At 66.1% G+C, this 228981-nt stretch carries 208 protein-coding genes, 3 tRNA genes and 2 pseudogenes (2 of these 213 only partly in view); 98 read left to right on the forward strand and 115 right to left on the reverse strand.

Annotated elements, in window-relative coordinates; genetic code table 11:
* Nucleotides 1-329 carry the end of a primosomal protein N' gene (locus C725_RS03840; RefSeq protein WP_008600267.1) on the forward strand. 1867 nt of this gene lie to the left of the window's left edge, so only the last 329 of its 2196 coding nucleotides appear in the window; its start codon lies beyond the left edge, outside the window; it ends in the stop codon at nucleotides 327-329.
* Between the two features lie 12 nt (nucleotides 330-341).
* On the opposite strand, the gene C725_RS03845 is transcribed toward C725_RS03840, so the two are convergent.
* From C725_RS03845 to C725_RS03860, 4 genes are read right to left on the reverse strand one after another with little or no spacing between them, the layout of a single operon-like run.
* Complete coding sequence (locus C725_RS03845; RefSeq protein ID WP_008600268.1) at nucleotides 342-1661, reverse strand: DUF2254 domain-containing protein; 1320 nt, start codon at nucleotides 1659-1661, stop codon at nucleotides 342-344.
* Nucleotides 1658-2788, reverse strand: a complete 1131-nt coding sequence (locus C725_RS03850) for a potassium channel family protein (RefSeq protein WP_243442690.1) — start codon at nucleotides 2786-2788, stop codon at nucleotides 1658-1660. The genes C725_RS03845 and C725_RS03850 overlap by 4 nt, the downstream gene beginning before the upstream one ends.
* Nucleotides 2789-2798: 10 nt before the next feature.
* Complete coding sequence (locus C725_RS03855) at nucleotides 2799-3818, reverse strand: NADP-dependent oxidoreductase (RefSeq protein ID WP_008600270.1); 1020 nt, start codon at nucleotides 3816-3818, stop codon at nucleotides 2799-2801.
* Nucleotides 3819-3845: 27 nt separating this feature from the next.
* A complete protein-coding gene (locus C725_RS03860; RefSeq protein WP_008600271.1) occupies nucleotides 3846-4970 on the reverse strand; it encodes a glycosyltransferase in 1125 nt (374 codons plus the stop codon).
* An 89-nt stretch (nucleotides 4971-5059) separates the two neighbouring features.
* Between C725_RS03860 and C725_RS03865 the strand changes: the two genes are divergently transcribed.
* The 3 genes from C725_RS03865 (at nucleotide 5060) to C725_RS03875 (ending at nucleotide 8888) form a co-directional block, all read left to right on the forward strand.
* Nucleotides 5060-6793 (forward strand): asparagine synthetase B family protein, encoded by a 1734-nt coding sequence (locus tag C725_RS03865; protein WP_008600272.1) that lies wholly within the window; start codon nucleotides 5060-5062, stop codon nucleotides 6791-6793.
* 72 nt (nucleotides 6794-6865) lie between these two features.
* Nucleotides 6866-7504: a TetR/AcrR family transcriptional regulator gene (locus C725_RS03870; protein WP_008600273.1), complete on the forward strand. Its 639-nt coding sequence runs from the start codon at nucleotides 6866-6868 to the stop codon at nucleotides 7502-7504.
* A gap of 7 nt (nucleotides 7505-7511) precedes the next feature.
* Nucleotides 7512-8888 carry a protein adenylyltransferase SelO family protein gene (locus C725_RS03875; protein WP_038281440.1) on the forward strand — a complete coding sequence of 459 codons (1377 nt, stop codon included), beginning with the start codon at nucleotides 7512-7514 and terminating at the stop codon, nucleotides 8886-8888.
* Between the two features lie 23 nt (nucleotides 8889-8911).
* On the opposite strand, the gene C725_RS03880 is transcribed toward C725_RS03875, so the two are convergent.
* The 9 genes from C725_RS03880 to C725_RS03920 form a co-directional block, all read right to left on the reverse strand.
* The gene (locus tag C725_RS03880) at nucleotides 8912-10213 is read right to left on the reverse strand and encodes an N-succinylarginine dihydrolase (RefSeq protein WP_008600276.1); all 1302 of its coding nucleotides are present in this window, start codon (nucleotides 10211-10213) and stop codon (nucleotides 8912-8914) included.
* Nucleotides 10210-11655: a succinylglutamate-semialdehyde dehydrogenase gene (gene astD, locus C725_RS03885; protein ID WP_008600277.1), complete on the reverse strand. Its 1446-nt coding sequence runs from the start codon at nucleotides 11653-11655 to the stop codon at nucleotides 10210-10212. The genes C725_RS03880 and astD overlap by 4 nt, the downstream gene beginning before the upstream one ends.
* Nucleotides 11642-12664, reverse strand: coding sequence for an arginine N-succinyltransferase (locus C725_RS03890; RefSeq protein ID WP_008600278.1), 1023 nt, complete (start codon nucleotides 12662-12664; stop codon nucleotides 11642-11644). Before C725_RS03890 ends, astD begins: the two co-directional genes overlap by 14 nt.
* Nucleotides 12661-13902 (reverse strand): hydrolase, encoded by a 1242-nt coding sequence (locus C725_RS03895; RefSeq protein ID WP_008600279.1) that lies wholly within the window; start codon nucleotides 13900-13902, stop codon nucleotides 12661-12663. The genes C725_RS03890 and C725_RS03895 overlap by 4 nt, the downstream gene beginning before the upstream one ends.
* An 11-nt stretch (nucleotides 13903-13913) precedes the next feature.
* Nucleotides 13914-14858, reverse strand: a complete 945-nt coding sequence (locus C725_RS03900; protein WP_008600280.1) for a bifunctional riboflavin kinase/FAD synthetase — start codon at nucleotides 14856-14858, stop codon at nucleotides 13914-13916.
* 9 nt (nucleotides 14859-14867) lie between these two features.
* Complete coding sequence (locus tag C725_RS03905; protein WP_008600281.1) at nucleotides 14868-16112, reverse strand: dipeptidase; 1245 nt, start codon at nucleotides 16110-16112, stop codon at nucleotides 14868-14870.
* Nucleotides 16112-16633 carry a dihydrofolate reductase gene (locus C725_RS03910; RefSeq protein ID WP_008600282.1) on the reverse strand — a complete coding sequence of 174 codons (522 nt, stop codon included), beginning with the start codon at nucleotides 16631-16633 and terminating at the stop codon, nucleotides 16112-16114. The genes C725_RS03905 and C725_RS03910 overlap by 1 nt, the downstream gene beginning before the upstream one ends.
* 4 nt (nucleotides 16634-16637) lie before the next feature.
* The gene (locus tag C725_RS03915) at nucleotides 16638-17942 is read right to left on the reverse strand and encodes an MFS transporter (protein WP_008600283.1); all 1305 of its coding nucleotides are present in this window, start codon (nucleotides 17940-17942) and stop codon (nucleotides 16638-16640) included.
* Nucleotides 17943-18030: 88 nt separating this feature from the next.
* Nucleotides 18031-18825, reverse strand: a complete 795-nt coding sequence (locus tag C725_RS03920) for a thymidylate synthase (protein WP_008600284.1) — start codon at nucleotides 18823-18825, stop codon at nucleotides 18031-18033.
* Nucleotides 18826-18934: 109 nt separating this feature from the next.
* Here C725_RS03920 and C725_RS03925 point away from each other — a divergent pair, with 109 nt between their 5' ends.
* Nucleotides 18935-20353 carry a glycosyl transferase family protein gene (locus C725_RS03925; RefSeq protein WP_008600286.1) on the forward strand — a complete coding sequence of 473 codons (1419 nt, stop codon included), beginning with the start codon at nucleotides 18935-18937 and terminating at the stop codon, nucleotides 20351-20353.
* Entirely contained in the window at nucleotides 20350-21588 is a 1239-nt protein-coding gene (locus C725_RS15205) for a hypothetical protein (RefSeq protein ID WP_008600287.1), read from the forward strand. Before C725_RS03925 ends, C725_RS15205 begins: the two co-directional genes overlap by 4 nt.
* Nucleotides 21589-21600: 12 nt before the next feature.
* On the opposite strand, the gene C725_RS15210 is transcribed toward C725_RS15205, so the two are convergent.
* The 4 genes from C725_RS15210 to otsB all read right to left on the reverse strand — a co-directional run bounded on the left by C725_RS15210 (nucleotide 21601) and on the right by otsB (nucleotide 28382).
* Nucleotides 21601-24336, reverse strand: a complete 2736-nt coding sequence (locus tag C725_RS15210) for an EAL domain-containing protein (RefSeq protein WP_008600288.1) — start codon at nucleotides 24334-24336, stop codon at nucleotides 21601-21603.
* Nucleotides 24337-24493: 157 nt separating this feature from the next.
* Entirely contained in the window at nucleotides 24494-25870 is a 1377-nt protein-coding gene (locus C725_RS03940; protein WP_008600289.1) for an alpha,alpha-trehalose-phosphate synthase (UDP-forming), read from the reverse strand.
* Nucleotides 25867-27660 carry a glycoside hydrolase family 15 protein gene (locus C725_RS03945; RefSeq protein WP_008600291.1) on the reverse strand — a complete coding sequence of 598 codons (1794 nt, stop codon included), beginning with the start codon at nucleotides 27658-27660 and terminating at the stop codon, nucleotides 25867-25869. The genes C725_RS03940 and C725_RS03945 overlap by 4 nt, the downstream gene beginning before the upstream one ends.
* A complete protein-coding gene (otsB, locus tag C725_RS03950; protein WP_008600292.1) occupies nucleotides 27645-28382 on the reverse strand; it encodes a trehalose-phosphatase in 738 nt (245 codons plus the stop codon). The genes C725_RS03945 and otsB overlap by 16 nt, the downstream gene beginning before the upstream one ends.
* A 133-nt stretch (nucleotides 28383-28515) precedes the next feature.
* Here otsB and ilvD point away from each other — a divergent pair, with 133 nt between their 5' ends.
* Nucleotides 28516-30366, forward strand: coding sequence for a dihydroxy-acid dehydratase (gene ilvD, locus C725_RS03955; RefSeq protein ID WP_038281445.1), 1851 nt, complete (start codon nucleotides 28516-28518; stop codon nucleotides 30364-30366).
* 28 nt (nucleotides 30367-30394) lie between these two features.
* Here ilvD and C725_RS03960 read toward each other — a convergent pair whose 3' ends face one another.
* From C725_RS03960 to C725_RS03980, 5 genes are read right to left on the reverse strand one after another with little or no spacing between them, the layout of a single operon-like run.
* Nucleotides 30395-31336, reverse strand: coding sequence for a hydroxymethylglutaryl-CoA lyase (locus C725_RS03960; protein ID WP_008600296.1), 942 nt, complete (start codon nucleotides 31334-31336; stop codon nucleotides 30395-30397).
* Nucleotides 31337-31392: 56 nt separating this feature from the next.
* Nucleotides 31393-32631 carry a M14 family metallopeptidase gene (locus C725_RS03965; protein WP_008600297.1) on the reverse strand — a complete coding sequence of 413 codons (1239 nt, stop codon included), beginning with the start codon at nucleotides 32629-32631 and terminating at the stop codon, nucleotides 31393-31395.
* Nucleotides 32631-35720, reverse strand: coding sequence for a TonB-dependent receptor domain-containing protein (locus C725_RS03970; protein ID WP_008600300.1), 3090 nt, complete (start codon nucleotides 35718-35720; stop codon nucleotides 32631-32633). The genes C725_RS03965 and C725_RS03970 overlap by 1 nt, the downstream gene beginning before the upstream one ends.
* Nucleotides 35721-35766: 46 nt before the next feature.
* Entirely contained in the window at nucleotides 35767-36723 is a 957-nt protein-coding gene (locus C725_RS03975) for an alpha/beta hydrolase (RefSeq protein ID WP_008600301.1), read from the reverse strand.
* Nucleotides 36720-38069 carry a dicarboxylate/amino acid:cation symporter gene (locus C725_RS03980; protein ID WP_008600303.1) on the reverse strand — a complete coding sequence of 450 codons (1350 nt, stop codon included), beginning with the start codon at nucleotides 38067-38069 and terminating at the stop codon, nucleotides 36720-36722. Before C725_RS03980 ends, C725_RS03975 begins: the two co-directional genes overlap by 4 nt.
* A 215-nt stretch (nucleotides 38070-38284) precedes the next feature.
* Between C725_RS03980 and C725_RS03985 the strand changes: the two genes are divergently transcribed.
* From C725_RS03985 to C725_RS03995, 3 genes are all read left to right on the forward strand, one after another.
* The gene (locus tag C725_RS03985) at nucleotides 38285-39955 is read left to right on the forward strand and encodes a sensor histidine kinase (RefSeq protein ID WP_008600305.1); all 1671 of its coding nucleotides are present in this window, start codon (nucleotides 38285-38287) and stop codon (nucleotides 39953-39955) included.
* On the forward strand, nucleotides 39952-41316 hold the full coding sequence (locus tag C725_RS03990; protein ID WP_008600307.1) for a sigma-54-dependent transcriptional regulator: 1365 nt from the start codon (nucleotides 39952-39954) through the stop codon (nucleotides 41314-41316). Before C725_RS03985 ends, C725_RS03990 begins: the two co-directional genes overlap by 4 nt.
* Nucleotides 41317-41581: 265 nt before the next feature.
* Nucleotides 41582-41833 carry a hypothetical protein gene (locus C725_RS03995; RefSeq protein WP_008600309.1) on the forward strand — a complete coding sequence of 84 codons (252 nt, stop codon included), beginning with the start codon at nucleotides 41582-41584 and terminating at the stop codon, nucleotides 41831-41833.
* A gap of 552 nt (nucleotides 41834-42385) precedes the next feature.
* Here C725_RS03995 and C725_RS04000 read toward each other — a convergent pair.
* Nucleotides 42386-42652 (reverse strand): hypothetical protein, encoded by a 267-nt coding sequence (locus C725_RS04000; protein ID WP_008600310.1) that lies wholly within the window; start codon nucleotides 42650-42652, stop codon nucleotides 42386-42388.
* Nucleotides 42653-42790: 138 nt separating this feature from the next.
* The gene (locus tag C725_RS04005; RefSeq protein ID WP_008600311.1) at nucleotides 42791-43576 is read right to left on the reverse strand and encodes a metallophosphoesterase family protein; all 786 of its coding nucleotides are present in this window, start codon (nucleotides 43574-43576) and stop codon (nucleotides 42791-42793) included.
* Nucleotides 43577-43600: 24 nt separating this feature from the next.
* Between C725_RS04005 and C725_RS04010 the strand changes: the two genes are divergently transcribed.
* The 3 genes from C725_RS04010 (at nucleotide 43601) to mobA (ending at nucleotide 46418) form a co-directional block, all read left to right on the forward strand.
* The gene (locus tag C725_RS04010; RefSeq protein WP_200858582.1) at nucleotides 43601-44698 is read left to right on the forward strand and encodes a M48 family metallopeptidase; all 1098 of its coding nucleotides are present in this window, start codon (nucleotides 43601-43603) and stop codon (nucleotides 44696-44698) included.
* An 88-nt stretch (nucleotides 44699-44786) separates the two neighbouring features.
* Complete coding sequence (locus C725_RS04015; protein ID WP_008600314.1) at nucleotides 44787-45872, forward strand: catalase family protein; 1086 nt, start codon at nucleotides 44787-44789, stop codon at nucleotides 45870-45872.
* 15 nt (nucleotides 45873-45887) lie between these two features.
* Complete coding sequence (gene mobA, locus C725_RS04020; protein WP_008600315.1) at nucleotides 45888-46418, forward strand: molybdenum cofactor guanylyltransferase; 531 nt, start codon at nucleotides 45888-45890, stop codon at nucleotides 46416-46418.
* Nucleotides 46419-46471: 53 nt separating this feature from the next.
* Here the strand turns inward: mobA and C725_RS04025 are convergent, their stop codons facing one another.
* A complete protein-coding gene (locus C725_RS04025; RefSeq protein ID WP_008600316.1) occupies nucleotides 46472-48751 on the reverse strand; it encodes an FdhF/YdeP family oxidoreductase in 2280 nt (759 codons plus the stop codon).
* A 137-nt stretch (nucleotides 48752-48888) separates the two neighbouring features.
* Here C725_RS04025 and fdhD point away from each other — a divergent pair, with 137 nt between their 5' ends.
* Entirely contained in the window at nucleotides 48889-49719 is an 831-nt protein-coding gene (fdhD, locus tag C725_RS04030) for a formate dehydrogenase accessory sulfurtransferase FdhD (RefSeq protein WP_008600318.1), read from the forward strand.
* 67 nt (nucleotides 49720-49786) lie between these two features.
* Nucleotides 49787-50224, forward strand: a complete 438-nt coding sequence (locus C725_RS04035) for a MerC domain-containing protein (protein ID WP_008600320.1) — start codon at nucleotides 49787-49789, stop codon at nucleotides 50222-50224.
* A 13-nt stretch (nucleotides 50225-50237) separates the two neighbouring features.
* Here C725_RS04035 and C725_RS04040 read toward each other — a convergent pair whose 3' ends face one another.
* Entirely contained in the window at nucleotides 50238-51491 is a 1254-nt protein-coding gene (locus C725_RS04040) for an acetyl-CoA C-acetyltransferase (protein WP_008600321.1), read from the reverse strand.
* Between the two features lie 183 nt (nucleotides 51492-51674).
* Between C725_RS04040 and C725_RS04045 the strand changes: the two genes are divergently transcribed.
* From C725_RS04045 to C725_RS04060, 4 genes are all read left to right on the forward strand, one after another.
* Complete coding sequence (locus C725_RS04045; RefSeq protein ID WP_008600322.1) at nucleotides 51675-52436, forward strand: crotonase/enoyl-CoA hydratase family protein; 762 nt, start codon at nucleotides 51675-51677, stop codon at nucleotides 52434-52436.
* Nucleotides 52437-52577: 141 nt separating this feature from the next.
* Entirely contained in the window at nucleotides 52578-53492 is a 915-nt protein-coding gene (locus C725_RS04050) for a sulfite exporter TauE/SafE family protein (protein WP_008600323.1), read from the forward strand.
* 5 nt (nucleotides 53493-53497) lie between these two features.
* Nucleotides 53498-54256 (forward strand): TIGR02186 family protein, encoded by a 759-nt coding sequence (locus C725_RS04055; protein WP_008600324.1) that lies wholly within the window; start codon nucleotides 53498-53500, stop codon nucleotides 54254-54256.
* 59 nt (nucleotides 54257-54315) lie between these two features.
* Nucleotides 54316-55980, forward strand: coding sequence for an ATP-binding protein (locus C725_RS04060; RefSeq protein WP_051051212.1), 1665 nt, complete (start codon nucleotides 54316-54318; stop codon nucleotides 55978-55980).
* A gap of 16 nt (nucleotides 55981-55996) precedes the next feature.
* Here the strand turns inward: C725_RS04060 and C725_RS04065 are convergent, their stop codons facing one another.
* Together C725_RS04065 and C725_RS04070 are read right to left on the reverse strand one after the other, a co-directional pair.
* Entirely contained in the window at nucleotides 55997-57250 is a 1254-nt protein-coding gene (locus C725_RS04065) for a dipeptidase (RefSeq protein WP_008600327.1), read from the reverse strand.
* Between the two features lie 62 nt (nucleotides 57251-57312).
* Entirely contained in the window at nucleotides 57313-59226 is a 1914-nt protein-coding gene (locus C725_RS04070) for a potassium transporter Kup (RefSeq protein WP_008600328.1), read from the reverse strand.
* Between the two features lie 183 nt (nucleotides 59227-59409).
* On the opposite strand from C725_RS04070, the gene ald reads away from it, so the two are divergent.
* Nucleotides 59410-60510: an alanine dehydrogenase gene (ald, locus tag C725_RS04075; RefSeq protein WP_008600330.1), complete on the forward strand. Its 1101-nt coding sequence runs from the start codon at nucleotides 59410-59412 to the stop codon at nucleotides 60508-60510.
* A 224-nt stretch (nucleotides 60511-60734) separates the two neighbouring features.
* On the opposite strand, the gene C725_RS04080 is transcribed toward ald, so the two are convergent.
* Both C725_RS04080 and C725_RS04085 read right to left on the reverse strand, forming a co-directional pair.
* A complete protein-coding gene (locus C725_RS04080) occupies nucleotides 60735-61670 on the reverse strand; it encodes an NAD(P)H-dependent flavin oxidoreductase (RefSeq protein WP_008600331.1) in 936 nt (311 codons plus the stop codon).
* A 35-nt stretch (nucleotides 61671-61705) separates the two neighbouring features.
* Entirely contained in the window at nucleotides 61706-64456 is a 2751-nt protein-coding gene (locus C725_RS04085) for a M16 family metallopeptidase (protein ID WP_008600333.1), read from the reverse strand.
* 178 nt (nucleotides 64457-64634) lie between these two features.
* Here C725_RS04085 and C725_RS04090 point away from each other — a divergent pair, with 178 nt between their 5' ends.
* Nucleotides 64635-65171, forward strand: a complete 537-nt coding sequence (locus tag C725_RS04090) for a SixA phosphatase family protein (protein ID WP_008600334.1) — start codon at nucleotides 64635-64637, stop codon at nucleotides 65169-65171.
* Here the strand turns inward: C725_RS04090 and C725_RS04095 are convergent.
* Nucleotides 65168-67237: an NAD(+) synthase gene (locus C725_RS04095; protein WP_008600335.1), complete on the reverse strand. Its 2070-nt coding sequence runs from the start codon at nucleotides 67235-67237 to the stop codon at nucleotides 65168-65170. The two genes, C725_RS04090 and C725_RS04095, sit on opposite strands and share 4 nt — an antisense overlap.
* Nucleotides 67238-67349: 112 nt before the next feature.
* Between C725_RS04095 and C725_RS04100 the strand changes: the two genes are divergently transcribed.
* The 4 genes from C725_RS04100 (at nucleotide 67350) to C725_RS04115 (ending at nucleotide 70619) form a co-directional block, all read left to right on the forward strand.
* On the forward strand, nucleotides 67350-68591 hold the full coding sequence (locus C725_RS04100; protein WP_008600336.1) for an NAD(P)/FAD-dependent oxidoreductase: 1242 nt from the start codon (nucleotides 67350-67352) through the stop codon (nucleotides 68589-68591).
* 75 nt (nucleotides 68592-68666) lie between these two features.
* Nucleotides 68667-68963: a YggT family protein gene (locus C725_RS04105; RefSeq protein ID WP_149864552.1), complete on the forward strand. Its 297-nt coding sequence runs from the start codon at nucleotides 68667-68669 to the stop codon at nucleotides 68961-68963.
* Nucleotides 68963-69862, forward strand: coding sequence for a bifunctional methylenetetrahydrofolate dehydrogenase/methenyltetrahydrofolate cyclohydrolase FolD (gene folD / locus C725_RS04110; protein ID WP_008600338.1), 900 nt, complete (start codon nucleotides 68963-68965; stop codon nucleotides 69860-69862). The genes C725_RS04105 and folD overlap by 1 nt, the downstream gene beginning before the upstream one ends.
* A gap of 115 nt (nucleotides 69863-69977) precedes the next feature.
* Nucleotides 69978-70619, forward strand: coding sequence for a MarC family protein (locus C725_RS04115; protein WP_008600340.1), 642 nt, complete (start codon nucleotides 69978-69980; stop codon nucleotides 70617-70619).
* Here C725_RS04115 and C725_RS04120 read toward each other — a convergent pair.
* The 4 genes and pseudogenes from C725_RS04120 to C725_RS04135 all read right to left on the reverse strand — a co-directional run bounded on the left by C725_RS04120 (nucleotide 70609) and on the right by C725_RS04135 (nucleotide 75903).
* Nucleotides 70609-72414 carry a hypothetical protein gene (locus C725_RS04120; protein ID WP_149864527.1) on the reverse strand — a complete coding sequence of 602 codons (1806 nt, stop codon included), beginning with the start codon at nucleotides 72412-72414 and terminating at the stop codon, nucleotides 70609-70611. The genes C725_RS04115 and C725_RS04120 overlap by 11 nt on opposite strands.
* A 4-nt stretch (nucleotides 72415-72418) precedes the next feature.
* On the reverse strand, nucleotides 72419-72835 hold the full coding sequence (locus tag C725_RS04125) for a GtrA family protein (RefSeq protein WP_008600342.1): 417 nt from the start codon (nucleotides 72833-72835) through the stop codon (nucleotides 72419-72421).
* A gap of 15 nt (nucleotides 72836-72850) precedes the next feature.
* Nucleotides 72851-74391: pseudogene (locus tag C725_RS04130) on the reverse strand (NAD(P)/FAD-dependent oxidoreductase).
* Nucleotides 74392-74676: 285 nt separating this feature from the next.
* On the reverse strand, nucleotides 74677-75903 hold the full coding sequence (locus C725_RS04135; protein ID WP_008600348.1) for an argininosuccinate synthase: 1227 nt from the start codon (nucleotides 75901-75903) through the stop codon (nucleotides 74677-74679).
* 121 nt (nucleotides 75904-76024) lie between these two features.
* On the opposite strand from C725_RS04135, the gene C725_RS15215 reads away from it, so the two are divergent.
* Both C725_RS15215 and C725_RS04145 read left to right on the forward strand, forming a co-directional pair.
* Nucleotides 76025-76678: an EF-hand domain-containing protein gene (locus tag C725_RS15215; protein WP_160165709.1), complete on the forward strand. Its 654-nt coding sequence runs from the start codon at nucleotides 76025-76027 to the stop codon at nucleotides 76676-76678.
* A 128-nt stretch (nucleotides 76679-76806) separates the two neighbouring features.
* Nucleotides 76807-77646, forward strand: coding sequence for a sterol desaturase family protein (locus C725_RS04145; RefSeq protein WP_200858584.1), 840 nt, complete (start codon nucleotides 76807-76809; stop codon nucleotides 77644-77646).
* Here the strand turns inward: C725_RS04145 and C725_RS04150 are convergent.
* Nucleotides 77556-78851, reverse strand: a complete 1296-nt coding sequence (locus C725_RS04150; RefSeq protein ID WP_008600350.1) for an SAM-dependent methyltransferase — start codon at nucleotides 78849-78851, stop codon at nucleotides 77556-77558. The genes C725_RS04145 and C725_RS04150 overlap by 91 nt on opposite strands.
* Nucleotides 78852-78961: 110 nt before the next feature.
* Between C725_RS04150 and C725_RS04155 the strand changes: the two genes are divergently transcribed.
* Nucleotides 78962-79528 (forward strand): septal ring lytic transglycosylase RlpA family protein, encoded by a 567-nt coding sequence (locus tag C725_RS04155; protein WP_008600351.1) that lies wholly within the window; start codon nucleotides 78962-78964, stop codon nucleotides 79526-79528.
* 59 nt (nucleotides 79529-79587) lie between these two features.
* Here C725_RS04155 and C725_RS04160 read toward each other — a convergent pair whose 3' ends face one another.
* The 5 genes from C725_RS04160 to radC form a co-directional block, all read right to left on the reverse strand.
* Nucleotides 79588-80901 carry an amidohydrolase gene (locus C725_RS04160; RefSeq protein WP_008600352.1) on the reverse strand — a complete coding sequence of 438 codons (1314 nt, stop codon included), beginning with the start codon at nucleotides 80899-80901 and terminating at the stop codon, nucleotides 79588-79590.
* An 87-nt stretch (nucleotides 80902-80988) separates the two neighbouring features.
* On the reverse strand, nucleotides 80989-82395 hold the full coding sequence (locus C725_RS04165) for a dihydrolipoyl dehydrogenase family protein (RefSeq protein WP_008600355.1): 1407 nt from the start codon (nucleotides 82393-82395) through the stop codon (nucleotides 80989-80991).
* Between the two features lie 258 nt (nucleotides 82396-82653).
* Nucleotides 82654-83097 carry a peptide-methionine (R)-S-oxide reductase MsrB gene (gene msrB / locus C725_RS04170; RefSeq protein WP_008600357.1) on the reverse strand — a complete coding sequence of 148 codons (444 nt, stop codon included), beginning with the start codon at nucleotides 83095-83097 and terminating at the stop codon, nucleotides 82654-82656.
* A gap of 71 nt (nucleotides 83098-83168) precedes the next feature.
* On the reverse strand, nucleotides 83169-84470 hold the full coding sequence (gene purB, locus C725_RS04175; RefSeq protein ID WP_008600358.1) for an adenylosuccinate lyase: 1302 nt from the start codon (nucleotides 84468-84470) through the stop codon (nucleotides 83169-83171).
* 82 nt (nucleotides 84471-84552) lie between these two features.
* On the reverse strand, nucleotides 84553-85251 hold the full coding sequence (gene radC, locus C725_RS04180) for a RadC family protein (RefSeq protein WP_038281449.1): 699 nt from the start codon (nucleotides 85249-85251) through the stop codon (nucleotides 84553-84555).
* 82 nt (nucleotides 85252-85333) lie between these two features.
* On the opposite strand from radC, the gene C725_RS04185 reads away from it, so the two are divergent.
* Nucleotides 85334-85804, forward strand: a complete 471-nt coding sequence (locus C725_RS04185) for a GNAT family N-acetyltransferase (RefSeq protein WP_008600360.1) — start codon at nucleotides 85334-85336, stop codon at nucleotides 85802-85804.
* Nucleotides 85805-85817: 13 nt separating this feature from the next.
* On the opposite strand, the gene map is transcribed toward C725_RS04185, so the two are convergent.
* Complete coding sequence (gene map, locus C725_RS04190; RefSeq protein ID WP_008600362.1) at nucleotides 85818-86636, reverse strand: type I methionyl aminopeptidase; 819 nt, start codon at nucleotides 86634-86636, stop codon at nucleotides 85818-85820.
* 45 nt (nucleotides 86637-86681) lie between these two features.
* Here map and C725_RS04195 point away from each other — a divergent pair, with 45 nt between their 5' ends.
* Nucleotides 86682-87440: a competence/damage-inducible protein A gene (locus C725_RS04195; RefSeq protein ID WP_008600363.1), complete on the forward strand. Its 759-nt coding sequence runs from the start codon at nucleotides 86682-86684 to the stop codon at nucleotides 87438-87440.
* A gap of 21 nt (nucleotides 87441-87461) precedes the next feature.
* Here C725_RS04195 and C725_RS04200 read toward each other — a convergent pair whose 3' ends face one another.
* On the reverse strand, nucleotides 87462-88259 hold the full coding sequence (locus tag C725_RS04200; RefSeq protein ID WP_008600364.1) for a DUF1206 domain-containing protein: 798 nt from the start codon (nucleotides 88257-88259) through the stop codon (nucleotides 87462-87464).
* Nucleotides 88260-88426: 167 nt separating this feature from the next.
* Between C725_RS04200 and C725_RS04205 the strand changes: the two genes are divergently transcribed.
* A tRNA-Leu gene (locus tag C725_RS04205) sits at nucleotides 88427-88514 on the forward strand.
* Nucleotides 88515-88532: 18 nt separating this feature from the next.
* On the opposite strand, the pseudogene C725_RS04210 reads toward C725_RS04205, so the two are convergent.
* Nucleotides 88533-90139: pseudogene (locus tag C725_RS04210) on the reverse strand (diguanylate cyclase domain-containing protein).
* A 134-nt stretch (nucleotides 90140-90273) separates the two neighbouring features.
* Nucleotides 90274-91824, reverse strand: coding sequence for an MFS transporter (locus C725_RS04215; RefSeq protein WP_008600367.1), 1551 nt, complete (start codon nucleotides 91822-91824; stop codon nucleotides 90274-90276).
* Between the two features lie 222 nt (nucleotides 91825-92046).
* Here C725_RS04215 and C725_RS04220 point away from each other — a divergent pair, with 222 nt between their 5' ends.
* From C725_RS04220 to C725_RS04245, 6 genes are all read left to right on the forward strand, one after another.
* Nucleotides 92047-95412 carry an amidohydrolase family protein gene (locus tag C725_RS04220; RefSeq protein WP_008600369.1) on the forward strand — a complete coding sequence of 1122 codons (3366 nt, stop codon included), beginning with the start codon at nucleotides 92047-92049 and terminating at the stop codon, nucleotides 95410-95412.
* 578 nt (nucleotides 95413-95990) lie between these two features.
* Nucleotides 95991-97487, forward strand: a complete 1497-nt coding sequence (locus C725_RS04225; protein ID WP_008600371.1) for a CoA-acylating methylmalonate-semialdehyde dehydrogenase — start codon at nucleotides 95991-95993, stop codon at nucleotides 97485-97487.
* A gap of 50 nt (nucleotides 97488-97537) precedes the next feature.
* Nucleotides 97538-98083 carry a hypothetical protein gene (locus tag C725_RS15220; protein WP_008600372.1) on the forward strand — a complete coding sequence of 182 codons (546 nt, stop codon included), beginning with the start codon at nucleotides 97538-97540 and terminating at the stop codon, nucleotides 98081-98083.
* Nucleotides 98080-99309 (forward strand): CaiB/BaiF CoA transferase family protein, encoded by a 1230-nt coding sequence (locus tag C725_RS04235; RefSeq protein WP_008600373.1) that lies wholly within the window; start codon nucleotides 98080-98082, stop codon nucleotides 99307-99309. Before C725_RS15220 ends, C725_RS04235 begins: the two co-directional genes overlap by 4 nt.
* Nucleotides 99310-99414: 105 nt before the next feature.
* Complete coding sequence (locus C725_RS04240) at nucleotides 99415-100302, forward strand: DMT family transporter (protein WP_008600374.1); 888 nt, start codon at nucleotides 99415-99417, stop codon at nucleotides 100300-100302.
* On the forward strand, nucleotides 100302-101549 hold the full coding sequence (locus tag C725_RS04245) for an MFS transporter (RefSeq protein ID WP_008600375.1): 1248 nt from the start codon (nucleotides 100302-100304) through the stop codon (nucleotides 101547-101549). Before C725_RS04240 ends, C725_RS04245 begins: the two co-directional genes overlap by 1 nt.
* Here C725_RS04245 and C725_RS04250 read toward each other — a convergent pair.
* Nucleotides 101546-101857, reverse strand: coding sequence for an acylphosphatase (locus tag C725_RS04250; RefSeq protein WP_078056133.1), 312 nt, complete (start codon nucleotides 101855-101857; stop codon nucleotides 101546-101548). The genes C725_RS04245 and C725_RS04250 overlap by 4 nt on opposite strands.
* Nucleotides 101835-103070 carry a dicarboxylate/amino acid:cation symporter gene (locus C725_RS04255; RefSeq protein WP_008600378.1) on the reverse strand — a complete coding sequence of 412 codons (1236 nt, stop codon included), beginning with the start codon at nucleotides 103068-103070 and terminating at the stop codon, nucleotides 101835-101837. The genes C725_RS04250 and C725_RS04255 overlap by 23 nt, the downstream gene beginning before the upstream one ends.
* Before the next feature lie 125 nt (nucleotides 103071-103195).
* Between C725_RS04255 and C725_RS04260 the strand changes: the two genes are divergently transcribed.
* Nucleotides 103196-104062: an SDR family oxidoreductase gene (locus C725_RS04260; RefSeq protein ID WP_008600379.1), complete on the forward strand. Its 867-nt coding sequence runs from the start codon at nucleotides 103196-103198 to the stop codon at nucleotides 104060-104062.
* 16 nt (nucleotides 104063-104078) lie between these two features.
* Here the strand turns inward: C725_RS04260 and C725_RS04265 are convergent, their stop codons facing one another.
* Together C725_RS04265 and dapB are read right to left on the reverse strand one after the other, a co-directional pair.
* Nucleotides 104079-105077 carry an LLM class flavin-dependent oxidoreductase gene (locus tag C725_RS04265; RefSeq protein ID WP_008600380.1) on the reverse strand — a complete coding sequence of 333 codons (999 nt, stop codon included), beginning with the start codon at nucleotides 105075-105077 and terminating at the stop codon, nucleotides 104079-104081.
* Complete coding sequence (dapB, locus tag C725_RS04270; RefSeq protein ID WP_008600381.1) at nucleotides 105074-105868, reverse strand: 4-hydroxy-tetrahydrodipicolinate reductase; 795 nt, start codon at nucleotides 105866-105868, stop codon at nucleotides 105074-105076. The genes C725_RS04265 and dapB overlap by 4 nt, the downstream gene beginning before the upstream one ends.
* An 81-nt stretch (nucleotides 105869-105949) precedes the next feature.
* Between dapB and C725_RS04275 the strand changes: the two genes are divergently transcribed.
* From C725_RS04275 to C725_RS04300, 6 genes are read left to right on the forward strand one after another with little or no spacing between them, the layout of a single operon-like run.
* Entirely contained in the window at nucleotides 105950-106708 is a 759-nt protein-coding gene (locus C725_RS04275) for an NAD-dependent deacylase (protein ID WP_008600382.1), read from the forward strand.
* Nucleotides 106709-106759: 51 nt separating this feature from the next.
* On the forward strand, nucleotides 106760-107653 hold the full coding sequence (locus tag C725_RS04280) for an STAS domain-containing protein (protein ID WP_008600383.1): 894 nt from the start codon (nucleotides 106760-106762) through the stop codon (nucleotides 107651-107653).
* The gene (locus C725_RS04285; RefSeq protein ID WP_008600384.1) at nucleotides 107646-108008 is read left to right on the forward strand and encodes an STAS domain-containing protein; all 363 of its coding nucleotides are present in this window, start codon (nucleotides 107646-107648) and stop codon (nucleotides 108006-108008) included. The genes C725_RS04280 and C725_RS04285 overlap by 8 nt, the downstream gene beginning before the upstream one ends.
* On the forward strand, nucleotides 108005-108409 hold the full coding sequence (locus C725_RS04290; protein ID WP_008600385.1) for an ATP-binding protein: 405 nt from the start codon (nucleotides 108005-108007) through the stop codon (nucleotides 108407-108409). The genes C725_RS04285 and C725_RS04290 overlap by 4 nt, the downstream gene beginning before the upstream one ends.
* Nucleotides 108406-109410 (forward strand): SpoIIE family protein phosphatase, encoded by a 1005-nt coding sequence (locus C725_RS04295; RefSeq protein ID WP_008600386.1) that lies wholly within the window; start codon nucleotides 108406-108408, stop codon nucleotides 109408-109410. Before C725_RS04290 ends, C725_RS04295 begins: the two co-directional genes overlap by 4 nt.
* Nucleotides 109410-110588 (forward strand): sensor histidine kinase, encoded by a 1179-nt coding sequence (locus C725_RS04300; RefSeq protein ID WP_008600387.1) that lies wholly within the window; start codon nucleotides 109410-109412, stop codon nucleotides 110586-110588. Before C725_RS04295 ends, C725_RS04300 begins: the two co-directional genes overlap by 1 nt.
* Before the next feature lie 51 nt (nucleotides 110589-110639).
* On the opposite strand, the gene dnaA is transcribed toward C725_RS04300, so the two are convergent.
* The 3 genes from dnaA to mutM all read right to left on the reverse strand — a co-directional run bounded on the left by dnaA (nucleotide 110640) and on the right by mutM (nucleotide 113845).
* Entirely contained in the window at nucleotides 110640-112028 is a 1389-nt protein-coding gene (dnaA, locus tag C725_RS04305) for a chromosomal replication initiator protein DnaA (protein ID WP_038281711.1), read from the reverse strand.
* Between the two features lie 550 nt (nucleotides 112029-112578).
* Entirely contained in the window at nucleotides 112579-112842 is a 264-nt protein-coding gene (rpsT, locus tag C725_RS04310) for a 30S ribosomal protein S20 (protein ID WP_008600390.1), read from the reverse strand.
* A gap of 190 nt (nucleotides 112843-113032) precedes the next feature.
* The gene (mutM, locus tag C725_RS04315) at nucleotides 113033-113845 is read right to left on the reverse strand and encodes a bifunctional DNA-formamidopyrimidine glycosylase/DNA-(apurinic or apyrimidinic site) lyase (RefSeq protein ID WP_038281453.1); all 813 of its coding nucleotides are present in this window, start codon (nucleotides 113843-113845) and stop codon (nucleotides 113033-113035) included.
* 119 nt (nucleotides 113846-113964) lie between these two features.
* On the opposite strand from mutM, the gene C725_RS04320 reads away from it, so the two are divergent.
* The 6 genes from C725_RS04320 to C725_RS04345 are packed head-to-tail and all read left to right on the forward strand — an operon-like array spanning nucleotide 113965 to nucleotide 119066.
* Entirely contained in the window at nucleotides 113965-114702 is a 738-nt protein-coding gene (locus C725_RS04320) for a class I SAM-dependent methyltransferase (protein WP_008600392.1), read from the forward strand.
* Entirely contained in the window at nucleotides 114699-116234 is a 1536-nt protein-coding gene (gene ubiB, locus C725_RS04325) for a 2-polyprenylphenol 6-hydroxylase (protein WP_008600394.1), read from the forward strand. Before C725_RS04320 ends, ubiB begins: the two co-directional genes overlap by 4 nt.
* Before the next feature lie 57 nt (nucleotides 116235-116291).
* Nucleotides 116292-117515 carry a bifunctional phosphopantothenoylcysteine decarboxylase/phosphopantothenate--cysteine ligase CoaBC gene (coaBC, locus tag C725_RS04330; protein ID WP_008600395.1) on the forward strand — a complete coding sequence of 408 codons (1224 nt, stop codon included), beginning with the start codon at nucleotides 116292-116294 and terminating at the stop codon, nucleotides 117513-117515.
* Nucleotides 117512-117955 carry a dUTP diphosphatase gene (gene dut, locus C725_RS04335; protein ID WP_008600398.1) on the forward strand — a complete coding sequence of 148 codons (444 nt, stop codon included), beginning with the start codon at nucleotides 117512-117514 and terminating at the stop codon, nucleotides 117953-117955. The genes coaBC and dut overlap by 4 nt, the downstream gene beginning before the upstream one ends.
* 8 nt (nucleotides 117956-117963) lie before the next feature.
* Entirely contained in the window at nucleotides 117964-118716 is a 753-nt protein-coding gene (locus tag C725_RS04340) for a HesA/MoeB/ThiF family protein (protein WP_008600399.1), read from the forward strand.
* On the forward strand, nucleotides 118695-119066 hold the full coding sequence (locus C725_RS04345; protein WP_008600400.1) for a DsrE family protein: 372 nt from the start codon (nucleotides 118695-118697) through the stop codon (nucleotides 119064-119066). Before C725_RS04340 ends, C725_RS04345 begins: the two co-directional genes overlap by 22 nt.
* A 94-nt stretch (nucleotides 119067-119160) precedes the next feature.
* Here C725_RS04345 and rpmB read toward each other — a convergent pair whose 3' ends face one another.
* From rpmB to C725_RS15225, 3 genes are all read right to left on the reverse strand, one after another.
* Nucleotides 119161-119460, reverse strand: a complete 300-nt coding sequence (gene rpmB, locus C725_RS04350) for a 50S ribosomal protein L28 (RefSeq protein WP_008600401.1) — start codon at nucleotides 119458-119460, stop codon at nucleotides 119161-119163.
* Between the two features lie 130 nt (nucleotides 119461-119590).
* Entirely contained in the window at nucleotides 119591-120277 is a 687-nt protein-coding gene (locus C725_RS04355) for an LrgB family protein (protein ID WP_008600402.1), read from the reverse strand.
* Nucleotides 120274-120693 carry a CidA/LrgA family protein gene (locus C725_RS15225; RefSeq protein WP_008600403.1) on the reverse strand — a complete coding sequence of 140 codons (420 nt, stop codon included), beginning with the start codon at nucleotides 120691-120693 and terminating at the stop codon, nucleotides 120274-120276. Before C725_RS15225 ends, C725_RS04355 begins: the two co-directional genes overlap by 4 nt.
* Nucleotides 120694-120721: 28 nt before the next feature.
* Here C725_RS15225 and C725_RS04365 point away from each other — a divergent pair, with 28 nt between their 5' ends.
* Genes C725_RS04365 through metW form a run of 3 tightly spaced genes read left to right on the forward strand, consistent with a single transcriptional unit; the run spans nucleotide 120722 to nucleotide 122687 of the window.
* Nucleotides 120722-121009 (forward strand): YciI family protein, encoded by a 288-nt coding sequence (locus tag C725_RS04365; RefSeq protein WP_008600404.1) that lies wholly within the window; start codon nucleotides 120722-120724, stop codon nucleotides 121007-121009.
* On the forward strand, nucleotides 120979-122100 hold the full coding sequence (metX, locus tag C725_RS04370; RefSeq protein ID WP_051051214.1) for a homoserine O-acetyltransferase MetX: 1122 nt from the start codon (nucleotides 120979-120981) through the stop codon (nucleotides 122098-122100). The genes C725_RS04365 and metX overlap by 31 nt, the downstream gene beginning before the upstream one ends.
* Nucleotides 122097-122687: a methionine biosynthesis protein MetW gene (gene metW / locus C725_RS04375; RefSeq protein ID WP_008600406.1), complete on the forward strand. Its 591-nt coding sequence runs from the start codon at nucleotides 122097-122099 to the stop codon at nucleotides 122685-122687. The genes metX and metW overlap by 4 nt, the downstream gene beginning before the upstream one ends.
* Nucleotides 122688-122713: 26 nt before the next feature.
* Here metW and mltG read toward each other — a convergent pair whose 3' ends face one another.
* The 3 genes from mltG to C725_RS04390 form a co-directional block, all read right to left on the reverse strand.
* Entirely contained in the window at nucleotides 122714-123688 is a 975-nt protein-coding gene (gene mltG, locus C725_RS04380; RefSeq protein ID WP_008600407.1) for an endolytic transglycosylase MltG, read from the reverse strand.
* A 41-nt stretch (nucleotides 123689-123729) separates the two neighbouring features.
* Nucleotides 123730-124986: a beta-ketoacyl-ACP synthase II gene (gene fabF / locus C725_RS04385; protein ID WP_008600408.1), complete on the reverse strand. Its 1257-nt coding sequence runs from the start codon at nucleotides 124984-124986 to the stop codon at nucleotides 123730-123732.
* Between the two features lie 122 nt (nucleotides 124987-125108).
* Entirely contained in the window at nucleotides 125109-125351 is a 243-nt protein-coding gene (locus C725_RS04390) for an acyl carrier protein (protein WP_008600411.1), read from the reverse strand.
* 137 nt (nucleotides 125352-125488) lie between these two features.
* On the opposite strand from C725_RS04390, the gene budC reads away from it, so the two are divergent.
* Nucleotides 125489-126265: a meso-2,3-butanediol dehydrogenase gene (gene budC, locus C725_RS04395; protein WP_008600412.1), complete on the forward strand. Its 777-nt coding sequence runs from the start codon at nucleotides 125489-125491 to the stop codon at nucleotides 126263-126265.
* Here the strand turns inward: budC and C725_RS04400 are convergent, their stop codons facing one another.
* The gene (locus C725_RS04400; RefSeq protein WP_008600413.1) at nucleotides 126266-126988 is read right to left on the reverse strand and encodes a TetR/AcrR family transcriptional regulator; all 723 of its coding nucleotides are present in this window, start codon (nucleotides 126986-126988) and stop codon (nucleotides 126266-126268) included.
* 123 nt (nucleotides 126989-127111) lie between these two features.
* On the opposite strand from C725_RS04400, the gene C725_RS04405 reads away from it, so the two are divergent.
* Entirely contained in the window at nucleotides 127112-129493 is a 2382-nt protein-coding gene (locus C725_RS04405) for a TonB-dependent receptor (protein WP_008600416.1), read from the forward strand.
* Nucleotides 129494-129541: 48 nt separating this feature from the next.
* On the opposite strand, the gene C725_RS04410 is transcribed toward C725_RS04405, so the two are convergent.
* Nucleotides 129542-130948, reverse strand: coding sequence for a cryptochrome/photolyase family protein (locus C725_RS04410; RefSeq protein ID WP_008600417.1), 1407 nt, complete (start codon nucleotides 130946-130948; stop codon nucleotides 129542-129544).
* 47 nt (nucleotides 130949-130995) lie between these two features.
* Between C725_RS04410 and C725_RS04415 the strand changes: the two genes are divergently transcribed.
* Complete coding sequence (locus C725_RS04415; RefSeq protein WP_038281457.1) at nucleotides 130996-131865, forward strand: D-amino-acid transaminase; 870 nt, start codon at nucleotides 130996-130998, stop codon at nucleotides 131863-131865.
* Here the strand turns inward: C725_RS04415 and C725_RS04420 are convergent.
* From C725_RS04420 to C725_RS04475, 12 genes are all read right to left on the reverse strand, one after another.
* On the reverse strand, nucleotides 131862-132377 hold the full coding sequence (locus tag C725_RS04420) for a hypothetical protein (protein ID WP_008600419.1): 516 nt from the start codon (nucleotides 132375-132377) through the stop codon (nucleotides 131862-131864). The genes C725_RS04415 and C725_RS04420 overlap by 4 nt on opposite strands.
* A complete protein-coding gene (locus C725_RS04425) occupies nucleotides 132377-132922 on the reverse strand; it encodes a hypothetical protein (RefSeq protein WP_008600420.1) in 546 nt (181 codons plus the stop codon). Before C725_RS04425 ends, C725_RS04420 begins: the two co-directional genes overlap by 1 nt.
* On the reverse strand, nucleotides 132919-133449 hold the full coding sequence (locus C725_RS04430) for a sigma-70 family RNA polymerase sigma factor (RefSeq protein ID WP_243442700.1): 531 nt from the start codon (nucleotides 133447-133449) through the stop codon (nucleotides 132919-132921). The genes C725_RS04425 and C725_RS04430 overlap by 4 nt, the downstream gene beginning before the upstream one ends.
* A 57-nt stretch (nucleotides 133450-133506) precedes the next feature.
* Entirely contained in the window at nucleotides 133507-135153 is a 1647-nt protein-coding gene (locus C725_RS04435) for a CHASE domain-containing protein (protein WP_008600422.1), read from the reverse strand.
* Between the two features lie 66 nt (nucleotides 135154-135219).
* Entirely contained in the window at nucleotides 135220-136257 is a 1038-nt protein-coding gene (locus C725_RS04440) for a 2-oxoacid:ferredoxin oxidoreductase subunit beta (protein ID WP_008600423.1), read from the reverse strand.
* Between the two features lie 46 nt (nucleotides 136258-136303).
* Nucleotides 136304-138160 carry a 2-oxoacid:acceptor oxidoreductase subunit alpha gene (locus C725_RS04445; RefSeq protein WP_008600424.1) on the reverse strand — a complete coding sequence of 619 codons (1857 nt, stop codon included), beginning with the start codon at nucleotides 138158-138160 and terminating at the stop codon, nucleotides 136304-136306.
* A 29-nt stretch (nucleotides 138161-138189) separates the two neighbouring features.
* A complete protein-coding gene (locus C725_RS04450; protein WP_038281459.1) occupies nucleotides 138190-139167 on the reverse strand; it encodes a histone deacetylase family protein in 978 nt (325 codons plus the stop codon).
* A 73-nt stretch (nucleotides 139168-139240) separates the two neighbouring features.
* Nucleotides 139241-140647, reverse strand: coding sequence for an MATE family efflux transporter (locus C725_RS04455; RefSeq protein ID WP_243442691.1), 1407 nt, complete (start codon nucleotides 140645-140647; stop codon nucleotides 139241-139243).
* A 169-nt stretch (nucleotides 140648-140816) separates the two neighbouring features.
* Nucleotides 140817-142226, reverse strand: a complete 1410-nt coding sequence (locus tag C725_RS04460) for a PepSY-associated TM helix domain-containing protein (RefSeq protein ID WP_008600427.1) — start codon at nucleotides 142224-142226, stop codon at nucleotides 140817-140819.
* Nucleotides 142226-144478, reverse strand: coding sequence for a TonB-dependent receptor (locus tag C725_RS04465; RefSeq protein ID WP_051051216.1), 2253 nt, complete (start codon nucleotides 144476-144478; stop codon nucleotides 142226-142228). The genes C725_RS04460 and C725_RS04465 overlap by 1 nt, the downstream gene beginning before the upstream one ends.
* A gap of 213 nt (nucleotides 144479-144691) precedes the next feature.
* Nucleotides 144692-145186, reverse strand: a complete 495-nt coding sequence (locus C725_RS04470) for a DUF2946 family protein (protein WP_149864529.1) — start codon at nucleotides 145184-145186, stop codon at nucleotides 144692-144694.
* A gap of 108 nt (nucleotides 145187-145294) precedes the next feature.
* Entirely contained in the window at nucleotides 145295-146005 is a 711-nt protein-coding gene (locus C725_RS04475; protein ID WP_078056134.1) for an HPP family protein, read from the reverse strand.
* Between the two features lie 215 nt (nucleotides 146006-146220).
* Between C725_RS04475 and C725_RS04480 the strand changes: the two genes are divergently transcribed.
* Nucleotides 146221-147186, forward strand: a complete 966-nt coding sequence (locus C725_RS04480) for an alpha/beta hydrolase (RefSeq protein ID WP_008600431.1) — start codon at nucleotides 146221-146223, stop codon at nucleotides 147184-147186.
* On the forward strand, nucleotides 147183-147692 hold the full coding sequence (locus C725_RS04485) for an RNA pyrophosphohydrolase (protein ID WP_038281460.1): 510 nt from the start codon (nucleotides 147183-147185) through the stop codon (nucleotides 147690-147692). The genes C725_RS04480 and C725_RS04485 overlap by 4 nt, the downstream gene beginning before the upstream one ends.
* Before the next feature lie 36 nt (nucleotides 147693-147728).
* Here the strand turns inward: C725_RS04485 and C725_RS04490 are convergent, their stop codons facing one another.
* Entirely contained in the window at nucleotides 147729-148988 is a 1260-nt protein-coding gene (locus tag C725_RS04490; RefSeq protein ID WP_008600433.1) for a cation:proton antiporter, read from the reverse strand.
* A 145-nt stretch (nucleotides 148989-149133) separates the two neighbouring features.
* Between C725_RS04490 and C725_RS04495 the strand changes: the two genes are divergently transcribed.
* Nucleotides 149134-150234 carry an alkene reductase gene (locus C725_RS04495; RefSeq protein WP_008600434.1) on the forward strand — a complete coding sequence of 367 codons (1101 nt, stop codon included), beginning with the start codon at nucleotides 149134-149136 and terminating at the stop codon, nucleotides 150232-150234.
* A 103-nt stretch (nucleotides 150235-150337) separates the two neighbouring features.
* Here the strand turns inward: C725_RS04495 and infC are convergent, their stop codons facing one another.
* Both infC and thrS read right to left on the reverse strand, forming a co-directional pair.
* Nucleotides 150338-150898, reverse strand: coding sequence for a translation initiation factor IF-3 (gene infC, locus C725_RS04500; protein WP_038281461.1), 561 nt, complete (start codon nucleotides 150896-150898; stop codon nucleotides 150338-150340).
* A gap of 138 nt (nucleotides 150899-151036) precedes the next feature.
* A complete protein-coding gene (gene thrS, locus C725_RS04505) occupies nucleotides 151037-153037 on the reverse strand; it encodes a threonine--tRNA ligase (RefSeq protein WP_008600436.1) in 2001 nt (666 codons plus the stop codon).
* Between the two features lie 347 nt (nucleotides 153038-153384).
* Between thrS and C725_RS04510 the strand changes: the two genes are divergently transcribed.
* Complete coding sequence (locus tag C725_RS04510) at nucleotides 153385-153729, forward strand: hypothetical protein (protein WP_008600437.1); 345 nt, start codon at nucleotides 153385-153387, stop codon at nucleotides 153727-153729.
* A gap of 2 nt (nucleotides 153730-153731) precedes the next feature.
* Here C725_RS04510 and nadB read toward each other — a convergent pair whose 3' ends face one another.
* The 3 genes from nadB to C725_RS04525 form a co-directional block, all read right to left on the reverse strand.
* Complete coding sequence (nadB, locus tag C725_RS04515; RefSeq protein WP_008600438.1) at nucleotides 153732-155372, reverse strand: L-aspartate oxidase; 1641 nt, start codon at nucleotides 155370-155372, stop codon at nucleotides 153732-153734.
* On the reverse strand, nucleotides 155365-156339 hold the full coding sequence (locus tag C725_RS04520; RefSeq protein WP_008600439.1) for an ABC transporter ATP-binding protein: 975 nt from the start codon (nucleotides 156337-156339) through the stop codon (nucleotides 155365-155367). Before C725_RS04520 ends, nadB begins: the two co-directional genes overlap by 8 nt.
* Before the next feature lie 73 nt (nucleotides 156340-156412).
* On the reverse strand, nucleotides 156413-156853 hold the full coding sequence (locus C725_RS04525) for a host attachment family protein (protein WP_008600440.1): 441 nt from the start codon (nucleotides 156851-156853) through the stop codon (nucleotides 156413-156415).
* A 95-nt stretch (nucleotides 156854-156948) separates the two neighbouring features.
* On the opposite strand from C725_RS04525, the gene serS reads away from it, so the two are divergent.
* Genes serS through C725_RS04540 form a run of 3 tightly spaced genes read left to right on the forward strand, consistent with a single transcriptional unit; the run spans nucleotide 156949 to nucleotide 160125 of the window.
* Complete coding sequence (serS, locus tag C725_RS04530) at nucleotides 156949-158226, forward strand: serine--tRNA ligase (RefSeq protein ID WP_038281463.1); 1278 nt, start codon at nucleotides 156949-156951, stop codon at nucleotides 158224-158226.
* Nucleotides 158226-158990, forward strand: a complete 765-nt coding sequence (gene surE / locus C725_RS04535) for a 5'/3'-nucleotidase SurE (RefSeq protein ID WP_008600442.1) — start codon at nucleotides 158226-158228, stop codon at nucleotides 158988-158990. Before serS ends, surE begins: the two co-directional genes overlap by 1 nt.
* A 16-nt stretch (nucleotides 158991-159006) precedes the next feature.
* Entirely contained in the window at nucleotides 159007-160125 is a 1119-nt protein-coding gene (locus C725_RS04540) for a LysM peptidoglycan-binding domain-containing M23 family metallopeptidase (RefSeq protein ID WP_008600443.1), read from the forward strand.
* Nucleotides 160126-160143: 18 nt separating this feature from the next.
* On the opposite strand, the gene C725_RS15230 is transcribed toward C725_RS04540, so the two are convergent.
* Genes C725_RS15230 through C725_RS04560 form a run of 4 tightly spaced genes read right to left on the reverse strand, consistent with a single transcriptional unit; the run spans nucleotide 160144 to nucleotide 164278 of the window.
* On the reverse strand, nucleotides 160144-160875 hold the full coding sequence (locus C725_RS15230; protein ID WP_008600444.1) for a tetratricopeptide repeat protein: 732 nt from the start codon (nucleotides 160873-160875) through the stop codon (nucleotides 160144-160146).
* Complete coding sequence (locus C725_RS04550; protein WP_008600445.1) at nucleotides 160872-161648, reverse strand: alpha/beta fold hydrolase; 777 nt, start codon at nucleotides 161646-161648, stop codon at nucleotides 160872-160874. Before C725_RS04550 ends, C725_RS15230 begins: the two co-directional genes overlap by 4 nt.
* An 18-nt stretch (nucleotides 161649-161666) precedes the next feature.
* Nucleotides 161667-162839: an acyl-CoA dehydrogenase family protein gene (locus C725_RS04555; RefSeq protein ID WP_008600446.1), complete on the reverse strand. Its 1173-nt coding sequence runs from the start codon at nucleotides 162837-162839 to the stop codon at nucleotides 161667-161669.
* Between the two features lie 56 nt (nucleotides 162840-162895).
* Entirely contained in the window at nucleotides 162896-164278 is a 1383-nt protein-coding gene (locus C725_RS04560; RefSeq protein ID WP_207790061.1) for a penicillin-binding protein activator, read from the reverse strand.
* Here C725_RS04560 and rsmI point away from each other — a divergent pair.
* Genes rsmI through gshB form a run of 3 tightly spaced genes read left to right on the forward strand, consistent with a single transcriptional unit; the run spans nucleotide 164273 to nucleotide 166458 of the window.
* Entirely contained in the window at nucleotides 164273-165115 is an 843-nt protein-coding gene (gene rsmI / locus C725_RS04565; protein WP_008600449.1) for a 16S rRNA (cytidine(1402)-2'-O)-methyltransferase, read from the forward strand. The two genes, C725_RS04560 and rsmI, sit on opposite strands and share 6 nt — an antisense overlap.
* Nucleotides 165112-165462: a YraN family protein gene (locus C725_RS04570; protein WP_008600450.1), complete on the forward strand. Its 351-nt coding sequence runs from the start codon at nucleotides 165112-165114 to the stop codon at nucleotides 165460-165462. The genes rsmI and C725_RS04570 overlap by 4 nt, the downstream gene beginning before the upstream one ends.
* A 54-nt stretch (nucleotides 165463-165516) precedes the next feature.
* A complete protein-coding gene (gene gshB / locus C725_RS04575) occupies nucleotides 165517-166458 on the forward strand; it encodes a glutathione synthase (protein WP_038281465.1) in 942 nt (313 codons plus the stop codon).
* Nucleotides 166459-166468: 10 nt separating this feature from the next.
* Here the strand turns inward: gshB and C725_RS04580 are convergent, their stop codons facing one another.
* The 3 genes from C725_RS04580 to C725_RS04590 all read right to left on the reverse strand — a co-directional run bounded on the left by C725_RS04580 (nucleotide 166469) and on the right by C725_RS04590 (nucleotide 168514).
* The gene (locus tag C725_RS04580; RefSeq protein WP_008600452.1) at nucleotides 166469-166945 is read right to left on the reverse strand and encodes a hypothetical protein; all 477 of its coding nucleotides are present in this window, start codon (nucleotides 166943-166945) and stop codon (nucleotides 166469-166471) included.
* A 14-nt stretch (nucleotides 166946-166959) separates the two neighbouring features.
* On the reverse strand, nucleotides 166960-167352 hold the full coding sequence (locus tag C725_RS04585; protein ID WP_038281466.1) for a DUF6152 family protein: 393 nt from the start codon (nucleotides 167350-167352) through the stop codon (nucleotides 166960-166962).
* Nucleotides 167353-167422: 70 nt separating this feature from the next.
* A complete protein-coding gene (locus C725_RS04590) occupies nucleotides 167423-168514 on the reverse strand; it encodes an esterase-like activity of phytase family protein (RefSeq protein ID WP_008600454.1) in 1092 nt (363 codons plus the stop codon).
* A gap of 69 nt (nucleotides 168515-168583) precedes the next feature.
* Here C725_RS04590 and recQ point away from each other — a divergent pair, with 69 nt between their 5' ends.
* The gene (gene recQ, locus C725_RS04595; RefSeq protein WP_008600455.1) at nucleotides 168584-170383 is read left to right on the forward strand and encodes a DNA helicase RecQ; all 1800 of its coding nucleotides are present in this window, start codon (nucleotides 168584-168586) and stop codon (nucleotides 170381-170383) included.
* On the opposite strand, the gene C725_RS04600 is transcribed toward recQ, so the two are convergent.
* Together C725_RS04600 and cobT are read right to left on the reverse strand one after the other, a co-directional pair.
* Nucleotides 170374-170820 carry a glycine zipper 2TM domain-containing protein gene (locus tag C725_RS04600; protein WP_008600456.1) on the reverse strand — a complete coding sequence of 149 codons (447 nt, stop codon included), beginning with the start codon at nucleotides 170818-170820 and terminating at the stop codon, nucleotides 170374-170376. The genes recQ and C725_RS04600 overlap by 10 nt on opposite strands.
* 153 nt (nucleotides 170821-170973) lie before the next feature.
* Nucleotides 170974-172845 (reverse strand): cobaltochelatase subunit CobT, encoded by a 1872-nt coding sequence (gene cobT / locus C725_RS04605; protein ID WP_008600457.1) that lies wholly within the window; start codon nucleotides 172843-172845, stop codon nucleotides 170974-170976.
* Nucleotides 172846-173241: 396 nt separating this feature from the next.
* Here cobT and C725_RS16120 point away from each other — a divergent pair, with 396 nt between their 5' ends.
* Entirely contained in the window at nucleotides 173242-173976 is a 735-nt protein-coding gene (locus C725_RS16120; protein WP_149864530.1) for a HipA family kinase, read from the forward strand.
* Complete coding sequence (locus C725_RS15650) at nucleotides 173973-174821, forward strand: DUF3037 domain-containing protein (protein ID WP_078056135.1); 849 nt, start codon at nucleotides 173973-173975, stop codon at nucleotides 174819-174821. The genes C725_RS16120 and C725_RS15650 overlap by 4 nt, the downstream gene beginning before the upstream one ends.
* A gap of 359 nt (nucleotides 174822-175180) precedes the next feature.
* On the opposite strand, the gene C725_RS04615 is transcribed toward C725_RS15650, so the two are convergent.
* From C725_RS04615 to C725_RS04625, 3 genes are all read right to left on the reverse strand, one after another.
* Nucleotides 175181-175405: a hypothetical protein gene (locus tag C725_RS04615; protein WP_008600459.1), complete on the reverse strand. Its 225-nt coding sequence runs from the start codon at nucleotides 175403-175405 to the stop codon at nucleotides 175181-175183.
* Nucleotides 175406-175832: 427 nt separating this feature from the next.
* Nucleotides 175833-176840, reverse strand: coding sequence for a cobaltochelatase subunit CobS (cobS, locus tag C725_RS04620; RefSeq protein ID WP_008600461.1), 1008 nt, complete (start codon nucleotides 176838-176840; stop codon nucleotides 175833-175835).
* Nucleotides 176841-176874: 34 nt separating this feature from the next.
* A complete protein-coding gene (locus C725_RS04625; protein ID WP_008600462.1) occupies nucleotides 176875-177462 on the reverse strand; it encodes a J domain-containing protein in 588 nt (195 codons plus the stop codon).
* A 47-nt stretch (nucleotides 177463-177509) separates the two neighbouring features.
* On the opposite strand from C725_RS04625, the gene C725_RS04630 reads away from it, so the two are divergent.
* A complete protein-coding gene (locus C725_RS04630) occupies nucleotides 177510-177767 on the forward strand; it encodes a BolA family protein (RefSeq protein ID WP_008600463.1) in 258 nt (85 codons plus the stop codon).
* Between the two features lie 195 nt (nucleotides 177768-177962).
* Here the strand turns inward: C725_RS04630 and ribA are convergent, their stop codons facing one another.
* The 3 genes from ribA to C725_RS04645 all read right to left on the reverse strand — a co-directional run bounded on the left by ribA (nucleotide 177963) and on the right by C725_RS04645 (nucleotide 180719).
* Complete coding sequence (ribA, locus tag C725_RS04635) at nucleotides 177963-179195, reverse strand: GTP cyclohydrolase II (protein ID WP_008600464.1); 1233 nt, start codon at nucleotides 179193-179195, stop codon at nucleotides 177963-177965.
* A gap of 3 nt (nucleotides 179196-179198) precedes the next feature.
* Nucleotides 179199-179996, reverse strand: coding sequence for an exodeoxyribonuclease III (locus C725_RS04640; protein ID WP_038281472.1), 798 nt, complete (start codon nucleotides 179994-179996; stop codon nucleotides 179199-179201).
* Between the two features lie 108 nt (nucleotides 179997-180104).
* The gene (locus C725_RS04645; RefSeq protein ID WP_008600466.1) at nucleotides 180105-180719 is read right to left on the reverse strand and encodes a LolA family protein; all 615 of its coding nucleotides are present in this window, start codon (nucleotides 180717-180719) and stop codon (nucleotides 180105-180107) included.
* A 396-nt stretch (nucleotides 180720-181115) separates the two neighbouring features.
* Between C725_RS04645 and C725_RS04650 the strand changes: the two genes are divergently transcribed.
* On the forward strand, nucleotides 181116-183449 hold the full coding sequence (locus C725_RS04650; protein WP_008600467.1) for a YadA-like family protein: 2334 nt from the start codon (nucleotides 181116-181118) through the stop codon (nucleotides 183447-183449).
* A gap of 176 nt (nucleotides 183450-183625) precedes the next feature.
* On the forward strand, nucleotides 183626-184294 hold the full coding sequence (locus C725_RS04655; protein WP_038281475.1) for a peptidylprolyl isomerase: 669 nt from the start codon (nucleotides 183626-183628) through the stop codon (nucleotides 184292-184294).
* Between the two features lie 152 nt (nucleotides 184295-184446).
* Here C725_RS04655 and C725_RS04660 read toward each other — a convergent pair whose 3' ends face one another.
* Nucleotides 184447-186774, reverse strand: coding sequence for an FtsK/SpoIIIE family DNA translocase (locus C725_RS04660; protein WP_008600469.1), 2328 nt, complete (start codon nucleotides 186772-186774; stop codon nucleotides 184447-184449).
* Nucleotides 186775-187155: 381 nt separating this feature from the next.
* On the opposite strand from C725_RS04660, the gene C725_RS04665 reads away from it, so the two are divergent.
* Nucleotides 187156-188385, forward strand: a complete 1230-nt coding sequence (locus C725_RS04665) for a UbiH/UbiF/VisC/COQ6 family ubiquinone biosynthesis hydroxylase (RefSeq protein ID WP_038281744.1) — start codon at nucleotides 187156-187158, stop codon at nucleotides 188383-188385.
* A 684-nt stretch (nucleotides 188386-189069) separates the two neighbouring features.
* Here the strand turns inward: C725_RS04665 and C725_RS04670 are convergent.
* Complete coding sequence (locus tag C725_RS04670; RefSeq protein ID WP_008600472.1) at nucleotides 189070-190470, reverse strand: helix-turn-helix domain-containing protein; 1401 nt, start codon at nucleotides 190468-190470, stop codon at nucleotides 189070-189072.
* Between the two features lie 148 nt (nucleotides 190471-190618).
* Here C725_RS04670 and C725_RS04675 point away from each other — a divergent pair, with 148 nt between their 5' ends.
* Together C725_RS04675 and C725_RS04680 are read left to right on the forward strand one after the other, a co-directional pair.
* Complete coding sequence (locus C725_RS04675; protein WP_008600473.1) at nucleotides 190619-192208, forward strand: isocitrate lyase; 1590 nt, start codon at nucleotides 190619-190621, stop codon at nucleotides 192206-192208.
* Nucleotides 192209-192251: 43 nt separating this feature from the next.
* Nucleotides 192252-192452, forward strand: a complete 201-nt coding sequence (locus tag C725_RS04680; RefSeq protein WP_008600474.1) for a hypothetical protein — start codon at nucleotides 192252-192254, stop codon at nucleotides 192450-192452.
* 9 nt (nucleotides 192453-192461) lie between these two features.
* Here the strand turns inward: C725_RS04680 and C725_RS04685 are convergent, their stop codons facing one another.
* The 3 genes from C725_RS04685 to C725_RS04695 are packed head-to-tail and all read right to left on the reverse strand — an operon-like array spanning nucleotide 192462 to nucleotide 194259.
* Nucleotides 192462-192713 carry a Trm112 family protein gene (locus C725_RS04685; protein ID WP_008600475.1) on the reverse strand — a complete coding sequence of 84 codons (252 nt, stop codon included), beginning with the start codon at nucleotides 192711-192713 and terminating at the stop codon, nucleotides 192462-192464.
* Nucleotides 192713-193348, reverse strand: a complete 636-nt coding sequence (locus C725_RS04690; protein ID WP_008600476.1) for an LON peptidase substrate-binding domain-containing protein — start codon at nucleotides 193346-193348, stop codon at nucleotides 192713-192715. Before C725_RS04690 ends, C725_RS04685 begins: the two co-directional genes overlap by 1 nt.
* Nucleotides 193345-194259 (reverse strand): tetratricopeptide repeat protein, encoded by a 915-nt coding sequence (locus tag C725_RS04695; RefSeq protein ID WP_008600477.1) that lies wholly within the window; start codon nucleotides 194257-194259, stop codon nucleotides 193345-193347. Before C725_RS04695 ends, C725_RS04690 begins: the two co-directional genes overlap by 4 nt.
* A 167-nt stretch (nucleotides 194260-194426) precedes the next feature.
* Here C725_RS04695 and C725_RS04700 point away from each other — a divergent pair.
* A tRNA-Gly gene (locus C725_RS04700) sits at nucleotides 194427-194501 on the forward strand.
* Between the two features lie 166 nt (nucleotides 194502-194667).
* Here C725_RS04700 and C725_RS04705 read toward each other — a convergent pair.
* From C725_RS04705 to hemC, 3 genes are read right to left on the reverse strand one after another with little or no spacing between them, the layout of a single operon-like run.
* Nucleotides 194668-195822: a COG4223 family protein gene (locus C725_RS04705; RefSeq protein ID WP_008600478.1), complete on the reverse strand. Its 1155-nt coding sequence runs from the start codon at nucleotides 195820-195822 to the stop codon at nucleotides 194668-194670.
* A 35-nt stretch (nucleotides 195823-195857) separates the two neighbouring features.
* Nucleotides 195858-196532, reverse strand: coding sequence for a uroporphyrinogen-III synthase (locus C725_RS04710; protein WP_008600479.1), 675 nt, complete (start codon nucleotides 196530-196532; stop codon nucleotides 195858-195860).
* Nucleotides 196529-197434 carry a hydroxymethylbilane synthase gene (hemC, locus tag C725_RS04715; RefSeq protein ID WP_008600480.1) on the reverse strand — a complete coding sequence of 302 codons (906 nt, stop codon included), beginning with the start codon at nucleotides 197432-197434 and terminating at the stop codon, nucleotides 196529-196531. The genes C725_RS04710 and hemC overlap by 4 nt, the downstream gene beginning before the upstream one ends.
* Nucleotides 197435-197494: 60 nt before the next feature.
* Between hemC and tsaD the strand changes: the two genes are divergently transcribed.
* Together tsaD and C725_RS04725 are read left to right on the forward strand one after the other, a co-directional pair.
* Nucleotides 197495-198553, forward strand: coding sequence for a tRNA (adenosine(37)-N6)-threonylcarbamoyltransferase complex transferase subunit TsaD (gene tsaD / locus C725_RS04720; RefSeq protein WP_008600482.1), 1059 nt, complete (start codon nucleotides 197495-197497; stop codon nucleotides 198551-198553).
* Nucleotides 198550-199539 carry an NAD(P)H-dependent glycerol-3-phosphate dehydrogenase gene (locus C725_RS04725; protein WP_008600484.1) on the forward strand — a complete coding sequence of 330 codons (990 nt, stop codon included), beginning with the start codon at nucleotides 198550-198552 and terminating at the stop codon, nucleotides 199537-199539. The genes tsaD and C725_RS04725 overlap by 4 nt, the downstream gene beginning before the upstream one ends.
* Before the next feature lie 188 nt (nucleotides 199540-199727).
* Here the strand turns inward: C725_RS04725 and C725_RS15655 are convergent, their stop codons facing one another.
* Entirely contained in the window at nucleotides 199728-199871 is a 144-nt protein-coding gene (locus C725_RS15655) for a DUF1674 domain-containing protein (RefSeq protein ID WP_008600485.1), read from the reverse strand.
* A 73-nt stretch (nucleotides 199872-199944) separates the two neighbouring features.
* Here C725_RS15655 and C725_RS04730 point away from each other — a divergent pair, with 73 nt between their 5' ends.
* From C725_RS04730 to purH, 5 genes are all read left to right on the forward strand, one after another.
* Nucleotides 199945-200808, forward strand: a complete 864-nt coding sequence (locus C725_RS04730; protein WP_008600486.1) for an SDR family NAD(P)-dependent oxidoreductase — start codon at nucleotides 199945-199947, stop codon at nucleotides 200806-200808.
* 29 nt (nucleotides 200809-200837) lie between these two features.
* On the forward strand, nucleotides 200838-202085 hold the full coding sequence (locus tag C725_RS04735) for an RsmB/NOP family class I SAM-dependent RNA methyltransferase (RefSeq protein WP_207791055.1): 1248 nt from the start codon (nucleotides 200838-200840) through the stop codon (nucleotides 202083-202085).
* A 65-nt stretch (nucleotides 202086-202150) separates the two neighbouring features.
* Nucleotides 202151-202858, forward strand: coding sequence for a ribulose-phosphate 3-epimerase (gene rpe, locus C725_RS04740; RefSeq protein WP_008600488.1), 708 nt, complete (start codon nucleotides 202151-202153; stop codon nucleotides 202856-202858).
* Nucleotides 202855-204453 (forward strand): heparinase II/III family protein, encoded by a 1599-nt coding sequence (locus C725_RS04745; RefSeq protein WP_008600489.1) that lies wholly within the window; start codon nucleotides 202855-202857, stop codon nucleotides 204451-204453. The genes rpe and C725_RS04745 overlap by 4 nt, the downstream gene beginning before the upstream one ends.
* A gap of 2 nt (nucleotides 204454-204455) precedes the next feature.
* A complete protein-coding gene (purH, locus tag C725_RS04750; protein WP_008600490.1) occupies nucleotides 204456-206045 on the forward strand; it encodes a bifunctional phosphoribosylaminoimidazolecarboxamide formyltransferase/IMP cyclohydrolase in 1590 nt (529 codons plus the stop codon).
* 27 nt (nucleotides 206046-206072) lie between these two features.
* Here purH and C725_RS04755 read toward each other — a convergent pair whose 3' ends face one another.
* Both C725_RS04755 and C725_RS04760 read right to left on the reverse strand, forming a co-directional pair.
* Nucleotides 206073-207095, reverse strand: coding sequence for a CorA family divalent cation transporter (locus C725_RS04755; RefSeq protein ID WP_243442692.1), 1023 nt, complete (start codon nucleotides 207093-207095; stop codon nucleotides 206073-206075).
* A 30-nt stretch (nucleotides 207096-207125) separates the two neighbouring features.
* Nucleotides 207126-207201: transfer RNA gene (locus tag C725_RS04760), tRNA-Thr, on the reverse strand.
* An 82-nt stretch (nucleotides 207202-207283) separates the two neighbouring features.
* Between C725_RS04760 and C725_RS04765 the strand changes: the two genes are divergently transcribed.
* A complete protein-coding gene (locus tag C725_RS04765; RefSeq protein WP_008600492.1) occupies nucleotides 207284-207784 on the forward strand; it encodes a L,D-transpeptidase family protein in 501 nt (166 codons plus the stop codon).
* 16 nt (nucleotides 207785-207800) lie between these two features.
* Here C725_RS04765 and C725_RS04770 read toward each other — a convergent pair whose 3' ends face one another.
* From C725_RS04770 to C725_RS04785, 4 genes are read right to left on the reverse strand one after another with little or no spacing between them, the layout of a single operon-like run.
* Entirely contained in the window at nucleotides 207801-208841 is a 1041-nt protein-coding gene (locus C725_RS04770; RefSeq protein WP_008600493.1) for a saccharopine dehydrogenase family protein, read from the reverse strand.
* On the reverse strand, nucleotides 208841-209440 hold the full coding sequence (locus C725_RS04775) for a glutathione S-transferase family protein (protein ID WP_008600494.1): 600 nt from the start codon (nucleotides 209438-209440) through the stop codon (nucleotides 208841-208843). The genes C725_RS04770 and C725_RS04775 overlap by 1 nt, the downstream gene beginning before the upstream one ends.
* Complete coding sequence (locus C725_RS04780) at nucleotides 209437-210162, reverse strand: HAD family hydrolase (protein ID WP_008600495.1); 726 nt, start codon at nucleotides 210160-210162, stop codon at nucleotides 209437-209439. Before C725_RS04780 ends, C725_RS04775 begins: the two co-directional genes overlap by 4 nt.
* Nucleotides 210159-210809, reverse strand: a complete 651-nt coding sequence (locus C725_RS04785; RefSeq protein WP_008600496.1) for a YggS family pyridoxal phosphate-dependent enzyme — start codon at nucleotides 210807-210809, stop codon at nucleotides 210159-210161. The genes C725_RS04780 and C725_RS04785 overlap by 4 nt, the downstream gene beginning before the upstream one ends.
* A gap of 21 nt (nucleotides 210810-210830) precedes the next feature.
* Here C725_RS04785 and C725_RS04790 point away from each other — a divergent pair, with 21 nt between their 5' ends.
* The gene (locus tag C725_RS04790) at nucleotides 210831-211424 is read left to right on the forward strand and encodes a thiamine phosphate synthase (RefSeq protein ID WP_008600497.1); all 594 of its coding nucleotides are present in this window, start codon (nucleotides 210831-210833) and stop codon (nucleotides 211422-211424) included.
* 8 nt (nucleotides 211425-211432) lie between these two features.
* On the opposite strand, the gene C725_RS04795 is transcribed toward C725_RS04790, so the two are convergent.
* Nucleotides 211433-212167: a porin gene (locus C725_RS04795; protein ID WP_008600498.1), complete on the reverse strand. Its 735-nt coding sequence runs from the start codon at nucleotides 212165-212167 to the stop codon at nucleotides 211433-211435.
* Nucleotides 212168-212447: 280 nt separating this feature from the next.
* Between C725_RS04795 and C725_RS04800 the strand changes: the two genes are divergently transcribed.
* The 4 genes from C725_RS04800 to holA are packed head-to-tail and all read left to right on the forward strand — an operon-like array spanning nucleotide 212448 to nucleotide 216999.
* The gene (locus tag C725_RS04800) at nucleotides 212448-212903 is read left to right on the forward strand and encodes a DUF3576 domain-containing protein (RefSeq protein WP_008600499.1); all 456 of its coding nucleotides are present in this window, start codon (nucleotides 212448-212450) and stop codon (nucleotides 212901-212903) included.
* Nucleotides 212904-212913: 10 nt separating this feature from the next.
* Complete coding sequence (gene leuS, locus C725_RS04805) at nucleotides 212914-215427, forward strand: leucine--tRNA ligase (protein WP_008600500.1); 2514 nt, start codon at nucleotides 212914-212916, stop codon at nucleotides 215425-215427.
* A complete protein-coding gene (lptE, locus tag C725_RS04810; RefSeq protein ID WP_008600501.1) occupies nucleotides 215427-215933 on the forward strand; it encodes an LPS assembly lipoprotein LptE in 507 nt (168 codons plus the stop codon). Before leuS ends, lptE begins: the two co-directional genes overlap by 1 nt.
* A 10-nt stretch (nucleotides 215934-215943) precedes the next feature.
* Complete coding sequence (gene holA, locus C725_RS04815) at nucleotides 215944-216999, forward strand: DNA polymerase III subunit delta (RefSeq protein WP_008600502.1); 1056 nt, start codon at nucleotides 215944-215946, stop codon at nucleotides 216997-216999.
* A gap of 18 nt (nucleotides 217000-217017) precedes the next feature.
* Here holA and C725_RS16350 read toward each other — a convergent pair whose 3' ends face one another.
* The 5 genes from C725_RS16350 to C725_RS04835 all read right to left on the reverse strand — a co-directional run bounded on the left by C725_RS16350 (nucleotide 217018) and on the right by C725_RS04835 (nucleotide 220862).
* Nucleotides 217018-217176: a hypothetical protein gene (locus C725_RS16350; RefSeq protein WP_008600503.1), complete on the reverse strand. Its 159-nt coding sequence runs from the start codon at nucleotides 217174-217176 to the stop codon at nucleotides 217018-217020.
* Nucleotides 217177-217204: 28 nt separating this feature from the next.
* Nucleotides 217205-218323 (reverse strand): NAD(P)/FAD-dependent oxidoreductase, encoded by a 1119-nt coding sequence (locus tag C725_RS04820; protein ID WP_008600504.1) that lies wholly within the window; start codon nucleotides 218321-218323, stop codon nucleotides 217205-217207.
* Nucleotides 218320-218994 carry a methyltransferase domain-containing protein gene (locus C725_RS04825; RefSeq protein WP_008600505.1) on the reverse strand — a complete coding sequence of 225 codons (675 nt, stop codon included), beginning with the start codon at nucleotides 218992-218994 and terminating at the stop codon, nucleotides 218320-218322. Before C725_RS04825 ends, C725_RS04820 begins: the two co-directional genes overlap by 4 nt.
* 10 nt (nucleotides 218995-219004) lie before the next feature.
* Nucleotides 219005-220123, reverse strand: coding sequence for a type III polyketide synthase (locus tag C725_RS04830; RefSeq protein ID WP_008600506.1), 1119 nt, complete (start codon nucleotides 220121-220123; stop codon nucleotides 219005-219007).
* Nucleotides 220124-220226: 103 nt separating this feature from the next.
* The gene (locus C725_RS04835) at nucleotides 220227-220862 is read right to left on the reverse strand and encodes an HNH endonuclease (protein ID WP_051051218.1); all 636 of its coding nucleotides are present in this window, start codon (nucleotides 220860-220862) and stop codon (nucleotides 220227-220229) included.
* Nucleotides 220863-221123: 261 nt separating this feature from the next.
* Between C725_RS04835 and gluQRS the strand changes: the two genes are divergently transcribed.
* Nucleotides 221124-221978 (forward strand): tRNA glutamyl-Q(34) synthetase GluQRS, encoded by an 855-nt coding sequence (gene gluQRS / locus C725_RS04840; RefSeq protein WP_008600509.1) that lies wholly within the window; start codon nucleotides 221124-221126, stop codon nucleotides 221976-221978.
* A gap of 75 nt (nucleotides 221979-222053) precedes the next feature.
* Entirely contained in the window at nucleotides 222054-222965 is a 912-nt protein-coding gene (locus C725_RS04845) for a DUF481 domain-containing protein (protein ID WP_008600510.1), read from the forward strand.
* Between the two features lie 27 nt (nucleotides 222966-222992).
* Here C725_RS04845 and C725_RS04850 read toward each other — a convergent pair whose 3' ends face one another.
* A complete protein-coding gene (locus C725_RS04850; protein WP_078056137.1) occupies nucleotides 222993-223739 on the reverse strand; it encodes an energy transducer TonB in 747 nt (248 codons plus the stop codon).
* A gap of 121 nt (nucleotides 223740-223860) precedes the next feature.
* Here C725_RS04850 and C725_RS04855 point away from each other — a divergent pair, with 121 nt between their 5' ends.
* The 7 genes from C725_RS04855 to C725_RS04885 all read left to right on the forward strand — a co-directional run.
* Entirely contained in the window at nucleotides 223861-224067 is a 207-nt protein-coding gene (locus tag C725_RS04855; protein WP_008600512.1) for a twin transmembrane helix small protein, read from the forward strand.
* A 43-nt stretch (nucleotides 224068-224110) separates the two neighbouring features.
* A complete protein-coding gene (locus C725_RS04860; protein ID WP_008600519.1) occupies nucleotides 224111-224668 on the forward strand; it encodes a cob(I)yrinic acid a,c-diamide adenosyltransferase in 558 nt (185 codons plus the stop codon).
* 51 nt (nucleotides 224669-224719) lie between these two features.
* Nucleotides 224720-225898 (forward strand): ergothioneine biosynthesis protein EgtB, encoded by a 1179-nt coding sequence (gene egtB / locus C725_RS04865; protein WP_008600520.1) that lies wholly within the window; start codon nucleotides 224720-224722, stop codon nucleotides 225896-225898.
* The gene (egtD, locus tag C725_RS04870; protein ID WP_008600521.1) at nucleotides 225895-226875 is read left to right on the forward strand and encodes an L-histidine N(alpha)-methyltransferase; all 981 of its coding nucleotides are present in this window, start codon (nucleotides 225895-225897) and stop codon (nucleotides 226873-226875) included. The genes egtB and egtD overlap by 4 nt, the downstream gene beginning before the upstream one ends.
* A gap of 142 nt (nucleotides 226876-227017) precedes the next feature.
* Complete coding sequence (locus C725_RS04875) at nucleotides 227018-227767, forward strand: electron transfer flavoprotein subunit beta/FixA family protein (RefSeq protein ID WP_008600522.1); 750 nt, start codon at nucleotides 227018-227020, stop codon at nucleotides 227765-227767.
* Nucleotides 227764-228696, forward strand: coding sequence for an electron transfer flavoprotein subunit alpha/FixB family protein (locus C725_RS04880; RefSeq protein WP_008600523.1), 933 nt, complete (start codon nucleotides 227764-227766; stop codon nucleotides 228694-228696). Before C725_RS04875 ends, C725_RS04880 begins: the two co-directional genes overlap by 4 nt.
* 81 nt (nucleotides 228697-228777) lie before the next feature.
* Nucleotides 228778-228981, forward strand: the 5' end (the start) of a protein-coding gene (locus tag C725_RS04885) for a 3-hydroxyacyl-CoA dehydrogenase NAD-binding domain-containing protein (protein WP_038281773.1). Its footprint extends 660 nt past the window's final position; the window shows 204 of its 864 coding nt (coding positions 1-204); its start codon is at nucleotides 228778-228780; its stop codon lies off the right edge, out of view.

Raw genomic sequence — 228981 nt, forward strand, 5'->3', positions numbered from 1 at the left:
CCGCCGAGATCGAGGCGCGCCGCGATGCGGCCATGCCGCCCTTCGGCCGTCTTGCGGCCATCATCGTCTCTGGACCGGATGAGCGAGAGGTGGCGGAAACGGCGGCCTACCTGGGACGGAACGCGCCGCGCGACATCGAACATTTCAGCGTGCTCGGCCCGGCGCCCGCACCGCTTAGTCTGCTGCGCGGCCGCTATCGGCACCGGCTGCTGGCTCACGCCGCCCGCCGAGTCGACCTGGATTCGGTCCTCGGCAACTGGCTCGGCAGGGCGGACGTTCCCCCCGGCGTACGCCTGACGGTCGACATCGACCCTTATAGCTTCGTCTGAAACATCGAGCGGCTACGCCTCGGCGCGGCGGGCCTCCTCATCGGTAAGTTCGCCCGTGTATTCATCGGGCAGCGACCAACCCGCCACACGGCGCAGACGGGTCTTCTCCAGGTTCGCATCGAGATGGTTCAGCGCCCGTTTCAGCGAGACGGCAGAAATGCGCCCCGCCGCCTCCGCGAAGAGATCGCGGTTCGCAAGCGCGACCATGTGCAGCGAGCGTTGCAGCCGGTGTTGGACCTCCAGCAGGCTCGCTCCGTCGCGGGCGATGGGATTGAAGAAATCTTCCAGCATTTCTCCATGGTCGATGTCGGGTGCCCGGACGCACTCGAACCGCGCCTCCGTTCGCTCATTGAGGCTCTCGCAGTAGGCCTGAAGGACGCGCGTACCTGCCGTCATGACCTGAATTGCCGTGCCGGGATCATTCACCGCCGGTGAGAGGGCGCGGCTGGCAATCTCGCTGAGGACGATCAGTCCGAAGCTGGGATCCTGGCCAAAGGACCGCTGCCGGTCGATCGTGAAGCATTCCGCCATCGCCTCCCGCATCTCACCGTCGGGCTCCGCCTCCAGAAACGCGACCGCGATGTGCGGGCCGATATAAGCGCCCGGCAATTTTCGCACATGCACCGTTCCGCCGCTGCGCCGCGCCAGCTTGTTGAGTTCCTCCATGTCGAGGTGCTGAATATATCCCATCTCCTCCAGATAGAGGGGGGCGGCTCCCTCCGGGACATCCTCCTCCGCCGCGGCGCCGAGGCGCGGCAGCTTCGCCCAGGATCGCGCTGCCGCCTCACTCGCCTGTTCCACCCGCCAGATCGTGTCGCCGACCCGCCCGAAATGCGTCAGCTGCTCGATCCAGCGAAGGAGTGCGGCCGTCACGAGGAACAGGACAATGAGCGTGGAAAAGAACAGCAGCACACGGCCCTGATTGCCGTAGATTCCCATCGACATGCCGATCATGCCAACAACGGCGAACAGGAAACTGCCGATGAAGGTCGCGAGCGTGTTCGACGCGACCGAATCGCTGATGAGAAGCTCCGTCGCCCGCGGCGTCGACGTGCTCGCTGCGGCCGCGTAGGCGCTCACCATGATCGACAGACTGAACGTCGTCACCGCAAGCATGGACGAGGCGAGAATGGTCAGGATATTGTCGACCGCTTCGGAGGCGAGCGTCAGCTCGAACGGGAAGGTCACGAAGCGGACCAGAAAGGCGCTGAGCAGCGCGATGATGACGGCAGCCAGGCTGAACATGGACGCGCGGAACCAGATGCGCCGTACCATGCGCCCCACCGTATAGCGCCAGCGCCCGATCAGATAGTCGCGGTCGAGAGCGCTCATCCCGCCTCCTCGTCCCGGACGGCGGGGCCGTCACGCCCTCCGTTCACCGGAACGATCTGGACGATGATATCGCCTTCCTCGACGCTCTGCGCCTCCGGCTCCCAAAAGCCGTAATATTTGCCGTCGCGCACGATCCGGACGGCAAGGCCGCCCCGGCATTCCGACAAGGGACCGCCGCATTCCTCGATCGCCACGACGCGCTCCTTCAGCTGAACCCGGCCGGAGGCGACGACGAGGTCCTGCAGATAATCGACGACATGGCTGCCGGTCGCCGCCCGCGCCAGCAAGTGCCCGCCAAGAGCGACCGGGTTTATGACCGTGTCGGCGCCGGCTTTCTTGACCAGGAACTCGTTTTCTTCGGACTTGATGATGGCACTGATCGACAGGTCCTCGTTCAGCTGACGAGCAGACATGACGAGCAGCGCAGACGTGTCGTCGCGGCCGCCGCAGGCGACGAAGCTTCGCGCCTTGTCGATGCTGGCCATTTCCAGCGTGGCGTTTCGCGTCGCGTCGCCCTGCAGCGTCAGGCACCCTTCGCTCCGCGCCTCCTCCAGCCGCCCCTCATTCGGATCGATCACCAGGATTTTCTCGGCATCGACCCCGTTCTGAAGCAGTTCATAGACCGCGGCGCTGCCCGTCGTGCCGTAACCTGCGACGATGAAATGATCGGTCAGCTTCTTCTGCAAGCCTCGCATGCGCCATTGCTCCCAGCTGCGGCGAACGACGAAACTGTACGCCGTGCCGATGAATATGATCCAGATGAACAAGCGGATCGGCGTCACGACCAGCGCGTCGAACAGGCGCGCGCCCTCGCTGGTCGGGGTGATGTCGCCATAGCCGACCGTCGTGATGGTGACGGCGGTGAAGTAGATGATGTCGACGAAACTGACATGCCCGTCGAAGCCGTCAGCCAGCGCGTCCCGATGATACCAGTGACCGGCCAGGGCCACCATGATCAGGCCCAGGACGAGAGTCGCTCGCAGCAGCAGATTGCCCCAGGGCGACAATCGGTCGGGCCGCCGCAGGACCAGATGATCGTCAGGATCGCGGCGGACGCGAAACATGCCGGGACGGCGGCCCCGGGGAGCCGCCGCCCTGGCGATACGCTCGTGAGGATGAACAGCCATCAGCCGGTCGTCATGCGGGCGGCGAGACCTCGACCAGCAGCTTGCCGAAATTGCCGCCGCTATAGAGCAGCTTCACATAGTCGTCGGCACGGTCCAGTCCTTGGCGCACGTCCTGCCGCGTCGTCAGGCGCCCCTCGGCCAACCACTGGCCCAGCTGCGCCGCCGCCTCACTGAAGCGCGGCGCGAAATCGGTGACGATGAAGCCGCGAACCGTCAGCCGCCGCATCAGCATGGTTTCCCAATAGGCCGGTGCGCCGCCCTGGGTCTCCCCGCGCTCGTTATACTGGCTGATCAGACCGCACAGGGGGATGCGGCCGAAATTGTTCATGCGCTCCAGCACGGCCTGCATGATCGGTCCGCCGACATTCTCGAAATCGATATCGACGCCATCCGGCGCCAGACGGTCGAGCGCGGCGCCGACATCCTCGTTCTTGTAGTCGATGGCATGATCGAAACCCAAATCTTCGGTAATGAAGCGGCATTTCTCCGCACCGCCGGCGATACCGATCACGCGGCAGCCCTTGATCTTGCCGATCTGGCCGACGATCTGCCCGACACCGCCGGCCGCCGCCGAAACGACGAGCGTCTCTCCGGCCTGCGGCTGCCCGATGTCGAGCAATCCGAAATAGGCTGTCATGCCGACGCCGCCGAAGGTGCCGAACGCCGCGGCGAGCGGCAGACCCTCCACGCCGCGCATCGGCGACACCTTCCCCTCCTCGACGATCACATGGCTGGCCCATTCGCCCAGCCCTGCAACCAGCGTCCCCTCCGGCAGGCCCGGCGCACGGCTGGAGACGACCCGGCCGCAAATTCCGCCGCGCATCGGATCCCCGACTTCGACGGGCGGCATGTACTGCTCGCGGTCCGACATCCAGATGCGGTTCGTCGGATCGAGCGACAGGTAGATGACCTCCACGAGCGCTTCTCCAGCCTCCGGCGCGCGCTGCTCTTCCTCCGTGAACGTCAGATCGCCCTTGTCGATATCGCCTTCCGGGCGGCGCGCGAGCCGCCAGACCTGCCGTGTCGTCATCGTCTCTCCCCTTCTTCCGCTATCTGGCTAGGCTGCCGCCAATCCGCCGTAAAGCGAACGATAGGCGGCCAGCATGTCCCGCTCGTCATATTCCGCCGCGACACGGGCGCGGTTCGCTGCGCCCAGCCGGGCCCGCAAGTCGGCATCGCCCATCAGGCGGGCAAGGCTGCGGCCCAAGGCCGGCGCATCGGCCGTGCGGGCTACGAGCGGCCTGTTCTCGGCGGACAGAATGGCACTTATGTCGCCCACGTCGGTCGTCGCGGCGGGCAGACCTGCCGCCATCGCCTCGACCAGGCTGATGGGAAACTGTTCCGAATCGGAGGAGAGGGCGAAGATGTCGAACAGCCCGACGTATCGGGCCGGGTCGGGCAGGAAACCCGGAAGCAGCAGTCGGTCCGCGATGCCCGCCTCTCTTGCCGTAGCCTCGATGCGTTCTCGCTCCGGTCCCGTGCCGACGATCACCAGCCGCGCCGGGCCTTGATAGATACGCGCGGCAAAGGCGAAAGCGTCGACCAGTCGCGGCAGGTTCTTGACGGCGCGAAGCCCCGCAAGTGTGCCGACCACCAGTTCGCCCGGACCCTTGGTGAGACCCGGAATCGCATCCGCCGCCGGCGGCGGCGCAAAGCGGGCGGCATCGATTCCATTGGAAATGCGCTGCACCCTCTCCGCCGGTTGCCGCCAGATGCGGCGTGCCGAATGCTCAAGCACGGCCGACGGCACCACCACACGCGCAGCACTGGGCAAGGCAAGACGCCGGTAGAGAATTCGCGCGGACTTCTGCCGGTCCCGCTCATCCTCGTTGAAGCCGTCCTCATGATGCACCAGCGGCGGACCGCCAAAGATGCGCCGGGCCATGACCGCGTCCATCGCGCCGAAATTATAGGTGAGGACCAGATCGTAATTGCGCATCGCCGCCGCCAGTGCGCGCAGCCGCGTCAGAGACGGCCGGCCTGCAAGCGGCGGAAAACCGGTCAGCAGGCGCGCTTCCACATGCCCGTCCACGCTTTCCATGGCGCCCACGGCTCCCGGCACGGCGCTGACGATATGGTGCCGAAAGTCACTGCCGAAGGCATTCATCAGGCGAACGGCACGCGCTTCCTTGCCGCCCAGATCGAAGGTCGAGTGCAGATGGAGGACGGTCGGCGCGCTCATCTGGCCCGCTATACCGGCCGCTGCCCCGGCACGGTAGAGAAAAGGCGGGGAGTGGCGCTCCCCGCAGGCCCGCTCTAAAGCGAGCGGCCATGGGCGGATTTCATCTTGCACGCACCCCTTCCGACGACGCGCTTGCGGCAGCGCGCGCGCAGTTCGACCGGCATGGGTTCACCCGGTACGAACGCCTCGACTGCCCACCCTTTCATGGTTTTCATGCAGAGCCCATCCATGGCGGCCTCCCCACCTTCTATCGCCAGGGGGATGATTTCGTCGCCTTTGCCGGCACTCTGGTTTTCGACGGCATGCTGGGGGAGCCGGCGCTTGCACGGCTGCTGGAGGCGTTCAGCTTTCCGTACGGCGACTGGGACAGGCTGCGGGGACAGTTTGCCCTTTTGGTCAGGAAGGCGGGCCGAACCTATTTGCTCACCGATTTTTTCGGCGCTTTCCAGCTGTTTCATACTGTCGACGACTCCCTGTTCTCGACCAGCTTCCTCGCCGCGGCCGGCGCGCAGGAGCGGCTGAACTTCGATCCCCAGGGCGTTTACGAATTCGCCTTCAACGTCTTTCCCACCGGCAACGATACGGTGCTGAAGGAGGTGCGGCGCCTCGGTAGTCGCATGCAGATCGCCTTGGGAGAGAAGGTGGAGCGGCAGCCCGTCGAAAAGCTGCTCCCCGCCCGCATCGACGATGCGCCGATGGAACGGCGGGCGAAGGGAACGGCCGACATTCTTCGCAGCGTGGTAGCGCCTTATGCCGCGCATTATGGCGACCGCATGCAGTGCCCCCTGTCCGGCGGTCTCGATTCCCGTCTGGCGCTCGGTCTGCTGAGAGAGGCGGGCGTAGCGCCGCACATCTACGTCTATGGCAGTCCTGGCGATCCGGACGTGGAGATCGCCCGGCGCATCGCGTCTGGCGAAGGCATCCACCTGGAGATTTTTCGCAAGGCCGAACACCGCGCCATCTCCCCGGATGAATTTCCGGAGATCGTCGAGCGCAATTTTCACGAGACCGACGCGCTCGTCACCGATGGCGGATTGTTCGACAATGGCGGCAACGCTGCGGCCCGCCACGACCGCCAGCGCGGCGGGCAGCTTGCCGTTTCAGGCGGCTGCGGCGAGGTGATGCGCAATTTCTTCTATCTTCCCGACCGGGCGATGACGGCGCGGGCGTTGGTAGAAACCTTCTTCGCCAGGTTCAGCAGCGGCGACGTCGCAAATGGGTTCGATGCCGACCGTTTCCTCGGCAATCTGGAAGCAAAGGCGCTAGCCGCCATCGGGCGCCCCGGCGATGCCTCACCGTTAAAGCGGCCGCTGATCGAACAACTCTACCCGCGCATGCGGTGCCGTGCCTTTTTCGGGCGGGAAATCAGCCTTGTGGGCCGCCAGGGCGGTTATCTAATGCCCTTCTTCGATCAGGGTCTGGTGGGCGATGCACTTGGCATTCCCATCGCTCAGAAGAATGCCGGTCGCTACGAATCGGCCGTGCTTCGCAATATCGATCCGCGCCTGGCTGCGTATCCCTCAAGCTATGGCTATCCCTTCACACAGGCGCCGACGCCCGGGCATCGCTGGTCGGAATTCTCAACGCGCGCCCGCCCGGTCTGGATGCGCAAGCGGTCCTATGCCCTACGCCGCCGTCTGGGCGCGGTGGAGGATGAACATGGCGGTTTGCTGACCCCGGCCTTTCTCGGACGGGTGCTCGACCTCCACTTCCCTCATATGAGCCGCTTCTTTCGGATGCCGAATATCGCCGACAGCGGGCTCTACCGCCGTATCGCCACGCTGGAGTATCTTGGACGGCACTTCGAAGACCGGGTGGTTTGAGGAATACTCGAAAATTGACGCGCGGCCTCTCGGTGCCCATATCGAAATGATCGACTGGGAGGAATGAACCTTATGGCGACGAAGGCCGCAGAGCCGAAATCCCGCCGCTACGACCCTGCGGAAACGCGCCAACGGGTTCTGGAGGCGGCGAATACGCTGTTCTCGCAGAACGGTTTCGCAAAGACCGGCACGGCCGACATCGCGCGCGCAGCGGACGTGTCGGAGGGGTCAATCTTCTATCATTTCGGCTCGAAGCGCGCTCTGCTCGAAGAGCTGGGCCGCACATATGGCGAACGCATGGTGAAGGCCATGCAGGCGGGGGACGAACTTGCCGACATCGACCCCGGCATCAGCATCCGCCGCTGTTTCTCCTATTGCGAGACCCACAATAGCTGGGAAGACCTGGTAACGGTGAACAGCACCGACGGCACCAAGCACGGGCTTCACGGCAATCCGGACGCGGAACCCTTTTACCGCGCGTCTCGACAAGTCGTTGTCGACTGGTGCGAACGCCAGTTCGAGGCCATGAAGGCGGCGCACGGACTGACCCGTTTCAATGCGAAGATCGCCGCCAACCTGACATATGGCGTGGTCGGCGATGCGCTGGACCTGGCCTTCGCGCCTGATACGTCGCCCGAACGCCGTCAGGAAATCGAGGACGAGACCGTGCGGTTCGTCTGCGCGGCCTGCGGTGTGACGACAAAGGCGTAAGCGCAGCCTGACCTACCGCCCGGATCCTGCCATCCTGCGCCTCGGCGACGAGTTCTACGACGCCGTACAGCCCGCCGATTTTCCGGAAACACGCCTTCGGTTCCGAAACGACCTCGCCGCCGGAGAGTTGGGTTTGCAGGGGCTGGAGGATGCCGAATGGATACGGCATTTCGGCCGCTTCGAACCGCTGCCGGACAATCTGCAGGAACCGCTGGCCCTTCGCTATCACGGTCATCAGTTCCGCGCCTACAATCCGGATATCGGCGATGGACGCGGGTTCCTGTTCGCGCAGATGCGGGACGGCAAGAACCGCCTCATGGATCTTGGCACCAAGGGGTCCGGCCAAACCCCCTACAGCCGGTTCGGCGACGGCCGCCTGACGCTGAAGGGCGGCGTTCGGGAGATCCTGGCGACCGAGATGCTGGAAGCGCTGGGCGTCGAAACCAGCCGCACCTTCTCGCTGATCGAGACCGGCGAGGCGCTGAACCGCGGCGACGAGCCCAGCCCGACCCGTTCCGCCGTCATGGTACGGCTGTCGCACGGGCACATACGCTATGGCACGTTTCAGCGTCTTGCCTATCGCGGCGAGGCCGGAAATCTCGACCGGCTCGTCGACTATTGTCTGAAGGAATATGTTGGATCTCCCGACCTGTCGGGTGAGGATGGGTACGCCGCGCTGATGGATCATGCCGTGTCCGGCGCGGCGCGGCTGGCGGCCAGCTTCCGCGCGGCCGGGTTCGTGCACGGGGTCCTCAATACCGACAATATCAACATTACCGGCGAGAGCTTCGACTATGGACCCTGGCGCTTCGCGCCGCGCTGGGACGATGGTTTCACCGCTGCCTATTTCGACCAGTTCGGCCTTTACGCCTTCGGCCGCCAGGCGGAGGCGCTGCAATGGAACGTGCATCAGCTTGCCATGGCGCTGCGCGCGGTCGCGGCGGCGGACAGCCTGATCCCGGCGTTGAAGGCCTTCCCTGAGCAATACGAGGCTGAGCTCTCTGCGGCGCTGCTCCGCCGCCTCGGCCTGCAAGGGCAGGATGCCGCGACGGACGCAGAGCTTGTGCGCAAGTGGGAGGCCGCGCTTGCCACCAGCGGCCTGGAACCGGACCGCGCATTTTTCGACTGGCGCGGCGGCGATGTGCGCTGCGATCGGCCCGCCTATTCCGCCGCCGCCTTCCTGCCGTTCCGGGAGGCCGTCGCCGGCTACAAGGCCCTGCCCGGCGCGCTGGCGCACGACTATTGGCGGGATGAGGTCCCCTGTTCCATGCTGATCGAGGAGGTGGAGGCTCTGTGGACACCCATCGACGAGCGGGACGACTGGACGCCGCTATACGAGAAGGTCGCAGCCGTTCGGCGCATGGGCGAAGCCCACCGGTCCTGATCGAGCGGCCTGCGCCTTAGGGCTCAGGCCAGCGACAAGAGTTCCACCAGACGTTTGCGGGCGTTCCAGCTCTGCGACCAGAAATCAGCATGGGCGAGATCGCCGGGCGCCACGGTTTCGGGCCAGCAATCCTCGATCACCCGCCCCATCGCGTCCGCCTTCGCCTCATCAAGCAGGTAGCGCGGGTCGATAGCGGCGAGCGCGTCCGGCGAAACCGCCACGCGCAGGCGCAGGCAGGCGGGGCCGCCGCCGTTCTTCATGGATTCGCGAACGTCGATGAAATGCGCCGCGTGGATCGGGCCGTTGCCGCCCATATTCGTGTCCAGCCAGGTTTTTACGGCGGAATTCTCCCGGCATTCGGCCGGCAGGACAAGCGCCGCCGAGCCGTCCGGCAGGGTCAGAAGCTGGGAATTGAACAGGTAAGAGGCGATGGCATCCGCCAGGCTGACTGCACGCTCCGGCACCTCGACGATCTCAACGTCGGGCACATGCCGGCGCAGATCCTCGTACAGACCCAAACGGTCGGCGAAGGCCTGCTCATGCGCGAACAGGATACGCTCATTCGCCACGGCCACCACGTCGTTGTGGAACGCCCCCGCCTCGATCGCCTCCGGCGACTGCGCGGCAAAGATGGGCTGGCTCACGCCATGCAGCCGTGCCACCGCCTGCGATGCGCGGCGCGACTGACGCGCGGGAAACCGGCCGCCCCGATCCTCACCGTAAACGAAGACCTCGACGCCGGGCTGCCCATGCGTCGGCGCCAGGCGCATGAAGTTCGCGGCCCCCTCGTCGCCGAATTTCGCGGGCACGGCCTCGTGCAGCGCGAAGAAGCGCTCGTCCGCGAATATCTGTCGAAGCTGCCGGTGCGTTTCGTGCCATTCCAGGCTGCGATGCGTCATGGCGGCAAGGTTGGCCGGCGTGAAATGGACGCGCCCGTCCGCCGTGTCGGCCGCCGGCGAGACGGTTGCGGCATTCGCCGTCCACATAGCACTGGCACTCGCGGCATTGTTGAACAGCTGCGGGTCTTCCTTCACCGCTGCAGCGCAGATTTCCGCGTCGGTCCCGGAAAAGCCCAGACGGCGTAGCCAGTCCGTGTTCGGGCGCTCGTGGGGAAGAAAGAACCCCTGCGGCAGACCCAGCCCCATGACCATGCGCATCTTTGCAAGACCCTGCAGCGCCGCCTCTCGCGGCCGGGCGGTCGAGCCGGCATTGCTTGCGCTCGCCACATTCCCGAGGCTGAGACCGGCATAATTGTGCGTGGGCCCGATCAGGCCATCGAAATTAACCTCAACGACGGCCGAAGGGCGTGCGTCCCGTCCGCTCACTCCGCCGCCTTCTTCTCGCCATAGGATGCGCGGCCGACCCCGATCTCGCCGCGGATCCGATCATGCTCCAGACTGGCGACGGGGTAGGCGCAGTAATCGGCGGCATAGTAGGCGCTTGCCCGGTGGTTGCCGCTGTCGCCGACGCCGCCGAACGGTGCGGCGGAACTGGCGCCGTTGGTGGGCCGGTTCCAATTGACGATGCCCGCGCGAATCTCACGGCGGAAGCGCTCGTAGAGCTCCGGATCGTCGCTGATCAGGCCGGCGGACAGGCCAAAGCGCGTATTGTTCGCCTCGCGGACGGCGGCATCGAAATCCGCGACCCGGATCAGTTGCAGGACGGGACCGAACATCTCCTCGTCCGGACGATCCGCATTCGTCGCATCGATGATCGCGGGACTCAAGAACGGCTTGTCCGCGTCCGGCCGCTCCAGAGGACGAATTTGCTTTGCGCCGGACATGACAAGATTGAGATATTGTTCCTGCAGAACATCGGCCGCACGATTCGAGACGACGGGTCCCATGAACGGCTGCGGCTCGTCGAACGGCGCACCGACGATCAGATCGGCGGCGATCTCGTTCACATAGTGCAGGATTTCGTCGTGAACCTTGTCGCGCACGATCAGCCGGCGCGCATTGGTGCAGCGCTGGCCCGCCGACAGAAACGCCGACTGCACGATCAGCGCCGCCGCCGCCTCAAGATCATTCTCTCGCACGTCCCAGCAGATCAGCGGATTGTTGCCGCCCATCTCCAGCGCCAGGATCTTGTCCGGGCGATCCGCGAACTGCCGTGCGAGCGCGTGACCCGTGCCGGCACTGCCAGTGAACAGCAGGCCGTTAATGTCCGAATGTCCGGCAAGCGCCTTCCCGGCAGGGCCGCCGCCCTGGACGATCTGCAGACAGCCATCCGGAAGGCCCGCCGCGTCCCAGCATTCCTTCATCAGCGCGGCGGTGCCGGGCGTCAGTTCACTGGGCTTGAAGACCATGGTGTTGCCGGCAAGCAGGCCCGGCACGATATGGCCGTTCGGCAGGTGCGCCGGGAAATTATAGGGGCCGAGCACCGCCAGAACGCCGTGCGGCCGGTGGCGCAGCGCCTGCCGGAAATGTTCGCCATCCTTCTCGCGGTTTCCGGTCCGCTCCTGATAGGCCGTCATGGAGATATCGACCTTCGCCATGACGGCGTCGGCTTCCCCTTGCGTTTCCCAAAAGGGCTTGCCCGTCTCGCGCGAAATCATGCGCGCCAGATCCTCTCGACGGTCACGCACGGCGTTCTGGAAGCGTTGCAGCACCTCCCGCCGTTCGGAGAGGGGCCGGGCCTCCCAGGCGGGCTGCGCCGCGCGCGCCGCCTCGACCGCTTTCGCAACGTCCTCTGCCGAGGCTTCCGCGCCGCGCCAGACCTCCTCGCCGGTCGAGGGGTCGGTCGAGATCAGTTCAGGACGCGACATAGATCACCTTATCTCCCTGTTTCACGCGCATCAGCGCCGCCTCTTCCGGCGGCATCACCAGACCCTGCTCCGTCAGGCGCGAGGCGGTCCGCCACGCGCGAAATTCGGTCCGTTCTCCGGCCGCAGCAAAGCCCGTATGCGATTCCGCACCGCCGCCGCCGATTTCAAAGATGGGCAGGGTCTGCGCCGCTTCAACGGTGCGCAGCCGGTCGGTATCCGCCACCATGGTCGGGCCGGCATCGAAAATGTCGACATAGCCGGTGAAGGAAAAGCCCTCCTTTTCCAGCATGCGCATGGCAGGGACGCCGCTATCGTGCGGCTGTCCGATGGTGTCCTGCGCCTCCGGGCTCAGGAGCGCGGTATAGATCGGGTATTTCGGCATCAGATCGGCGATGAACTGATTGCCATGCTGCGAATTGAACCGGTCGGCCTCCTGAAAGCTCATGCCGAAGAACTTGCCGCCAAGCCCGTCCCAGAACGGCGCCGAACCATCGTCCCGCACCCGCCCGCGCAGCTCTGCCAGGATACGGCTGGCGAAGCGGCGGCGGTGCATCGCGATGAACATGTACCGGCTGCGCGCGAGAAGCCCGCCAAAGCCGGATGAGCGCAGGTCCGGGTGCAGGAACAGCCCGCCTACCTCGCTGGCGCCGTTGAAGTCGTTGACGAGGTGCAGCACGTCGAGGCGCGCGGTGCGATTCAGTTCGGCGGAAAACTGGCTGAGCCGCGCCACCTTGTAGGAGTAGAAGGGCCAGCGCACGCCGAGGCGGGAAAACAGCATGGCGCTTCCGCCGATGCGGCCCGTCGCCGCTTCCTCCAGCAGCAGGATGTAAAGCTCGTTGTCGGGCTCATCCTCCTCCCGCGCGTAGCTTTGTTCGTTCCACTCCAGCCGCGCCTTCAGCGCTTCCCGGTTGGAGGGCAGGTTGGTGAATCCGGTGCCCGCCAGGTCGGCAAGCTCGCTCAGCGAATCGAGATCGCCCATGCGAGCGGCGCGCAAGTTCCACAGCGTCATTGCGCCGATCGCCCCTCGATCAGCCGCCCCTCCGCCAGCCGCATCAGGGTCAGCGCCGCCAGCTTCGCGCGCTCCGTCAGCGAATCGACGATCATGAATTCCCGGTCCGAATGAATGGCGCCGCCGCGCACGCCCATCGTGTCGACGACGGCAAGACCTGCAGCGGCCAGATTGTTGCCGTCGCAGACGCCGCCCGTATCCTTCCAGCCGATATTGAGGCCCAGATCGCTGCCGCAGCCCTTCACCAGGTCGAACAGCCCCCGCTGCTTCTCATCCAGCGGCTTCGGCGGGCGGGCGAAGCTGCCGGTCACGTCGATCTTCACGTCGTGACGGGCAGCGACCTCCGCCAGGATTTCCTCCTGCGCGGCTTCGGCCCAGGCTTGGTCGTCCGGCGTCAGCGGGCGCACGTTCCAGCGCAGCACCGCCATTTCCGGCACGACATTGTTCGGACCGCCGCCGTCGATTTTCGCCGGATTGACGGACAGGGTGGGCCGTTTCGTCTTCATCGCGTCCAGACGCACGGCAAGGTCGGCGGCGGCGACCAGCGCGTTGCGGCCGTCCTCGGGATTGCGGCCCGCATGGGCGGCGCGGCCGGCGATGGAGGCAGCGAAATTCCCGCTGCCCTTTCGCCCACCGGCCAGCGTACCCTCGGGATCGGCCGACGGTTCGAAGGTCAGTCCTGTCTGGCAGCGCTGCGCCACCTCGGCGAGCAGCAGCGCGGACCCGAGCGAGGACACCTCCTCATCGGCATTCAGCACCACCTCCCAACCCAGCCGGCCGCCGAGGTCAGAAGCCTCGAGCGCGCGCAGCGCCTCCAGCATGACGGCGATGCCGCCCTTCATGTCCGCAACGCCGGGGCCGTTCAGGACGCCGTCCTCCAGCCATTTCAGATCCTGGAAATGATGATCCTTCGGAAACACCGTATCCATGTGCCCGGTCAGCATGACGCGCGCGTTGCCGCGTCCGGGGCGGGAGATGTGCAGGTTGCGGCCATGCGCCAACGGCACGCGCCGCCCATCCTCATCGATGGTTTCGACCGGCGCCGGGTCGCGCAGTTCGGCCGTGCCGCCAAGGGGCGCGAACGCCGCTGCGAGCAGGTCCGCCATTTCGGCGAGACCGGCCATGTTGCGGCTGCCGGAATTGATGCGCGACCAGCTTTCGACGTTTGCCAGCATGTCCGCCCCGCGCGCGTCGACAGGCTCGAGGGCGCGGCGCTCGATTTCGCTCAATCCTTGCATGGCCAACTGCCTTAGCCCGCCGTCCGCCCAGCGTCGAGGGCGGCACGGGCGGCCTCGGCATCGCGCACGATCTGCGCCTTGAGCGCATCGAGGCCATCCAGCTTCCGTTCCTCCCGCAGCCAGGCGATCAGTTCCACGTCGATCTCCTGCCCGTAAAGGTCGCCCTGCCAGTCGAAGAACCAGCTTTCGAGCAGTTCGACGGGCGGATCGATCATGGGGCGAATGCCCAGATTGGCGACCCCGTCCAGCGTCGTTCCATCCGGCAGGTGCCCACGCACGGCATAGACGCCGTAGCGCGGCCGGACATAATCGCCCAGCCGCATGTTCGCCGTGGGAACGCCGATCGTCCGGCCCAGCTTCGCGCCGTGCTCGACCACTGCGCGAATGGCGAAGGGCCGGGTCAGCATGCGCGCGGCGGCGCGGGCATCGCCCCCTCGCAGCGCGTCGCGGATCGCGGTCGAACTGACCCGCTCGCCCCCGCGATCGTTCACCGCGCTGACAGCGGCGGCATCGATGTCGCAGGCCGCGCCGAGCGTACGCAGGTCGCGAACCGTGCCGGCGGCGCGGGCGCCAAATGTGAAATCGTCGCCGGTAACGATACCGCTGAGGCCGAGACGCCGCGACAGCACATCCTCGACAAAGGCCTGCGGGCTCATGGCCGCCATTGAACGGTCGAAGCGCAGCACCACCGCGCCGTCGATGCCGTCCGCGGCGAACAGGTCGAGGCGCTGCGGGATCGTCGTCAGCGCCATGGGCGGTGTGTCCGGCTTGAACAGACGCACCGGGTGCGGGTCGAAGGTTATGACCAGCGCCGGGCCGCCCTTCGCGCGGGCACGATACCGCGCCTCTCCCACCACCGCCTGATGGCCGGCATGGAAGCCGTCGAAATTGCCGAGGGCGGCGACGCCGCCGCGAAGGGCTTCGGGAAGCGGGTCGTCTGCGAAGATGCGCTGCATGAAGGGCCCCTACCGGGCGGGGAGCGTTTCCATCAAGACGCGGCGTACATTGCCCCCCATCGCCGCGCGGATCTCGTCCTCCGTAAAGCCCTGGTCCAGCAGTGCCTGCGTAACCGCCGCCATACCGGCCGCATCGAACCCTGTGGTCACCGCGCCATCGAAATCACTGCCGAGCGCGACATGTTCGATCCCGACCAGATCGCGAATATACCGCATGGTCCGTGCGGTCGCGCCGGGCGTCGGGCTGCACACCGCGCCGTCCCAGAAGCCGACGCCGATCACCCCGCCTGTGGCTGCGACGCCCCGGATCTCCTCGTCGGTCAGGTTGCGGTTGACCTTGCAGATCGCCTGCGCCCCGCCGTGCGACACGATGACGGGCCGGCGCGCCATGTCCAGCACCTCCGCGACGCCGTCATGGCTCAGATGCGCCAGATCGACGATCATGCCGCGATCCTCCATGCGGCGGACCACCTGCCGCCCCAGCGGGGTGAGGCCGCCCTTCTCCTCCCCATGCATGGACCCGGCCAGCCGGTTGTCGAAGAAGTGGGTCAGACCCGCCATGCGGTAGCCGGCGTCGAACAGGCGGTCGAGATTGTCGATGTCGCCCTCGATATTCTGCAGCCCCTCGGCCGCCATCATGCCGCCGATCACCCGTTCGCCGTCCGCGCGCCGGCCGATAAGCGCCTCGAGATCGGCGCGGCTGCGGATCAGCATCAGCTGCGCCGGCCGCGCCCGGGCGGTCTTCGCCAGCCGCTCGGCATGATAGAGCGAGCGTTCGAGAAGCGAGACCCATGTGCGCGGCGGCTGTAACTGCGCCACGACGAGCGGCGTGATATTGTCGGTGTCCGCACTGTTCGCCTCATAATTCTGGCCGCGCGGCGTCTTCGTGACCGAGCCGAAGACCTGCAGACCCACATTCCCCTCCGCAAGGCGCAGGAGGTCGACGTGGCCCCGGTCCGCGCGCCGGCCCAAATCGCGGTCCCACAGCAGCGTGTCGGCGTGCAGATCCGCCACGAACAGGGAGTCGTGCAGCGCCGCCGTCCGTTCCTCCACGCGCCACAAACCAGACCCCTCGATCCGGTTCATCGACCGTTCGATCATGCCAGGGGCCAGCCAGAAGAACAGCGCCGCCAGAACGGCCAGGAACAGGACGAACCAGACCAGCCACAGCCGCCAGCGAAACCGCGGCGCCCTTGCACGCTTCTGGGCCGGTGCCTTCCGGCCGGCGGGTTTGCGAGCCGGCTTTCGGGCCATCAGATCCGCTCCAGCGTGACGAAGCTGAAATCAGGCTGCCCCTCAGGCCCTGTATGCCGCTCGCGGCGGGTTTCACGCCAGCGCTCCGGCTCCAGTTCGGGGAAGAACGTATCCCCCTCCGGCCTTGCATGCACCTCGGTCAGTTCAATCCGCGTGGCAGAGGGCAGGGTCAGCGCATAGATTTCGGCACCGCCGATCACCATGATCTCCGGTGCGCGGGCGCGGGGGTCGAGGCCGGCAGCGGCGATGGCCTCCGCCAGATTGGGCGCGGTCGACGCCCCCTCGGCCTGCCAGTTCCGCTGGCGCGTCAGGACGATGTTCTGCCGCCCCTTCAGCGCCCCGCCCGGGAGAGATTCGAAGGTCCGCCGGCCCATGATGCAGGGCCGCCCGACCGTCAGGCGCTTGAAGTGCTTCAGGTCGTCCGGCAGCCGCCAGGGCATGCCGCCGTCCCGGCCGATGACGCGGTTCTCGGCCCGCGCGACGACCAGGATCAGGCTTGGCCGGTATGGGGCGATGGCCATGGGATCAGTCCTCCAGAATCTGGCTATGCTTGGCGGTATCGCGCATCCGCAGATAGACGATCAGCGAAATGCCGATCATTGCGGTGACATACCAGTAAAAGCCGCGTTCCCACCCTGCATCCTTGAATTGCAGCGCGGCATATTCGGCCGTGCCGCCGAACAGCGTGTTGGCCAGCGCATAGGGCAGCGCGACGCCGAGCGCGCGAATATGCGCGGGAAACAGCTCCGCCTTCACGACGGCGTTGATCGCCGTATAGCCCGTGACGATGACCAGCGCCGCCATGACCAGCGCGCCGGCCATGACGGGATCGCGCACCGTCTCCAGCGTCGAGAAGATCGGATAGGTGAACAGCACGCCGCAAATGCCAAACGTCACCATGATGGGCTTGCGGCCGATGCGGTCGCTCAGTGCGCCGACCACCGGCTGAAGCAGCATGAACACGAACAGGGTGACCGCGTTGATCTGGGTCGACACTTCCCGGCTGAACCCGGACGTGTTGACCAGGAATTTCTGCATGTAAATCGAATAGGCGTAGAAGGCGAGCGTGCCGCCCGCCGTCAGCATCATGACGATGCCGGTCTCGCGCGGATGATGCCGGATCAGCTGCCAGAAGCCCGATTTCGGCGCGGCGGAGGCTTTCGCGTTGCGGTAGCTTTCCGTCTCCGCAAGACCGCGCCGCAGATAGAAGACGACCACGGCCAGACACGCGCCGATGACGAAGGGAATCCGCCAGCCCCAGGCATCGAGGTCCGCCTCCGGCATGGAGGATTGCAGCACCAGAAGCGTCGTGATGGCCAGAAGCTGGCCGGAAATCAGCGTCACATACTGGAAGGAGGCGAAGAAGCCGCGCCGGCTGCGTCCGGCCATTTCCGACAGGTAGGTGGCGCTCGCGCCATATTCGCCGCCCACCGACAGGCCCTGCATCAGCCGCGCAAGGATCAGCAGCGCCGGCGCGGCGATGCCGATGCTGGCATAGGTCGGCGTCACGGCGATCAGCAGGGAGCCCGCGCACATCAGCGATACGGACAGGGTCAGCCCCGATTTCCGGCCGTGGCGGTCGGAGAACATTCCCATCAACCAGGCGCCGATGGGCCGCATGACGAACCCCAGCGCAAAGACAGCCGCGGCACTGAGAAGCTGCGCGGTTCGATCCTCCGCCGGAAAGAAATGCGGCGCGAAATAGAGGGTGAAGGCCGCGTAGACGTACCAGTCGTACCATTCGACCAGATTGCCGGTGGAGCCGCCGACGATCGACCGCACACGCTGCCCGGTCGTCTGCGGCGCCCCCGCCGTTCCGCTGTCCTTCACTCGCCGTCCCCCAGAGCCATCGTTCCGCCAGCCCGCTCCCTAGCGGCGGCAGACCCGGCGGTCAGCCCTCAAGACGGGATAGACCGCGTCAGACCGCCACCGGCGCCTTGATATGCGGATGGGCTTCATATCCCTCGAACAGAAAATCCTCATAGGCGTAGTCCGCAATGTCATCCGGGCGGCGCGCGATCTTCAGCGTCGGCAGCGGCAGCGGCGCACGCGTCAGCTGCGTTCGCGCCTGCTCGAAATGGTTCGAATAGAGGTGCGTATCGCCGCCGGTCCAGATGAACGCCCCCACCTCCAGCCCCGTCTGCTGCGCGATCATGTGGGTCAGAAGAGCGTAGGATGCGATGTTGAAGGGCAGCCCTAGAAATACATCGCACGACCGCTGGTAGAGCTGCAGCGACAGGCGCCCGTTCGCGACATAGGTCTGCCAGATGGCGTGACAGGGCGGCAGCTTCATCTCGGCCACCTCGCCCGGGTTCCAGGCGGTGACGATCTGGCGCCGCGAATCCGGATCGCGCCGGATCAGGGCGATAAGATCGCGGATCTGGTCGATTTCCCGGCCGTCCGCCGTTTCCCACTTCCGCCACTGCTTGCCGTAGACCGGCCCGAGATCGCCATTCTCATCCGCCCATTCATCCCAGATGGAGACGCCGTGTTCCTTCAGATAAGCGATGTTGGTACTGCCCCGAAGGAACCAGATCAGTTCGTGCACGATCGAACGCAGGTGCAGCTTCTTCGTCGTGACGAGCGGAAATCCCTCCGTCAGATCGAAGCGCATCTGGTGGCCGAAGATGGAGCGCGTGCCGGTGCCCGTGCGGTCGCCCTTGTCCGTGCCCTCCTCCAGGATCTTCGCAAGCAGGTCGAGATATTGCTGCATGGACGGTTTTCCTCGGTCGAAGGGAATCGCGCCCCCTCTAGGCCCGGCGCCCGGATTTCACCAGATTTGTCCTTCTGGGATTTTGCGGTTACATCCATTTCGGGGGAACATGGACGGCGATTTTCCAAATCTTGTCATGATGTTGGCGGCAGGGCTGTGGATTCTGACGCGCGAGCTTCTGTTGCTCTCGGCCATACTCGTGGCGATTTCCGGGCTGGACGAACTCTTCATCGACGGCGTCTATCTGTTCGTGCGGACGCGGCGGCGTCTGCTGCGCCGGCGGTTCGGTCCGAAATGGACCGCGGACACGATGAGCGCACGCACGCCGCAGGGACGTTTTGCCATCTTCGTCCCCGCCTGGGAGGAGGCGGAGGTCATCGCGCCCATGCTGCATCGCCTCACTGCGACGCTGGACCACCCGCATTACGACATATTCGTCGGAATCTATCCGAACGACCCGGCGACCCGCATCGCGGCGGCAAGCGTCGATGATCCGCGCATCCGCCTCTGCCTGACGACGCGCGCCGGCCCCACGACGAAGGCCGACTGCCTGAATCATCTGTGGCGTGCCATGCTGCACCGGGAGGGCGAGACCGGCGCGCGCTACAAAGCGGTCGTGCTGCACGATGCGGAGGACGTTGTGCATGCCTGCGAACTTCGCATTTTCGATCATCTGATTCCGAAGCGGGCGATGGTGCAGTTGCCGGTCGTCCCGTTCACCGACGACCAGTCGCCCTGGGTCAGCGGACACTACGCCGATGAATTCGCCGAACAGCATGGCAAGAACATGACCGTGCGGGAGGCGCTGGGCGCGGCGCTGCCCTCGGCCGGGGTCGCCTGCGCCTTTGCGCGCGAGCCGCTTGGCCGCGTTGCCGCTGCACGCGGGGGCCTGCCCTTCGACAGCGCCGCCCTGACGGAGGATTACGAACTCGGCCTGACAATATCGCGCATGGGCGGCGGCGCCTTCGTACGGTTGCCTCAAGGCGCCGAACGCGGGGCGGTTGCGACGCGGGAACATTTCCCGGCGACTTTCGGCGCGGCGCTGCGCCAGAAAACCCGGTGGCTGGTCGGCATTGCCTTTCAGGGCTGGGACCGGCTGGGCTGGCAAGGCGGCCTTGCGGAGCGATACATGCTGCTGCGCGACCGCAAGCCGCTTGCCAACGCGATCATCATCGTTCTTGCCTACGCTGCGATGGCGCTCGCGGCTCTCTGCTATGGGCTGCACCACGTCGTTCCCTCACTTCGGTCGCTTCCGCCCTTGGTCGAGCCGGACAGCCCGCTTGCCGCGCTCTTGCTGGTCACGAGCGGGCTTCTTCTCTGGCGGCTTGTCGTTCGCGCAGCCTTCACGACCGCACAGCATGGCTGGGTCGAGGGCGCACTTTCGATCCCGCGCTCCGTGATCGCGAATATCTTCGGCGTCGCGGCGGCACGGCGGGCGGTCGGAATCTGGTTGGCACTGCTGTTTCGCGGTCAGGCGCTGCGCTGGGAAAAGACGGCGCACCGCTTTCCGGAGGACGGCAATCCGTGAAACCCCTGATCGGGCTGATGCTGCTCGCGGGGGCGCTGGCGCTGTGGACCATATACCGGCTGCCCATTGCCGCCGATCATTATACCGCGCTCCTCGCCGGACTTTCGCCATTGCCGCCCGGCGGCGATCCCGGCGAGCCGCGCCCTGACAGCTCGGACATGCCGGCGGCGAAGCCGGTCCGGTCGCCGCCCGGCCCGGAGGCTGGTCGCGCGGCGCCGCTTCTCCTCGCCGCCTTCACGCCGCAGGTATCCAGCCCCGCGGACGCCGGGACGGAACCTCCGGGCCGGGTTGTGGAGTCCGCCGCTCGCGAACAATCGGTCGCACTGTCTGGTTCGTTTGGCGTCGAACTCGCTGGCGCCAACGCTCCTAACACCGAAGCTCCTGACGCGGGGCCTCTCGCGCCCGGCGCCGCAATCGCTGCGTCAAAGGAGCAGGAGATCGCATTTTCGCTGGCGCGGGCCGCGTACGACGCCCTGCGGTCGGGCGACCGCCGCGCTGCCGCGGACGGTCTTTCCCGCGCCATTGCCGCCGCACCGGCGCACGCTGGCTCAGACGGCTGGCGCCGCGACCTCGCCGGCTTGAAGCGCCGTCTGTTCGTCAGCGCCTATGCTTCGATACGGGACGGCCGCGGCGGTCCCATTACCGGCCCGCTTCCAGCCTTCGGCGGCAGCCAGCAGGCGGCGGCGGTTCGTTATATCCTGAACCCCCTGTCCGCTGCGCCCGTCGGCCTTGCCGCGGGTGTCATCCGCGCACCGCAAGGGGGATCGCGCGATACCGCGACAGAGGGGGTGATCGGCGCGCATTGGCAGCCGCTCGGGCGCAGCGGACCCACAATTGCTGTCGAACATCGTTTCGATCTCGGCGGCGGCTTCGGCGATGCAGACCAACTGCGCATCGCGGGCGGTTACGACATGCCGGGGGCTGGCTTCGCCATCAACGGATATGCCGATGCCGGCGCGGTTCTGCGAGGGGGCGATCTCGGCTATTTCGCCTCGGCGCAGGGGTTCGCGGGCATACGGCCAGCGCCGTCATTCTCCATCGGCGGGGGCACCTGGGCGGGCTGGCAGCATCTGCGCGGCCGCGACGATCTGTTCGTCGAGGCGGGTCCGGCAACATCGGTCAGCATCCCGCTCGGCGGCGTGACGTTGCGGGTGGAGGGGTCCTACCGCGTTCGTGTCATAGGGGGCGCAGGACCGCCGCGCGGCCCGGCACTGACGCTGAGCGCCGCCTATTAGATCGCCGGCGCTCTACAAACCCTCTCCCCCGCTCGGCGCATCCTCCGGCGGCGCGGGGCGGCGTAACAAGGCGCTGCGCGCAATCTCGGGAAAACGGCGCAGCGGCGCGGCGAGGCGCGCGTCGCGAACGGGCCGGCCGCCCATGCGCTCGTCCCCGCGCCCGAACAGATAGCCCTGCAAATGGGTGCAGCCCAGTTCGATCATGCGCAGACGGTCTTCCTCCGTCTCGATCCCCTCCGCGACGGTCTCCATGCCAAGGCCCTTCGCCAGAGCGACGATCGCCTCGATGATCGCCACACCCTGATCCCATCCGGCCACCGCCGCCCGGACGAATGACTTGTCGATCTTGATCTTGCTGAATTCCGCTCGGTGCAGATAGCCGAGCGAGGAATAGCCGGTGCCGAAATCGTCGAGCGCCAGGCTGACCCCCATCGCACGCAGGCGGGCGAGCATTGCAGTCGTACGCCGATTGTCGCGCAGGAAGACGCTTTCCGTCACCTCCAGTTCGAGCCGGTCCGCTGCCAGGCCGCTCGCTGAGAGCGCGGACATGACGCTGGTCGCCAGGCCCTCATTCTCGACCTGCAGCGTGGAGAGGTTCACCGCCAGTTTCACGTCCGCCGGCCAGGCCGCGGCGGCGCAGCATCCGGTGCGCAGCACCCAGTCGCCGATCATGTGGATCAGGCCGGCATCCTCGGCAATGGGAATGAAGGTGGCCGGCGGGACGAGACCGCGCTTGGGATGCCTCCAACGCACCAGCGCCTCGTAGCAGGTCACGGCGCCCGTCGCCGCGCCGACGATGGGCTGATAATGCAGCGTCAGTTCCCCCCTGGTCAGCGCTTCGCCGAGGTCGGCTTCCAGCCGTCGCCGGTCGTCCGCTGCGGAACGCATGGCCGGCTCGTAGAATCGGAAGCGTCCGCGCCCCGCCTCCTTGGCGGCATACATGGCAAGGTCGGCGGAGCGGGTCAGCGCATCGATGTCGCCGCCGTCCTCCGGTGCAATGGCAATGCCGATGGTGGCGCCGACCGTCGCGCGGCTGTCCTCAAGCTGATAGGAGCGACCGATTTCGTCGATGACCGACTGCGCGAGGGCTGCAAGCTCTCCTCTGTCCGCCACGGAGCGCACGATGACCGCGAATTCGTCACCGCCCAAGCGGCAGGCGTCGTCGCGGTGCGAAACCATGCTTGTGATGCGCCGGGCGACACCGCACAGAAGACGGTCTCCACCGGCATGGCCATGGGTATCGTTAACCTCCTTGAACCGGTCGAGATCGATCAGGAAAAGCGCCAGCGTCCCCCGGCCCGCCTGGGCCGCAGCCAGGGCGCGCCCCATCATGTCCTGATATTGCTGCCGGTTCGGCAGATCGGTCAGCGCGTCCCGTTCCGCCGAGCGTTTCAGAAGATCGTTCGCCGCGCTCACCTCCCGATGAGAGCGGCGCACGGCCAGAAACGCGCCGGTCAGCGCGGCAAGAATGACGAGAACCCCGCCCGCACCCAGCAGCCCGGTGGCGGTCATGGCCTGGAACCGCGCCTCCGCCGCCTCGAGCCGGCGACCGCTTCGGAGTTGTTCGGATTCCAGCCGGTCGATCCGCTCCTTGCGGTTCGCGGCATCGAAACGAGCCGTAAGAAGCGCCGCGCCCGCCGAGCTGGCGGCTTCCATCGTCTGGCGCTGAAGGCGATTATATGCCGCCAGATGCCGATACGCGCTCTGAAAATCCCCGCGCCGTTCGAAAATAAGGTACGCCGCCTCGTGATAGGGCATCCAGTTGGCGGTCGTTTCGGCGATCTTCTTATCGGCGAAGGCGCGGAGAATGAGGCGCTCGGCCTCTTCCGCATGGCCGCGCGCCATGGCGATCTGGGCCCTAAGCCCCCAGAGGAACGGTTGCCAGTCCTGTTCCGTCGTCGCGCGCCCGCGAGTCCATGCACGGTCAATAGTCGCTTGCGCGGCCGAAAGTTCGCCGGTCCTATATTGCACGGAGGCCAGTTCGGTCAGCAGCCGAACCTCCAGGAGCGGGCTATCGAGCCGCCGTGCCGCGGCCAAGGCGTCACGATAGGCGGTCTTCGCCTCGTCATATTGCGCAAGGGCGGCATAGGCACGGGCGCGGCCGTTGAGGCTGGCCGCCACGAGGTTCGGATTGCCCGGCGACAGTGTTCGCGCTTGCCGGAAGTAATCGAGAGCGCGGTCGTAATCCTGTGCACGGCTGTAGATCAGGCCCAGATCACGCAGAATATAGGCCTGCGATTCGCTGTCGCCGTCCGCTCCGAACAGATCGAAGGCACGATGCAGATCGCGAAGCGCAGAGGCGGTATGGCCACCGGCATTGCCGGCACCGCCTCTAGAGGCGAGAAGCCGCGCGTGAAGCTGGCTATCCGGAGCCGCCACCTCAACCTCGGCCAGCGCCTGATCGAGAAGCGGGCGCGCTTCCGCCGCACGGTTCAACCGGATCAGGGCCTCCCCGCGCAGCCATTGCGCCTCAAGACGAGCCAGCTGCCGCTCCTTGCCCGCAGACCAGTGCCGCGTCTCTGCCTCCGCAAGCTCTGCAAGAGCGAGTGAAGCCTCCGGCCTTGCGGCGATGTTCGCGCGGGCGGCGGAGATGGCGGATCGGACATTGTTGCGCGATGGCATGTCGCCGCGCAATGCGGTCTGCCCCGTGGCCGCGTCTGCCCGCTGAGCATCCGCAGATGTGACAGGAACGCCCATCGCTGCCACGGCCAGGGCTGTGAAAACGAGAATGCCCCTGACATCGACCACGCCGCAAGCGCCCCCCACCTACGCAGCATTGCTGCCTGTGCCGCCCCTATGCCCCATAGATTAAGGGAGACTTATGCGCGCAGTGCGTTTGCCGAATCCAGTGCGAAGTGTCGCCGGACAAAGTGCCCGCCCGCCCCTTTCGTCGCGTCGCGGTTCGTCAGTCGCCGGCCAGAGCGTTCACGAAATCGCGGCGCCAGTTCACGACATTCTGGCTCGACACCGTCTCCCGCAGTGCCTGCCAGCGCTCCTTGCGTTCGTCGAGCGGCATGTCCTGCGCCACGCGGATGGCCTCGCTCACCTCCTCCGCGCTATGCGGATTGACGAGAAGCGCCTCGCCAAGCTGGTCGGCAGCACCGGCGAAACGCGACAGGATCAGCACGCCCGGATCCTCCGGGTGCTGCGCGGCGATATATTCCTTTGCCACCAGGTTCATGCCGTCGCGTAGCGGTGTCACGAGCCCGATGCGGGCTGCACGGTAGAAGCCGAACAGCGCATTCCGGGGATAGCCGCGATTGACATAGCGGATCGGCACCATGTCGACCTCCGACCGCGCGCCGTTGATCTGCCCGGCCTTGCCCTCCAGGACCTCACGAATGCGCTGGTAGGAACTGACATCCTGACGAGAGGGCGGCGCAATCTGGATGTAGAGCGTTTCGGCAACACGCTCGGGGTAGGCGTCGAAGAAGCGGGAAATGCTGTCGAACCGCTCCGGCAGGCCCTTCGAATAGTCCAGCCGGTCGACGCCGATCATGACCTTTCGCCCCCGGGAGCTCGACAGCACGCGTTGCTGCGCGTTGCGCGCCTCGCCGGAATTTCCCGCCTCGCAGAACTCGTCATAATCGAGGCCGATGGGAAACGACCTGACCCGCGTCGTCCGCCCCTCGAATCGCACCGTTCCCGCGTCGTCCACGTCCGCGCCCAGTTCGCGCGCGCAGTAGTGGAGGAAACTCTCCACCGCTTCCTCGGTTTGGAAGCCGACCAGATCGTAGGAAAGCATCGAGCGCACCAGCCGGTCGTGGTACGGCAGCGACACGAACAGCCGCGTCGGCGGCCAGGGAATGTGCAGGAAAAAGCCGATCCGGTTCTTCGCGCCGCGGGCCCGCAGCCGCTCGCCCAGCGGCAGCAGGTGATAGTCGTGCACCCAGATGACGTCGTCGGATTCGAGAAGCGGGTACAGGCTGTCGGCGAAACGTTGATTGACCCGTTCATACCCCTTGCCGAAGTCCCGCTCGAACTCGGCCAGGTCGATGCGGTAATGGAACAGCGGCCACAGCGTGCGGTTCGCGTACCCGTTATAATATTCCTCGACGTCCTGATGCTCGAGATCGATGGTCGCGGTCGTCACGCCCTGATTGCGCTGCATGTCGAGGTCACCGGTGAAGTGCGGCGTCTCCTCTCCCGACCAGCCGAACCAGATGCCCCGCCGCTCTCGAAGCGCGGAGCCGAGCGCAACGGCAAGACCGCCCTGTGCCCCGGCGGCACCGCGCGCCTTGGGAACGGAGACGCGGTTGGATACGACGATCAGACGGCTCATCGCGCCACCGTCCACGGTTTCGACAGCAGGGCGGCGCAGTTGATGATGCCGACCAGCGAATAGGTCTGCGGAAAATTTCCCCAGAGCTCGCCGCTGGTGAAATCGAGGTCCTCCGAAAGAAGGCCCGACCGGGTCCGGTGCGATAGCATGGTTTCAAACAACTCCCTCGCCTCATCCTTGCGGCCCACCAGATAAAGCGCCTCGATCAGCCAGAAAGTACATATGTTGAATGCCGTTTCCGGCCGGCCGAAGTCATCCTCCGTATCGTAGCGGAGCATGTGTTCGCCGCGCCGCAGCGTCTGCTCGATGGCCGCGAAGGTTTTCTTGAAGCGCTCGTCGCCCGATCCGTGAAAGCGCAGCTCGATCATCTGCAGCAGGCTGGCGTCGAGGTGCCGCCCGCCGAACGCGGAGGCATAATGCCCATGCTCCTCGTTCCAGGCCTCGGCGTCGATCTTCTCGGCGATCGCCTTTGCGCGCTGCGACCACAGCTCGTGGCGGTCCGTCAGCCCCAGATGCGCGGCGGCATTGGCCAGCCGGTCGCAGGCCGCCCAGCTCATCAGCGCCGAATAGGTATGCACCTCCTGCCGGGTGCGGAATTCCCACAGGCCGGCGTCGGGCTGGTCGTGAAATTTCCACGCCATCTCGCCAACATCCTCCAGGCTTTCGAAATCGCGCAGGTCGGCCATGCGAAACAGGCGCAAATCGAAGAAACCCTGGATGGTCGGCAGCACGATCTGGCCATAGGCATCGTGCTGAACCTGCGTATAGGCGTCATTGCCGACCCTGACGGGTCCCATGCCGCGATAGCCGGGCAGATTCTCCGCGACCTCCTCGACCAGTTCCGGCACGCCCATGACGGAATAGAGCGGCTGCACCCGCCCCCCGCGCGCGCTGTCGATGATGTTTCTGAGATAGGCGAGATATTTTTCGAGAACGTCGAGCGCGCCGAGCCCGTTCAGCGCCTGCACCGTGTAATAGGCGTCGCGGATCCAGCAATAGCGGTAATCCCAGTTGCGCTCCGACCCCGGCGCTTCCGGGATGGAGGTGGTCATCGCCGCGACGATGGCGCCGGTTTCCTCATGCTGGCACAATTTCAGGGTGATGGCGGCGCGGATCACCGCCTCCTGCCACTCTAGGGGCGTTGCGAGGCCGCGCACCCATGTCCGCCAGTAATCCTCCGTCGCCTCCAGCATGTCCTCAAGTTGCTGGCGCACATTGCCGCCGAACGGTTCGTCGGGCCCCAGAAAGAAGTGCAGGTCGGATTCGACCCGGAACGTCTGCCCCTCCAGAATGTAGCCGACCGGCGCGTTCGTCGACAGCCGGATGGCCTGATGTCCGACAAGGTAACGGATATGGTTGGTGCCGTTCGTGCGCGGCGCGATCTCCGCCCCGTAATCCTTCTTCGGCGACAGGTTGACGGACAGGCGCGGCGTGCCCGCCAGCGGCCGGACGATCCGCACATAGGCGACGGGCCGGTACATGCGCCCCGACCGGCGGAAGCGCGGACAGAAGTCGAGGATTTCGACCGCGCTGCCGTCGGCAGCCTCCAGCACGGTGCTGAGAACCGCGCTGTTGCGGCGATATTCCTGACGCGCGGAAATCTGCCCCTCCAGCGATAGGCGCCAGACGCCCTCCTCCTGCCGCTCGCCGTTGAGAAGCGCACAAAAGATCGGATCGCTATCGACGCGCGGCACGCAGCCCCAGACGAGCGCGCCATCGGCGTCGATCAGGCCGCTGACCTGGCAATTGCCGATCGGCCACAGATCGAGCGAGCTCACGCGGTCAGCCATGCATACACCTCTTTCGGCCCTTCCAGGCGATAGCGCGCCGCCGTGTCGCGCGCCGGGCCGACAAGGATGCCGAACCCGCCCAGTTCGGCGGCGGCAGCGAATCCGTCCTCGTCGGTCACATCGTCTCCAATGAAGATCGGCAGGCTCCCCTCGAACGGCTCGGTCATCATCAGGCTATGAACCGCGGCGCCCTTGTTAAAGCCCCTTGGCAGCAGTTCCGCCACCATCTTGCCGCGCTTGACGGCGAGATCATGCCCCGCGGCAAGCGTTTCCAGCCGCTCGATGACCGTCTCCGCCGCGTTCGGCGCAGCACGATAGTGAACGGCCATTCCATAGGGTTTTTCCTCCAGCATCAGCCCCTCATGCTCCCCGACCAGGACGCGCACGGCGTCGGCCGCTTCGATTGCAATCGGCGCAAGCGGGTTTGCGGACTTTGCACCGGCCATCCGCATCTCGCCGCCGTGCGAACCGGCCGCGGCGATGGCGGCGAGGTCGAGATGCTCGTCGAGATTCCCGACCGCACGGCCCGATACGATGGCGATTCGGCCCTCCAGACGCCGCGAAAGCGCCGCGAGCGACTCGTTCAGATGGGTCGGAACGGAGATGAGGTGCGGCTCCTCTGCGATCTCCACCAGCGTTCCGTCGAAATCGAGGAAAAGCGCAGGGCGGTCTGCATCGGGGAATGGCGGCGGGGGCGCCAGTGCGCGGCTTTCGAAAGTCATGCGCGCTGCCTAAAGCGATTTGCGGTGCCCTGAAAAGGGCGGCGGGCCAGGAAACGCGCAAGCGTGGGCCACAGCAAAAACAGTGTCCCAGATAGCGCTTGTCAGGCACTTTAAGATACGTAGTTTCGCATACATGCCTAATTATCGTTCCCGAACCACCACCCATGGACGCAATATGGCCGGCGCGCGCGGCCTCTGGCGCGCGACGGGGGTCAAGGATGAGGATTTCGGCAAGCCCATCATCGCGGTTGCCAACAGCTTCACCCAGTTCGTGCCCGGCCACGTCCATCTGAAGGACCTCGGCCAACTCGTCTGCGAGGAGATCGCCGCCGCTGGCGGCATCGGCCGGGAATTCAACACCATCGCGGTCGATGACGGTATCGCCATGGGCCATGCCGGCATGCTCTATTCGCTGCCCAGCCGCGAACTGATCGCCGACGCCGTCGAATATATGGTGAACGCGCACTGCGCCGATGCCCTTGTCTGCATTTCGAATTGCGACAAGATCACGCCGGGCATGCTGATGGCCGCGATGCGCCTCAACATTCCCGTCGTGTTCGTATCGGGCGGCCCCATGGAGGCCGGCAAGGTCGTGCTGGAGGACGGCAAGGTGAAGGCGCTGGACCTCGTCGACGCCATGGTCGCCGCGGCCGACGACAGGGTTTCCGACGCCGACGTCCAGACCATAGAGCAGAACGCGTGCCCCACTTGCGGCAGCTGTTCCGGCATGTTCACCGCCAATTCGATGAACTGCCTGACGGAGGCGCTGGGCCTGTCGCTGCCGGGCAACGGTTCGGTGCTTGCGACGCACAGCGACCGGGAGGCGCTGTTCCGGCGAGCGGGCCAGCTGATCGTGGGCGCGGCGCGGCAATATTACGAGCATGACGACGAGACCATGCTGCCGCGCAGTATCGCGAACCGCGCGGCGTTCGCCAACGCCATGTCGCTCGACATCGCGATGGGCGGCTCGACCAACACGGTTCTCCATCTGCTGGCCGCCGCGCGGGAGGGAGAGATCGATTTCGGCATTTCCGACATCGACCGGCTGTCGCGTCATGTTCCCTGCCTGTGCAAGGTCGCGCCGGCCCGCGACGATGTCCACATGGAGGATGTGCACCGGGCCGGCGGGGTGATGGGGATTCTCGGCGAACTCGACCGCGCCGACCTGATCGACCGCGATGCCGGCTGCATCCATGCCCCCTCCATCGGCGCCGCCATCGACGCATGGGACGTGATGCGCGCCAACGATCCGGCCGTCTCGAATTTCTACCGCGCGGCGCCGGGCGGCGTCCCCACGCAGACGGCGTTCAGCCAGTCGCGCCGCTGGGACGACCTCGATACCGACCGGCAGGGCGGCGTCATCCGCAGCCGCGACCACGCCTATTCACAGGATGGCGGTCTCGCTGTCCTGTTCGGCAATCTGGCGCCGGAGGGGTGCATCGTGAAGACGGCCGGCGTCGATGATTCCATCCTGACCTTCACCGGCACGGCCCGCGTCTACGAAAGTCAGGACGCGGCCGTGGTCGGTATCCTGGGCGGAGAGGTGAAGGCAGGCGATGTCGTTGTCATCCGCTATGAGGGGCCGAAGGGCGGCCCCGGCATGCAGGAGATGCTCTACCCCACCTCCTATCTCAAGGCGAAGGGCCTTGGTGCTGCCTGCGCGCTCCTCACCGACGGGCGGTTTTCGGGCGGCACATCCGGCCTTTCCATCGGCCATGTCTCGCCGGAAGCGGCGGAGGGCGGCCTGATCGGCCTCGTGGAACATGGCGACAGGATCGACATCGACATCCCCGCCCGCCGCATCGAGCTCGCGGTCCCGCAGGCGGAGCTGGAGCGGCGCCGGCAGGCGCAGGAAGATCGTGGTGCCTCCGCCTTCACTCCGCACGGCCGGAAGCGGGAGGTGAGCCGCGCCCTGAAGGCCTACGCGCTCCTCACCTCCAACGCCTCCATGGGCGCCGTACGGATGCTTCCGGGAGAACGGTAAGCCGGCGTAAGCCTGCCCGGTTCGGGGCTCAGCCGTCTTGCGACGTGGCGCGCCACCCCTGCGGGATGCCAGCGCGCGAAACGACGCTGGGCAAATCCTTCCCAATGACGCCGGCGAACCACGCGTTCACGGCGATCGCCTGTTCCAGATCGATACCAGTTTCCACTCCGGAGGTTTCCAGCAGATAAATCAGGTCCTCCGTCGCGACATTGCCCGTCGCATTGGGCGCGAAGGGACAGCCGCCAAGACCGCCGAGAGATGAATCGAGAACCGTTACGCCTGCGCCGATCGCGGCCCAGGCATTCGCCGCTGCCATGCCGCGCGTATCGTGGAAGTGTGCGCGCAGCCGTACGTCCGGCCCCACGGCCTCGCGAACGCGGCCGGCCAGTTCCGCGACCTGTACGGGAACGGCGACGCCAACGGTATCGGCCAGCGCGATCTCGACCGCCCCGGCCTCCGCCATCTCTGCTGCCAGGCGCACGACCCGCTCCATCGGCACCGCGCCCTCGAAAGGACAGCCGAACGCTGCCGAGATGGTCACCTGCGGGACCAGACCGTTCTCGCGGGCCAGCCGCAGCATGTCGCGGTTCTCGGCCACGCCTTCCTCGATGGTCTGGCCCTGATTACGCTGACCGAACGTGTCGGAGGCGACGAGGACGCAGCCCGCCTCATCGACCCCGCGCTTGTTGCCCTCACGGCTCTCGATCGCGCGCAGGACACCGCGCTTGTTCAGGCACAGGCCGATATAGGAGACGTCACCGCGATCCGGCAGCGCCGCGATCACCGCCTCCCCGTCCGCCATTTGCGGGACGCGCTTCGGGTTGACAAAGCTCGCCACCTCGAGCCGCCGGGCCCCGGCATCGATCATGCGCGTGATCAGCCGCACCTTGTCGGCCGTTTCGATAATCTCGGCCTCGTTTTGCAGCCCGTCACGGGCGCCAACTTCGACAATCTGGATCGGTTCGTTCATGCCGCCAATATAGCGAGCGCGAATGGACTTTCATCCTGTTCCGCGATCCACGGACGTCATTGCCGGTCGGGTTTCTTCGTCTCCAACAAGGTCGTCATCATCGCGATCGCGGATTCCTCGCCAAGCCTTCGAATGAGCGGCCGCGGCGTGCGGTCGCCCAGTTCGAAGGTCACGGTCGGGACCTGATACGCCTCATAGACATAGGTCTTCGAGACGGCACTGTCCGGATTATGGCCCGGATCCCGGTTCACCGCATAGTCCGGCATGCGCGCCTGCAACGCGGCGAGCCAGTCGCGGATAAAGAAGTCGGGCTGCGTCAGCGTCTCGTCGGGCAACGTGTAGAACACGTCGTTCCATGTCGAATGAAAGTCCATGAACAGACGAATGTCCTTCGCCGGATCGTCCTCGATCCGCGCCAGAAGATCGCGCATGGCCTGCGTTTCCGGCTGGGTGAACGGCCCCCAGTCGCGGTTCAGGTCGACGCCGCCCTCATTGTGGCGCCAATTGCCGTTCGCCACGCCGTCCGGATTCACGAGGGGTACGACGACCGTCTCGAAACGCGCACGATAGGCCTTTGCAAGCGGCGTGTCGGCGGTCAGCGTCTCCACAAACGCCCGCATGGCGAGCGCGCCGGTCACCTCGGGCGGGTGCTGCCGGCCGATGAGGACGACCTGCTCGGACGGTGTGCTGCCGGGCGCCTTCACGCTCATGCCGCCAATGATCCGCGCCTCACGCGATTGCCCCACCTGAAACCGCGTCACGGCGGGGCTCGCCGACAAGGTGTTCATCCACGCGCCGTAATTGGCGCCGTCCAGGATTTCCTGGCCGGCGACGATCACCGGCTCGGCCCCAAGTTCGACAGTGAACCGCGCCCTGGCGGTCTCGCCCTCCGCGTTCTGCGAGGTCGCCACCGCGCCCGGGAAGGCCTGCCACGTCGCGCCCCCGTCGCGGCTGATCTTCGGCGCATAACGATGCTCGCACGCATCATAGTTCAGCGTGATCGAAACCGGGCCCGCACGCCTTGGGCTCAGGCGAAAGGCGTACCACGGACTGCAATTGATCGGGGGGGCGTCCTCCGGCGCGATCGTCAGCTCGAAGGCAGCCTCGCCCTGCGTCTCACAGCTCTCAAAGGCACCGGTGTCGAAATCCCGGTCGATACTGGCGGCCGTCGTCGCGCAGGTTCCGATCTGCGACGGCGCAGCGCCTGTCGCCGCCTGCCGCGGCGGGGAGACGCCGGTGCAGGAAGCAAGAAGGCCCGCTGCGGCCAGCATGAAGAGCGGCGTGCCCAGGCGCATCAGAACGTCTTCCCCAGCGAGACGAGGAACTGGCGCCCGCGTGCGCTGTGCAGCGATCCGTCAAAGCCAAAGCTCTGATCGGCAAGCGGCGGATCCTCGTTGAACAGATTGTTGATCCCGAACTTCAGCCGGACGCCGTCGAGCGGGGTCTCGTTGTCGATGGTGTAGCTGATCGAGGTGTTGATGGTCAGCCAGTCGTCGACCGGGAAGAAGGCGCCCGGATCGGGCCCGTCGGAGTCCTGCGTCACGCTGGTATCGAAGACGGAATCCACATAGCGGGCAAAGAGATTCCAGCGAACCGGGCCCGACTTCACGTTGACCGTTCCCGTCAGGCGCCAGCGCGGCCGGCCGTTCAAACGCAGAAGTTCGCCAATGTCGCTGATGACGATCTCGTCAGGCAGCACGCCGGCATTGACCGCATCGATCAGTTCCTGTCCATCCGCGCTGGGCGTCTGGAAGAAGCTGTTCAACCGCGCTGCATTGAGCGCGATATCGAGCGAACCGATGCCGACATCGCCGACATCGTAGAACAGCCCGAAATCCCACCCCTTTGCGACGCGGCTGTCGAGATTCTGATAGGGATCGAGCACCTGAATGATCTGGCCGGCGGGGGCGAGGCCGGTACCCTCGAACAGGGCGACATCGTCCGCCGTCGGATCCTCGCGGATCACGTTCGGATTGGTTTCGCCGTTCAGACGCCGCAGCAGATCGAGCGCGATGGCATTGTCGTCGCCGAAAACGCCGACGATGCCCTTCTGCTCGATCCGCCAGTAATCGGCCGTCAGCGTCAGGCCGGGCAGGAACTGCGGCGTCAGGACGACGCCGAGGTTGATATTCTCCGTATCCTCCGGCTGCAACTCGTCGGTACCCGTACGATTGCTGACCGTGCTGGTCCCCGGACAATCGCCCAGGTCAATGACGGTGCCGTTCGCCACCAGCGCCTGACAGCGGACATAATCGTCGCGCGTATTGGCGCGGGTCGTGCCGCGGTCGTTCACCTGTACCAGGTTCGGTGCGCGAAAACCCTGAGAGTAGGCACCGCGCAGCATCAGCCCGTCGAAGACGTCCCAGCTTGCCGCGGCACGCGGGACGAAGGTGCTGCCGACATCGGAAAAATGCTCGAAACGACCGGCGAGCTGGACATTGAACGACCGCATCAACGGGATGCCCATATCCTCCGAAACAACGGGGATCAGCGCCTCCGCAAAGGCCGAGTAGACCTCTCTATTGCCGCTGGTATCGGGCGACGGACTGGAATTCAGAACGTCGCTGCCGAAAAAATCGCCCGTCACGCTGTCGGTGAAGGTGATGGTGCCATCGAGGCGCGGATCGCGGTCATCGTCGAAGGTTTCGCGGCGAAACTCGACACCCGTGGCAATACCCAGATCGCCGCCCGGCAGGGTCAAAAGGTCGGCCTTCGACAGCTTGAAGTCGGCGAGCGCCAGCGTCGTCTCGCCCTTGCGGAACACGTCGATGCGGAAATCGTCGATGGTCGCGGCATTGCTGGGCGTGCAGTCGCCATTGTTCGGATTGTCGAAACAGCCGCCGTTGAAGGGATTGTAGGCGGTGGCATCCGTCCTGTTGATCGCCTCCTGAAACAGGCTGGTCGAAATCCGGTTTCGCGTCAGGTCGTTGCTGTTCGCCTGAGAATAGAGAAGGCCCATGTCATAGTCGAAACCGGCTGCGTACCCGCGCAGGCCGGCGAGCAGGCGATACGTGTCCTTCGTGACCGTCGTGACGCGCGGGCCGGCATCGATGACGCGGTAGCGTTCCAGCAGCAGGTCGCTGCCCTCGGCCGGCAGGTCCGTACCCGCGATCCGGTTCGGATTGGGCGTACCGTCAGCCAGCGTCTCCGGCCCGAACGGATTGTAATAGGCGTTCGCCGAAATGCCGACCGGGACGGCACCCAGGGGCGCGCTTTGCACATTCCGCCGCGTCGATTCTGTGCGGTAGTAGGACGCCTCGCCATAGAATTCCATGTCCGGCGTGAACTCGTGCGAGAACAGGCCGTAGATGTTGTAGCGATCCTTTTCCGAGAACAGATCGCGGTCGCCGTCGATATTGTAGCGCAGATCCCGGTCGATGCTGCGCGCATTGTCCGCGCAGAGGCCGTTGCCAAGATCGATCAGGCACCCCGGTGAGGTTGCCGGTTGGATGTGAAAATTATTGTCGCCGAGCGCCGTGGCATCATCGTCCTGCCCCAGAAAGGCGAAGGAGCCGAACGGCGAGTTGGTCGAACGCCCGTCGAACTGCGTATCACCCTCGAAATCCGTACCCTCGACGAAACGGCGGCGGTCGCTGTTCGACGAATAGTCGCGGATCGACGTCGGCGCGCCGTTTTCGTGGAAATAATTGCCGTAGATGGTGACGTTGGTCCGCCCCTCGTTGAAGTCCATGCCGAAGCCGCCATTGACGTTCACGCTGTAAAGGCTGGTGCCGTCCGATGCGCGCCATGTGCCGCGCAGGAATCCGCCATCCATATTGCCGTCTAGGATCGTGTTGACGACGCCGGCCACGGCATCCGCGCCGTAGACCGCCGAAGCGCCATCGCGCAGCACCTCGATGCGCTCGACCCCGCCGACCGGAATCGTGTTCGTGTCCGGCGAAACGACGGGAACGAGGAGTTCGGTCTGGAAGCCTGGATTGAGGACCATGCGCCGGCCGTTGATCAGCAGCAGCGTATTGCCGGTTCCGAGCGCACGCAGGTTGATCGACGCCACGTCGCCGCGCGCGCTGTTCACGCCGCCCGTCGTGTTCTGATCGTTGAAGGATACGGCGCCCGCCTGCGGAATGCTGCGGAACATTTCGTCGCCGGAATCCGGGCTGATGGCCTCGATCTGCGCCTCGTCGACGCGCGTCACGGGCAGCACGGCATCGATCTTCGCGCCGCGAATCTGAGAACCGGTGATGACGATCGGATCGGTGACTGTACGGCCGGCTGCGGCCGGTGCTGGGGCTGCGTCCGCAGGAGCCGCTGCCGTATCCGCATTTGCCTGGTCAGCATCCGCCGGCTGCGCCGCCGCGGCGACCGGCAACAGGATCGGCGCGCCTGCAAGCAGCGCGGCGCGAAGAACCGTCTTCATTGTCATGTGTCTCTCCCCCAGTTTTCCGATGTGTTGTTTTTGAATGGCCGGTTCAGCTTCGGGTGCGGTTGTCCAGCCAGTTGCCGAGAAGCCCCGGCCATGCCGCGATCAACTCGCCCGGCTTGCCGAGGCCGAAGCCATGCCCACCCCGCTCGAAAAGATGCAGTTCCGCCGCCGCGCCAACGCCAGTCAGCGCGTTGAAAAGCATGATGCCGTGCGCGGGCGGCGCGATGGTGTCGTCCGCGGCCGCCGCGATGAAGGTCGGCGGTGCCTCCTTCGACGCATGCGTATCGAGCGACCAGCGCCGCACGGCTTCAGGGCCTGGATTCTCGCCGATTAGTTCGCGCCGCGTGCGCGTGGTGTCATAGGGTGCCGCCAGCGTAACGACCGGGAACAGCAGCGCGCTGAAATCGGGCTGCACGGGCTGACTGTCCGCCGCGTCGCGGGCATCATACTGAACGATGGCGGGCGCCAGTGCCGTCATGCCCGCCAGATGCCCGCCAGCGGAAAAGCCGAGCACGCCGACCGCGTCGGGCCGGATTGTGTAGTCCAGCGCGCGGGCGCGGATCAGTCGCATGGCGCGCTGGGCGTCCATGAAGGACGCTGCCGGCGCCCACCCGTCATTCGGCAGGCGGTAGATCAGGTCGAAGACGGTGTAGCCACGCGCCTGCAGCCACAGCGCGATGGGCGTGCTTTCCTTCCAAAGCTGGATGCGGAAATAGCCCCCTCCGCCCATGACGAGGACCGCGCGGCCGTTCGGCACCTTCGGCCTGTAGACCCGCATGCGCGGCTGCGAGATGTTCGAGACCGCGCCGTAGCCCTTGCCCGGCCCGCCCACCTTCTCAGGCCCGGACACGCTGCCCTCGCCCGGGGGCGGACCTTCCCACAGCGGAATTTCCTCCTCATAGCCCGGCGTGGCGGCGCTTGCGCGGCCGGCGAGCGTCGGCAGCATTGCCGCGGCGGCGCCCGCGCCCATCAGCGCTCGCCTGCTGAACGGTATCTCGATCATGCGTGTCCTCCTTCGCGTGCCGCCTCTTCCTCGTGCAGGTGCATGTCGGGCTGCGGCAGGGGCGGCAGCGCCTCCCCGCGCATGGCGGCGTCCAGCCGGCCCTTGTCGAGTGCGTTCTCCCAGCGCGCCACGACGACGGTGGCGACCGAATTGCCGATGAAGTTTGTGAGCGCGCGGCACTCGGACATGAACCGGTCGATGCCCAGGATCAGCGCCATGCCGGCAACCGGCACCGTCGGTACCACGGACAAGGTGGCCGCCAGAATGACGAATCCGGCGCCGGTGACACCCGCCGCCCCCTTCGACGAAATCATGGCGACCGACACCAGGAGGATCTGCTCGCCGAGCGAGAGATCGACGCCCGTTGCCTGCGCGATGAACAGCGCCGCCAGCGTCATGTAGATGTTGGTGCCGTCCAGGTTGAAGGAATAGCCGGTCGGCACGACGAGGCCGACGACGGTCTTCTTGCAGCCGGCAAGCTCCATCTTCTCCATCAGGCTGGGCAGCGCCGCCTCCGAGGATGAGGTGCCGAGAACGAGAAGCAGTTCCGCCTTCAGATATGCGATGAGGCGAAAGATCGAAAAGCCGGCGAGCCGCGCGACGATACCCAGGACCACGAAGACGAAGATCAGCGACGTCACGTAAAAGGTGCCGATCAGCGTGGCGAGGTTCGCCAGCGCGCCGATGCCGAATTCGCCGATCGTAAAGGCGATCGCGCCGAACGCCCCGATGGGCGCCAGCTTCATGAGCATGTGGACGAGATGGAAAACGACGTCCGAGGCGGCGTTGAAGAAGTCGAGGACCAGCGCGCTTTTCGGCAGGGTCGCGGCAAGGGAGATGCCGGTCAGGATGGCGACCAGCAGAACCTGCAAAATTTCGCCGTCCGTCAACGCGCTGAGTATTGTCGTCGGAATGATGTGCAGCAGAAAACCCGACAGGCTCTGGCTGGCCGCGGTGTCCGTATAACCCTTCACTGCCGACGCATCGAGGGTGGCCGGGTCGATATTGAAGCCGGCGCCCGGCTGGACGACGTTGCCGACGATCAGGCCGATTATGAGCGCGAGTGTCGAAAAGAACAGGAAGTAGATCATCGCCTTTCCGGCGACGCTCCCAACAGCCTTCAGGTCGCGCATGCCGGCGATGCCGGTCACCACCGTCAGGAAGATGACGGGCGCGATGATCATCTTCACCAGCTTGATGAAGCCATCGCCGAGCGGCTTCAGAGAGGCGCCGAGATCCGGAAAGAAATGGCCGAGCGCCACGCCCGCTGCGATGGCGGCCAGCACCTGAACGTAAAGATGCCTGTAGAAGGGACGTTTCGACGCCCCCGCCGCGCTGGCCTGCATGTCACAATCCTCCCCAGATGATTTCCGCCCGCCATGCGCGGTCGCCGGAAACGAGACCTGAAGGGTAGCGAGCGCAAAGCTCCTTGCGCAAAACGCGGCGCCTCTTTCGCCAAGTCCTTGATTCGAAGGAAAGTCACTCGGATGGCGTCGTGTATTTGTGTGGAATTCCGCACAGCCTCTTGGCGGTGAGTGCGAAAAAGCGCACACAGGGGCTCATGGCCGAACGCCGACACGCCCGCCCCCTTCTGCTTCGCACCGCGCTTGGCGGCATTCTTCTCGCGGCGATCGTCGGCGCGTTTGTTCTGGTCGATGGCTTGGCACGCCGCGCCGCGCGGGCGGAGGCTGCCGCGGCGTTGGAAAATGCCGTCGATATCTTCGCCAGCGGCTTGCAGAGCGAACTCGACAAATTCCGTCTCGTGCCGCTCGTCCTGGCCGAGGATCCGGAGGCGCGGCGACTGCTGCGGGATCCCGCGCACCCGGCACAGGACATGAACCGGCGGCTGGAGGCGTTGGCCCGGCGAACGGACGCCTCCGCGATCTACTTGATGAACGCGGGCGGCGACACGGTGGCCGCCAGCAACTGGCAACAGGCCGACAGCTTCGTCGGAGCCAACTACGCCTTTCGTCGCTACTTCCACGATGCCCTGATCCGGGGCGACGCGGCGCAGTTCGCGCTCGGCACGCGCAGCCGCCACCCCGGTCTTTACATCGCGAGGCGGGTCGGCGCTGCCGAAAATGCCCTCGGCGTGGTGGTGGTGAAGGTGGAATTTGACGCGCTCGAGCGCTTATGGCGTCAGGCCGCCGAACCCGTCTTCGTCGCCGACCGGCGCGGCGTCGTGCTGATTACCAGCCGGCCCGACTGGCGCTTTCACACGATTACGCCGGAAACGGGCGGTCGCGCTGCACGCGCCCGGAATCTGACGCAGTTCGGCCGCGAACGGCTACCGCTGCTGGACGCCTATGCAGAGGATACCGCCCCAGCCCGGGCGACCATAGATGCCGAGCGTCCGGTCTCGCTCGGATGGACGCTGCACATGCTGGCCGATGCCGACGACGCGCTGCGCGCCGCCTCCGGCCGTGCGCGGCTGCTTCTGGCGGCCGGGCTGCTGGCGACCGCGGCCCTTGCCGGCCTGTTCCATCAGATTCGCAGAGCTCGCCTTGCCCGGGCCGAGGCAGCGACCCGGGCGCGGATCGATGAACTGCGCGAACAACTCGTTCAGGCGAACCGCCTTGCCGTCCTGGGCCAGATCGCGGCGAGCGTCGGGCACGAGATCAATCAGCCCGTCGCCGCGGCGCAGGTCTACGCCGAGAGCGGGGCCAAATTGCTCGGCGCAGGACGTCTGGACGATGCGCGGCGAAATTTCGGACATATTGCCGATCTGACGCTGCGTATCGGCGAGATCACCGGAGAACTTCGCCGTTTCGCGCGAAAAGGCCGGCGGGAGTTGCGACAGGTCCGCGTGGGCGACGCCATAGAGAGCGCGCTGCGCCTTCTAGACGAGCGCATCCGCCGCTCGGCAACGATCATCGTTCGAGAGCCCGCACGCGAGAACGAGCGGGCCTGGGCAGAACATGTGCGGTTGGAGCAGGTTCTGGTGAACCTTCTGCGCAATGCGCTCGACGCCTGCGGAGACGGCGGCCGGATCAAAATCTCCGTTCGGCCCGTTTCCGAAACCGTCCGCATCACGGTGAGCGATGACGGCCCCGGGCTCGATGCCGACATGCGCGCGCGCCTTTTCCAGCCTTTCTCGACATCGAAGCAGGATGGTCTCGGGCTCGGGCTGGTCATTTCGCAGGACATCATGAGGGATCTGGGCGGGGATCTGGTGGCAGAACCGGCCGCGACGGGCGCGGCGTTCACCCTGTCCTTGAGGAGCGCGGCATGATCGGAAGAGATGACGCCGAATCGCGACCCATCATTTTCGTCGAGGACGATTCGGCCTTGCGGGACGCCACGACCCAGGCGCTCGAACTTGCAGGCTTTTCCGTCACCGCCTGCAGCCGCGCCGCAGAGGCGCTTGCCATCATCGAATCCGGCTTCCCCGGGATCGTCATCAGCGACATCCGCATGGCAGGTATGGACGGGCTGCAACTGATGACCGCGATTCGCCGGATCGATCCCGGCCTGCCTGTCGTGCTGACGACGGGTCATGGGGATGTCGATATGGCTGTGGCGGCGATGAAGGACGGCGCCCAGGATTTCCTGACGAAGCCCTATGCCACGGACCATCTGGTATCCGTCGCGTCTCGCGCCTTGGAGCGGAGGGCGCTTGAACTGGAGAACGAACGGCTGCAAGCGCAGGTTCGCCTCGGCGGGGGCGGACCGGGTCCGGCGCTCGTCGGCAATTCGGCACGCATCGTTCAACTGCGCCGCACCCTGGAACAGATCGCAGCAAGTGACGTGGACGTCCTGATCGAGGGCGAAACCGGGACTGGCAAGGGGCTCGCCGCGGAATTGCTGCACGAGAGCGGCGCCCGGGCACAGCGCCGCTTCGTAACGGCCGATTGCGCGGCCATGGTCGGCTCCAGCGACGGTCATGATCTTTTCGGACGGACCACGCCGCCCATGTCCGGCGCGATCGAGCGTTCGAGCGGTGGTACGCTGTTCCTGGACGAGGTGGATGCGATGCCGGAGCCACTGCAACTGCGCATGCTCCGCGTCCTCGAAGACCGGCGCGTCCGGCCGAACGACGCCGCGACGTCCGTCCCGGTAAATCTGCGTGTCATCGCGGCCAGCCGGCACGATCTCGGCGAGCTTGCCCGGACGGGCCGGTTTCTGGAACCGCTCTTTCACCGCCTCAACGGCCTGCGCGTCCGCATGCCCGCGCTGCGCGACCTTCGCGAGGATATCCCGCTGATCTTCCGCCGATTCGTGACGGAGGCCGAACGCGAAATGAATCGTACCGGGCCGGACATGGACGCGGGCACCTGGCAGCATCTGCTGGGCCATGACTGGCCTGGCAATGGCCGCGAACTGAAGCGATTCGCGGCAGGTTTCGTCATCGGACTCGGCCCGGCATCGGGCACGTCCGGGGCAGCCGAGGGTCAGAAGGAGGACGGGTTGAAGCAGCGCGTCGCGCGCTACGAGGCGCTCGTCATCAGCGAAATGCTGCGCGACGTCCGCGGCGATGCCGCCGAGGCCGTCCGCCGGCTCGCCATTCCGCGAAAGACCTTCTACGACAAGCTGCACCGCCACGGCATCGATATCGCCGCATTTCGAAAGCTGGAATCTGACGGCATCTCGTGACCGGCCGCGCTTCCTTTCGCAGGCGTTTCGAAGTGAGACAAGAATCCCTCTCGTGTTAATCAAGTTTTGACTCGCCTTTGCGAGTGCGGACTGCGAAGGACGTCTCCGTCTTGTAAGTGGGAACCGTCAGTGATGGCTTTCGTTTGCTTACGAAGGTGTTGTTCGTAGCGAAAACGACACGGATTGTGGTTTCCGGGGCCATAAGGTCTTCTAATCCAACGCAGCCTGCGATATTGGCTGCGTGTCTAAAAAGGGAGTAAGTAGCATGATCGGTAAGTTTCTCACCGCCGCCGCTGCGACCGCGATGGTTGCAGCTCCGGTAATGGCCGCTCCGGCGAACTCGGCTGCCAGCCTGTCGGTTGCCAAGTCCGCCCGCGCCACGACCGCGACGGAAAAGTCCAACAAGCTGAACGGCGAAGCCATTCTTCCGATCGCGATCGGTGCTGGCATTCTTGCTATCGGTGTCGTCGCGATCGTCAATGATGACGACGACGATGAGACGCCCGTCAGCAACTAAGCCACGATAAGCCGTCGGATTGTACCGACGTGTTTTGAGCAATGGGGCAGAGGGTCGCGAGATTCTCTGCCCCATTTCGTTGGCATTCGAAATTGGAGCGTAGCGTTCAGGTGGCCATCATTCGTAAACCGGCCTGTTAGCAGGCGGATATGGAAGAACGCATTGTTGTAGCCTTGGCGATTATCGCCCTTGTTTCGGCCGGCGGCGCTGTCTGGGGAGTGGTAGCGCTTCGGCGGCGCACACGCAGGCGCTTGCGGCTTCGCGGTATCAAGACGCATGGGCATTGATTGAGCGTAGACGGCAATCGAAAGCGCCGGAGTGTCATAGCGCTTTAGGATCTTCTGTGGCGGAAAGCGCCTCTCGGGCTCTCGCCTCCTTCGTAAATTGACGCCGATGTCGGTAGGCGTGGCGGTGGCTCGCGCCCCGCAGCTTCATCTGAGCAGCAGTGAGACGCCCCGGGCGCCGCCAGCGGCTCTAACGCCCAACCTTTCGGAATGCAGACAAAAAAATGGCGGCTCGAAGGCCGCCATTTTTCCTAAATAACTGACAGAATCAGTTGCTGACGGGCGTATCGTCGTCATCATCGTCCGCGGCGGCGATGATGCCGAGCGTCACGGCACCGATGGCCAGCGCGCCGATGGCGATGCCGCTGGCATCCAGCTTGTTCGACTTCTCGGAGGTCGAGGCAGCCTTCACGCTTGCCGCCTTCGCGACGGACAGCGACGACGCCTGGCTCGCAGCAGTCGCCTCGGCGGCCATGGCCGGCGCAACGATCATCGACGACGTCGCAGCAGCGACGAGCAGCTTTGTAATGGACATAATTCAATACTCCCTTGTCATATTCCGACTTGTCGGCCGGATAGCACCGGGTTTCGAGCCATACAAGCGTTTTGGCGGCAAGCCGAAGTCTTTCCGCGGCCTGTGGATTTTCAGCAACGCCTAGCAAAAACAAAGAAATTACGCCGCCGAAAAGACCGGCTCGGCGGCACTCTGCTGCAAAAGCCATCGCTCCTGCCCCTCGAAGCCCATCGCCGTCAGGGTTCCGTAGCAGTAAGCGCCGGTGTCGAGACCGATGCGATGCGGTTCATCGACGACATCCGCCTCGATGGTATGGCCGTGTACGACGACCTTCTCCTGCGGGCTTACGCTTCGAATGAACTCCTCTCGAATCCAGCGCAAATCGCTCGATCGCTGCTCGTCGAGCGGCACACCGGGGCGGATGCCGGCATGCACGAAGACATAATCGCCGACGACGACCATGTCTTCGAGACCGGAGAGGAAATTGCGGTGGGATTTTGGAACGGCGTCACGCAGCAGGCGAGAAAGATCGTTGAAATCCGCTTGGTCATAGGCGTCCTGACGGACCCCGTAGCTCAGGATCGTCTCCGCACCGCCGATTCGGTTGAAGAATCGCAGCGCCTTCAAGTCGCCGGTCAGTGCGGAGAGGAAGACCTCCTCATGGTTCCCTTGCAGAAAGCGGGTATCCGGCCGTTCGTTCTTCAACGAGATCAGCCGCTCGACGACGGCGGCGGACTGCGGCCCCCTGTCCACATAGTCTCCAAGGAAAATCAGGCGGCCCCGTCCGCCACGCCCGGCCTCATCCGCCTCGATCCGGCGAAGCAGGCCGTCAAGGAGATCGTAACGGCCGTGAATATCACCGATCGCATAAACACGCTCGCCGTCCGGCACACTGGCCGGGGCGGTTTCGATTTTGGCGCGCCTGGAGAAAAGTTTGGAAAGCATGATCCAGCCGTTAGAGGGTTCACCATGAATAAGAACTGTCGCAGGGCGATGCGGATGCGCGGGACACGATGCCGCCAGCCTGACTGCCCGTCCACCGAGCGGCGTATACCGATCGTTGCCCTGCTCGCGGCCTGCCTTCTAGCAGCATTGGGTGAGGGCAGGCCAGCCTTCGCCGCCGCCGATACGTTCGCCGCGATTCGCAGTACAGAGGCCCGGTTGGCGAACATCGGCTTTCGCCTCGCGGCGGACAATGCCGCCCTTTGCGACCGACTGCAGCCGGGGCTCGGCCTGCTTCTGCACACCCCCGACCAATATTCGATCGATCTGCGCGGGGAGGCGATGGCCTATTTCGGATTCGAGGCGCCAATCGGTGTCGAAGCGGTCTTGGCAGACAGTCCCGCTGCCAAGGCAGATATTCGCGAAGACGATTCGCTCGTGGAGGTCGGTTCCGTCACCTTCGCCGCAGCGGACATGCAGTCGGAGGCAAATACAGAACGCCTGATCGCCACCGATCGCGCTGTCGCGGCTCTACCCGCCGACGCGCCGCTTCGTATCTACGGGGTCAGGAACGGCGAATCCTACGTGAAGAGCGTAACGCCCGTGCCGGCCTGCCGCTCCCGCTTCGAAGTGGCCTTCGGTTCAGATTTCACGGCAGAGGCTGACGGCGAACTCGTGCAGATCGGCAGCCGCTTTTTCGAAGAATACCCCGAAGAGCTGGTGGCGGCCGTGGTCGCCCACGAGCTTGCGCACAATGTCCTGCGTCATCGCGAGCGGCTGGAAGATGCCGGCGTCTCCTACGGCCTCCTTTCCGGCTTTGGCCGGAACGTCCGCTATTTTCGTCAAACCGAACTCGAAGCGGACATTCTTTCCGTGACCTTGCTGGCAAATGCCGGATACGACCCTGCCGCCGCCGCGCGCTTCTGGCGCGCCTTCGGACCGGAATATTCCGGCGGACTGCTGCGCAGCCGGTCCCACCCCTCCTGGAAAGACCGCCTGACGACGATCGAGACCGCCGTGGCGGCAAGGGAAGCGGGAAAAGACGACATGGTGACCGCGCTCCTGGCCAGCCGCGACGGAGAGCTGGACGGGGATTGGCAGTCGCTGATCGTACGCGCAGACTGACGGAAATTCGGCGGCCCTCTTGAGGCCATGCATCATATGTGCGGAACGCCGGCGGGGCTGACCGGTTCGTCCCGGGAAAGGATTTCCCATGCGCTCATCCGCCGTCCCCTTTACCCCCGCCGTGGAGACCCCTCGCGAAGACGAGGAGGAAACCATCGCGGAACTCAACGAAACGTTCGACCGCATTCTCGAGCGCACGGCGGAAGACTATGATCACGCGGTACGCGCCGTACACGCAAAGGCACATGGCATTCTGGCCGGCGAACTGACGGTGCGGGAGAGTTTGCCGCCGGAACTGGCGCAAGGCCTCTTTGCGGCGCCGGGCACCTATGGCGCGGTCGTGCGCCTCTCGACCAATGCGGGCGACATCCTGCCCGATGCCATAAGCCTGCCGCGGGGGCTGGCCTTGAAAATCGTGGATGTCCCAGGTGAACGGCTGCCGAACGCGGAAGGGCGTGCGCAGGATTTCGTCATGGTGAACGGCTCGACTTTCCAGACGAAGGACGCCGATTCATTTCTGAAGAACCTTAAGATGCTGGCGCACACCACGGACAGGCTGGAGGGCACCAAAAAGGCGATGTCCGCAGCGCTTCGCGGCGTGAACACGGCGCTAGAGTCGGTCGGCATCGAAAGCGCCGCCGTTCAGGCGATGGGCGGCGCGCCCAATGTCGATCCGCTCGGCGAAACCTACTATTCCGTGACGCCATTCCGATATGGCGAGTATATCGCGAAGTTCGCGCTGGTCCCGACCGCCCCTGCCATGCGGGCACTGTCCGGTCGAAAGATCGAGATCGAGGGCCGGGAGAACGCCATCCGCGAAGAGATTCGCGAGGAGATGCGCGGGATGGATGCGGAATGGGACTTCCGCGTTCAGCTTTGCCGCGATCTGGAACGGCAGCCGGTCGAAGATCCAACGGTCGAATGGGACGAGGAGGAGGCGCCGTTCGAGACGGTGGCGACCTTGCGCGTGCCCGCGCAGGACAGCTGGCAGGCGGAACGCGTGGAAACGGTCAACGAGCAGATGCGCTTCAGCATCTGGACCGGGCTGGCGGCACACCGGCCGCTTGGCAACATCAACCGCGCGCGACGCGCCCCCTACAGGCATTCGGCGGACTTTCGTGCCGCTGCGAATGGCTGCCCCTATCACGAACCGGGCGCAGCGGCGGGCGTGTAGAAACAAGGTGTTGGCATGCGCATTCTCGGCGCTTTGATCGCCGGTGGTCGGTCCCGGCGCTTCGGTTCCGACAAGGCGCTGGCAGACTGGAACGGCAAATCCCTTGTGAGCCACGCGGCCGAGGCTCTTGCGCAGCAATGCGAGGATGTCGTCGTTTGCGGGGGCTGCCTCGCCGGCTTCCGCTCTCTAGAGGATCGACCAAGGGCCGGGCTGGGACCTCTCGGCGGGCTGAACGCCGCGCTCCATCTTGCCGATCGTACCGGGCTGCGGGGTGCGCTCTGCGTACCTGTCGACGTACACCCCCTGCCTTTCGATTTGCGCGGAAACCTGGTGGGCACTGCACCATGCGTGCTGCGCGAACAGCGGACGGTTGGCTGGTGGCCGGCGTCCCTTGCTGCACAGCTCGACGAACACCTTGCGGCGGGGCACCGATCGTTTCTGTCGTGGATAGAGGCAACGGACGCGCAGATGCTGGATGACAGCGCATTCGCCCTCATCAACGTCAACCGGCCGCACGACATGGCGGCGCTTCGCCGTAGACGCTGAAGCGCCGCAGAGCGACGAATCCGTTTCCTGAACGCGCCGCTCGCTTCGCTCCTTCAGACCTCGATGCGCACCGGCACCCCTTTCGCGGCGGGCGTCTTCGAAAGCTTGTCGTGATACCAGAGCGGCACCAGCGGGTTGAGTTCGGGGAAATAGCCGGCAAGGCATCCATCCGGCAGACGATACGGGGTTACCGTCAAGCCGGAGACGGCCCGGCGCTCATCGTCACCGGTGTCGCACACAAGCGTGACGTCATCGCCTTCCTTCAGACCCTGCCGGGCCATGTCGGCGGGGCTCATCAGGACGATCATGCGGGAGCCCTTCAGACCGCGCAGCCGGTCGTCATGGCCGTAGATCGTCGTGTTGAACTGGTCGTTCGAACGGAGCGTCACGAGATGGAAGTGATCGGGCGCATCACCGACACCGCAAGCATTCATCACGCTGGGCGCAGTGAATTCCGCCTTGCCGCTGTCCGTCTTCCACATCCGCTCATGCGCCGCATTCCCGCGGTAGAAACCGCCCGGCTGGTTCATACGGTCGTTCATATCGTGAAACTCGTCCGGAAAGGTCTCGGCGATCAGGTCACGCACCTTTCCATAGTCCGCGGTCCATTCGTCCCATTTCCATTTCGGATGCGCAGGTAGTGTGGCCTTGGCGATGCCGGCGACGATCGCGAGTTCGGACTTCAGGTGGACATCGGCCGGCCGTCTTTTGCCGATCGAGCCATAGATATGGCTGAAGCTGTCCTCTATCGTGACGGTCTGCGGACCGGAACGCTGCAAATCCTCCTCTGCCCGAACGAGACACGGCAGCAGATAGGCCGATTTCCCCGGCATCAGGTGCGTTCTGTTGAGCTTCGTGGCGATGTTGACGGTCAATGCCATGTCGCGCCATTTTTCGTGCACGCGCGGATGATCCGGCACGGCCCGGGCTAGGTTGCCGCCCAGCCCGACGAACCCCTTGTTCGAGCCATCCAGAAGGGCTTCGAGGAACTCGACCGTCGTGTGGCCATCCTCCTGCGGGGGTTTGAAGTCGAACAGCTCCCGATATTTCTGCATCGGCGCCAGCTTCGTCTTCTCCGTGATGCCGACCGTCCTTTGGCCCTGAACGTTCGAATGGCCGCGAATCGGGGTAATTCCAGCGCCCTGTCGTCCTATGTTGCCGCCCAGGAGGAGCAGATTGACCAGCATGCCGATCGACTGGGAGCCGTGCACATGCTGCGTCAGCCCCATGCCGTATATGCCCATGACGTTCTCGGCCTGGATGTAGACCTCGGCTGCCGCCTCCAGGTCGGCGCGCAGAAGACCCGAGTTCGACTCGATCTCATCCCAGCCGGTCTCCTCCGCCTGCTGCGCGAATTCGTCGAAGCCGTGACAATGCTGCTCTATGAACAGCCGGTCGACGATCTCCCGCTCTCCGGCCGCGCGCGCGGCCGCGTCGCGAGCGAGGACGTGCTTGCAGAGGCCCATCAGCGCCGCAATGTCACCGCCGGGCCGAACCTGCAGGTACATATCGGCGAGGTCGGTCGGCGACCCAACGGTCATCTGCACCGGCTCCTGGGGGTTGGTGAATTCGATCAGTCCCTTTTCGCGCAGCGGGTTGAAGACGATGATCTTGCAGCCGCGGCGCACCGCCTCCTGCAGCGGGTGAAGGATGCGGGGGCTGTTCGTGCCGGGGTTCTGGCCGAAATAAAAAATCGCGTCGCAGTGATGGAGATCCTCCAGCGTGCACGTTCCAACGGGCGACCCGATGACCTTCTTCAGGCCGACAGAGGTGGTCTCGTGACACATGTTCGAACTGTCCGGCAGATTGTTGTTGCCGTACATGCGTGCGAACAGGGCGTAGAGATAGGATGCCTCCAGCGCGGCCTTGCCGGAGGTGTAGAAGGTGACAGATTTCGGATCGAGAGCCTTGAGCTCCGCCGCAATGCCCCGGAACGCCTCGTCCCAGCTGACGGGAACATAGCGGTCGATGGGCGCATCGTAACGCATCGGCTGCGTCAGCCGTCCGACCCGCTCCAGCTCGTAATCCGGCCAGCTCCGCAGTTCGGCGAGGCTGTATTCCGCGAAGAAGTCCGCGGCGGCGCGGTCGGTCGTCAAATCCCACAGGGTTGCCTTGGCGCCATTTTCACAGAATTCGAAAGGATGCGGGTGCGCGGGTTTCGCCCATGCGCATGAGGTGCACATGTGCCCTTCGGCCTTGTTCTGTCGCAACAACGTTTCGGTCGCAGCGGGGTTCGCCCTGGCAGCAAGTGCCACCTTGCCGAGGCCGATCAGCGACCCCCAGCCGCCTGCGGGACCGTGATATTCCTTGGGTGCGCCTGTATTTTTCGTCATGGCTGAACTCTCCTGCGGCATTAGGGTCAAAGCCCGTCAGCGGGGGAACGTTCCCGCCGTCGGGTGCCGGAGACCGAGCCTAACGGCGCTGGCGGAGAGCGAGAGAACCCATGTGAATAAATTCGGGGCGTGGCGATATGGCGGACCATCGAGATGAAGCTCCGGAAGGAACGCGGACATACGCGCTGCGCCGCCTGCCGCTGACGGACGGTGGCATGAATCTGCACGACGTGGTGCGCACCGTTCCCCTGGAGGTGCCGGTTGCCATCGAATTCGGCGGCATCGGTTACGCCGTGATGATGGCGACCCCCATCGACCTGCCGGACTTCATCGCCGGCTTTGCGATCAGCGAGGGGCTGGCGTCATTGGACGAAATCGAAACGCCCGCTATCGTTATGCACGGCGGCGGCTGGATCGCGCGCATGCCCATTCCTGCGCGGTCGACCGAGCGGGTGGCACAGCGCGCGCGGACGCGGCTTTCGGAAAGCGGGTGCGGGCTTTGCGGCATGGACAGCATCGCGGCGGTGCTCGCGCCGCTGCCGCCGCTGACGGCGCGACCCGGCGGCGATGCGGCGGCGGTAGCGCACGCTCTTGCCTCGCTCGGCGAGCGGCAGACGCTCGGCCGCGCCAGCGGGGCTACCCATATCGCGGCGCTTTGCCTTGCCGATGGCCGGATCGTCATGGCACGAGAAGATGTCGGCCGACACAATGCGCTCGACAAGCTGATCGGCGCCGCCGCCGCAGCCGATCTCGGCTTTGCGGACCACTTTGTCCTGATGTCGTCCCGCTGCAGCCAGGAGCTCGTCGAAAAATGCGTTCGGGCTGGAATCCCCGCGCTCGTCACGATCAGCGCGCCGACCAGCTTTGCCGTCGACCGGGCACGCGAGGCGGGACTGACCCTGCTGTGTCTGGCGCGGCGGGACAGCGCGCTGGTGGCCAATGATCCATTGGGTTTGTTCGCGCCTTGACCTGGCGAGAAGGTGGAATGCCAAGAGGGTTCTTGCAATATATGTAACAGTATAACATCTTATTACAATGGTCCGGAAAGCCGCTCCCCTCCTTTCCTCGAAAAAGCAGCGACTTCTGGACGCCGTTGCGATCGCGGCATCCATGCTCTGTCTCGTCCATTGCCTGCTACTGCCGGCGCTGCTGCTCGCCGTCCCGGCACTCGCGCTCTACCTCGCCCTGCCGGAAAGCTTTCATGCCGCCGCCTTTCTGTTCGCGGTGCCGACGAGCGCGGCGGCGTTATGGGCGGGGCGTCGCCGGGCAGGATCGGGCCCGGCCGCCCTTGCCGCCGCCGGGCTGTGCCTCCTCGGCATCGGCGCCTTTGCCGTGCATGGCGAAGCGGCGGAAACAGGTGTCAGCGTGATCGGCGCGCTCATACTGGCTGCCGCGCATATCCTGAACTGGCGGCGGATGCGCTGCGAAGGCCACCGCCGCAGCTGCACCCGAACCTCCTTCCGGGAACGATGAGTTCCGGCGGGCTTCAGACCCGTTCGATGATGATTGCGGGCGCCATGCCGCCGGCCGCGCACATGGTGACAAGGCCCCGTTTCAGATCCTGACGCTCCAGTTCGTCGAGCATCGTGCCGATCAGGATCGAGCCCGTGGCACCGATGGGATGGCCGAGGGCGATGGCCCCGCCATTGACGTTTACCTTGTCCCTGTCCAGCCGAAGGTCACGGATGAATTTCTCCGCCACGACCGCGAACGCCTCGTTGATTTCCCACAGGTCGATGTCGTCCCTGGTCAGGCCGGCCTTCGCCAGCACCTTCTTCGCCGCGGGAACGGGCGCGTTCAGCATCAGTGTCGGATCGTCGCCCATATTCGCGGTCTGCACGATCCGCGCGCGCGGCGTCAGGCCGTGCTTGTCGGCATAATCCTTCGACGCGATCAGAACCGCCGCCGCCCCGTCGACAACGCCGGAGGAATTGCCCGCATGGTGAAAATGGCGGATCTCAAGATCCGGGTATTTCTGATTGATCAGCTTGCGGAAGGTCGTGCCCTTCTCGTCCAGCGGCAGATCGGCAATCTTGGCGAAGCTGGGTTCGAGCTGCGACAGCCCCTCCATGGTCGTCTGCGGGCGCGGGAACTCTTCTCGGTCCAGGATCACGTTCCCCTCATCGTCCATGACCGGAACGATGCTCTTTTCGAAGCGTCCCTCCTCAATGGCGCGCGCCGCCCGCTTCTGGCTTTCCAGGCCAAGAGCATCCAGCGCCTGCCGGTCGATCCCCTCCATCGATGCAATGGCGTCGCCGCACACACCCTGATGCGACTGCGGGTGAACCTGTTGCAGCCGCGCATTGCCCGACCCCATCATGAAGGGGGAAAGCCCGGCGGCACGCTCCTCCTGCGCCATTTGCGCCGTCAGCGACATCATTTCCGTTCCGCCGGCGACGACCAGGTCTTCCATGCCGGACATCACCTGCGCCGCGGCGAAGTTGACGCTGGTGATGCCGCCGCCGCAGAACCGGTCGAGCGTCGTGCCGCTGGTGCGGATGTCGTAGCCGGCATCGAGCGCGGCCATCCGGCCCAGATCGCCGCCCTGCTTTCCCTTCTGCGTCGAGGTCGACCAGATGACGTCCTCCACCTCGGCCGTATCGAGGTCGTTGCGTTCGGCAATGGCCTTCAGCACGGTCGCGGCGAGGTGCTGCGGATGCGCGGCGGCAAGCGAACCCTTGCCGACCTTGCCGATGCCGCGCGGCGTGCGAACCGCGTCGATGATGTAAGCCTCTGCCATACTGCCTCCGGTGCCTTGCTGCCCTGACGGTATCCCGTCCTCGGCTTATCTCGCTAGGCTCTCGGCACCGGCCGACGAACCCACGCTTTAAAGAGGCTCGGCCCAAGCGCCCCGAAAAGAACGAGGTGCGCTGCGCTGTCTGGTGCGGAACACTGTCAACGCAGAAGAACGAAGGACAGCGGCATGAGCGAAGAGATTCTCACGAGCGAGGAGGACGGCGTCCTCATCATTACCATGAACCGGCCGGAGGCGAAGAACGCCATGAACCGGGCTGCGGCGGAGGGAATCGCCGCCGCGCTGGACCGGCTCGATTCGAACGACGCGCTGCGCACCGCGATCCTGACGGGCGCCGGTGGCACCTTCTGCTCCGGCATGGACCTCAAGGGCTTCCTGAAGGGCGAGCTGCCGTCGGTGAAGGGGCGCGGCTTCGGTGGGCTGACCGAGGCGCCGCCGCAAAAGCCGCTGATCGCGGCCGTGGAGGGTTACGCGCTTGCCGGCGGCCTGGAACTGATGATCGCCTGCGACCTGATCGTCGCCAGCGAGACGGCGAAGTTCGGCATCCCGGAGGCGAAGCGCGGGCTCGTCGCGGGCGCTGGCGGCCTACTCCGCCTGCCGGATCAGATCCCGCCGCGAATCGCGATGGAGCTCGCCCTGACGGGAGAGTTCATCGACGCGAACCGCGCCTATTATCTTGGCCTGATCAATGCGGTGACGAGCGGCAGCGCGCTGGAGGCCGCGATGGCACTGGCCGCAAAGATCACCGCCAACGGTCCCCTGGCCGTGCGCATTTCAAAGCAGATCATCGCCGAATCCCGCGGCTGGTCACTCGAGGAGCGCTGGACGAAGCAGGCGGAGTTGATGAAGCCGATCTTCACCTCGACCGACGCCCGCGAAGGCGCCGCTGCCTTCGCCGAGAAACGCAAGCCGCACTGGACTGGGCGCTAGCGGTCCGGAGAGCCGCTGGCGCCGGAGGCGAGCCGGCGGCACGCAAGCCGCCTACCCGCCCGAAAACTTTGCGTTCAATCGTGCCGGCAGGTCGTCGTTCGCGGTGGCCGCGTTCTGCCGTGCGCGCTAAAGCGCCGAACCATGGACATTTACCTGCCGATCGCGGAACTGAGCGTAAACGGGCTCGTCATCGTTCTGCTCGGTCTGGGCGTGGGATTGATGTCCGGCCTGTTCGGCGTCGGCGGCGGGTTCCTGACGACGCCGCTTCTGATGTTCTACGGCATTCCGCCGGCCGTTGCCGTCGCCTCCTCCGCGACGCAGGTGACAGGTTCCAGCGTCTCGGGCGCGATGGCACACTGGCGCCGGGGCGGCGTCGATATCCGCATGGGGGCGGTTCTGGTCGTCGGCGGCGTGATCGGCGCGGGCATCGGCTCCATCATCTTCCGGGCCTTACAGAAGATCGGCCAGATCGACGTCACGATCACGCTGATCTACGTCACCTTCCTGACCCTTGTGGGCCTCTCCATGCTGATCGAAACGGTGCGTACGCTGCGCAGGCAGGCGAGCGGCGCCAAGCCGGCCAAGATGAAGCGGCACAACAGGCTGATCGCCGCCCTGCCCGGCCGCATGCGTTTTCGCGCGGCCGGGCTCTATATCTCGCCGCTGGCACCGCTGATCATCGGCGTTGTCGTCGGCATCCTCACCTTCGTCATGGGCATTGGCGGCGGCCTGATCATGGTGCCGATCCTGATCTACATACTCGGCATGTCGGTCTCGACCGTCGTCGGGACCAGCCTGTTCCAGATCGTCTTCACGACGGCCGCGATCACGCTGCTGCATGCGGTGCAGTCGAAAACGGTGGATATCGTGCTGGCCGCGCTGTTGCTGGTGGGCGGCGTCCTCGGCGCACAGCTCGGCGCACGCATCGCCATGAACCTGCCGCCCGAAAAGCTGCGCATGGCCCTTGCGATCCTCGTTTTGATCGTGGCCGGCCGCCTTCTCGTCGGCCTGACATGGACGCCGACAAACCTCTATACCGTTCAGCTGGCAGGCTGAGGCCCATGCGGCGCCTCCTCCTCCTGCTCGCCGCGCTCGTCGCCGCGCCGGCCGGCGCGCAGGTGCCGCCGCGCCTGATCGCCGACATCTCTCAATCGCGCATCGATATCGTCTACACCTTTGCGGGCGCCGAACTCCTTGTCTTCGGCGCCATTCAGTATCCCAGCGGCGAAGCGCCGGAGGAGCGCCCGGACATCGTGATGATCGTTCGCGGCCCCCCACAATCCATCACCGTCCGAAAGAAGAACCGCGTACTCGGTCTGTGGCTGAATACGGATTCGGTCCGCTTCGAAACCGCGCCCAGCTTTTACCGTGCCGCCTCGACCCGGCCGGTGGAGGAACTCGTCGACGAGCAGATGGCCGCGATCTACGAACTGTCACCCGAATATCTGCAATTGTCGCCCACCGGCGCGACCGATCCCGCCAAGATCAGCATGTTCGAGGATGGCCTCCTCGAAACCCGGCGCGCTGCCCTGCTTTACGGGTCCGAACCGCACGGCGTCGATCTCGTCGAGAAAATCCTCTACCGCGCGCGGATCGATATTCCAGCGGCAGTGCCTGTCGGCACCTACACGGTGGAGGTGCACCTGATCGACGAAGGGGAAGTCGTCGCCTCCACGACCCGGACGATCGACGTCGAGAAATCCGGCTTCGAGCGCGACATCTACGTGGCGGCGCAGCAGGAAAGCCTCTCCTACGGCATCCTTGCCGTCTCGCTGGCCCTGCTCCTCGGCTGGGGCGCCAGCGCCATCGTCCGCCGCTAACGCTTCCTTAGCCTGCGCCCGCTACGGCTGGCGTGCAATCGGCAGGAAACGAGACGGCGATGGACGAATATTTCCGCAGCGCGGATGGCTATGACGGCGGCGGGGCGCACATGTCCGCGTCCAGCACCCCCACCGGCACCGTCATCGGTGAGGTGCGCGAGATTCGCGGTGGCAGCGCGGTCTGCCGGCTCGACCTCTTGGTTCTTCACCGGCTTCAGGAGAGCGCCGATTTCACGATCGCCAATGCCGGTCAGATCGGCAGTCAGATCAAGGTGAAGGTCGGCGCCCTCTGGCTGCTTGGCACCATCCGCAATCTGCGCGCCGACGAGGCGCAGGCGAACAGCGTCGTCTGCGATGTCGACTTCCTTGGAGAGGGCGAGGAGGCGGGTGGCCGTCTGACCGGATTTCGCCGGGGCGTCACGCGCTATCCGATGCCGCAGACGCAGATTCTTTCGGTGGGGCGCGCCGACCTCGACGCCGTCTACGCCGCGGGCGACCGGCCGCATATCGAGATCGGCACCGTCTATCCGACCGAGGACGTGCGCGGCGCGCTCTATATCGACCCTATGCTGGGCAAGCATTTCGCGCTCCTCGGCTCTACCGGCACCGGCAAGTCGACCACCGCCGCGCTGATCCTGCACCGCATCGTCGAGCAGAATCCGGAGGGGCACATCGTCATGCTCGACCCGCACGGCGAATATGCCGCGGCGTTCACGACGAAGGGCCAGATCTTCAACACCGACAATCTGCAGCTGCCCTATTGGCTCATGAATTTCGAGGAGCACTGCGAGGTCTTCGTCACGACCGAGGGTGCGGAACGCGAACAGGACATGGACGTCCTGGCGAAGGCGGTTCTTCATGCCCGCTCGCGCAGTAGGGTCGCGCAGTCGCTCGGCAAGCTGACGGTGGATTCGCCCGTTCCCTACCTCCTCTCGGATCTGCTTGGCGCGCTGACGGCCGGCATGGGCAAGCTGGAGAAGGCCGGCGACACCGCACCCTATATGCGGCTGAAGACCAAGATCGAGGAACTGAAGGGTGATCCGCGCTACAGCTTTATGTTCAACGGCCTTCTCGTTTCCGACACGATGGCGACCTTCATGTCGAAGATCTTCCGGTTGCCGGCGGAGGGGAAACCGATCTCCATCGTCGACCTGTCGGGCGTGCCCACGGACATCGTCACCGTTGTCGTCGCCGTCCTGTCGCGCCTGACCTTCGACTACGCCGTCTGGTCGCGGCGGGAGCCGCAGCGGCCGATCCTCCTCGTCTGCGAGGAGGCGCATCGCTACGTGCCCTCCGACCGCTCGACGGCTCCGAACGCAGTCCGAAAGGTGCTGGAATCGATTGCCAAGGAAGGCCGCAAATACGGCGTGTCCCTGGGCCTGATCACGCAGCGGCCATCCGACCTGGCGGAGGGCGTGCTGTCGCAGTGCGGCACGATCATCTCAATGAGGCTCAACAACGAGCGCGACCAGATGTACGTACGCAGCGCCCTGCCGGAGGGCGCGCGCGGGTTTCTGGACGCCATACCGGCGCTGCGCAACCGCGAATGCATCGTCTGCGGGGAGGGTGTATCCGTGCCCATCCGCGTGCGGCTCGACACGTTGGAAACACCGCTGCGGCCGGCTTCCGACGATCCGGTCTTCAGCGCGCTATGGAAGGAAACCGGCGGCGAGGCCGAAATTCTCGATCGCACCATTCACCGCTGGCGCGGTCAGGGACGCTAACGCGCAGCCTGGCCGTTCAGCGTGCAGCGGCCTCCGCGGAGAAACGCATTTCGCTGGGGCCGCGCTCGCCCTGCAAACGCGCCGCGACCTGCTCCGCCCGCTCCAGCACGCGCAGCACATTGCCGCTGGAAATCTTCTTCAGGTCTTCTGCGGAATAGCCGCGACGCAGCAGTTCCGCGAACAGGTTTGGATAATCCGCCGGTCCGGTCAGGCCGTTCGGATAGCTGGTCACGCCGTCAAAGTCCGATCCGATGCCGATATGGTCGATGCCGGCAATCCTACGCGCATAGTCCACATGGTCGGCCGCATCCTCGACGCTGGCCTTTGGCGCGGGGTTCTTCGCTTCCCAATCCGTCATGCGCTTGGCGATCTCGTCTTCTGACAGTCCCGGCTCCAGCGCGCGCATCCTCGCTTCATAGGCAGCCTGCTCGCCGCCCCACTGCCGTCGATCCTCGGACAGGAAGGATTCGACGAAGGTGATCATCACGACGCCGCCATTCTGCGGCAGCATGGCCAGCACGTCGTCCGGTACGTTGCGGGCATGGTTCGCCACGCCGCGCGTGCTGGAATGCGAGAAAATGACGGGTGCCGCGCTCTCCGCGATCGCCTGACGCATGGTTGCCGGCGCCGTGTGGCTAAGGTCGACAAGCATGCCCAGCCTGTTCATCTCGTGCACCACCTCTCGTCCGAACTCCGAAAGGCCGCCGGCCTTTGGCGCATCGGTCGCGCTGTCCGCCCAATCCAGGCTCTGGCTGTGCGTCAGCGTCATGTAGCGCACGCCGAGATCGTAGAACTGGCGCAGGACACCCAGGGAGTTGGCGATGGAATAACCGCCCTCGACCCCGAACATGCCGGCCACCTTGCCGCTCGCCATGATGCGGCGCACATCCTCGGCGGTGGCAGCGAGTGCCAGGCTGTCAGGGTTGGCCGCAATCAGACGCTTTGCCATGTCGATCTGCTCGAGCGTCTGCACCGCCGCTTCGGGCTGCGGCAGGCTGGCGGGAACGTAGACCGACCAGAATTGGGCACCCACGCCGCCAGCCTTCATGCCTGCCGCGTCCGTGACCAATTTCCCCGCATAGCGATCATCGAGCCTGGCGTAGGGAAAATCCCCGATGCGCCCGTCATTTTCGCGAATGCCATAGGGCAGGTCGTTATGGCCATCGAACACCGGCTGCTCCGCCAGGATTTCCCGCGCCTCGGCCAGATCGTCCGCAGCGGCGGCGGGAGCGGCGGTAAACAGAAGGGCGGCGGCAAGAGAGCGGAGCATTGGGGGCCTTTCGCTGTGAACGAACGATGTGTGCGAAAGGCTTAGGCCCTATTCGCCGCCCGTCAAATCTCCACCTGGCTGCCCAGTTCGACCACGCGATTCGTCGGCAGGCGGAAGAATTCCATGGCCGTGGCGGAATTGCGCAGCATCCAGCTAAACAGCTTCTCCCGCCAGATCGCCATGCCCGGTCGGTCGGCAGCGATCAGCGTTTGCCGCGACAGGAAGAAACTGGTCGTCATCATGTCGAATTCCGGGCCGCAGACATGGTGCAGTTCTCCAAGCGCGCGCGGAATGTCGGTTTCCTGCATGAAGCCGTATTTCAGGACGATGCGGAAAAAGCCCTCGCTCAGATCAATGACCTTGCACCGCTCCGCCGTATCGACCCAGGGCACTTCCTTGATCAGCACGGTCAGGATGACGACGCGCTCGTGCAGCACCTTGTTGTGCTTCATATTGTGGAGCAGCGCATGCGGGACCCCGGCAGCGCTAGAGGACATGAAGATCGCCGTGCCGGGCACGCGGGTCGCGCTGTTCGCCGCGGACTTCACGAAAATCTCCATCGGCATCGCCGCTTCCTGCATCCTCTGGCGCATCAGGTAGCGGCCGCGCGCCCAGGTGGTCAGCAGGGTGAAGGCGAAAAGACCGACGACAAGCGGGAACCAGCCGCCATCCGGCACCTTCGTGATGTTCGCGGCGAAATAGGAACCGTCGACAATAAAGAATACCGCCAGCATCGGGATCGATACCCAGGGCTTCCACTTCCAGACCGAGAAGAACAGCACGCTGAGAAGCGCCGTGTCGATCAGCATCGCACCCGTCACGGCGATGCCATAGGCACTGGCGAGGTTGGAGGAATTGCGGAACGTCAGGACGAGGATGATGACGGCGATCATCAGCGCCCAGTTCACCACCGGAATGTAGATCTGGTTCGCTTCCCGCGCGGAGGTGTGCACCGTCGAAAGGCGCGGGATGAAGCCAAGCTGGATCGCCTGGTGCGTCACGGAAAAGGCGCCGGAGATGACCGCCTGGCTGGCGATGAAGGTCGCCGCGGTGGCCAGAAAAACGAGCGGCAGGCGCAGGAATTCCGGCGCCAGCACGAAGAAGGGCGACTGGATCGCCGCCGCGGCCCCGTCGGCGTCCAGGTTGAGGATCATCGCCGCCTGGCCGCAATAGTTGAGGAGCAGAGCCGGCATGACGAACCAGAACCAGGAAATGCGAAGGGGGCGCGGACCGAAGTGGCCCATGTCGGCGTAAAGCGCCTCTGCCCCCGTCACCGCCAGCACGACGGAGCCGAGCGCCAGAAAGGCGATGCGGCCGTCGGCGATGAAGAACTGCACGGCATTCCAAGGGTTCAGCATGGCCAGGATCACTTCAGGATGCTGCACGACCTGCGAAAGTCCCAGGACGGCGATCGTCGTGAAGTAGATCAGCATCACCGGTCCGAACATGGCGCCGACCTTCGCCGTACCGCGCGACTGGATGATGAACAGACCGACGAGAAGCGTCAGCGCGATCGGGATGACGAAACCGTGCAAATCGGGATTGACGACCGTCAGGCCCTCAACCGCCGACAGAACCGAAATGGCGGGTGTGATCATCGAATCGCCGTAAAAGAGTGCCGTGGCGAACACGCCCAGCACCACGACGATCTTGCCGAAACGCGCCCGCTCCGTACTGCGTGAGATCAGCGCGAGAAGTGCCAGGCTGCCGCCCTGCCCGCGATTGTCCGCGCGCATCATGATCGACACATACTGAATGGTGACGACCAGCGTCATAGACCAGAAGATCAGGCTGATGACGCCGTAAACATGGAGCGGGTCGAGCGCCAGCGGATGCGGCCCCACGAAGGTTTCGCGAAAGGCATAGAGCGGCGATGTACCGATGTCGCCGAAGACGATGCCGATGGCGCCGAGCGTCAGCTTCGCGATGGAACCGTGGCGATCCTCGCCCTCGCTTGCGGTGGTCTGTGCCGACATGTTCAAGGAATCCCCGTGGGCGGCCGCTCTTCTCGCAGATGCAGCAAAGTGCGCGGGCGCCTAGCACGAGCCGACGGGGGGTGCAATCGGGCGCCCCTCCGCCGGTCATTGGCGACGTAACAAAATTACGCTAGGGGCGCCGCTGTTCGACCCCCCGCGTTCCATGGAAAGAGAGGTTTCGCCATGAAGATCGGCGTCCCGAAGGAAATCAAGGTTCACGAATATCGCGTCGGCATGACACCGACCTCTGCCTTTGAGCTGATCCAGGCCGGGCACGACGTTTACGTTGAGACGAATGCCGGCGGCGGCATCGATTTCTCCGACGCCGATTACGAGGCGGTGGGCGCCAAGGTGCTGCCCACGCCCGAGGCGGTGTTCGAGACGGCCGAGATGATCGTCAAGGTGAAGGAGCCGCAACTGCACGAGTGCGCATGGCTGCGCCCGCACCACGTTCTTTTCACCTACCTTCACCTTGCGGCCGACAAGCCGCAGGCCGAGGCGATCATGAAATCCGGCGCCACCGCCATCGCCTATGAAACGGTGACCGGCCCGGACGGCCGCCTGCCGCTGCTATCCCCGATGAGCCAAGTTGCTGGCCGCCTGTCGGTTCAGGCCGGCGCGCATTATCTGGAAAAGGCGCAGGGCGGGCGCGGCATTCTTCTCGGCGGCGTCCCCGGTGTCAGCCCGGCAAAGGTTTCCATCCTCGGCGGCGGCGTCTCCGGCTTCAACGCCGCGCAGATGGCCGTCGGCCTTGGCGCGGACGTCACCATCTACGATGTCTCCACCAGTCGCTTGGCGCAGCTCGACGAGCTGTTCCAGAACCGTGTGAAGACGGTGTTCGCGTCGGCCGCGGCCGTCGAACGGGCGGTCGCCAACTCGCACCTGCTGATCGGCGCGGTGCTGATCCCCGGCGCGGCAGCGCCAAAGCTGGTCACGCGCGACATGCTGAAGACCATGCGCCGTGGCAGCGTCCTCGTCGATGTCGCCATCGATCAGGGCGGCTGCTTCGAAACGTCGCGTCCGACAACGCACTCCGACCCGATCTATGTCGAGGAAGACGTCATTCACTACTGCGTCGCGAACATGCCGGGCGCGGTCGCTCGCACCTCCACCTTTGCGCTGAACAACGCCACGCTGCCGCTGATCGTGAAGCTGGCGAACCAGGGCGCCGAGGCAGCCATGGCCGCCAATCCGGGGCTGAAGGACGGTCTCAATGTCTCCGGCGGCAAGATCCGTCATCAGGCGGTGGCAGAGGCGCTCGACCTGCCGTTCGAGGCGGCCTGACCGGAAGCGAGGCGCCTGCCGGAAGGGCGGGCGCCCCTCCCTTCGTCCGTGGCGGCTCTCTGTCGTCCGGCTTGGGGATGGCCCCTGCCTTCGCAGGGGCGACGATAAAGAAGGAGAGGAAGCGCCTGTGTCGATGCTTTCGTTCTCCATAAGGGTGGATCGTCACCCCTGCGAAGGCAGGGGTCCACCGCACTCCCCTCAACAGCCGGGACTGTTCCCCGCACCTAGCCTCCCGCAAATCCCGAAAGGCGCTGCACGGCCACCTCGAACTCGTCCATCGTCTCCGCGAGAATCTCGGCGACCGGTCGGACGGACTTGATGCGGCCGGCGACCTGTCCGGTCAGCGCGATGCCTGCCTCCAGGTCGCCCTCGAAATAAACCGTCTTCGTGTCCGCGAACTCGCCGAAGATGTTCTCCGTCCCCTCCGCCTGCAGGCGCTCCGTCCGCTCAGTGCGCAGGGCCCTGAGCGCCGGCCCTGGCCCCCTGCGATTCAGGAACACCGTGTCGGACGAATCCGCACCGATGATCGCGTCCTTCCAGTTTTGATGCACCGGGCTTTCCGCCGATGACAGGATGCGGGTGCCCATCAGCACGCCCTCCGCACCCAGCGCGAAGGCGGCCGCCATCGTCTTGCCGTCCATGATGCCGCCGGCCGCGACCACCGGCACGTCCACCGCCTCGCAAACCTGCGGGACCAGCACCATGGAGGCGACGTCCTTCGGGTTCTTGAAGCCGCCGCCCTCACCGCCCTCCACGATCAGTCCATCCACGCCCGCCTCCACCGCGCGCAGCGCGCCGGAGAGCGATGGCACGACATGAAAGACCGTGAGCCCGGCCTCCTTCAACGTCGCCGTGTAACGCTGCGGGTCGCCGGCGGATGTGGTGACGAAGCGGATGCCCTGATCGATGATGAACCGCACGATGTCAGGATCGCGGACGAACGCCTGTGCGACGTTCACGCCGAACGGCTTGTCCGTCAGCTCGCGCATCTTCAGGATTTCACCGCGAATGATCTCAAGCTCGCCGGAGGAGGTCTCGATGATCCCCATGCCACCGGCGTTCGAGAAGGCGGAGGCGAGCGGCGCCCGGGCGATCCAGCCCATCGCCGCCTGGACGATCGGCTTTTCGATACCAAGCATCTCGGTGATGCGCGTCTTCATCGGTTCTCCGGCTGACAGTTGGGATGGCGACCGGTTTAGCGTTCCTCCACCGGCAGGCCGAGCTGTTCAAGTTGGGGGCGAACCTTGGCGGCATCGCCCACGACCACCCACAAGAGCTTTCCGGGATCGATTTCCGCTGCCGCACGCGCCGCTATGCCCGCCGCGTCGAGGTCCGCCAGGCGGGCGGCGTAGGTTTCCTGATAGTCGTCGGGCCGCCCAAGCCGGGCATTTGATTCCAGTGCCGACAGAACCGCGCTGGCGCTCTCATAGGCGCCGGGCTGGCGTCCCGCCAGAAATGCCGTCGTCTGCGACAGCTCCTGCGGCGTGATCGGGGAATCGCCGACATAGGCTGCAATCTCGCTCCGCAGTTCGGCCAGCGCCGCGCCCGTCTTGTCGGTCTGCACCGGCGCAGACAGGTAGAAGGGCATCTGCTCGCGCGTTGCCGAGATCGAGGTGCCGACACCGTAGCTCCAGCCCTTCTCCTCCCGCAGGTTCATATTGAGCCGCGACGTAAAGATACCGCCAAGCGGAATGTTCGCGACCGACAGCGCCAGATCGTCGTCCGCGCCCTTCGCCTGCAGCGGGTAACCGGCAAAGATGAAGCTTTGCGGGCTGCTGGGACGGTCGACCAGAATGATCCGGCTGCCGGCGGGCGGCGGCGCGGGCGTGAAGCTTTTGGTGCCGCGCGCTATGCCCGCGTCGGCCCGCCAATCGCCAAAGGCATCCTCCAGCATCGGCATGATCTCCGCCAGCGTCGTGTCTCCGACGACGAACAGGCGCGCATTGTCCGGGCGCATCCAGCGGGCGTGAAAGCGTTCGAGATCGGCGCGCGTGATCGCCGCGACGCTTTCGCGCGTGCCGGTGCCGGTCAGCGGAATGCCATAGGGATGGTCCTCGCCATAGATGAGCGGCGGCAGGATGCGCAGCGCCAGGCTCTGCGGATCGGTCATCTCGCTGTCGATGGCCGCCAGCTGAATCGCCCGCACCCGGTCGATCTCATCCTGCGCAAACGCCGGACGCCGCACGATATCGGCATAGAGATCGAGCGATTCGGCAAGGTTCGGCGTCAGCGCCGAAAGGCCGACCGTGGTCGTATCGTAATCGGAACCGGCGCCGATTCCCGCGCCCAACCGCTCCTCTTCCTCCGCGATCTCGATGGCCGAGCGCGTCTCCGTGCCCTCATCGAGGAGAGAGAGCATCAGCGCCTGCGTGCCGAGCCGGTCATGCGGATCGGCGGCATCGCCGGCGTCGAACTGGGTGGAGATTTCCACCACGGGCACGGCCTCTCGCCGCGCGAACGTGACGGGGATGCCGTTCGACAGGGTCGCCCGCTCCACGTCCGGAAAATCGAGCGCCGGCAACTGGCCGATCGCGGGCGGCTGTGTCCGGTCGAGCGGCTGGCCGGACGCGGTCAGATCGCCGGCCGGAAGCACGGTCAGGTCATAGCCGCCTGTCCCCATCCAACTCTCCGCCGCCCCCTGCACGCGCTCCGGCGTCATGGCGACATAATCGGCAAGCTGGGTTTTGAAGAACAGCGGGTCGCCAGCGTAGAGCTGCCCCTCCGCCAGCGTCACGGCCTTTCCGGAGAAACCGCCGACCTGCTCCAGCCCGCGAATGGTGCCGCTGACCGCGCGCATGGCGACGCGCGCCACCTCGTCCTCGGTCGGCCCCTCGGCGCGAAAGCGGGCGATCTCCTCGTCGATGGCATTCTTTACCCGCGCCGGATCGACGCCGGGCTTCACGTCGGCCTGCACCTGCAGAATGCCGACGGCTTCCAGGTCCTGCAAATAGCCCCCGACCGAGGTTGCGATCTGCTCGTCCCGGACGAGCCGGGTATAGAGGCGAGAGGACGGGCCGCTGGCGAGGATCGCGGCCGCGGTCGACAAAGCCTGCGTGCCCGCATCCTCCGTGCCCGGCACCGCCCATGTGCGGTAGACGCGCGCGCTCGACACCTGATCCTGCATGACTTCGGTCACGGTGGCGGTGCGCCGCGGCACCCACGCCTCGATGCGGCCCGGATTGGGCGGGCCGGGCGGGATGGCGCCAAAATATGTCTCGACCAGCGGCCGCGCAGTCGCCGCGTCGATATCGCCCGCAAGCACCAGTACGGCGTTGTTCGGCCCGTACCACGTGCGGAACCAGTCCTTCACATCTTCGAGACTGGCCGCGTCGAGATCGGCCATCGAACCGATGGTGGGATGGCGGTAGGGATGCTCCTCCGGGAACAGCCCTTCCAATATATGATACCAGACCATGCCGTAGGGCTGGTTGTCGCCCTGTCGCTTCTCGTTCTGAACCACGCCCCGCTGCTGATCGAGCTTCTGCTGATCAATGGCGCCGAGGAGATGTCCCATGCGGTCCGACTCCAGGAACAGCGCGCGCTCCAGCGCCGGCGTCGGCACGGTTTCGAAATAATTGGTGCGGTCGAACCACGTCGTGCCGTTGGAATCGGTGGCGCCGAGCGCCTGCATCGCCTGGAACCATTCGCCGTCGGCGTTCTCCGATCCGTTGAACATCAGATGTTCGAACAGATGGGCAAAGCCGGTCTTGCCGGCCGGCTCCTCCTTCGAACCGACATGATACCAGACCGACACCGCCACGACCGGCGCCTTTCGATCCGTATGGGTGATGACGGTCAGCCCGTTCGGCAGTACGAAGCGTTCGTAGGGAATGTCCACCTCTGCCACCAGTTCGGGTGAGGGCCCATCCGCTGCGGCGCGAGCGGGCGCGGCGAACGGCGCGGCAAGTGCAAGGAGCGCGGCGAGGGCGGATACGAAACGGATCATGCTGTTGCTGGACTTCCCCGCTAAATGGCCGCAGGCCTGCGGCCGAGTTCATGCGGATACGCTGTTAGGGGCGGCATGTCCCCGAAGAAACCCCGCGCGGCCGCACCCGAACCATTCGCCGCAGCTTCGCAAATCTTTCAGATGACGCCGAGGGGAGAGACGGTTAGCGACACCGCCCATGAAGATCGTCACCCTGCTCCGCCACGCCAAATCCAGCTGGAACGACGATGTCGCGCGCGATCTCGACCGGCCGCTGAACGCTAAGGGACACCGGGCAGCCGAGACGGTGGGCGCGCATCTGAAGCATATCGGCCTTGGCTGGGACGCTGCCATTGCCTCGCCAGCGGTGCGCGTCGCCGAGACGATCAAGGCCTTCGAAGCCGGTTATGGCCGGGCGGCCGGTGCCACCAGCGATCGGCGTGTCTACATGGCGGACGCGGCAACGCTGCTTGACGTGATCCATGAACTGCCCGCCTCCACGGATTCCGTTCTCCTGATCGGACACAATCCCGGTCTCGAAGACCTCGTCTTCATGCTGACGCCGGCGGACGAGAATCCCTACCGGTTGGCAGTGGACGAAAAATATCCGACCGCAACCGTCTGCCAGATGCGCTTCGACGTCGATGCGTGGGACGAGGTCGAGGAGGGCGGCGGCACCATCGCGCTCCTCGTGCGCCCCCGGGACCTCGACCCGCAGTTGGGACCGGATAGCTAGCGGCGAAACGCTTCCGGCAGCGCACGGTCCAGTTCGTCGAGCCAGGGACGCGCCGTCCCGTCCGAGGGCGCACGCCAGTCGCCGCGCGGGCTGAGGCTACCGCCATGCGAGATCTTCGGTCCGTTCGGCATGGCGGTACGCTTGAACTGCGCGAACCCGAAATAGCGCTCCAGAAAGACGCGCAGCCATTTCGCGACGGTGGGAAGATCATATTGCGGCCGCCCCTCCTCGGGAAAGGCAATGGGCCACAACCCGCTCTCGACATCGCGCCAGGCATGCCATGCGCGAAAGGCGATCTTCGATGGGGAGAGACCGTAGCGAAGCGTCCAGAACAGAAAGAAGTCGTGCAGCGCATAGGGGCCGATCCGGTCCTCGGTCGATTGCATCCTGCCATCCTCACCCACCGGGACGAGTTCCGGACTGATCTCCGTATCCAGGATCGCCTCCAGGATGCGGTCCGCTTCCGGCTCCAGCTGGTCTGTGCGCGCCGCCCAGCGAATCAGATATTGGATCAGCGTTTTCGGAACCCCGCTGTTCACGCCGTAATGACTCATCTGGTCGCCGACGCCGTAAGTGCACCAGCCGAGCGCGAGTTCGGACAGGTCGCCCGTGCCCAGAACGAAACCGCCACGCTGACCGGCCAGGCGGAACAGGTAATCGGTGCGCAGCCCCGCCTGCACATTTTCGAAGGCGGTGTCGTAAACCGGCTCCCCCCCTGCGAAGGGATGATCCATATCGCTCAGCATTTGCTGCGCGGCGGGACGAATGTCGATCTCCTCCGCCGTGATGCCGACCGCGCGCATCAGCGCCCAGGCGTTCGACTTCGTCGAATCCCCGGTAGCGAAGCCGGGCATGGTGAAGCCGTGAATATCGGTGCGGGGGCGACCCAGCTTGTCCATCGCCTTCGCTGCGACGATCAACGCATGCGTCGAATCAAGGCCGCCGGAAATACCGATGACCAGCGTCTTGGCGCCGGTGGCGCGGAGGCGCTTCGCCAGCCCTTCGACCTGGATATTGAAGGCTTCGTAGCAGTCCTCGTCCAGCTTCGCCGGATTGTTCGGCACGAAGGGGAAGCGGCGGACCGGACGGTGCAGATCGTCCCTCGTCGCGTCCGCCTCACCCAGCGAGAAGCCGATCCGGCGAAACCGTGTCTCCGGATGCCCGGCCTGCACGGCGGCATCGTTGAAGGTGGGCACGCGCAGACGCTCCTGCCGCACGCGGGCGACATCGACATCGGCGTGAACGGTCTCCGCCTGCCATTCGAACCGCTCGGACTCGGCCAGCAGATCGCCGAGCTCGTAAATCAGCCCCTGGCCGTCCCACGCCATGTCGTTCGTCGATTCGCCCGGGCCTGCGGCCGAGAAGACATAAGCGCTGATCGTACGAACGGCCTGCGCGGCGCACAGCGCCTTTCGGTCCCGCGACTTGCCGATGACGATGTTGGAGGCCGAGAGGTTGCAAAGAACCGTCGCACCGGCGAGCGCCCCCATTGTGGAGGGCTGCGTAGGAGCCCAGAAATCCTCGCAGATTTCGGCATGGATCACGAAATCCTCCATGTCGTCGGCGGCGAAGAGAAGGTCGGTCCCGAAGGGGAATTCCTGTCCGGCCGCACGCATGGTCAGCCCCGTCAGGCCCGCGCCCGGTGCGAACCACCGCTTCTCGTAGAATTCCCGGTAGTTGGGCAGGAAGGTCTTGGGCACAGCGCCCAATATGCGGCCGCGATGGATCGCGATGGCACAATTGTAAAGGCGGCCGGTGTGCCGCAGCGCCGCGCCCATCAGCATGACGGGCGCCAGCGCGGCCGTCTCCTCGCAAATGCGCCGGATTGCGATCTCGACCTCTGCCAGATAGCCGCCCTGCAGGTGCAGATCGTCGATGGCGTAGGAACTGATATTCAGTTCCGGATAAACCAGCAGGTCGATACCCGAGGCATCAGCATCCCGAGCCAGTGCGATGGCGGCCTCGGCGTTCTGCTGAGGATCGCCCGCCGTGGCGATCGGCGTGCAGGCCCCGACGCGCACGAAGCCTTGGGCGCGGCGGCTGAAAAAGGGATGATTCTCACTCATCCTGGAATGACTACTCGGACGGGCGAGTGAAGGCGAGGGCTGCGAGGAAGAGAGTTGAGAGTGGTTCGGCGGCGTCTTACATCGCCGGGAGAATGGGAGGGGGCGCTCGGTCATGGCAGGCGAAAAAGAATATGGCGTCGCTATCATCGGGGCCGGCCATGCCGGCGCGCAAGCGGCCATCGCGCTGCGCAAGGAGGGCTTTACCGGCACCGTCGCGCTGATCGGCGACGAACCCGATCCACCCTATGAGCGGCCGCCCCTGTCGAAGGACTATCTGAAGGACGAGAAAACTTTCGAGCGAATGCTGATCCGCCGGCCGGACTTCTGGGCGGATAAAGAGATTGCCCTGTTACCCGCCACGCGTATCGAGGCTGTAGACGCTGCGGCAAGGCGCCTGGCCGTGGCGGACGGACCCGCGATCCGGTACGGCAAGCTGATATGGGCAGCCGGGGGGCGGCCCCGCCCGCTGCCCTGCGGATCGGATGTCGGGCTGCGCGGGGTCCACGCCGTCAGGACGCGAACGGACGTGGACAGGCTGAAGGTGGAACTGCCGGCTGCTCGGCGCGCGGTCATCATCGGCGGCGGCTATATCGGACTGGAAGCTGCGGCCGCCATGGCGGGACGCGGTTTGGACATTACGGTCATTGAGGCGGAGGACCGACTGCTCGCCCGGGTCGCGGGCGCCGACATTTCGGCGTTCTACCGCCGCCGGCACGAGGCTGCCGGTGTACGGTTTCTCCTTGGCACGCGCACGAGCTGCCTGCGCGCGGAGGACGGAGCGATCGCGTGGGTGGAACTGGAACGTGGCGAAACCCTGCCGGCCGACATCGTCATCGTCGGCATCGGCATCCTTCCCAATGTCGAGCCTCTTCTCGCCGCAGGCGCAGAGGGCGACAATGGCGCCGTGGTGGACGCATCCTGCCGCACGTCGCTGCCGGACATATGGGCCATCGGCGACTGCGCGCGCCACAGAAACCCTTATGCCGGTGGTGCGGCGGTGCGGCTGGAATCCGTGCAGAATGCGAACGATCAGGCAAATGTGGCGGCAGCGGACATCTGCGGGCGGCCAGCGAAGTACGAGGCGCTGCCCTGGTTCTGGTCAAACCAGTATGAGGTGCGGTTGCAGACAGCCGGCCTCTCCGCCGGCCACGACGAGGCGGTCCTGCGCGGCGACCCGGAAACGGGCCGGTTCAGCGTCTGCTACCTGAAGGCGGGACAATTGATCGCGGCGGACTGCATCGGCCGGCCCGCCGACTTCGTGCAGGCGCAAAAGCTGATCGCCGCCGGTGTCCGTCCCCAGCGCGCAGCCCTGGAAGATCCGGAAACACCGCTTAAGTCGCTGCTGCCGGTCTAGCCTTCCCGCGCAGCGGCGGCAGCGTTAGAAGCCGGCGCAAACGTCAAGCGGAGGTCGCCCGAAAGGCTCATGGAGATCATAATCGCCCTGCTCCAGATCCTGCACATGCTGCTGCAGGTCGGTATCTGGATCATCATCGTTCAGGTCATCCTGAGCTGGCTCGTTGCGTTCAACGTCGTCAACATGTCGAACAATTTCGTACGATCCGTCTATATGGGCATCGAGCGTCTGCTGTCGCCGCTCTACCGCCCGATCCGCCGGTTCATGCCCGATCTCGGCGGCATCGACCTGACGCCGATGGTGCTGATGCTGGCCTTCATCGCCGGTCAGATGCTGATCGGCGGCGCCATCAACCAGATCGCGATGGGCTGATGACGGCAGAACGGATCGATGGAAAGGCCTTTGCCGCAGCGCTGACAGACCGCGTCGCGACCGGCGCCGAGGCGTTCGCAGCCCAGGCTGGGAGGAAGGCGGGCCTCGCGGTGGTCCTGGTCGGCAACGACCCTGCAAGCGAGGTCTATGTCGCCTCCAAGCACAAGGCGACGCGCGCCGCCGGGATGGAAAGCTTCGAGCACCGCCTGCCGGCCGATACGGCGCAGGCGGAACTGGAGGCGCTGGTCGCGCGGCTGAACGCCGATCCGGTCGTCGACGGCATCCTTTGTCAGTTGCCGCTGCCCCGCCCGCTCGATTCGGACCGCGTGGTGCAGATGATCGACGCCGACAAGGACGTGGACGGCCTGACCGCCCTGAACGCCGGCCGGCTGATGAGCGGGCTTCCCGGTCTCGTTCCCTGCACGCCGCTCGGCTGCGACATGATGATTGCGGATCGTCTGGGCAGCGACCTGTCGGGTAAAACCGCCCTCGTCATCGGCCGCTCAAATCTGTTTGGAAAGCCGATGGGGCAGCTTCTGTTGCAGCGCAATGCGACCGTGATCCAGGCGCATTCGCGAACGGCCGACCTGCCGGCGCTGGCGCGGACGGCCGACATCCTGGTCGTCGCGGTCGGACGGCCGGAGATGGTCCGGGGCGACTGGGTGAAGCCCGGCGCGACCGTGATCGACGTCGGCATCAATCGCATCGATGCGCCGGAACGGGGCGAGGGCAAGACGCGCCTCACCGGCGATGTGGCCTTTGCCGAGGCGACGGAGACGGCCGCCGCAATCACGCCGGTACCCGGCGGCGTCGGACCCATGACCATCGCCTGCCTCCTGCGGAACACCTTGGTGGCCGCGCACCGGAGAGAGGGCCTGTCGCCGCCCGAAGGGCTGTAGGGATTGGAAGGAAACGGCGTCCGATCCGCCCGCCGGGTGGCGCCGGACGCGCCGGTTCGATAAGGGCACCGCAACGCGCCGTCCGGGCGCTCTGACCGTTTGCAGGGGGCTGCAGGTGAACGAGCTTTTCCTCTCGACGCTGGCGACCATGTTCGTCGTCATCGACCCGCCCGGCTGCGCGCCGATCTTCTATAGTCTGACGACCGGCGCGTCGGCGGCGCAGCGGCGCATGATGGCGATACGGGCGGTCGTCATTTCGCTGATCATCCTGTTGGTCTTCGCATTCTTCGGCCGCACGCTGCTGGACGCGCTCGGCATCTCACTCGACGCCTTTCGTGTGGCGGGCGGCATCATGCTGTTCATCATCGCGCTGGAAATGGTGTTCGAAAAGCGCACGGAGCGGCGCGAGAACCGCGCGCAGGAGGTCGTCGAAGGCCGCGACGCGACGCTAGAGGTCGACGACGTTTCCGTGTTTCCCATGGCCATTCCCATGATCGCCGGCCCTGGTTCCATCGCCTCCATCATGCTGCTGATGAGCGCGACGAGCGGCGTGACGGAGCGTCTGTGGGTCTTCGGCGCGACCGGTCTTGTCCTTGCCCTGACGCTCGTTTCCCTGCTGATGGCGGGTCCGCTGTTGCGGCTCCTCGGCCATAAGATGGAGGCGATGATCACCCGTCTGCTGGGGGTCATCCTCGCTGCCCTCTCGACTCAGTTCGTCATCGACGGGCTGGTCGGCAGCTTCGGCCTCAGCGGCTGAATTCGTAAAGCTCGACCGGGCCGGGCAGCGGCACCGGTCGCAGCCAGTCCGGCACCTCACCGCGCGTCAATCGGCCGGCCAGGCCGTCCGGCGCCCGCTTCGCATAGCGCTCGACCTCGTTCATCGAGGGGCAGAAGGCGAGATAGCGAACCCCCCTGTCCTTTGCGATCCGCACCGCCTCGTCGCCCGATCCGAGAAACGCGCGGATGGTGTCCGCCATGGCGGCGTTGCCGCGATGGTGCGCCGATGCCACCACCCTGTGCGGCGATGCGTAGAGCAGGGCTGGCGCCATATCCAGCGGTGCGAGGATCGTCGACGGCGGCAAGGACGCAAGCCCGCTGAGCGCCGGCGGCTGACCACAATCGGCCGGAATGGATCGGGGCCCGTTCGAGAAGGGAGGTCCATTGTCTTCAGCCTCTCTGGGCACCAGCGCGCTATGGGCAATCAGCGGCGAAAGCGGCAGGAGAAGGGTAATTACAGCGGCAAGGGTGAATACGCGCCAGGGGGGTCGCACGGCGGCGGCCCTGGGGAGCAGTAACGACAGCAAATAAACCGTTCCGGGGAGCGCGAATATCGTCGCGGTACCGGAGGCGCGCATGACGGCGATACCGATCAGCGCCGCGCCGGCGAAGATGACCGCCATGGCAGTCCAGTCCCGCCGTGCACGCCGGTGCGCATGTCGGATGGCGAAACCGTAGCCGGCCGCCCCGATCAGCAGCTGCGCACCGATCGTGAGCTGTAGAGCGTCGCTGGCATGCCAGAGCGGCCGGCCCTCCGCGACGCTTTTGTACCAGACCTCCATCACCAGCGGATCGAGCGACGCGAACGGGCCGGCGGCGCAGACGGGATTGACGAGAAGAAGCGTACCGCCGCCCGCGCCTGCGGCCGCGACCATGACGAGGAGGCGATGCATCGGCGTCCGAACCGGCGACATGTGCAGCACCATCAGGACGAGCGCCGCCGCGCAAAGTGCGGCGATATAGGGGGGCATCAGCGCATCGCACCAGACCGCATTCCACAGGTGCGGGGACTGGGTGATGGCAAAAAGCCCCAGAGTTCCCGACCCGAGCGCGGCCGTATAGGCGGTCAGACGCGCGCACTCCCCCCTATCCAGAAGCGCGCGGCCCGCCAGCACGACCCCGATGATGAGCGCAAGGGGTAGGCCCTCTATGGCAATGGCAAGACCCGCCGCCATGGCGAAACCGGCGCAAGCGCCTGCCCTGAACCGCCGGCGCCCGAACAGCGCCGCAACGGCGGAGACGCTCGCGGCGATCTGCCAGCCATGATGGTCGATGCGCATCGGCCAGGTCTGGATGGCGGCAAGCGGCGTCGCGGCCAAGAACAGCGGGGCCAGCAGAACCGCCGTGCGATCGCGTACGAAACGGCGCACAAGAAAAGAGCCCGCGACGAGCGTGGCAAGCGATGTGAGAAGCGGCACCGCGATCAGCGCCGCCCGCTCCGCTGCGTCCGAACCGGCGAACGGCGACACAAGTTGAACGATGCCGGCGATCGGCAGATCGACGAGGCGCGACCAGTGCATGGACAATGTGCCCGGCACGCCGATCCGGTGCTGCGACACGTCCGTCCACGCCTGCCCGGCCAGCCAGTCGCGCACCTCGACCAGACGCAGAAGATCGTCGGGCCCGGCGGGATAGCCCGCCGCGATCGCGGCGCGGGCCGCATAGAGGGAGAGCGCGCTCATGAACGCCCAGGTCAGGAGGACGGAAAGCCAGAACCGCGACCGGTCGCTTGGCGGCGCAGCGGCCGCAGTCACGTGTGCGGTCAGGCTCGCCACGCCGCTAGTCCGCGAAGATGTAGAGGCGGCGCAGCACCCAAAGGGCGGCGAAGCTGATTCCGATCGCCAACAGTTTCGCAACGCGCACATCCCAGTCCAGCGAAGCGCCGAGCCCGACGATGACAGTCGTGATGCCGAGACCGACGAGCGCGGACGCGGAAAACAGCAATTTCTGTCGCCGCCGCCGCGACGAGCCCCGGTCGCCTGCCCCCCGCGCAAAAACCGTGCGCGCCGAAAGCACCCAGTGCACGGCGACGCCGGCACCGTAGGCGGCCGCTGCCGCCAAAGCCGCATTCAGGCCGATTGCGAGGAATCGGTCCAGAAGGACGAGATCCACGATCAGCGCGGCCGCGCTGATCATGCCGTAGACGACAAGGCCGTGACCGATCCCCGGACGCTGCCGGGCGGCGGAAAAGATCATGGCTGCAAGGCCCGCCTAGGCAGCGCGGCGGCGCGGGACGAGCCGTTCGGACGCCAGCGCGGGATCGGCATCCGTACGTCCGGCGTCACCCTCGACACCCGCCTCGTGATATTCCGCGTCCTCGTTGACGCGCCAGACGTCATGGATGATGCGGCCGGCCTTGATATTCTCCACCGTCAGCATCGCCGTCATCATCGCGTGATCCTGATTGTTGTATTTGTGCATGCCATTGCGCCCGACGAGATGCAGCGTCGGATGTGCTTCGGACAGCTCGGCGCGCAGCGCCTCGACATTGGCGGCGTAATGTTCGTCATAGACGGGATAGGCCTTTTCCTGACGAACGACGACGCCGCCAGTGATATCGCCCGGATCGCAAAGCCCGAGTTGCTCCAGTTCGCGCTTCGCCAGGTCGACCAGATCGGCATCATCCGATGCCCAAAGACCATCCCCTTCGAAACAAAAATATTCCAGGCCGACGCAGGCCATATCGTCATGCGGGATCAGCTCAGGCGACCAGGACCGAAAATTCTGGATGCGGCCCACCTGGACGCGGGGGTCGTGAATGTAGATCCAGTTGTCCGGGAACAGATCCTTCGACTTCACCATGATGGCGACCGTCAGGAAATCGCGGTATTTCAGGTCGAGCGCGCGGCCCGCCGTCTGCGGGACGGGATGCAGTCGCCCCGCAAGCTCGCGCATCGGTGCGGAGGAAATGACATGCGCGGCGGACAGGGAGGCGCCCTTGCCGTTCGGCTGCCGGGTCTCCACCGTCCAACGGCCTGTCACGCGATTTTCGCTGAGGCGGTGCAGGGAATGTCCCATCAGAATTTGATTGCCGCCCGCAACGACATGATCGCGCGCCGCTTCCCACATCATGCCCGGCCCCTTGCGCGGGTAGCGAAAGCTCTCCAGCAGCGTCTTCGCCTGCATGCCGTCATTGGGCCGCTTCGACAGGCCCAGCGAACGTTTCAGCCCGTCGAGGACCGCGCCGCCGAGCGACAGGCCCTTGATGCGCTGTGCCGCCCAGTCGGCGGAAATCTCGTCGCATGGCATGCCCCAGACCTTTTCCGTGTAGGTCTTGAAAAAAATCCGAAAAGCTTCTCCCCAAACTGGTTCGAAACCCAGTCCTGAAAGCTCTTTACCTCCCGCTTCGGGAACAGGCGGCTTTTCGCATAGCTGGCCATGCAGAGCGCAGACCGGACGATGCCCAGATTGCCCAGCGCCTCGAACGCCCGCAGCGGATAGGAGTAGAATTTTCCCTCGTAATAGATGCGGCTCATCCGCGGGCGCTCGATGAAATCGTCCGGCAGGATCTCGTTCCACAGGTCGACGACGGCCTGCGATTTCGAGAAGAAACGATGGCCGCCAATGTCGAAGCGATAGCCTTCATGCTCGACCGTGCGGCTGATGCCGCCGACGTAACGCTCGTCCTTTTCGATTATGCTGACGCTGTATCCGGCCTTCGTCAGCAGATAGGCGGCGGTCAGCCCGGCCGGCCCCGCGCCGATGATCGCCACGTCGACGCTCGTCCGCACCGTCCCGCCCGCTCCCGCCATATCTCTGCCCCGCCTTCGCTGAAATCGTCAGGGCGGCAATCTGGCGGAAAGCCCCTAAGGGCCGGTTAACGATATCAGGCGGTGCGGATTCCAGCGAAAGGAGGCGGCCCGGCGGCAACGAGATGCTCTCCGCGCACCGCCTTGATCGGGCACAGCGTCATGAAGAGCCTGGAGGCGGTCCACAGAAGGAGCTGCACGCGAACGATCAGCGCGATTCACTTGTGCAGCTTCGCGAACCATTTGTGCGCCGCCCGTCCGGAACCGCCCCCCGGCTTCATGATCGCCTCACGCGTCCCGGTTGCGTTCACCCAAAAGGCGCAGACGCAGGGCGTTGAGTCGGATGAAGCCGGCCGCATCGCGCTGGTCGTAGCGTCCCTTGTCCTCCTCGAACGTCACCACCTCCTGGCTGTAGAGGTTGAAGCGGCGGTCCGTCTTGCGGCCGACGACGTCGGCGCGGCCCTTGTACAGCTTCAATCGGACCGTGCCCGCGACATGCGTCTGGCTGTGGTCGATCGCGGCCTGCAGCATCTCCCGCTCCGGCGAGAACCAGAAGCCGTTGTAGATCAGCTCCGCATAGCGGGGCATCAGCTCGTCCTTCAGATGCGCGGCGCCGCGATCCAGAGTCAGTTGCTCGATCCCCCGGTGTGCTGCCAGCAGGATGGTGCCGCCGGGCGTCTCGTACATGCCGCGCGACTTCATGCCGACGAACCGGTTTTCGACGAGGTCGAGGCGGCCGATGCCATGTTCCCGGCCATAGTCGTTCAGCTTGGTCAGCAGTGCTGCCGGCGACAGCGGCTCTCCGTTCACGCCGACCGCATCGCCGCCCTCGAACTCCACGGTGATGTATTCCGGCGTGTCCGGCGCGGATTCAGGGTCGTTTGTGCGGGAATAGACATAGTCCGGCGTCTCCTCCCACGGATCCTCCAGCACCTTCCCCTCAGAGGAGGTGTGCAGCAGGTTGGCATCGGTGGAAAAGGGCGCCTCTCCGCGCTTGTCGCGGGGAATGTCGATGCCGTGCTCCTCGGCAAAGGCGATCAGGCGGGTGCGGCTGGTCAGGTCCCACTCCCGCCACGGCGCGATGACGCGAATATCCGGGTCGAGTCCGTAATAGCCGAGTTCGAACCGAACCTGGTCGTTCCCCTTGCCGGTGGCACCGTGAGAGACAGCGTCAGCGCCGACCTGATGCGCGATCTCGATCTGCCGCTTGGCGATCAGCGGGCGGGCGATGGAGGTGCCGAGCAGGTACAGCCCCTCGTACAGCGCGTTCGCCCGCATCATCGGGAAGACGTAATCCTTCACGAATTCCTCGCGCACGTCCTCGATGAAGATGTGCTCCGGCTTCACGCCGGCCTTCAGGGCCTTCTGCCGGGCAGGTTCCAGTTCCTCGCCCTGGCCCAGGTCGGCAGTGAACGTCACCACCTCGCAGCCATAGGTCTGCTCTAGCCACTTCAGAATCACACTCGTGTCGAGGCCGCCGGAATAGGCAAGCACGACGCGGTTTACATCGGCCACATTCGTCTCCTTGCAGGAACAGTTCGGCCCGCTTTCGCCAAAAGCACGGGCCCGGGGCAAGGGAAATGCGTTGGGGCGGCGTAACCGCTTCATATACCGAATGAGAATTGGGAGAGATTCGATGAGAACTGCGATGATGATCGGGGGCGCCGGGCTTCTCGGCCTGACCGCCGCCGCGAACGCCCAGGCCCCGCCCGCCGGCGCCGCCGCGGGTGTAACGACCCGCGCGCAGGTCGAGGCGCAGGCTGCCGAGAATTTCCGGATGCTGGACGCCGATGGCGATGGCAGCGTCACCAAGACCGAAGTCGAGGCGTTCCAGACCAAGATGCGCGCGAACGCAGAACAGGCCCGCACGCAGGTGATGACGGAGGCTGACACCGACAAGTCGGGATCGCTCGACCAGAAAGAATGGACGGCGATGAACGAGAAGCGGCTGACGGAAGTGGAAAGCCAGGCCGGGCAGCCGATCCCCGACGATCGCCGCGCCGCTGCGAAGACGCAGATGGATGCCGCCTTCGCTCGCCTCGATGCCGACGGAAACGGCAGCATTTCTTCAGAGGAACTCGGTATCGCCGTGGGCGCGGGGGATAATGATCCTGCCGCCCGTATGATGGATATGTTCGTCGAAGCCGACACGAATGGCGATGGGTCGCTGACAGTTGAGGAACTCAAGGCACCCACGCTGGCGATGTTCGACAAGGTAGACGCGAACGGCGATGGCCAGATCACGCCCGACGAGGGCGCAAAGGCCCAACAGGAATTGCGCGCCCAGTAGGCGCGCGAGCGCGGCGACCGATCCCCCTATCGGTCGAAGTCCCCCCGCCGCGCGAGTGAGAGAGCCGGTGCCTTTTCGTCCCTTTGGCACCGGCTCTTTTCGTCATCCGACTTTGTGCGATGCGCGCGGTGCGGTACGATGTCGTCGTGTTGATCCGATTGCACCGCTCCCGCGCCGCCTCCGCGCTTTTGATGGGCGCGGCCACGGCCATGCTTATCTGGACGCTGCGCCAGGAAGACCACTCTCCGCTAAGGCAGACGGCGCTGCCCCGCTCGCGGAGGCAGGCGACCAATCTGATACTCGGGATCGGCAGTCTGCTGATGGCGGGGCGGATCCAGCGCGCCCTGTTGACCCCGTTGTTTGATCGGCGGACGGAACGTCGCGGCGTCGTGCAATCCCTCCCGGCCCGGTGGCGGAGGGTGGCCGCCTTCCTGCTTCTCGACTGGTCGATCTACTGGTGGCACCGCGCGTCGCACCGGATACCGCCGCTCTGGCGCCTGCACCGTGTACATCATGTCGATCTCGATCTCGACATGTCGACGGCGATCCGGTTCCATTTTGCCGAGCAGCTTCTATCCGCGCCGGTCCGCGCTGCGATGATCCTGCTGATCGGCCCGGATGCGCGGACGCACGCGCTGTGGAACCGGTTCTTCTTCGCCAGCATCTTGTTCCATCACGCGAATATCCGTCTGCCCGCGACCATGGACCGGATCCTGTCGCTGCTGCTGACGACACCGCGCATGCACGGCATCCATCACATGGCGCGCCGCGACCTGACGGACAGCAACTGGACGAGCGGCCTCAGCCTGTGGGACCGGCTCCACGGCAGTTTTCGCGCCGATGTCGCGCCGGATGCCGTGCGAGTCGGCGTGCCGGCCTATACGGCCGACCTCGGGTCTCCCGACTTGCTGATGCTCCCCATGGCCGCGCCCTCCGCTGCCGACTGGCGCGCGCCAAGCTCCAGATAGCGCCGCTCCGCATCCGCCATGTAATCGCGGGTGATGGGCAGGGTGTCGCGGCGGCGGGCGATCTGAATTTGCAGGTTCATGTGCGTGCCGCGCTCGAAAGCGAACTTCGAACCGGCGAGATAGAACAGCCACATGCGATAGAAGCGCTCGTCGTAAAGCGACACGATTTCGTCGCGGGCGAAGCGGGTTCGGCGCAGCCAGGCATCCAGCGTCCGGGCATAGTGCAGGCGCAGCACCTCGATATCCGTGATCCACAGCATCCGGTTTTCGATATGCGGCACGATCTCTGACAGGGCGGGAACATAGCCGCCCGGAAAAATGTACTTTCGCGTGAATGCGTCAGTAACACCCGGCCCCTCCGCCCGGCCGATCGTATGTATCAGCGCAACGCCGCTGTCCGTCAGCAGGTCGCCCACCCGGTCGAAGAAGGTCTGATATTGCGGCGTTCCGACATGTTCGAACATGCCGACCGATACGATGCGGTCGAAGCGGCCCTGAAGCTCCCGGTAATCGATCAGCCGGAAATCCACCCGGTCCGACACACCCGCCTCTTCGGCACGGTCACGCGCGATCTTCAGCTGTTCCTCAGACAGGGTGATTCCCGTCACCTTGAGGGACGGGTCGAGGCTGGCGATGTAAAGCGCCATGCCGCCCCAACCGCAGCCTATGTCGAGAACGCGCTGACCCGGCTGCAGGTACAGCTTCGCAGCGATATGCGCCTTCTTGTCGTGCTGCGCGGTTTCCAGGCTGACGACGCCGGGACGGTAATAGGCGCAGCTATACTGGCGGTCGACATCCAGGAAGAGGTCGTAGAGACGCGCGGAAAGATCGTAATGGTGCGCCACGTTACGCTGCGCGATGCGTGGCCGGTTCTTTTGATAGGCGCTGCGCAGGAACCGCCCTGAGCGCCGCAGCCAGTGCGCGTTCAGATTGGCATCCATCCATTCGCTGTTGAGCGAGATGACTTCGAGCAGCTGCTCGATATCGCCGTTCTCGACAGTAATTCGGCCGTCCATATAGGCCTCGGCCGTGCCGAGTGCGGGGCTGCGCGCGATCTCTCCCGCGACACGCCCGTCGTGCAGACGGATCGTGACCCGGGGTCCATCGCCGCCGGGGCCGAAGCCGTGGCGGTTTCCCCCGTCAGTTATGATTTCGAGCCGACCCCGGCGGATCAGCTTCGCAAGCAGTCGACCCAGCAAAAACATAGTCGAATCGATTAGCGAGCCGGGGTTTTGCGGTCAAAAGAGTATTTCGGACGGCGGACGCCCGGTGCCCGGCTGGCGTTCCGAAAGGCGGCATGGGATGAAGCTGCCCCATGAATATTGCATCGATTCCAGCACTTGGGCTGCCCGGCAAGCGAGGTGTTGCCGCCGCCTTCCTGATCCTGTCGACGCCGCTTCTTGCGTTCACGGATCTGGAGCCGGTGCCCGGGACCGTGGCAACGCCTCTGGTCGGCGGCATGCACGAGGTGCAGGATTCTCAGCCGCTCGGTCAGGAAAACGCCGCCACGGCGGCGATGATTGTCCCCGAAGAGACGGTCGTGGCGGAAGCGGCCACAACGGACGATCTGACGGCTGCGGCTGAAGTCGTCGGCGACGGCGTCGCAAGCTATTACGGCAAGCGGTTCGCCGGCCGCCCCACCGCCAGCGGTGAACGCTTCGACCCCGCGCAGATGACGGCCGCGCACCGCACGCTGCCCTTCGGCAGCATGGTGCGTGTCGTTGACGAGCGCACGGGCAATGCCGTCGTCGTCCGCATCAACGACCGCGGGCCCTTCCACGGCGGCCGCGTCATCGACCTGTCCCGCGCCGCCGCCGAGGAGATCGGCATGGTGAGAGCCGGAAAGGCCGAAGTGCGCCTGGAACTTCTCGCCGCCAGCTGAGACGACCCGCGGCAGGGCGAGGCGGCAAAGCCGCGCCGCACCCGCCCCGCGTCGCTAAGCTAGTCCGTTTCGAACATCTTCAGCGCCGCGGTAATCATCGCGGCCGCGCCCGTGGTCACCGTGGGAAGCGGATCCGGCGCGAATTTCGAGCTGTGCAGAGAGGGCAGCCCCTCCCCATTGCCGCCGGCGGCCTCATAAGTTTCCTGCTTCACCGCGCCGAGCCAGAACAGCGTCGATTCCACGTCCTTGTCCGCGCGGTGGAAGCGGGAGAAGTCCTCGCCGCCCATGACTGGCGGCGTCGAGATAACCCGGGCCTCACCAAAACGCGCCGTCAACGCCTGGCGGATGTCCTCGGTCTGCTCTTCCGTATTGAACAGCGCGGGCGTGTAGCGGTCGTCGACCGTCACCTCCGGCATCATCCCTTCGTCGATCCCGGCGGCGATGGCCTCGCCGCGCGCGATGCGGGCAATGCCGGACAGCAGCGCCTCCCTCTGCTCGTCGCTGTAGGAGCGCACGGTCAGCTGCAGATGCGCATCGTCGGGAATGATGTTGTGCTTCGTCCCGGCGTTGAACGCGCCGACGGTCACAACGGCGGCGACCTGCGGATCCGTTTCGCGCGATACGAGCGTTTGCAGCGTATCGACGATGCGGGCCCCGAGGACCACCGGGTCCTTCGTCGTGTGGGGATAGGCGCCGTGCCCGCCGGAGCCGTGAACCAGAATGTCGACCGTATCGACATTCGCCATGGCAAAGCCGCTGACCAGCCCCATCTGCCCGGCCGGAAGCGAAGCCGAATCGTGCAGGGCGATGGCGTGGTCGGGCTTCGGGAACCGTTCGTACAGGCCGTCCTCCAGCATCGCCTGCGCACCGAGACCGGTCTCCTCCGCCGGCTGGCCGATCATGACCAGCGTTCCGGACCATTCGTCCTTGTTGCTTCCAAGATAGCGGGCGGCGCCCACCCAGCTCGACATATGCACGTCATGACCGCAGGCGTGCATGACGCCCGAGGGTGAGCCGTTCGCAAGCGTCACCGTCTTCGTGCTGGCATAGGGCAGACCGGTTTCTTCCGTGACGGGCAGCCCGTCCATGTCCGCACGCAGCATGACGACGGGCCCGGCGCCGTTTTTCATGACGCCGACGACGCCCGTTCCGCCAACGCCCTCCGTCACCTCGAAACCGGCCTCGCGCAGCTCCGTTGCCATTCGGGCAGCCGTTTCGGTTTCCTGTCCGGACAGTTCCGGATTTCTGTGCAGATGCTTGTAGAGTTCGATCAGATAGTCCTGATCCTGCCCAACGGCCTGCGTCACATCGGCCCCGTCCCGCGCGGCAGCCGGTGCCGCGATCAGCGCCGCTGCAAGTAGAAACTTGTACATTCCTGCTTCCCCTTCTCCGTGGCGGCGGACCATGCCGCCGGCGAGCGCGGAAGGAAAGGGTGCGATTCCGCCAGAGTGCCGCCGGACCTATGGCAGCTTTGAAAGTGCGCGCACCAATCTGCGCACCGGCGGCGAGAACAACCGCTCCTTGAACAGGGCGCCGGCGCCCGCCTTGCTGATTTCCCCCAGGGTCGGATAGGGCGCGATATAGCCGGTCAGGTCGCGCGCGGAGAGGCCCTTTGACAAGGCCAGCGCCCAGGAGTGGATCAGTTCGCCCGCATCCGCGCCGACGATGCCGCAGCCCACCAGCTTGCCCTTTGAAAGAACGAGTTTGATGAAGCCCTCCGTTCGCCGCTCCGCGCGCGCGCGATCATTGCCGCTGAACGGCACGGTGACGGTTTCGACGTCGGCGCGCCCCGCCCTGGCGCGCGCCTCCGTCATGCCGACCTGCGCCAGTTCGGGATCGGTATAGGTGCACCAGGGAAGCGCGGAATAATCCGCCTTCGCCGGCACGCGGAACACGGCATTGCGGATGACGATACCGCCATCATAACCAGCGGCATGGGTAAAGCGCGGTCCCTGCCGGCAGTCGCCGACCGCGAAGATGCGGCGATTTGCCGTCCGCAGGCGACTATCGACGGGAATTCCACTGGCCGCCGCCTCGATGCCGGCGGCCTCGAGTCCCAGACCCTCCACATTCGGCGCGCGGCCCGCCGCGACCAGCAGATGGGACCCCTCCAGCACCTTCCCGTCGGTGAGCGTCAGCGCGATCGTCCCGCCGGGCTGCACCGCAACAGTCCTCGCCTCGCTCCCCTCGTGAATCGCAACGCCCTCACGGGTCAAAGCGTCTCTGATGACGGCTGTAAGGTCGCTATCGTCGTTGGGCAGCAGCCTCGCCTGTTCCGCGATGGTGACCTGACTGCCCAGCCGTCGAAACGCCTGCGCCATTTCAACGCCGATGGCGCCGCCGCCGAGAATAAGAAGATGGGACGGAAGCTCTCGCAGGTCCCACAGGGTTTCGTTGGTCAGGTAAGGGACCGTATCCAAACCGGGAAGCTGCGGGATGTAGGGGCGCGATCCGGTGGCGAGCACGATCCGCCGGGCGGTGTAGCGCCGGCCGTCCGCTTCGATATCCCGCCCGCCGACAAGCCTTGCGCGGGCGCGGACGACCTCGGCACCCAGTCCCTCGAACCGCTCCTGACTGTCATGCGGGGCAATCTCCGCGATAACGCCGTTCACATGCTGCATGACGCCGGCAAAGTCGACGCGCGGTTCGGCTTCAATTCCGAACGCGGCGGAGCTGCGCGCGGCATGGGCACGGGACGCGGATGCAATCAGCGCCTTCGACGGGACGCAGCCCGCGTTCAGGCAGTCGCCGCCCATCGCCCCGTGTTCGAAAAGAACGGTGCTGAGGCCAAGCTGCGCTGCACCTGCGGCCACGGTAAGGCCGCCCGATCCGGCACCAATGACGGCGATATCGTAGGGTTTCGTCATGGTCGGATCATGCCGACAAACGCGCGGCGCGCAAATGCCGTTATGAATGGCTGCGGCAAGATCTTCGGTGTGGAAGTAGAGAGGGCCGCGGGAACGCTAGCGGGGGGGGGGGAATTGCGTTCCGGCGGCCCTTCTCATGGGCAGGTAACTCGCTAGAGCCTTCGGGGGGGGTATCGGGCGCTGGCGAGTCAGGGAAAGAACGAAGTCCCCCCCGGCTGGTTCCCGCGAAGATCAATTTTTTTCGCGGCCCGCGATTTGCTAATCATGGGGCGTGAAATCGAGCGCCGCGCCGTTCAGACAGTACCGCTTCCCCGTGGGCGCGGGACCGTCGTTGAAGACATGGCCAAGATGTCCCCCGCACCGCGCGCAGTGAACTTCCGTCCGCGGCACGACCAGCTTGAAATCGGTCTTGGTCTCGACCCCGTCTGTGCCCTCCTCCTCCGATGGCAGCGGCGCGTAGAAGCTCGGCCAGCCGGTGCCGCTTTCATACTTGGTGTCCGAGGGAAAGACGGGATTGCCGCAGCCCGCACAAGCGAACATGCCGGCACGCTTTTCGTCATTCAGCGGGGAGGAGCCGGGCGGCTCCGTCGCGTCCTTGCGCAGCACGGCATATTGTTCGGGCGTCAGGTCGCGGCGCCACTCCTCGTCGGATTTGCCGGCTTCGCGCTTGTCGCCGGAACGAAAGGGATTGGAGATGGTCATGACGCTATAATACGCACGCGCACCTCCACGTTCCCTTGCGGCGGCAGCGGGCGCCGCCCCGTGCCCGGCCCCTATTCCCCGAAAACGCGCGCAAAAATCGTATCGACCTGTTTCAGATGGTAGGCCAGGTCGAAGCGGCTCTCGATCTCTTCGTTGCTCAGTGCGGCGCTGACATCGGGATCGCCCTTCAGCAGTTCCAGCAGACTTTCGCGGCCGTCCGATTCCCACACCTTCATCGCGTTGCGCTGGACCAGACGATACGCGTCCTCGCGGCTGACCCCCGCCTGCGTCAGCGCCAGAAGGACGCGCTGCGAATGGATAAGCCCGCCCATCCGGTCCAGATTCTTCTGCATGCGATCCGGGTAGACGAGAAGCTTGTCCATGACGCCGGTCAGACGCACGAGCGCGAAATCCAGTGTGACCGTGGCATCCGGACCGATCATGCGCTCCACGGACGAATGCGAAATATCGCGCTCGTGCCACAGGGCGACGTTCTCCATCGCCGGCACCGCATAGCCGCGCACCAGCCGTGCGAGACCCGTCAGATTCTCGGTCAGCACCGGGTTGCGCTTGTGCGGCATGGCCGAGGAGCCCTTCTGGCCCGGCGAGAAATACTCCTCCGCCTCCAGCACCTCCGTACGCTGCAGGTGGCGGATCTCGACCGCCAGCCGCTCCACAGAGGAGGCGACGACGCCCAGCGTCGCGAAATACATGGCGTGCCGGTCGCGCGGGATGACCTGCGTCGAGACGGGTTCCGGCTTCAGACCCATCTTCGCCGCAACATGCTCCTCGACGCGCGGATCGATGTTGGCGAACGTGCCGACGGCGCCGGAGATGGCGCATGTCGCGACCTCCTCCCGTGCGGCGCGCATGCGATCGAGGCAGCGATCGAATTCGGCATAGGCCTGCGCCAGCTTCAGGCCGAACGTGGTCGGTTCCGCGTGGATGCCGTGACTGCGGCCGATGGTGACGGTCGTCCGGTGCTCATAGGCGCGCCGTTTCAGCACCGCGAGCAAGGCCTCCAGATCGGCGATGATCAGGTCGGCGGCGCGCACGAGCTGCACGTTCAGGCAGGTGTCGAGCACATCGGAGGAGGTCATCCCCTGGTGCACGAAGCGCGCCTCCTCGCCGACATGCTCCTGCAGGCTGGTCAGGAAGGCGATGACGTCGTGCTTCACCTCCCGCTCGATCTCGTCGATGCGCGCCACGTCGAATCCGCCGCGCTCCCAGACCGCTTTCGCCGCCTCCTTCGGGACGACGCCGAGGTCGGCCAGTGCATCCATCGCATGCGCCTCGATCTCGAACCAGATCTGGAATTTTGTTTCCGGTTCCCAGATTTGCGTCATTTCCGGGCGGCTGTAGCGGGGGATCATGTGTAATTCGGCTCCTTCGTCAGCGCGCGCCTAGCAGAGCGTGTCTTTTGCGGCAACGCGGGGCGCCCCTCCATGAGGTCCGCTAGATCAGGCCCTGGGCCTTGAAGCTGACATTGCCGTCCTTCGCGACGATGAGGTGATCGTGAACCAGAATGTTGAGCGGGCGGCAGGCGGCCATGATCTGCTTCGTCAGCTCGATATCGTCACGGCTGGGGCTGGCATCGCCCGACGGGTGGTTGTGCACCAGGATCAGTGCGGAGGCCGAAGCATCGAGGGCGATCTTCACGACCTCCCGAATATGCACGGCCGCCTGATTGACCGTTCCCTCCGTCATGACGACGTCGCGTATCAGCACGTTCTTCGTATCGAGCAGCAGCACGCGAAACTGCTCGCGCGGGCGGTGCGCCATGGCGGCGCGCAGATAATCCTCCACCGCCGACCAGCTCGACAGCATCTGCCGGCCCATGACCTTGCCCCGGAGCAGGCGCAGCGCGGCGGCGTTGACGAAACGGATGGCGGCGACGGACTGCGCGCCCATACCCTTCACGCGCAGAAGCTCGTCGTCGCTGGCCGCGAACACGCCGCCGAAGGTGCCGAACTCCTCGATCAGGCGCTTGGCGATCGGCTTGGTGTCGCCCTGCCGATGCGCAAAGGTCAGGAGATATTCAAGAAGCTCATAGTCAAGAAAGGCATCGCCCCCGCCCTCGGCCATACGCGCCCGCATTCGCGCGCGGTGATCCCGCTTCCCCGGATCCGCTCCAGCTCCCGCTCCCGCTCCCATACCAGCGACCTAGACCGCCTTTCATGCCAACGGCAAGCGGCCGGTTTGCGTTCTGCCCCACGATCTTCGTAAAGCGCGCAGGATGATCATTCGCGAATATCGAGAAGGCGATGCCGCCGGCCTGACGAAGCTGGTGCGAACATCCATCACGGTCCTGGGCACGCGCGACTATGACGAGGAGCAGCTACGCACATGGGCGGCCCGCTTTTCCGACGACACACCGCTGAAAAAGCGCTTGGGCGACGGACGGCTGGTACTGGTCGCAGAAACCGAAGGCGGGCAGCCCGCGGCCTTTATCGACCTGGAAGCGGACGGGCACATCGACTTCCTCTATGCCTCGCCCGCTGCCGCTGGTTCGGGCGCCGTGGAGGCGCTGTACCGTGCGCTGGAGGAGCGCGCCAGAATGGCGGCGCACAGCCGGCTTTATACGGAGGCGAGCGAGATGGCGCGGCGCTTCTTCAAACGCCGCGGGTTCAGGGTGCTCGGGCGCCGGGATTTCGACATGGACGGCGTGCCGATGCACAATTTCGCCATGGAAAAACGTCTCGGCTAAGCCCCCGACGGGATCAGAAGGCGTAGGGAGGCTTGTCGAGGCCCGCGGGCGACTTCGTGAAAATCTCTGCGCCGCTGTCGGTGATGCCGATCGAATGTTCGAACTGCGCGGAGAGCTGACGGTCACGCGTGACGGCGGTCCAGCCGTCCGACAGGATCTTCACATCATGCCGGCCGAGATTGATCATCGGTTCGATGGTGAAGAACATGCCGGGCTTCAGCTCCGGCCCCTGCCCCGGCCGCCCGGCATGAACGATGGAGGGTTCGGAATGGAAGACGCGGCCCAGACCATGGCCGCAGAAATCGCGCACGACGGAGCAGCGTTCGCCCTCCGCAAAGGTCTGGATGGCGTGGCCGATATGGCCGACCGTGTTGCCGGGCCGGGCCACCTCTATGCCGCGCATCAGGCATTCATAGGTGATCTCGACGAGACGCTCTGCCTTCTTGGAAACGTCGCCCACCAGAAACATGCGGCTGGTGTCGCCGTGCCAGCCATCGGCGACAACGGTGATGTCGATATTGGCGATGTCGCCCTTCTGCAGCTTCTTGGGGCCGGGGATCCCGTGGCACACGACATGATTCACGCTGATGCAGCTTGAGTGGGAATAGCCCCGATAGAAGATCGTCGCCGGCACGGCGCCGTTTTCCCGCGCGAAATCGTAGATCATGTCGTCGAGGTCGCGCGTGACCGCGCCCGGGACGACATGCGGGGCGATCATGTCGAGCGCCGCGGCAGCGATGCGCCCGGCCTTTCGCATGCCCTCGAAGGCCTCGGGGCCATGCAGGGCGATGCCGCCATCGTCGATGATCACGTCTTCCAGCGTCTGATCCATTTCGATATGTTCCTTTCGGGCCGCCCGCACGCTAAGCGGAGCCTCATGCCTCGCGCCGACAAAATCTGGACCGCCGGCCTTATCGTCATCGGCGACGAAATCCTGTCCGGGCGAACCCAGGACGCCAACACCGCCTATCTCGCCAAATGGCTGAACGTCGAGGGCATCGTCCTCGCCGGAGTCGAGATCGTTCCTGACGAAATGGGCCGCATCGCCGCCGCCGTCAACCGCGCGCGCGACGCCTATGACTATGTCTTCACCACCGGCGGCATCGGTCCGACCCATGACGACATCACCGTCGACGCCGTGGCGGATGCGCTCGGCCGCCCGGTGGTCGTCCATCCCGAGGCGCGCGACATGCTGCAACGCTATTACGGCGATGCGCTGAACGAGGCGCGGCTGCGCATGGCCCGCGTGCCGGAGGGGGCGGAACTGATGCCGAACCCGGTCTCGGGCGCGCCGGGCATCAAGGTGGATGGGACAATGTTCCTGATGGCCGGGGTTCCCAAGATCACGCAGGGGATGCTCGCGGGACTTTCCGGTCAGCTGGAGGGGGGCCGTCCCGTCGTCGACCGCACCATCGGCGCCTGGACGGGCGAAACGGCCGTTGCGGACGCCTTGCTGCGCGTGGAACGCGAAAAGCCGGGGGTCCAGATCGGCTCCTACCCCTTCTGGCGGGACGGCCGCGTGGGCTGCAATTTCGTGATCCGCGCGCGCGATGAAGCCGTTCTGGCCGACGCAGCGCAGCGTCTGTCACGCGCGCTGCGCGAGGCGGGAGCCGAACCGATCAACGGCGGCATATAGCGCCGGACGCCGCGGGTGCCGTCAGCGCACCTGCGCCTTCAGCCGTGCGATGATGTCGTCGTCGCGGATCGTCCGATACCGCGCCATGACGAGGCTGTAGACCCCGAAGAGCAGCAGCCCGATCGCCACCAGCGTGAACAGCCAGCCCGTATCGCGCAGAGAGGTCAGCGCCTGCTCTATGCCGCCGACCGCCTCTGGCCGGCCCGCCAGCATGTGCGACAGGATCTGCCAGCCGATGACGAGAAATACGATGGCGCGCGCACCGAATCCGACCCGGCCGATCGGCTCTGCCAGCCTTGGCACATCGGGATCGAGTTCGGCCATGAAATGCGCGGTATAGGCTTTCTTCGCCTGCGACAGCGCAGCAAGCAGGAAGCCGAGGCCGACCAGGTAAAGAAGGATGTCGCCCCCCGGCATGGCAGCCACTGTCCCCGCGGCTTCGCCGGTTTGCTGTCCGCCCCCGGCCGGCCCTCCGGAATCGCCGAACGCCCCTTTCAGTGCAACATAGGCGAGAAACAGGTGCGCCAGTCCGCTGGCAGCGTGGCCGATACGCTCGCCGACTGCCTTTGCGCCCGTTCCATGAGCGTCGAGACCGATGGCCGCGCCGTAAAGACGGTAGATGCCGTACCCGACAAGGCCGAGGCCGACGAGCGCCAGCAGCGCGGTTCCGGCCGGCGCATCCTTGATTTCCGCCAATATGCCGGTCGGACCCGGAGATCCGGCCGTCGTCAGCGCGAAATATCCGAGCAGGATATAAACCACCGCGCGGGCAAGGAAGCCCAGCCGCGCGAATGTCTGCAAGCGGGTAATCCGTTCCATGTTCCTTGTCCCTCTCTCGACCCTTTGCAGGATCGGACGCGTAGACGGGCAGCGAGTTCCGGTTGACGTAGCATTATGAAGCGGCCCGCGGCGCTACGTGCAGCTTGAGCGGTACGGGGGAAGGTATTAACGGCAGCGCGTTCGCCCAAATTTCCGAACGTCAACGTGCCCGCGTGGCGGAATTGGTAGACGCAAGGGACTTAAAATCCCTCGGAGGTTTCCTCCTTGCCGGTTCGATCCCGGCCGCGGGCACCATCCCTCCCTGCCGCGGCGTCACGCGCGCAGCGAGCGGTGCGCACCGGCCACCGCGCCGCGCCGCGCTGTATTCATATCGGAAACGAGCCGGATGTGCGGCGTGCCGAAACGGCACATTCGGCCGCGCCCGGCACTTTTCGCCTGATAAAGCGCAACGTCGGCGGCGGCGACGAGATCGGTGAACCGCCGCCCGTCATAGGGCGCGCTCGCCATACCGATGCTCGCACCCGCCGCAATGGAGATGCCAAGGGCCTCGACGGGACGATCAAGAGAGGCGAGGAACCCGCGGGCCAGGTCGAGCGCCCTGTCCTCTGCGCCCTCCCCGGCCACGAACGCAGCGAACTCGTCCCGCCGAGCCGTGCGGCCGTGCCGCGAACGCGTGAAGCGGCCCGCCCCAGCCGGTGAGCGATCCCCTGCAACAGCGCATCGCCCACGGGGTGACCGTAAGTGTCGTTAACCGGTTTGAAGCGGTCCAGGTCGACGAGAATTAGCGTTGCGGGCTGTCGCGCCGACAAGGCTGCTTCCAATTGCTCCTGGAAGGCACGCCGGTTCGGCAGCATGGTGAGGGCGTCGTGGCGGGCGGAATGCGACAGTTCCGCAATCGTCTGCGACATGCCGCTAAGGCTGCGAGCCATACGCCCGAACACGTCACCGCCGCGAATATCCAGCGCGACCTGACGGCCGGCCGCCACCTCGTCGACGGCTGCACCGAGCGCGTCTATGGGACGGCTGAGACGCCTGGCAAGCAGCCAGCTCGCAGCCAGGACGACCAGAAGGACGAGCAGACAGATGGTGGCTGCGTCGATGGCGACGCTGCGATACTCTGCCGTTGCTGCAGCCAGCGAAAAGGAGAGGACGAAATACTCGCGCCGGGAATCGCGGAGGAGCGCCGGAAGCGGCAGCACCCGGGTCACCGCCCCCTCCGCTCGAACCGTGACCGCCTCCCGCTGCGGATTGTCGCTCAGCCGCCGCTTCAAACCTTCCGGCAGGGCAGCACCCTTTTCTATGCGAACCCGCATGAACGGCGGCGGCGCGAAGCTGCTGCCGGCGAGGCCGCGACCGTCGAGCCGCTCCCCGAACAGGACCCAGCCGATCCGCTGGGGCGCATCGACCGGCTCTGCCACCGTCCAGTATGTTTCGTTGCCGAGGACGAGCGTTCCGTTGCGGCGTTCGGCTTCGAGGGCCTGGATCAACGCCGCGCCTGGCACCGAGCCCTGCCGCCGCTCTCCGGCCACCGCCCCTTCCGTACCGATGAAGAGAGCGAGAGGGCGCCCGCCGCGGCGGGCGAGGTTGAGCAGTGCGGACTCGATGGTGGGGGTATCGCCGGTCGCGGCCGCCCGGCGGAATCCGAAGTCCTTGGCAAGCAGAGACGCCTCGCCGTGCATGGTGCGCGCGGCGGCGTTCCATTCCCGTTCGAAGCGTGCCGCGGTCTCCGTCATGTCGCGCTGGGCGTGGGCGCTTGCCGTATCCGCGATGGAAATCTGAATGCCGAGCAGCGCCAGGCCGATCGCGCCGGTGAACAGGGCCGCAAACATCAACGCTATTCGAACGGTAAAACTACCCACCATCCCCACCATGAACCCTTCCGGGCGGCTGGAACGGAGACGCAGTCCGAGCAGTCCCATTCACGCGCCGCCACGGATCCGAGTGCTAAATCGAGGCAGGTTTCCAAAAGGTGAACTTTGCAACTACATGTTGAATAACTTAAATTTATGTCAAGTTGGATGTAAATACAACCACTATCGTTTTACTTGAGACTTCACCTTTGCGCGATATTCGTTTCGCTCTCGTTTCTGTCCTTCAGGTCTTTCAGGTCTTTCAGGTCTTTCAGGTCTTTCAGGTTTTGCTCATGCTGCTCACGGGTCAACGAATAGAGGCTGATGACTGCCACCATGCTGAGCCATAGCGCCAGAATGGTCGGAACATAGACGCTGCCGAGACGGGCCAACGTCGCCTCCGGAACCTGGCCCTGTTGCGCGCCGGCGGCGAGGCCGACGCCTGTCACGATGAAACCGGCAAGGACGATGCCGCCGCCTTCGCCGCATTTTCGCATGAAGGTCGTGGCGGCGAAGAACAGACCCTCGGACCGGCGGTGCGTCTTCAGCTCTGCCTCCTCGACCAGATCGGCGATCATGCTGGCGGCAAGAATCTGATAGGCGATCAGAAGACCGACATCGATCGTCGTCGCGATCAGGATGATGGGGAACAGGATCGGATCGCCATTGGCCGGCATCAATCCGATCAGGCGCAGGAATATGGGAAGCGGCGAGCCGAGAAATGCGATCAGACCGATACCGATCGCAGCGCGTTTCTTGCCTGCGCGGCGGCCGGCCCAGGGCGCCAGGAGCGAACCTATGATCGCCGAGAGGAAGACGCCGGCGGTGATCAGGCCGATCTGCTGCGAACTGAACCCCCAGAAATAGGTGCTGAAATAAAAGGCGAGTCCTGCCGACAGGCCGCTGGCGATGTAACCCAGCAGCGATGCACCGAACAACGCCTTGAACGACCGGCTGGCAAGCGTTTCGAAGATTTCGCGGAAGATGGTTCTCAGCGTCAGCCGTCTCGGCGGCGGCGCCTCCGGCAGCCGTTTGATGTGCCCGTGCGTGCCGAGCGCGGAGACCATGATGGCCGCAAACATCAGCGCCGAGGCGACGAGGCCGTAGGTGCCGTAGGCGTCCGGATTGAACTGCCCGTTCGGAATCGCAACGGTTGCGAACAGCGGAAAGATCAGCGCGAAGTTCGCCACCGTCATGGCATTCCCGCCTGTCCAGCCAAAGAAGTAGCGCCAGCTGAGCAGCCTCGATCGTCCGTCATAGTCGCTGACGAGTTCGGGCGCGAGCGCGGCGGAGGGGGTTTCGTAAAAGGTGATGAAGGTTCGGATGATGATCGAAAGAATGAGGACGTGCCAGAAAAGCTGCGTCGGCCCCCATCCCTCTGGCGGGTTCCAGAGGAAATAGTAGCTGGCCGCGACGGGTATCGCGGATGCATACATGAAGGGATGACGCCGCCCCCAATCGGACCGGAAATTGTCTGACCAATAGCCGGCGATCGGATCGCTGAACGCGTCGCAAACGAGGGCGACCAGCAGCGCGATGGACACGAGACGCGCATCGAGACCAATGACCTGCGCATAAAACAGCAGCAGGAAATATTTGAAGCCGCCATCCTTGATGCCATAGGCCACCGCGCCGAAGCCATAGGCGAAGCTGGTGCCGACGCCGGGCGTGCCGGGGGCTGCCACGGGCCCCTCCCGCTGCGGCGCAAGTTCCTTTTCCAGAATGGCGCTTTCCACGCCGGCCGGTTCGGCCATTCACGCTCTCCCCACGGACAAAGCGGAACGGTCGCGCCGTCTTCGCCCACGCATTGCCGAGCCCGCCTCTCGCCCGAAGCTAGAAACCGTTCCCCGCCCTGACCAGCTATCTTAAGAGGGGATGACCGACCGTGCGCGGGCCCGAAGTACAGAGGTGACGCGCGCCCGCGCCATCCGTAAGGACGCCGGGCACAATGTATCGGAAGAGGGGGAAATCTTCACATGAAACGCCAGTTCGCGGCCTTTGCTGCCGGTCTTCTCGCCACCACCGCCTTTGCGCAGGCCCAGCCGGAGCCCGCGCCCGGCGAGCCGCCGGTCAAGGAGAGCGAGGCACCGGAGGACCAGAACACGCGCGAAGTGACGCCGCCCGAACCGCTGCCGCGCCCGCAGGACGAGACTGCAGACGGCGCGACGCCACAGGCCGCGCCCCCCGCTGCGCCCATAGAAGCGGCGGAAGAATCCGACTGGGACGTCAACAATCCCCAGGGCGCGCAGCTGACGCAGGTGCCGATCCGAACGGACGAGGGCACGTGGATGGACGTGGATGTTAGCCCCGACGGCCGCACGGTCGCCTTCACCCTGCTCGGCGACATCTATACCATGCCGATCACGGGCGGGACGCCGACGCGCATCGCCGAGGGGCTGGCCTGGGAGGTGCACCCCCGCTTCTCGCCGGATGGCACGCGCATCGCCTTCACCTCCGATCGGGGCGGCGGCGACAATATCTGGGTGATGAACGCCAATGGCAGCGACAAGCGGCAGGTGACGAAGGAGGATTTCCGCCTCCTCAACCAGCCGACCTGGTCGCCGGACGGCCGGTTCATCGCGGCAAAGAAGCACTTCACCACCGGCCGTTCGCTCGGCACGGGCGAGATCTGGCTCTACCACGTCTCCGGCGGTGCCGGCATTCAGCTGGTCGAACGTCCGAACGAGCAGTTCCAGAAGGAGCTGGGCGAGCCGATCTACGCGCCCGACGGCAAGTCCATCTACTATACCTTCAACATCACGCCCGGACCGATCTTCGAATATGCGCAGGATTCCAACACGGACCTGTTCAACATCGAGCGCTACGACCTTGAAACCGGCAAGGTGACGACAGCCATTTCCGGCTATGGCGGCGCGGTGCGCCCCACGCCCTCGCCAGACGGCAGCAAAATCGCCTTCGTGCGCCGCGAGAACACGCAGTCGAAGCTGTATATCAAGGACCTGGAAACCGGCACCGAGCGCAAGATTTACGACGATCTCGACCGCGACGTGCAGGAAACCTGGGCGGTCACCGGCGTCTACCCGAACATGGACTGGATGCCGGATTCGGAGTCCATCGTCTTCTGGGCCGGCGGCAAGATCCACCGCATCGATGCCGACGGCAGCAACGAGGCGGTCATCCCCTTCGCCATCGACGACACCCGCGGCATGTCGGCCGCGCCGCACCCGAAGATCGAGGTCGGCGAGCCATCGGTGAACGTCACCATGCCGCGCTTCGCGGAGGTTTCGCCGGACAGCCGCACCGTCGTCTTCGAAAGCCTGGGCAAGCTCTACACCATGCCGGCTGGCGGCGGCACGCCGAAGCGCCTGACGAGTTCGGATGGCGGGCGCGAAATGTATCCGTCCTGGTCGCGGGACGGAAAGCGCATCGTCTTCGTGCGCTGGACCGATGACGGACTGGGCGAAATCCATACCGTCTCCCCCGGCGGCGGCAACGACCGCAAGGTGACGGCGCAGCCGGGCCATTTCGCGCGCCCGGTCTTCTCCCCGGACGGCGACACCATCGTTTTCGAACGGCGTGAAGGCGGCTATCTGACGGCGCCGCAATATTCCGACAATCCGGGCGTTTACAAGGTATCGGCCGAGGGCGGCACGCCTGTTCTCCTCAATCGTGACATGGCGCGCCCGCATTACGGCGCGTCGAATGATCGCATCTTCATGGTCGGCAGCGAGGACGGCATGCAGACGCTGGTCTCCACCGACACGAACGGTGAGGACAGCCGTACGCACATGAAGGGCGAGATGGTAACCGACTACCGAGTCTCGCCGTCCGGCAAGTTCGTCGCCTTCTCAGAGAATTACGACGCGTTCGTCATGCCCATGATGCCGGGCGCGCAGGCGATCACCATCGACCGCGCGTCGAAGGCGCTACCGGTTGTCGAGGTGTCGGATTCCGGCGCCGACTATGTGAACTGGTCGTCCGGCGGCGACCGGCTGCACTGGTCGCTGGGTCCGACGCTCTACACCGCCATGCTGCGGGACCTGTTCCCCTCCGCGCCGCCGGCGGAGGGCGAGGAGCGCGCCGCCTATCAGCCGCCGCAGACCGGCATCAGCCTGGCACGAACGGTCAGCGCCGACATCCATGAGGGCACCTATGCCATCACCGGCGCCAGGGTCGTGACCATGGCGGGCGAGAATGGCGGCATCGTCGACAATGGCACGATCATCGTCCGCAACAACCGGATCGAGGCGGTCGGCCCGGCAGCGTCCACGACGATTCCTGCGGGCATGCGCACGCTCGATGCGGCCGGCAAGACGATCATCCCCGGCCTGGTCGATGCCCACGCGCATGGTCCGGCCGGCGAGGACGAGCTGGTGCCGCAGCAGAACTGGTCGCTGATGGTGAACCTGGCGCTCGGCACGACCACCATCCACGATCCGTCCAACTCCTCGACCTTCTTCGTCTCCTCCGACATGCAGCGAACGGGCGAGATCGTCGCGCCGCGCATGTTCTCGACCGGGCGGATCATCTACGGTGCGAAGGCACCGGGGGCCTATGCCGACATCGAGACTCTCGACGACGCGCTCGACCATGTCCGCCGCCTGAAGGCGCAGGGCGCAAAGAGCGTGAAGAACTACAACCAGCCGCGCCGCGAACAGCGGCAGATGGTGGTCGAGGCGGGCCGGCAGGAGGACATGCTGGTCGTTGCGGAGGGCGGCTCCCTCTTCGGCATGGACATGAACATCGTCGCGGACGGCAATTCGACGCTCGAACACAACGTCCCCGTCGAAACCATGTACGAGGACGTGCTGCAGTTCATGGGCCAGTCGAACTCCAACTACACCCCGACGCTGGTGGTGGGATATGGCGGCCTGGCCGGCGACCCCTATTGGCGGCAGGCGACCGACGTGTTCGCCCAGCCCCTCCTGCAGGCGCATATCCCGCCGGCCGTGCTGCGCGCGGAAAATGCCCGCCGCATCACGGCGCCTGAGGGCGACTTCGTCGACGACGACGTCGCGCGGGAAGCGAAGAAGCTGGCCGACCGCGGCGTGAAGGTCTCGATCGGCGCGCACGGACAGCAGGCCGGCATCGGATCGCACTGGGAGCTCTGGTCCTTCGTGCGCGGCGGCATGACCCCCATAGAGGCGCTGTCCGCCGGGACGATCACGGCGGCCCAGTCGCTCGGCATGGCAGAGGACATCGGTTCGCTTGAGCCGGGCAAGCTGGCCGACCTGGTGATCCTGAGCGCCGACCCGACGGAGAACATCCGCAATTCGGAACGCGTCGAGAAGGTCGTCCTGGGCGGACGCGTCTACGATGCGGCGACGATGAACGAGACCTTCACCGGCGACCGCGAACGCGCCGCCTATTGGTGGGAATAAGCTGGGGGCATCATGCCCCCCTCCCTCTGCCGTCTGCCGTCTGCGCCCCTCCGCCGCTTCATCGTCACCCCTGCGAAGGCAGGGGTCTACTGCGCCCCCGCGCGTCCAATCTCAACGCGGCGCGGGCGGCTGGGCCCCTGCCTGCGCAGGGGCGACGGTTTAGTGGGGTGAGGCGCGCCTTCTGGTTTCGCCAGTGGTTGGAGATGGTGCCCGTACCTCCGCGCACTCAACGCTGGTTCGGGATGGCGCTCCACCTTCCTTCCTCATCGTCACCCCTGCGGAGGCAGGGGTCCACTGCGTCCCCGTGTGTCTAATCTCAACGCGGGCGCGGGCGGCTGGGCCCCTGCCTTCGCAGGGGCGACGGGGTGTTGGGGGGCGGGGACACGTCTCACCGGCGGTGCGGGCGGCTTCCTGGCTTCGGCGGCGGGGCTTCTCTTATTGGACGCGCGCTTTCGCGTGATACGCACTGCCGCGCTCGCCGTGCTTATTGTTTCGCATGTCGGACGCAGCTTTTGCCGGCGGGCGCGCATTTGATAAGGGCAGCGCCAAGACATTAGAACGAAAGCGAGCGAGCCATCATGCGTCAGATCCAGCATTTCATCGGCGGCGGCGAAGCGGCCGGCGGCGAGCGCAAGCACAAGATCTTCAATCCCTCCACCGGGCAGGTTCAGGCAGAGGTGCTGCTGGGCACGCCCGATACGCTGAACCAGGCGGTCGAGAAGGCGAAGGCCGCGCAGCCCGGCTGGGCCGCCACCAACCCGCAGCGCCGCGCCCGCGTCCTTTTCGATTATAAGCGTCTCGTCGAAGAGCGGATGGACGAGCTTGCGGAGCTTCTGTCCTCCGAACATGGCAAGGTCGTCGCGGACGCGCGCGGCGACGTACAGCGCGGGCTGGACGTCATCGAGTTCGCTTGCGGCATTCCGCACGTTCTGAAAGGGGATTTTACGCAAGGCGCGGGCCCTGGCATCGACGTCTATTCGATGCGCCAGCCGCTCGGCATCGGCGCGGGAATCACCCCCTTCAACTTCCCGGCTATGATTCCGATGTGGATGTTCGGCGTCTCCATTGCCGTCGGCAACGCCATGATCATCAAGCCATCGGAGCGCGACCCCTCCGTCCCCATGCGGCTGGCCGAAGTCATGCTGGAGGCGGGCTTGCCAGAGGGCATCCTGCAGGTGGTGAACGGCGACAAGGAGATGGTCGACGCCATCCTTGACCACAAGGATATCAAGGGCGTCAGCTTCGTCGGCTCCAGCGACATCGCGCACTATGTCTACCGCCGCGGCACGGAGAACGGGAAGCGCGTGCAGGCCATGGGCGGCGCGAAGAACCACGGCATCGTCATGCCGGACGCCGACCTCGACCAGGTCGTGAACGACCTTGCCGGCGCCGCCTTCGGGTCGGCCGGGGAACGCTGCATGGCTCTTCCTGTCGCGGTGCCGGTCGGCGAGAAGACCGCCAACGAACTGCGGGAGGCGATGATCCCCGCCATCGAGAAGCTGCGCGTCGGCGTCTCGACCGACAAGGACGCCGATTACGGCCCGGTCGTCACGGCGGAACACCGGACGCGGGTCGAAAACTGGATCGCGAAGGGCGTCGAGGAGGGCGCCGAACTGGTCGTCGACGGCCGCGGCTTCAGCCTGCAGGGACATGAGGACGGGTTCTTCATCGGCCCCAGCCTGTTCGACCGCGTCACGGCGAAGATGGAAAGCTACAAGGAGGAGATCTTCGGCCCCGTGCTGCAACTTGTTCGCGCGGAGACGTTTGAGGAGGCGCTCGCCCTGCCCTCCACGCACCAGTATGGCAACGGCGTCGCGATCTTCACGCGGAACGGCCATGCCGCGCGCGAATTCGCGGCGCGCGTCGACACCGGCATGGTCGGCATCAACGTCCCCATCCCCGTGCCGGTCGCCTACCACAGCTTCGGCGGCTGGAAGCGGTCGGCCTTCGGCGATCAGGGCCAGCACGGCATGGAAGGCGTTCGCTTCTGGACAAAGCTGAAGACGGTGACGCAGCGCTGGCCGGATGGCGGCGCGGACGAGGGCAATGTCTTCGTCATCCCCACAATGGGCTGAGCGCCAGAACAATCGGCGGCGCCCCGCAATGACAAGTGAAGGACCCTGACATGATCCATGCAGCACGCTTTCTCCTTTGCGGGGCCCTGCCGGCCGCGCTGTTCGCCCTTGCGGCGTGCGGCGAGCCGGCGGAAAACAGCGAAATTCCGCCCGACCCGGAACTGCGCGAGGAGCAGAGCCTGCCGCAGCCGCCGGCTGAGGACATACCGGCGGGCCCGGCGGCGGAAGATGCCGTAAACGCCGCAACGCCCGAGGATCTGCCGGACGTGACGGACGGCCGCATTCCCGGTGATTTCCAGGGCGAGTGGGCGCTCGCGCCCGGCGACTGCGAACCCGGAGCGTCCGATGCGAAGGGGTTGATGACGGTGGCGGGCGACCGCATCACCTTCTACGAATCGCGTGCCCGCGTCACCAACCTGTCCGCAACCGCCGCCAATGAACTGACGGCGGACCTGGCCTTCACGGGAGAGGGGCAGGAATGGACCCGGCGCACGGTCCTGCGACTGGAGGATGCCGGCAAGACGCTGATGCGGTCGGACCAGGAAATGGAGCCGCTTGCCTATAAGCGCTGCGCGGACATCGCCCTTTCGGAATGACGAAGAGCGCCGAAACGCCCCGCCCCGCTCCGCTCGCCGGCCGCCGGGTGCTCGATCTCAGCCGGGTTCTTGCCGGTCCATGGTGCACCATGATCCTGGGCGATCTCGGTGCGGAGGTCGTGAAAGTGGAAAACCCGCGCGGCGGCGACGACACGCGCGGCTGGGGCCCGCCGTTCGCTGCCGGCGAAGCGGCCTATTACCTCTGCGCGAACCGCAACAAGAAAAGCCTGGCGCTCGATTTTTCAGAGCCGGAGGGACAAGCAATCCTGCGTAGCCTCGCCGCCGATGCCGACATTCTGGTTGAAAACTACAAGGCCGGGGGTCTGGGGAAATACGGGCTCGATTACGCGTCGCTGGCGAAGGTCAATCCGCGTCTCGTCTACTGCTCGGTCACCGGCTACGGCCACGCCTCCCCGCTGGCGGCGCGGCCGGGCTATGACTACGTCATCCAGGCAGAGGGCGGGCTGATGTCCGTGACCGGCCCCGCAGACGGCGCGCCGCACAAGGTCGGCGTGGCCGTGGCGGACCTGTTCACCGGCATGGCCGCCGCGCAGGCCTGCCTCGCCGGCCTGATCGCCGCCGACCGCGACGGTCGCGGCCAGCATATCGACATGGCGCTCTACGATTCGCAGCTTGCCATGCTGGCGAATGTGGGCAGCGCCTATCTCGTCTCCGGCAAGGAGCCGGCCCGCTACGGCAACGGCCACGCCACCGTGCTTCCCTATGACCTGTTCGACGCGGCCGACGGACAGATCGTCGTCGCCGTGGGGAATGACCGGCAGTTTCGCGTTTTCGCGGAGGTGCTGATGAAGCGCCCGGACCTGGCCGCCGATGCGCGGTTCGCCACCAATGCCGTGCGGGTTGAAAACCGGGACGCGCTGCTTTCCGAACTGCGGCGGGAAATCGCCGGCCGGCCGGCAGACTATTGGATCGCCGGGATGCGGGAGAATGGCATTCCCTGCGGCGAGGTGCGCAGCGTCGGAGAGGCGCTGACGGCGCCGGAAACCGAGGCGCGGGACATGGTGCGGCGCGTGCCCCATCCGGCCGCGGGCGAAATCTCGCTGGTCGGAAGTCCGCTGAAGTTCGGCGCGACCCCGGTCGTCGAGCCGCGCGCGCCGCCGCTTCTCGGGCAGCATTCGGACGAAATCCTTGCGGGCGCCGGTTATAACGACAATGCGATCGCCGCACTGCGCGCGGACGGCATTGTGGGCGCGGCGCGCTCCTAGCGTCGTTCTGACCGGCGCGGCGGTCGAAGAGGGACAAAGGCCTTTCCCTCTCACAAAGCCGTGATTGACTTGGGGCCAGCAGTCGCGAAACCGGCGGCTGTAGCCATGCACATTCCGCCCGCCGCCATCGCCTATTCCGTCCTCGCCATCGGCCTCCTTTGCGCCATGGACGCCGCCGTGAAGCTTGTGAGCTGGCAGGAGGGGGTGCTGACCGCGACATGGCTGCGCTACCTGTTCGGCGGCCTGCTTCTGATCCCTGCGGCTTTGCTGATGCGCCGCAGGATGCCGGACCGCGCGGGCCTGCGCATCCATGCCCTTCGCGGCCTCCTCCTGACCTTCACCAGCCTGACCTTTTTCCACGGAATCGCCGTGTTGCCGCTGGCGGAGGCGATCACGCTCGCCTTTGTCGCCCCGCTGATGGTGCCGCCGCTGGCCGCCCTGTTCCTGAAGGAGCGGATGCGCGGTCGCGCTGCGCTTGCCGGCGCACTGGGCTTCATCGGCGTCATTGTCACGGTGCAGGGGGCGGACGGCAGCTATTCCGAAGGGAACCGAGGTCTTGCCATCGCCTCTATCTTGGTGTCCGCGACGCTGTATGCGCTTCAGGCGCTGATCCTGCGCGCGCGGGCCCAGCGTGACGACGCCATCTCCATCGCCGCGCTGGCGGGCGTCGTGCCCCTCGCCCTTCTGACGCCGGCCGCGCTCGCCCTGGACGGCCTGCCGGCGACGGCTTCCCTGCCGGCGGCGGCCCTGTCGGGCGCACTCGGCGCGGCGGGAATCCTCATCCTGACGCGCGCCTACGCTCTTGCCGAGGCGCAGGTCCTGATCGTCTTTGAGTATACCGGGCTGTTCTGGGCCGCACTCCTCGGCTGGTTCATCTTCGCGGAGCGGCCGCGCCTGGAGATTTTCCTCGGCGCCGCCATCATCGCAGGGGCCTGCATCCTCGTCAGCCGGGCGGAGCGGCCGGCGCCGCCCGCCGCGCCGAGCGCCGTCTGATGCGCAGACCCGTCTCCAGCGGCGGCGCCTTCCAGCGCAGCGATTTTCGCATGCTGTTCCTGGTCCTGTTCATTACGGCCGCCGGTAACACCGCCCTGCAATCGGTCCTGCCCGCCATCGGCCGCGAACTCGAAATCCCCGATGTCGCCGTCGCGGCCATCTTCAGTGTTTCGGCGCTTCTCTGGACCCTGTCTTCGCCCTTCTGGGCCCGCCAGTCCGACAAGAGGGGCAGGAAGAAACTCGTCATGCTCGGCCTCGGCGGCTACGCCGTGTCGACGCTGTGCTGCGCGCTGGTCATTCTGGCCGGCATCGATCAGCTGATCGGTCCCGCCCTCGTCGTCATTCTGTTCGCGACGTTCCGCGCCATCTTCGGGACCTTCGGCAGTGCCAGCAATCCGGCGGCGCAGGCCTATGTGGCGCAGCGGACGACGACCGCGCAGCGCACCGGCGCATTGTCAGTTCTCGCCAGCGCATTCGGGCTCGGCACCATCGTCGGCCCCGCGCTCGCCCCCTTCTTCATCTTTCCCATCGTCACCCTGTCGGGACCGCTGTTCGCCTTCGCCCTGTTCGCGGTCGTCATCATGCTGCTCGTTCACCGCTATCTGCCACGGGACGACCCGGCGGAGATCGAGCGCACCCGCGCAGCCGGGGAGGGCCGCAAGCGCCTCAGCTGGCTCGACCCCCGCATCCGGCCGTTCGTGATCTACGGCCTCGTCATCGGCAATATGCAGGCGGTGATGGCGCAGACGCTGGGCTTCTTCGTCATCGACACGAGCGGTCTGCCGCCCGCGCAGGCGCAGAGTTACATCGGCCTCGCCATGATGGCCGGCGCCGGGGCGACATTGCTGGCGCAGTGGGGTTTGATCGGCCTTTTCGGCATGGGACCGAAGGAGCTCTTGCGCTGGGGCGCCGGCTGCGCGCTCGTCGGCACGATCGGCATGGTCTTCGCCGACAGCTTCTACACCATCACGATCAGCTTCGCGCTGGCCATGCTCGGCTACGGGTTCGCGCGGCCTGGCTTTTCCGCCGGTGCGTCGCTTGCCGTGCCGATGGAGGATCAGGGCGCATCGGCCGGAACCGTGTCGGCGGTGAACGGCGCATCGTTCATTCTGGCGCCGACGATCGGCGTTGCCCTTTATCAGCTCTGGCCGCACCTGCCCTATGTGCTGAGCGCGGCAGGGCTGGTGGCCATTCTTGTCTTCGCGCTGAAGAATCCGACGCTGTCGGCCCGCTTGGAGGATGGCTAGGCGGTCGGCCGCTTTTCGAACCCCCCGACGACCTGTTCGTCCGTGGCGCGCCGGTCAATGCCCGTAACCAGGGCGCGCTCCGGGCCCTTGTGCATCCGGTCGATCATCGTCTCGACGGCGCCCTCGGTGCCGCACAGCAGCGCCTCCACCGTGCCGTCCTCCACATTGCGGACCCAGCCGCTGACGCCCAGCCGCGATGCCGTTTCCACGGTCCATTTGCGGTAGAAGACGCCCTGCACGCGTCCGCGCACCGTGACGCGCACGCACAGCGGCGGGTCGCGCTCCTCAGACATCGTCGGCCGAGACATATTCCTCGACGTCGATCTCGCCCATCATGTGGGCCGTCGCCACCGTGACCGTGGCATCGCCGGTGACGTTCGTCATGGTCCGCATCATGTCCATGATGTGGTTGATGCCGGCGACGAGTGCGATGGTTTCCAGCGGGATGCCCGCCGCACCGAGAACCAGGCCCATCATGATCAGCCCCGCGCCGGGAACCCCCGCCGTGCCGATCGCACCGAGCGTGCCGGTAATCGCGATCAAAAGATATTGTTCCAGCCCGAGGGTGATGCCGAAGGCCTGCGCGCCGAACAGGGAAACGAGGCCCAGATACATGGCCGTGCCGTTCATATTCACCGTGGCGCCAAGGGAAACGACGAAGCTCGACACGGATGTCGAGACGCCGAGGTTCCGCTGCGCACAGCGCAGGGTGACGGGAATCGTCGCGTTGGAACTTGCGGTCGAATAGGATACCGCCATGGCGTCGAGAATGCCGCGATAGAAATCGGCGACCGGCAGCTTCGTGAAGATGCGGATGATCGACGGGTAGACCAGCGCCAGCAGCAGACCGCAGCCGAGATAGTTGAGGCCGACGAGCTTCGCCAGCGGGATCAGCGCGTCCAGGCCGAACGTGCCGGCGACCCAGGCGATCAGGGCGAACACGCCGAACGGCGTCAGCTCCATGACCAGCATCGTCACCTTTTCCATGACGACCGCGCCGGAATTCATCGCGCGGATCATTGGCAGGCCATCGTCCCCGGCAATCAGGATGCCGACGCCGAACAGGATCGTGAAGGTGATCAGCGGCAGAATGTCGTCCGTGCTCATCACGTTGACGACGTTCTCGGGAACGAAGCGCAGGACCATATCCCGCCATGCGAACGCCTCTGCCGCCGCCGTGTAGTTCTCCGGCAGCGGAATGGAGAGGCCCGTGCCGGGATGCAGGAATGTCCCGAGCGCCAAGCCGATCGCAACGGAGATCGCGCCGGTCACGAAGAAGAACAGAAGCGCCCGCCCGCCAACGGCGCCCAGCTTCCTGACGTCGCCGACCGCCGCGACGCCGGAAACGAGCGAGAAGAAGATCAGCGGCACGACCAGCATCTTGATGGCGGCGATGAACAGGTCACCGATGAACTTGATGCTTTCCGCCCCCGGTCCCCAGGCCAGCCCGGTGACGACACCGAGCACGAGCGCGCCGATGACACGCTGCCATAGCGGAATGGCAAACCAAGCTTTTAGCAAAAAAGGGTCCCCCGAACTGCTCCCGAAACCGCGCCTCTTCTGAAGGAGGCGGCGGGCGAAAGCAATCGCCCTGGCACAGGACCGGCGGACAGGCGTTCGTGGCACAAGCGAAGAAAGGACAGGACATGACGGACAGGACAGAGCCCAGGCAGCCGCAAATTTCGGAAGAGCCCGGCCTTCCGGGCTCGGAAGCGGAGCTGGACCCGAAACCGCAGTGGCAGCCGCGCTATCCAGGGTCCGGACGGCTGAAGGACAAGGTTGCCATCGTGACCGGCGCGGACAGTGGCATCGGCCGCGCGGTCGCCGCGCTGTTCGCACGCGAGGGCGCCGATGTGGCGATCGTCTATCTGGAGGAGCATGAAGATGCCGCCAGGACGAAAGAGATCGTCGAGAGCGAGGGGCAACGCGCCATTACGCTGGCCGGCGATCTGGGCGAGGAAGCCTTCGCCAAGCAGGTGGCGGCGAAGACGATGGAGGCCTTCGGCAAGATCGACATTCTGGTCAACAACGCCGGCGAGCAGCACCCCGACGAGGACGTGACCGACATCACGGAGGCGCAGCTGCGCCGCACGTTCCAGTCGAACATCTTTTCCATGTTCTTCATGGTCCAGGCCGTGCGGCCGCATCTGAAGAGCGGCGCAGCCATCGTGAACTGCACCAGCGTTACCATGTACAAGGGTTCGCCCGAACTCCTCGACTATTCCTCGACCAAGGGGGCCATCACGGCCTTCACCCGCAGCCTGTCCGAAAATCTGATCGAGGACGGCATCCGCGTGAACGCCGTTGCGCCCGGCCCCATCTGGACGCCGCTGAACCCGTCAGGCGGCAAGCCGCCGGAGGAGATACCGGATTTCGGCAAGAACACGCCGATGGGGCGGCCGGGACAACCGAACGAGGTTGCCCCATCCTTCCTGTTCCTGGCGTGCGAGGACGCGAGCTACATTTCCGGCCAGGTGCTGCATCCGAATGGCGGCATGGTGGTGGGGAGCTGAGTCCGCACCACCCGGATCAGGCTGCCGTCTCTCGTGCCAGGTCCGCACGCGCTTCGGCAGCGATCTCGTAGCTGCGGACGCGGCTGTCGAAATCATGGATGGAGGCTGCGACGATCAGTTCGTCCGCGCCTGTCCTGTCCAGAAAGGCACGCACGGAATTCTTTACGGTCGCCTTGCTGCCAATGGCGCTTGCCGAGAGGACACCTTCCAGCCGCGCGCGGGATTGCGGCGGTAGCGCGGCCTCGTAACCCTTTATCGGACGCGGCAGACGGCCCGGCATGCCCTGCCCCAAATTGACGAAGGCCTGCAGCAGAGAGGTCGAGAGGTACTGCGCCTCCTCGTCCGTCTCTGCGGCGACGATATTGTATCCGAGCATGACGTAGGGCTTGTCGAGCCGCGCCGATGGCTGAAACCGCTCCCGGTAGACGGCGATGGCCTCCATCATCGCCGCGGGCGCGAAATGACTGGCAAAGGCGTAGGGTAGGCCGAAATGCGCCGCCACCTGCGCGCCGAAGAGGCTCGAGCCCAGCATCCAGACCGGCACCTGAGCGCCGCTGCCCGGAACAGCCTCGACCGGCCCCTTGCCCTCGAAGTAGCCGAGCAATTCGGCAACGTCCTGCGGGAAGCGTTCGGCGGCGGCGTAGAGATCGCGCTTCATGGCCTGCGCCACCTTGCTGTCGGAGCCGGGCGCGCGGCCGAGTCCCAGATCGATGCGACCCGGATAAAGCGCCTCCAGCGTGCCGAACTGTTCGGCGATCAGAAGCGGCGCGTGATTCGGAAGCATGATGCCGCCCGCGCCGACGCGAATCCGTTCCGTCCCGCCGGCAACATGGCCGATGACGACGGAGGTCGCCGCGCTGGCGATGCCCTGCATGCCGTGATGTTCGGCCAGCCAGAACCGGTTGTAGCCCAACCGCTCGCCCGCCTGCGCCAGCGCCACGGAACTCGCCAGCGACTGGCGGACGTCGCCGCCTTCGACGACCGGTGCCAGATCGAGAATGGAAAAAGGTATCACAGCCCCAGAACGTCCGTCATCGAATAGCGATCCGGTCGGCGTCCGCTCAGCCACAGCGCCGCCCTGACGGCGCCGCGTGCAAAAATCTCCCGGCTCTCCGCCCGGTGCCCCAGTTCCAGCCGCTCGCCGTTCGCCGCGAAGATCACCTGATGATCTCCGGCGACCGATCCGCCGCGCAGTGCCGCCATGCCGATGGCGCCCTCTTTGCGCTTCGCATCCATATCGTCGCGGCCCCGCTCCGCCAGATCGGCGAGCGCGCCGCCGCGCCCGGCCGCCGCCGCTTCGCCGAGCATCACCGCCGTGCCGGAGGGCGCATCGACCTTGTGGCGATGGTGCATCTCCACGATTTCGATGTCCCAGTCGGTACCGAGCGCGGCGGCCGCCTGCCGGACGAGCGCCGCTAGCATGTTGACGCCCAATGACGTGTTCGCCGTTTGCAGCACGGCAATGTGCGCGGCTGCCTCGTCGATCAGGTGATGATGCGCAGCCTCCAGTCCCGTCGTACCGATGACCAGTGCGGTCTTGCCGGCAATGGCCGCCTCGATGTTGCCCTCCAGCGCGCCGGGCGCCGTGAAGTCGATCAGCACGTCGCAGTCGTGCGCCAAGGCGGACGTATTGCCGCCGATGGTGAGGCCGCGCTCACCGATGCTGCGACCCAGCGCGGGATGGCCCGGCGCCTCGACCGCCCCGCCAAGCTGCGCGCCGCCAGCCGCCTGCACCTCCGCGATGATTGCCTGCCCCATGCGCCCGCCCGCGCCCAATATGCCGATGCGGCTTGTCACCTGATCCACTCCCCCGTGTCATGGCGAGTTCCGAAACCTCCCGGACCCGCCGCCTTGAGTTTGTCGGTCCGAAGCATGAAGGATAGGCGCATGAGCGACAAGCCGAACCCGGCGGCGCAGCCGCGATCCATCGTAATTCTGACGGGTGCCGGCATCTCCGCGGAAAGCGGCGTCCCGACCTTTCGCGGCCCTGACGGCCTGTGGGAGGGGCACCGCGTGGAGGACGTGGCGACGCCGGAGGCTTTCGCCCGCGATCCGGACCTCGTCCAGAGTTTCTACGATGCCCGCCGCGCCGCGCTCGGCGGCGTCAAACCCAATGCCGCGCATCAGGCGCTCGGGCGCCTCGATGCAGCGTTCGACGGCGATCTCCTGATCGTGACGCAGAATGTCGATGATCTGCACGAGCGCGGCGGCGCGCGCCGCCTTCTTCACATGCACGGCGAACTTCTAAGGGCGTCCTGCACCGTCTGCGGTGTACGGCAGCCAGCACCGGCGGTCCTGCGCGAAGGCGCCGCTTGCGAATCATGCGAGGCTGGCGGCACCCTGCGGCCGGATATCGTCTGGTTCGGGGAGATGCCGCACGGCATGGGCCATATCGAGGCGGCTCTGGCGGATGCGGACCTGTTCGTGTCCATCGGCACGTCCGGCGCCGTCTACCCCGCCGCGGGATTCGTGCGTACGGCGGCGGCATATGGCGCACGCACGCTGGAACTGAATCTGGAGCCGAGCGAGGGCACTGCCCTCTTCGACGAAGCCCGGCATGGACCGGCCACACGGCTCGTGCCGGCCTGGGCGGATGAAATCCTGGGTTGTAATTCACCGCCCGGGCGGGCACCGAACCCGGACTGAGGCCTGCGCCGCGCAGATGATGATGCGGCGCCAACATATTGAGGGATCACCATGCCGCCATCGGCTCTCGAGAACGTGCTCGACATATTGAAGACCGACCAGGACGGCGTTCTTGCCGGCTGGATCGAGGTCGCGGACGAGGAGGGGGTGAAGCGCTCCGACCTGTTCTCCGAACGCGAGGGCCGTGAGCAGGCGGCAAGCCTGTTGAAGGCGTTCCGCAACGGCATCAGCGAACGGACCGATAAGGACGATTTCGATATCCAGGCTGAGCATTGGGCGGACCTGCGCGGCGTTCTGGGCGAGATTACGCATGAGCGCGTCGAGCGCGGCGTACAGCCGAGTGAAATGGCCGGCTTCGTGCTGGCGCTAAAGGGTCCGCTGTTCAGCCGGCTGAAGGAACGGCTGGCGAAGAAGCCAGAGCAGCTGGTCGAGGAGATCCTGATCGCCAGCAAGGCAATCGACGCCTTCGCCATCTACACGAACGAGGTTTTCATCGCCGAGCGCGAGGCCGTGATCGAGCGCCAGCGCGAAGAGATGATGGAATTGTCCACCCCCGTCGTCGAGCTGTGGAGCAAGGTGCTGACGCTGCCGCTGATCGGCACGCTCGATTCGCTGCGCGCGCAAGAGGTGATGGAAAACCTGCTGCAGGCGATCGTGCATTATCAGGCGGAGGTCGTCATCCTCGACATTACCGGCGTACAGACGGTCGATACGCAGGTCGCCCAGCACCTGATCCGGACCGCGGCAGCCGTTCGCCTGATGGGCGCGAAATGCATCATTTCGGGTATCAGCCCGAAAATCGCTCAAACCATGGTTCAGCTCGGCGTGGACGTGGGCGAGGTGCGCACGCGCTCCACGATCCGCACCGCCCTTACCGATGCGCTGCTGACCGTCGGCTACGCCATTACGCCGATCAAGAACCACCAGGAGGGGACACTTGTCTAGCGCCGCGGCGATCTATCCCGTCGAGGGCGTCCTCCTCGTTTCCATTCGCGACGACATCACCGATACGGATATCGTCGACCTGCAGGACGCGCTGTCGGAACGAATCGCGGACGAAAGCGCGAACGGCGTCGTCCTTGATATATCGGGGCTGGAGATCGTGGATACGTTCGTCGGCCGGGTCCTTGCGCAGCTCACCTCCATCGCCCGGCTGCTGGACGCCGAGACATTCGTCGTCGGCATGCGGCCGGCCGTCGCGATGACGCTGGTGGAACTCGGCATGTATCTGCCGGAAAACAGGACAGCGCTCAGCCTGACGCACGCATTGGCGAAGATGCGGCAGATGCGCGACGAATGATCCTCGACGGTGCGCGGGAGGTGGACAGGATCGAACTTTCCGGCGACCGCGACGTGGTCCGGGCCCGGCGGCGCATAGCCGACCGGATGGATGCTCTGGGGGCGCGTGCGCTACGAAAGACGCGTTTTGTCACCGCAGTCAGCGAGGTCGCTCGCAATGCCGTGGTCCATGGCGGCGGCGGTGTCATGACGGTGTATGCCTTCAAATCCGCCCGTATCGGCATCGAATGCCGTGATCGGGGACCGGGCATCGCGTCCATCGAACAGGCACTTTCCGATGGCTTCAGCACAACCGGCAGCATGGGCCACGGACTTGGCGGGGCCAAACGGCTCTCCGATGCGTTCGAAATCGACAGCCGGCCGGGAGGCGGCACAGTCGTGAGGATGTTAGGCAGTTTGTGATCAGTTGGCTGAAAATCGCGGAACGGAGCGGTGTCGCGGAGGCGCGGCGGCGCGCGCGCAGGCATGCCATCGCGCTTGGCTTCTCGTCCACGAAGGTCGAGCATGTCGCCATCGCCGCGACGGAGGCTGCGCACAATCTGCTGCGCCACGCTGGTGGCGGCGACATGCTGGTACAGGCGTTCGGCCCTCCGGGCGGCGAACGTCTGGCTCTGATCGCGCTCGACGACGGCCCCGGCATTGCGCGCCTCGACCGCATGCTGAAGGACGGGGCCAGTTCCATGCAAAGCTCCGGCACGGGTTTCGGCGCCATGAAACGTCTTTCCGATAAGTTCGATGTCTTCACCGCGCCCGGCGGCGGCACGGTGGTCACGCTGGAATTCCGCCCGGACGCGGCCGCCGGCCTGCGCGGCGTCGACGTGGCCGCGCTGCGCCAGGCCTATCCGGGAGAGCGCGTTTGCGGTGACAGCGTTGCCTTGCGCGGCTTTCCCGGCTTCACGCTCGCCTTCGTCTGCGATGGTCTCGGCCATGGTCGCCGCGCGGCGGAGGCGGCAAACCACGCCTATGATGCCTTCCTCGGCTCCAGCAACAGCAACCCGGCGGAACTGCTTCTGGAGATTTCGGCCGCCATGGAGGGCACCCGCGGCGGCGTCGGCGCCGTTGCGCGAATCGATACGGACGCCATGACCCTGACCCATGCCGGCGTCGGGAACATCACGACCATGCACATGACGCAGGACAAGGTGAAGCGGCTGCCCGTGCGCGACGGCTATCTGGGAAGCTCCGGTCGTTCGCCGCAGACCGAAACCGTACCCCTGTCCAGCGAGGATATCATCCTCATGCACAGCGACGGGGTTTCGACCCTTCGCGGTCTCGAGCGGCGCGCGCCCCTGATGCAGCGCGGGGCGCTGGCCATCGCCGCGCGCCTGATGCACGACAATTTGCGCGGCCGCGACGATGCCAGCATCATCGCGCTACGCCTGCAACCGGCGCTTGCGCTCTGATGTCGATCACCACCGTCCGTATTGGCAGCGAGGCCGATATCGTTCGCGTCCGCCAGGTCGCTGCCACACTGACGCGGGCGTTCGGGCTGGAAAAATTCGCGCATACCCGTGCCGTCACGGCTTGTCTGGAACTTGCCCGAAACGCGCTGCAATATGCCGGCGGCGGACGGATCGCGTTCGGCGCGGTCGAGGGGCGCAATCATCTGATGCTCACCGTATCGGTGCGCGATCAGGGGCCGGGCATCAAGGATGTCGAACGGCTGCTGTCCGGCCGCGCCGTCCACGGCACCGACGGCGGGCTTGGCGGGCGGGGCATGGGCCTCGGCCTGCGCGGGGTGAAGCGGCTGGCACAGGAATTCGACCTCGTCACCGGTCCGGAGGGGACAAAGATCGATATCGCCTTCGCCGCTCCGAATTCTCCCGGGACGCTCGCCGAAACCGTCGAGGCGGCCACCGATGCGCTGATGAAGCTCGGCAAGGCAGATCCGGCTGCCGAACTTGCGCAGCAGAACCAGCAGCTTGCCGAAGCGCTTGCGGAGCGCGAGCTGCTGATCAACGAGGTGCATCACCGCACCGGCAACAACCTGGCATTGATCCTGGGCCTTATCCAGATGAGCCGCCGCTCTGCAAAGGAGCCGGAAACCGGCCGCATCCTCGCGGAACTGGAAGGCCGGGTACACGCCGTCGCCAAGGTGCATGAGGAGCTTCAGAAAGCGGACAATGTCGACCGGCTGCTGATCATACCCTTCCTGAAAAAGGTGGCGAGCCACGGGCGGGAAGCTTTCAGTTCCGAGGCCCAGGATATCGATATCCACGTCGAGGGCGATGATATCTGGCTGCACAGCGCCGCCGCCGTCGATATCGGCCTGATCGTCGGCGAACTGATTACCAACGCTTTCAAGCACGCGTTCGCAGGCCGGACCTCCGGACGAATCGCGGTTTCGTTCCGGCACGAGGAGAATCCGGAGAAGGGCGACGATCACACCGCCTTCTGCCTCATCGTGGCCGACAACGGGCACGGTTTGCCGGAAGATGCAGGCCGGCCAGAGCGTTCCAATTCCCTCGGCTGGCGCATGATCCGCGCCATGACCGCGCGGCACGACGGGACAATCGAAACGGACGGATCGAACGGCTTTCGGACCGTTATTCATCTCGGCCACGGCATCGCTGCCGATTAAGCTGGCGGCGGCTTTTCGAACCGCCGGAAGGGAAGCGACGACTCGCGAGGTTTAGGCGTCGATGATGCGCTCCAGGCGCTCGATATCGGCGGACAGTTCGCCGTCCCCGGCACGCAGCGATTCGATTCGCTTCACCGCATGCATCACCGTCGTATGGTCCCGGCCGCCGAAGCGCCGGCCGATGTCCGGCAGGCTGCGGGGCGTCAGACGCTTCGCAAGATACATGGCGATCTGCCGCGGCCGCGCGACATCGCGGGCGCGCCGCGCCGACAGCATGTCGGCCAGCTTGATGTGATAGAAGTCGGCGACCTCCCGCTGGATGCGGTCGACGGTAACGCGGCGCGTGTGCGCCCGCAGAACGCTTGCGAGCACCTGCCGCGCGACATCGACGTCGATCGGCTGGCCGCGCGTGCGGGAGTAGGCGATGACGCGGTTGAGCGCGCCCTCCAGCTCGCGGATATTGCCGGTGACCTTACGCGCCAGAAAGTCGACGACCTCAGGCGTGACCATGGCCATGGCATCGCCGCCCATGCGGGCGACCTTTTCGTTCAGGATATTGAGACGCAGCTCATATTCGGCGGGATTGATGTCGGCGACCAGGCCCCAGCCGAGGCGCGAGCGCACGCGCGCCTCGATTCCGTCCAGATCCTGCGGCGGACGATCGGCGCTGATCACCAGGGGACGCTCCGCCGCGATGATCTCGTTCATCGTGTGGAACATTTCTTCCTGCGTCGTCTCCTTGCCGCCGATGAACTGAATGTCGTCGATCAGCAGCAGATCGGCCGAGCGCAAGCGCTGCTTGAAGCTGAGCGTGTCCTTGGCGCGCATAGCGGCCAGAAACTCGCACATGAACTTCTCGGCCGACATGTAGACGACCTTCGCATCCGGATCCCGACGGCGGAATTCCCAGCCGATGGCATGCATGAGGTGCGTCTTGCCGAGCCCCGTAATGCCGTGCAGGAACAGAGGGTTGAACGTCAGGGCGCCGCCATCCGCGACGGTCCGCGCCGCACCATAGGCGAGCTCGTTCGCCTTGCCGACGACGAACGCCTCGAACGTGTAGCGCGGGTTCAGGTGCGCACCCTCGCGCACCTCCGCGGGCATGTCGGCATCGACGGCAGCGACAGGCTGTGCGTCCGCGATCGGCGACGGCGCCAGAACCGCAGCTCCCGTTTCGATGCGCACATGGGTCACAGGACTGCCGCCTGCGGCCCACAGCACGCGCAGACGCTCGGAAAACTGGCGGCGGACCCAATCGGCCTTGAAGGCCGTCGGCATGGAGAGAACGGCGCAATCGTCTTCCAGACCCACGAAGGCAAGCTGCGACAGCCAGGAATCGAACGTGCGCGTGCCGAATTCCAGCTTCAGCGATTCGCGAATGCGGTCCCAGCGCGCGGGCGCGTCCCACGCCTCGACACCGGCGGCCGTGCCAATCGTCATCGTCTGATTCGCCGTCAACGCCGATCCTCCCTACCTATCGAACCGCCCCCAAAGGCAAACGGCACGCCATGGAGCGCCTTCAAAGCCGCTCCTATTGATATTCATCGAGCACAGTCCGCCGCTGGCATTCACCAGTCTAACGGCACTCCCCAGACGTCATTCCGACTGAAGAAACTCTCCCGAACCCTTTTGCCTTGCCATTTGCGGCAGGCACAACTTTCCCGGCCTCTGCAAACACGTTCCGCTCGCAGACATTCGAGCACTTTTTACTTGATTCGGCCTAACGAGACCTTGCCGACGTCGCCGCGGCACCCCGTCTTTGTAGGTCGATTCCGCAGCGGCGATCAAGCCTCCCGAATGCAATGAAAGTTAAATAATCTCGTTGACACGGGATGCCCGCGATTCGCTGCGATGCGACGTCAGCAGAGTTAAAAATCGGCGCGATTCTGCCGTTTGTGACGGTTTTTCAGCCGCCAGATACCGAAACGAAAAAGGGCGCCTCGCCAGTGCGAGACGCCCTTCATTCGGGTTCCGGATAAAGGCGGTGAATCTAGCCGAGCGCCTGGATCCGGTGGCTGAGGCGTGACAGCTTCCGCGCAGCCGTATTCTTGTGAAGGACACCCTTGGACGCGCCGCGCTGCAGGTGCGGCTGCGCAACCTTCAGCGCATCCTCGGCCTGCTTCTTGTCGCCCGACGCAATCGCGGCCTCCACCTTCTTCACGAAGGTGCGAATCTGGCTGACGCGCGAGCCGTTGATGTCGGCGCGGCGATCGTTGCGGCGGATGCGCTTGCGCGCCTGAGGAGTGTTGGCCATCGGCTTCCCGTACAGTGAGTCGTTCGTAAAATCTCGATCTCGTCCCGCCGTCGTCCGGCGCTTGCGGCGCCGAAGCCATGAAGGGCGAAACGGCGCAGGCGAGCGGCGCGAGGGGTTTGCCCGCACGCCAAGAAGGGGCGCAAATAGGGACGAACACTGTCGCCGTCAACCTGAATCCCTGTGGGCGGTGCTAGCGCTGGCAGGACGGACAGTAGAAACTAGACCGGCCCGACTGCACAATGCGGCCTATGACGGTGCCGCAGCGCCGGCATGGCCTCCCCTCGCGCCCGTAGACATGAAAATCATGCTGAAAGTACCCGAGATCGCCCGACGGCTGGGCATAATCCCGCAGCGTGGAGCCGCCCGCCGCGATGGCCCGCTGCAACACGTGCGGGATGGCCGTCGCAAGACGCTCAATGTCCGCGCGCGTCAGCCGCGTACCGCGCCGCGTCGGACGGACCCCGGCCTCGAACAAAGCCTCGCACACATAAATATTGCCCAGACCGGCGACGCGGCGACCGTCGAGCAGCAGTGTCTTGATAGGCGAGGTGCTGCCACGCGTGACCGCGCGGAGATGGTCGGCGCCGAAGGCCGGCCCCAGCGGCTCCGGGCCGCAGGCTGCGATCAAGGGATGCGAGTCGAGCGCTTCGGTCGGTACGATATGCAGGGACCCGAAGCGCCGCGGGTCGTTCAGCGCGACGGTTCCCCGCGCCGTTTCGAAGATCACGTGGTCATGCGCCGCGGCATCTTGCGGATCGAGGCGCAGACGTCCCGACATGCCCAGATGCAGGATGACGGTGTCGCCCCGGTCGGTATGGATAAGACCGTATTTCGCGCGCCGCCCGGTGCCCGTAACGCACGCGCCCTGAAGCCGCTGGCGAAAGTCCGCAGGAACCGGCCACCGAAGATCCGGCCGCCGAACTTCCACACGGCTCAGCACCTCCCCCTCGATCAGGGGGGCGATGCCGCGCATGGTGGTTTCGACTTCGGGCAGTTCGGGAATGGTGCTGTCTCCATGGCGGGGGCGGATGGGCGGTCGCCACCTGGAAAATGGGCGGGCGGCCGCTCCGCGACATAAGGCGTGTTTGCCGCTCCCCCAAGGTGCGGCTAAGCGGCGCTGCCATGACAGAAACGAAAACGGTCAGCTACGGCTTCCAGGAAGTCGACCCCGAGGAGAAGACGCGGCGCGTCGGTTCCGTCTTCGAGCGCGTGGCGAGCCGCTACGACCTGATGAACGACCTGATGTCGGGCGGGCTTCACAGACTGTGGAAGGACGCGTTCGTCCGCCGCGTGCGCCCGCGCGCCGGGGAACGCATTCTCGACATGGCCGGCGGGACGGGCGACATCGCGTTTCGCATGGCCGGCGCCGGGGCGCAGATCATGGTCAGCGACATCAATCCGCACATGCTGGCGGAGGGCGAAAAGCGCGCGCCGTCGGACCTTGCCCCGCACCTGTCATGGCAGGTCGAAAACGCCGAGACGCTGAGTTTCGGCGACGCGGAATTCGATGGCTACACCATCGCCTTCGGCATTCGGAACGTGACCGACATCCCCGCAGCCCTCCGGGAGGCATGGCGCGTCCTGAAATGGGGGGGCCGGTTCTTCTGCCTGGAGTTCAGCCGCATGGAATGGCCTGTCGCAGCGCAGGTCTATGACGCCTATTCGCTGAACGTGGTGCCGAAGATCGGCAAATATGTCGCGCAGGACGAGGAGGCGTACCGGTATTTGGTGGAATCGATCCGCCGCTTCCCGCCCATGCCCGCCTTCTCCGCAATGATCGAGGATGCGGGTTTCGCGCGCGTCAGCCACATGCCGATCCTGGGCGGCGTTGTCGCGATCCACAGCGGCTGGAAGCTTTGACCGGCCGCCTGACGCACCTGCGGCGCATCCTGCGCTGGGGCCGCACGCTTGCGCGGCACGGCGTGCTGCGTCAGTTCGAGACGAGCCCGCACGCCCCGCCGCAGCTGAAGCGGCTTGCCCGGCTTGCCCGATTCGGCGTCAGCGCCCCGCTCCGGCCGCGCTACCGCGAGGCCTTCCAGGAACTCGGCCCCGCCGCGATCAAGCTGGGGCAGGCGCTCGCCACCCGGCCCGATCTGGTCGGCGAGGACGCGGCCCGCGAACTGGCCGGCCTGCAGGACCGCCTCTCCCCCTTTCCCTTCGCGCAGGTCTGCGCGTCCATCGAGGAAGCATTCGGCAGGTCGGTCTCGGACCTTTTCGCATCCATCGAGGAAACGCCCGTTGGCTCCGCCAGCATCGCCCAGGTGCACCGCGCGGTCACCACGGACGGGCGCACCGTCGCGGTGAAGGTGCTGCGACCGCATATCGAGGAGGATTTCGAGCGCGCCATCGAGACCTACGAATGGCTCGCGGCGCGAATCGAGATGCAGGGCGGCGAGTTCGCGCGGCTGCGGCCCCGCGCGACCATCGCCTATTTCCGCAAATGGACGGAGCGCGAGCTGAATCTACGGATCGAGGCGGCCTCCGCCTCGGAACTGGCGGAAAATCTTGCCGCCGAGCCCGGTTTTATCGTGCCGGATGTCGATTGGCAGCGCACGGCGCGCCGGGTGATGACCATCGAATGGATCGACGGCATCAAGATGACCGACACGGCCGCAATCGAAGCGGCGGGCCTCGACCGTCAGGCACTGGCCGGCATTCTGGTTCGCGGATTTCTGCGCCAGGCCATCGTGAACGGCTTTTTCCATGCCGACCTGCACCAGGGCAATTTGTTCGCCCTGCCCGATGGACGCATCGCGGCCATCGACTTCGGAATCATGGGCCGCATCGACAGGCGCGCCCGGCTGTGGCTTGCGGAGATCATCGGCGGCCTGGTCAGCGGCGACTATCGGCGCGTCGCGGAAATCCACTTTGAGGCGGGCTATGTGCCGCCGCACCACAATCTCGACGAGTTCGTCACCGCGCTGCGATCGGTGGGGGAGCCGATTCGCGGTCTGCCGGTCAAGGACATCTCCGTCGGTCAGATGCTGGACGGGCTGTTCAGCATCACGCGCCAGTTCGACATGGTGACGCAGCCGCACCTGCTGCTGCTGCAAAAGACCATGGTGATGGTGGAGGGCGTCGCCTATGCGCTGGACCCGGAGGTCAACATGCAGACGATGGCCGGTCCGCTGATCGAGGAATGGGGCCGCGACGAGATGGGGCCGGAGGCGCAGCTTGCCGAACGCCTGATCAAGGACTGGCGGACCATTCTCGAGTTTCCGGACTTCATGCGCAGGGTCATGGCGCTCGTGCCCGAGCCAGGAGCGGCGCCGCCGCTGCCGCCGCTGGCACCGCTGCCGGAAACGCGGCCCTGGGCGCCGGACCGCGCCGGCTGGCTCCTCCTCGGCACCGGCATTGGCGCGGCCCTCGCCATGGGTGCGGCGCTGCTCTGACGACGTCGGCGCGGAGGCGGCATTGCAGGCGGGGACGCCGCGCCCTAATCCCGCACCATGCAGGGCAAACGCATCCTCCTCATCGTGTCCGGCGGCATCGCCGCCTATAAGGCGCTCGAACTCGTCCGCCTGTTGAAGCGGAACGGCGCGGCGGTGCGCGCAGTCATGACGGACAGCGCCAAAAGCTTCGTGACACCCCTCTCCCTCTCCGTGCTGACCGGCGAGCGGGTGTTCGGTGACATGCTCGACGCGACGGAGGAGGCGGAAATCGGGCACATCCAATTGTCACGCGATGCCGACCTCGTTCTCGTCTGTCCGGCGACCGCCAATCTGATGGCGAAGGCGGCGGCAGGCATCTGCGACGACCTTGCCACGACCCTGCTGCTGGCGACCGACAAGCGCGTCCTGTGGGTTCCCGCCATGAACGTCCGCATGTGGCACCACCCCGCCAGTCGCCGCAACCGCGAGCAGCTCCTGTCGGATGGACACCGCATCATGGAGCCGGACGAGGGCGACATGGCGTGCGGCGAATGGGGCAAGGGGCGGCTGCCGGACCCATCGGCGATTTTGGAAACGGTGCGCCGCGAACTGGCAAAGGCGGAGGGCGCCCTGCCCCTGCCCGCAGAACCGGCGCCGCTGGCCGGCCGCCGCGCGGTCGTGACGGCGGGCCCCACGCACGAGCCTATCGATCCCGTACGCTACATCGCCAACCGGTCTAGCGGTCGGCAGGGATTCGCGGTTGCCGCGGCACTCGCGAAGCTGGGGGCCGATGTGACGCTGGTGGCCGGCCCGGTCACACTGCCGACACCGCCAGGCGTCCAGCGGGTCGACATCGAAACCGCTCTGCAGATGCAGGCTGCGGTCGAAGCCGCCCTGCCCGCGGACATTGCCGTCATGGTCGCTGCCGTTGCCGACTGGCGCACCGATGCCGAACCGCGAAAGATGAAGAAGGCCGGCAGCGCCCCGCCCGCCCTCTCGCTCAAGGAAAACCCGGACATTCTGGCGGAGCTTTCGCGCCATGCCGAGCGCCCTGCCCTCGTCGTCGGTTTCGCGGCGGAAACGCACAATGTAGAGGCGCATGCCGCTGCCAAGCGGACGCGAAAGGGCTGCGACTGGATCGTCGCCAACGACGTATCCGGCGGTGTCATGGGCGGCGCCGACAATCGCATCCACCTGATCGACGAAACCGGGGCCGAGGACTGGCCCGACCTTCCCAAGGAGGAGGTCGCGCGCCGACTGGCGACCCGTATCGCCGACCATTTCACGAAAGACCCGTCATGACCCCCATCACCATCCAGCTGAAGCGCCTCGAACACGGCGTCGGCCTTCCCGCGCCCGCCTATGCCTCGGACGGGGCCGCCGGCCTCGACGTGGTGGCGGCGGAAGATGTCGACCTCGCCGCGGGGGCTCGCCACGCCGTCGCGACGGGGTTCGCCATTGCCATCCCGGCCGGTTACGAGGTGCAGGTGCGCCCCCGCTCCGGCCTTGCGCTGAAGCACGGCGTGACCTGTCTCAACACGCCGGGCACCATCGATTCCGATTATCGCGGAGAGGTGAAGGTGATCCTGGCCAATCTGGGTAGCGACACGTTCGTGGTTCGCCGCGGCGACCGAATCGCGCAACTGGTGCCGGCCCCGGTCCAGCGGGCGCGGTTCGCCGAGGTCGAGGCGTTGGAGGATACGGTGCGCGGCGAAGGCGGCTTCGGCAGCACCGGACGCTAGGGTAGAGCATGAGCCTGACCGACCAACAGCTCGAGCGCTATGCCCGCCATATCGTGCTGAAGGAGATCGGCGGTGCCGGCCAGCAGGCCCTCGTGAATGCGCGCGTCGCCGTGATTGGCGCCGGCGGGCTGGGCAGTCCCTGCCTGCAATATCTGGCGGCGGCCGGCACCGGCTATCTGACTGTCATCGACGATGACGAGGTCGACCTCAGCAATCTGCAGCGGCAGGTTCTGCACGGCACGGCCGACATCGGCATGAAGAAGACCGCGTCCGCCAAGGCATCGCTTCGCGCCCTGAATGCGGAGGTGCGCGTCGATGCCCGGCCGGAGCGGCTGACGGCGGACAATGCCGCCGCGCTCCTTGCCAGTCATGATGTCATTGCCGACGGATCGGACAGTTTCGCGACGCGCAGCCTTGTTGCGAAGGCCGCCCTGCAGCTCCGCATCCCGCTTGTGAGCGCCGCAGTGGGACCGTTTGAAGGACAACTGTCCACCTTTCGCGGGTGGGAGGCGAACCAACCCTGCTGGCACTGCTTCGCGGGCAGCGCCGCCGACCGTCCGGGGAATAGCTGCGCCGAACAAGGAATCCTCGGCGCGGTCGCCGGAATCGTCGGATCCATGCAGGCGCTTGAGGTGATCCGCGTCCTCGTGCCATTCGGCGAGGCGATGACCGGCCGCGTCCTCTTCTACGACGCGCGCCAGCAGGCCATGCGAACCGTGGCGCTGGCAAAGGACCCGGAATGTCCGGTCTGCGGCCGCTGAACCTCCTGATTCTGGACGACGACTATGCGCGCCTGCATGGCGGGCTCTCAGTCGCCGTGTCCGCCGCCGCGCTGGGGCGGCCCGTGCACGTCTTCTTTCAGGGGCTGGCCGTGCGGGCGCTGGTCTCGGACCGCCTTTGGCCGGAAGACAGCGCAGCGCGGGACAAAGGCGTTGCTGCGATAAAAGATCTGTTCGTTCAGGCGGCGGAGCTCGGGATCGCCCTCACTGCGTGCGAAACCGGGCTGCATCTCGCCAGCTTGACGGCGAACGTCCTTCCACCCGGTGTCGAGACGGGCGGGCTGATCGGCTTCCTCTCCGGCGCGGGCGACGGCGACCTGCTCACCATCTGATCCGGCAGGGCCGAACCCGTCCGCCCCGAACGAAAAAGGGGCGCCGCCCCGCAGGCAGCGCCCCTTTTTCGAAATCGCAGCAGTCGATGCCGACTCAGGCGGCGGCTTCCGCCTTCTCGCGGGCTTTCTTCACCGCACGCTTCAGCTTCTGCGCCTTCAGCGAGAGCTTTTCGTTCTTGGTCTTCACCAGCCAGTTATCGAGGCCGCCATTATGTTCGACACAGCGCAGGCCGTGCGTCGAAACCTTCAGCGTCTCGGCGCGGCCCAGCGCGTCCGAAATCAGCGAAACCTTCTGCAGGTTCGGCAGGAAGACCCGCTTCACGCGGTTGTTCGCGTGGCTGACATGGTTTCCGACAAGCCGGCCCTTGCCGGTCAGTTCGCATACGCGCGACATCGCTATTTCCTCTACGGCGTTACCGAGTATTTCGTTTGAAGCGCCAACAGGCACCCTTGGCGGCAGCCGGCGGCCGCGCCCTCAAGCGCTGGCCACATAGAGGGCGGACGGGCGCCCGTCAAGCACCGGGTCAGGAGATCAGCGGCCAGATCAGCGGCAGCAGCGCGGCCCCGATCAGCCCGCTGAGCGCCATGGCGAGCGCGGCATGGGCGCCGGCCGTCCGGCTTCGGCGCAGCAATGCGTCCGTGCCGACGATATGCGCGGCCTGTCCCGTGGCAAGGCCCATCTCCTCATCCCGGTAGCCGAGTCGCTTCAGGATGGGCGGCAGGGTCAGTGCGCCGATCATGCCGGTCGTGACCACGAGGCCCGCGGCGAGCGGCGCCGGACCGCCGAACCTGTCCATGAGCGCGATGGCGAAACCGCTGGATATCGATTTGACGCTGAGCGCCTGGACGAGCGGCCGCGAAAGACCGAACAGACAGGCAAGCCCGACCGCGCTTGCCATCGCGGTAACACCGCCGCCCACCAGCGCGAGGAGAACATGCCCTATTTGCCGGCCGGCGCTGCGCACGCTCGCGACCAGCGGCATGGCGAGCGCGACCACCGACAGGTCGAGAAGCGTCAGGAGCGGCCGCGCGGCATCCCGGTAGGCGGCGATCCCAATGTCTCCAATCCGAAGCAGCGCAACGACGACGACCGCGCTCCAAAGCACCGGATTCGCCAGCGGATGGCCGCGCGCCGCGCCGTCCGCGAGCATCCGGACGCCCCAGAAGACGGCGATCGTCAGGATCGCGGCCCCGATAGACGCCAGACTCATCCCCGCCGGCCCATGGCCCGGTAGAGAAAGGCCGTCACGAAACCCGACAGCAACGTCGTCAGGATCAGGATCGCGGCCACCGGCTGCCAGTTCGCCTGCAGCAGCGGCGCGAACAGCACGAGCCCCACGAACGGCGGGACGATCAGCGCGCCAAGGAGGCCGGTCAGGAGCGCCGCGCCGGGCTCGGCAAGGCTGCGCAGGGGCGGAAGAACCAACAGCACCGCTGCGTAAAGGACGAGGCCCGCGACCGCGCCCGGCAGCGGCAGATCCGCCCACGTCACGAGGGCCCGGCCCGCGAAGAGGCACAGCACCGCGCCGGCGATGCCGGGAAGGAGGCGCGGGATACAGCGTAACCGCGCACGGACGAAACCGCCCGAAAAGCCGTGCCGTCCCCCCGCTCGCCGCTTGCTACCCATGGATGCCGCCTCTAACGAACATGGGGTCATGCCGCACTATGCCATTCATTGCATCGATAAGCCGCACGCCGGCGATCTTCGTGCCGAAACGCGCGCTGCGCACCTCGATCATGTCCGCGCGCTGGGCGACAAGGTTCTGTGCGGCGGCCCCCTGCTGGACGAGGGAGGTACGCCCATCGGCTCGCTGCTGATCATCGACTTCCCGGGCCGCAAGGATGCCATCGAGTTCGCCGCCACCGATCCCTACGCACGGGCCGGGCTGTTCGCGAGCGTCGCCGTGACCGCATGGCGCTACGTGATGCCCGAACGCGGGTGAACGCGCCGCCGCGCACCGCCTCGCTGGGTTCCCTTTCCCTCGAAAGCGGTGCAGTTCTCAGGCAGCTTCAAGTGGCATATGAATGCTACGGCACGCTAGATCCGGACCGGTCGAACGCCGTTCTGGTGTGCCATGCGCTGACCGGCGACCAATATGTGGCCAGCACGCATCCGCTGACCGGAAAATCCGGCTGGTGGGCACGCATGGTCGGCCCCGGCCGCCCCATCGACACGGACCGCTATTTCGTCATCTGCTCGAACGTCCTCGGCTCCTGTCTCGGCACGACCGGGCCGGCAAGCGAGGGCGAAGGCGGCACACCCTGGGGCATGCGCTTTCCGGTGATCACCCTGGCCGACATGGTCCGCGCCCAGGCAAAGCTGATCGACCATTTGGGCATCGAGCGGCTGCACGCAGTCGTCGGCGGCTCGATGGGCGGGATGCAGGTGCTCAGCTGGGCGGCGCTTTATCCGGACCGGGTGGCAAGCGCAGTCGCCATCGCCACCGCCGCGCGCCACAGCGCGCAGAACATCGCCTTTCACGAGGTCGGCAGGCAAGCGATCCTGGCCGATCCGAACTGGAACGGCGGCGATTATTATGGCGGCGAGGCGCCGACGGCCGGTCTGTCGGTCGCGCGCATGGCGGCGCACATCACCTATCTGTCCGAAGCCGGGCTGACGGAAAAGTTCGGCCGGCGGCTGCAGGACCGCCAGGCCAAGAGCTTCGGATTCGACGCCGATTTCCAGGTCGAATCCTACCTGCGCTATCAGGGCCTCAGCTTCACCAGCCGATTCGACGCCAATTCCTACCTCTACATCACCCGCGCGATGGACTATTTCGACCTTGCGGAGGCGCATGACGGACAGCTTGCGGAGGCGTTTCGCGGCACGGCAACCCGGTTTTGCATCCTCAGCTTCGACACGGACTGGCTGTATCCGACGGCGGAGGCGCGTCGGGTCGTGCACGCGCTGAATGCCGCCCGCGCACCGGTCAGCTTCGCAGAGCTTTCCTCCCCCTTCGGCCATGACGCCTTCCTGCTGGAGTCGACGGAGATGGACCGGATCGTCGGCGGTTTCCTGCGAGAGGGGGCATGAACGCGCTGCGGCCCGATCTTGCCGTCATTGCCGCTCATGTCGACGCGGGGTCGAGCGCGCTCGACATTGGCTGCGGCGACGGCACGCTGATGGCGGCCTTGCGCGATGGAAAGGGCGTCGATGCCCGCGGGCTCGAGCTTGATGCGGGCAACGTCGCGGATGCCATTTCGCGCGGATTGTCGGTCGTGCAGGGCGATGCCGACACCGACCTTGGCGATTATCCCGCCGCCAGTTTCGATTATGCGATCCTGTCGCAGACGCTGCAGACGACCGAGCGGCCCGACCGCATCCTGCACGAGTTGACGCGGATCGGCCGACGCGCCTTCGTATCCTTTCCGAACTTCGCCCATTGGCGGGTGCGCTGTTCGCTGATGTTCGGCGGACGCATGCCGGTGACCCGGCTCCTCCCGGCGCGGTGGTACGCAACGGAGAATATCCACCATGTCACCATCGACGATTTCCGCGCCCTTGCCGCCCAGCAGGGCCTGACGATCGAGCGAAGCTGGTTCCTGAAGGGCGACCGCCCCATGGCGCCGCGCGCGGCGAATCTTCTCGCGGAACATGCCGTGTTCCTGCTGCGGCGATAGCGCCTACGTCAGGCTGGCGGCGCGGCCTATTCCATTTCCCCGCGTTCGCGCCGGATGTCGTACCATTTGGCGACATTCCGGTTATGCTCGGCGAGCGTTTCCGCAAAGACATGCCCGCCCGTTCCGTCGGCCACGAAATAAAGCGCGTCTGTTTCCGCCGGATGCAAAACCGCCTCGATGGCCGCGCGGCCCGGATTGGCGATCGGCCCCTTCGGCAGGCCCACCATCGCATAGGTGTTGTAGTCGTTGACCGCAGCAATCTCGGAGCGGCGGATGCGCCGGCCGAGCGGCTTTCCCTTCGTGATCGGATAGATGATCGTCGGATCGGCCTGCAGCATGATCCCCTGACGCAGGCGGTTGGCGTAGACGCCGGCGATCATGGGCCGCTCCTCGGGCGTCGCGGTTTCCTTCTCGACGACAGAGGCCAGGACCACGGCCTCCTCGGGCGTCGAAACGGGCGTGTCCGGGCTGCGGTCCGGCCAAAGCTCGGCCAGCGTCTCGTCCATGGCCTGCTGCATACGCTCCAGCAGCGCCTGCCGGCTTTCGCCGCGTTCGTAATTATAGGTGGCGGGCAGGACCGACCCCTCCGCAGGCGCCTCGATCGTGCCGGTCAGGAAGGGCGCGGCCATGATCGATTCGGCGACCAGCACGGACGGGAGCCCCTCCGGCACGGTCACGCGCCGCTGCACCGGCTCCGCATGCTGCAGGATATCCAGCGCCTCCGCCTTGCTTGTTCCAGCCGGAAAGCGGAACTCCCCGGCGCGGATGTGATCGTCGCTACCGAACAGGCGGGCATAAATGCGAAAGCGGTCGACGTCGTCGATGACGCCCGCCCGCTCCAGCTCGTAGGCGGCCTGATCCTGCGTCGCGCCGCGCGAAATGACGACGTTCGACGCCTCGGTCAGCGGCCCGTCCGCGCGCCAGTCGCTCTGTGCGTAGGCGAACCCCACGACGGCGGCGATGCCGGCAAGGATCAGGAGGACGAAGGCGGCGCGCAGCATTACCGCTGCTTAGCTGCGAATGCCGCGCGCCGCCATGCCGCTTAGACCTTCTTCAGAACCAGCGACGCGTTCGTACCGCCAAATCCGAAGCTGTTGTTCAGGCAGGCGCGAATCTCCCGCTCCTTGGGCACGTTCGGGACGAGGTCGACGCCCTTGCAGCCCTCCGACGGATTGTCGAGATTGATGGTCGGCGGCGCAACCTGATCGCGCATCGCCAGCAGGCAGAAGATCGCCTCCACCGCGCCCGCGCCGCCCAAAAGATGCCCAATGGCGCTCTTCGTCGAGGACATGGAGGTGGTGTCGAGCGCGCTGCCGAACAGGCGGCGGACCGCGTTCAGCTCGATCTCGTCGCCCAGCGGCGTGGAGGTGCCGTGCGCGTTGATGTAATCGATGTCGGCAGGGTCCACGCCGGCACGCGCCAGCGCATTCTTCATGGACCGGAAGCCGCCGGAGCCGTCCTCGTGCGGGGCAGTGACGTGATAGGCATCGCCGGTCAGGCCGTAGCCGACGACTTCGCCATAGATCGTCGCGCCACGCTTCTTGGCGCGCTCATACTCCTCCAGAACGACGATCCCCGCGCCCTCGCCCATGACGAACCCGTCGCGGCCGATATCGTACGGACGGCTCGCTCTTTCCGGCTCGTCATTGCGGGTCGACAGCGCCTTCGCCTGAGAGAAGCCGGCGATGCCCAGCGGGCAGATCGCGCTTTCCGCGCCGCCGGCGACCATGATGTCGGCATCGTCCAGCATGATCATGCGCGCTGCGTCCCCGATCGAGTGCGCGCCCGTCGAACAGGCCGTCACGACCGCGTGGTTCGGACCCTGCAGGCCATATTTGATGGAAACCTGGCCGGACACGAGGTTGATCAGCCGCCCATGCACGAAGTGCGGGCTGACCCGGCGGGGTCCGCGTTCGTGCAGGACGATGGATTCCTTCTCGATACCGGGCAGGCCGCCGATGCCCGACCCGATGGAGCAGCCGGCGCGCAGCCTTTCCTCATCGGACAAATCGGTCAGGCCGGCATCTTCCATGGCCTGGCCGGCCGCATCGATCCCGAACTGGATGAACAGGTCGACCTGGCGCTGGATCTTGTGATCCACGCGCTTCGACAGGTCGAGCGCCATGTCCGACCCGTCCATCTTCACCTCGCAGGCGATCTGGCAGACCTGATCGGCCGGATCGAAGCGCGTAATGCGCCCCGCGCCGGATTTGGAGGCCAGGATGTTCTTCCAGCTGGTCTCGACGTCGGCGCCAAGCGGCGTCACGAGGCCAAGTCCGGTTACAACGACACGGCGCATTGTTCAGGTCTCCCCACAGGCGCAAAGGCAGGTATTCGACAGGAAAGCGGCGGCCCCTCCCGTCCGGAAGGACCGCCGCCTGGAACCGGATATCCGGGAAGTCTGGACTGATGGAGTCAGTCTCAGGCGTCGCCCTTGTGTTCCTTGATATAGTTGATCGCATCGCGGACGGTCAGGATCTTCTCGGCGGCGTCGTCCGGGATCTCGACCCCGAATTCCTCCTCGAATGCCATGACCAGCTCGACCGTGTCGAGGCTGTCCGCACCCAGATCGTCGATGAAGCTGGCCTCTTCGGTCACCTTCTCGGGCTCCACGCCCAGATGTTCGACAACGATCTTCTTAACGCGTTCGGCGACGTCGCTCATATGTACGGTCCCTATAAAGAGGTTTGTGTTCGTTTGGATAAGCGCCCTATCGGCACGCCTGCGCGCTGGCAAGAGGACCCAAGCGTGCAGGCGCTCGTTGACGGCTCGAATGCAAACCCGACCAGGAGAACCCATCCATGCGCGATTTCAGCGGCAAAAGCGTCATTGTGACGGGATCGTCAAGCGGCATTGGAGCGGCGATCGCCCGCCGCTTCGCAGCCTCCGGCGCGAATGTCGTCCTGAACAGCCGCAGCCGGAACGATCTGGAGTCGGTTGCGGCCGATCTTGACGCGGACCGCACCCTTATCTGCGCGGGGGATGTGTCCGATCCCGTCTTCGCAGCGAACTTGATCGATACAGCCGCCGATCATTTCGGCGGACTCGATTGCCTGGTCTGTAACGCCGGCGTTGCCGTTAACGGTCCCGTTACGGAACTGGAGGATGCGGACATCGACAAGCTGCTCGACATCAACGTCAAGGCGCTGATCTATCTGGCCCGCGCGGCGGTCCCGCACCTGGAAAAGAGCGGCGGCAGCATCGTCAACACGTCCAGCGTATCGGGCCTTGGCGGCGACTGGGGCATGGCGCTCTATGCCGCCTCGAAGGGAGCGGTTTCCAACCTGACGCGCGCCCTCGCGCTGGAACTCGGCGTGAAGGGCGTCCGTGTTAACGCCGTCGCGCCGACGACCACGCGCAGCGACATGAGCGAAGGCATATTCGACAATGACAAGCTGCTGGCCCGCTTTCGCGATCGCATCGCGCTGAGGCGCCCCGGCGAACCGGAGGATATTGCCGGCCCCGTCCTGTTCCTCGCATCGGAGGATGCCGGCTTCGTCACAGGTGTCGTGTTACCCGTCGATGGCGGTCTCAGCGCATCCAACGGCCAGCCGAACATGATGGCGATCGGCGACTAGCTAGTCCGCCTCGCGGGGGTCCTTGCGGGCGGCGATGCCGTTGGCCAGAAGATCGCTTGCCATGTCGGCAATCTCTTCGGCGCCCATCTCGTCCGACCAGACGGCATAGCGCAGGCCGAGAAATACGTTCATACCCATGATCGCCCAGGCCTGAAGCTCCCCGATGCCGGGTTTCAGGTCCCCGGTCGCGGCACCGGCGCGCAGCCGTTCGGCAATGCGCCCCGCCGTCGTCTCGTAATGAGCGCGGTAGGCAGCGGCATCGACGAATTCCGCCTCGTCGATGATCCGGTAAACCTCCTTATGCTCGCGAACGAAGCGCAGGAACGCCGACAGCGCAGCCTGCTCCCGCGCGACACCGCCCTCCACCCCGGCCAATGAGGAGCGCGCCTGTCCGGCCACCGCCGCGCTCATGTCGTTCACAACGGCCCGGAAGATCGAATCCTTCGATTCGAAATAGGTATAGAAGCTGCCGAGCGCGGTACCGGCCCTGCGCGTGATGGAGGTGATCGACGCCCCTTGAAATCCCTGCTCCCCGAACTCGGTCTTCGCGGCATCGAGAAGTGCGCGCCGGGTGCGTTCGCCCCGCGCGGTCCTAGGACGGCGGGCGGGCTCCGTCGCGGCGGGGTTCCTGCCCGTCTCCCGCTCCGCAGCGGAAACCGATTCGGCTGCCGTTTTGTTCGTTTTCCCGTCGCCGGCCGTCCCCGGACGCCCCGTTCTGGCCATGTCGTTCCCCTGATCGCTGGCCGGACCCTAAACAAAGTTGAAAGCTGGTTCAACTTTCAGTACTGATAAGCGCATCAAGCGTCCGGAAGCGGCGCGGATGACATGCGAAGGGGGGATCGTTTCATGCTTAAACTCCGTCACGAACTGGCGCTCGGCGCCGCGGCGTTGGCCTTGGCCGCCCCTGCGGCCGCGCAGTCCGCCCAGCCCGATCCGGCCCGTCCGACGAATCAGGAAATCCTCGCCGACAGCCAGCAACCGCGCGAGGAGGCGAATGACGCTTCCGCTCCGCAGGACATCATCGTCGTCACAGCGCGCCGCCGCGCGGAACGCCTGCTCGACGTGCCGATTTCCGTCACCTCCCTCAGCGGTCAGCAGTTGCAGGATCAGGGCGTGCAGGACCTGACGGAACTCAGCCAGACGGTTCCCAACGTGACGCTGGAAGTGTCGCGCGGCACGAATACGACGCTGACCGCCTTCATCCGCGGCGTCGGCCAGCAGGATCCGGTCGCCGGCTTCGAACAAGGCGTCGGCGTCTATGTCGACGATGTCTATCTGAACCGGCCGCAGGCTGCCGTCCTCGACGTTTATGACGTGGAGCGGATCGAGGTGCTGCGCGGGCCGCAGGGCACGCTTTACGGCCGCAACACCATCGGCGGGGCTATCAAATATGTGACGCGGCGGCTGCCCACTGACATGGAGTTCAAGGCCCGCGGCACCTATGGCAGCTATGATCAGGCCGATCTCGTCCTGACCGGGTCCGTGCCCCTGACGGACACGATCAGGCTGGGCGCATCGGGCGCACGGCTCAGCCGCGGCGGTTTCGGCGACAATCTGGTTCAGGACGGCGTCGAGAATTACAACAAGGATCTGTGGGCCGCCCGCGCCACGCTGGAGGCGGAGGCTGGCGACGCCATCTTCATCCGCCTGTCCGGCGATTATGTGAAGGACAATAGCGATCCGCGTCAGGGCCACAGGCTGATTCCCGGCCTGGTATCGGGCGCGCCCGTTCTGGACGATGAGTTCGACACCCGCGCCGGGCTTTCCAACATTCAGCAGGAGGTGGAGGCCTATGGCGGCGCGCTGACGGTGGAGGCTGATGTGTCGAGCGCGCTGAAGCTGCGCAACATCCTCGCCTACCGAGAAGATAGCTCGACGACGCCGATCGATTTCGACTCGCTGCCGGCTGCCGATGTCGACGTGCCCGCCATCTACAACAACGACCAGTTTTCCGAGGAATTCCAGCTTCTTTACGATGACGGCACGCTCGCCGGCCTGATCGGGGCCTATTATTTGCGTGCAAACGCCCTCACAATTTTCGATACGCTGCTCGATACGACCGGGCAGATCATCGGTGTTCCCGGTCTGAACGCGCAGACCTTCGGCGATGTCGATACCGAAACCGTCGCGATCTTCGGCGACTTCACCTACGATTTGACCGAACGGCTCAGCCTGTCCGTCGGCGGCCGCTACACTTGGGACACGCGCGAATCAGTGGTACGCCGACAGTCGCTGGCGGGCGGATTTTCGGATTATTTCGGCGGAAATGGCGTCCCATTCGCCGTCACCTCCGATTTCACCGGCAAGGAGACGTTCAAGGAGTTCACGCCGCGCGTGTCGCTCAGCTACCAGCCGAACGAGAACCACAATTTCTACGCCACCTATTCGAAGGGCTTCAAGGGCGGCGGCTTCGACCCGCGCGGTCAGACCACACTTGCCCCGGATCTCGACGGCGACGGCACGGTGTCGGACGAGGAGGTGTTCGACTTCATCCGCTTCGCACCCGAAAAGGTGGACAGCTACGAGCTGGGCTGGAAGGCCTCGCTGCTCGACAACCGCCTCAGCTTCAATCTCGCCGGTTTTTATGCCGACTATACGGACGTGCAGATTCCCGGCTCCGTCGGCGCGGACACCAACGGCGACGGCATCAACGATACGTTCGCCGGCGTGACCACCAATGCCGGCGCCGCCACCATCAAGGGCATCGAGCTGGAAAGCACGATTCGCGCAGGCCGGGACTTCGCCGGCGACGGCTCCACCTTCGATGTCGGCCTCAGCTTCGGTTACATCGATGCGGAGTACGACCAGTTCATCGATGCGTTCGGCAATGATGTCGCGGATCAGCGCGTCTTCCAGAACACGCCCGACTACACGGCCAGCGTTCGCGGCGATCTGGGCGTTCCCGTCGGCGGCGGCATGCTGATGCTGGGATCGCAGGCGGCGCTGCGCAGCGACACCAGCCAGTTCGAGCAGCCGAACCGCTTCCTCGATCAGGATGGTTATGTTCTCATCGACGCCAATATCAGCTGGATCTCGCCGGACGAGATGTTCCGGATCGGCGTCTACGGCAAGAACCTGACGGATGAGCGCTATCTGGTGTCGGGCTATAACTTCGTGAACGCGCCCTATGGCGGCCCGATCACATCGACCCTGGGGCAGGAGGGGACGCTGACAGGATTTTACGGCGATCCGCGCCGCGTTTTCGTGACTGGCGAAATTCGCTTCTGACGGATCAGTCCTGGCGGCCGGTGGGCGGGGCGGCCCGGCAGGCCGCCGTCAGCTCTTGGCCTTTCGATAGGCACCGAGCGCCCGCTCACGCGCGGCGCGGTGCTCGACGATCGGTTCCGGATAGGTATCGCCCAGCGTCACGCCTGCCGCCTCCAGCGCCCCCTCATCCGCTTCCCACGGCACGTGGATGGCACCGTCGGGCAGATCTTTCAGCTCCGGCACCCATTCGCGAATATAGTCCGCTGCGTCCCATTTGGGGGACTGGGTTTTCGGGTTCATCATCCGGTAAAAGGGATGCGAATCAATTCCCGAACCCGCACTCCACTGCCAGTTCTGCGAATTGTTGCCATAGTCGGCATCGACGAGCGTATCCCAGAACCAGCGCTCGCCCTCTCGCCAGTCGATCAGCAGGTGCTTGATCAGGAATTGCGCGGCGATCATGCGCACGCGGTTGTGCATCCAGCCGGTCGCCCAAAGCTCCCGCATGCCCGCATCGACGATCGGATAGCCTGTCCGGCCACGCTGCCACGCCCTCAGCGCCTCGCGGCCCTCCCCCTCCCGGTGGTCGGTCCATTCCATGTTCCTGAAGTGATCCCGGCCGGACGTGTCGCCATAGTCCGGGAACATGTCGATGACCTGGGTCGAGAAGTCGCGCCAGGCCAGCTCCGAAAGGAACGGTTCGACCGTCTGCCACTGGCGGTTCTTCGAAACGATATGCCAGACATCCGCAGGCGAGATTTCGCCCATGTGCAGATGCGGGCTCAGGCGGCTGGTCAGTTCCCGGGAGGGGAGATTGCGCCCCTCGTTATAATCCTCCACCTCGTCGGCAAAATTATGCGCGCGCGACCGGGCACCGTGCTCGCCCGGGGTCCAGAAGTCGAATCCGCCGGCCCAATCGGGATCTTTCGGCAGCAGATTCCAATCGTCAAGTTCATCGAAACCGGGCCACTCGTCCGGTGCCTGCATGGTCCGGGGCCGCCTCACCGGTTCCGGCGGCGGCATGATGCCCTGCAAGGAGCGCCAGAACGGCGTGTAGATCTTGTAGGGATCGCCGGATTTCGTTGTGACGGAGCCGGGCGGCGCCAGCAGCCGGCCGGGATGCAGGCAAAGCTCCAGCCGATTGCTCAGCTTCTCCTCCTGCGCCTTCCACCAGGGTTCGTAATGCTGCACCGCATGTACGCGCTCGATGCCAAGCTTGTCGGCAAGTGCGCCGATCTTCACGGACGCCTCCCCCTTCAGAAGAATGAGGCGAAGCCCCTTTTCCCGCAGACTTTCGGAAAGGCTCTTCAAGCTGTGATGCAGCCACCAACGCTGTGCACCGCCCATCTTCCACTTGCCGGGAGACGTATCGTCGAGAACGTAGACCGGCACGACCGGTCCGTCCTCCGCCGCGGCTCGTACCGCTGCCTGGTCGGATAGCCGCAAATCCTCACGAAACCAGATGATCGTCGTCATGTTTTCCCCTATTCGTCGCCGATTCAACACAGCGCCGGAGGAATGGGTTGCCCCGTCTAGCCTATGTAAATGGTCGCATGCTGCCCGCCAGCCGCGCCGCGATTTCCATCGACGACCGCGCATTCCTGTTTTCGGACGGGGTGTACGAAGTCGCGTCGATCTTCGGCGGACATCTGTTCGATTGGTCGCTGCATCTGGAACGCCTGTCGCGCAGCCTCGGCACGCTCGCAATCCCCGCGCCCATGTCCGATGCGGCCCTGACCGTTTCGGCAAGGCGGCTGATCGCGGCGAATCGCGTGTCCGATGGCATGCTCTACCTGCAGGTGACGCGCGGCGCCGCGCGGCGGGAGCATGCCTTTCCGGTCGGCGCGAAGGCTGGTCTTGTGATGACGGTCCGGCCCTTTGATTATCGTGGGCGGCCTGTGCAGCAGCGGTCCGGCGTCGCCGCGATCAGCGCCGGCGACGAACGCTGGGCCCGGCGGGATGTGAAATCGGTCTCGCTGCTCCCGAACGTGCTGGCGAAGCAGGCAGCCAAGGAAGCGGGCGCCTATGAGGCAATTCTGATCGACCGCGACGGTACGGTGACGGAGGGGGCTTCGACAACGGTCTGGATGGTGGGCGCGGATGGAGCGGCGACCACCCGGCCCCTGTCGAACGCGGTTCTGCCGGGATCGAAGCGGCGCCGGCTTCTGGAACTGTTCGGGCAATCCGGACTGCCAGTTCGGGAAGCGACCTTCACGCTCGACGATCTGCGCGCCGCGAAGGAGATTTTCCTCACCTCGACATCCTCCCCGGTCATGCCGGTGGTGACGCTTGACGGCGCGCCCGTGGGCGAGGCCCGGCCCGGCCCGGTCGCCTTGCGCGCCTGCGACCTGATGTGGGCAGAGATCGAGCGCCAGACCGGCTGGCGCGCCTAACGGTCTTCAGACACCTGCTGGCTGGCACCGCGCCGCTGCTGCGCGCGGATCTGCGCCATGCGCTGCGCCTGGTATTCCATCAGCTGGTCGAGCTTTTCCATGCGGTCCCGTGCACGCGACATTTCCATGCGGATGCGCGCCTCCCGCATCTTCACGGCCGCGGCGAAGGCCTGACGGTCGCCGGCCGACAAACCCTTGTACGCATCCAGCATGCGCGCATGAGCGCGGGCATGCTCCTGCATCACCAGACGGCGCTCCTCCTTCTGCGCATCTGCAATTGCATCGGCATCCAGTTCTTCGGCGGAAAGCAGATCCAGAACCTTGGCGCGGGCCTTCATGATCGCAGCGTTCAGCGCTGGTTGTTCCTCCCGCGCCATGGCAGCCGCAAGCCGTGCCCGTCCCTCAGACGACAGGCCGCCGAACGGTGTTTGCGACGCCGCAGGGACCGCCGTGCCGAGCGCAAGCGCGGCGCCGACGAGAAATTTCGGAAATGTCTGTCGAGCGGCAAGCATCAGTAGATCAGCTCCTCGTCCGGCCGTGTCGTGAAGACGTGGCTGGTCATCAACAAGTCATCGGGCGGCGCGTCGAAGCTGGGAAACGTCTCGTCCAGCGGCGGCGCGGTCGCCGGTCCAAAATCGCTCGCGGCAAGTTGCGTTCCGGAATTTCCGGACGCCACGGGCATCGCCGCTTCGCCCGCAGACGGTGCGACCAGACCGGTTTCCGGCAGGGCGGACGCGAATTGCTGCGGCTCGCCAATGCCAGGGGACAGGGCAACGACTTCGCCGGACGGCGAAGCCGATTCGGGAACAGTGCCCGGCGTCAGGACGAGGACTCCGGCAAGCGCTGCGGCGACACTGCCGCCGAACACCGCGGCCGGAAACCAGCGCCGCTGGCTCGCCGGCGTTATCCGCGCCTCCGCCAGCGCTGCATCGGCTGCCGCCAAAGCGGCGCCAGGCGGAACGGCCACGTCCCGGTTCGAAGCCCATTCGCGCAGCAGCACGTCGATCATGTCCTGATCGTTTGCCGCCCGTCCGGTCTCACCCTTGCCGCCGATCATGCCTCTAACTCCTCTTTCAGCGGCTCCAGCCGCTTTGCGAGGTCCGCCCGCGCCCTTGCCAGGAGGCCCTCTACCGCCTTCGGCGTCGTTTCCAGCGCCTCGGCAATCTCGTTCATCGTCGCGCCGTCGCCGTAGAACAGCGTGATCGCCGCCCGCTGGCGTGTCGGCAACTCCATGACGGCCGCGCCGATACGCGCATCGCGCATCATGCCGGCCGTTTCCGCTTCCGGCCCGGGGGCTTCCGATTCGAGGTCGTAGGCCTCGTCGATCGGATCCACCGGCTTCAACGCCCGCTTGCGATCGATGCAGGCGTTGATGACGATCCGCCGAAACCAGGTTTCGACCTTCGCCTTTTCCGGGTCGAACCGCGCTGCGGTCCGCCACAGTTTCACGAGCGCAGTCTGCACTGCGTCCTCTGCCTCCGCCCGGTTCCCCAGCACCTTCATCGCCGTGCCGAGCGCCGGAGCGTAGAGCACCTGCGTCAGCGCACGAAAGGCTTCGTCGTCACCGGCAGCGACGTCCGACATGAGCACCGACGGCTCGGTTGGTGAGGGCGCCCTCATCACCTGCAGCATCGCATGGATTTACGCAGCGGGCACGGGGTTTCCCCCGCTCGCGTCCGGCAGTTCGGTATTCAGGTGCAGCGGAAAGCACATGCGCACGGAAAACCCCTGATCGTAGCTTCGCTCAAGCGTGCCGCGCAGTTCCGCGCGCACGCTCATGTCGATGAGGCGGGTTCCGAAACCCCTGCGCGCCGGCGGCGCGGCGATTGCCGTCTTGCCCTCCACCCAGTCCAGGCACAGCCGGGGTTCGGTATCCTCCTCGATGCGCCATGATACATAAAAACCCTCGGCATGGTTGCCGTATTTCAGCGTGTTGGTAGCCAGTTCATGAAAGATCAGGCCCAGCGCCTGCGTCGCCTTCTCGTTGATAACGACATCCGGCCCGTCGACGAGAAGGTCCGCCCCGCCCGTACCGAACACCTGCTCCAGCTCGCGAAGCAACAATTTTCGCAGCGGCGCGCCCTGCATGTTCGCCCGCGTCAGCGTATCCTGCGCCGCCGCCATCGCCTGCAGCCGGGCGGAAAAGGACTGTTCGAACGTCGCCAGGTCCGGCGAACTTCGTACGGTCTGGTCTGCGATGGCGACGATGCGGGCGATGGAATTCTTCACCCTGTGGCTCATTTCGCGCAGCAGGAAATCCTTCTCCTCGGCGCGGCGCGCGCTCAGGCTGGCAAGTTCGCGGTTCTGTGCCGCCGAGCGCATCAGCGACCATGTCAGAAGCCACAGCGCGAACGCCAGGATCAGCGTCAGCGTGACCACGGCCGAGGCGTAAAGTCCCGCCTTCGACCGCGTCGCGAATGGCGTCTGCTCCAGCGTCAGGCGCCAGCGTCGGCCGGCCACGTCGATAACCGTCTGAGTGCGAAAGCCGGACCGCTGCGTGCGAAGCGTGCTCTCATAGAGCGGGATGCTCGGCGCGACGACATCGACGGCGGTGACGCGGACGGGGGCATCGGCCGCATCGCCGAGCGCGGCGGAAAACAGGTCTCCGGCGCGGAAGGGCGCATAGACGAAGCCAAGCGCCTCCCCGCTCGGATCGAGAGAAAAGGGCGTTCCCGTTCCTTGGTACACCGGCAGATAGATCAGAAAGCCCGTCTGCTTTCGGGAGGTGATTTCCTGCACCAGTTCGACCGGCCCGCTGGCCTGCGGCGCACCGCTCGCCAGCGCATCGAGAATGGCGGCGCGGCGAACGGGCTGGCTCATCATGTCATAGCCGAGGGCGGCGTTGTTGCGCTCGTCGTTCGGCTCGAGCAGCGTGATGACGGTGCGCCGGTCCGCATCCGTTGCGGGCCAAACCGTGCGCCGGATGCCATAGTGCGCGGCAAGGTCTGCCTCGATCCTGCTTTCGCCGACCTGCGTTGCCGGGATCAGCCGGGCAAATCCGATACCCTGAATCCCCTTATAGACATCTTCCGTATCCAGCGCGGCAACGAAGGCGCGGAATTCGGCGCGCGTGATCTCGTCATCTGTGCTGGTGAACAACCCGCGTGCGGCCGCCAGCAGCGTCAGATGCTCCTTCATGCGCAGATCGATGCGGTCGGACACCTCGCTTGCCTGCATTTGAAAGCGGGAGCGGGCGGCGTCCTCTTCGGCGTGATACAGAAACCACGCGGCGACAAAGCCGGCCACGGCCACGAAAATGGCGATGATCGTCGGGGCGAGGCGCGGCACGGTCGCGGGAATGGGTCAGGCAAATCCCTTCGGCCCGGAAACTGGGGTTTCCGTAACCGTCCGGGATCAGACCTCTCGAAGCTTTTTCTGGTTCACTTCCCACGTCTGGCCTTTTTTGATCAGCGCCTCAAGGTCTACGACCTTGCCCTTCGACGCCTCGACATTCTGCGTGCGCACGTCCTGCTCGAAACTGGGCGCCGGATTTTCGTAGATGACGCCAAGCGCGACGGGAAAATCGGGCACGCGCATCGCAATCAGAAGCCCGGCCATGACCTTGTTCCGTTCATCATGCACCCGAACGCCGGCCGCCTGCCAGTCGCCGTCCTTCACATCGACGACCTTCAGCGCCAACGTTTCGGTATCGAGCGCGATGCCCTTCTCGCCGTTCGCGAACAGCATCGGCTCGCCGTGCTGCAGCCAGATCTGCGTATGGGCGCTTTCCTTCTTGTCCGTGAACGCCCCGAACACATCGTCATTGTAGACGATGCAGTTCTGATAAAGCTCGACGAAACTTGCGCCCTTGTGCGCGTGCGCGCGTTTCAGAATGTCCGGCATCTGCTTTTGCGCGGTGTCGATGCAGCGCGCCAGGAAACGGGCGCCCGAGCCAAGGGCGAAGGCGCAGGGTTCCGCCGGAGCGTCGACCGAGCCATAGGGCGTCGATGGGCTGCGCGTGCCGACGCGGCTGGTAGGCGAATATTGGCCCTTGGTCAGCCCGTAAATCTCGTTGTTGAACAGGAGAACCTGGCAATCGAGATTGCGGCGCAGAAGGTGCATCATGTGATTGCCGCCGATCGACAGACCGTCGCCGTCACCCGTGACGATCCACACGTCGAGGTCGGGATTGGCCAGCTTCACCCCCGTCGCGATCGCCGGCGCGCGGCCGTGGATCGTGTGAAACCCATAGGTTTCCATATAATAGGGGAAGCGGGAGGAGCAGCCGATACCGGAGATGAAGACGGTGTTTTCCGGCGTCGCGCCCATCTCGGCCATGGTCCGCTGGACGCCCTTCAGGATCGCATAGTCGCCGCAACCGGGGCACCAGCGCACCTCCTGATCCGTCGCGAAATCCGCCGCCTTCAGCTTGGTGGGGGTCATATCGTTCATAATCGTGTTCCCTGAACGCGTGATCCGGCCAAACCGGAACGCGCGATTAAGAAAGGGCCTCCTCGATAGCGTTCCCGATCTCGGCGATCTTGAAGGGCTGGCCGGACACCTTGTTGAGGGGCTTCGCATCGACGAGGAACTGGTCGCGCAGTACGGTTTTCAGCTGCCCGGTATTCATTTCAGGCACCAGAATCCTGTCGAAGTCCTTCAGCAGCGGCCCCAGGTTCTTCGGCATCGGCCACAGATGGCGGATGTGGACCTGTGCGACCTTCGCGCCGCCCCGCCGCGCCCGCTTCACCGCCTGATGGATGGGGCCATAGGTGGAGCCCCAGCCGACCACGACCAGATCGTCATCCGGTCCGCCAAGCTCGAAACCCTGATCCGGAATCGTGTCCGCCACGCCGTTTATCTTGGCCTGGCGAATGTCCGTCATCTTCTGGTGATTGGCCGGCGCATAATCGATATTGCCGGTATCGGCGTTCTTCTCAATGCCGCCGATACGGTGCATCAGGCCGGGGGTTCCGGGCTTGATCCAGACGCGGGCGAGTTTCTCGTCGCGCTTGTACGGGCTGACCGCCTCGCCCGCATAATGGGTCGCCGGTCGCCGCTCGTAGCTTTCGATGGCGGGCACGCGCCACGGTTCGGCGGCATTGCCGATATAGCCGTCGGTCAGCAGCATGACGGGGGTCATATATTCGACCGCAATCCGGCACGCCTCGATGGCACAATCGAAGGCATCGACGGGCGAGCGCGCGGCGATGACGGGCATCGGCGCATCGCCGTTGCGGCCGTAAAGCGCCTGATAAAGATCGGACTGCTCGGTCTTCGTCGGCAGGCCGGTGGAAGGGCCACCGCGCTGCGAATTGACGATGACGAGCGGCAGTTCGGTCATCACGGCAAGGCCCATCGCCTCGCCCTTCAGCGCGATGCCCGGACCCGACGAGGAGGTGACACCCAGCTGGCCGGCATAGGACGCGCCGATGGAGGCGCAGATCGCGGCGATCTCGTCCTCCGCCTGGAACGTCGTCACGCCGAATTCCTTCAGCCGCGACAGGGTGTGGAGAAGCGGCGAGGCCGGCGTGATGGGATAAGACCCGAAGAACAGCGGCAGGTCCACAAGGCTTGCGCCCGCAACGAGGCCCAGCGACAGCGCCTCGCCGCCGGTCACCGTGCGGTAAAGGCCCGGCTCCACCTCCGCCGCACCGACATGATAGCGGCCGAGGCCCTGCGCGATCTCCGCCGTTTCGCCGTAAGCGTGGCCGGCGTTCAGCGCCGCCTCGTTGGCGAGTGCGATGTCCAGATTTTTCGCGAATTTTGAATGCAGCCAGTCGCGGATCGGCTGCCGGTCGCGGTCGAACATCCAGAGGACGAGGCCCAGCGTCCACATGTTCTTGGAGCGCAGCGCCTCCTTGTTGCCCAGGCCGAATTCCTTGACGCTCTCCAGCGTCTGCGCGCTGATGTCGAAGGCCACGAGCTGGTAATCCTTCAACTCGTCCGTCTCCAGCGGGTTCTCCTCATAGCCCGCCTTCTTCAGGTTACGGGGGCCGAACTCGCCCGTATCCGCGATGATCAGACCGCCGGGTTTCAGCGCGGACAGGTTCGTCTTCAGCGCCGCCGGATTCATGGCGATCAGAATGTCGGGCGCATCGCCCGCGGTCTCGATCGCCTCGGAGCCGAAATTGATCTGAAAGGCGCTGACGCCGAAGGTCGTACCCTGCGGCGCGCGAATTTCCGCCGGAAAGTCGGGAAAGGTCGCCAGGTCGCTGCCGGCAAGCGCGGTCGACTGGGTGAACTGACCGCCGGTCAGCTGCATCCCGTCTCCGGAATCGCCCGCAAAGCGCACGGTCACCGCCTCCCGCTCGCTTGCCGCTGCCGTCTGGTCCTTGAGTTTCGTCGCCATCATTTCACTTCTTGCATGTCTTCCGTGCAAACCTAGGAGCCTGCGGTGCCGGCGGCAAAGAAACTTTTGCTGCCGTCCCGAATAGTTTCGCTGCCTGGGTAAGCATCAACCGCGATCCCGGCCAGTGTCATGACGGAGCGTGCATGTCGCCGCGCCAGCTCCATGCGTCCGCTATCTGCGGCATAGCCGCCGCCAAGAACGCTTGCCAGCGGGACGCCGGCGGCCGCGCACAGGTCGCGAACATAGACATCGCGCGCAATGAGGCCCGGATCGCTGAGCGCCAGACGGCCCAGCCTGTCCCCCTCATAAGGATCGACACCCGCCTGATAAAGAACGAGGTCCGGCGCGAACTCCTGAAATGCCGGTGCCAGCGTGCGGTCGAGCATGTCGAGATAGCCGGTGTCCCCCAGACCGTCCGGCAGCGGAACGTCGAGCGTGGAGCGCGCCTTGCGAACGGGAAAATTCCGCTCCGCATGCGCCGAGTAGGTGAAGATTTCCGGTCGTCCCGCCAGCATCACCGCCGTGCCGTCGCCCTGATGCACATCCAAATCGATGATCATGATGCGTCCCGCGAGCCCCTCCGCGATCAGCCGGTTCGCCGCCACGGCAAGATCATTGAAGACGCAGTAACCCGCGCCTGTTGCCGGCAGCGCATGATGGCTCCCCCCGGCGCCGTTCGCCGCGAAGCCGCCGGCGAGCGCAATCTTCGCGGCCAGATAGGTGCCGCCGGTCGAAAGAGAGGATCGCCGCGCCACACGCTCCGTCACCGGAAACCCGATGCGCCGCTGAACATCTCTGGAGACCGTCTGCGTCAGCACGGCTTCAACATAGTCCGGCTCGTGCACGGCGGCGATCCAGACGGGCGGCATGGGCAAAGGCTCCACCACCTCATAATCCGCGCCATAATCATCCAGCGCGGTTAGCAGCAGCGCGTACTTGTTCATCGGGAAGGAACTGCCCGCCGGCAGCGGCGCGACATAATCGGGATGATGAACGAGCGCGAAGGGCATGACGGACAAGAGATAGGCGTTCCCCCATCCGTCGGGGAGGGGTCGTCGCGGCCCCGTACGATCCGCAAGCCGGCTAAACGCGCGGCGGCACGCCAGCGGGGGCGGGATCGCCGGACGGATCGCTGCGCCGGTCGAAGGTGCGCAGCAAGGCTGGGATGTAGCAGGCAAGCGATCCGGCGCGCAGCAGATAGCTGGCCGAGATCGCCATCCACACCCCCATATTGTCCAGCGGCCGCAGCGCGGTGTCGAGCGCGATGTAGCCAATGGCGGCTAACACTCCGGCGTTGCGCAGTGCACGCCCTTGCGTCGCGCCGATAAAAACTCCGTCCAGCAGCCAGCTCGGCATTCCCAGCAGGGGAACAAGCGCGGCGAACGGCAGGAGCTTCTGAGCAGTCGCACGCACCTCTGCATCGGTGGTGATGAAGGCGATCACGGGATCGCCGATCGCAAAGAACAACGCAGCGAGCCCCACTCCTGCGCCCAGCGAGAACTCTCCAGTCAGTCGCACGGCCCGCATGAACTGGGCACGCGATTGTGAGCCTATGGCGTTTCCCACGCGCGATTCGGCGGTGAATGCGAAGGCATCGAGCACGAACGCGGCCATGTTGATGAACTGGAGCAGCACGTGATTGGCCGCCAGGGCTTCAGCGCCGAGACGCGCTCCGGCGTTCGCGAACCAGGTGAACATGAACAGCAGCGCCAACGTGCGGATCATGATGTCGCGATTGACGGCGAAGAGGCGGACGAGCGCCGCCCGCTCAACGATCTTGTTCCAAGAGGTACGGCGCAAGATAGCGGGCACCCCGCCCGCCGCACTGGCGCCTGCAACGCGGCCAGCGATCACCAAGCCAGTCGTAAGCGCGATCCACTCCGCTGCCGCAGTGCCCAGTCCAACGCCGCGCGCCCCCATGTCGAAACCCCATACGAACAGCAGGTCGAGCGCGATGTTGGCAATGTTCATCACCACTTGGAGCATCAGCGCGGAGCGTGTGCGGCCGAGGCCGAGCAGCCACCCGTTCAGTGCGAACACACAAAGCGCGGCAGGCGCGCCGAGGAAGCGCGCCTGAACGTAAGCTTTCGCCTCCAGTGTCACCGCCTCGCCGCCCGCCAGCACTTTGAAGGCGAGCCAGATGATCGGCAAATGCAGGGCGAATAGCACCAGGCCGATCATCCCGCCGATCAGCAGCGCGCGCAGCAGCAGCGCCTCGACCTCGGAGCCGTCTCCAGCACCCTCGGCCTGAGCGGTCAGGCCCGTCATCCCCATGCGCAGGAAGCCAAAGCTCCAGAAAACGAGCCCGATGACCGTCGCCCCCAGCGCCACCCCCGCCAAGGCCGCCGCGTCGCCCGTGCGCCCGATCACCGTGGCATCCACGACACCCACCAGCGGGATCGAAGCCTGCCCAAGCATGATCGGCCAAGCCTGCGCAAAGATGCTGGCGCGGGTGAGGGGTCGGGGCGCAGGCGGGTTGGAGAGCGTCACGGCATGGGACCTAGCGCCGCGCCGAACTCAGGTCATGAGTGTTGTTGTTCGGCAGTCCCGCTGGAAACCCGCGCATATTCTCTAATTTCTCCCAGAACTGCACCGAAGGGTAAGCCACCGCAAACCCTGCGGGCGATTTCTGCCGCACTCTGAGCCGCCCGCGGGCATCCTAACCTCGCAAACCCAGATAGGCTGCGAAGCGCGGCACCCGTGCCAGCCAGACCTTCTCCGCCAGGATTACCAATGCGAGGCTGATGCCGAACAGCGGAACGATGAGGGCGAGCAGCACAATGGCGGCCGCTAGCGGCCAGCTTCGTCCTAGCGCACCCTGCGGCGGCGGTGCCCCGAGCCGGCCGGCCGGCCGCCGCCGCCACCAAAGAACGAGGCTGGACAGCGACAGGGTGACGAGTCCGAGGAGCACCGCCAGCGCGAGAAGTTGATTGGCGATGCCGAACAGCGCCCCTTCATGGGCGGCGATGCCGTAGCCCACGACGCGGTCGATCCAGTGCCGGTCCTCAAAGCCCTCGCGCCCGATTACCGCGCCCGTACGGCCGTCGATTTCGGCAGTGGCACGCTGCGGCCGATTCGCACTTATGCCGCGTACCGTCCAAATACCGGCAAAGCTCGTGGGCGGCGAGAGTTCGACCGGTCCGGGCATGGAGAGTGCTTTGGCGCTGAGCACAACGCGATTGAGGGCAGGCAAAGAGGCTGCGGGCGCGTTGGCGCTTTCCTGCACGCCGCCATGACCTTCATGTCCGGCCATGTGAAGGCGCACATTCTCGTCCAAGGCTGCGCGGGCGTGGGCATCGGCCGCGCTGCCGGCCGACCAGTCCTGCTGCGCTGCGGCCGTGCCCGTCAGGGCCCGAACCTCGCGCAGATAGTCACCCCAGTTCTTTGCCCAGGGCAATCCAGAAAAAATCAGGATCAGTGCGAAAAGCGACACCCAGAGGCCTGTTACGGCATGAAGGTCGCGCCAAACGCGCCGGCGGCCGCCGCCAAGGCGCGGGTAGAACACCCCGGCAAGTCGTCCACCGCGCCCATTCTTGCCGTTCTTCCGTTCCGTTCGCGGCCACCAAAGGAAGAGGCCGGTCAAGATCATGAGAATGGCCCAGCTTGCCGCCAGCTCCACCAGCATCGAGCCCCAGCGCCCGGCCATCAACTCACCGTGCAGGCGGAATACGATACGCATCAGGCGGTCCTCTTCGCCTATCGTCTTCAGGACAGCCGCGGTTTTCGGGTGGATGTAGACCCGGGTTTCCGACGCGCCGGTGCCGACCACGATCTGCCGGGCGTCACCGGACTGCTGCGGCAGTATATAGCGGTGCAGCACGGAACCGGGCACGGCACTGACCGCTGCCGCGGCCAGACGTGCAGGCGGAAGCGCCTCTGTCTCGCGAACGAGCTCGGTATACGGCTGATCGAGCAGCGCCTCTATCTGCGGTCTGAAGAGATAAAGACCCCCTGTCAGCGACAGCCATAGGATGAAGGGCACGGTGAAAAGCCCTGCATAGAAATGCCAGCGCCAGATGGTACGGTACCAGCGCTCCTGACGCGCCGAGTGGCCTGGGGCGTTCGACATCACAGCCCTCCCGTCCAGCGCAGGCCCGCGACGAAGGTACGCCCCGGATAGGGATGGAACACGAACGCCTTTTCATCCAGCAGGTTGTCGACGCCCAGGTCGATGTCGAACCGCTTGAAATGAATCCTCGCCTTCAAGTCGACGAAGGTAAAGGGCGACACGCAGTAGAAGGTGTCGCAGCGCGAACTGGCATTGTTTTCGATATTGCGTTCCGGCGTGTCCTGGTGACGCACATTGGCCGCCAAGTCCAGCGCGCGGGAAACGGCGTAGCGCAGGGAGGCGTTCGCGCGCCATTCCGGCACGCGCGGAAATCGATTGCCGACCAGCGCAGGGTTCAGTGGGTTTCTAGTGATCTTCGCGTCGATCCGCGAAATATTCGCGTCGAGCGCCAGCCCGTCTAGAAAGATATCCTCTGCCGCCAGGATGATATCGGCGCCCCAGGTGCGTGTCTCGCCGATATTGGTGACGAGTGATTGGCTGACCGGCATATTCGGGTCGTCAGGGCCGGGCACCAGGATCGTCTGCGAGAACAGCGTGTCCTCGACGCGCTGCCGGTAACCACTGAGCGTCAGTTCCACGTTGCCGAAACGGCGAGAGCCGGTGAGTTGCAGGTCGAGACCGCGTTCGGGGCGGAGGCTGGGGTCGAACCCGCCCAGATCGAGCTCGCCCACGTCCGGGCCGTAGGAGATGAGGCCCGCCTGGTAGAGCTCGCCGATCGTGGGGAACCGGGTTGCCCAGGCAGCGGAAAGCACGATCTCTGTTCCCGCTTCCGGGGGGTTAATGCTGAGAGCGAGCTTTGGTGACAGAGCGTCTTCCGTGCGCGGCGCGTAGTCGACCCGGTCGTCCCGACTAACCAGAAAACCCTCGCTGGCGCGCCAATGTTCGTAACGCAGACCAGCCGTCAGGCTGGCCCAGGGCGCAAGATTGACCGCATCCTCCGCGAAGATGCCAAGAAGACGGGTCTCCCCGCCTGAGGCCGTGCGCACCGCACCGGCGCCGCTCCCACGCCAAAGCGCGGTATCGGCGGTTACCGCATCGCCGTCATAGCCCATGTAGGACAGGCCGGCAGCAACGGCGTGCGCGCCGAGTCGCCGCTCGGCGACCACCTCCATGTTTGTCCAGTCCGCATTGGCGTCCGTAGTAAATCCCCGATCCGGGAACAGGCCGGTCTCGAGATCGACCGGATCGCTGCTCCGCGTCCAGTCGCGCAGCGCGGTATAATGGCTGAGTGTCAGATCCAGCGACCAGCCTGCAAGCGCGCCCGCCGCACCGATGCCGGTAAGAAGTTCGCTCGTTTCCGACAGACCGCGCGTTACGCCGGCTACACCCACGAAGCTCGGTGCCCCGTCGGCACCGGTCAGGAAACTTACCGGATCAGCGGCATCCTCCTCGTCAAGGAGCAGCGCCGCGAGGCTGCGGATGGTCCAGCCGTCTGTAAGATCGAAATTGCCTCGCAGGCGAATTTGGTCCTCGCGGCTGTCTACCACCGAATCCTGCGCAGCGATACGCAGCGGAAATCCAAGTTCCGTATCGACAATCGCCTGCTCGGCGAGCGGCGTGCCTGGCGCCGCGGTACGCCACTGCTGGGGCTGACCCTCATTTTCGAAATGGCGGTAACCGGCGCTGATACCACCGCGATTCCCAAGGACCAGATCGACCTGCCCATCCAGCGCGTAGCCGAACAGATCCTCGTTCGTGGCGTAGTATTTGTAGTTCTGGAAGATGCCTTGTGCATTCAGCCGCACCGACTCTTCGCGGATTCCACGCGTATCGAGGCGCAGCGTGCCGCCCAGCGAATTGCCTGAATAGCGCGCCGAGGTGGGGCCATAGATGATCTCCGCCCGCGCCACGTCATCCGGTGCCAACACCGCCCATTTGGGCGCGGTATCGAAGCTGGCGCCGAGGAAATCGGAAATCAGGAAGCCGTCAACCGTCACCAGGGCGCGCGGCGTCTGACTGGTGTGCATGTTTCGGAATGACAGGGTGGCGTTGGGGTCACCAATATAGCGCTTTCGCACGATCAGATTGGGCGCGTAACGCAGCGTATCCTCGACGTTCGCGGCGTTGATGGCGCCGATCTGGTCGCTGCCGATGCCGACGCCGAGCGCTGGCGTGTTGAGATTTTTCAAATCGCGGTCCGAACGTGCAGCGGTGATCGTGATGGCCGCTTCCTCATATCCGGCGGTGGATTCGGCGTGCGCCGGCAGCGCCGCAGCAAGCGCGGCGGTCAGCACGGTAAGGCTGGTCCTCATTCCTGAATGGTCCTTGGCTCGTCCGGCCCAGCATCCCGTGCTGCAGACCGGTTGTCGCAGAGCCGCATCGACGCTGCGCCGGAGGGAGGCGCCACCCCGAAGATTACGGGACGGCGCGGTGCCGGCGCACGGAACAATGCGGAGCTTCGATGGCTGCGCAGCCGGGCCGGAAAGCGGCAGAACACTGCCGCGCCTGTTCAGCCTCGCCGCGCGTCAGCTTTGCGCGGGCGGGCCTCGCTCGGGCGGCGGCGGCGCAGCCATCCGCGGCAGGACAAGATCTGCGATCACGCCGGCCGCCCGAAAGGCCACGGGCATCCAAAGGTGCGGAAGGAGCTCCGAGAACGCTTCGGGTAGCGCGTGACCGGTGATCGTCGCCGCATAGTCGCAAGGACTGGAGCCTTGCCGGCCTTCATGCTGCTCGCTGTCCGCGCCGATGCCGTATTTTTCGGCGGAAACGCGGGTCTGGATAACCCCCTGACCCGTACAGATCGTCAGCAGGAATCCGTCATCGCTCTGCACCGGCATGAAGCCCTGCGGAATCATGATCCGCATAAGCATCGCCAGCCCGAACAGCGCCGCATACATGGTGCGGTTTCTGGCTGTCCGAAGATGGCGGCGAGCGGTCATCACCGCAGCGTCATAGCCTTCCCTTGCCAGCCTGTCAGGCGCAACATTCCGCCGCACAGACCCCTGTACTTCTGTACTCATTGGACATGCCGTCGAGGAAAGCCGGACCAGGGCGCGATAGGCGAACGGTCTCGCCCCCTCCCTGTGTCGATGATAGGCTAAAATGCCGTTGTGAACAGGAGCACGAAATCACTCCCGTCCCGGCGACCCGCTCAAGTTATTTGCATTTTCCGCACGGCTGACAAGCTCTATGTAGAGCATCTCAAGATCCTTCCGGCTGATGTCGAGCACCTCCCCATAATCAGCGAGCACCGCATCGAAATCGGCTTCGGTCAGATTCGCCGGATGCACAGGCGGATGTGAATGCGGGGTAGCGTGGGCCTGATGTGGATAGGATCGGCCCAGCATCCGGTTGCAAATGACAGCCGCGATCACGAGCAGTACCGTGTTGATAACCACCGGCGCGAACACGACCAAGAAGCCGTCTTCGATCGTCTGCGGAGCGGCGAGAACAGCCGTCAGGGCGCAGGCGCCGCCTGGAGGATGCAGGCACCGTAGCAGCGACATCGCGGCGATGGCTGCGCCTACCGCCAGACTGGCCGCCAGAACAGGTGACGGCACTGACAGCACGGTCGCAACACCAATCACGGCGGACAAGGCGTTGCCGCCAAGAACCGCCCAAGGCCGCGCCAGCGGGCTCGCCGGCACAGCGAACAGCAGCACGGCGGAGGCCCCCATCGGGGCCATCAGGACCGGCAGGTTCGGCGAAGGACCGATTATGAGCGCCGTCAACGCGCCAGTTGCCGCGATGCCGATGAGGGCGCCCGCCGCGTTGCGTAGCCATTCCTCCGCAACCAAGCGAGCAAAGGTGGAGGGGAGGCGGCGCACCAAGTATAGCATGCGCGGCCTGTTGGCACCGATCCGCCGCCAATTGAACCTTTCGGCAAGGCAAAAGTTTGCAATTCTCGCGCGCCGCTCAACTGCTCATGCCGGCACAGCGGAACGGAGGTGGCCCTCCGAAAACAGCGCGCGCTGCAGGCCCTCCTCATTCCGCGGCTTGCGGGCACCATCGGCGTGTCTACAAGGATGGGAAGACCACAGGGAGGGAAACGCTGATGACCAAGCCGTTCGTTCGCGCAGACGTGCAGGCCGTCCTCGACATGCTGGCCCAGCAGGAGGGGCCGAAAATGCACGAGGTCGAGCCGGACATGGCACGGCAGATGATGCTCGCCATGGGTCAGATCGCGGAGCGGCCACGCGGCGACCTGTTCGCCGTCAGCGACATTCGCGTCCCCTCGGGCCACGGACATGATATTCCCGCGCGTGTCTATCATCCGTCCGAACCGGACGGTCCCGCCCCCGCGCTCGTCTTTTATCATGGGGGCGGCTGGGTGATCGGCGATCTGGAAACCCACGATTCGCTATGTGCGGAGATGGCGCGCCAGCTTGGCATGACGGTGCTGTCGGTCGATTACCGACTGGCGCCTGAGCATAAATTCCCGGCCGCCGGAGAGGATTGCATCGCCGCGACCACCTGGGCGGCGAACAGCCCCGCCGAGCTGGGGCACGACGTCACCGGCCTCGTCCTGTCGGGAGACAGCGCAGGCGGCAACATGACCGCGATCACGGCGCAGGCGCTGACCGGCACGCTTCCGGTGCCGATCCTTGCGCAGTTCCTCATCTATCCCGGCGTCGACATGACGGCGTCGACCGGCTCCATGCAGGAATTCGGCGAAGGCTATCTGCTGACGGCCGAGGGGATGCAATGGTTCTCGAACCATTATCTCGGCGCGCCGGCGGATGTGGAGGACCCGCGCGCATCGCCGCTGAAGGCAGAAAGCCTGGCCGGGCAGCCGCGCGCGCTTGTCTACACGTGCGGTCTCGACCCTCTGCGCGATCAGGGCCGCGCCTATGCCGGCCGGCTGATCGCCTCCGGAGTGCGCACGATCTACAGAGAGGCGCCAGGGCAGATCCACGGCAGCTTCAACCTGCGGCAGGCGATCCCCTCCGCACAGGAGGATCTGAGCGCCTGCATCGCGGACCTGAAACATCTCTTGAACGAGGCCGTTGCCCCGGAATGAACAAAGCAAACCCGGAACGACCCACGCAGACGCCGACCCACCCCAGCGGACTGCCCTTTCGTCCCTGTGTGGGCATCATGCTGCTGAATGCGGAGGGCCGCGTCTTCACAGCGAAGCGGCTCGATAATCCGGCCGATTACTGGCAGATGCCCCAGGGGGGGATCGACGAGGGCGAACAGCCGCGCAGCGCGGCGCTGCGAGAGCTTGAGGAGGAAACCGGGATCGGCCCGAATCTTGTCGAGATCCTCGCGGAAAGCAGCGGTTGGCTGCATTACACCCTGCCCGACGACCTGGTCGGAAAAATGTGGAAGGGTCGCTTTTGCGGACAGTCGCAGAAGTGGTTCGCCATGCGCTTTCTCGGCAGCGACGAAGACGTGGACATCGCGCAGGAGCATCCAGAATTCAGCGAGTGGCGCTGGGCCGAGCGGCAGACGCTGCCCGACCGGATCGTACCGTTCAAGACGCAGCTGTACCGCGACGTGTTGAGCGAATTCGGGGACGTTTGAGCGCGGCCCCTCTCCGTCCCATAGAGTGAGGTCGGATCAGGCGGGGCCCTTCGCATCGTCCTCATGCGTCGCGGCCCAGACCATGCTGCCCGCCGTGAACCCATGGATCAGCGTGGAGAGAAGAATGGTGAACGCCGCCGTCGCCCACAGGCGTTCCTCATGATCGAACTCGAACTGCCCGCACGCATAGGCCAGGTAGTAGATCGAGCCGATGCCGCGCACGCCGTAAAAGGCGACGACGCCGCGCTGGCGCCGGTGCAGCGGCGTACCGATCAGCGACAACAAGCCGAATGCCGGCCGGATCAGAAAGACGAGCGCGCAGCCGATCAGGGCATCGGTCAGCGTCAGATAATCGAAAAGCAACGGCAGCGTGCCGCCAAGCAGGACCAGCATGATCGCCGTGACGGCATGTTCGATGGCCTCGGAAAAGCCGTGCAGCCGCGTGTGGAAGGCGTGCTTCGCCTCCCGCTGGCGCAGCACAATTCCCATGATGAAGGCCGCGATGAACCCGTACCCTTCCAAAAGTTCGGTCAGTCCGTAGGTGAAGAGGACCCCCGCGAGGGCCACAACGCCCGAACCACTTTCGGCAAGAATGTTCCGGCTTGGAATGGCGAAGATCAGCTGGCCCAGAAGCTTGCCCGCGACGATACCCGCGATCCCGCCGAGGACGATCTTGTAGACAAGATAGAAGCCCGCCCAGGTGCCGCCCCATTGCAGAATGTCAGAACCATATGTTCCGATGAAAAGGGACAGGTACACGAAGGGGAAGGCAAGGCCGTCGTTGAGGCCCGCCTCGGTGGTCAGGGCGAAGCGAACGGGATGCTCGCCCCCTTCCAGCGGTGGTCCGACCTGCACGTCCTGCGCCAACACCGGATCCGTGGGGGCCAGTGCGGCCGCCAGCAGGACCGCCGCGGCGAGCGACATGCCGGCTGCAAGGCCGAGGGCGGCAACCGCCAGCACCGACAGCGGCATGGCGACGAGCAGCAGGCGAATGGTCGGCGACCACAGGGTCATCCGGAACACGCGGTCGATGCGCAGGCCGGTTCCGAACAGCGCCAGAATGACCGTCACCTCGGCCAGAAGCTCCCACAGGATCGGCCGTTCCAGCGGATTGAACGCCTCCGGCATCCCCGGCAGGAAGCCGAACACCAGCGCGCCGCCGACGATCAGCAGCCCCGATGGTGCCGGCTCATGCCCAATAAGGAAACGCGGCAGCCAATAGGCCACGATGATGACGAAACCGCAGCCGGCCAGAAGGATGTGGTAGGGCGCGACGCCAAACAGTGCTTCGTCCATCTCGGTCCGTCCCCGCCAAATGCCCTCTTCATCATGCGATAGGTGATATTCGTGGCCTGTCCGCCAGCCCACCGTAGAGGTAGCATCATAACCCACGGGGTGGGCCGCCAGTGCCCGCCATCAGGAAAGAATTGGAAGAACAGCTATGAGCGAAAGCCTTTCCCCCTTGTTTCAGCCGGTGAAATTCGGCGCCTTCGAGCTGAAGAACCGCATCGTGATGGCGCCGCTGACGCGGGGCCGGTCATCGCTGGACGGCGTGCCGCAGGACCTGAAGATCGAATATTATCGTCAGCGCGCCGAAGCCGGGCTGATTATCGCGGAAGCCACCGGCATCAGCCGGGTGGGGCTCGGCTGGCCCAGCGCACCGGGCATCTGGTCGGACGAACAGGTGGAAGCGTGGAAGCCCGTGACCGATGCCGTGCACGAAGCGGGCGGCCTGATCGTCTCGCAGCTATGGCATATGGGCCGGCTGTCGCACCAGGAAACGACCGGTGAGCAGCCCGTCTCCGCCTCCGCCATCCAGGCGCCCGGCCAGGCCCATACGCCGACCGGCAAGAAAGACTATCCGGAGCCCCGCGCGCTCGGCGTCGACGAAATCAAGGCCACGGTCGAGGATTATGCGAAGGCGGCGGCCAATGCGCGCCGGGCGGGCTTCGACGGCGTCCAGGTGCATGGTGCCAACGGCTATCTGATCGACCAGTTTCTGAAGCCGAACACCAATGACCGGGACGACGATTATGGCGGTTCCATCGAGAACCGCGTGCGCTTTCTGAAGGACGTGATGCAGGCCGTCACCGCGGAAATCGGCGGTGACCGCACGTCGCTGCGCCTGTCGCCGAACGGCATGGTGCAGGGGGCGCACGATCCGCGCCCCGAACGTGTGTTCGGAGAGGCGGCGCGCATGCTGAACGCGTTCGACCTCGCCTTCCTCGAAATGCGGGAGTCGCGGTCGGACGGCACGTTCGCGCCCTCCGACGACCCGCAGATCAGCCCGCTTATCCGCGTTCTGTTCAACGGCCCGCTCGTCCTGAACGGGGATTATGATGCCAGCGGCGCCGCAGAGGCAGTGCGCAAGGACGCGGCCGATGCCATCGCCTTCGGCCGCCCCTTCATCGGCAATCCCGATTTCGTATCGAGAGTCCGGAACGGCTGGCCGCTGCGCGAGGCGGATATGAAGACATGGTACTCGGCCGGGCCCGAGGGTTACACCGATTACGAGGCCTACACGCAGGACAAGGCAGCCTGAGGCTCAGCCGTCAAAGCGTAAAAAAGGGGCGGCCCGCACATCAGCGGACCGCCCCATTTTTTTGCGAACGTTCGTCTTTGCCCGCGTCTAGCGGACGGAAGCCTCAGGCCTGGCCCTTCAGCTTGGGCGCGATCACCATCAGCATCTGGCGACCCTCCATCTTCGGATGCGCCTCGACCTTGGCCACGTCCTTGGTATCTTCCTGCACCTTCTGCAGCAGTTGCATTCCAAGCTGCTGGTGCGCCATTTCGCGGCCACGGAAACGCAGCGTCACCTTTACCTTGTCGCCATCGTCGATGAACTCGTGGACCTTCTTCATCTTCACGCCATAATCATGGTCGTCGATGTTCGGACGCATTTTGATCTCCTTGATCTCCTGCGTCTTCTGCTTCTTCTTGGCCGCGTTCGCCTTCTTCTGGGCGTCGTACTTGAATTTGCCGATGTCCAGAAACTTCGCAACCGGCGGGTCGGCCGTCGGGCTGACGATCACGAGATCCAGCCCGGCATCCTTTGCCTGATCGATCGCTTCCCTCGTATACATGACGCCGAGGTTCTCACCCTCGTCGTCGATGACCCGGACCTTATTCTCTTGAATGAATTCGTTGTAGCGCGGTCCGGAAAATGGTGGCGGGGTTCCCCCACGCCGGGAAAGAGGCGGTCGAATAGCAAAGTCTCCTTGTTGTTACGTACGAGAGTCGAAGTCTTAAAATAGGCGTTCGGACAGCAAACGGAAAGGGGCGGCAATTTGCTCCCCCGTCATCGCCATCAAATAGCGGCACTGTGGCAACAGCCCCTTCGTCGTTCAGCGAAGATCGGGAGCGGTCGCCTCCTCCCGCAGTTCCGCCAGGAAGGTCTCAAGCGGCACGACGCGCTGACGCTCCTCAGATCCCAGGCGCCGTATAGCGACCGTGCCCTCCTCCGCCTCGCGCTTGCCCACGACGAGAAGATACGGAACCTTCGCCAGGCTGTGCTCGCGCACCTTATAGTTGATCTTCTCGTTGCGCGTGTCGGTTTCCACCCGAATGCCGGCAGCACGAAGCTGGTTCGCGACGTCGCGGGCGTAATCGTCCGCATCGGACACGATTGTCGCGACGACCGCCTGCACCGGCGCCAGCCACACCGGCAGGCGTCCGGCGAAATGTTCGATCAGCATGCCGATGAAGCGTTCGTAGCTGCCGAAGATCGCGCGGTGCAGCATGACCGGTCGGTGCCGCTCGCCATCCTCTCCGATATAGGAGGCGTCGAGGCGTTCCGGCAGCACGCGGTCGGACTGGATGGTGCCGACCTGCCATGTTCGGCCGATGGCGTCCGTCAGGTGCCATTCCAGCTTCGGCGCATAGAAGGCGCCCTCGCCGGGCAGTTCTTCCCAGCCATATTCTGCAGTCGCCAGGCCGGCATCGCGAACCGCGTTCCGCAGTTCCTCCTCCGCCTTGTCCCAGTCGGCATCGGAGCCGAAGCGTTTCTCGGGCCGCAGCGCCAGCTTGATCGAATAGCCTTCGAAGCCGAGATCGCGATAAATCCGGTCGGCGAGTTCGCAGAACTTCCGCACCTCCTCCACGATCTGATCCTCGCGGCAGAAAATATGCGCGTCGTCCTGCGTGAACTGCCGCACGCGCATCAGGCCGTGCAGCGCACCATGCGGCTCGTTCCGGTGACAGCAGCCATTTTCGTACAGGCGCATCGGCAGGTCGCGGTAGGACTTGATGCCCTGCTTGAAGATCAGGACGTGCGCCGGACAGTTCATCGGCTTCAGCGCCATCCAATCGGCATCGTCCGATACGATCGGCCCCTCATCCTCGGTATTGGGAACTTCGTCGGGAATGACGAACATGTTCTCCCGGTACTTGCCCCAATGGCCGGACTGCTCCCACTGGCGCGCGTCCATCACCTGCGGCGTCTTCACCTCGCGGTACCCGGCGCCGTCGATGGCACGGCGCATATAGGCCTCGAGCTCGCGCCAGATGACGTAGCCCTTCGGATGCCAGAAGACGCTGCCGTGCGCCTCCTGCTGCAGATGGAACAGGTCCATTTCCGCGCCCAGCTTGCGGTGGTCGCGCTTCGCCGCCTCCTCCAGACGATGGAGATGATCCGCAAGCTGCTTCTTGTCCAGCCAGCCGGTGCCGTAGATCCGGGACAGCATGGCGTTCTTCTGGTCGCCGCGCCAATAGGCGCCGCTGACCCGCGTCAGCTTAAAGGCGTCGGGCTTCAGCTTGCCGGTCGAGGCGAGATGCGGGCCGCGGCACATGTCGAGCCAGTCGCCCGCCCGGTAGACGGTCAGTTCCTCACCCTCGGGCAGTTCGGCGGCCCATTCGGCCTTAAAGCTCTCGCCATGATCCTTGAACCACTGGATCAGCTGCTGGCGCGTCCACACCTCCCGCTCCAGCGGCTTGTCGGCGGCGATGATGCGGCGCATCTCCGTCTCGATGGCCGGCAAATCCTCCTCCGTGAAGGGGCCGCGATCCACCGGCGGCGCGAAATCATAGTAGAAGCCGTCATCTGTGGCCGGACCGAAGGTGATCTGCGTGCCCGGGAACAGATTCTGCACCGCCTCCGCCAGCACATGCGCGTAATCGTGCCGCGCCAGTTCAAGCGCATCGTCCACATCCTTCGAAGTGACGAGCGCAAGATCGGCATCGCCCTCGAATGGGCGGTTGAGGTCGCGCAGCTCGCCGTTCACGCGCGCGGCGAGCGAGGCTTTCGCAAGCCCGGGCCCGATGGCCGCGGCGATATCGGCAGGCGTCGCGCCCGGTTCCACTTCGCGTGAGGAGCCGTCGGGCAGCGAAATCTTGAAATGTTCGGTCATGGCGCTCGGATCTTTCCCTGGCGCGCGGGACCATCCGCACGCCCTTGTCGGCGTTGCCCTGTCATCACGGTTTCGGGAGGTCAACGCCGCACCGCCCGAAACCGGGCGGCGGCTGAGCCTCTCAGGCGAGGCCCGGCCGCCCCCGGAATACCGAGGTGCTGGTCGTGGGCGTCGCCCCTCGGCGCTGCGGAACAACGAACGAAGACGGCGCAACCTGAAGGGCGGTCATGAATTGCATCACATAAGCAGAGATAGGCTGAGCGGCCCCGATTTGAAAGGACCGCTAAGACTCCCTTAGACTTCGCTTCGCTAGGAAGAAGTCGCATCGGTCAACTTTGGGAAGACGCATGGGCGCCGAGGGCTGGATCATCGATCCCGAAAGCGGCGCTCGCCATAGCGTTGCCGTCAGCATGCAGGGGCAAAGTTTCATCGTGGATCGCGATGACGGGCGGCGGCAGGGATTTTCCCCGGCGGCGCTCTTTCCCATCGAAATGCGCGATGGTGCCGAAATCTACGGCCTCACCGGTTCTGACCGGTTCCGGCTGGGTCTGACCCATGTGCGCGATCCGCTGATCGAGGCACGCCTGCCCCCGTTTTCCATTTCGGGGCGGGGCGGCCTCTGGCGCTTTCGCGCCCTCCTCCTTATCGCCGCCACGATGGGGGCGGCGGGCGGAGCGCTGTTGATCGACTGACGCTAGCGAAACGCCTTCCAGCTTAGGACGGTATCCGCTGCCACGGGCATCGCGTCGGGCACATCCGCATTATAGTGCAGACCGCGGCTTTCCCGCCGCAGCTTCGACGATTTGATGATCATCTCGGCCACGGTGACGAGATTGCGAAGTTCGATCAGGTCGGCCGTGATGCGAAAATTTCCGTAATAGTCCGCGATCTCGCGCGACAGCAGCTTCAGACGGTGCTCGGCCCGGTCCAACCGTTTGTCCGTGCGCACGATTCCGACATAGTCCCACATGAAGCGGCGCAGTTCCGCCCAATTGTGACTGACGACGACCATCTCGTCGGAGTCGGTGACGCGGCTTTCGTCCCATGGCCGCACCGACTCCGCGCCAGCCGCCGGCAGATCGGCAGCGAGGATATCCTCTGCCGAGGACTGTCCGTAGACGAGGCATTCCAGCAGCGAATTGGACGCCATGCGATTGGCGCCGTGAAGACCGGACATGGAAACCTCGCCGATCGCATAGAGCCGGGGCAGGTCCGCCCGCCCGGCCTTGTCCACCATGACGCCGCCGCAGGAATAATGCGCTGCCGGGACCACCGGGATGGGCTGTGTCGCCGGGTCGATACCCAATTGGCGCAGGCGGTTCGTGATCGTCGGAAAATGCCCCTCCACGAACTCCGCGCCCAGGTGACGCGCATCGAGAAAGACATGTTCGAGGCCCAGCCGCTTCATCTCATGATCGATCGCGCGGGCGACGATATCGCGCGGTGCCAGTTCCATGCGGTCGTCGAAGCGCACCATGAACCGCTCCCCGGCTGTCACCTCGCCGGTCGTCTCATTCCGCTCCGGCAGCCGCAAATAGGCTCCCTCGCCGCGCATGGCTTCGGTGATCAGGAAATTTCGCACCGCCGGATGATAGAGGCAGGTGGGATGGAACTGGTTGAATTCCATGTTCGCGACGCGGCAACCGGCCCGCCACGCCATGGCGATGCCGTCGCCCGTCGATCCGTCGGGGTTCGTGGAATAAAGATAGACCCGGCTCGCGCCGCCGGACGCCAGCACCGTGGCGCGGCCAAGGATGCGTTCGACGCGCCGCTTGCCACGGCGCAGGGCATAGATGCCGCGGCAGGCTCTGGATGCACCCTTCGTCTCGACATGCCGCTCCGTGATCAGGTCGATGGCGATCAGATCGGGCAGAAGCGTGATGTTTTCGTTCGCGGCCGCGGCGCGTTCCAGCGCGTCCTGTACGGCCCAGCCGGTCGCATCGTCGACATGGACGATGCGGCGGGCCGAATGCCCGCCCTCCCGCGTCAGATGCCAACGCTCCGACAGGGTGTCACCCGGATTGAAGGGGACGCCCAGTTCCGCGAGGCGTTCGATGGCGGCCGGCGCATTCTCCACGACGAACTCGACGACGTCCCGATCGTTCAGCCCCGCGCCGGCGATCATCGTGTCGGCAATGTGCGATTCGAACGTGTCGCCGGGTTCCAGCACGGCGGCGATGCCGCCTTGCGCCCAGGATGTGGAGCCGGCCGAGATATCCCCCTTCGACAGCACCGCGACCTTCATCGTCTTCGCAAGATTGAGCGCGCAGGTCAGGCCCGCCGCGCCCGAACCGACGATGACGACATCGAATTCCAGCGGCGCATGGCTAGCCACCGAGCGCCCCCGATTGCGTCAGGTGCAGGAACACATCCTCCAGATCCGCCTCCCGCGTGGACACGTCCTCGACTGTCAGACCGCGTTCCGACAAGGCAGAGAGAAGGCGCCCGGCACCGATGCGGCTGCGGTCGTAGGTCAGCACCAGTTCGCGGGTGCCCACCAGCTCCGCCTTCATGACCGGCAGGTCCGGGGGAACTTCGCTGAGATCCCGGTCGACAATGGCGATCAGGCGCTTCTCGTGCGCCTGCGCCAACAGTGTCCCGGTCTCGTCGTTCGCGACGACCTCACCGTGGTTGATGATGGCGATGCGGTCGCAAAGCTCCTCCGCCTCTTCCAGATAATGCGTCGTCAGCACCACCGTGGTCCCCGCCGCGTGAAGCTCGCGCACATAGGTCCACAGCTGTTGGCGCAATTCGATATCGACGCCCGCCGTCGGTTCGTCGAGAATCAGGATGGGCGGATCGTGCACCAGCGCCTTGCCGATCAGCAGTCGCCGCTTCATCCCGCCGGATAGCGTGCGGGTATAGGCATTCGCCTTGTCGTCGAGGCGCAGCGCACGCAGGATTTCCATGGAGCGGCGATATTCCGGCGCGATGCCGTACATGCCGGCCTGCAGCTCCAGCGTTTCCAGCGGCGTGAAGAACACGTCGAACATGATTTCCTGCGGCACGATGCCGATGGAGCGTTTGGCGTTGCGCGGATCCTTGTTGATGTCGAAGCCCCAGATGCGGGCGCTTCCCGACGTCTTGTTCACCAGACCGGAGAGAATGTTGATCAGCGTCGACTTGCCGGCGCCGTTTGGTCCGAGAAGGCCGAAGATCGAGCCGCGCGGCACGTCGAAGCTGACGCCCTTCAGTGCCTCTTTTCCTCCCTTGTAGGTCTTTCGAAGATCACGAATCTCAATCGCGGCCGGCTGGGAGGGGTCAGCAGGAACGGGGGGGGTCTTGGGGGCAGCGATCGTCATAGGGCCAAACGCGTAGCGGCGCGGGGACCGACCAGCAATCCCCGCGCCGCCGCAGTTTTTCTTGTGCGCGGCCTCAGGCGGCCTTCACCATCTTCGCGATTTCGTCCGGCGGCAGATTGGTTGCCTCCTTGTCGATTTCTCCGACAAGCCTGTCCTGAACCTCCTTATGATAATGCTGGCGCAGCTCGCCGAGCGTCTTGGGCGGGGCGACGACGATCAGCTTGTCATAGCGCCCTTGGTGCGCGCGCTTGTAGAGAACGTCGGCCGCGTCCGCAGCAAAGCGGTCCTCCGCCAACTGGTGAAAATCCGTATCCTCATAGGCGCTGCGCCCGGGACCGCCCGAATCGAAGGTGCGGCCGCGCCGGTTCGCCGCCTGTTCCCGGTTCGGCGGATTGTCCTGCTCATCCTTCCGGACCACGTCCAGATCGGGATATTCGTGGTCGCCCTCGTTGACGAGCAGCAGCATTTTCTCGCCGTCGACGACGCAGATTTCGGTCTTGTGAGCCAGTTCCAAACCGTCTCTCCTTCTTGTCTTGTGTGTGCGCCCCCAACGCGCCGCCGTCCGTGCCGGTTGCGAAGCGCCGCGCCGCCGTGCAGGAAGCGCGGGCCATGCACGATATCCGCCTGATCCGGGACGACCCGGCCGCCTTCGACAAAGCCCTGAAACGCCGCGGTGTGGAGCCTGCCGCGACCGGCATCGTCGCCGCAGATGCACAGCTGCGCGCGGTGCAGACCGAGATGCAGACGGCGCAGTCGCGCCGCAACGAAGCCTCCAAGCTGATCGGCCAGGCCATGGCGGCCGGGAACAAGGAGGAGGCGGAACGGCTGAAGCAGGAGGTCGCGGCGCTGAAGACGCACGTGCCGGAGCTCGAGGAGCGTGAGCGCACGCTGCGCAGCGATCTTCAGGCCGCTTTGTCCGCGCTGCCCAACCTGCCGGCGGACGATGTGCCGGACGGGCTGACGGAGGCGGACAACCTGTTCGTCAGCGACTGGAGCGAAAAGCCGGCGTTCGACTTCGCTCCGCGCGAACATGACGAGATCGGCGCGCCGCTCGGCCTCGACTTCGAAACGGCGGCCGCCATCTCGGGTTCGCGATTCGCCGTTCTGAAGGGCGGGGCGGCGCGGCTGCACCGCGCGCTCGGCCAGTTCATGCTGGACGTGCAGACAGCGGAGAACGGTTATGAGGAGGTGGCGCCGCCGCTGCTCGTCAGGGACGAGGCGCTCTACGGCACCGGTCAGCTTCCGAAGTTCGCGGAGGATCAGTTCCGCACCACCGACGACCGCTGGCTGATTCCGACGGCGGAGGTACCGCTGACCAATATCGTGCGGGACAGCATTGTTCCGGAGGGCAGCCTTCCGCTGCGCTTCGCGGCGCTCACCACCTGCTTCCGTTCGGAGGCGGGATCGGCCGGACGGGACACGAAGGGCATGATCCGGCAACACCAGTTCGACAAGGTCGAGCTTGTTTCCATCGTTCGTCCAGAGAACGCCGCCGCCGAATTGGAGCGCAAGACGCGCGCGGCGGAGGGCATTTTGGAACGGCTGGGCCTGCATTACCGGCGCATGCTGCTGAGCGCGGGCGACATGGGCTTCGGCGCGCGCAAGACTTTTGATCTCGAAGTGTGGCTGCCGGGACAGGACACCTACAGGGAAATCAGTTCCATTTCCTGGTTCGGCGATTTCCAGGCGCGCCGCATGAACGCCCGCGCAAAGCTGGACGGTTCAAAGCAGACGACCTTCCTCCACACGCTGAACGGCTCCGGTCTCGCGGTCGGCCGCGCCTTCGTCGCTGTCCTGGAGAACTACCAGCGCGCCGATGGCAGCGTCGCCGTGCCCGAAGCCCTGCGGCCCTATATGGGCGGCCTGACCGAATTGAGCCCCGCCTGATGCGTATCCTGCTGACCAACGATGACGGCATCCATGCCCCCGGCCTCGAAGTGCTGGAGGCGATCGCCGCGGAGCTGTCGGACGACATATGGATCGTCGCTCCTGCCGAGGAGATGTCGGGCGCCGGCCATTCGCTGACCCTCACCGTGCCCGTTCGCCTGCGCCGGCATGGCGAGCGGCGCTTTTCCGTGGTCGGCACGCCGACGGACAGCGTCATGATGGCGCTTGGCCATGTGATGCAGGAGGTAAGGCCCGATCTGGTCCTGTCCGGCGTCAATCGCGGCGGCAACCTTGCCGAGGACGTCACCTATTCAGGCACCGTATCCGCCGCCATGGAAGGAACGCTGTACGGCGTCCGCTCCATCGCCCTCAGCCAGGTCATGTCCGACCTGACGACGACCGAGGCGTTCGCGACCGCGCGCGCATGGGGACCGCGCGTCCTTCGCCCGCTGATCGACATGGAGTGGCAGAAGGGTGTCCTCCTGAACGTGAATTTCCCGCCGGTCGCGCCGGACGCTGTGACCGGCGTGCAGGTGGCCGAGCAGGGTTTCCGCGACCTTGGCCAGACCGCCATCGAGAAGCGCACCGATACGCGCGGCTTCGATTATTTCTGGTTCGGTCTGGGCCGCGAATCACCGCAACCGGGGCATGAGACCGACCTGAAGGCGATGCGGCAAGGCGCCGTCTCGGTAACGCCCCTGCATCTCGACATGACGCACTATCCAACGATGGACCGGCTTCGCGGCGCGCTGAAAAACGTCTGAACCGGCTCCGCGGCAGATGACGGGCCGCGCGCGCCGATGCTACAAGCGCGCCATGCTGTCTCGTGCCGGTAATCTCTGCGTGCCTGTTCTGGCGCTTGGCCTCACCATGCTTTCAGCCTGCGTGCCGCCGCGGGAGGAGGGTTACCAGCCACCGGGGCGCGGGACACCGATGCCGGCCCCGCCCCGGCCAGAGGCGCCCGCGCGCGACACGCCGGGAACGCGCTGGCAGCCGCGCGAGGTCGTGCGCAACGCGAAGCCGGTCGCGGGGCAGACCTATGTCGTCCAATCCGGCGACAGCCTGTCGGTGATCGCGGACCGAACGGGCAGCGCCACGCGCGCCATCGGCAAGGCGAACGGCCTGCCGCCGCCCTACACCATCTATCCCGGTCAGCGTCTGGCCATTCCGGGCGGACGCTATCACCGGGTCAACCGCGGCGAGACCGGTATTGCCATCGCGCTGGCCTACGGCGTTCCGTGGGACGCCATCGTGGCGGCGAACAATCTGCAGCCCCCCTATCTGCTGCGCGTCGGCGACCGGCTGCTGCTGCCGGACTCGCAACCCGTGCGAACGGCGGACTCCGCGCCGGGAAGGCGCCCCGCCGAAACGGCGACAACACCGCCGCAGACGCAAGCGCCCGAGCAGATGGCGGCGTTCGATATCGATATCGACGACATCATCACCGGCGGCGAACCGGCGCAGCCGCCCGAGGCGCCGCCGCCCCAGACCGCCAAGCCCCGGGCCCCCGTCCCCTTCGACGGACGGTTCGCCTGGCCGGTGGAGGGAAAGCTCGTCTCCGGCTACGGCGCGAAGGAGGGCGGTCTATACAATGACGGCATCAACATCGCCGCGCCGAAGGGCACGAAGGTTCGCGCCGCCGCCAGCGGCACGGTCATCTATGCCGGCAACGGCATTCGTGGCTGGGGCAACCTTGTTCTCGTAAAGCATGACGATGAATGGGTCAGCGCCTATGCGCACAATGACGCGTTCTACGTGGAGCGCGGCGACAGCGTTTCGCGCGGGGACGTGATCGCGGAAGTGGGGGAAACGGGCTCCGTGGAAAGTCCGCAGCTTCATTTCGAACTGCGCCGGGGCCGCCGCGCCATCGACCCGCGCGACAAGCTGCCGGCAAGCTAGGCAGCCCGGGCCCCGGCGCTACCGCGGAGCAGCGGACTCCTCCTCGCTCAGCGCAATCCGCATGGCTTCCGCCTGTACCGCCTCATCGTCCGGCGCGAGGCGTACGGCCTCTCGTATCGCCGCCTCGGCAGCGGGCATGTCGTCGTCGCGGCGCGCGGCGGTTGCCAGCAGCAGCCAGATTTCCTCGTCATCGGGATTCGCCTCGGTCGCGGCCGCCAGATCGGCGCGGGCGGTCGTCAGGTCGCCCTTCGCCACTGCAACGCGGGAGCGGAGCTTTCGCACTGCCGCCTCGCCCGCCCGGTCGCCTTCGTCGAGGGCCAGAAAGGCGCGGCCGACCAACTCCTCGCCGCGTGCCAGTTCTCCGCCGATCAGCGCTGCCTCCGCCGCGAGCCGGTAGAGTTCGGCATCCTGCTGCAGTCCCTCTGCCTCCGCGATCCCCGCGGCGGCGGCGAAATCCCCCGCCGCTTCGGACGTCTTGCCGAGGCTCATCTCCGCTTCGCCCAGACAATGCCGGGCGGGAACGCCTCCATTGGCGGCAATCCACTCATTGGCCAGCCGCTCGGCGCGTTCGGGCTCGTTCGCCGCCATGCGCAGGCAATCGACATAGGCGTCATGCGCTGTCGGCTCCGCGTCGGCGTCCGGCGCAGTCTGGGGGGCCGGAACCGGTTCCGGCAAAAAGGCATCGCCCAGCGGCGGGTCCTGGGACGGGGTGACGGCCAACGCGGCGAAGATGACGAGCGGCAGGCTCATGGGCTGTTCGGTTCCAGCTGCTTGCAGAGTTCGGACACGGTACGGATCAGACGGTCGATATCCTCCTTTCGTGACAGTCGGTGATCGCCGTTCTTGACCAGCGTGACCGTCACGTCGGACCCCGTGAGCGCGGCGGCGAGATCCACCGAGACCCGCCACGGCACATCGGTATCGGCCTGACCGTGCAGAAGGCGCACCGGACATGTCAGCGGGATCGGGCCGCCGAGCAGCCGGTTCGCCTCGCCCGACCGCCAGAAGGCCGCGGTCGTCACATAGGGCTCATCCGAATATTCGCTTGCTTCCTCCAGCGTTTCGCCTCGCGCGAGGGTGGCCCGCTTTTCGTCCGAAAATCCCCAGCCCGTGAAATCCGGCGCAGCGGCAATGCCCACCATTCCGGCGATGCGCGGCGTCATGGCAAGTGCGGCGAGCAGCATCAGCCAGCCCCCCATCGAGGAGCCGATCAGGACCACCGGCCCCTCCACCACGCTTTCGACCAGTTGGACGACATCGTCCCGCCAGCTTTCCAGCGTTCCGTCGCGAAACGCCCCCTCGGACGCACCGCAGCCAGCATAATCGAGGCGCAGCATGGCGCGTCCGGTTTCCGCGGCCCATGTGTCGAGGGCGACCGCCTTTCCGCCCTCCATGTCCGACATGTAGCCGGGCAGGAAAACCAGTGTCGGTCCGGTGCCCGTGCGGTGGCGATAGGCAAGGCGGACACCGGCACGGTCCGAAAAGGCGAGCGGCGGCGGCATGGGCGCGGGACTTTCGGTCATCGGGCGCCCTTAGCGCAGCTATGCGCGCCCGAACAATTGCCGGCCGGCAAGGTCGAGCATGATCTCCTCCGACCCGCCGCCGATGGCGTTGACCCGAACCTCCCGGTAGATGCGCTCGATCTTCGACCCCTTCAGGTAACTTGCGCCGCCAAGGATCTGCGCTGCGTCGCGCGCCACCTGCTCCAGCATGCGCGTCGCCTGAACCTTCAGCATGGCGAAGTCGGCGGGCAGCGCCTTCCCCTCCCGCACCTGCCAGGCGCACAGGTCCACCCAGGCCTGCGTCGCCTCGATCTGCCGCGCCATGTCGGCCAGCTTGATGCGAATGGCCTGATGCCCGGTCAGCGGTTTCCCGAACGTCTGCCGCTCGCCGGCATAAGCGGCCGCCTCCTCCAGACAGACGCGGGCATAGGCGCAGCAACCCTGCGCCATGCCGAGCCGCTCCCCGTTGAAATTCCGCATGATGGCGGCGAAGCCCGCATTTTCCGGGCCGATCAGGTTTTCCGCCGGCACGCGCACATCGCCGAGAATGATGGAGGCGGTGTCCGAACAGTGCCAGCCCATCTTCTCGAGCGGTGTGCGCGACACGCCCGGGCGGTCCATTTCGATAAGAAGAAGGGATATGCCGCCCATTCCCTCCCCGCCCGTGCGAACCGCGGTCGTCAGGTAATCCGCGCGCATGCCTGAGGTGATGAAGGTCTTTTCGCCGGAAACGACATAGTCGCCGCCGTCCCGAACCGCCCGCGTGCGCAGGTTGGCGACGTCGCTGCCGCCCGTGGGTTCGGTAATGCCCAATGCGATGATCTTCTCACCGGCAAGGACATCAGGAGCGACACGTTCCTTCATGGCGTCCGAACCGGCCGCGAGTATGGGCGGCAGACCGATGCCGTGCGTCATCAGGCTGGCGGTCAGGCCGCCGGCGCCGACACGCGCCAGTTCCTCCGACTGGGTCAGCGAATGGAAGATGTCGAAGCCGTCCGAATGCCCGCCATAGGCCTCCGGATAGCCGAGGCCGAGAATGCCCGCCTCCGCCGCCCTCCGGTGAAGGCTGCGCGGCAATTGCCGCTCCTCCTCCCAGCGGTCGATGTTGGGTGCGATCTCCCTTGCCACGAACCGGCGTACAGACTGCGCCACGGCCTCGTGACTGTCGTCATAATAGGGGGAGCGGGAGCGCCAGTCGTCGAACAGGGTCATGGCGCCACGGTAACCGCCCGGCAGTCCTGCCGCGCCCCTCAGTTCGGATAAGCCCCTCAGTTCAAATAGGCGAGAACCCTGCCGCCGGGGCCGCCGGGCAGATCCTCGGGCACCAGCATGCTGACCCGGCGGTTCTGAAAACTGGACGGCGCGGGCGAGACGGTGCGCGATCCGCCGGGCGCGACCTGCTGAACTTCCATGCCGCGCTGCGCAATTCCGTTGGCCCCGAAACGGAATATGCCGTCAATGCCGACAAAGCCGTCCGGATCGGTCAAGCGGTCGACGGGAAAGGTCCTGTCGAGCGGCCAGTCGCGCGCGATGCCGGCGGCCAGCAGCGTGGCGTCGTAGGCCAGGCTTGCAAGACGCGAGGGCTGACCGCCGTAACGCGTCTTGAAACGCTGCGCGAGCTGCCGGAAACGGGCATCGGGGACGCTGGCAAACAGGCTGCCGTGCAGGCCCTGCGCCTGCGCGATCCGCGGATCCGCGTTCCAAAGCTCCGTGCCAAGATATTTCACCTCATCCGGACCGGCGTCGAAGCGGCCGAGGCTTTGGAGGAATTCGGACGCGATAGCACCGCCGTCCGCGATCAGCAGCGCATCGAAGCTGACGGGCGGCATGTTTTCTTCCACGTTCCGCACCGTCCCGTCGGAGCGCACGACACCGCGAGACGCGGCACGAGCCGACCGCGCGTCGAAATCCGTCAGCCGGCGTACGGCCGCAGTCAGCGCGGAGCGCTTGCGCTCATAGGTTTCGATGGCGGTGACGCGGCCACCAGCATCGCGCACGGCCGCAAGGAAGGCCTGGCTGGCGCGGCGTCCATAGACGCCCTGCGGCACCAGCGCGGCGAAATTGCCCATGCCTTGGGACCGGGCATAGCCGACGACGCGCTCAATGCTCTGGTTCGGCTGGAAGCCCATGATGTAGACGCCGCTGCCGGCAATCTCGGCATCGTTGGAAAAACTGATGACGGGAATATTGCGGCCGCGGGCGATGCTGCGAATCTCGCTGACATTCTCCGCAAGCAGCGGGCCGAGGAACAGGCCGGCGCCGTCAGCGATGGCGCGTTCGGCCGCGCGCTCCGCCCCGCCGGCCGTATCGTACACTTCAAGTTCGATACCGACCTCGCCCAGATCGTCGAGCGCCATGCTGGCGGCATTGGCGAGAGAGCGGCCGACGCGGGCGTTAGAGCCGCTGACAGGCAGCAGCAGGGCGACGCGGTTCTTCTCGACCGCCTCCGCGCTGGTGGGAATGTCCGGCGGCGGCAGTGTCGGCAGCGCTTCCTCCTGGACGGGCGGCGGCGCCGTCACCAGATCCTCGTCCCCGCCCATGGACGAGCAGGCGCCTGTCGCCAGCATGACCGCGCCTGCGCACAGGGCCGCCAGACCACGCTTCCAACTGGAACCTCGTACCATCATCGCGTAGCCCTCACCCAAATGCACTCACAAACTCTCACTCCGGGGCTCTATATCGTCGCCACGCCTATCGGCAACCTGAACGACCTGTCGTTTCGTGCGGCGAACGTCCTGAAATCGGCAGCCCTGGTCGCGGCCGAGGATACACGCGTCACGGGAAAATTGCTGCACCATATCGGTGCGGACACGCCCATGGTCCGGCACGACGAGCATGTCGGCGCCCGGGTGCGGCCGGAGCTGATCCGCCGGGCCGAAAGCGAGGCCGTCGCCGTCGTCACCGACGCCGGAACGCCGCTGATCTCAGACCCCGGCTACCGGCTGGTGCGGGAAGCGCGGGCGGCCGGCATCGCCATATTCACCGTGCCCGGCCCCTCCGCCCTCATCGCGGGCCTGTCCATTGCCGGGCTGCCGACCGATCGGTTTCTGTTCGCCGGTTTTCCGCCACCGAAGGAGAAGGGCCTGCGCGATACGTTCGCCGAACTTGCCGACATCCGCGCGACACTTGCGTTCTACGAGACGGGACCCCGCCTGGCGCGCTTCCTGACGGTCGCGGCGGAGGTGTTCGGCCCGCGAGAGGCGGCCGTTGCGCGCGAACTGACCAAATTGCATGAGGAGTTGGTGTTCGAACCGCTCGACCGATTGTCCGCCCGCTACGCCGATGCGGCGCCACCGAAGGGCGAGATCGTCGTCATGATCGGCCCACCGTTGGCCGAAGCCGCGCCCAGTGGCGCCGACCTCGACGCGGCCCTTCGTACGGCCCTGGCGGAAGGAACGGTGAAGGACGCGGTGAAGCGCGTGACAGCGGATCTCGGCCTGCCGCGCGCGGATGTCTATGCGCGGGCGCTGGCGCTGAAGGACGGATGACACGCGACCGGACGGCGGCGGAGCGGAAGGGCCGGCGCGCCGAGACATGGGCGGCACTCTATCTGCGGCTGAAGGGGTACCGGATTCACGCACGCCGCGTCCGCACCCGCGCCGGCGAAGTCGACATTGTCGCGCAGCGCGGCCGCACGCTGGTTTTTGTAGAGGTGAAGTGGCGGCCCACCGATCTTGCCGCCGATGCGGCCATCGCGCCCGGCCGCCTGGCCCGCGTTCACCGAGCGGCGGAGGCGTTGTGGCCGCGCTATTCGGCGGCCGCCGACGGCGCGCGCGTCGATGCTGTTCTCGTACGTCCCGGGCGATGGCCGCTTCACCTGAAGGGCCTATTTTGACGTTCACCTAAATTTTCCGTGACGCATCTGGTGCCAAGCGGCAGAACGCAGGACATGAGCCTGAATGTCGCCGTCCAGATGGACCCGATCGCCGCCGTCAAGATTGCCGGCGATTCCACCTTCGCGCTGATGCTGAAGGCGCAGGAACGCGGCCACAAATTGTGGCATTATCTGGCGAAGGACCTGTCCTGGACGGGCGGGGCCGTGCGTGCACGCGCCAGACCGGTCGAGGTGCGCGCGGTGGAGGGCGATCATTTCACGCTGGGCGAGGAAGAGATGATCGACCTTGGCACGGACATCGACGTCGTCCTGATGCGGCAGGACCCGCCCTTCGACATCGCCTATATCACCGCGACGCACCTTCTTGAAATGGTACGAGAGAAGACGCTGATCGTGAACGACCCTGTCGAGGTGCGGAACGCCCCGGAAAAGCTGTTCGTGCTGCGCTATGCCGACCTGATGCCGGACACGATGATCACGCGGTCCGCAGACGACGTGCGCGCATTCCGCGACAAGCATGGCGCGGTCGTGGTGAAGCCGCTGCACGGGAAGGGCGGCGAGGCCGTGTTCAAGCTGGACGAGGACGACGGCAACCTCGGCGCGCTCGTCGAATTGTTCGGAGAGATCTTCAAGGAGCCGTTCATCGCCCAGGCCTTCCTGCCTGCCGTGGTGGAGGGCGACAAACGCATCGTCCTTGTCGATGGTGAGGCGGTCGGCGCCGTAAACCGCCTGCCCAAGAAGGGAGAAATCCGCAGCAATTTCGCCGCTGGCGGCTCCGGCGCGAAAACCGAATTGACGGAGCGGGAGCAAGAAATCTGCGCACGCATCGGCCCCGATCTGAAGGCGCGCGGCCTGATCTTCGTGGGCATCGACGTCATCGGCGGACTGCTGACGGAAATCAACGTCACTTCACCCACCGGCATCGTCGCCATCGACCGCTACAACGGCACCGACATCCCGGGCCGTATCTGGGATGCCATCGAGGGGCGGTTGTAGACGGCCGCCCTCAAAAGGCGATGAAGCGTCCGGCCAGTATGGCCGCGCTCCAGATAGAGAGCGACAAGGCGGCCGAGACTCGCAGCCGTTTCGCGACGGAGCCGTTCTCTCGCGCCGCTCTCTTCCACCCTTGGGTAGAGTGTACCCAAGCTGCGTGCGCGGTTCCGATCAGCACCAGACCTACCTTGATCAGGAACGCCGAGTTTTCCGCATAGTCGCGCGGTTGGATGCTGAACAGCAGCAGGCCGGTCGCAGCCGCAAGGCCCAGCCCGCAGGCGGACACGCGCGGCAAATAGAGCGCCAGGGGTTGGACGGGTATCTGGGGGAACAATCCCAACAGCTTCAGATCGAGCGAAAGAATCGATCCGAACAGGACCGCGAGGCCGATGATATGCAGGCCGTTTACAATTGGATAGGCGGTGCGCGACGTCCTCAATGCCTCCGCCAACGCAGAATTCTCCACGGCGGTCAGAGCCACGTCGAGCATCGCGGCGCCGAATTTTACTTGCCGGGCTTCAAGGTCTTCGGGCGATCCGGGTAGACGTCGTAGGTCTTGCCGTTCACCGTGATCGTTTCCGCCTTGAACGCGCGTTCGTCCGCATCGCGAGACCGGTGGCCGGTGACCACGGCCTGATCGCCGGTCTCAGCCACCCCTTCCACGAAACCCGCACGGGCAGACGCCGACGGCGGCGCAAGGTCGACCTGCCATGTTCCGGCCTGATCGCGCAATTCGAGGTGCATGTGAGGATTGCCGAAGCTGATCGAAACGATCTCGCCGGAAAGGCGGCTTTCCTCGTCTTCTGTCCAGGCCCAACCGTGATGCGCCAGGACGCTAGCGGGCACGGAAACGGACATGAGGGCCAGCAATGCTGTTTTGAAACGAACTCGCATCATTGATGAGACTCCTTGGCTTCTCACCCGCTGCACACTGTATAGCCCAAATCGAGGGATGATGCGAACAAGTCTAATCGTCCGGAGAAATCGTTTCGCCCGGCCCCGGCTTCGCCTCTGGCGGTTTGGTGCTCGGCCGCGCTTGCGCCGCCCTCTTGGCCGGCATCAATTCGAATTTCATCAGCAAGGTTCGCTGGGCCGGGCTGAAATTATCGTCGCTCATCAGATAGAGGAAGGTACGCTCGCCCGACACGCGGATAGCGAGCGCCTCCATATTATCGACGGTCAGGGGCGCCTTCAGCATGGTCAGCGGCGTTCGCTTCAAGCGGCCGGGCCCGCTGGGAGACGCTTGAAATTCGAGCAGGTCCAGGCGGGCCGCGACGCCTTGCAGCGGCGAATAGCGGCGGCTGAGAAGCAGGATGCCGCCATCCGGCAGGGCGTGCGCGTCCGTCGGCTTGAAATCCGTTGGCAATTCGAAGGGGATTTCCGAGGTGCGCAGCTTGCCGTCGCGTCCACGCCACTGGCGGTGCGCGAGGACACGGCCGTCCCGGCGCAAATCCTCCGGGATCAGGAACGTGCCCCGTTCCGTGCCGGCCACCGCCTCGATGCCGCCATTTTCCGGCAATGCCTCGACCCAGTCACCGAGCGGCAGTTCGCGCATGAACGCGCCGATCCCTCCGTCTTCATCAAGGGCATAGCGCCATGCGCGGTGCGAGCGTTCGAAATAGACATTGGCGGCGACCGGCTTCCCGTCCGTGCGCTGGATGGACAGCGCCTCCGCATCGGCCAGAGGCTTGACCAAAAGCGGAGCGCCGCGATCGTCTGTCAAAATGCCGATGCGGGCCGCCGCGATGCCGGTCAGCCTGTCATCCGCCTCCTCGGTGTCGAGGCGCAGCCAGTCGCCCTGGTCGGTGATGGCCAAAAAGCGGTCGCCGCCCAGCCAGCGCAGACCCGACACGCCGCCGACCCGCTCCTCGCCGGAGGACAGGACCAGACCGCCGCGATAGGCCAGTCGGCCAATCCTTTCGACCTTCGCATCGCTTTCGCTGAGCGCCAGCGGTTCCGCCGCGATCGTGACGGGCCCGTCCTCCGCCTGCGCATTCATCGCCGCAAGCGCGAACAGCGCCGTGGCGACCGCGTAGAATCCCGACCGTAACCCTGTCATCCCGCCTCTTCGTCCCTGCGACCTGTTCGACTGTGGCGCGCGCCGCGCCGCGCCGCTATCCGGACGGCTGTGTATATCAGTGAGCCCGTACAGATCCTGAACGACGTTTTCGGCTACAAGTCGTTCCGTCCCCTGCAAGGCGAAATCGTCGAGGCGGTCGCGCGCGGCGAGGATCGCCTCGCCATCATGCCGACCGGCGCGGGCAAGTCGCTCTGCTATCAGGTGCCCGCACTCGCCCGGCCGGGCACGGCGCTCGTCATCTCGCCGCTGGTCGCGTTGATGCAGGATCAGGTCCGCGCGCTGCGGGAGGCGGGCGTCGCCGCTGCTGCGCTGACCGGCGCGACGGCGATGGACGAACGCCGCGACATCTGGAATGCGCTGGAACAGGGGACGCTCGACCTCCTCTATGTCGCGCCCGAGCGGGCGACCATGCCCGACTTCCAGGACCGGATCGGCCGCGCCGACCTTGCTCTCATCGCCATCGACGAGGCGCACTGCGTTTCGGAATGGGGTCATGATTTCCGGCCGGATTACCGGCAGCTGCGCCCGCTCTGCGACCGCTTTCCGGGCGTTCCTCGCATCGGCCTGACCGCGACGGCCGATGCGATGACGCAGGCCGATATCGCCCAGCAGCTCGGCATCGACGCGGACAAGGTCGTGGTCGCCGGCTTCGACCGGCCGAACATCACCTATCACGTCCGCGCCGGCGACAGCCGTACGCGCCAGCTGATGGATTTCCTGAACGGGCGGCGGGGCCGGGCAGGCATCGTCTATGCGCCGACCCGGGCAAAGGTCGATGCCATCGCGGCGCAGCTGCAGGCTGCCGGCCTCAACGCGCTGCCCTATCATGCCGGTCTGGATGCGGAGACGCGCAGTGCGAATCAGGCCGCCTTCGTCGCCGGCGACGACATGATTATGGTGGCGACGGTCGCGTTCGGCATGGGCATCGACAAGCCGGACGTGCGCTTCGTGGCGCATATGGCGCTGCCGAAATCGATCGAGGCCTATTATCAGGAAACGGGCCGCGCCGGCCGCGACGGTGCGCCGGCCGAGGCGGTGATGTGGTGGGGGGCGGCGGATATTGCCCGCGCTCGCTCTCAGCTTGCCGAGGGGGAAAGTTCCGAGGAGCGGCGGCGCATCGACGAGGGCAAGCTGAACGCGCTCGCCGCCTATGCCGCCAGCGCCGCCTGCCGCCGCATCGCCCTTCTGACCTATTTCGGAGAGCCGGCGCCGGCGCCTTGCGGCAACTGCGACAATTGTCTGGAGCCGCCGACACAGGTCGACGTCAGCGAGGATGCCGTCAAGCTGCTCAGCGCCGTATACCGAACAGGTCAGCGGTTCGGGCTGGGGCATATTGCCGATGTGCTGGGGGGCGTTGCCAGCGAACGAGCCTCGAAGCTGGGGCATGACCGACTGGGCGTGTTCGGGCTGACCGAGGGGAAGACGACCAGGGACTGGCGGCCGGTGCAGCAGCAGCTGGTGGCGGAGGATGCGCTGCGGGTCGATCCGCAATATGGCGGGCTGACGCTGGGGCCGGCGGCGCGGGCCGTTCTGAAGGGCGAGCGGACGGTCAGCATCGTACCGCCGCCGCCGGGGCGAAAGCGTCGCCGTCAGCAGGGTGCCCCGGCGCTGTCCGACGCCGACGATCCGTTGTTCGGACGGCTGCGGGCGCTTCGCAAGGCGCTTGCCGCCGAGCACGGGGTCCCGGCCTATGTCATCTTTCACGACGCCACCCTGGCGGAGGTGGCGGCGCGGCGGCCGGCGACAGAGGCCGATCTGGCCGGCATCAGCGGTGTCGGCGGCGCCAAGCTGGAACGCTACGGCGCCGCCTTCATCACCGCCATCGCCGACTATGAGGCTCAGCAGTAGCGGCGGTTGCTGTCGCCCTTGCCGATTTCGTGGCCCAGCACCGCGCCGGCGGCAGCGCCGAGGATGGAGCCGATGGTCTTGTCGCCGCGGCCCGCGACCTCGTTGCCGACCACGCCGCCGGCGACGCCGCCGATCACCGTGCCGACATTGACGCCATTGCCCGACCGGCAGCGGTCGTAGCTGTCGTATCGGTTGCCGCGGCGGTCGTACCAGTCGTCCCGGTCGCGGCGGTCGCGCCGGTCATAGCGAACACGGTCATACCGGCGGTCGTCGCGGCGATAGTCGCGGTAGTCCCGGTCGTAGCGGCCGTCGCGGTCATAGCCCCTGTCCCAGCCGCCGCGGCGGTCGTCGCGGTCCCAGCGGCCGTCGGCGAAGGCCGGGGTGGCGGCGCTGAGCCCGGTCAGGGCGATGGTTCCGATCAAAATCTGTTTCAGCATGGCATACTCTCCATAAACCCCTTGTGGCGGTGTGGCCGCGGGCGGAACAGGGGACCGAAATCCCGCGGCCACATCCCGACACTGGACCCCGTCCATTGAGCCGATGCTGAACGCGCCGTTTTTGTTCGGTTCATCGAAAAAGCGCCCGCCCCCTCAGGCAGCGCGCCGGCGTCCCTTCACCCCCTCCTCCTCGAACAGGGAGGCGAGCTGTTCCACCATGGTGCCGCCCAGCTGCTCGGCATCCATGATGGTGACGGCGCGGCGGTAATAGCGCGTGACGTCGTGGCCGATGCCGATGGCGTTCAGCTCCACCGGGCTGCGCGTCTCGATCCAGTCGATCACCTGCCGAAGGTGGGTTTCGAGATAATTGCCGCTGTTCACCGACAGGGTGGAATCGTCGACCGGCGCGCCGTCGGAAATGACCATCAGGATGCGCCGCTCCTCCGGCCGCCCCACGAGGCGGTTGTGCGCCCAGAGCAGCGCCTCCCCGTCGATATTTTCCTTCAAGAGCCCTTCCCGCATCATCAGGCCGAGATTCTTGCGCGCGCGCCGCCAGGGCGCATCGGCGGTCTTGTAGACGATGTGGCGCAGGTCGTTCAGGCGGCCGGGTTTCGCCGGGCGGCCGTCCGACAGCCATTGTTCGCGGCTGGACCCGCCCTTCCACGCGCGCGTCGTGAAGCCCAGGATCTCCGTCTTCACTGCGCAGCGTTCCAGCGTGCGCGCCAGAATGTCGGCGCAGATGGCGGCGATGGAGATGGGCCGCCCGCGCATGGAGCCGGAATTGTCGATCAGCAGGGTGACGACCGTGTCGCGGAAATCCGTGTCGCGCTCCACCTTGTAACTGAGCGACTGGGTCGGGTTGACGACCACGCGGGCCAGGCGCGCGGAATCGAGCAGCCCCTCCTCCTGATCGAAATCCCAGGCGCGGTTCTGCTGCGCCAGCAGGCGGCGCTGCAGCCGGTTCGCCAGCTTCGCCACCACGCCCTGCAGGCTGGTCATCTGCTGGTCGAGATAGGTGCGCAGGCGCGTCAGCTCCTCAGGGTCGCACAGATCCTCCGCCCCCATCACCTCGTCGAACTGCGCGGTATAGGCCTTGTAGTCGAACAGCGACGGCAGGTCGGTCCAGGGCGCATTGGGGCGAAAGGGGACCATGCCGTCATCGGCCTCGTCGCCCATCTCCGCCTCCGACAGCATGTCGTCGTCGAGCTGCACATCCTGTTCGCCGCCCTCGGCGTCCGAATCCTCCTCCTCGCCGCGCTGGTCGAGCGCCGAATCCTGCCCGGCCGAGGGGCCGTCATCCTCGCCGTCCTCATCGTCCTCCGTGTCGTTCTCGGCGCTGTCGTCCTCGCCGGACTCCTCGTCGTCCTCCGAATCCTCGGTCTCGTCGGAATCCGGGTCGCCGAGGTCGAGGTCGGTCAGGATGTCGCGCGTCAGGCGGGCGAAGGCGTCCTGATCCCCGATGCGCGCAAGCAAGTCGTCCAGATGCGCGCCGGCGCGGCTTTCCACCCAGTCCCGCACCAGATCGACGCCGGTCTGCGCCTGCGCCGGGACGGGCGCGCCGGTCAGCCGTTCGCGCACGATCAGGCCGACGGCGGTCGCCAGCGGCACCTCGTCGGCGGCGCGGGCGCGGGTGATCGGGTCCATCTTCACGCGCGCCTCTGTCATGGCAGCGAGGTTCGCCTTCGTCCCCGCCATGGCGTTGGCGCCCAGCGCCTCCACGCGCGCCTGTTCGGCGGCGTTGAAGATGTCGCGCGCGGGGCCGGCGCCGGGCTGGCCGCGCATGTGGCGGGCGGCGTCGTGGTGGCGGCGTTTCAGCGCAAAGGCGTCGGCCCAGCCGCGCGCCTCCTGCACCTCCCGCTCCGGCATGCCGCGCGGCGGCTGCGGAATGCGGCCGGCACTGGCCGAGCCGGAGGGGCGGTCGGCGGTGTAGCTGAGTTCATATTCCGGCGTCCGCGCCACCGCCCGCAGCGCCGCGGCCAGCGAATGACGAAAGTCCTCGACCGGATTGCGTTTCTCCCCGCTCATGCCGCCACCACCATATCTGGGGCTCCGGCACCGAACTTGACACATGTGTCCGCAGCGAAGTTGACAGTCTGGACACTCATAGCGCCCGCACGTCCGGCCCAGCGCCGAGCGGCAAGGCCCGAGGGGCCGGCGATGAACGCGGCGCGGGACCGGCGGCGAGGCAGCAGAAAACGCATAGGACGCAAGCTCGGTCAGCGAACCCTATTTTACAAGAGCGGAATGAGTGGGTGGTGTGTTGGACCATTCGTGATACTAAAGATCCTGATGGTTCACCATGTCGCCGTCCAGGCTTCTCCTGGTTTTTCAAAAGCCAACCCTCGCAAACGGCTCGGCCTCGATGGCGAGGCCGTCATACGTCTCGCGGATTTATAATTTCATCGATGGTAGTCATGGCCGATGGCATTTAAGCTAGAAGCACTCGAGATTGTGGAGGTCGTGCGGCCCATCCAAAGCGGCGCAACCCAACCATACCTATGCCAGCTTGCAGATGAGCGGCTTTATGCCGTCAAGGGGCGAGCCGCGCTGAACAAGGGCTTAATTGCAGAAGTTGTTTCTGGCTGGCTTGCGCAAAATCTAGAAATCCCCGTTCCCTTTTTTGCGCTGGGTAATTTACCAAGGCCGCTTTTGGACTCTTACGAAGATCAACGATTATCGACTTCCATCGGGAGTGGAACATTGTTCGCCTCTCTTTGGAAGGAGCCCGTTGAAGCTATGGTAATGCCGTTGCTCCAACAAATGCCCAGCGACACCCTTGCCACCATCTACGCCTTCGACCATTGGATAAAAAATGGGGACCGGTCCCTTTCTGAGCGGGGAGGAAACCCCAACTTAATGGTGGAACTCGATAGCAATTCCCTGATTGCAATTGACCATAACTTGGCGTTTTCAAATAGCTATAGGTGCTCCGAACTAACTCTGCATGCCTGTCGAGGCGCATGGGGGAAAAAGCGCTCTAATAATGTTTTCATTTGTCAACTATGCGAAAATATGCGCAGGTTAACTGCGAGTTTGGATGAAATTTTCGGCCAGCTTCCCAACGAGTGGGTTGAAGATGAGAACGATTTTTTAACCTCCATTCGCAGCACATTATACAGGGTTAACCAACAGGCCTTCTGGGATGAGCTCGCATGAAGAATATCTTCAAATACAGCATCATTCGGTTTCGACCGTTCGCGGAGACAGAAGAGTTTGCCAACATCGGCGTAGTCGTGATCGATGGCATGTCTGGGAAAATAGATTTTCAGCTCGCGCCTAAGAGGTTCTCTCGAGTTCGACATTTTTTTGAAGAAAGGGCATACAACGCCTACGGACATGCGATTGACCTTTTAAAGATTGAGCTTCCGCGAGCTGGCGAATATTTGCCGGCAATTCACGGAACAGATACAAGAACCACCTTTTGGGAGATTGTAAGGCCACGAGAATCTAGTGTTATCTTTAGCGCGCCGCGGGCACTGCAATCGGAACTACCGTTAGACGTTTTGGTTCGTAGCCTGTTTGCTCGGTTTGTTAAACGCGAGATTACTGTGGATAATGCGGAGCATGTCTTGACTAAGAAAATCAGGCAAGCTTTGCATCGCAGCCATTTTAAGCATTTTCGTACGGTTAAAATTGAAGATGATGTGATTCCAGTGACGTTTCCTTTAGCCTACAAAGGAGAAACTCTACGTGCTATAAAGCCCCTATCTTTTAGTCAGCGAAGCCCAATGAGCGTAGTTGACTACGGCGCTCATTGGCGAAAACGGTTGAGTTATGTTCTCGACCGTGGCAGCGTGGAAAAAGGCAACATTTTGATCGCAGTAGATGGTCCGGAATACGACGCAGATGATTCAATGCAGGAAGCTTATCGGCTGGCAATCGGTGAATTAGAGCAACTCCCATTTCAAATCGTGCCTAGTGAGATGAATGGTTTCGTTAATCCTAATATTATCGAATTCGCGGCTCACTCTCCGCCGTCGCAGAAAAGATTTCTCCAGTAAACTCGATCAATAAAGCCATGTCATGAAACTGATATAAAATTGTTAAGCCGTGGATGATATCAGCCATTACGGTCGGCAAGAATGTTGGGGTAGCGGCGGAAAGACCAGACTCTTATTCAGTTTCTACGATAAATACCTTTCGGTTTATTGAGCATCATTAGTTACAGTATTTTCTAAAATAAAATCACTCTCACACTTTTTATACTGTGACTTGTTTTATTTTGTTTTCTTAATAGATGTCCGGCGTGCTTATCGATTCTGCTCTCTCAGAGCCCCGCACGCGAAGTCCTTAGTCTTTCAATTTTAGGTCCAAGGGCGAACCGCACCTTACGGCACTGCTCGCCCTCGGACATAGCGCCTTATTCCTCGCTGGCGTCGGCGGGTTCGGTTTCGACGACGGGGACGTCGACGGTGCGCTCTTCGGTGCGGACTTCGACCTCCGGCGTGTCGACATCATATTCGGGCATGTTGCCGCCCTCGACCTCGACGTTCGGCATTTCGCCCTCTTCCGTCTGCTCCACGTCGCAGGCGGTGACGGCGAGCGCGGCGGCGCCCATGGCGGCGAGGCCAATCAGTTTCTTCACAAGTCTTACTCCCAATCGTTGACTGAGAATTTACGCGCGGATCGGGGCGGGGTTCCGAACAGGGTGACATGAACGCGCCATGCGGCGGGCCGAGTTCGAAGGGCTTTCCGGGCGTTTACCATGTTTCGGAGCGCCGGTGCGCGGGCCTCGATTTGGCCGCAGCCGTGGGGCGGGCGCGTCGATACTGGGCGGCGACTTCGCGTGCGGGCGGGACCGCCGGGTTCGACTTGGCCGTTCGGCCTGTCCGTTCGACCGGCCGGGCGTTCGGCTGTCCGCGCGCTGTTCCGGGCTGCGCGCGAGGCTTCCGGCAGCCCGCCGGGCTTCCGGCCGTCTGCCGGGCTTCTGGCCACCTGCCGGGCGTGCGAACGCCTGCCGTGCATGCGAACGCCAGCCGCGCATGCGGCCGCCTGTTGGGCTTCCAACCCGGTTAGGTGCGGGCCTGGCTGACGACGCTTTCGGGCAAGTCCTCGCCGAAGACGCGCTGGTAATATTCGGCGACGATGGGGCGCTCCAGCTCGTCGCACTTGTTGAGGAAGGAGACGCGGAACGCGAAGCCGAGATTGTCGAAGATGCCGGCATTCTGCGCCCATGTGAGGACGGTGCGGGGACTCATGACGGTGGAAATGTCGCCGTTGATGAAGCCCTGACGCGTCAGATCGGCGACCTGCACCATGCGGGCGATGCGGTCCTTCCCCTCCTCCCCCGAAAAACGGTCGCCGGCCTTTGCGTGGACGATCTCGATCTCGTGCGCACTGTCGAGGTAGTTCAGCGTGGTGACGATGTTCCAGCGGTCCATCTGGCCCTGATTGATCTGCTGGGTGCCGTGATAGAGGCCGCTGGTGTCGCCGAGGCCGATGGTGTTCGACGTGGCGAACAGGCGGAAGAACGGGTTCGGGCGGATGACGCGGTTCTGGTCGAGGAGGGTCAGCTTCCCCTCCACCTCCAGCACGCGCTGGATGACGAACATGACGTCGGGGCGGCCGGCGTCGTATTCGTCGAAGACGAGCGCGGTGGGCGTCTGCAGCGCCCAGGGGAGCAGCCCCTCCCGAAATTCCGTCACCTGCTGCCCCTCCTTCAGGACGATGGCGTCCTTTCCGACGAGGTCGATGCGGCTGATGTGCGAATCGAGGTTGATGCGCACGCAGGGCCAGTTGAGGCGCGCGGCGACCTGCTCGATATGCGTGGACTTGCCAGTGCCGTGATAGCCCTGAACCATGACGCGGCGGTTGAAGGCGAAGCCGGCGACGATGGCGAGCGTGGTGTCGGGGTCGAAGACATAGTCGGGGTCGAGGTCGGGCACGCGCTCGTCCGCCTGGCTGAACGCCGGGATCTTCATGTCGATGTCGACGCCGAAGGTTTCGCGCGCGTCCACCTCTGTATCCGGCGCGGGCATCAGCGTCTGGTGGCTGTTCGTGTCTACGGGCTGGCTGGCCATGCGGCCTCCTCAGAATCGTCAGGGGAGTGGTCGGTCATTCGGCGAAGGCGGTGCTGCGCCTGAGCTGCGTATAGGCATCGATGACGGCCTGCAACTCACGCTCGTGGGAGCGGTCGCCGCCGTTCATGTCGGGATGGTAGCGGCGCACCAGCTCCTTGTACCGCGCGCGGATGTCGGCGCGGGTGGCGGTGCGGTCGAGGTCGAAGGCGCCGAGAGCGGCGTGATCCTCCGGCGACAGGCGCACGCGGGAGGCCTCCGCCGTTTCGGGGAAGGCATCGGCGCCGAAACGCTCGCGGAAGATGCCCATCTCGTCGGCGAAGGCATTGGCATAGGCGTTGGCGGCAAAGGCCTGCGTCGCGCGGTCCCAGCGGCCGTTCGCGCGCAGCGCCTCTCCGCGCCAGCTATACCCCTCGTTGAATTCGCGGACATGCTGCAGGCAGAAATACTGCCAGGTGCCGTGCGGGGCGCCGGTGACGGGGGCGCGGAATTCGCCGGGTTCGTCGCAGCCGGGGCGCTGGCACAGCCCCTCGCGCTCGACACGGCCGTGGAAGCGCTCGCGGCGGCGGGGTCGGGGCGGTTCGGAATCGCTGTTGGCGTCGGTCTGGCGGTGTCCCTCTTTCACCCGCGATCATATAGGAAGGCGCGCGGACGATCGAAAGGAACAGGCCCATGCAGACGATGGAAACGGAAATTCGGGAGCGGCTGACGAGGGCGCTGGCGCCGACGCGGCTGGAGGTGGTGAACGAAAGCGCGCTGCACGCCGGTCATGCGGGCGACGACGGTACGGGGGAGAGCCACTTCGCGGTGGAGATCGAGAGCGCGGCGCTCGCCGGCCAGTCGCGCGTGGCGCGGCAGCGGGCGGTCTATGCCGCGCTGGGGGATCTGATGCAGCGCATCCACGCGCTGCGCATCAAGGCGGAGGGGTGATGGCGCGGGTCAGGCTGGCGGCAGGCCGGGCGGGGACGTGAGGCCCGGGCGGGTGCGGGTGGACCCCTGCCTGCGCAGGGGTGACGAGGTGAAAGATACTCCACCAACAGAATATCGTCGCCCCTGCGGAGGCAGGGGCCCATGGGTGCGGGACGGGCGAAGTGTTGTCTGGCCGCGGCAGAGCCGCCCCGCCGCCTAGAACTGGTGGCCGGTGCGGTCGCGTTTGGTGGCGAGGTAGGCTTCGTTGAGGGGGCCGTGGCCGGCGACGAGGGGAATGCGCGCGGTGACCTCGATGCCCTCATCCGCCAGGCCGCCGACCTTCGACGGGTTGTTGGTGAGGAGGCGGATGCGCGGGGCGCCGACGGCCTTCAGCATCTCAGCGGCGATGCCGAAATCGCGCTCGTCCACCTCGAACCCCAGTCGCAGATTGGCGTCGACCGTGTCGAAACCCTGATCCTGCAGCCGGTAGGCGCGCAGCTTGTTGAGGAGGCCGATGCCGCGCCCTTCCTGCTGCAGATAGAGGAGGATGCCGCCGCCATCGGCCGCGATGGCGTCCAGCGCGGCATGAAGCTGGTCGCCGCAATCGCATTTCAGGCTGCCGAGCACGTCGCCCGTCAGGCAGGCGCTGTGGAGGCGCGTCAGCGGCGCGTCCTTTGTCGCCCAGTCGCCGATCAGGAGCGCCAGATGCTCCGGCCCGCCGGGCGAACGGAAGGCGGCGACCTGCGTATCCTCGGCAGCCTTCAGCGGCAGGCGCGCGCGTGTGATCTGCCGCAGGGTGGACGGCGCGCGGTAGGCGGCGATGGCGGCGGCGGGAACGCGCAGCATATGCGCATCGTCGCCGCGCGCGGACCGCACATGGACGGCGGGCAGCAGCCCGGCGAATTTCGCGGCGGCGAGCGCAGCGGCGGCAAGCGCCTCGTCCGCCACCGGCACGGTGTCGAACGGCCCCTTCAGCGGGCTGGACAGGTCGAGGGTCGGGTCGGCGACGGCAACGGCGCCGCCGGCGGCGATCCAGTCGGGACGGCGGATGCGCACCGCGCGCATACCCGCAGCGGCGCGCTGATTGGCCAGCGCCAGCGTTTCGGCGCGCTTGTCGGTGATGAGAATATCGGCGCGGGGGGCGTCCTCGCCCGCTGCCGCTCCGGCGCGCGAACCCCCCGCCTCGAAAGCGGCAAGCGCGGCGTCCGAGGCGAGTTCGACGGGGAGAATCGCGAGGTGTTCACGCGCAGCACCGCCGGCGCCCGCACCCTCGGTTTTGCCCTCGTTTTCGGCCTCGCCCTCACCCGGCGTCACGATGATGGGCCGGCCCCGGCGCAGTTCGTCGATGGCGCGTTCGGCCGCGAGGGCGCCGGCATCCCCTGCCCCAGCCAATCCTGACCCGGCCTCTGATCCGGCACCCTCTGATCCGGCACCCTCTGGTTCGGCCATGCGTCAGACCTCGATTTCAGTGATGAGCGGGATATGGTCGGACGGGCGGTCCCAGGAGCGGGCGTGTTCCAGCACCCGGTGCGCCGTCACACGACCCTCCAGCTCCGGCGAGACCCAGACATGGTCGAGGCGGCGGCCGCGGTCGGAGGCGGCCCAATCCTTCGCGCGGTAACTCCACCAGGTATAGAGCCGGTCCGGGGCGGGCACGAAGCGGCGGCCGATATCCACCCAGTCATTGCTGTCCTTCAGGCGCTGCATGGTTTCGCATTCGACGGGCGTGTGGCTGACCACGCCGAGGAGCTGCTTGTGGCTCCACACGTCGCATTCCAGCGGCGCGATGTTGAAATCGCCCATCATCACGGTGGGAATGTCCAGCGCCTCCGACCAGCGCGTCATGCGCTCGTAGAAATCGAGCTTCTGCCCGAACTTCGCGTTCACCTCCCGATCGGGGACGTCGCCGCCCGCCGGAATGTAGACGTTTTCCAGCAGCACGCCGTTCGGCAGCCGGACGCCGATATGCCGCGCCTCTCCATTGTCCTGCCAGTCGTAGCGGCGCTCCTCCGTGATCGGCACCTTCGACAGAATGGCGACGCCGTGGTGCATGGGCTGGCCGTGGAGAATGCGGTATTTGTAGCCGAGTTTCTCGAAATCCTCATGCGGGAACTGGCTGTCGCGGACCTTCGTCTCCTGCAGGCAGATGATGTCCGGCGCCTCCTCCGCGATCAGCCGGCCGACGATGGGCAGGCGGATGCGGACGGAGTTGATGTTCCAGCTGGCGATCTTCAGGGTCGAGGCTTGCATGGCGCGGCAGGTAGCAGGCCGCCGCCGCCGCCGCAAAGCCTTCGCTTTCGTCAGGGGGCGGCAAGCCGCCGCCGGCCGGGGGCGGACGGCGCGACTCCGGCAGCCCGCCTAGCGCCGGTTGGTGCGGCGCGGATCGTTGTAGCGGAAGGCGTTCCTGGGCAGGTCGACGTCGAACTTCACGTTCGACAGCTGCACCTTCGTCGTCTGGCCCTGGCCGTCGACCACGTTCCAGCCCTGCAGCAGCAAGTCGGCGGGGGCGGCGGCGTCGCGCGCGAAATAGATGGTGATGATGCCGTATTCCGGGTGCTTCTTGTCTCGCGCCTCGATCACCAGCGCATCGGCGGTGTCGCTTTTCACCTGCGCGAACTTGGCGAGCTGCGCGTTCGGATCCAGAAGCACGCTGAGCGGCGTTTCCGCAATCGGGTAGCGCTGCACCTGGTTCACCTCGTAATCGACGACGTCGAGGCTCTTGCCGTTCGCCACGACGAGGAGCGGCACGCCCTTCTGATACTGGAAGCGGATCTTGCCGGGGCGTTCCAGATAAACCTTTCCCGTGGTGGTCGCGCCGTTCGCCGCGATCTGCGTGAAGTTCGCCGTCATCGTATCCGTCGCCTGCAGATGCGCGGTCAGCTCCGCCAGCGTGGCGGCGGCCGGCACGGCAGCGGACATTGTGAGGACCGCCGCGAGACCGGCGAGAATCGTCTTGGGAAGAAATCTGGTCATGCTGTCCGTTCTAGCCGGCAAAGGTTGAACGCGGGTTGAACCCCGCGGGGGGATGGCCGGTTCACTTTCTTCGCGCGCGAACGCGTGGGAGTCCGTGGCAGTTGCATCGGAAAGGGTCCGGAACGGCATTTGTCACAAAATGAAATAATGCGTCCAGATCAATGACATCGGCGTATCTGGTTCTGTGCGGCCGGCGGAGGAACCGGGCGCACGAACTGAGGGAGAGACGTTCATGCCAGTGACGGTCATGCCGCCCGATCATCAGGCGACAGCACCGTTACGCGCAGCGGACGATATTTCCCTCACCCATCGTGAGTGGAGCGCGTCCGCGATGATCCTTCGACCCTGTCATCGCGGCCGCTTCCCCTCACGAACTCACGAAAAGGGAGCACTGTCATGACACCGATCACATTCAACCGTTCGACCCTGTGGCTGGCCGCGAGCGCCGGCGCGATGGCGATTTCGCTGAGCGCGCCCGCCCGCGCCGACGATACGCCGGAATGCAATGACGGCACCGGGACGGCCGCGACCGAGTGCGGCACCGATTCGACGACGGGCGACGCCGCGGGCGCGATCGCCGTCGGCAGCGGCGCCAGCGCGACCGGAACCGACGCGGTCGCCATCGGCAGCGACGATGCCGGCGCCGCGCCCGCGACGGCGAGCGGCCCCTCCACCGTCGCGGTCGGCGGCGAATCGAGCGCGACCACACCCGGCGCGACGGCGCTCGGCTGGCAGGCGGATGCCAGCGGCATGATGGGCACGGCCGTCGGCCACCAGACGACGGCATCCGGAGACCAGAGCTTCGCCGGCGGCGAGGATGCGGTCGCGTCCGGCGACAACGCCATCGCCATCGGCAATCTGTCCTCTGCCACGGGCGGCGATTCGGTCGCCATCGGCGGCAATCGCGATTTCGTCGACGCGGACGGTGACGGCGTCGACGACAATGGCAACCAGGCCGCAACGGCGACCGGGCCGTCCACCACGACGGTCGGCGGCCAGTCGAACGCCAACGGCCCCGGAGCCAGCGCCTATGGCTGGCGCGCCAATGCCGACGGCGAGCGCGCGACCGCGCTGGGCCATCTGTCGAGCGCCAGCGCCTTCAATGCCACGGCGGTCGGCGAAGCGGCAGCAGCACAGGGATCCGGCGGCATCGCCATCGGCGGCAACACCGATGGCGGCAGCTTCGGCGCGCTGTCGACCGACGATGCGGGGATCGCCATCGGCTCCGATTCCGAGGCCCGTCAGGTCGGCGCCATCGCGCTGGGCAGTGACGGCGACGCGGACGGCGACGGCGCGGTCGCGGATGGCGTGGATGCGACGGCGCTCGGCACGGACGCCATGGCCACCGGCAATTCGACCACCGCTGTCGGCGGCGAATCGAATGCGGCCGGCCCTGGCGCCACCGCAGTCGGCTGGCAGTCCGATGCGAGCGCCGAGCGCGCCACTGCACTCGGCCATTTGTCGAGCGCCAGCGCCTTCAACGCCACGGCGGTCGGTGAGGCGGCAGCCGCGCAGGGCGTCGGCGGCATCGCCATCGGCGGCAACACCGACGGCGGCGATTTCGGTGCGCTGGCGACCGACGATGCCGGCATCGCGCTGGGGTCGGATGCGGAGGCCCGCGGCGTCGGCGCCATCGCGCTGGGCAGCGACGGCAACGGCACCGGCGACGGTGCAGTCGCACAGGGTGCGGACGCCATGGCCATCGGCGCAAACTCGGCGGCCACCGGCGATTCGACCACCTCCGTCGGCGGCGAATCGGTCGCCACGGGTCCGGGCGCGACCTCCTTCGGCTGGCGCGCGGAAGCGGTGTCGGAGCGCTCGACGGCGCTTGGCCACCTGTCCTCCGCCACCGGACTTGCCGCAACGGCGGTCGGTGAAGCGGCCATCGCCAACGGCGTCGATGCGGTCGCCATCGGCGGCGGCGTCGACGGCAGCGGCGGTGCGCAGGCCATCGGCAATTCGACGGTCGCGGTCGGCGGCGAATCGGTCGCCAACACGGCCGGCTCCACGGCGCTCGGCTGGCAGGCGCAGGCCACCGGCGCGATGGCAACGGCGGTCGGACACCAGACAACGGCGTCCGGCGACCAGAGCTTCGCCGCGGCGGAAGATGCCGTGGCGAGCGGCGCGCAGGCCATCGCCGTCGGCTTCGGCGCACAGGCGACGGGTGACGATTCCATCGCCATGGGCGAGGGTGCCGTCGCATCCGGCACCAACAGCGTCGCCATCGGCGCGGGCTCTCAGGCCACCGAGGAAAACCAGGTCGTCATCGGCAATCTGGCAGCCAGCGGTGCAACCCAGACCGGTCCGATCAACGTGGTGACGGCCGACATGAACGGCACGCTGGGCATGTCCACGGCCGGCGTTCCTGGCGGCCTTGCCAGTTTCAACGACCTGCAGGCCGCCAATCAGGCGATCGCCACCAACAGCGGTGCGATTGCCACGCTGCAGGGCCAGACCTCGCAGCTTTTCGACCTGAGCGAGCGGAACCGCAGGGACATCGACCGCGCTAATGAGGGTGTGGCCATGGCACTGGCGATGGAAAGCCCGAACATTCCGGCCGGCGCGCGGTTCGCGCTGTCGGGCGGGATCGGCTATTATAACGAACGGGCCGCCGTCTCGTCCGCGATCTCTGCAGCCGTGGGTGAGATGTCATCCATCTCCGCAGGCGTCGGCGTCGGGTTCGAAACCGGCGAAGTCGGTGCCCGCGGCGGTTTCCAGATCGCCTGGTAAGGCGCTGGCAGATGTTCGGGCCGTACAGGGCCCGGACGAACGAGCTCCCCCGCTAGGGAGGGAGGGGTGCTCCGGCCGAAAGGTTGGGGCGCCCCTTTCCGTTTGCGCCCCCTCCCCGGGCGCTGCCCTCTTGAGGGGATTCGCAAGGCGAGCGGCTTCGCGCTAATGTGTGCGGCATGACGAAATGCCTTCTGATCGCCGCCACGGCCGCCCTGGCCCTCTCCGTCCCTCCCGCCGCCGCGCAGACGCAGGCCGCACCGCGCGCCGCAGCGGAGCAGGCCGCCCCCGCCAGTCCGTTCCGGCCGCTGCCGGAAGAACAGGCCTTCGAGACCGAGATGGTGCGGATCGACACCGAAGCCGGGCCGATCATCCTGGAAATCGAAACGGAACGCGCGCCCGTCACGGCCGCCAATTTCCTGCGCTATGTGGAGGAGGGGCGGCTGGAAAACGCCGCCTTTTACCGTGCCAGCCAGAAGATCGGTGCCGGTAAGGGCTTCGTGCAGTTCGGGCTGCGCCAGCACCCCGATCACGTGTTCCCGCCCATCGCGCATGAACCGACCACGGACACCGGGCTGACGCATGCCGACGGCACGATCTCCATGGTGCGCGGGGAGCCGGGGACGGCGGACGCGGATTTCCTGATCATGGTCAGCGACCAGCCGCAATGGGACGCGAAGGGGGACAGTCCCGGCTACGCCGCCTTTGGCCGGGTGGTGCAGGGCATGGAGACCGTGAAGAGCATCCTTGCCGCGCCCACCGACCCGAACAAGGGCGACGGCGTGCTGCGGGGCGAGTTGCTGGCGGAGGAGATCCCGGTGACGGGGGCCTCGGTGGTGGAGGAGTAGGGGCTGCCGCCGACCCTCCCCTAACCCCTCCCTTGCCAGGGAGGGGAACGCGCCGGTCCGGCACGGGTAAGACGGACGTTCTTCTCCCCTCCCTGGACAGGGAGGGGTCGGGGGAGGGTCGATGCGGCGGCCGCCCCTACAGCCGATCCCCGCTAGAGCCGCCCGCCGCTCTGATCGATCAGCACCTCACGCCGGCCGACATGGTCGGCCTGCGAGATCAGGCCCTGCTCCTCCATCTTGTCGATCAGGCGCGCGGCGTTGTTGTAGCCGATCCTGAGATGGCGCTGGACGTGGCTGGTGGACGCCTTCTGAGAGGAGGCGACGACCTCCACGGCGCGGCGGAACAGGTCGGCCTCCGGATCGTCCTCGCCGCCCATGGGCAGGCCGAACTGGTCGAGCTCGGCCTCCGGCTCCTCGGTGACCGCCTCGACATAGTCGGGCGTGCCCTGCCCGCGCCAGTGATCGGCGACGCGCTCCACCTCCTCGTCGCTGACGAAGGGGCCGTGCACGCGGGTCAGCGCCTTGCCGCCGGGCATGTAGAGCATGTCGCCCTTGCCGAGGAGCTGTTCGGCGCCCTGCTCGCCCAGAATGGTGCGGCTGTCGATCTTCGAGGTGACGGAAAAGCTGATGCGGGTCGGCAGGTTCGCCTTGATGACGCCGGTGATGACGTCGACGGAGGGACGCTGCGTCGCCATGATCAGGTGGATGCCGGCCGCACGCGCCTTCTGCGCCAGCCGCTGGATCAGGAACTCCACCTCCTTGCCGGCGGTCATCATCAGGTCGGCCAGCTCGTCGACGACGACGACCATCAGCGGCAAGGGTTCGTATTCCAGCGTTTCCGTTTCATAGACGGGCTGGCCGCTGTCGGGATCGTAGCCGGTGTGGACGCGCCGTTCGAACGGCTTTCCGCCCGCCTTCGCCTCCCCCACCTTCTGGTTGAAGGCGGCGAGCGAGCGGACGTTGACCGCCGCCATCATGCGATAGCGTTCCTCCATCTGCTCGACGGTCCATTTGAGCGCGCGGACCGCCTTGGACGGCTCCGTCACGACCGGCGACAACAGGTGCGGGATGCCGTCATAGACGCTGAGTTCCAGCATCTTCGGATCGATCATGATCATGCGGCACTTGTCGGGCGGCAGCCGGTAGAGCAGCGACAGGATCATCGCATTGAGGCCGACCGACTTGCCCGAGCCCGTCGTGCCGGCGATCAGGAGGTGCGGCATCGGCGACAGGTCAACGACGATGGGCGCGCCGGCGATGTCCTTGCCCAGGACGAGGGGGAGCGCACCCTTGGCACTCTCGAAACTCTGGTCCTCCAGCAGTTCGGACAGGACCACCATTTCCCGGTTCTTGTTGGGCAGTTCGATGCCGATGACGTTGCGGCCCGGCACGACGGCGACGCGGGCGGAGACGGCGGACATGGAGCGGGCGATGTCGTCGGCCAGGCCGATGACGCGGCTGGACTTGATGCCGGGCGCGGGCTCCAGCTCGTACATGGTGACGACGGGACCGGGCCGCACCTCGACGATCTCGCCCTTCACGCCGAAATCCTCCAGCACGGATTCGAGGACGCGGGCATTCTGCTCCAGCGCGCCGGCGTCGATGCGCTCCTGCCCGCCGGCGGGCGGATCGGCGAGCAGCGACAGGGCGGGCAGCGTGTACTGATCGCCAAGACGCAGGCCGCTCTGCCGCTCGCGCGCGGCGCGCGTGGAGGGCGCGCGGCGCGGCTCCGGCGCCTTCACCTGCATTTTCTTGCGCGGCGGCGCAGGCTCCTCCGGGGCGGCGTCATCGTCCATCTCCCCCTCGCCCTGCGGAGCAGCCCGGCGGCGGCGCGGCGGCGCGGGCGCGGCAAGCTCCGCCTCCTCGGCGCGGTGGCGGGCGAACAGGGCGGCAAGGGCGCCGCGCGGCAGGCCGAAGCCGAAGACGATCAGCGCGACGGCGAGGAGCAGCGCCGCCGTCATGCCGGCATAGCGCAGCGCGCTTTCCGGCGCGGTCGGCGCCAGCGGCAGCACCGCCTCCATCGCGGCGGCGCCGAGGCCGCCGAACAGACCGCCCGGCCCGGCGGGAAGCGGACCGGCGGTCAGCATGCCGAAGCCGATGGCGGCCAGGACGGCACCCACAAGGGTCGCCAGCACGCGCAGGCCCAGACGGGGGCGCGGCGTCATGCGCGCCAGCCGCCAGCCGGTCAGCCCGGCGAGCGGCAGGAAAAACGCCGCGCCCATGCCGAACAATTGCAACATCAGGTCGGCAAAGCTGGCGCCCGGTCCGCCCAGCCAATTGCTTGGCGCCGTGGAGGTCGCGCGATTGAGCGACGGATCGGAGGGGTCGTAGCTGACAAGGGCCAGCGCGGCCGCCAGAGTCGCAAGAAGAAGCGCGACGCCGAGCGTCCGCCATGCCGCATGCGCGGCCGCCTCCTTCACGGCCGCGGGAACGAATCCCTGCGTCCGGCCCCGCCGCTTCGCTGCCTGCACCTGTGCCATAGCCGCCCCTATGGAAGGAAACGGGGCCACAGGACAAGAACGAAAGGAGCCCGGGCACCCGCGCGTCGGGGATGAAAAAACGGCCGGGCGCCCGAGAGCGCGCCGGCCGGTGAAAGTTGGTTGGACATCATGGGAGGAATGTCCGAGCGAGCAAGGTAGCGGGAGCACGCCCCGCGGCCTCGCCCAGCGCGTTACAAGCTTTGTGCCATTTGGAAGTCCGTTCGTCGCCGACGGGAGGATCAGCAAATGGCAGTCTTGGCCTGAGAAAAATAATGCCTATAATTTTGGCAACGACTCCTCGCAGCCTGCTTTTTGGGCATATTCTGGGATGCGGCAAGGTGCGACTTTCTTCCGGCCGGCTTGCAGCCTATGCCGTCTGGCATGGACGAAACCCCTGATGTGATCCTGATCGGCGGCGGGCTCGTCGGCATGACGACCGCGCTCGCCCTTGCGGCCTTCGGCGTACGCAGCGCCGTCGTGGACACGGCCGATCTGGAGACGACCGTCGCCAGCGGCTTCGACGGCCGTGCCACCGCAATCGCCAGCGCATCCTGGCGCATGTTCGAGGCGCTGGGACTCGCCGAACGGCTGGAGGGTCTCGACTGCCCCATTGATGAAATCCGCGTCAGCGAAGGGCTGGGCCGGCATTCGCTGCATTTCGACGGCCGGACGGGCACGGGCGGCGGGGTGGCCGGAGAACCGCTGGGCCATATGCTGGAGAACCGGCATATCCGCCGCGCGCTGATCGACGCCGGCCGGGAGGAGCCGCTGATCGATCTCTACGCACCGGACCGGACCACGGATATCGAGCGCAGCGCGCACGGTGTGACGGTGCGTCTGGACTCGGGCCAGGTGCTGAAGGCGCCGCTGCTGGTGGCGGCGGACGGGCGCCGGTCCCGCATTCGCGAGGAGGCCGGCATTCGCGCGGCGCGCTGGCAATACCGCCAGACCGCGATCGTCGGCATGATCGAGCATGAGCGGCCGCACGAGAATGTGGCGTTCGAAATCTTCTACCCCGCCGGCCCGTTCGCCATCCTGCCGATGCTGCCCGGAACGCGCTCCGCCATCGTCTGGACCGTTCCGGCGAAGGAGGCGGACGCTTGGCTGGGCCTGCCGGAACGCGCGCTGATGGCGGAGATCGACAAGCGCATCGGCGGCTTTCTGGGAATGACGCGCATGGCCGCGCCGCCGGCATCCTACCCGCTCGGCTTTCATCATGCGGAGCGGTACACGGACATGCGGCTGGCTCTGGTCGGCGATGCCGCGCACGGCATTCACCCGATCGCCGGGCAGGGCCTCAACATGGGCCTGCGCGATGCCGCGGCGCTGGCCGAGGTGGTCGGCGACGGCGTCAGGCTGGGCCTCGACATCGGCGAGACGGAAGTGCTGGCGCGCTATCAGCGCTGGCGCGGCTTCGACAATATGGCGGTGTCGGTATCGACCGACGTGCTGAACCGCCTGTTCGGCCTGCCCGGCGAGACGATGAAGCATGTTCGCGGCCTCGGCCTCTCCATGGTCGGCAGGGTGCCGCCGCTGAAGAATTTCTTCATGGCCGAAGCGCGCGGCGCCAGCGGCGACCTGCCCGGCCTGCTGCGGGGTGAGCGGCCGTAAAGGCGAGGCTCGAACCGTCAGGGCTTGCGGCATGGGCCCCTGCCTTCGCAGGGGCGACGGGCCGAGGATTTGCGGGCCGCGCGACCCTCATTCGAACCGCTCGTCACCCCTGCGAAGGGAAGGTCGAGCGCTCACCCGATCCATCGACGATGACGGGTGGGATCGCGCGGCGACGGGCGGCGGCGGGAATGACTGCCGACGCTGTGGCCACGCCCCTACGAGCCGTGATTGACCAGCCGTAGAAGCGGAGCCTGAACCGTCAGGGCTTGCGGCATGGGCCCCTGCCTTCGCAGGGGCGACGGGCCGAGGATTGGAGGCCCCGCCACCATCATCCGAACCGCTCGTCACCCCTGCGCAGGCAGGGGTCCAGCGGTAACCTGAATCCATCGATGATGACGGGTGGGATCGTGCGGCGGCGGTCGGCGGCGCGGATGACTGCCGAGACCATGCCCCCCTTATCAGCCGTCATTGGGCGGCCGTAGAGGTGGGGCTCGAACCGTTACGTCTTGCGGCATGGGCCCCTGCCTTCGCAGGGGCGACGAGTTCGGAATTCAGTGGTTGGCGGGATGGGGCGAATACACCTCGTCGCCCTGCGAAGGCAGGGGTCCATGCGGACCGCTACGAGATCGCTGGCGATGACGGGGGTGTGCTTCGTTACCCCTGCCGATTCCGGGTCATGCGCGCTCAATCGTCGATGATGACGGGGGTAACGGTGCGGCGGAGGTCGTCGGCAAGGATAGCGCTGCCGAGCGGCGGCGCAGAGCGGGCGGCGCAGTCGCGGCGGTGGCAGAGGCGGCAGGTGACACCGATGGGGGTGGGGACCGGCGACATGCCGGCGTCCCTGCCCTGCCGCGTATAGATGAGCCGATCCGCCGCCTCTGCCGCGCAGCCGAGCGCGATGGCGCGTTCCGCGCGGGGCTGACCGTAACCGCCGCCGCCGGCGCTGACGGTGCGGGCGATGGAAAAGAAGCGCTTTCCGCCCTCCAGCTCCAGCCACTGCGTCGCGACGCGCCCCGGCTGCTGAAAGACGGTGTGGACGTTCCACAAGGGGCATGCGCCGCCGTGGCGGGCGAAGGGAAAGCCGGCCCCGTCGAGGCGCTTCGACACGTTGCCGGCGACATCGACCCGTATGAAGAAGAAGGAGACCCCCTCCTCCCCCGGCCGCTGCAGCGTCGTCAGCCGGTGCGCCGCCTGTTCGAAACTGACGCCGAACCAGCGCGCGATCGCTTCGACATCATATTGCCGCCGCTCCACCTGGCGGCGGAATTCGGCATAGGGCATCAGGATCGCCGCGGCCGTGTAGCCGGCGAGCGCCCGGCGGGCGAGCGTTCGCGCTGACTTGTCCACGAACGCACCGGCCAGCGTGTCGTCGAGCGCGGCGCCGGCATCCAGATAGACGATCTGCAGCGCCGTCTGGAAGGCGCGGCCGGCCGCATCCAGCGTGTCGGCGATCAGTACCTCGTCCCGGTGCCGGTCGAATCGGCGTACGGAGCCCATCAGAACGTCCGGCGGCAGACGGCGCAGGCCGAGGCCGTGCGCGCGCTTCAGATAGGCCGCGAAACCGGCCGCGCCGCCGGTTTCCTCCGCCAGGCGCTCGGCTGCGCTTTCGAGCGCCGGGAAATAATTACGACGCTCGCCCAGAAAGGCGCGCACGGCCGCGACCGGATCGGCGGCGGCGCCCTCCTCCGGCGCGCCGGCGCGGTCGGCCAGCGCGAGATGCTCCTTCTCATAGGCGGTATAGAGCCGCAGCAGCGCCTCGCTGATGCCCGGATAGCTCATGGTCAGATCCTCGACCTCCAGCGCCGGCACGTCGATGCCGGCGAAGAGCGGATCCTTCAGCAGCGTCTTGATGCGCGCCTGCGTATCGTCCGCGTCGTCATCGGCGAGCGTGGCGACGTCGAGGCGGTAGACCTGCGCCAGACGCATCAGAAGATCGGCGGTGGTCGGCCGCTGATTACGCTCGATCAGCGCCACATAGCTGGGGGAGATGTCGAGATCGGCGGCCATCTCCGCCTGCGTGATGCCGAGTTCCCGCCTGAGCCGCTTGATGCGGGGGCCGAGATAGACGGTGCGTTTCTGGGCCATGCCGGGGCGCCTCCTGTGCAGCGCTTACAACATTACAGACTTTCTTGTAAATTTTTGACGACCGCACGGAAGGCGGTCTGCCCGCAAGCCGCCGGACCCCTTATTCCGGTGCCATAGCAATAACGCGATCAGGAAAAAGGGCGCATCCATGTCTTACAGCGAAGAACTGTCAAAGGCCGAAGATACAATCGCAGGCGAGGCCGCGTGGAACGGCATCGACGCCGATTCGGTCGCGCGCATGCGTCTGCAAAACCGCTTCCGCACCGGCCTCGACATCGCCCGCTACACGGCGGACATCATGCGCCGCGACATGGACGCCTATGACGCCGACCCGGCGAACTACACGCAGTCGCTGGGTTGCTGGCACGGCTTCATCGGTCAGCAGAAGATGATCAGCATCAAGAAACATTTCGGTTCAACAAAAGGCCGGTATTTGTACCTGTCCGGTTGGATGGTTGCGGCGCTGCGCAGCGAGTTCGGTCCGCTGCCCGACCAATCGATGCACGAGAAGACGAGCGTACCGGCGCTGATCGAGGAGCTGTATACGTTCCTGCGCCAGGCCGATTCGCGGGAACTGGGCGGGCTGTTCCGCGCGCTCGACGACGCGCGGGAGGCGGGCGATGCCAACACCGCGCGCGAGATCCAGGCGAAGATCGACGGGTTCGAGACGCATGTCGTGCCGATCATCGCCGACATCGACGCCGGGTTCGGCAATGCCGAGGCGACCTATCTGCTCGCCAAGAAGATGATCGAGGCGGGCGCCTGCGCCTTGCAGATCGAGAATCAGGTGTCGGACGAGAAGCAGTGCGGGCACCAGGACGGCAAGGTGACGGTGCCGCACGAGGACTTTCTGGCGAAGGTGCGCGCCTGCCGCTACGCCTTCATGGAACTGGGCGTCGAGAACGGCATCATCGTCACGCGCACCGATTCGCTGGGCGCGGGGCTGACCAAGCAGATCGCCTACTCCAAGGCGCCGGGCGACATTGGCGACCAGTATAATGCGTTTCTGGACTGCGAGCCGGTCGAGGGTGCCGGCAACCCGGGCGACGTGCTGATCAACCGGGACGGACAGTTGATGCGCCCGAAGCGGCTCCCGTCGAACCTGTACCAGTTCCGCCCCGGCACCGGTGCGGATCGCTGCGTCCTCGACTGTATCACCAGCCTGCAGCACGGCGCCGACCTTCTCTGGATCGAGACGGAAAAGCCGCATATCGAGCAGATCGCCGGCATGGTCGACCGCATCCGCGCCGTCGTGCCGAACGCGAAGCTGGTCTACAACAACTCGCCCAGCTTCAACTGGACGCTGAATTTCCGCCAGCAGGTCTACGACGCATGGGCGGAGGGCGGACAGGACGTCGGCGGCTATGACCGGGACCGGCTGATGAGCGCCGAATACGACATGAGCGACCTGGCGGCCGAGGCCGACGAGCGCATCCGCACCTTCCAGAAGGACGCGGCGGCGCGGGCCGGCATCTTCCACCATCTGATCACGCTGCCGACCTATCACACCGCCGCGCTGTCGACCGACAATCTGGCGCGGGAGTATTTCGGCGAACAGGCGATGCTCGGCTACGTCAAGAACGTGCAGCGCAAGGAAATCCGCGAGGGGATCGCCTGCGTGAAGCACCAGAACATGGCCGGCAGCGACATCGGCGACGACCACAAGGAATATTTCGCCGGCGAGGCGGCCCTGAAGGCCGGCGGCTCGCACAACACCATGAACCAGTTCGCCGCCTGAACGGGCGCCGCGACAACCGCTTCATTCAAGAAGGAGACGTCAGATGACCGACCAGACCATCCACAGCGGCGAGCGTCCCGCCGCCGCGCCCCTGCCGCCGCACATGCGTCCGCGCGCCGTGTTCTCGCAGGCGGACTTCCCGCTTCTGAGGAAGGCGGTGCAGGCCTATCTGCAAACGCACAGGGACGAACCCGATACGGTGCAGATGGCCAGCCTCTATCACCGGCTGGGGCGGGTCGACTGAGGCCGGGTTTTAGTCTCCTGGGGAGGAGAATCGGCCGGTCTGGCCAGCCTCATCCTCGTCCAGGCGGCGCGCCTCCTCGATCAGCATGACGGGGATGCCGCCGCGGACGGGATAGGCCAGACCGGCCGATTTCGACACCAGTTCCTGCCGCTCCCGATCGTAGCTGAGCGGCTGTTTCGTCACCGGGCAGACGAGGATTTCCAGGACCCTTGGATCGACGGTTTTCGCCTCGTCCGGCGTCTCATGGTCTTCTGCGCTCATCAATGGATCTTCCTGTCCGAAGACACGTCGTCGCCAGTCGAAAACCGCATCAGAGCCTCCAGCGTGGCCGCGCGGCGGGCAAGGTCATCCGCCTCCAGCAGCGCCTGTTTTTCGGCCGAGGCGAACGGACAGACCGCCGCCAGCGTGTTGACCAGCGATTCGTCGTCCGACCTTTGCACCGCGTCCCAGTCGGCGCTCAGCCCCTCGGCATCGAGATAGGTTTTCAGACCCTGCTCCAGCGCCGCGCGCGTCGTCGCATCGAGCGGCGCAGGCGTCTTCAGATCGTCCATGAACGGCTCGTAGTCCGCACGGACCTGCCGGTACGCGGTCGTGACGCTCAGTTCCTCAGAGACGCGGAAGCGCATCAGGCCCCCGAGGAGGATTTCGAACCGGCCATCGTCCGTTTCGGAAAATTGCTGAATCTTGCCAAGGCCGCCGATCGAATAGAGCTCGTCGTCCGTTTTCGGCTGAATCATGCCGATCAGCCGCGCGCCCGCCATCGCGTCGCGGACCATGTCGAGATAGCGCGGCTCGAAAATATTGAGCGGCAGATGCCCGCGCGGCAGCACCAGCGCCCCCTCGAGCGGGAAGATCGGCAGCGTCGCCGGCAGCGTCTCGAGGGGGCGGCCGGTCATGAGAACAGCATGGAGGAGAGCTTGCGCCGCGCGCCCATCACCCATGGCGCACCGACGCCGGACGCCTCGAACAGTTCGAGCAGCTTGCGGCGCGCGGCCCCCTCGTCATGCTCCCGGTCGCGGCGGATCGATTCGAGATACTGCGCCGCCGCCTCCTCGCCCCGCCCGGCGCCGGCTAGCGCCTCTCCATAGGCGATGCGGGCAGCGTGATCGTCCGCGTTCGCCTCGACCTTTGCCGCCAGCGCTTCGAGTTCGGCCGGATCAACGGCGTTCTCGGCGAGTTGCAGGGCCTTTCGCGCCTGCACCACCTCCGCCGTGGTCGAATCGTCCGGAATGTTCGCGATCAGCGTGCCGGCCTGCGTTTCATCGCCCAGCGCGATCAGCGACACCGCCGCCCCGCCCAGCACGACCTCGTCCTTCGGCGCCTGCTGCAACAGCAGCTGATAGATTTTCAGCGCCTCGATATGCTCCCCGGCGGCCGCGTGCTGCGCGGCCAGATCCTTCTGCTCCTGCATCTGCGCAGCCGCCTGATCCTCCTCGCTCTCCGCGCCGATGCCGAGCTGCGGCAGGATCTGGTCGAGGAACTGGCGAAACTGCGGCTCCGTACGGGCCTGCGTCAGGTCGGCGACGGGCTGACCCTGATAGAGGGCATAGATCTGCGGGATGGACTGGACGCGAAACTGCGCGGCGACGGCGGGATTCTTATCGACATCGATCTTGACCAGCTTCACGCCCTTGTCGGCATAGTCGGCGGCGACCTTCTCCAGCACAGGCGCGACCTGTTTGCAGGGGCCGCACCAGTCTGCGTAGAAATCCAGGATCACCAGCGACGACATGCTGGGTTCGATCACGTCACGCTGAAAGGCTTCCATTGCCGCGCGTTCGCCTTCCGGGGTGCTCAGCGTCGCCACTCTCGTCTCCTCATGCCTCAAGAATTTCGGTGCGCCTCCATATGGGTGCGGCGGCGAAGAATCGCAAAGGGGATGCATGGGGGCTTGCAAGCCCAGGGAACCGGTGGTAGCAGCCCGCTTCCTTCGAAGGGCACAGGGCCAGGCCCCGCACTTCGATACGCCAGTGAGCGGGCGTAGCTCAGGGGTAGAGCACAACCTTGCCAAGGTTGGGGTCGAGGGTTCGAATCCCTTCGCCCGCTCCAGTTTTCCGAACCTTACACTTGTACATGCGCAGCGGCGCTCCGCGATCGCGGAGCCAGCCCCGCAAGGGGTACCGGTTTCGTGGCACCGGAGCATATCGGCATTTTTCCCGAACCCCCCGCGCGCCCGCTGTTTCAGACAGCGGCACGCAAGGGGTCCGACGTGGCCCTACTGCTCGCTGGTGTCCGATGAGGACGTCGGGGCCGAAGGCTCCTCCCCGACGAGGCGGCTTTCGAGGCGCTCGATGGCGCCCTCGGTACGGTCGTAATTGACCGCATCGCGCAGCCAGCGCGTACCGCGGGCGCGCACACCCTCTGGCAGGCGCATATATTCCGCCACCGCGCCGGCAATGTCGCCCTGCGACAGCTCGGCCGAGATGCGGTCGACGATCTGCTCGTTCGTGTCGCCGTCATCGACCGTGCCGCTGCGCCGGATGGTGAAGATGTCGGAGAGGCCGGCCACGAAATTCTGCCACCAATTGCGATCCGCGGCGCTTTCGGCGCCCGCCTCGGCCAGCAGCGACGGCTTCAGCGCCTCGAACCGGCGGCGCAGGTCGGCCGGCGACGACAGCGTTCGCATGCCCGCCGACAGCTGATCCAGGTCGTCGTCGGCCTGCGGTCCGAGCGCGGCGCGCAAGGACGGCTCCAGCCCGCCGAGCGGTTCCGCCGCCTCCAGCGCGCTGCGCGCGCGGCCGATCAGGAGGACGGACCGCGCGTCGCGGGCCAGCCGCTCCGCCTGGCGCACGCGGGTGTTGGTTTCGCCGCGCGCATCCTCGACACGAACGGTCAGGCCGGCCACCTCTGCCGAGAGGTTGTCAACGCGGCTGAGCGTCTGCGTCTGCTGGCGGTCGAGCGCATCGACGCGGGTTTCGAGACGGCCGACACGGTCGGCAGACGCCGACGCGCCCTCGGCCGGCATGGCGTCGTTCAGCGCCGGCTGGGCACGGGGCGGCGCCGATCCCGACTGATCGGCGATCTGCGGCGGCGCGCTGCCGACACCGGTCTGCTCAAGCCGTGCAACCCGGCCCTCCAGCCGCGATATCGACGCCTCCTGCCGGTCCAGGCGCGCGAAGACGGTGCTGAGGTTCGCCTCCTGCGGCAGGAACGGCAAACGTGGACGCACCTGCTGTTCGAACCAGGGACTGAGCAGCATGCCGCCGATGAACGCGACAAGCGCGATGACGACGAGCCACGGCGCCGCGCCGGACCCGGACCCGTTCGCCTGGTTTCGCGCCGCCGCCGCACGGCCGTCGCCGCGGCCTTCACGACGTCCCTCCCGCTCGCGCCGGGCGTCCCGCTCTCGTCGTTTCTCGTTCTCATCCATTGCCGGCCCGCCCGTTCATTATCATTCGGTTCCGCTTATTCGCACAGGAGGCCCGCTGCCGCAAAGAGCGCGTCTTCCGTGGGGATGCGGGCCCGGACGAGGCGGCGCCAATCCGCCGGAAATCCGGCCGGGGGCGCACCAAGCAGCGCGGCGGACAGATGCGTGCGGTCGAGCCCGGCACGCACGCACTCGGCAGCGAACTGCTGCGCTGCGGCCGCGGAATAGAGAAGCGTCCAGTCGGTTCCGCCCGCCGCAAGACACGCGCGCGCCTCAGCCGTCAGCGGCCGGGATGCCGCAGCGTACACGGTGACGCGGCAAAGGGTGAGCGCATCCGGCACGGCCGCATCCTTCACCCGCTCGCCGGCCAGATGCAGCGCCGACCGGACGCCCTCCGCCTCCATTTGGCGGTAGAGCGGTGCCGCGCCGCCCCCCGGGCCGGTCCGAACGTCTGTAAAGCCGGCGGCGCGTGCCGCGGTGGCCGTCGCCTTTCCCACGGCATAAAGCGGGAGGTCCGGAAGCGGCACGGGCATCCCCGCGAGGAACGCGTTCGCGCTGGTCGCAACGAGTGCATCGAACGCCCCCTGCGGCAGCGTCCATCGTACCGGCCTGACCTCCACGAGCGGCGCGATCATGGCCTCGTGCCCCGCCGCCCGGAGCCGCGCGGCCGTTGCGGCGGCCTGGGCAGCCGGGCGCGTGACGAGGATCCTCATGCGCCGCCGAAAAGCGCCGCAATCTCGCGCGGGGCATCGCGCAGCAACCGCTCCGCGAGCATCGTTCCGGCCGCTTCGGCTTCATCGGGCGCAAAGCGGATGTCGCCGCCACGCTCCTCCGCGCCGTTCAGGGACAGGATTTGCCCGCGCAGCAGAAAGGCGTCCTCCGTCCGGACCGCAAGCGCGGCAACGGGACTGTGGCAGGAGCCGCCGAGGCGGCGGGCGAAGGCGCGCTCCGCCGTGATGGCGGTAAAGGTGTCGGTATGGTTGATCCCCGCCAGCGAGGCACGCACCCGGTCGTCGGCCGCCCGGCATTCGCAGGCGATCGCCGCCTGCCCCGGCGCGGGCAGCATGTCCGCCGTTTCGATCGCGATGCCGATTTCGCTGTGACCGAGCCGGTCGAGACCGGCCGCCGCGAGGATGGTGGCATCCGCCTCCCCCTCCGCAACCTTTTGCCGGCGCGTCGCGACATTGCCGCGCAGGGGGACGATGCGAAGCCCCGGCACACGGCGGAGAAGCTGCGCCTCTCGCCGCGGGGAGGACGTCCCGAGGCGCATGCCGGGCGCGAGATCGCGGAGCCCGGCAAGACCGATCAGCCGGTCGCGCACGTCGGCGCGCGGCAGGGTCGCGGCGATCATCAGGCCGCCCGGCCGCTCGCTTTCCACATCCTTCAGGCTGTGCACGGCCAGGTCGATCTCGTCCATGGCGAGGGCGCGCTCCAGCTCCTTGGTCCACACGCCCTTGCCGCCGAGTTCGGACAAGCGCACATCCTGGCGCCGGTCGCCCTTCGTCGTGACAGCGACAATCTCTCCCCCGCCCAGCGCTGCGCGCACCGCCTCTGCCTGTGCCAGTGCCAGCGGCGAGCCGCGCGTGCCGATGCGAAAGGAGGCGGATGCGCTCATCAGTAGCGGTGCTGCTTGTTCATAAGGCGCGGCGTAGCTAGGTCGGGCGCAGGAAACAATATGATGGACCGCTCCCCCTCCCGCCCCCTCATCCTCGGCCTAGAATCGAGCTGCGACGACACGGCCGCGGCGCTGGTGGACGGCGAGCGGAACATCCTTGCCCAGCGCGTCACCGGGCAGAATGACGAGCACGCCCCCTATGGCGGCGTCGTGCCGGAAATCGCCGCGCGCGCGCATTCGGAGCGTCTGACCCCGCTGGTGGAAGCGGTGCTGGAAGAGGCCGGGATCGCGCTCGCCGACGTCGACGCGGTGGCCGCCACGGCGGGGCCAGGCCTGATCGGCGGCGTCATGGTGGGCCTGGTGACGGGCAAGGCGCTGGCCTTTGCCAGCGGCCGGCCGCTGATCGCGGTCAATCATCTGGAGGGGCACGCCCTGTCGCCGCGCCTGGCCGACGAGACCCTGGCCTTTCCCTATCTGCTGCTGCTGGTGTCCGGCGGACACACGCAGCTGCTGTTCGTCGAGGGGGTCGGCAAGTATCGCCGCCTGGCGACAACCATCGACGATGCGGCGGGCGAGGCGTTCGACAAGAGCGCGAAGATCATGGGGCTGGGCTATCCGGGCGGGCCGGCGCTGGAGGCGCTGGCGAAGACGGGCGATCCGCGCGCCGTGCCCCTGCCCCGGCCGCTGACCGGCTCGGACGAGCCGCATTTTTCCTTTGCCGGCCTGAAAAGCGCCGTCCTGCGCGCGTGGCAGCAGGACGATCCGCCGGCCGCCGCCGATCTTGCCGCCAGCTTTCAGGCGGCGGCGACGGACTGTCTGGTCGACCGCAGCCGCCGCGCGCTCGTGCGCGTTCCGGAGGCGACCGCCTTCGTCGTTGCCGGCGGCGTGGCGGCGAACGGCGCCATTCGCGCGGCGCTTAAGGCTCTGGCGGCCGAGTTCGGCCTGCCGCTGGTCGCGCCGCCGATGGCGCTGTGCACGGACAATGCCGCAATGATCGCCTGGGCCGGGGTGGAGCGGTTCCGGCTGGGGCTGACCGATCCGCTGGACGCGCCGGCGCGTCCGCGCTGGCCGCTCGATCCGGACGCTGAGACCGTGCGCGGCGCGGGAGCGAAGGCATGACCGGCCCCGCGGCGCTGGGCGTGGTCGGAGCCGGCGCATGGGGCACCGCGCTGGCGCAGGTCGCCGCCCGCGGCGGGCCGGTGACGCTGTGGGCGCGGGAGGCGGAGACCGTCGCCGACATCAACGCACGGCGCGAAAACCGCACCTTCCTGCCCGGCATTCCCCTCGATAACGGGATCGCCGCGGTGGGCGATCTCGGCGCGCTGGCGGAGTGCGCGGCGCTGATGATGGTGACGCCGGCGCAGCATCTGCGCGCAGTGCTGACGCAGATCGGGACATGGGACCGGCCGCTGATCCTGTGCTGCAAGGGGATCGAGACCGGCACGAAAAAGCTGATGAGCGAGGTGGCGGCGGAGGCGCTGCCGGACGCCTGCATCTGCGTCCTCAGCGGGCCGACATTCGCCGACGAGGTGGCACGGGGCCTGCCCGCCGCCGTCACCTTTGCCTGCGAGAACGAGGCGGCGGCGGGCCCGCTGACCCAGCGCATCGCCAGCGCCGCCTTTCGCCCCTATTATTCGGACGACGTCACGGGCGCGGAGATCGGCGGCGCGGTCAAGAATGTGCTCGCCATCGCCTGCGGCGTCGCGGCGGGCCTGCGGCTGGGCAAGAATGCGCGCGCGGCGCTGATCAGCCGCGGCTTTGCCGAAATGACGCGCTTCGGCCTGGCCCGAGGCGCGCGCGCCGAAACGCTGGCGGGCCTGTCGGGTCTGGGCGATCTGGTGCTGACCTGCTCCTCGGAAGCGTCCCGCAACATGTCGTTCGGCAAGGCGCTGGGCGAGGGGCGCAGCGCCGCGGAACTGATGGCGGACCGCGTGACGGTGGCCGAGGGCGTCTTTACCGCACCGGTCCTCGCCGAGGCGGCGCGCGACCTTGGCATCGACATGCCGATTTCGGAAACGGTGCTGGCGCTGATCGAGGGCCGTATCGCGGCGGCGGACGCCCGCGAGGCGCTGATGGCCCGGCCGCTGAAGGAAGAGCGGCCATAGGCGGAGGGCCGGATCCCGACCTCGCCCCGTAAAATTGATCGTCACCCCTGCGAAGGCAGGGATTCATGGTGCAAGCAGCACGCAGGCTGTGCGGATAGGCCCCTGCCTGCGCAGGGGCGACGAACTGGAAAATCTATGCCTGGGAACCGAGCAAGCGGGTTATGAGAGGCCAGTCCCGCGCCCCCGCCTCAAAAATCGACGGCGATGCCCTTGCGCTCCCAGTCGCCGTAGCGCGTCGGTTCCTTGCCCTTCGGCCCGCCCTTCTCCTCGGGCGCGGGCTGCGCCTTTTTGGGAGGCTGGGGGTGCGGCGGCTTCTCGTCTGATGTCGTCATGCTATAGCCAATGCCAAAGAAACGCGTGCGGCTCCAAGGACAAAAGCGCGCACGCCGCCCTGGGGAGAGAGCCATGCCGAAGATCAATGCCGTCGCCGGACGCACCATCGCAGTAACGGGCGCGGGCAGCGGCATCGGCCGCGCGCTCGCCGTGCTGCTGGCGAAGAAGGGTGCCAGGGTGGCTCTGGCCGACCGTGACGAGGCGGGCCTTGCCGAAACGAGCCGCCTCCTGGGCAATTATCCGCATTCCACCCAGGTGCTGGACGTGACCGACAGTGGCGCCCTGGAAGGCTGGATCGACGGCGCGGCGCAGGAATTCGGCGGTCTCGACGGCATCATCAACAATGCCGGCCTCAGCGTCATCGCCCCCTTCGAACATTGCCCGGCGGAGGATTTCGACCGGGTCATGGACGTCAATTTCAACGCGGTCGCGCGCGGCTGCCGCGCCGCCCTGCCGCACCTGATCGGCCGCGATCATGCCTGGATCGTGAACATATCCAGCGTGTTCGGCATGATGGGCTATCCGACGCAGTCCGCCTATAATGCCAGCAAATATGCCGTGCGCGGCCTGTCGGAGGCGCTGCATCTGGAAATGCAGGCGATGCATCCGAACGTGCAGGTCGTGCGCGTGCACCCCGGCGGCATCAAGACGCGCGTGGCGCACAATGCGAAATTCCTGCGCGGCATGGAAACGGGGTCGGAGGAGGCGCTGAACGACCCCGACAATTTCGTCGCCCGCGCGAAAACCACGCCCGAGGACGCCGCCGAAACCATCGTTCGCGGCATGGAGCGCGGCGACCACCGCGTGCTGATCGGTCCGGACGCGAAGATGATCGACTATCTTACGCGCCTGTTCCCGGTCAGCTACTGGAGCCGCATCGGCGCCTTTCTGGGCGGCGCGAAACAGGCGGAAGAAAAACGAAAGGCCGCATCCTGACCGACCAAAACGGCAATCAAGTTCCCGGCCTGCCCGCGCGCCGCGCCGCACTGACGCTGCTGCAGGCGGTGCTGTGGCAGGGCCGCGCGCTGGAGGCGGCGCTCCCGCGCGCGCTGCGCAGCCTGGACGACCCGTCCGACCGCGGCCTGGCGCGCAACATCGCGGCCAGCGTGCTGCGCTGGCTGCCCGATCTGGACGAGCTGATCGACGCGCGCACGCGGATGCCGCTGCCGGACGATGCGCGGGCGCGCATGGTGCTGCGCATGGCGCTGGCGCAGGCGCTGGTTCTGGAAACGCCGCATCACGCGGTGGTCGCCACCGCGCTGCCGCTGGTGGAGGGCGGCCCGCGCAGGCTGGTGCACGGCGTCCTGTCATCGGCGCTGAAGGCGGGCGATTCGCTGCCCGACCGGCCGCTGCTGCCGGAACCGTGGGGACAGCGCTGGGCGGAGGCCTGGGGGGAAAAGGCCGCCGCGGCCGCCGCCGCCGCCATGGCCGCGCCGCCGCCCATCGATCTGACCTATAAGAGCGCGGACGTCGTGCCGCCGCCCGGGGAGGGCGAGGTGTCGCTGCTGCCCGGCCATCTGCGCACGCGCCGCGCCGGCCGGGTGGAGGCCTGGGATGCTTATGGCGAAGGCGACTGGTGGGTGCAGGATCTGGCCGCCGCCCTGCCCGCGCGGCTGCTGGCACCGCAGGCGGGCGAACGCATCGCCGACCTGTGCGCCGCGCCCGGCGGCAAGACCATGCAGCTCGCCGCCACCGGCGCGGCGGTGATCGCCGTGGAGAACAACGAGAAACGCCTGACCCTGCTGCGCGAAAATCTGGAGCGGACGGGCCTGCCCGCGGAGCTTCTCCACAGTGATGCGCGCAAGTTCAGGCCGGAGGCGCCGCTCGACGCCGTGCTTCTGGACGCGCCCTGCTCCGCCACCGGAATTTTCCGCCGGCACCCCGACGTCCTGCACCTGCGCGACCCCGACCGGCTGGAGGAGACACTGCGCATTCAGGCCGCGCTCCTGTCCCATGCAGCAACCTTGGTGCGGCCCGGCGGGCGCATGGTCTATGCCGTCTGCTCGCTGGAGCGGGAAGAGGGCGAGGATCAGGTGGACGCGTTCTTGGACCGGCATCCGGACTGGCATGCGGACCCCGCGCCGGCGGGCGCGCTGCCGGAGGGGATACGCGAAGAGGCCCCCGGCCGAATCCGGACCCTGCCCGGCGATCTGGCGGAAATCGGTGGCTGCGACGGCTTCTTCATGGGGCGGCTGGTGCGGGACGAAAATTAACCGCCGAAACCTCTCGCAGCAGCGGTAAATCGTCTGGAGACGCGCGCGGGGCTTTGCTAAGCGCCATGGCCATGCCAACCGCCCCCGAAACCACGTCTGGCGCACCCAGCCGCTCCGTCCGAATCGCCCCCTCCATCCTGTCCGCCGATTTCGCCCGGCTGGGCGAGGAGGTGCGCGCCGTCGACGAAGCGGGCGCCGACTATATCCATGTCGACGTGATGGACGGGCATTTCGTACCGAACCTGACGATCGGTCCGATGGTGGTGAAGGCGCTGCGCCCGCATTCGAAGAAGATCTTCGACGTGCATCTGATGATCTCCCCCGTCGACAGCTTCCTGGAGGACTTCGCGGCGGCGGGCGCCGACATCCTGACCGTGCATCCGGAGGCGGGGGCGCACACGCACCGCACCGTCCAGACGATCAAGGCGCTGGGCAAGAAGGCCGGACTGTCGCTGAATCCCGGCACGCCGGTGGAGGCGCTGGACTATCTGATCGAGGATCTGGACCTGGTTCTGGTCATGAGCGTCAATCCGGGATTCGGCGGCCAGTCCTTCATCGACAGCCAATTGCGCAAGATCGAGCGCATCCGCACGCTGATCGACCGGACCGGCAAGGCCATCGACCTGGAAGTGGACGGCGGCGTCAATGTCGAGACATCGCGCCAGGTCCGCGATGCCGGCGCCGACGTCCTCGTCGCCGGCTCCGCCACGTTCAAGGGCGGGCCGGACGCCTATCGGGGAAATATCGCCGCGCTGCGCGGCGCCGCTGAGTGAGCATCCTCGAACGTCTGGGACTGCGGCGCAAGACGCCGGTCCGGCTGACCGCCACGGTCACCGACCCGGTGCTGGGCGATGCCGACCATGCCCGCGCCCTGCTGCGCGGCGAGATTCTGAACGGCGGCGAAAGCTTTGCACTGCGCGGCGCCGACTGGGACATGAAGCGCGCGTCCGAGGCGTTCCGCAGCCATGTGCACGGGTTCATCTGGCTGCGCGACCTGGCCGCCGCCCTGCCGCAGGACAAGGGCGCGGACTTCGCGCGCCCGATCGTCGGCGGCTGGCTGGAACGCTATGAGGAGCCGGACGAGATGGCGTGGCGCGCCGACCGCGCCGGCGCGCGCATCGCGCTGTGGTCCCTCTACGCCCCCTATGTCCTTGGCGCCGACGCCGGCATCCGCAAGGCGGCGCTGAAACACATGCTGGAGGCTGCGGCGCATATCGACCGGCGCTTCACCAGCGCGCCCGCCGGGCTGCCCCGCCTGGCCGCCGCGGCCGGATTCGTGGTCGCCGCGCTGATGGTGGAGGGTGCCGAACGCTTTCTGAAGAAGGCGGAGAAGCGATTTACCGAGGCCGCGGACGAAGCCGTGATGCCACACGGCCTGCCGGCCAGCCGCGCGCCCGCCGACCTGATCGCCATCATGGAATGGCTGCATGTCGTGCGCAGCGCCTATGCCGCGCGCCGCCGCGACTGGCCGGAGGCGCAGCAGGCGGTGGACGGACGGGTACGCGCGGGACTGCGCGCCGCACGCATGGGCGATGGCCGCTTTACCGCGCTGCACGGCGGCAACGTCGCCTCCTTCGCCCGCATCGAACATGTGCTGAGCTTTCCGGGCCTTGCCAGCCGGGGCGCCGGCGCCGGCGCGGAATCGGGGCTGCAGCGGCTGGAGGCCGGGCGAACTGTCCTCCTGATGGACGCAGGGCCGCCGCCGGCTCCCGCCCAGAACGAGGCGGCGCACGCGGGCGCCCTGTCCTTCGAAATGAGCGACGAGCATGAGCGCGTCGTCGTCAATGTCGGCGGCGGACGCGGCATCCGGCGCGGCATCGACGCGCGCGTCGCGACGGCCGTGCGGGTAACGGCGGCCCATTCGACGCTGACGCTTGCCGATACCAATCAGAGCCTGATCGCGGCGGGCAAGCCGCTGGGCGCCGGCGTCGATTCCGTCGAGGTGGAGCGCGACGAGACCGATCAGGGGACGCTCGTCACCGCCGTCCACGACGGTTATCAGCGCCGGTTCGGCCTGATGCACCGCCGCCGCCTGTTCCTGAGCCCGGACGGACGCGATGTGCGCGGCGAGGACAGGCTGATGCCGGGCGGCAAGAAGCGCGTGAAGGCGGGACTGGAGGTCGCGCTGCGCTTTCACCTGGCGCCCGGCACCGACATCACGCCCACCGCCGACATGCGCGGCGCGCTGCTGCGCCTGCCCTCCGGCGCGCTGTGGCAGCTGAAGACCGACGCGGGCACGGTTTCGGTGGACGAAAGCCTCTGGATCGGCGAGGAGGGCCGCGCTCTGCGCACCCGCCAGATCGTCATCGCGGACGAAACCGTCCCGGACGGCTGGCGTGGCCGCTGGTCGTTCAAGAAGATGGGATAGACATGACGGACAAGGTCGCGCTGCGCCGCGCGCTTCTTTCGGTTTCGGACAAGACGGGTCTTGCGGATCTGGGGCGCGCGCTGTCGGCACGCGGCGTCGAGCTTGTGTCCACCGGCGGCACGGCGAAGGCGCTGCGCGAGGCGGGTCTGGAGGTGCGCGACATCTCCGATCTGACCGGCTTCCCCGAAATGATGGATGGCCGGGTGAAGACGCTGCATCCGAAGGTGCATGGCGGCCTTCTTTCCGTGCGGTCGAACGCCGCGCACAAGGCGTCGATGATGGAGCACGACATCCCCGCCATCGATCTCGTCGTCGTCAATCTCTATCCGTTCGAGGCAACCGTGGCGCGCGGGGCGGAGCGGGCCGAGATCATCGAGAATATCGACATTGGCGGCCCCTCCATGGTGCGATCGGCCGCGAAGAACCACGAATCCGTCGCCATCGTCACCGACCCGGCCGATTACACCGCGTTGACAGCGGAGCTGGAGGCAGAGGACGGGCAGACGACTCTGGCGCTGAGGAAGCGTCTGGCCGCGAAGGCCTATGCCGCGACCGCCGCCTATGATTCCGCCATCGCAAGCTGGTTCGCCTTTTCCGATCAGGGCGAAACCCACCCGGAGACGCTGACCGTCGCGATGACGCGTGGCAGCGCGCTGCGGTATGGCGAGAACCCGCATCAGGCGGCCGCCGTCTATGTCCCGCGCGGCCCGCATGCCAGCGGCGTCGCGCAGGCCGAGCAGGTGCAGGGCAAGGACCTCAGCTACAACAATCTGAACGATGCCGAGGGCGCGCTGGACCTGATTTCGGAGTTCCGCGACGAGGGCGCGACCGTCGCCATCATCAAGCATGCCAACCCCTGCGGCGTGGCGAGCGGCGATGATATCGAGGCCGCGTACCGTGCCGCGCTCGCGTGCGATCCGGTGTCGGCCTTTGGCGGCATCATCGCCTCGAACCGGACGCTGGACGAGGCGGCCGCCGAGGCGATCACCGGCATCTTTACCGAGGTGGTCATTGCCCCGGACGCCGACGCGGCCGCCCGCGCGGTGTTCGCGAAGAAGAAGAATCTGCGCCTGCTGTTGACGGGCGACCTGCCCGCGCCGGGCCGGCCGGGCCTCCTCCTGAAGACGATCACCGGCGGCGTGCTCGTTCAGGGCCGTGACAATGCGCTGGTCGAGGACGAGCTGAAACTGGTGACGAAGCGCGCGCCGAGCGAGGCGGAGCGCCGCGACATGATGTTCGCCTGGCGCGTGGCGAAGCACGTGAAATCGAACGCCATCGTCTATGCCAGGGACGGCGCAACCGCCGGCATCGGCGCGGGTCAGATGAGCCGTCTCGATTCCGCGCGCATCGCCGCGTGGAAGGCGCGCGACGCCGCCGAGGCCGCAGGCTGGGCCGAGCCGAAGACGCGGGGCAGCGCCGTTGCCAGCGACGCCTTCTTTCCCTTCGCCGACGGCCTGATCGCGGCCGCCGAGGCGGGTGCGACGGCGATTATCCAGCCGGGCGGATCGATCCGCGACGAGGAGGTCATCGCCGCTGCCGACGAACGCGATCTTACCATGATGCTGACAGGAATGCGCCACTTCCGCCACTGATGGGGCACGAGGAGTTCCGGCCGCCGGTTAGTCGTCCTTTTCCGGCAGCCAGCGGCGCGCGGTGAACCAGGCGAGGACTACCCCGCCGACAAGGATGCAGAAGCCGGTGACGCCCCAGAACGCCCAATGGCTGTGCGCGAAGGGAATGCCCTCCACGTTCATGCCGAGAAGACCGGTGATGAAGGTCAGCGGCAGGAAGACGAAGGCGACGACCGCGATGACGAGGCTGCGCTGGTCGATCTGTTCGGCGCGCAGGTCGGTCAGCTGTTCATGCAGCAGCGCCGCGCGTTCCCGCACCGCTTCAAGCTCCTCCGTCATGCGGGCGAAGCGGTCGGCCGCCTCCCGTATGTGCAGGCGGTCGCCGGAATCCAGCCAGTCCACCTGTAGCGAGGCCAGTTCCACCAGGGCATCGCGGTCGGGCGCCACGAAACGGCGATAGGCGATGGCATCCGACCGCAGCGCCGTGATGCCGCGCCGGAGCCGGTAGATATTGCTGCCTTCGAGACGCGTTTCCGCGTCGTCCAGTCGGTCGCCGAGAGCGGAAACCTGCGGATCGAGTTCGGTGCTGATCGCGCGGGCGAAGATCGCCATCAGATCGCCCGGATCGTTGATGCGCCCCGCCTGCATCGCGGCCTGCACGGTCTGAAAGGCGGAGAGGCGGCGGCGGCTGGCCGACACGACACGCCCCGCCTGCGCGTGCAGCCGTATCGAAACAAGCCGGTCGCCCCCCGGCGCTGGCTCCACACCGAGACCGCGCAGATTGACGAGCGCGCCCGTCCCCATCGCATCGCAGCGGGGGCGCGTTTCGGCCGCCGTCAGCGCGCTGCCCGCCACACCCGAAATTCCCGCCGCCTCCGCAAGGGCCGGCAGGCCGGTGGCGCCGGACGAGGCCGGGATGTCGTAATGCCACCATTCGAAATCACCGGATTCGGAGCGCATGATCTGCGGCGCCGGCACGGGCAAGGACGAGGGCGCGGCGGCGATCGACCCGTCGCCGCCTGGGGGCGGGGACGATCGTGACGGCTGCGGGGGATGCGCTGTATCGGCCAAGTCGAACTGTCTCCCCCGGACCCGAGACGCTGGTGCCGGCTGTCGGACTCGAACCGACGACCTACCGCTTACAAGGCGGTTGCTCTACCAGCTGAGCTAAGCCGGCACGGCCGCCGCCATGCGGCAACGCGCGGCGATGGTCAAGCCGCCTGGCCGCGGGGCGTGCCGGGTTGTAGGGCCGTTTCCCCATGGACCTGATCGTCGATACCGCGCGCCGCCGCCTGTCCTTCGGGGGCGCCGACATGGACTGTCTGATCGGTCGCGGCGGCGCGGTACCGGCGGGCACGAAGGAAGAGGGGGACGGCGCGACACCGCTGGGACGCTGGCCGCTTCTGACGGTGCTGCTGCGCCCGGATCGAACGGCGCCGCCGCCCCGTCTGGCTCTGCCGTGGCGCTGGCTGCACCCGCAGGATGGCTGGTCGGACGCACCTGAAGACCCGGAATATAATCGGCCCGTGCGCCACCCCCACCGCCATTCGGCAGAGCGTCTGTGGAGAGAGGACGGACTTTATGACGTCATCGTCACCACGGCGCACAACACGCCGCCCGCCCCCGGTGCCGGCAGCGCGATCTTCCTGCACTGCCGCGCGGCGAAGGACCATACGGCCGGCTGCATCGCCGTCGACAAACCGCTGCTGCTGGACATGCTCGGCCGCCTGAAACCGGGCGCGGCGCTCGACATACGCTGAAACCGTCGGTGCGCGCCTAGACGTCGCTGCGCGAGACGCCGGGAAAGCTCATCACGAAGTCGGGGCCGAAGGCGGTCGAGGGCGTATGGAAGCCCGCAGTCGCATCGCCCCGGTCCACCCGCAGCGCCGTTTCCAGCGCGGTCATCGCGGTCAGCCGGTAGGCCTCCGGCGTTTCCAGTTCGGAAATGGCGCGGTTGCCCTCCGCATCTGTGGCCTCCGCCAGGATGACGGCACGACCGGACGCGCGCATGTTTTCGTCGGGGCCCGCCGGCTGCCGGTCGATCGCGCGGTTGGCGAGCGCCCGCCCCGGCGGCGTACCGAGGAACCAGCGCGCCGCGGCCGGCAGGCGCATCACCCGCTCCAGCCGCTCGTTCGCCTCAAAATAGACGTCGATGTCGGGAATGCCGGTCGACCAGAATGCCGTCGCGACATCGCCCCAGCTCATCTGGACCGTCGGGCGCAGCCCCCGGCCGAGGTCCGCCGTGCCGCGCGGCGTGCCTGGCAGCGTCACGATCTGTCCGCCGCGCCGCGCCTTCGTCCCGGTATCGATGCTTTCCAGCGCCGTTCTCGCCGTGCCGCGGCTGAGTTCCGTCAGGCCGCCGATGACGATTTCCAGGCTGACCGCGTCTGGCATCCGGCGATGGACATGGGCCGCAAGGCAGTCGGAGGGGACGACGTCGAAACCGGCCCCCGGCAGCAGCACTGTGCCGGCAGCGGCAGCCTGCGGCCCGAAGGCGTGCAAGGTTTCGAAAACGGCGATCTCTCCGGTGATGTCCACATAATGGATACCGGCCGCCATGCAGGCGCGGGCGAGAGGGTCCGCCGTGCGGGAAAACGGACCGGCCAGATTGAGGAGTGTGGTGACGCCCTCAAGATTGCCGCCGACCTCTCCCAGGCCGAAGGCGCGCACCGGCAGGTCTCCGTAGCGCGCCGCCAGATCCGTAAGCTTGCCCTCGTTCCGCCCGGCGAGAATGGGCGCAAGGCCGCGCGCCGCCGCGCGCTCCGTCACCAGGCGGCCGGTATAGCCATAGGCCCCGTAGAGAAGGATCTGCCCCATCAGCCGGCAGCCCGCTCCCGCTCCTCCGCGCGCTGTGCCGCCGGGCGGCCGAAACAGCGCTCGGTGTAGGCTGCCATGCCGGGCGAGAGATCGAGCATACCGAAGGCAGACATGAAACGCAGCGAACCCGCGATCATAAGATCGGCGACGGTGAAGCAGCCTGCCGCCACATAATCGCGCCCCTCGAGCCGGTCGCCGAGGGCGGCGAGCATACGGTCCCAGCTGCCCCAGGCATTGCGGGTCGGCTGCGGCGGCATGCCCGACGCCTTTTCCGACATGGCGGGCTCGATCACCGACGGCGTGAAGAACAGCCAGGTCAGAAACTCTCCGCGCGCCGGATCGTCCGGCAGCGGCGCCAATGTACCGGGGGCATATTTGTCTGCGAGATAGAGACAGATGGCCGCGGAATCGGCGACGTGGGCCTTGTCGTCGGTAAGAGCGGGCACCTTGCCGAGGGGGCTGGCGGCGCGAAAATCCGCGGACGCGTTTTCCGGTGCGCCGAGGTCTATGCGCTCAAGCTCGTAGGGCTCGCCGATCTCCTCCAGAAGCCAGAACATGCGCGAAGCGCGCGTCTGCGGCGCATAGTGGACCGTGATCATGGCTGTTCCTCTCCCTCGAATGCGGCCAGATGCGCCGCGACCTCCTCATAATCCACGGCAAGAACGCTGGCGCCCGCCCGAAGGAGCCGCCGGCCATGTTCGTCCCGGCCGGCCGCGTCATCGTCCGGGCCGCCGGCGATATGGCCGGCCGCCAGAAGGCCGCACACATGCATGCCAGCCGCTGCCGCCGCGGTGACGCCGGGTATGGAATCCTCGATGACGAAACAGCGGGACGGCGCCGCGCCGAGCGCCCGCGCGGCGTACAGATAGACGTCGGGCGCCGGCTTGCCGCGCTCCACGTGCTCCTTGCCGCTGTAAAGATGCGGTTCGAACCGGCCCGCAAGGCCGAGATGGGCGAGATGCGCGCGCAGCCATTCGGTCGAGCTGGACGAGACGATGGCGATTTTTCGTGTGGGTGCCAGGGCCGCAACGAAGGCCAGCGCACCCGGCACGGCGTCAATGCCCGTCCGCATCAACCGGACACTCTGTTCGCGGCGCCGCTCGTCAAAGGCGGCCGGGACCGGGCCGTCCATCCAGCGTTCCAGCGCGCGGACGAAATCGAGGCCGGAGAGGCCGGTGAATTCGCGGATGGCATCGCGCAGGTCCGTGGGGCGGCCCAGGTCCGACAGCGTCTCCGCGATATGCCGGTTCTCCGCCAGTTCGCTGTCGACCAGAACGCCGTCGAAATCGAAGATGATGGCCGCCTCGGCCCGGTCCGTCATGGGCGCGGTCCGAACAGTGCGGTGCCCACGCGCACATGGGTCGCGCCAAGCTGCACCGCCGTTTCGAAATCCCCCGACATGCCCATGGACAGGCCCTCGAGGCCAGCATCCTTCGCCAGTCTGGCCAGCAGCGCGAAATAAGGCGCCGCCTCCCGCTTTGCCGGCGGCAGACACATCAAACCGCGCACGTTCAGCCGGCAATCCGCCGCCAGATCCCGCAGCGCCGGCAGGTCGGCGGGCGGGCACCCGCCCTTCTGCGCCTCCTCGCCGACATCGACCTGCAGGAACACGGGCGGCGGCATATCGATCTTGCCCAGCGCCCTGACCAGAGATGGACGGTCGACACTATGAAGGGCATCGAACAGGGCCGCGGCAGCGGCGGCCTTGTTGGATTGCAACTGACCGATCATGTGCAGGCGCACGTCCGGGAATTCGGCCTTCAGCGCCGGCCATTTCTGCTCCGCCTCCTGCACGCGGTTCTCGCCGAAATCCCGGTGTCCCGCCTCCAGGAGCGGGCGAATGTCCTCTGCCGGCTGCGTCTTGGAGACGGCGATCAGGGTGATGTCCGCCGGGTCCCGGCCCGCGACCTTCGCCATTCGGGCAATTCGCTGCCGCACGTCCGTCAGTCTGTCATTCGCTTGCGTCATGAGGGCCGCTATAGGGCGCTGATGCGCGGCCGCAAAACGCTTCCCGAACGCTGGCTGTTCACAGACGAGCGGCAAGGCGCGGCGCTGTGGCACGCACTGGACCGGTTGCCGCGTGGCAGCGGCGTCGTGTTTCGTCATTACGGCGCGGCGAACCGGGCCGCTTTGCTGCGCAAGGTTCGGGCAGCGGCGAGACGGCGCGGTCTGCTGCTGGTGGCGGCGGAGGCGGAAACCCTGACGATGCGCATTCCGCAACATGCCAACCGGTATCGGCGGCGGCCCGGCGCACTGACCGCCTCCGCACACGGCGTGCCCGATCTGATCCGGGCGAAAAGAAACGGTGCGGCCCTCGCGTTTCTGTCGCCGGTCTTTCCCACCGCCTCCCACCCCGGCGCACGCACTCTCGGCGCGGTTCGGTTCGGATTGATGTTGCGGCAGGCGCGGCTTGGGCAGGGGGAACGGCGCATGCGGGTCGGTGCGCTGGGCGGCATGAGCGAGCGCGCATTCGCGCGGATGAAGGCGGTCGGCGCCACGGCCTGGGGCGCGATCGATGCACTCAGCAAGATGGAAACGACCGGCCGGCGGCCTAAATCCGCCGCCAAGCCCGCTAGACGCTGACGCGCACGTCAGAAGCTGAAGGACGTGCCCAGATAGACGGTGCCAGTGTCCTTTGCCGTTTCCGCGTCGCGGTTGACAAAGTCGCGGGTGAACGCCTCCGGATGGATGCGGTCGTAGCGAACGCCGCCCTTCACCGCGAGACGGGAGCTGACGGCATAGGCACCGCCCAGCTCGACGGACAGCGCCTCGCCCACGGGTTCCGGCACGATCAGATTGGCGTCGGAGGGCTGGCTGGCACCGGCCCGCACATCGGCGCGCCATTCCTTCGCCGCATAACCGAACCCGACATCGACGCGTTCGCGCTGCGACCCCTCGATCCGGCCCTCTCCACGATTGTAATCGCCGGTCAGGGAGAAGCCCGCATAGCCCACATCGACGCCCGCGCCGACGGCGGACGCGCGGGTCGCCACACGCGATGCGGAACCCTCGTTCGGCGTCGGAGCGCTGAAATCATGGGCGATGCGGCGCGTCAGCCCGACGGTAATCTTCTCAGCGCCCGCCTTCTTCGATTCCGACGGCGTGAAGGAAAAGCGCTTCTCCAGCTCCGACAGGCGCGTACCAAAATCGCGGCTTGCGCCGTTCGGCGTAAAGCTGCCGATCGTACCGGTGGCGAGACGGCGCTTTTCCGTCTTGGCGGCCTGCTCCTTCAGCGCGCTGCCACCCTGCGCAAGCGCAGGCGCGGCCACGGCAAACGCCATGGACAGCACCGCCGCACTGGGCAAAAGGCAGGCAAACATGCGCATTGGCTCGATCTTCAGGTCCGCTCCCGAGGGTGAATACGTTCCGGCATGGACGATTCCCCTTATCAATCCGAGTCCTAATCGTCGGTTTCATTCTATCGCTAAAATATTTCGCTTCGGCTGTTGCGCCGCGGACACGGCGGGCGTCGATCGCGAGGGGTCGGGGCCAGCGCCGGCGTAAGGCCATGCGATGCCGGACGCCGGACCGCGCGGGGCTTTCGAAGGGGGCGCAGCCGTCCTATAGATGCCGCGCACCTTCCCGATCTTCACACCGAACGGACATATGATTCCCATGACAAGCCCTCGCACCGTGCTTTCCGCCAGCCTGATCGCCCTCGCCGCACTGTCGACGGCGGCCTGCGGCGGCGGCGACGAGGTTCGCCGCGCAGATCTTGGTGCGTCGAACGTCACCAATATCGGCGTGAACGGCTATTTGTGGCGCGCGAGCCTGGAAGCCCTGTCCTTCATGCCGATGGCGCAGGTCGACAGCCAGGGCGGCGTGATCGTCACCGACTGGTATCAGAACCCGCAGGCGCCGGAGGAGCGCATCAAGGTCACCGTCTATATCTTGAGCCAGGACCTGCGCGCCGACGGCGTGCGCGTCGCGGCCGCGCGCCAGCAGCGCAGCGGCAATGGCTGGGCCGACGTCGAGGTACGGGCCGGCACGGTGCAGAAACTGGAGGAAACGATCCTGACGCGCGCCCGCGATCTGCGCCGCAGCGCCACCGTGACCGGATAAAGCGCCGCGCATGACGAAGGGATTCGACGCCGCCCGCGCGCAGCAGCGATGGCAGGACGCCTGGGATACGGCGGGCACGTTCCGGGCCGATACCGCCTCCACCAAGCCGAAGCGCTATATTCTGGAGATGTTTCCCTACCCGTCGGGACGCATCCACATGGGCCATGTGCGCAACTACACGATGGGCGACGTGCTGGCGCGCTATCGCCGCATGGCCGGCGACGAGGTGCTGCACCCGATGGGCTGGGATGCGTTCGGCATGCCGGCCGAGAACGCCGCCATGGAGCGGGGCGTGCATCCGGAAGGCTGGACGCGGGACAATATCGCCGCGATGCGCGCGCAGCTGAAGACGCTGGGCCTCGCCATCGACTGGAGCCGCGAGTTCGCCACCTGCGATGCGGATTATTACGGCCATGAACAAGCGCTGTTCCTGAAGTTCATGGAAGCCGGCCTGGTCTACCGCCGGGAAGCCTATGTGAACTGGGATCCGGTGGACATGACCGTGCTGGCGAACGAGCAGGTGATCGATGGCAAGGGCTGGCGGTCCGGCGCGCCGGTCGAGCGCAAGCGCCTGTCGCAGTGGTTCCTGAAAATCACCGATTTCGCCGACGACCTGCTGGACGGGCTGGAGAGGCTGGACAACTGGCCGGACAAGGTCCGCACCATGCAGGCGAACTGGATCGGGCGCAGCCGCGGCCTGAATTTCCGCTTTGAGATCGAGGGGCGCGGCGACGAACTGGAGGTCTATACGACCCGCCCCGACACGCTGTTCGGCGCCAGCTTCGCCGCTATCGCCGCCGATCACCCGCTGGCGCTGGAGCTGGCCGAGAACGATCCGGCGCTGGCGGCCTTCATCGAGGAATGTCGCCGTTCGGGAACGACGGAGGCGGAGCTGGAGACCGCGGACAAGCGTGGCTACGACACCGGCCTGCGCGTTGTGCATCCGCTGGACCCGGAGATTACCCTGCCCGTCTTCGCGGCCAATTTCGTGCTGATGGACTACGGCACCGGCGCCGTCTTCGGCTGCCCCGCCCACGACCAGCGCGACCTGGACTTCGCACGCAAATATGCGCTGCCCGTCACGCGCGTCGTCGCGCCGGAGGGCGAGGAAGGCACGCCGATCGGCAATGAAGCCTATACCGGACCGGGACGGCTGGTGAATTCGGAGTTCCTCACCGGCATGGAAACCGGCGCGGCTCTGGCGGCCGTGATCGAGAAGGCGGAAGCCGAAGGCTGGGGACGCGGGACGACGCAATACCGCCTGCGCGACTGGGGCGTATCGCGCCAGCGCTATTGGGGAACGCCGATTCCGGTCATCCACTGCGAGGCGTGCGGCGCGGTGCCCGTGCCGGAGGCCGATCTGCCCGTCGAATTGCCGAAGGATGTCAGCTTCGACGTGCCCGGCAATCCCCTCGTGCGGCACCCGACATGGAAACACGCCACCTGCCCGACATGCGGCGGCAAGGCCGAACGGGAAACCGACACGCTGGACACGTTCGCCGATTCGTCCTGGTATTTCCTTCGCTTCGCCAGTCAGCCGGCGGACAGGCCCTTCGACCCGGCGGAGGTCGCCGCCTGGCTGCCGGTCGACCAGTATATCGGCGGTGTCGAGCACGCGATCCTGCATCTGCTCTACGCCCGCTTCTGGACGCGGGCGCTGGCGAAATGCGGCCTGACCGATGTGAAGGAGCCGTTCCGCCAGCTTTTCACCCAGGGCATGGTCACGCATGAGACCTACAGGGCCGAAGACGGGCGCTGGCTGGAACCCGCCAATGTCGAGCGGTGCGGCGATGCGCTGTTCGAGACGGGCACGGACCGGCAAGTCACGCGCGGGCGCCTCGAGAAGATGTCGAAGTCGAAGAAGAACACGGTCGATCCCGAACCGATCATCCGCCGCTACGGCGCCGATGCGGTGCGCTGGTTCGTGCTGTCGGATTCGCCGCCCGAACGCGATCTGGAATGGTCGGACGCGGGGATCGAGGGCGCGGCGCGCTTCGTCGGGCGGCTGTGGCGGCTGGTCGAATCGGCGACGGACAGTGCGGATGCCGGCCGCGACGAGGCGCTGACGCGCGGCGTCCACAAGACGGTGGCGGCCGTGACCGAGGATCTCGACGCGCTGCGGTTCAACAAGCTGGTCGCCCGCTGCTATGAACTGGCCGGCCTCATCGAAAAGGCGAAGCCGTCGGCGGACCGTGTCGCGGCCGTACGAACGCTGGTGCAGCTAACCGCGCCCGCCATGCCGCATCTGGCGGAGGAGGCGTGGGCCCAGCTTGGCGGTGATGGGCTGATCGCCGATGCCGCCTGGCCGGTCGCGGACCCGGCGCTGATGGTCGAGGATAGCGTGACCATTGCGGTGCAGGTGCAGGGCAAGCTTCGCGATACGATCGAGATGCCCAAGGGCGCGCCGAAGGACGATGTCGAGGCGGCGGCGCTGTCCAGCGAGAAGATCGTCCGCTTTCTGGACGGCAAGCCGCCGAAGAAGGTGATCGTCGTGCCCGACCGCCTGGTGAACCTGGTCGTCTGATGCGGGTCGCCGGCCCCCTTCTGATTGCGGCGGGTGCGGGCCTGCTGCTCCTGGGCGGCTGCGCGTTGCAGCCGGTCTATGGCGGCGGCGGCAGCAGCGCGGCCGCACAGACGCTGGGGTCTATCCAGGTGTCGCTGATCGAGGACCGTGCCGGCTATCTGGTGCGTCAGGCGCTTCTCGACCGGCTGGCCGCCGCGCCCGACGGCGAGTCGCGCTACCGCCTCGATGTGGCGCTGGACGACGAGATTACCGGCCGGGGCATTCGCAGCGACGTTGCCATCACACGCGAACGGCGCACCCTGCGCGCCCGCTGGCAGCTGGTCGATACCCAGGCGGACATCACCCTGATCGATACCACATCGCGGTCAGACGCGGGCATAGACGTCGTCTCCTCGCAATATGCCGTGGTCGCCGCAGAGTCCGAGGCGCTCGACCGGCTGTCGCGTGAAATCGCCGACCAGATCGTCGCGCGTATTTCCACCTACGCCCTCGCCGAAGCGCGGTAGGGCCGCAGCCGTGAAGGCGGACAAGCGGCCCGACATCGACCGCCTGCTGGCAAAGCCGGATCCCGGCCTGCGCCTGTTCCTGTTCTACGGTCAGGACGAGGCCGGAAGCCGCGCGGCCGCCAGCGCGCTCGCCGACCGTCTGGCCGAAGAACCCGGGAGCGCCGGCCGGATTCAGCTGAGCCTGGCCGATTTGCGGGACTCGCCGTCACGATTGGCGGACGAGGCGGCTGCCATGTCGATGTTCGGCGGCCGCAAGGTGGTGTGGCTGGACCAGATCGCCGGCGCCGCGGCCGTTCAGGCGGTAAAGGGCGCAGAGGCGCTCCTGACCTCGCCCATGGGCGACAATCCCGTGATCATGCTGGCCGGCGATTTGAAGCCGACCCATGCTCTCGTGAAGCTGGCGGGCACGGCGAAGGACGCAGCCGCCCTGCGCTTCTACCTGCCCGATGCGCGGCAGGCGGGCGCGCTTGCCGGGGAGTTGTGCAAGGCGGCCGGGCTGGACCCCTCGCGCGAGGCGCAGCAGGCCCTGGCAGCGATGATCCTGACCAGCCGCGCAGTCGCGCAGCGCGAAATCGAGAAATACGCGCTTTACCTGGACGCAGCGCCGGACACGCCGAAGACGCTGGACATGGCGGTTCTCGACCGGCTGGGGGCGGCGTTCTCGGAAGGAAATTTTGCGGATCTGGCGAACGCCGTCGCGGGCGGCGATACGAAGGGGGCGGCTGCGGAGCATGTGCGGCTGCTGGCAGACGGCAAGGCCAGTGTCGCACAGGTGCGTGCCGTGCAGCGCCGCTTCGTCCAGCTGGTCGAACTGGCATCGGCAAAGCCGCCGGGGATGCCGGCAGACGCCTATCTGGACGGGCTGGGACGCAAGATTTTCTGGAAGGACAAGCCCTCGCTTACCCGTCAATTGAGCCTTTGGAGCGTCACCGATGCGGAACGGGCCTTGGCACGACTGAACCAGATCGAAATCGACCTGAAGTCGTCAGGATCGGCAGGAGCGGATTTGACGGCGGCGGGCGGACTGCTCTTGATCGCGCGGCGAGCAGCGGCACGGCGGCGCTGAGAAAGAAAGATTTTCCGCCTAACGGCGTGCGGCGTTTCGCTGCAGGAAATCGGAAAGCTGCGAATAGCCGCCACGCGAAACCCGCGAGTCGATAGGACGATCCAGTGTCGCCAACAGGGAATCCATCGTGATTTCCTGTTTGTCTTCCTGTCGTTCCATGTCTTTCTTACTCGCCATAACATCCTCGTTTCGACCCGCTTCCGGGTTACGATACGCATCTCAAATGGTTCTGGGGCGGCCCTAGTTCCGATTTGTCTCGCTGAAAAGACGCAATGTGTGGCATTTTTGCACGGGTCAGCCGCGCCGAAAGGCGCAGCGCGCCCGGCAAGAGCGCCGCCTTTGCAAGCAGCGCCGGTCGAGCGGCAAGACCACGGTACAAACATGCAGCACGGCCGACGGGGCCGGCGGCAAAGCGGCGAAGCGCGGCGGCCAGTTCGGTATCCCCGGAGCCCCACGCCCCGGCAAGGGCGCCGCTGCCGATGGCAAGGGCCAGGCCATCACCCGTAAAGCTGTGGATCACGGCGTTCTGATCGCCCACGGCAAGCCGGTCGTCGCGGCGCCGAAAGCCATAGGGCACGCGCGCGATGGCAAGCGGCCGCTCGTAAAGCGGATCGGCACGCCCCAGCCGCTCACCGAGGATCGGCGCATGCCGCCCGAGATGGGCCAGCACCGCCGGCCAGCCGTCGACGAGGTGGGTTGCGATCAGCAGGCAGAGATTGTGGCGTGCGCCCTCTATCGGCTGCAGTCCGGCATAGCCGCCGGGAAACACGTGCAGTTCGATGGTCCGCCGCAGCGCCGCCGCATCCTCCGGCGCCAGCGAAAGGTGCATTTTGAAACCGGTCAGACCGTCCGTGACGGACGGTGCAGGCCGCCGGGGGGTGCCGCGCAGATCTGTCTTGCCGGTGGCAAGCACGATGCGATCCGCCGACAGCATCCCACCACCCCGCAGGCGCACCGCGCCGTCCTGCCACGCCGATGCCGCAACGCCGCGCCGAATCTCCGCGCCGCACGCGGCGGCGTGTGCAAGCAGCGCCTCGTCGAGCCGGCAGCGGCTGATCCCCATGGCCGTTCCCGGCAAGCGGGCGGTACGGGTGCGGCCGCCGGCGTGCAGGCGCAGCCTGTCGATCGGCGCCCCCTCCGGCAGCGCCGCCCCGGCCTGCGCAAGGAAGCGCCGCGCCTCCCAGGACAGGAATTCGCCGCAGACCTTGTGATGCGGACCGGCGCTGCGCTCGATCAGAACGGTCGACCGCCCCCGTGCGGCCGCGGCCGCCGCCGCCATCGCTCCGGCAGGCCCGCCGCCGACGACAAGGAGGCTGCCGGTCATCGGACGCTGGAAACGCCCCAACGGAACAGCGGATGCCAGGTGATCCGCGCCGTGACCCCGGCCTCTCGCAGCAGACGCCGCCAATCGGCGCGCGTGAAGGCGCGGCGCACCGACAGCCTGCCATCGTGGCGGACGATGGGATGCCAGCGCATCGCGCTCGACAGCGCGGCGTATCCCCAAAGCGCCAGCGGATGCCGATGCAGATCGTTGATGTGCCAGCCGCGCACGGCATGCCCGTCCATCCAGCGCAGGAAGCGAACGATGTCGGCGTCGGGCAAATGATGGGTGAACAGCGCGCTGACGATGAAATCATAGGGCGTGGCGGGCTCGTGCGCGAACACGTCGCCGGTCAGATAGGCCGCGCGCGTGCCGGCGCGACCGGCCGCAAGCGCGCCGCCTGCCGCCAGGTCGATGCCGGTCAGCCGCGCGGGGATGCCGCGCCTGTCCGTCCAGCGCTCGATACTGCGCAGAAGGTCGCCCTGCCCGGCACCGACGTCGAGCAGCGAAAAGCCGCCTCGCGGGGCATGGCGCCGCAGAAAGGACAGGGTGGGTGCATGGCCGCGCAGCCAGAAATTGACCCGTGCGAGATCCGCCATGGCCGCGGCGAAGTCCTCGTCCGGCAACGCCGGATCGTCGATCAGTTCCTGTCGTTCGTCGCGCGTGCGAAGCATCCGTGCGCAGTCACGCGCTTCGAAAGCGGAAGCTTTCCGCGGCGAGACCCGGTCCGAACGCCATGGCCATGCCGCGCGAGATGTCGCGCCCGTCTGCGAGAAGTCTGGCGAGGACGAACATCAGCGTGGCGGAACTCATATTGCCGTGCCGGTCGAGAATGTCGCGAGACACGGCAAGCGAGCCGTCGGAGAGGTCGAGACCCTTCTCGACCGCATCGAGGATCGTGCGGCCGCCGGCGTGAACGGCCCAGCAATCATAGGCGTCCGCCCCCTCCCCGCGCAGCAGACCGTCCGGACCGGCGGCGGCCGAGCCGCGCAGCGCGGTTTCGATGTGTCGCGGCACCTCCCCCGACAGATGCATGTCGAAGCCGCTGTCGCCAATGCGCCAGGTGATCGCCTCCTCCGACTGCGCGATGGCCGAGGAGCGGAAATCCCGCAGCGCGAACCCCTGAGGCTGCGCCGTCACCAGCGCGGCCGTCGCCCCGTCGGCGAACAGCATGGAGGACAAGGTCGTATCGAGGTCGCTGGTGTCCTGAAAATGCAGCGAACACAGCTCCACATTGACGACGAGAACGCGCGCATCGGCGTCGGACCGCACGATATGGTTCGCCAGCCGCAGGCTGTTCACGGCCGCATAGCAGCCCATGAAGCCCACCACCGTGCGCTCCACGTCGGCGCGCAGCCCCATGGCGGCGGCGATGCGCTGATCGAGGCCGGGCGCCGTGAAGCCGGTGCAGGAACAGACGATCAGATGCGTGATGGACGCCGGATCGGGATCGAGCCGGGCGATGGCCTGCAGCGCAAGCGCGGGCGCCTCCGTCTCGTAACGGGCCATGCGCCGCCCCGTCCCGGGATAGGCGCCGTGGGCAAAGAAACCCTCCGCATCCGCCGCCGATCCATTCGCCTCCGCCGGTGAAAAGATGGAGTAGCGGTGCGAAATACCCGCACGCCCGGCCATGCGGCGAAACAGCTTTTCCTGCCGTGGCTCCAGCCTTGCGGCGATCAGGTCGACATAGGCGCCGTGAATATCGTGCGGGGGATTGGCGGTGCCGACCGCGTTCAGATAGGCGAGTGGCCGTACCCCCGGTTCCTCGGCAGGCGCTGCGCCCGCTTCATATTCGGTGGCCATCCCTACGCTCCCAGCTACCAGTCCCCAAGGGCCTCGCCGCTGCTGGGCGAGGACAGGGACCGGTTAAGCATGGCGCGCGCCCGAAAGCGACGGGCAAAGCGTCTCAGCTTTCCAGCTCGACGTCCCAATAGAGGAAATCGCGCCAGGTCGCGTGACAATAATGCGGCGGAAAGGCCCGCCCGTTCGCCTGCAATTCGTGCGTCGTCGGGCGCTGCGGCACGGTATAAAGATCCATGTGCGCCTCCTTCGGCGTGCGCCCGCCCTTCGCCAGATTGCAGGGCGCGCAGGCGGTGGCGACATTCTCCCACGTCGTCCGGCCGCCATAGGCGCGGGGAATGACATGATCGAAGGTCAGATCGTCGGTACGGCCGCAATATTGGCAGGAAAAGCGGTCGCGCAGGAACAGGTTGAAGCGGGTGAAGGCCGGGTGCGTGGCCGGCTTCACATATTCGCGCAGGGCGATGACGGAGGGCAGCCGCATCTCGAAGCTGGGCGAATGGACGCGCCTGTCATATTCGGCGACAACGGCCACGCGGTCCAGGAACACCGCCTTTATGGCTGTCTGCCAGGCCCAGAGGCTGAGCGGATAATAACTAAGCGGCGTGTAATCCGCATTGAGGACGAGGGCCGGACAGGCGGCAAGCGCCTGCGACGCCTCCGCCGACCCGTCACGCCCGCCCGCCGATCGACCGTCGCCGGTTCGATCGCCGCCAGATTGTCTTTCCTGTACTCCCGACATCGCCGCCACACTCGCCCTCCCTTGGCTCGCCCGTTACGGACGGCCTTGGCGCGGGTGCGCTGCTCCTGCCCCATCGCACGCGGAAACCGGTCGCCGGATCGGCACCAATCCCCTGGGTCGGGCGGCGCGAAAGACCACGCTTCGGCCGTCCACCCTTGACTTGGAAGCGGCAATGCCGCCCCTTCGTGACGTGAGAATGACACCAGAGGCAAAAAACTTAATCAACCGAAAAATGGATGCGACTCGCGGAAGGAGGCGGCGTTGAGCGGGATCACCTGCCGCTTCGCGCCCTCGCCCACCGGCCGGCTGCACCTGGGCCACGCCTATTCGGCCCTGTCGGCGTACGATTTCACGCGCGCGAACGGGGGCAGGTTTCTGCTGCGTATCGAGGACATTGACGAGGGACGCAGCCGGGCGGCGTTCGCGGACGCCATTTTCGAGGACTTGCAATGGCTCGGCATTCGCTGGGACGCGCAACCGCTGTTCCAGTCCACCCGCCGTACGGCCTATGCGCAAGCGTTGGAGACGCTCAGGTCGCTTGGCGCGGTCTATCCCTGTTTCTGCACCCGGCGCGACATTGCGGCGGCCCCCTCCGCTCCGCACGGTCCCGACGGTCCTCTCTATCCCGGAACCTGCCGGCACATGGCGGAGGCCGACCGGGAGCGGCGCATGGCGGCGGAGGCCTTTGCCTGGCGCCTCGACGCACAGGCCGCGGCCGTGCAGACGGGACCGCTTTCCTTCACGAACCTTGGACGCCGGGTGGAGGTCGATCCCGGGCGTCTCGGCGACGTCGTCATCGCCCGCAAGGATGCCGGCACCAGCTATCATCTGGCCGCGACCGTCGACGACGCTTTCCAAGGCGTCAGCGACATCGTGCGCGGGGTCGATCTGCTGCCCTCCACCCATGTCCACAGGACGCTGCAGGCATTGCTGGGCCTCGCGGCGCCCGATTATCACCATCACGCCCTTATCGCCGGACCAGACGGAGAGCGGCTGGCCAAACGGAACGGCGCCGAGCCGCTTGCCGACCTGCGCGCCAAAGGGTGGACCGCCGCGGACGTTCGCACGGAACTGACACGGCTCGCCGCATCGCGCGCATCTGCCGACTTGGCCTGAGGCCACCGTGCCGCTAGCAAAGACGGGCCTCCACCCGCACCGCAACCGAACCGATCGAACTGGAACACAAGTCCGATGCCGCCCCTGCCTTATGCCCGCCGCCTTCTGCAGGCCGCAACCTGTCCCGCCCTGCTGATCGCCTCGGCGCCCGCCGCTGCCGAGCCCATTCCCGACCAGATCCGCGACATGATCATGTCGGCCAATCCCGGAGAGCGGGGCACGGTCGGCAATGTGGCGAAGCGCGCCGCGCCGGAGAGCGCGAAGGAGATTTCCGCGCTGATCAGCCAGCTGAACGACGAGGACAAGGCGGAGAACGAGGCGCAGCTGGCACTGCAGGGCTTCTTCGACGGCTGGACGGGCGAAGGATCGATCGGCGGCACCCTGTCGACCGGCAATACCGATCAGGAGGGTCTCTCCGCCTCGCTGGGCCTCGACAAGCGCAGCCTGAATTGGGAGCATAATCTCGACCTGTCGTTCGACTATCTGGCGACGAACGGCGAGATCACGCGCGAACGCATTTATGCGGGCTACATCTCCCGCTTCGATCTCAGCGGCCCGATGTACTTTTCCTTCGGTCTTCTCAGCTTCGAACGAGACCGCTTCTCCGGCCTCGAATATCGTTTCACCGAATCCCTGGGTCTTGGTTACCGCCTGCGCGACAGTGCGGATTTCTCCTGGACGATAGAAGGCGGTCCGGCGCTTCGTCAGACCAGCTTCACGGATCAGGACGATGAAAACCGGCTGGACCTTCTGGGACGGACGGAAGTGCGCTGGAAGCCGGCGTCCAACATCACGCTGTCGGAATCGGCGGGCGTCGTCTGGTCGACCGGAAATAGCAGTCTTTATTCGAAGTCGGCGGCAACGGCGAAACTGGTGGACAACCTGTCCGCGCGCGTCAGCTTTGACGTCCTGCATGAAACCGAGCCGCCCGCCGACCGCGAGAAAACCGACACGATTACCCGCGCCAGCGTCGTCTACGCCTTTTAGGGTCGGGAGTGACGAGAGGGGTCCGCGCTAGCGGCGCAGGCCCCATTCCTGGCGATAGGCCTTTTCATCCGCCACGGGGCGGCCGGCCGCATCGCGGGCAGGCTGATAGCGCAGGCGCTGTTCGAGAAGGCTGCACATATAGGCGTCGAGCGCGGCGCTGCCGCTGGTGCGCTGCGGCCGGCAGCCGAAAATCCGGCCCGTGGGCAGCACGATGAAGCGATATTCGGCAATGTCCGTGCGCCGCTGGGACAGGAGTTCCGGCGGGAAGGGATAGACGCCGTTGATCGCCCCCTCACGCAGCTCTGCATCCACCGTCTCGCCGCCGCCGCCGGTCCCGAATCCGCCCTCTCCGCTGCCGAGGCCGTTTCCGTCTCCGCCGGCGGCCGTCCCGGGGCCGGGTTCGTCCGACGCACCGGCGCTGTCCTCGGCCCCTTCCGCCGCGGCAGGCGCAGGCGGCGCCGGACGCGGCGGATCCTCGAGGACGATCTCCGGCGGCGCGACGACGGGCGGCGGCTCCGCCTCCAGCGCGGCCTCGGCGGATGCGCCCTCCGGCTCCGGCTCGGCATTGGCGTCAGGATCGGGCAGCGGCAGTTCGATGGCTGTGACGTCGATGGCGCGCGCGGCCTGCCGCACGAAATGAACCGCCAGGCCGCTGAGAATGAGATAGGCGGCAAGGAGGTGAACGAGAAGGACCGCGACGAGAGCCGTGCCGCGTCCGGCCCGCCCCCGGATCCGCTCCCTCGGCCCGGAAAGGTCTGACTGCTCTTTCTCCACAGGAACGCCAACGCCGGGCGCTGCACCCGTTTCCCTCTGGGTTGTCCTGCGACGTGCGGCCGATGCGGACAAAAGCGCACGCCCCTTCACAAAGGGCCTTTCTTGCGCGACATTGGGGGGCATGAACACGTTCATCATCATACTGATCGTCATTGCCGCGCTCGGGACGGCCGCCGTACTGGTCCGCGGCATCATGATCATGGCCAGCGGCAAGGACATCAGCGGACGGCAGTCGAACAAGATGATGAACCTCCGGGTCTGGCTGCAGGCGCTGACCATCGGCCTGGTCATCATTCTGGCACTGGCGGTCGGCGCGATCGGGACGTGACCCTGTCACCCACCCCGAACGCGCGGAGGGCCCTCCTTCGTTCATGGTGAAGCTGAACCGCATCTACACGCGCACCGGCGATGATGGCACGACCGGGCTGGTCGATGGCAGCCGCACCCCGAAACATTCCGCGCGGGTCACCGCCTATGGCACGGTGGACGAGGCGAATGCCGCCATCGGCCTTGCCCGGCTGCACGCCAGCGAAGCGGCGGACGACGAGCGGCTTGCGCGGATTCAGAACGACCTGTTCGACCTTGGCGCGGATCTCGCCACACCGCCGGGCATCGAGGGTGCGCTGCGCATCGATGCGGCGCAGGTATCCCGCCTGGAACGGGAAATCGACGCGATGAACGCGAATCTGGCGCCGCTGAAAAGCTTCGTCTTGCCGGCCGGTACGCCGCTTGCCGCGCATCTGCATGCGGCGCGAACACTCGTGCGCCGCGCCGAACGCGACGCCGTCCGCGCGGCTGCGGAGGAAGAAATTACGACCGAGGCGATCAAATATCTGAACCGACTCAGCGATCATCTGTTTGTCATGGCGAGAGACGCGAACGCACGCGGCCCCGGTGATGTGCTCTGGAAACCGGGGGCAAACCGCTAGCGCGGGCGTCATGACGCCCGGGGACGGGCCGAGGGAGGAGAGCGCAAGGCGATGGCAACCCTACTCAGCGGACTGGCGGAGCGGTACGCCGCCGTGCGCGCGGAAACCGATCGACGCGCGGCGCCGCTCAGCGATGCGGATGCAACGCCGCAGTCGATGGAGGACGCCAGCCCGGCCAAATGGCATCTGGCGCATACAAGCTGGTTCTTCGAAACCTTCATATTGTCGCCCAACCTGCCGCAATATCGGGTTTTCGACCCGACCTTCGCATTCCTGTTCAACAGCTATTACGAGGCGGCTGGGCCGCGCCATGCACGCGCCTGCCGCGGGTTCATCACGCGTCCCACCCTGGACGACATCCGCGCCTACCGCCAGCATGTCGATGCCGCCCTCATCGCGGCCCTGCCCGACCTCGATGCCGAGACGCAGGCGCTGGTCGAGCTGGGCCTGCATCACGAACAGCAGCATCAGGAGCTGTTGTGGACGGACCTTCTGCACCTGTTCGCGCAAAATCCGGTGGAGCCGGTCTACGATGCCCACTGGACATCCCCCAGCGCGGCGGAAAGCCAGCTGGCCTGGCACCGGCACGAGGGCGGCGTATCGGAAATCGGCGCCGCCGAGGCGGGCACCTTCGCCTATGATTGCGAGCGGCCGCGGCACCGGACGCTGGTGGAGCCCTTCGCCATCGGCTCGCGCCTCGTCACCAATGCCGAATGGGACGAATTCATCGACGATGGCGGTTACGAGACCGCGACGCTGTGGCTGTCCGACGGCTGGGCGTGGGTGCAGGAACATGGCGTTCGGCACCCGCTTTACTGGCGGGCGGAGCCGGACAACCGGCCAAGCCAGTTCACCCTTGCCGGCCGCAAGGCGTTGAACACGGCCGATCCGGTCACACATATCAGCTATTACGAGGCCGACGCGTTCGCCACATGGGCGGGTCTGCGTTTGCCGACGGAAGCGGAATGGGAACTCGCCGCGCCGGGCCTGTCGGATGCCTTCGGCCGGTGCTGGCAGTGGACAATGAGCGCCTATCTTCCCTATCCCCGCTTCCAGCCGGCCGCGGGCGCGGTCGGCGAATATAATGGCAAGTTCATGAGCGGACAGTTCGTCCTGAGGGGGTCATCCATCGCTACACCATCCGGTCACGAGCGCGTGACGTACCGCAATTTCTTCTACCCGCATCAACGCTGGCAGTTCACGGGCCTGCGACTGGCGAAAAGCCTGTGAGCGATGCCCTGCTTGCAGAGCGCGTCGTCCTGGAGGACTTCGCCGCCGCCGTCCGTGCCGGCCTTTCACGCGACCCGCGCGAAATTCCCGCCCGCTATCTTTACGACCGGGGCGGGTCCGAATTGTTCGAGCAGATCACCTATCTGCCCGAATATTATCCGACCCGGACGGAAATCTCGCTGATCCAGCGCCACAGCGCCGCCATTGCCGAGCGGGTGGGCACCAGGCGAACGGTCGTTGAATTCGGCTCCGGCTCCAGCGCCAAGACGCCGCCCTTCCTGAACGCCGTCGGCGCCCGCGCCTATGTGCCGATCGACATCAGCGCGCACTTCCTGGAAAGCGCCGCCAAGAACGTCAGCGCGGCGGTGCCGGACGTCGACGTCTATCCGCTGCCGGGCGATTTCACCCACAAGCTCGACCTGCCCGCAGAGGTGGCGGACCATCCGAAACTCGGTTTCTTCCCCGGCTCCACCATCGGCAACATGTCCACGTTCGAGGCGGTGGACGTGCTGCGCGCCTTTCGCGCAACGCTGGGCGACGATGCGCATCTGGTCATCGGCGTCGATCTGAAAAAGGATATCGGCACGCTTGAGGCGGCCTATGACGACAGTCAGGGCATCACCGCCGAATTCATTCTGGGCATCCTGCGGCGTATGCAGGAGGACCTTTCCGCCGATCTGGAGATCGAGGACTGGGAGTATCACAGCTTCTGGAACGCGGAGATGGGCCGGATCGAGATGCATGTCCGCGCCGTGCGGCCGACGACCATCGACCTCGACAACGGCCACTGGTCGTTTTCCGAGGGCGAGACGATCCACATCTCCAACAGCCACAAATATACGCTGGAGGAATCGGCGTTGCTGGCGCGGTGCGCCGGCTTCCGTCAGGTCGAGGCCTGGACCGACCCCGAGCGGCTGTTCAGCCTGCAATTGTGGCGCGCGCTGCCGGACGATCTGGACTGGCAGAACCGGCGCTGATGCGGCGCAAGACGCGGCGCCGGGCGGAACACAACCCCGCTTTTGCCGCGTTGACAGAAAAAGGTGCGCTGTTCCATGAACCGGCGCACATCCGGGCAGTCCCGCCCGGGACGTTTCCTCGCAGCCGAAAGGATGCCTACGCATGAAGATTCTCGTGCCCGTGAAGCGGGTTATCGATTATAATGTGAAGCCGCGGATCAAGGGCGACCAGACTGGTGTCGACCTGTCCAACGTCAAGATGAGCATGAACCCGTTCGACGAGATCGCAGTCGAGGAGGCCGCGCGGCTGAAGGAAGCGGGCAAGGCGGACGAAGTCGTCGTCGTGTCCATCGGCGAGCAGAAGGCGCAGGAAACGCTGCGCACCGGCCTCGCCATGGGCGCCGACCGCGGCATCCTGATCGTCACCGAGCAAATGCCGGAACCGCTGGCGGTCGCAAAGATCCTGGCGAAGGTGACGGAGGAGGAAAGCCCCGACCTCGTCATCCTCGGCAAACAGGCCATCGACGACGACAGCAACCAGACCGGCCAGATGCTGGCCGCGCTGCTCGGCTGGTCGCAGGGCACCTTCGCATCGAAGGTCGAGCCGGGCGAGGAGGGCGTAAACGTCACCCGCGAGATCGACGGCGGCCTCGAAACGCTGAAGCTGACCACCCCGGCGATCATCACCACGGACCTGCGGCTCAACGAACCGCGCTATGCGTCGCTGCCGAACATCATGAAGGCGAAGAAGAAGCCGATCGACGAGAAGACCGCCGCCGACCTCGGCGTGGACGTCGCGCCGCGTCTGGAAACGCTGAAAGTCACCGAGCCGCCGAAGCGCGAGGCCGGCGAGATGGTGCCGGACGTCGACACGCTGGTCGCGAAGCTGAAGGAAATGGGAGTTGCCGCATGACCACCCTCGTTCTCGCCGATCACGACAATAAGGAACTCGGCTCCGCCACCCTGTCCGCTATCACAGCCGCGAAGAAGCTGGGCGGTGACGTGCATGTTCTCGTTGCCGGCGAAGGCTCTCAGGCCGTGGCCGATGCCGCTGCGAAGGTGGACGGCGTCGCCAAGGTCCTGCACGCCGACGATGCCGCCTATGGCCACGCGCTTGCGGAAAACGTCGCGCCGCTGATCGAGGGGCTGATGGACGGCTATGACGCCCTCGTCGCACCCGCCACGACCACCGGCAAGAACATCCTGCCCCGCGTCGCGGCGAAGATGGATATCCAGCAGATTTCCGAGATCATCGCGGTCAATGACGACGGCTCCTTCGATCGTCCCACCTATGCCGGCAATGCCATCGCGACGGTGAAGACCTCCGATGCCAAAAAGGTCATCACGGTCCGCGCGACGGGCTTCGACAAGGCCGCTACCGAGGGTGGATCGGCCTCCGTCGAGGCGGTGTCCGGCCCGGGCGACAGCGGTAAGTCCAGCTTCGTCTCTGCCCAGGTCGCCGAAAGCGAGCGCCCGGAACTGACCAGCGCCTCCGTCATCGTATCCGGCGGGCGCGCGCTGCAGTCCGGCGAGAATTTCGAAAAATATATCGAGCCGCTCGCCGACAAGCTGGGCGCCGCCATCGGCGCCAGCCGCGCCGCCGTCGACGCCGGCTATGTTCCGAACGACTATCAGGTCGGGCAGACGGGCAAGATCGTCGCACCGGAGGTTTACATCGCCATCGGCATCTCGGGCGCCATCCAGCACCTTGCGGGCATGAAGGATTCGAAGACCATCATCGCCATCAACAAGGACGAGGATGCGCCCATCTTCCAGGTGGCGGACTACGGCCTGGTCGCGGATCTGTACGAGGCGGTGCCCGAGCTGACCTCGAAGCTCTGAACATCCGCCGGTCCTGAACTGTCGCGCCGTCCCCGCCCTCCATTCGTGGGGGCGGCGCTTTTCTTATCCGTGGAGACGATCATGCAATCAATCGGAATCATCGGTGCGGGCCAGATGGGAAACGGCATCGCGCAGGTCGCCGCCTCGGCCGGCTATGACGTCATCCTGTCCGACCTCGACATGGCGCGCGCCGAAACGGGCAAGGCGTCGGCGGAGAAGAATCTGAAGCGCATGGTCGCCAAGGAAAAGATTTCCGCTGCGGATGCGGAGGCCGCGCTTGGCCGA

The sequence above is a fragment of the Pacificimonas flava genome (assembly GCF_000342165.1).
Taxonomy (GTDB): Bacteria; Pseudomonadota; Alphaproteobacteria; order Sphingomonadales; family Sphingomonadaceae; genus Pacificimonas; species Pacificimonas flava.

Coding starts and splice junctions, on each gene's coding strand:
- C725_RS03845 (WP_008600268.1), bottom strand. CDS start 1,661: ATGAGCGCTCTCGACCGCGACTATCTGATCGGGCGCTGGCGCTATACG.
- C725_RS03850 (WP_243442690.1), bottom strand. CDS start 2,788: ATGGCTGTTCATCCTCACGAGCGTATCGCCAGGGCGGCGGCTCCCCGG.
- C725_RS03855 (WP_008600270.1), bottom strand. CDS start 3,818: ATGACGACACGGCAGGTCTGGCGGCTCGCGCGCCGCCCGGAAGGCGAT.
- C725_RS03860 (WP_008600271.1), bottom strand. CDS start 4,970: ATGAGCGCGCCGACCGTCCTCCATCTGCACTCGACCTTCGATCTGGGC.
- C725_RS03865 (WP_008600272.1), top strand. CDS start 5,060: ATGGGCGGATTTCATCTTGCACGCACCCCTTCCGACGACGCGCTTGCG.
- C725_RS03870 (WP_008600273.1), top strand. CDS start 6,866: ATGGCGACGAAGGCCGCAGAGCCGAAATCCCGCCGCTACGACCCTGCG.
- astD (WP_008600277.1), bottom strand. CDS start 11,655: ATGTCGCGTCCTGAACTGATCTCGACCGACCCCTCGACCGGCGAGGAG.
- C725_RS03890 (WP_008600278.1), bottom strand. CDS start 12,664: ATGACGCTGTGGAACTTGCGCGCCGCTCGCATGGGCGATCTCGATTCG.
- C725_RS03895 (WP_008600279.1), bottom strand. CDS start 13,902: ATGCAAGGATTGAGCGAAATCGAGCGCCGCGCCCTCGAGCCTGTCGAC.
- C725_RS03900 (WP_008600280.1), bottom strand. CDS start 14,858: ATGCAGCGCATCTTCGCAGACGACCCGCTTCCCGAAGCCCTTCGCGGC.
- C725_RS03905 (WP_008600281.1), bottom strand. CDS start 16,112: ATGGCCCGAAAGCCGGCTCGCAAACCCGCCGGCCGGAAGGCACCGGCC.
- C725_RS03910 (WP_008600282.1), bottom strand. CDS start 16,633: ATGGCCATCGCCCCATACCGGCCAAGCCTGATCCTGGTCGTCGCGCGG.
- C725_RS03920 (WP_008600284.1), bottom strand. CDS start 18,825: ATGCAGCAATATCTCGACCTGCTTGCGAAGATCCTGGAGGAGGGCACG.
- C725_RS03925 (WP_008600286.1), top strand. CDS start 18,935: ATGGACGGCGATTTTCCAAATCTTGTCATGATGTTGGCGGCAGGGCTG.
- C725_RS03940 (WP_008600289.1), bottom strand. CDS start 25,870: ATGAGCCGTCTGATCGTCGTATCCAACCGCGTCTCCGTTCCCAAGGCG.
- C725_RS03945 (WP_008600291.1), bottom strand. CDS start 27,660: ATGGCTGACCGCGTGAGCTCGCTCGATCTGTGGCCGATCGGCAATTGC.
- otsB (WP_008600292.1), bottom strand. CDS start 28,382: ATGACTTTCGAAAGCCGCGCACTGGCGCCCCCGCCGCCATTCCCCGAT.
- ilvD (WP_038281445.1), top strand. CDS start 28,516: ATGCCTAATTATCGTTCCCGAACCACCACCCATGGACGCAATATGGCC.
- C725_RS03960 (WP_008600296.1), bottom strand. CDS start 31,336: ATGAACGAACCGATCCAGATTGTCGAAGTTGGCGCCCGTGACGGGCTG.
- C725_RS03965 (WP_008600297.1), bottom strand. CDS start 32,631: ATGCGCCTGGGCACGCCGCTCTTCATGCTGGCCGCAGCGGGCCTTCTT.
- C725_RS03970 (WP_008600300.1), bottom strand. CDS start 35,720: ATGACAATGAAGACGGTTCTTCGCGCCGCGCTGCTTGCAGGCGCGCCG.
- C725_RS03975 (WP_008600301.1), bottom strand. CDS start 36,723: ATGATCGAGATACCGTTCAGCAGGCGAGCGCTGATGGGCGCGGGCGCC.
- C725_RS03980 (WP_008600303.1), bottom strand. CDS start 38,069: ATGCAGGCCAGCGCGGCGGGGGCGTCGAAACGTCCCTTCTACAGGCAT.
- C725_RS03985 (WP_008600305.1), top strand. CDS start 38,285: ATGGCCGAACGCCGACACGCCCGCCCCCTTCTGCTTCGCACCGCGCTT.
- C725_RS03990 (WP_008600307.1), top strand. CDS start 39,952: ATGATCGGAAGAGATGACGCCGAATCGCGACCCATCATTTTCGTCGAG.
- C725_RS03995 (WP_008600309.1), top strand. CDS start 41,582: ATGATCGGTAAGTTTCTCACCGCCGCCGCTGCGACCGCGATGGTTGCA.
- C725_RS04000 (WP_008600310.1), bottom strand. CDS start 42,652: ATGTCCATTACAAAGCTGCTCGTCGCTGCTGCGACGTCGTCGATGATC.
- C725_RS04005 (WP_008600311.1), bottom strand. CDS start 43,576: ATGCTTTCCAAACTTTTCTCCAGGCGCGCCAAAATCGAAACCGCCCCG.
- C725_RS04010 (WP_200858582.1), top strand. CDS start 43,601: ATGAATAAGAACTGTCGCAGGGCGATGCGGATGCGCGGGACACGATGC.
- C725_RS04015 (WP_008600314.1), top strand. CDS start 44,787: ATGCGCTCATCCGCCGTCCCCTTTACCCCCGCCGTGGAGACCCCTCGC.
- mobA (WP_008600315.1), top strand. CDS start 45,888: ATGCGCATTCTCGGCGCTTTGATCGCCGGTGGTCGGTCCCGGCGCTTC.
- C725_RS04025 (WP_008600316.1), bottom strand. CDS start 48,751: ATGACGAAAAATACAGGCGCACCCAAGGAATATCACGGTCCCGCAGGC.
- fdhD (WP_008600318.1), top strand. CDS start 48,889: ATGGCGGACCATCGAGATGAAGCTCCGGAAGGAACGCGGACATACGCG.
- C725_RS04035 (WP_008600320.1), top strand. CDS start 49,787: ATGGTCCGGAAAGCCGCTCCCCTCCTTTCCTCGAAAAAGCAGCGACTT.
- C725_RS04040 (WP_008600321.1), bottom strand. CDS start 51,491: ATGGCAGAGGCTTACATCATCGACGCGGTTCGCACGCCGCGCGGCATC.
- C725_RS04045 (WP_008600322.1), top strand. CDS start 51,675: ATGAGCGAAGAGATTCTCACGAGCGAGGAGGACGGCGTCCTCATCATT.
- C725_RS04050 (WP_008600323.1), top strand. CDS start 52,578: ATGGACATTTACCTGCCGATCGCGGAACTGAGCGTAAACGGGCTCGTC.
- C725_RS04055 (WP_008600324.1), top strand. CDS start 53,498: ATGCGGCGCCTCCTCCTCCTGCTCGCCGCGCTCGTCGCCGCGCCGGCC.
- C725_RS04060 (WP_051051212.1), top strand. CDS start 54,316: ATGGACGAATATTTCCGCAGCGCGGATGGCTATGACGGCGGCGGGGCG.
- C725_RS04065 (WP_008600327.1), bottom strand. CDS start 57,250: ATGCTCCGCTCTCTTGCCGCCGCCCTTCTGTTTACCGCCGCTCCCGCC.
- C725_RS04070 (WP_008600328.1), bottom strand. CDS start 59,226: ATGTCGGCACAGACCACCGCAAGCGAGGGCGAGGATCGCCACGGTTCC.
- ald (WP_008600330.1), top strand. CDS start 59,410: ATGAAGATCGGCGTCCCGAAGGAAATCAAGGTTCACGAATATCGCGTC.
- C725_RS04080 (WP_008600331.1), bottom strand. CDS start 61,670: ATGAAGACGCGCATCACCGAGATGCTTGGTATCGAAAAGCCGATCGTC.
- C725_RS04085 (WP_008600333.1), bottom strand. CDS start 64,456: ATGATCCGTTTCGTATCCGCCCTCGCCGCGCTCCTTGCACTTGCCGCG.
- C725_RS04090 (WP_008600334.1), top strand. CDS start 64,635: ATGAAGATCGTCACCCTGCTCCGCCACGCCAAATCCAGCTGGAACGAC.
- C725_RS04095 (WP_008600335.1), bottom strand. CDS start 67,237: ATGAGTGAGAATCATCCCTTTTTCAGCCGCCGCGCCCAAGGCTTCGTG.
- C725_RS04100 (WP_008600336.1), top strand. CDS start 67,350: ATGGCAGGCGAAAAAGAATATGGCGTCGCTATCATCGGGGCCGGCCAT.
- folD (WP_008600338.1), top strand. CDS start 68,963: ATGACGGCAGAACGGATCGATGGAAAGGCCTTTGCCGCAGCGCTGACA.
- C725_RS04125 (WP_008600342.1), bottom strand. CDS start 72,835: ATGATCTTTTCCGCCGCCCGGCAGCGTCCGGGGATCGGTCACGGCCTT.
- C725_RS15215 (WP_160165709.1), top strand. CDS start 76,025: ATGAGAACTGCGATGATGATCGGGGGCGCCGGGCTTCTCGGCCTGACC.
- C725_RS04150 (WP_008600350.1), bottom strand. CDS start 78,851: ATGTTTTTGCTGGGTCGACTGCTTGCGAAGCTGATCCGCCGGGGTCGG.
- C725_RS04155 (WP_008600351.1), top strand. CDS start 78,962: ATGAATATTGCATCGATTCCAGCACTTGGGCTGCCCGGCAAGCGAGGT.
- C725_RS04160 (WP_008600352.1), bottom strand. CDS start 80,901: ATGTACAAGTTTCTACTTGCAGCGGCGCTGATCGCGGCACCGGCTGCC.
- C725_RS04165 (WP_008600355.1), bottom strand. CDS start 82,395: ATGACGAAACCCTACGATATCGCCGTCATTGGTGCCGGATCGGGCGGC.
- msrB (WP_008600357.1), bottom strand. CDS start 83,097: ATGACCATCTCCAATCCCTTTCGTTCCGGCGACAAGCGCGAAGCCGGC.
- purB (WP_008600358.1), bottom strand. CDS start 84,470: ATGATCCCCCGCTACAGCCGCCCGGAAATGACGCAAATCTGGGAACCG.
- radC (WP_038281449.1), bottom strand. CDS start 85,251: ATGGGAGCGGGAGCGGGAGCTGGAGCGGATCCGGGGAAGCGGGATCAC.
- C725_RS04185 (WP_008600360.1), top strand. CDS start 85,334: ATGATCATTCGCGAATATCGAGAAGGCGATGCCGCCGGCCTGACGAAG.
- map (WP_008600362.1), bottom strand. CDS start 86,636: ATGGATCAGACGCTGGAAGACGTGATCATCGACGATGGCGGCATCGCC.
- C725_RS04195 (WP_008600363.1), top strand. CDS start 86,682: ATGCCTCGCGCCGACAAAATCTGGACCGCCGGCCTTATCGTCATCGGC.
- C725_RS04200 (WP_008600364.1), bottom strand. CDS start 88,259: ATGGAACGGATTACCCGCTTGCAGACATTCGCGCGGCTGGGCTTCCTT.
- C725_RS04215 (WP_008600367.1), bottom strand. CDS start 91,824: ATGGCCGAACCGGCCGGCGTGGAAAGCGCCATTCTGGAAAAGGAACTT.
- C725_RS04220 (WP_008600369.1), top strand. CDS start 92,047: ATGAAACGCCAGTTCGCGGCCTTTGCTGCCGGTCTTCTCGCCACCACC.
- C725_RS04225 (WP_008600371.1), top strand. CDS start 95,991: ATGCGTCAGATCCAGCATTTCATCGGCGGCGGCGAAGCGGCCGGCGGC.
- C725_RS15220 (WP_008600372.1), top strand. CDS start 97,538: ATGATCCATGCAGCACGCTTTCTCCTTTGCGGGGCCCTGCCGGCCGCG.
- C725_RS04235 (WP_008600373.1), top strand. CDS start 98,080: ATGACGAAGAGCGCCGAAACGCCCCGCCCCGCTCCGCTCGCCGGCCGC.
- C725_RS04240 (WP_008600374.1), top strand. CDS start 99,415: ATGCACATTCCGCCCGCCGCCATCGCCTATTCCGTCCTCGCCATCGGC.
- C725_RS04245 (WP_008600375.1), top strand. CDS start 100,302: ATGCGCAGACCCGTCTCCAGCGGCGGCGCCTTCCAGCGCAGCGATTTT.
- C725_RS04250 (WP_078056133.1), bottom strand. CDS start 101,857: ATGTCTCGGCCGACGATGTCTGAGGAGCGCGACCCGCCGCTGTGCGTG.
- C725_RS04260 (WP_008600379.1), top strand. CDS start 103,196: ATGACGGACAGGACAGAGCCCAGGCAGCCGCAAATTTCGGAAGAGCCC.
- C725_RS04275 (WP_008600382.1), top strand. CDS start 105,950: ATGAGCGACAAGCCGAACCCGGCGGCGCAGCCGCGATCCATCGTAATT.
- C725_RS04280 (WP_008600383.1), top strand. CDS start 106,760: ATGCCGCCATCGGCTCTCGAGAACGTGCTCGACATATTGAAGACCGAC.
- C725_RS04290 (WP_008600385.1), top strand. CDS start 108,005: ATGATCCTCGACGGTGCGCGGGAGGTGGACAGGATCGAACTTTCCGGC.
- C725_RS04300 (WP_008600387.1), top strand. CDS start 109,410: ATGTCGATCACCACCGTCCGTATTGGCAGCGAGGCCGATATCGTTCGC.
- dnaA (WP_038281711.1), bottom strand. CDS start 112,028: ATGACGATTGGCACGGCCGCCGGTGTCGAGGCGTGGGACGCGCCCGCG.
- rpsT (WP_008600390.1), bottom strand. CDS start 112,842: ATGGCCAACACTCCTCAGGCGCGCAAGCGCATCCGCCGCAACGATCGC.
- C725_RS04320 (WP_008600392.1), top strand. CDS start 113,965: ATGACAGAAACGAAAACGGTCAGCTACGGCTTCCAGGAAGTCGACCCC.
- coaBC (WP_008600395.1), top strand. CDS start 116,292: ATGCAGGGCAAACGCATCCTCCTCATCGTGTCCGGCGGCATCGCCGCC.
- dut (WP_008600398.1), top strand. CDS start 117,512: ATGACCCCCATCACCATCCAGCTGAAGCGCCTCGAACACGGCGTCGGC.
- C725_RS04340 (WP_008600399.1), top strand. CDS start 117,964: ATGAGCCTGACCGACCAACAGCTCGAGCGCTATGCCCGCCATATCGTG.
- C725_RS04345 (WP_008600400.1), top strand. CDS start 118,695: ATGTCCGGTCTGCGGCCGCTGAACCTCCTGATTCTGGACGACGACTAT.
- rpmB (WP_008600401.1), bottom strand. CDS start 119,460: ATGTCGCGCGTATGCGAACTGACCGGCAAGGGCCGGCTTGTCGGAAAC.
- C725_RS04355 (WP_008600402.1), bottom strand. CDS start 120,277: ATGAGTCTGGCGTCTATCGGGGCCGCGATCCTGACGATCGCCGTCTTC.
- C725_RS15225 (WP_008600403.1), bottom strand. CDS start 120,693: ATGGGTAGCAAGCGGCGAGCGGGGGGACGGCACGGCTTTTCGGGCGGT.
- C725_RS04365 (WP_008600404.1), top strand. CDS start 120,722: ATGCCGCACTATGCCATTCATTGCATCGATAAGCCGCACGCCGGCGAT.
- metX (WP_051051214.1), top strand. CDS start 120,979: ATGGCGCTACGTGATGCCCGAACGCGGGTGAACGCGCCGCCGCGCACC.
- metW (WP_008600406.1), top strand. CDS start 122,097: ATGAACGCGCTGCGGCCCGATCTTGCCGTCATTGCCGCTCATGTCGAC.
- mltG (WP_008600407.1), bottom strand. CDS start 123,688: ATGCTGCGCGCCGCCTTCGTCCTCCTGATCCTTGCCGGCATCGCCGCC.
- fabF (WP_008600408.1), bottom strand. CDS start 124,986: ATGCGCCGTGTCGTTGTAACCGGACTTGGCCTCGTGACGCCGCTTGGC.
- C725_RS04390 (WP_008600411.1), bottom strand. CDS start 125,351: ATGAGCGACGTCGCCGAACGCGTTAAGAAGATCGTTGTCGAACATCTG.
- budC (WP_008600412.1), top strand. CDS start 125,489: ATGCGCGATTTCAGCGGCAAAAGCGTCATTGTGACGGGATCGTCAAGC.
- C725_RS04400 (WP_008600413.1), bottom strand. CDS start 126,988: ATGGCCAGAACGGGGCGTCCGGGGACGGCCGGCGACGGGAAAACGAAC.
- C725_RS04405 (WP_008600416.1), top strand. CDS start 127,112: ATGCTTAAACTCCGTCACGAACTGGCGCTCGGCGCCGCGGCGTTGGCC.
- C725_RS04410 (WP_008600417.1), bottom strand. CDS start 130,948: ATGACGACGATCATCTGGTTTCGTGAGGATTTGCGGCTATCCGACCAG.
- C725_RS04420 (WP_008600419.1), bottom strand. CDS start 132,377: ATGCTTGCCGCTCGACAGACATTTCCGAAATTTCTCGTCGGCGCCGCG.
- C725_RS04425 (WP_008600420.1), bottom strand. CDS start 132,922: ATGATCGGCGGCAAGGGTGAGACCGGACGGGCGGCAAACGATCAGGAC.
- C725_RS04430 (WP_243442700.1), bottom strand. CDS start 133,449: ATGTCGGACGTCGCTGCCGGTGACGACGAAGCCTTTCGTGCGCTGACG.
- C725_RS04440 (WP_008600423.1), bottom strand. CDS start 136,257: ATGAACGATATGACCCCCACCAAGCTGAAGGCGGCGGATTTCGCGACG.
- C725_RS04445 (WP_008600424.1), bottom strand. CDS start 138,160: ATGATGGCGACGAAACTCAAGGACCAGACGGCAGCGGCAAGCGAGCGG.
- C725_RS04450 (WP_038281459.1), bottom strand. CDS start 139,167: ATGCCCTTCGCGCTCGTTCATCATCCCGATTATGTCGCGCCGCTGCCG.
- C725_RS04460 (WP_008600427.1), bottom strand. CDS start 142,226: ATGTCGAACGCCCCAGGCCACTCGGCGCGTCAGGAGCGCTGGTACCGT.
- C725_RS04465 (WP_051051216.1), bottom strand. CDS start 144,478: ATGAGGACCAGCCTTACCGTGCTGACCGCCGCGCTTGCTGCGGCGCTG.
- C725_RS04470 (WP_149864529.1), bottom strand. CDS start 145,186: ATGAGTACAGAAGTACAGGGGTCTGTGCGGCGGAATGTTGCGCCTGAC.
- C725_RS04475 (WP_078056134.1), bottom strand. CDS start 146,005: ATGCTATACTTGGTGCGCCGCCTCCCCTCCACCTTTGCTCGCTTGGTT.
- C725_RS04480 (WP_008600431.1), top strand. CDS start 146,221: ATGACCAAGCCGTTCGTTCGCGCAGACGTGCAGGCCGTCCTCGACATG.
- C725_RS04485 (WP_038281460.1), top strand. CDS start 147,183: ATGAACAAAGCAAACCCGGAACGACCCACGCAGACGCCGACCCACCCC.
- C725_RS04490 (WP_008600433.1), bottom strand. CDS start 148,988: ATGGACGAAGCACTGTTTGGCGTCGCGCCCTACCACATCCTTCTGGCC.
- C725_RS04495 (WP_008600434.1), top strand. CDS start 149,134: ATGAGCGAAAGCCTTTCCCCCTTGTTTCAGCCGGTGAAATTCGGCGCC.
- thrS (WP_008600436.1), bottom strand. CDS start 153,037: ATGACCGAACATTTCAAGATTTCGCTGCCCGACGGCTCCTCACGCGAA.
- C725_RS04510 (WP_008600437.1), top strand. CDS start 153,385: ATGGGCGCCGAGGGCTGGATCATCGATCCCGAAAGCGGCGCTCGCCAT.
- C725_RS04520 (WP_008600439.1), bottom strand. CDS start 156,339: ATGACGATCGCTGCCCCCAAGACCCCCCCCGTTCCTGCTGACCCCTCC.
- serS (WP_038281463.1), top strand. CDS start 156,949: ATGCACGATATCCGCCTGATCCGGGACGACCCGGCCGCCTTCGACAAA.
- surE (WP_008600442.1), top strand. CDS start 158,226: ATGCGTATCCTGCTGACCAACGATGACGGCATCCATGCCCCCGGCCTC.
- C725_RS04540 (WP_008600443.1), top strand. CDS start 159,007: ATGACGGGCCGCGCGCGCCGATGCTACAAGCGCGCCATGCTGTCTCGT.
- C725_RS15230 (WP_008600444.1), bottom strand. CDS start 160,875: ATGAGCCTGCCGCTCGTCATCTTCGCCGCGTTGGCCGTCACCCCGTCC.
- C725_RS04550 (WP_008600445.1), bottom strand. CDS start 161,648: ATGACCGAAAGTCCCGCGCCCATGCCGCCGCCGCTCGCCTTTTCGGAC.
- C725_RS04555 (WP_008600446.1), bottom strand. CDS start 162,839: ATGACCCTGTTCGACGACTGGCGCTCCCGCTCCCCCTATTATGACGAC.
- rsmI (WP_008600449.1), top strand. CDS start 164,273: ATGCACTCACAAACTCTCACTCCGGGGCTCTATATCGTCGCCACGCCT.
- C725_RS04570 (WP_008600450.1), top strand. CDS start 165,112: ATGACACGCGACCGGACGGCGGCGGAGCGGAAGGGCCGGCGCGCCGAG.
- gshB (WP_038281465.1), top strand. CDS start 165,517: ATGAGCCTGAATGTCGCCGTCCAGATGGACCCGATCGCCGCCGTCAAG.
- C725_RS04580 (WP_008600452.1), bottom strand. CDS start 166,945: ATGCTCGACGTGGCTCTGACCGCCGTGGAGAATTCTGCGTTGGCGGAG.
- C725_RS04585 (WP_038281466.1), bottom strand. CDS start 167,352: ATGATGCGAGTTCGTTTCAAAACAGCATTGCTGGCCCTCATGTCCGTT.
- C725_RS04590 (WP_008600454.1), bottom strand. CDS start 168,514: ATGACAGGGTTACGGTCGGGATTCTACGCGGTCGCCACGGCGCTGTTC.
- C725_RS04600 (WP_008600456.1), bottom strand. CDS start 170,820: ATGCTGAAACAGATTTTGATCGGAACCATCGCCCTGACCGGGCTCAGC.
- cobT (WP_008600457.1), bottom strand. CDS start 172,845: ATGAGCGGGGAGAAACGCAATCCGGTCGAGGACTTTCGTCATTCGCTG.
- C725_RS16120 (WP_149864530.1), top strand. CDS start 173,242: ATGGCATTTAAGCTAGAAGCACTCGAGATTGTGGAGGTCGTGCGGCCC.
- C725_RS15650 (WP_078056135.1), top strand. CDS start 173,973: ATGAAGAATATCTTCAAATACAGCATCATTCGGTTTCGACCGTTCGCG.
- cobS (WP_008600461.1), bottom strand. CDS start 176,840: ATGGCCAGCCAGCCCGTAGACACGAACAGCCACCAGACGCTGATGCCC.
- C725_RS04630 (WP_008600463.1), top strand. CDS start 177,510: ATGCAGACGATGGAAACGGAAATTCGGGAGCGGCTGACGAGGGCGCTG.
- ribA (WP_008600464.1), bottom strand. CDS start 179,195: ATGGCCGAACCAGAGGGTGCCGGATCAGAGGGTGCCGGATCAGAGGCC.
- C725_RS04640 (WP_038281472.1), bottom strand. CDS start 179,996: ATGCAAGCCTCGACCCTGAAGATCGCCAGCTGGAACATCAACTCCGTC.
- C725_RS04645 (WP_008600466.1), bottom strand. CDS start 180,719: ATGACCAGATTTCTTCCCAAGACGATTCTCGCCGGTCTCGCGGCGGTC.
- C725_RS04650 (WP_008600467.1), top strand. CDS start 181,116: ATGACACCGATCACATTCAACCGTTCGACCCTGTGGCTGGCCGCGAGC.
- C725_RS04655 (WP_038281475.1), top strand. CDS start 183,626: ATGACGAAATGCCTTCTGATCGCCGCCACGGCCGCCCTGGCCCTCTCC.
- C725_RS04660 (WP_008600469.1), bottom strand. CDS start 186,774: ATGGCACAGGTGCAGGCAGCGAAGCGGCGGGGCCGGACGCAGGGATTC.
- C725_RS04665 (WP_038281744.1), top strand. CDS start 187,156: ATGGACGAAACCCCTGATGTGATCCTGATCGGCGGCGGGCTCGTCGGC.
- C725_RS04670 (WP_008600472.1), bottom strand. CDS start 190,470: ATGGCCCAGAAACGCACCGTCTATCTCGGCCCCCGCATCAAGCGGCTC.
- C725_RS04675 (WP_008600473.1), top strand. CDS start 190,619: ATGTCTTACAGCGAAGAACTGTCAAAGGCCGAAGATACAATCGCAGGC.
- C725_RS04680 (WP_008600474.1), top strand. CDS start 192,252: ATGACCGACCAGACCATCCACAGCGGCGAGCGTCCCGCCGCCGCGCCC.
- C725_RS04685 (WP_008600475.1), bottom strand. CDS start 192,713: ATGAGCGCAGAAGACCATGAGACGCCGGACGAGGCGAAAACCGTCGAT.
- C725_RS04690 (WP_008600476.1), bottom strand. CDS start 193,348: ATGACCGGCCGCCCCCTCGAGACGCTGCCGGCGACGCTGCCGATCTTC.
- C725_RS04705 (WP_008600478.1), bottom strand. CDS start 195,822: ATGGATGAGAACGAGAAACGACGAGAGCGGGACGCCCGGCGCGAGCGG.
- C725_RS04710 (WP_008600479.1), bottom strand. CDS start 196,532: ATGAGGATCCTCGTCACGCGCCCGGCTGCCCAGGCCGCCGCAACGGCC.
- hemC (WP_008600480.1), bottom strand. CDS start 197,434: ATGAGCGCATCCGCCTCCTTTCGCATCGGCACGCGCGGCTCGCCGCTG.
- tsaD (WP_008600482.1), top strand. CDS start 197,495: ATGATGGACCGCTCCCCCTCCCGCCCCCTCATCCTCGGCCTAGAATCG.
- C725_RS04725 (WP_008600484.1), top strand. CDS start 198,550: ATGACCGGCCCCGCGGCGCTGGGCGTGGTCGGAGCCGGCGCATGGGGC.
- C725_RS15655 (WP_008600485.1), bottom strand. CDS start 199,871: ATGACGACATCAGACGAGAAGCCGCCGCACCCCCAGCCTCCCAAAAAG.
- C725_RS04730 (WP_008600486.1), top strand. CDS start 199,945: ATGCCGAAGATCAATGCCGTCGCCGGACGCACCATCGCAGTAACGGGC.
- rpe (WP_008600488.1), top strand. CDS start 202,151: ATGGCCATGCCAACCGCCCCCGAAACCACGTCTGGCGCACCCAGCCGC.
- purH (WP_008600490.1), top strand. CDS start 204,456: ATGACGGACAAGGTCGCGCTGCGCCGCGCGCTTCTTTCGGTTTCGGAC.
- C725_RS04765 (WP_008600492.1), top strand. CDS start 207,284: ATGGACCTGATCGTCGATACCGCGCGCCGCCGCCTGTCCTTCGGGGGC.
- C725_RS04770 (WP_008600493.1), bottom strand. CDS start 208,841: ATGGGGCAGATCCTTCTCTACGGGGCCTATGGCTATACCGGCCGCCTG.
- C725_RS04775 (WP_008600494.1), bottom strand. CDS start 209,440: ATGATCACGGTCCACTATGCGCCGCAGACGCGCGCTTCGCGCATGTTC.
- C725_RS04780 (WP_008600495.1), bottom strand. CDS start 210,162: ATGACGGACCGGGCCGAGGCGGCCATCATCTTCGATTTCGACGGCGTT.
- C725_RS04785 (WP_008600496.1), bottom strand. CDS start 210,809: ATGACGCAAGCGAATGACAGACTGACGGACGTGCGGCAGCGAATTGCC.
- C725_RS04790 (WP_008600497.1), top strand. CDS start 210,831: ATGCGCGGCCGCAAAACGCTTCCCGAACGCTGGCTGTTCACAGACGAG.
- C725_RS04795 (WP_008600498.1), bottom strand. CDS start 212,167: ATGCGCATGTTTGCCTGCCTTTTGCCCAGTGCGGCGGTGCTGTCCATG.
- C725_RS04800 (WP_008600499.1), top strand. CDS start 212,448: ATGATTCCCATGACAAGCCCTCGCACCGTGCTTTCCGCCAGCCTGATC.
- leuS (WP_008600500.1), top strand. CDS start 212,914: ATGACGAAGGGATTCGACGCCGCCCGCGCGCAGCAGCGATGGCAGGAC.
- lptE (WP_008600501.1), top strand. CDS start 215,427: ATGCGGGTCGCCGGCCCCCTTCTGATTGCGGCGGGTGCGGGCCTGCTG.
- C725_RS16350 (WP_008600503.1), bottom strand. CDS start 217,176: ATGGCGAGTAAGAAAGACATGGAACGACAGGAAGACAAACAGGAAATC.
- C725_RS04820 (WP_008600504.1), bottom strand. CDS start 218,323: ATGACCGGCAGCCTCCTTGTCGTCGGCGGCGGGCCTGCCGGAGCGATG.
- C725_RS04825 (WP_008600505.1), bottom strand. CDS start 218,994: ATGCTTCGCACGCGCGACGAACGACAGGAACTGATCGACGATCCGGCG.
- C725_RS04830 (WP_008600506.1), bottom strand. CDS start 220,123: ATGGCCACCGAATATGAAGCGGGCGCAGCGCCTGCCGAGGAACCGGGG.
- C725_RS04835 (WP_051051218.1), bottom strand. CDS start 220,862: ATGTCGGGAGTACAGGAAAGACAATCTGGCGGCGATCGAACCGGCGAC.
- C725_RS04845 (WP_008600510.1), top strand. CDS start 222,054: ATGCCGCCCCTGCCTTATGCCCGCCGCCTTCTGCAGGCCGCAACCTGT.
- C725_RS04855 (WP_008600512.1), top strand. CDS start 223,861: ATGAACACGTTCATCATCATACTGATCGTCATTGCCGCGCTCGGGACG.
- C725_RS04860 (WP_008600519.1), top strand. CDS start 224,111: ATGGTGAAGCTGAACCGCATCTACACGCGCACCGGCGATGATGGCACG.
- egtB (WP_008600520.1), top strand. CDS start 224,720: ATGGCAACCCTACTCAGCGGACTGGCGGAGCGGTACGCCGCCGTGCGC.
- C725_RS04875 (WP_008600522.1), top strand. CDS start 227,018: ATGAAGATTCTCGTGCCCGTGAAGCGGGTTATCGATTATAATGTGAAG.
- C725_RS04880 (WP_008600523.1), top strand. CDS start 227,764: ATGACCACCCTCGTTCTCGCCGATCACGACAATAAGGAACTCGGCTCC.